This window comes from Promicromonospora sp. CA-289599 (assembly GCF_050936155.1).
Classification (GTDB): domain Bacteria; phylum Actinomycetota; class Actinomycetes; order Actinomycetales; family Cellulomonadaceae; genus Promicromonospora.
Map to the genome: position 1 here is coordinate 115,343 of NZ_JBNJNI010000001.1, position 228,085 is coordinate 343,427.

Consider the following 228,085-nt stretch of genomic DNA (forward strand, 5'->3'; position numbering starts at 1 on the left):
CCTCGGCAAGGGTCCGCGCGTCGGTCCCGTCGAGCAGCACGCGCCCCCGCGTGGGGTCGGACAGCCGGGCCAGGAGGCTCACGAGGGTGGTCTTGCCCGCCCCGGTGGTGCCGACGACGGCGACCGTCGTGCCGGGCGCCACGTCCACGTCGACGTCGTCGAGCAGGGTGATCGAGCGGCCGCGGGCGCCACTGATCGCCGGGACGTCGACGCCGACGTCCTCCAGGCGGACGGCGAGGCCGGGCTGGCCGGGCGTCCGGGGCAGGCGGGCGTCGCCGTACTCGAGCGCGCCCGTCGAGTCGACGACCTGCGCGATGCGCTCGTAGCCGACCAGGGCGCGCGGCAGCTCGCCGAGCACCCAGCCGAACGCCTGCACGGGCACCGTCATCATCGTGAGCAGGTAGGCCGCGGTGACGATGTCCCCGGGTTCGACGTCGCCCGTGGAGATGCGCCACGTACCGACGCCGAGCACCAGCAGGGTGCCGACCGCCGGCAGGGTCTGGATCACGGGGTCGAACAGCGAGCGGACGATGCCGACGCGCACGTTCGCGGCGCGCAGCTCCTGCGTGCGGGCGTCGAACCGGTCCTCCTCGCGGTCCTCGGTGCCGAGCGACTTGACCAGCAGCGCCGCCTCGAAGCTCTCGTGCGCCGCGTCGGCGACGTCGCCGCGCAGGCGCTGCGCCCGGGTCACCGCGGGTGACATGTGCCGCTGGTATATGGCGTTCACGCCCACCGTGACGGGGATGACGGCGAGCGCCGCGAGCGCCAGCCAGGGGTCGATCGTCAGGAGCATGGCGATCGAGACGCCGATCATGACCACGACGCCGAGCGCGAACGGCAGCGGGTTGAAGACGCCCGTGGCGGCCTCGGTGTCCGAGGTGGTGTGGTTCAGGAGCTGGCCGGCCGGGTGCGCGCGGTGCCACGAGGCGGGCAGGCGCAGGTACTGGCGGGTCAGCGCCGTGCGGTGTCCGGCCTGGATCCGGACGAAGCCGAAGCCCGCCCAGATGCGGCGTGCGGCGACGGACACGGCGAGCGACAGTGCGACGGCGGCGAGCACGAGGCCGCCGAGCCAGACCCGGTCGCGGGCGATCTCGTCACCGGCGATGGCGGGGACGACGACGGAGTCGGTGGCCCAGCCGACCGCGCGGCTCACGGCGACGGTGAGTGCGCCGAACATCGCCGAGGCTCCGACGGCCAGGACGTAGATGCCGGGGTTGGCGCGCATGCCGCGCCACATGAGTGCGAGCGACCGGCGTACACGAGAGCCGGTCAGGGCCATCGGTCTGGATCGCGGGGCGTCTGGGGGCACGGAAGGACCTCGCTTCCTCGGGGACAGCAGAATTTTCTCACGGCACGGGAATCGATTCGACAGTTTTTCGCCGCGGGCGTGGTCGACGTTAGAACCTCGACTTTGGTTGAGGTCAAGGAGAGGGTCCAGCCCTGCGTTGGTCGAGCAGCGTCAGCGGACGTCGATGCCCGCCGCGCGCATGGCGTCCTTGACCTGCCCCACCGTCAGTGCACCGAAGTGGAACACCGACGCGGCGAGGACGGCGTCCGCCCCCGCCTGCGCCGCCTCCACGAAGTGCTCAGGCGTGCCCGCGCCGCCGGACGCGACGAGCGGTACGTGCACCCGCTCCCGCACGGCGCGGAGCATCTCCAGGTCGAAGCCCGCAGTGGTGCCGTCGGCGTCCATCGAGTTGAGCAGGATCTCCCCGGCTCCCAGCGCGGCCGACTTCTCCGCCCATTCGACGGCGTCGATGCCGGTCCCGCGCCGCCCGCCGTGCGTGGTGACCTCGTAGCCGGAGGGGGTGGTGACGTCGCCCGTCACGCGACGTGCGTCAACGCTGAGCGTCAGCACCTGCGAGCCGAACCGCTGGGCGATCTCGGCGATCAGCTCGGGCCGCGCGATCGCGGCGGTGTTCACGCCGACCTTGTCGGCACCCGCGCGCAGCAGCCGGTCGACGTCGTCGGTGGAGCGCACGCCGCCGCCCACGGTGAGCGGCACGAACACCTGCTCGGCGGTGCGGCGCACGACGTCGACCATGGTCTCCCGGTCGCCGGACGAGGCCGACACGTCCAGGAACGTGAGCTCGTCGGCGCCCTCGGCGTCGTACCGGCCGGCAAGCTCCACCGGGTCCCCAGCGTCCCGCAGGTCGGCGAAGTTGACGCCCTTGACCACTCGGCCCGCATCAACGTCCAGGCACGGGATCACGCGGATCGCGACGGACATCAGCCCTCCTTCTTCTTCGGTTCTTCCTCGGGTCCCGCCTCGCGGGGGTCGAGCTTGCTCGGATCAAGCCTGTGCGCGTCGAGGATGTCGACCACGTACACCACCGTCTCGCCGGCAAGCCGGCTCTTCGTGTTGGCATGACCGGCCTGCGGCGGTACCACCAGCATGATCTGGGAGCCGACGGTCTGTTCCAGCAGCCCCTGGTCCCAGCCCTCGACCAGCCTGCCGATGCCGATCTCCGCGGACTGCGGCGGAGTGTCCTCCGCCCACGTCGTGTCGACCACGGCGCCGTCGCTCCAGCGCACCGCCGTGAACTCGACCGTGAGGATCTGGCCGGCGCGTATCTGTTGCCCGGACCCACGGATCAGCGGGTGCACGACCAGCTCCGACGGCGGCTCGACGCCGCGCGGGACGCGTACGGTCGGCGCCCCCAGGTCGTCGAGGCGTACCTGCGGCAGGTTCTTGCCCGGCGCCTCCCCCGCGGCGCCGGACGCGCGGACAGGCAGCACATCGACGACCAGCAGCACCGGCACGCCGTCCTGCTCCTCCATGAGCATGAGCCGCGCGCCGACGCGCTTGCCCTCGAGCGACTCGAAGAGATGGCTGCCGAGCGACTTCTCGGTCATCGTGTACGCCGCGGGCGCGGTCCGGAACGTGTTCTGCAGCTCCGTGCCGTCCCTGCCGTCCTGCGCGTAGAGGTTCAGCAGGACCGGGTCGTCACGCTCCAGCACGTCGCCCGTGCCCGGCCAGACCGTGCGCGAAGCCGGCCGCAGGACGGTGAACGGCTTCTCGTACTCGAGCGTGGGCGGGGCGCCGCTCGTGCCCATGACCTGCAGCGGCGCCTGTGATGCGCTGGACGTCGGCGCGGGGCCGACCTCCACCGGCAAGGACGCGGGCGCGCACGCCGTGGTCACCGCCACCGTCGTCGCTGCCAGCGCACCGACGACGACGCGTAACCAGGAACTCACCAGCAGATTCTCCCACGACGTGACAGCGCCCCCGGAACGGCGGGTGCCCCGGAACCGGCCCTGTGGCCGCTCCCGGGGCACCCGCCGGTGGTCACATGCTCTCGATCAGGCGCTCCACCCGGTCGTCGACGCTCTTGAACGGGTCCTTGCACAGCACCGTGCGCTGCGCCTGGTCGTTCAGCTTGAGGTGTACCCAGTCGACCGTGTAGTCCCGGCGGGCCTCCTGGGCCGCCCGCACGAAGTCGCCGCGCAGCTTGGCCCGGGTGGTCTGCGGCGGCAGCGCCGTGGACTCGAAAACCTCCAGGTCGGTGGTGACCCGCTCGACCATGCCGCGAGCCGCGAGCAGGTTGTACAGGCCCTCCGTGCGGGAGATGTCGTGGTACGCCAGGTCGAGCCGGGCGATGCGCGGGTCGTCGAGGCCCATGCCGTGCTTCTCCTGGTACCGCCGGATGAGCTTGAGCTTGATGGCCCAGTCCAGCTCCCGGTCGATGAGCGACAGGTTCTCCGCCTCCAGCGCGCGCAGCCCGCGCTCCCACAGGTCGAGCACCTGCTTGACCACCGGCGTGACCTCGAGGTTCGCCTCCACGAGCTCGCGAGCACGCTCGTAGTACTCCGACTGGATCTCGATGGCCGTCATGGTCCGGCCGTTGGCCAGTGTCACGGCGTGCTTGCCCGTGCGGTCGTGGCTGATCTCCCGGATCGCGCGGATCGGGTTCTCGAGCGTGAGGTCCCGCATCGGGACCCCGGCCTCGACGAGCCGCAGCACCAGGTCAGTCGAACCCACCTTGAGCATCGTGGTGGGCTCGGCCATCGAGGAGTCACCGACGATGACGTGCAGCCGGCGGTACAGCTCGGCGTCGGCGTGCGGCTCGTCGCGCGTGTTGATGATGGGACGCGAGCGCGTGGTCGCGCTGGAGACCGCCTCCCAGATGTGGTCGGCGCGCTGCGACAGGCAGAACACCGCGCCACGCGGCGTCGAGAGCACCTTGCCCGCCCCGACCAGGATCTGCCGCGTGATGAGGAACGGCACGAGCACGTCGGACAGTCGCGAGAAGTCCCCCGACCGCCGCACCAGGTAGTTCTCGTGGCACCCGTAGGAGTTGCCCGCCGAGTCGGTGTTGTTCTTGAACAGGTGGATCTTGCCCGGCAGGTCCTCGTGCTCGAGGCGCTGCTGCGCGTCGGCCACCAGGCCTTCGAGGATGCGTTCACCGCCCCGGTCGTACGAGACGAGCTGGCGCACGTCGTCGCACTCCGCCGTCGCGTACTCGGGGTGCGACCCCACGTCGAGGTAGAGGCGGGAGCCGTTCCTCAGGAACACGTTCGAGGAACGGCCCCACGCCACCACCTTCCGGAACAGGTAGCGGGCGACCTCGTCGGCAGACAGGCCACGCCCGTCGTCGGCAGCGCACGTCACGCCGTACTCGGTCTCGAGACCGAAGATCCTGCGGTCCATGGACTTCCCCTCCCTGTTCGCGGAACGTGCTGCTATCTGTCGGTGCCAGGCGAGTCGCCGGAGTTGCCCGGCCCCTCGTCGGGCTCTTCCTCGCTCGGGGACTCGTCGGTGGTGTCGTCCGCCGGGGCAGACACCCCGGCATCCGGCGTGGGAGTGTCGGTCTCGGAACCGGTCTCGGTGTCGGTGCTCGTCTCGGCAGGGTCGGCCGTCTCCGGCGGCACCGTGTCCGCCGTCCCCAGGCCCGGGGTCGCCGAGCCCACCGCGACGTCGTCCGACGGCGGAAGGTCGTCGGACGGCACAGCTTCGCCCTCCGCGGGCTCAGCGCCGTCGGCGAGGAGGTCGGCCAGGACCTGACGCGTCAGACGCCGGAACGACCGCCGCGGCCGGTCCCGCTCCAGGACCGCCACCTCGAGCTGGGCCGCCTCGATGGTGCGCGACGCCGAACCCTCGCCCGAACCCAGGGCCGCCACCGCGAGCCGCAGGGCCTCGCCGAGCGACATGTCCTCGCGCCAGCCCTCCTTGACGCGCCGGCCGAGCTGCTCGGCCTGGCCGCCCATGACGACGAAGCCGTGCTCGTCCGCCACCGTGCCGTCGTAGGTGAGCCGGTAGATCTGGTCGTCCGCCGACTCGGCGCCCACCTCGGCGACGACGATCTCCACCTCCAGGGGCTTCGACTCGGTGATGAACACGGTGCCGAGCGTCTGCGCGTACGCGTTCGCCAGGCCTCGCGCCGTCACGTCGGACCGGTCGTAGGAGTAGCCGCGCATGTCGGCGTACCGCACACCGGCCACCCGCAGGTTCTCGAACTCGTTGTACTTGCCCACGGCGGCGAAGGCGATGCGGTCGTAGATCTCCGAGATCTTGTGCAGCGCACGCGAGGGGTTCTCCGTGGCGAACGCAATACCGCCGTCGTAGGCGAGCACCACCACGGACCGGCCGCGGGCGATGCCCTTGCGGGCGAAGTCCGCACGGTCCTTCATCAGCTGCTCGGGCGAGACGTAGAACGGCATGTTCATGCGAGGTGCCCCCTCTCTCGACGCTGCGCCACGATGTGCTCCGCGACCCGGGCGACCTCCGCGTCCTCGATGCGCTGGTAGCCGTCGGCGGACACCGTGGCGACCACGGGGAAGATCCCGCGGACGGTGTCGGGCCCGCCCGTCGCGGAGTCGTCGTCCGCGGCGTCGTACAGCGCCTCGACCGCCACGTGGACAGCGGCCTCCGCGTCCATCCCGCGCCGCCAGAGCTTCTTCATGGCGCCCCTGGCGAAGAGCGAGCCGGAGCCGATGCCGTGGTGCTCGTGCTCCTCGTAGCGACCGCCCGTGGCGTCGTAGCTGAAGATGCGGCCGGTCTCCTTGTCCAGGTCGTAGCCGGCGAACAGCGGCACGACCGCCAGCCCCTGCATCGCCATCGGCAGGTTGGCTCGCAGCATCGTGGCCAGGCGGTTCGCCTTGCCAGTGAGCGAGAGCAGCGACCCCTCGATCTTCTCGTAGTGCTCGAGCTCGAGCTGGAAGAGGCGCACCAGCTCCAGCCCGATACCCGCCGAACCTGCGATGCCCACGGCCGAGTACTCGTCGGCCGGGAACACCTTCTCGATGCTGCGGCTGGCGATCATCGGTCCGGCGGTCGCACGACGGTCACCCGCGAGCAGGACCCCGCCGTCGAAGGTGAGCGCCACGATCGTGGTGGCGTGGGGAGCAAGGGTCGCCGGGTCGGTCACGCCGGCAGGCATGACCCTGTTCCCAGGAAGGCGGTCGGGGGCGTGCTCGGCCAGGAAGTCCACGAAGGACGACGATCCCGGACGCAGGAAGGCGTCCGGGAGTCGTCCTGTGGTGCGGTCTGCGCTCAGGTCACTGCCCACCCTTCTGGACGAATCCACGAACGAACGACTCGGCGTTGGTCTCCAGCACCTCGTCGATCTCCTCCAGCAGGGCGTCGACCTCGTCGTCGTCCTTCTGCGCCGCCGCAGCGGCGGGCGCCGGGGCCTCCGCGTCGTCGTCCGGAGTGCGGTCCTCGTGTGACGGGTTGATTCTTTCCTGACCGGCCATGATCGCCTCCTGGTGATTCACTGACGTATTACTGGTCTCGAAGCCTAGGCCCTGACCTCATGCATTGACCCTAGGCGGTGACACTGACATCCACGGTCACCTTCTTCCGGAGAGTCCCGCGAGCAGGCTCGCGGCGTCGGGGCTCGCGTCGAGCAACGCGCCGATGTGGCGCCGCGTGCCGCGGGTCGGGTCGAGCATCGGCACACGCTGCAGGGCCTGCGACCCGTCGACGTCGAAGATGACGGAGTCCCAGCTCGCCGCGGAGATCTGGCTCCCGTAGCGGGCCATCACCTCGCCCCTGAAGTAGGCGCGGGTGTCGGTCGGCGGGTGCTGCACCGCTCGCGCGACGCTCTCCTCGTCGACCAGCCGGTCCACCGCCCCCTTGGCGAGCAGCCGGTGGTAGATGCCCCGCTCGGGCCGCACGTCGGACCACTGCAGGTCCATGGCGTGCAGTCGCGGGTGGTCCCACTCCAGGTTGTCGCGCGAGCGCAGGCGGTCCAGCAGCCGCAGCTTCGCGACCCACTCGACCTCGCGTGCGCAGGACGCCGGATCCGTGCCCAGCCGCTCGACGACGGACGCCCAGCGGTCGAGCACGGTGTCCGACTCCGCGTCCGTCCCGAGCACCTTCAGGGACCGCCGCACGATGTCGGTGACCTCGCCCTGGACCTCCAGCGCGGTCATCGTCCTGCCGTCCGCCAGGTCCAGCCGCGCGGTCAGCGCGAGGTCGCGCGAGACCTTCTGCACGTCACTCACCGGGTCGGCCAGCCGGAGGGCGCCGAGCTCGGCACGTGCGTCCACGCCGGCCTCGGCCAGCTCGTCGAGGTGCTCCAGCACCCACAGCACGAGCGACGTCGTGCCCGTCTTGAGGTAGGTGGGCGCCTCCATCAGGTTCGCGTCGCCGAGGATGAGGTGCAGGCGGCGCCACCGCTGCCGGTCGGCGTGCGGCTCGTCGCGAGTGTTGACGATGGGCCTGCGCAGCGTCGTCTCCAGGCCGATCTCGGCCTCGATGTAGTCGGCGCGCTGGGAGATCTGGTAGCCGGCGGTGCCGCTCGTCGCGCCGAGGCCCACACGGCCGGAGCCCGTGAACACCTGCCGGGTGACGAGGAACGGCGTGATGAGCTCGGCGAGGGTCGTGAAGGGCAGCGACCGGTCGACGAGGTAGTTCTCGTGGGTGCCGTAGCTGGCACCCTTGCCGTCCACGTTGTTCTTGTAGAGCACCACCTCGCTGCCCGGGAAGCCCGCGAGCTCCCGCAGGGCCGCGAGCATCACCCGCTCGCCGGCGACGTCCCAGCGCACGATGTCCTCGGGCGACATGACCTCGGGCGAGGAGTACTCGGGGTGGGCGTGGTCCACGTACAGCCGGGCACCGTTCGTCAGGATGACGTTCGCGGCGCTCGGGTCGTCGTACTCCTCGGCCGCGGGCCGCTCGACCTCCTGCGTCGAGCCGGACCGGCGTCGGCCACGGCCGGGCAGACCAGGCTCCACCACGGGCACCTGCCCGGTGACCGGACCCGACGGCGCGGGCCGCGCCGGGTCGTCGGTCAGCATCGACGGCTGCGCCGAGGCGCGGTCGAGATGGAACCCGCGTGCGTCCTGCAGCGGGTCCTCGTCGTCGTAGTCCCAGCGAGCCTTGCCGCCCCGACCCTCGGCACGCGTGGAGATCGCCCGGTAGGTCGTCACCACCTGGCTGGAGAGCAGCATGGGGTTGGCCAGGGGGCGGCCCGGCTGCAGGACTCCGTACTCGGTCTCTATGCCCATCACACGACGTACGCTCACGTTCACCACCCTATGCCGCAGTAGTCCCGCTGGTCGGTCACCCTGATCAGCCGCGCTGACCAGTCGCGTCGGTCAAGCAGGGTCCGCGCCCGCTGGACGGACGCGGACCCTGCCTCGACGAGCTGTCAGAGGTACTGACCGGTGTTCTGGACGGTGTCGATGGTGCGCGGTGTCGCGCCCTCGCCCTTCTTCTGGACGATGGTGCGGATGAAGACGATGCGCTCGCCCTTCTTGCCGCTGATGCGCGCCCAGTCGTCGGGGTTGGTCGTGTTCGGGAGGTCCTCGTTCTCCTTGAACTCGTCGACGCACGCGGTCAGGAGGTGCTCCACACGGATGCCCTTCTGCCCCGTGGCCAGGAAGTCCTTGATCGCGTTCTTCTTGGCACGGTCGACCACGTTCTGGACCATCGCGCCCGAGTTGAAGTCCTTGAAGAAGAGAGTCTCCTTGTCCCCGGACGCGTAGGTGACCTCGAGGAACTGGTTCTCCTCGTCCTCCGAGTACATCCGCGACACGACCGACGTGATCATGCCGTCGAGCGCCTCGGCCATGTTGTTGCCGTACTCGGCAAGGTCGTCGGGGTGGATCGGCAGGTCCTTGGTGAGGTACTTGCCGAAGATCTCCTTGGCGCCCTCGGCGTCGGGCCGCTCGATCTTGATCTTCACGTCGAGACGCCCCGGGCGCAGGATGGCCGGGTCGATCATGTCCTCACGGTTGGAGGCGCCGATGACTATGACGTTGTCGAGCCGCTCCACGCCGTCGATCTCCGCGAGGAGCTGGGGCACGATGGTGGTCTCCACGTCCGAGGAGAGGCCCGTACCGCGGGTGCGGAACAGGGACTCCATCTCGTCGAAGAAGACGACGACGGGCATGCCCTGGCTGGCCTTCTCCCGGGCGCGGGCGAAGATCAGCCGGATGTGCCGCTCGGTCTCGCCGACGTACTTGTTGAGCAGCTCCGGACCCTTGACGTTCAGGAAGAAGCTCTTCACCTCGGGGTTGCTCCCGTTGGCGCGGGCCACCATCCCGGCCAGGGAGTGCGCGACGGCCTTGGCGATGAGCGTCTTGCCACATCCGGGCGGGCCGTACAGGAGCACGCCCTTGGGCGGGCGCAGCCCGTGCTCCCGGAACAGGTCGGGGTGCGCGAAGGGCAGCTCGACCGCGTCGCGGATCGCCTCGATCTGCGGGCCGAGGCCACCGATGTCCTCGTACTCGATGTCCGGGACCTCTTCGAGCACCAGCTCCTCGACCTCGGACTTGGGCACGATCTCGAACACGAAGCCGCTGCGCGTGTCGACCGTGAGCGAGTCGCCCACCCGGAGCGGGGAGTCCATCAAGGAGCCGGCGAGGCGCACCACGCGCTCCTCGTCGGCACGACCGACCACGAGCACGCGGTCGCCGCCCAGCATCTCCTTGACGGTCACCAGCTCGCCCGTGCGCTCGTACTCGCCCGCCCCGACGACCGTCATGGCCTCGTTGAGCTTGACCTCCTGGCCCGGGCTCAGCCGCGTGACGTCCAGGCTCGGGCTCGCGGAGACGTGCATCTTGCGGCCGGCGGACGAGATGTCCACCGAACCGTCGGTGTGCGCCCCCAGGAACACGGCGTACGTGCCCGGCGGCTTGGCGAGGTCGTCGAGCTGCTTCTTCAGCTCGACGATCTGATCGCGCGCCGCGCGGAGTGCCTCCGCCAGACGCTCGTTCTTGGCTGAGAGGAGGGCGATCTGGCGCTCGTAGTCGCGGTTTGGCAAAGACTCATGCTCGGGATGGTTGTATCCTGACGTGTTCTCGGTCATGACATCCCCTCTCGTAGGGCCCGGGAGGCGACCATATGACGCAAACGCCTCCGAGAACAGCACCTTAAGCACAGTCACTGACACACCGGGAGTAAGAACACCCGTTTGAGACGTCCGGGGTACTCGATCGTTACAGCCCGTTCACGCAGGCGGGGTACTCGCGTCCTCCGGCGCAACGCCCAGGTCACGTCGCACCTTGCGGACCTTCTTGTCCGACACCGCGCGCTCCCCGAGCTCCTCCGGAGTCCACTCCGCTTCGGCCGTCGCGGGGTACGCACCCTTGGCAGGACGCCGTTTCCGCTCGGGTGCGACCACCCCGTCGGCCATCCGGCGGGCGATGACGAGGAAGCCCGTGTGGCCGATCATCCGGTGCTCGGGACGCACTGCCAGACCCTCGAGGTGCCACCCGCGGATCATCGTCTCGAAGGCCGCCGGCTCGGTGAACCGGCCGTCCGCACGCAGATCTTCCGCTGTGCGCGAAAGTTGGGTCGTGGTGGCCACATAGCAGACGACGACGCCGCCGGGGGCGAGCGCCGAGGCGACCGCCTCGACGTTCTCCCACGGCGCCAGCATGTCCAGGACCACGCGGTCGACGGTGCCCGGCTCGGCCACCTCGGGCAGCACGTCGGAGAGGTCACCGACGGACAGCTCCCACGCCGGGTGCGGCCCGCCGAAGAAGGTCTCGACGTTTCCCTTGGCGATGGCCGCGAAGTCCTCGCGCCGCTCGATCGAGTGCACGTGCCCGGCGTCGCCGACCGCACGCAGCAGGGACATCGTCAGCGCGCCGGAGCCGACGCCGGCCTCGACGACACGCGCGCCCGGGTAGATGTCGGCCATGGCGACGATCTGCGCGGCGTCCTTCGGGTACACGACGGCGGCGCCCCGGGGCATCGACAGGACGTAGTCGGCCAGCAGCGGGCGCAGGGCGAGGTACTCGATGTTGGCGGTGTTGACCACCACGGAGCCCTCGGGCTGCCCGATGAGCTGCTCGTGCTGGAAGTAGCCCCGGTGCGTGTGGAACGTGCCGCCGGGCTGCAGCGTGATGGTGTGCAGGCGATTCTTGGGGTCGGTCAGCTGGACCTTGTCGCCCACGCGGAACGGGCCGCGGCGCTGCTCGGCGCCGGTGGCAACAGGGGTATCGGTGGGTGTGGTCACGACCGACCATCCTAAGCGCTGGGCCGGGACCGCGCGTGCGCCGGGCTCGCCCAGGAGTCAGGCAGGACGTCAGGTGGCGCGGATCGCCCGGGCGACGTCGGCGAGGTCGAGCACCCCGGTGACCCGGCCGTCGTCGACGACCGGGACGAGCCTCGCCCCACCCGACCGCTGGGCCAGCTGCGTCAGCAGGTCGGTACCCGACAGTGCCGGGGGCACGGCCGACCCCGGCACGAACGGCACGGCCACGGCGTCGACCAGGGTCACGCCGCGCGCCGACTCCGGGACCGCCGTGACAGCGCCGCCGTCGATGACCGCGACGGGGACGTCCCCGTGCCCCACGACCACCACGTAGTGCGACGGCGTGCCGCCGCCCGCTGCCGCCGCCCGGGCGTCCAGGGCGTCGGCGACGGTGGCGCCGAGCGGCACGAGGACGGCGGGTCCGGCGAGCCCGGCGGCGGTCAGCCCGTCGACCGCCTCCCTGCGCCGGCCGTTCGAGATCGCGGCGCCCGCACCGGCCCAGAGGAACGCCCCGATCAGCGCGGACAGCAGGACGTTCGTGATGTCCGGGGTGGCGCCCCGCAGGTACGGCACGACCAGAGCCCAGAGGAGGACGCCGACCGCGACGACCCGACCCGCCCAGCCGGCTACGACGGTGCCGGTGGTGCGCTTGCCCGTGACGGCCCAGACGGCGGACTCGAGGATCTGGCCACCGTCGAGCGGCAAGCCGGGAAGCAGGTTGAACGCGCCGACGAACGCGTTGGACGCAGCACCGGCAAAGAGCAGGAGCGTGGGCACGTTCAGCACCGGCGAGGCCTGGTACGCGAACCAGAACCCGGCGGCGAGCGCCAGATTCGTCAGCGGCCCGACGACGGCGACCAGGAAGCCGTCGAGCGGCCGGCCCAGGCCGCCGGTGTAGGCGGTGTGGCCGCCCCAGAGGGTGACGGCGAGCTCGGTCACGTTCTGGCCGCGCGCCCTGGCGACCAGTGCGTGCGCGGCCTCGTGCAGGAACACGGAGCCGAACAGGAGCAGCACGAACACGAACGCCACGAGGTAGGCGCCCGCGCCGAGCCCCGGGGCGAGACTCTGCACGTTGGGCACGAACAAGATCGTCAGGACGAAGGCGGCGAGGAACCAGGACCGCGTGACGATGACTGGCGCCCCGGCCACACGGCCGATGACGAACCCTTTCGAGCGCTGCGGGGCGGGCGGTGCGGGCGTGGAGGCTGGCTCCGAGGTGGTCACCCGCCAAACCTATCCGGCCTGTCGCCCCCGGGGGTACGGCGCGCTGTGGATGGCTGCCCGGGGATGTCGGTGACCGCACCTAGGGTTGGGTCCATGACGACGACGGAGGTATCCCAGGAGCCGGTCCCGGACGTTTCGGCGGAGGCGGTCGGCACCGTGTCGGCAGTGCGTGCGCCGTCGCGGCCGCCGGCTCTGTCGCCGTCCCGCGCGAACGACTTCATGCAGTGCCCGCTGCTGTTCCGGTTCCGCACGGTGGACCGGCTGCCGGAGCCGCCGTCGGCCGCCGCGGCGCGCGGGACGCTGGTGCACTCGGTGCTGGAGCGGCTGTACGACGCCCCGCTGGGTGAGCGCACGCTGGCCGCGGCGCACGATCTGCTGCCCGGCGAGTGGGACCGGCTGCTGGAGGCGGACGACCGGTACACGTCGCTGTTCACGGACGGGGTCGGCCCGGACGGGCAGGACCGGGCGGGCTGGCTCGCGGGCGCGGGTTCGCTGCTCGGCACCTATTTCACGCTGGAGGACCCGAACCGGCTCGAACCGGCGGAGCGGGAGCTCCTGGTGGAGTCGCAGCTCGACGGCGGCCCGCTGCTGCGCGGCATAGTGGACCGGCTGGATGTCGCGCCGACCGGCGCCGTACGGGTGGTCGACTACAAGACCGGCAAGTCGCCGCGGCCGGGCTACGAGTCGTCGGCGGTGTTCCAGATGCGGTTCTACGGGCTCGTCCTGTGGCGCGAGCGCGGGGTGCTGCCCAAGATGCTGCAGCTCGTGTACCTGGGTGACGGCCAGGTGCTGCGTGGTGAGCCGACCGTCGAACAGCTGGAGCACACGGAGCAGAAGATCCGGACCATCTGGTCGGCCATCGAGGACGCCGCCCGCACGGGTGTGTGGAAGCCGCGCCGGACGAAGCTGTGCGGCTGGTGCGCGCACCAGTCGCTGTGCCCTGAGTTCGGTGGCACTCCCCCGGAGGTCCCGGACGGCGCGATCCCGCTGCGCCTGGGTATCGCCGTCTGACGTCCTGGGGATACCAACCGTCGAGCGGGCACAGCGAGCGGGCTCAGCGGGCTCGCTCAGCCCAGCAGGTCGACGACCTCGCCCGACGCGATCCGCGAGAGTGTCTCGAGGTCGATCTGCTTGAGCGATGCCGCCCGGTTGAGGCCTGGCCGGGGCGGCACGGGTACCTCGGCGGGTACACCGAGGGTGCGCGCGCCCGAGGCGAGCGCGGACGTGATCCCGGGCTGGGAGTCCTCGATGGCCACGCAGTCCTCGGGCCGGACGCCGAACAGGCCGGCGGCGACCAGGTACGGCTCCGGGTCCGGCTTGCCGTGCGTGACCTCGTCGCCGGTGACGAGGTGGGCGAAGGTTCCGGCGGGGGCGCCGTCGGCCACCACCTCGGCCTGGCTGCGGTAGGACATGGTGACCATCGCGCACGGGACCTGCGCGGCGCGCAGCTCCTCGAGCAGCTCCAGGACGCCGGGCCGCCACGGCACGCTCTCGCGCAGCTGCTCGTTCACGCGGGCCACGAGCCAGGTCACGATCTCGGCGGGCTCGAGCGGCACGCCGGCGTCGCGCAGCATGGTGCCGGTGGTCAGGAGCGCCTGCCCGACGGCGCCGAGGGCGTCCTCGTGCGTCCAGGTCGCACCGTGCGCCGCGACGATCTCGCGCTCGGCGCGCATCCAGTAGGGCTCGGTGTCGACGAGGGTGCCGTCCATGTCGAACAGGACGGCGGCGGGAAGGTCTGCGGAGGAGTCGCGAGGCACCGGCACATCGTAGGTGGCGACGTTGTACGGCCGGTAACCGGCAAAGGTCCCGCGCGTGACGCTCCGACGAGCCACGCCGGAATGCCGGACGATAGCGCCATGACGCACACCGCCGCATCCGGCATCGCCGCTTTCACCTTCGAGATGGGCGTGCTCAAGCGCCTGCGTCGTTCCGGCTGGTGGCAGGTCGGGGTGCGAGACCCGGAGTCCGTCGCCGAGCACAGCCTGCGGGTCGCGCAGCTCGCGGCGCTGCTGGCTGCCGAAGAGGGCGCCGACCCGGCGCGCGCCGCCTATCTCGCGCTCTGGCACGACTCCCAGGAGACCCGCATCACCGACCTGCCCCACACGGCCCGCCCGTACGTCACCAAGCCCGACAACGTCGCGGTCACGCGGGACCAGGTGGCTCCCCTGCCCGCTGCCGCCGCAGCGACCGTCGTCGACGCCGTGACCGAGTTCGAGGCGCAGCAGACACCCGAGGCGCGTTGCGCGCGCGACGCCGACAAGCTGGAGTGCCTGGTCCAGGCGGTCGAGTACCGGCACGGCGGCCAGGCCGGGGTGCAGGAGTGGATCGACTCGTCCTACGCGGCGCTGCGCACGGAGGTCGCGAAGCGGGTGGCGGACGCCGCCCTCAGCCTGTCCCCCATGAGCTGGCGGGAGATGAGCCGGCGGGACTGAGCCGGGCTCCCGGCGGTTCGGTCCGCGAGCGCCCAGCGGCTCAGTCCGCGAGGAGCCGCTCGGCGCGCTCCGCCTGGTCGGCGTCGAGCTCGGTCCGGTCGAACGCGGCGACAGCCTTGTCGAACGTCCGGTTCACGACGGGCTCGATCTCCACGACGCCGACCGGGGAGACCATCGCCTCGTCGTACTCCGCGATCCACGCGTCGATGTGCGCCACGTAGGCGTCCCTGGCGGTGTCGAGCTCACCGCCGTCCGGCAGGCTCACGGCCTTGGCGTCCTCCTTGGCGGTCAGGACCTCGGCCCGCGCCTCCTCGGCCAGCTCGGGCACGTCCGCCATGAGCACGGTGGCGAGCTCCTCCTGCCGCCGGGCGTCGGAGGTTGCCTCGATCTCGTCGAACCGCTGCGCGATCTCGTCGATGTAGTCACGCATCGTCGACTCGCTGTGCTCCACGGCGTCGAGCAGCACGTCAGCGGGCTCGCTGGTGCGCTCGGCCTGGGACCAGGCGATGCCGCTGCCTGCGCCGCCGGCGACGACGAACGCTCCGACGGCGGACAGCAGGGCCCGGTGATTTCTCAGGTTGAGCATTGCTTCATACTCACCCGAACCCGGGGTACTTCGCGCACCTCACGGTGTGATTCGTGGCGGAGCAATAAGACATATGCACCTCTTTCGGGCAGTGGATCTGTCCCCGAGATTCCGCCAGACGCAAAAGTCCGACGACGACGCGGCATGAGCACGAGGATCACGCCACACCCATACCGGCGCAATACGCCACGCGCCAGCCGCAGTTCGCAACTCACAGCCTCGCCGCGCGCGCTGGGACGTCCTGAGTGATGCTGGCCCACGATCGGCGGCCACGGCCGACGACCCCGGTAGCACCGACGAGGAGGAGTGACCGTGTTCGGACCCGATTTCTTCGAGCGACTCTCGCAGCGGACGTACTACGACCTCGACGGCAACCCGATCACCCAGGACCAGTGGTCGGTGCTGCGCCGCGGGGCCGGCAGCGGCCACGTCGCACGCGACCACATCGGCTTCTACCACGTCTCCACGGTCTGGACCGGTATCGACTCCGCGGCTTCGGCGGACGACGACAACAGCCACGCCCACGGCCGTACTCCGCTGATCTACGAGACGATGGTCTTCGTCGAGCGGCTCGACCCGGACGGCATCCTGTCCGAGGACGAAAAGCTCGACTGCACCGAGGAGTACGCAGAGCTGCACGCCACGCGCGACGACGCGCTCGCCGGCCACCATCGCACGACGGCGATGGTCCGCGACTGGATAGTCAACGGCCGACCGGAGCTCTGACGACGGAGGTTCAGGATGCAGACCAGCACACGTCCCCTGACCATGCCCTTTGCGTCCCGTCGCGCCGTGCGCGGCACGGCGCTCTACGGTGAACCGATGCACGGAACCATCCCGCGGGAGCTGGACCCCGCGGGCGCACAGGCACTGCTGACCGCGCTCTTCGAGCCCGGCGCCGACCGCCTCGCGCACTCGAGAGGCGTCGGCCGCCGCGCCGAGCAGGTCGCGCGTGTGCTCGGCAGCCCGGACCTGCTCGTCTCCGCCGCCTACCTGCATGACATCGGCTACGCCGCCGCGGCCCTGGACACCGGCCTGCACCAGCTCGACGGAGCCCGCTACCTCGCGCGGCTGGGGGCGCCGGCGGAGCTGACCGGCCTCGTCGCGCACCACACGGAGGCCACCGTCGAAGCCGCGGAGCGCGGCCTGGACCACGCACTGCGGCGCGAGTTCCCCGAGCCCGCCCCCGAGCTGCTGGACCTGCTCACCTACTGCGACATGACCACGTCGGCGCGGGGCGAGCCGGTAACCGTCGACGAGCGGTTCGAGCGCATCTATGACCGCTACCCGCCGGAACACCTCGTGTCCCGCAGCATGCACTCCGCTGAGCCGGGGCTGCGCCGGCTCGTGTCCGGGATCGAGCGCCGACTGGGGCTGCCTCTCAGGTGAGGCCCGTCAGGTGAGGCCCGTCAGGTCAGGAAGGGCATCGTCCGCGTCGGGTCCACCGCATGCTCGATCCGCAGCCGCATCGAGGGGTGGATCTCCAGCTCGCCGAGCCTGTCGACGTGCTGCCACACGACCTCGCTCGACTCCCCCGAGGTCCGTGCCGCGCCTCCGGTGACCGTTCCACGCATGCAGATGGAGAACTGGGCGCGGACCTCGCCGTCCGAGTACACGATCACGTGCCGGGGATCGGTGTAGATCCCGACCAGGCCGGTGATCCGCACGCGGTACCCGGTCTCCTCCTCGGTCTCGCGGACGCCGGCCTCGCGGACCGTCTCCCCGGGGTCGATACCCCCGCCGGGCAGGGCCCAGAGGCCGTTGTCGGTGCGGTGGATGAGCAGCAGCCGTCCGACGTCGTCCCGCACCGCCACCGTCACCGACGGAACCACGGAGTTCACGGGCGGAGCGGTCGGGTCGTCGAAGTAGTCGAACCGCATCATCACGCCACCCTGTCCGAGTCCTCCGTCCGAGGCCATGCCTCCAGAGGTTTGGCGGCCGCCCAGACCCGCTCGAACCCTGCCTGATAGGCGGGCGCCATCGACGCCTCCGGACCGTCCTTGAGGTGCAGCAGCGGGTTGGCCCCGGCGGGCGAGCCCCACACGTGGGTGTTGACCAGCAGGTCGTCGTCGAACCGGAAGGTCGTCGCGTACAGCGTGCGGTCGTGCAGACGCACCTCGACGCCCGGTGTGCCGAGCGCGGGCGCCAGGTAGGCCAGCACCAGCGCGATCCGCCCGGCGAGGCCCGTACCGCCCTCCTCCTGCGTGCGGACCGCCACGGCGGCGCCCTCCGGGTCGCCGAGCAGCAGCCGCACCCGCACGCCGCGTGCCGCCATGGTGACGATCTCGGTCGTCAGGTCGAGGGTCTGGTCGGGCAGGAACGTCGCGGCGAACGCGTGCAGCTCGAACCGCTGTTCCACCCCGGCGAGGAAGGCACGCCAGGTACCGGCCGGCATCGCGCGGCGCGCCGGGTACACCCCGACGATCTCCTGCGCCGCGGCCTCGGCCCGGTCGACGTCGCCCCACAGTGCGGCGACGTCGCAGCCCAGGGCGTCCGAGACCGCCACCCGATGGCGCGGGTGCGGCGTGCGGCCCTGGGCCACCCAGCGCTCCACCGTCTTCGGGTCCACGCCCACGGCAGCAGCCAGCCGCACCTGGCTCAGGCCTGCCTGAGCCATCGCTGCGACCAGTCGTTGATTTCTCATCGTGAACACCCCCAGGGACGTATCTATCACCGAAACGTCCCGAGCGCTGCCGATGGCACGTCCCGTGCTTTGACGCACAGTTGTCTCAGCCAGTTGCCCCATGCCCGCTCTCATGCTCGCCCCCTGTCCGATCCACGCTCCGGAGAGTCTCGTGAATCCCATTGCGACGCAGTCGGTCACCGAACGTCTCGGCGATGTCATCGATCTGCTGCGGCACGTTCGCGCGGACTGGATCGAGGTGCTGACGGTCACGCCGGAGCGGGTGTGCCTGCAGCCCTGGCACCTGGACGACGGCGAGAGCATCGCCCGCGCGCTCGGCCTCGACCACGCGATCGACCAGCGCATGGTGGAACCCGGCTACACGCTCTGGACCGGTACCTGGCGCGGCGTCGAGGTCCAGGTCCGCGGCGCACTGCGCGCCGGCGTCCCCGTGTTCTGACCTGTACCCCGGGTCTGGCGCCGACGTCCGCCCGCCGATTCGCCCGTCCGCGAACGCGACCGCGCCCCTGGCCACGCCGGGCGCCCCACACCATAGGCTGGGGGGATGACCGACGCGCATCACGAGCAGCCGGAGCAGGCCTCGCCTCGCCAGACCGTGCTCCTCGCTGCCTTCGAAGGTTGGAACGACGCGGGGAGTGCCGCCACGTCGGCCCTCACGCACCTGGCCGAGGTGTGGGGCGCGGAGAAGGTGACAGAGCTCGACCCCGAGGAGTTCCACGACTTCCAGGTCAACCGGCCGTACATCTCGCTGGACGACGACGGCAAACGCTCCATCACCTGGCCGACGACGTCCGTCTCGGTGGCCCAGGTGGGCGAGCGCAAGGTGGTGCTGGTGCACGGTGTCGAGCCGTCGATGCGCTGGCGCAAGTACTGCGAGGAGCTGCTGCAGGTGGCCGACGACCTCGGGGTGCGGACGGTGATCACGCTCGGCGCGCTCCTGGCCGACGTGCCGCACACGCGGCCGATCCCGATGACCGCGACGTCGGACAGCGTGGGCCTGCAGGCGGTGCTCGACATCGAGGCCAACACGTACCAGGGACCCACCGGGATCGTCGGCGTGCTGCAGCACGAGGCGGCGCAGCGCGACCTGCAGTCGGTGAGCCTGTGGGCGGCGGTACCGCACTACGTCGCCAACCCGCCGTCGCCCAAGGCGACGCTCGCCATCCTCACGCGCGTGGAGGAGATCCTCGGCGAGCCGGTCCCCATGGGCGAGCTGCCCGACGACGCCGCGGCGTGGCAGCACGGCGTGGACGAGCTGGCGTCCGAGGACTCGGAGATCTCCGAGTACGTCGCACAGCTCGAGGAGGCGAAGGACACCGCCGAGCTCCCGGAGGCCTCGGGCGATGCCATAGCGCGGGAGTTCGAGCGCTATCTGCGCCGGCGGGACACCGGAGGCAAGGACAGCGGTCCCGAGAAGCTCTGACGGGCACCGGACAGCAGCTGACCGGTACCAGATCCGGAACAGCAAAAGAGGCCTGAGCCCAGTTGGGCTCAGGCCTCTTTCATTCGGTTTCGGCAGTTGGGTTCACACGCTGCTGGAAATTGGTTCGATCCGCACTCCGGCGTCCGGACCGTGAAATCCCACCCACGTCTCGAGACACCGTGCGGCGTCCTCTACGCGGTCATAGACCGGTGCATATCCTGGTCCGTTGCGCACCACGCGATAGCGCGTGCTGCACCGGGGCGTCGTCGTGACGGTGACCCGGGTCTCGCCCGTGAAGTCTTCCTCGTACTCCGTCATGCTCCCCATCCTGCCCCGGGTTAAATACAAACGGAAGCAGGGGTCAAAACTAACCCGTACGGCGTCGGACGTGGCGCTGGCCTACCTGACGCAAACCGGACACTCAAAGGGCTAAAGACGTACCCCGAGCAGGGCATTCACCGTGCGCGCCAGGACGCCCGGAGCGCCCTCCTCGTCCGCCGAGGTATCCCGCGCGGGATCGAGGGAGACCTCGGCCCAGGCGTCGACGGCGGCCAGTGCGGACGGCGCGTCGAGGTCGTTCGCGAGCGCCGCACGGACCGCGGCGAGGGTCGCGTCGGCGGACGGGCCGCCGTTGCCCGAGACCGCGTCGCGCCACCGGACGAGCCGTGCCTCGCCCTCGGGCATCGAGGTCTCGTCCCACTCCCACTCGGTGCGGTAGTGGTGGGCCAGCAGGGCCAGCCGGATCGCCATCGGGTCGTGGCCCGCCTCGCGCAGGCGGGAGACCAGGACGAGGTTCCCGAGCGACTTGCTCATCTTCTCGCCCTCGTAGCCGACCAGGCCCGCGTGCACGTGCGTACGCGCTCCTGTGGGCTCTGCGCCCTCGGGGACCGGACACAGCACTCGCAGGTGCGACGTCGACATCTCGTGGTGCGGGAACAGCAGGTCGGAACCGCCGCCCTGCACGTCGAACCGCTCCCCGGCGGCCAGGCCGAGCCCGTCCCGGGCGATCACCGCGCACTCGATGTGCCAGCCGGGGCGTCCGGTGCCCAGCGGGCCGCCGTCCCATGCCGGCTCGCCCGGACGCTCACGGCGCCACAGCAGCGGGTCGAGCGGGTCCTTCTTGCCCTCGCGGTCGGGATCGCCGCCGCGCTCGGCGAAGTCGGCGAGCGCCTGCTCGCGGCTCTGCCGCGCGACGGTCCCGAAGCGCGGGTCGGCGGTGAGGTCGGCGTAGACGTCGCCCAGCTCCGGCGTCGGGCCGCCCGCGCCCGGCTCCAGCGGCACGCGGTACGCGGCGCCTGACTCGAGCATGGCGGCCACGGCCTGCGCGACCTCGGGCACGGACTCGACGGCACCCGTCCACGTCTGCGGCGGGATGACACCGAGCGCCGTCATGTCCTCGCGGAACAGCGCGGTCTGGGACGCCGCGAGCTCGCGCCAGTCGACCCCCGTCGCCGTCGCGCGCTCGAGCAGCGGGTCGTCGACGTCGGTCACGTTCGAGGTGTAGAGCACGTCCTTGCCCGCGTCGCGCCAGGCGCGGACCAGCAGGTCGAACGTGACGTAGGTGTTCGCGTGCCCGATGTGGGTGGCGTCGTAGGGCGTGATGCCGCACGCGTACAGCCGGGCCTGCGGCCCTGGCGCCGCCTCGACGAGCTCACCGGTCGACGAGTCGTGGACCCGCACCGGGTCGGAGACGGGGAAGCCGGGAAGCTCCGGGACTTGGGGTGTGGGCCAGGCGTGCACGCGACCAACGATAACCGCCGCTCACGGCCCTCCCGGACCACGTCAGGGCGCTGGAGATGTGTTCTACGCGACGCCGCCGGTCGCGTCGATGGTGCCCGACATGAGCAGCCACACTACAGCGCCGGCGAGGGCGAACCGGTAGAACACGAACGGCTTGTACGAGTAGTTCCCGATGATCTTGAGGAACCCGATGATCACCGCGTAGCCGACGCCGAACGCGATGATCGTGGCGATGATCGTGGCGCCCCAGCCGGGCGCACCGGCCGGGAGCGGCTCGCCGAGGGTCTTGATCAGCTGGTAGAAGCCCGAGCCCAGCACCGCGGGCAGCGCGAGCAGGAACGAGTAGTCGGCCGCGGCCTTCCGCGTGAAGCCCATGGTCAGGCCCGCGGTGATCGTGCCGCCGGAGCGGGAGACGCCCGGCACCAGCGCCAGCGCCTGGGCCAGGCCGAAGCCGAGGGCGCTGGGCCCCGTGAGCGACGTCAGCTCGCGCTCCTGGCGCCCGAAGATGTCGGCCAGGAGCAGAAGGAACCCGAAGAACGTGAGCGTGAAGACCGTGATCCAGAGGTTGCGGAACGTGGTCTCGATGGCGTCCTCGAACAGCAGCCCGAGCAGCACGATCGGGATCGAGCCGAAGATGATGTACCAGCCCATGGCGGCATCGTGGTCCGCGCCCGAGCCGGGGCGGCCGTGCCGCAGGTCCACCGAGCCGGACCGCGGCCCCAGGCCGGTGCGTGCGCGCCAGCCGCTGCCGTTCGCGCCCGTCAGGGCCTTGAACCAGGCGACGAGGATCGCGCCGATCTTCTTGCGGTAGTAGATGATCACGGCGAGCTCGGTGCCGATCTGCGTGATCGCGGTGAAGGCCGCGCCAGGATCGCCCGAGCCGATCAGCTCGCCGACGATCCGCAGATGGGCCGACGACGAGATCGGCAGGAACTCGGTAAGGCCCTGGACCAGGCCCAGAAGAATCGCTTCCCACGCAGTCACGGGCGGTGACACTACCCCACGGCGCGCCTCCGGACGCACCCGCCAGGGCCGCAGGTAGCCTGCCCGACATGGAACGACGCCGCGTAGGCAGGTCTGGCCTACGGGTCTCCGAACTCGGGCTCGGGACCATGACATGGGGCCGCGACACCGACGAGATCGACGCGGCCGAGCAGGTTCGGGACTTCCTCGACGCCGGCGGCACTCTCGTCGACACCGCCGCCAGCTATGCCGACGGCGACGCCGAACGTGTCATCGGCACGCTGCTGTCCGGCAAGGTGGCACGCAACGAGCTCGTGCTCGCCACCAAGGCGGGCATCCGCTCGGAGTCGCGGCCCGACGGCGGCTCGGGCCGCGTCGTGGACGCCTCGCGCGGCGCCCTGCTCGACAGCCTCGACGAGTCGCTGCTGCGCATGGGTACCGACCACGTCGACCTGTTCCTCGTGGCCTGCCCCGACCCGCACACCTCGCTCGAGGAGACGTGCAACGCGCTGCGCATCGCCGTCACCACGGGGCGCGCCCGCTACGTGGGGCTGAGCAACCACCCGGGCTGGGCCACCGCGCGCGTGGCGACGCTGCTCGAGCCCGACGTCGGCCTGGCCGCCGTCGAGCTCGAGTACTCCCTGCTGCAGCGCGGCGTGGAGCGCGACGTGCTGCCCGCCGCCGACGCGCTCGGGGCCGGGCTGCTCGCCTGGTCACCGCTCGGGCGCGGCGTGCTCACCGGCAAGTACCGGCGCGCCATCCCCGCGGACTCCCGGGCGGCCGGGGCTCTCGCCGGCTTCGTGCAGCCGTATCTGGAGGGTTCGGCGTCCGCCGTCGTCGAGGCGGTGGCGACCGCCGCCGAAGGACTCGGCCGTACCGCCGGGGAGGTCGCCATCGCGTGGCTGCTGGAGCGCGAGGGCATCGCGTCGGCGATCGTAGGCGCGCGGACGCCCGCGCAGCTTCGTTCGTCGCTCCAGGCCGCGAGCCTCGAGCTGCCCTACGAGGTGCATGCCGCCCTCGACGACGTCTCCGCCCCCGAGATCGGCTACCCGGAACGCTGGTGACCGTACCGGCGTCCGTGCCCGTGCCCGCGTCCGTGCCGGGTCAGCGCTGCTGCGCAGGCTGGGGCTCGTCCTCCTCCACGGACTCCTCTGCCTCGTCCAGGTCGTCGTCGAAGTCGATGTCCTCGAGGTCCTCGTCATCCTCGTCGTCGTCATCGTCGACCTCGTCGGCCAGGTAGAACGGCGTCACTTCGCCGAACACCGTGGCCAGGGACTCCTCGTACACCTCGTAGGCGTCGGCGAGCACGTCGTACGCGTCGTCGACGGCGGGGTCGTCGTCACTCCGGCGAGTGGCGACCGCGTGATGATGGGCCTCGAGTGCGGCAATGAGGCGATCTAGCGCGGCACGCGGTTCTACGGTCATGCCTTGAACTGTAGCGCCAGGTCCAGGCCAGCGGGATCGCAATTCGTGATCGTTACTGCGAAGATCCCGGGGGCACGGCCGCGCCGGTCGGGGCCGTGCGGCACGGGTCCACCCGCTTTCCTGACCAGGAGACATGGCGGCGCTCCGCCGCGACACGCGACGAGGTGCGACCTCGGTCACGGTGCTCGATCGCCGCGTGGGTCACAATGAGCGCTACGAGATGTGTTGCTGCCGGACCGGCGTGGAAACCGGCATAAACTGACCTCACCCGTGACCCGAGGACGGTGCATCAGATGGCGAGAGACGGCTCCGTGTTCCGCAAGCACAGCCAGTACGAGTACCGCATCGTGACGTTCGATCCGGACACCAGCGTGCCGGACGCTCGCCGGCTGCTCACCGAAGAGGCCGAGTACGGCCGTTGGGAGCTGGCAAGGACCCTTCTCTACATCGGCGGCAGACGTAAGGTCTGGCTCCGCCGCAAGATCATCAGGGTCTCCTCGACCCTCGACTGAGCTCGGTTCGCCGGGGTCAGCAGGTCGCCAAGAGGCGGTCCAGGACGCGTGTGCCGAACTTCAGCGCCTCGGTCGGCACGCGCTCGTCCACGCCGTGGAACATGCCCGCGAAGTCGAGGTCGTTCGTGAGCTGCAGCGGCGCGAACCCGTAACCCGTGATCCCGAGCCGGTGGAGCGACTTGTTGTCCGTGCCGCCCGAGAGCGTGTACGGCAGCACCTTCGCCCCCGGGTCCTCGGCGTCGATCGCCGCGACCATGGCGTCCACCAGGTTGCCGCTGAACGGCACCTCGAGCGCCGTGTCCAGGTGGATCGGCTCGATCCGCACGCGCGGGCCGGCGAGCTCGCGCAGCGTCGCCATGCCCGACTCCTCCTGGCCGGGCAGGAGGCGCACGTCGATCGCCGCCTCGGCGCGCCCGGGGATGACGTTGGCCTTGTAGCCGGCCTCGAGCTGGGTCGGGTTGGACGTGTTGCGCACCGTGGCGCCCACGAACTTCGCGACCGGGCCCAGCGCTGCGACCAGCGCGTCGATGGTCGTGGGGTCGTCGTAGTCCACGGGGAGGCCCGTGAGGTCCCCGACGCCGCGCAGCAGCGCGTCCACGGTGGGCGTGATCGTGTAGGGCCAGGCGTGCTGCCCGATGCGCGCGACGGCGGCGGCGAGCTCCGTCACCGCGTTGTCCGGGTTGACCTGCGAGCCGTGCCCGGCCGTGCCGTCGGCGATCAGGCGCAGCCAGGCGATCCCCTTCTCGGCCGTCTGCAGCAGGTAGGCGCGCTTGCCGTTCACCTCGACCGAGTAGCCGCCCACCTCGGAGATCGCCTCGGTCGCGCCCTCGAACAGGTCGGGACGGTTGTCCACGGCCCACCGGGCGCCGTACACGCCGCCGGCCTCCTCGTCGGCGAAGAACGCGACGACGACGTCACGCGCGGGCTTGCGGCCCTCGCGCACCATCTGCCGCACGACCGCCAGGATCATGGCGTCCATGTCCTTCATGTCGACGGCGCCGCGGCCCCAGAGCAGGCCGTCGGTCTCCTCGCCGCCGAACGGGTCCACCGTCCAGTCGTCCTTGGCCGCGGGCACGACGTCGAGGTGCCCGTGCAGGACGAGGGCAGGCCTGCTGCGGTCCTCGCCCTCCAGGCGGACGACGACGGACGCGCGACCCGGCTCGGACTCGAACAGCTCGGGCTCCAGCCCGACCTCGTGCAGCAGCTCCATGACGTACTCGGCCGCGGCGCGCTCCCCCGGGCCCTCGTTGTTCCCGTAGTTCGACGTGTCGAACCGGATCAGCTCCTGGCAGATCCGGATGACCTCGTCGGCGGCGGTGGGCACGGGCGTGGGGGTCGGAAAGGTGTCGGTCACGGTGCCACCGTAACCGGCCCGCGCCGCGCTCCCGGCACGGGCCGGGAGCGCGTCTCGCAGACTGAACCTCAGGCCAGGCCGCGGCGCTTGAGGAGCGGCGCGATCTCCGGCGCCCGCCCCACCAGGTCCTCGAACGACGCGAGCGGGTCCTGCGACCCGCCGCGGGCGAGCAGCTTGCGGCGGAACGCCTCGCCGTTCTCCCGCGTCAGGCCGCCGTTCTCGGCGTACCACTCGACGGTGTCGGCGTCGAGCACCTCCGACCAGATGTAGGAGTAGTACCCGGCCGAGTAGCCGCCACCACCGAAGATGTGGTTGAAGTACGTGGTGCGGTACCGCGGGGGCACCGCGTCGAAGTCGACGCCGGCCGCCGCGAGCGCCGCCGCCTCGAAGGGCAGCACGTCCTCGACCGACGTCGGGACCTGGTCCGGTGTGAGCTGGTGCCACGCCTGGTCGAGGAGTGCGGCGGCGAGGTACTCCGTCGTCGCGAAGCCCTCCCCCCAGATGCGGGACGCGAGCATGGTGTCCACCCACTGCGCGGGCATGGGCTCGCCGGTCGCGTGGTGCACGGCGAAGGACCGCAGGATCTCCGGCTCCCAGGACCACATCTCGTTGACCTGCGAGGGGTACTCGACGAAGTCGCGCGGCACGGAGGTGCCCGACCGGGACGGGTAGCGCACGTCGCTCAGCAGGCCGTGCAGGGCGTGCCCGAACTCGTGGAACAGCGTGGTGACCTCGTCCCACACGAGGAGGGTGGGCTCGCCGGCGGGCGGCTTGACGATGTTCAGGTTGTTGACGACCACGGGCTTCTGGCCCAGGAGGTGGCTCTGGTTCACGAGGCTGTTCATCCAGGCACCGCCGCGCTTCGACTCGCGGGTGTACCAGTCGGCGAGGAAGAGGCCGAGGCCTGCGTCGGGCTCGCCCGGCTCGGGTGCGTCGAACACCTCGAAGACGCGCACGTCGGGGTGGTAGCCGGCCAGGTCGTGCCGTTCGGTGAAGGAGAGCCCGAACAGGAGGGTCGCGGCCTTGAACACGCCGTCGTGCACCACACGTTCGAGCTCGAGGTAGGGGCGCAGGGCGGCGTCGTCCAGGTTGAACCGCTCCTTGCGCACCGCCTCGTTGAGGTAGGACCAGTCGGCGGCGGCCACGTCGGTGGTGCCGCTCACCTTCGCGAGCGCGGTCGCCTCGCGCCGGGCGTTGGCGACGGCGGCGGGTGCGAGCCGGGCGAGCATCTCGTTGACGGCGGCGGTGGTGCCGGCTGTGGCGTCCGCGGCGACGTAGGCGGCGTGGTGCTCGTAGCCGAGGAGCTGCGCGTGCTCGGCCCGCAGGCGGGCGAGCTCCAGGAGCGCCTCGCGCGTGTCGGTCTCGCCGCCCGTTGCGCCGCGCGCGGTGGAGGCCTCCTGGACCCGTGCCCGGAGGCCGGCGTCCGCCAGGGAGGCAAGCACGTTCTGGTGCGTGAAGAGCTGCATCTCCAGCAGCCAGCCGTCCTGCCCGCGGGCCTCGGCGGCCGCGCGCGCCCCGGCGACGGCGTCCGGGGACAGCCCGGCGAGCTCAGCCTCGTCGGTCACGAGCACGCTCGCCGCGTTGGCGCCCGCGAGGAGCTTGCGTCCGAAGCCGGCCTGCAGCGTCGTGATCCGGGAGTTGAGCTCGCGCAGCCGCTCCTGGTCGGCCTCGGGGAGCGCGATACCGGAACGCTCGAACTGCGTGACGAGCTTGTCGAGCAGGTAGGCGGTGTCGGGTTCGAGCGGCTGGTCGGCCAGGGACTGCACCCGCGCGTAGAGGCGGGCGTCCATGCTGATGGCGTCCTGGTGCGCGGCGAGCTGCGGCGCGAGCCGCTCCTGGATGTCCTCCAGGCCGGGCGTCGAGTCAGCGGACAGCGTGCCGTAGAACGCCGTCGCCGCGCGGCCGAGGAGCTGGCCCGCGCGTTCGAGCGCCTCCAGGGTGTTCTCGACGGTCGCCGGCTCCGGGTCGGTCACGATGGCCTCGACCTCCGCGCGGTGCGCGGCCATGCCCGCGACGACCGCGGGCTCGTAGTGCTCCTCGCGGATCGCCGCGAAGTCGGGCAGCTCGTACGGGAGGGTGGACGGGGCGGCGAAGGGGTTGGCGGGGTCGAGAACGATGTCCGCGCCCTCGGTGGTGGTGCTCGCAGAGGTCATAAGTACATCTTTACGCATGAAGCACCCCCGCCAGGCTCGTTGAGTGCGGGGTATTTGTGGGGCAGAGGCTGTCTGTCCCACAAATAGCCCGCACTCAACGGGTGTCAGCCGAGCACGCGCGGGTTGTCCGCGTGCGTCAGGGTCTCCCACGCCACGAACAGGTTGTTCGTGCCCTGCGGCCGCATCGACTCCGTCAGGGCCTGGGTGTTCGTCATGGCGTGACCCTGCCGGTTGTGCAGCGCGTTGAAGCCGACCTCGGTGATCGGGCCGAGGCCCAGGTGCACCGAACCGCCGCAGAGCCACGACGGCACGGCGGTACCGCGCTGGTAGGTGGAGTGCAGCCCGAGCGCGTGCCGCAGCCGCTCCCCCACCTGCGGGTACAGGTCGTCACCCTGGATGGCGGCGGTCTCCGCGACGTGCGAGATCGCCGAGAGACCGTAGCCGGTGTGCGTGAAGTCCCGGCAGGTCTCCTGCGACAGGCCGTTGACCAGCGTGCGCTGGTTGTGCCAGAACGCGAAGATCTGGTCGGGTGTGTCCCGGCCCGTGCCGGGCACGGTGCGCGGCACCGACCCGTCGGAGGTCAGGTAGATGAACGCGGGCACCCGCACGAGAAACCGCTGCCTTGCGGAGGCGTACGCGTTCCGGTCGTCGAGGAAGACGGCGATGCCGATCGCGGCCTCCATCATCGACAGCTCCCAGTTGCCGTTGCTGCGGGAGCCGTTGATCACCTCGGGCAGGTAGACGTTGCGCAGCATCGTCTCGAACCGGTCGACGTCGGCCGCCGCCCAGCCCCCGCCCGTGTACCGGATGATCTCCGCGGCACGCGGCCACACCGAGCCCGCCCACGCCGTCTGCAGGGGCGCGTTGGAGTTGGTGTGGTCCCGGATCACGGGCGACCACGCGTTCATGATCTGGATCGACTTCTGCGCGTACCGCGTGTCCCTGGTCACCGACCAGGCCAGCGCGTGCGTGTACGCCGCGATCGCGTCCTCCCGCTCGTCCCTGCAACCGTGGTCCGGGTTGGAGTACGACCCGCACTCGACGACGGCCCGCGGGTGCGGGGTGTACGAGAGCGACGCGTACCGGCTGCCCATCATCGAGTCGTACGCGCGCCGCCACGGCTGCGCCCCGGCCTGCACCTGCTGGCGCACGAAGTCGAGCTGCGACCGGCTGACGTGCACCCCCGGGTGCGTGAAGGTGGTGGGCACGTCCGCCGGCACGGCGGCCGGTCCGCCGTCCGGCACCGCGGCCTGCCCGACGGCGGCGGGCGCCTCGGGCGCGGCCGTCGCCGTGCCGCTCACGGCCGTGGTCAGGAGCAGACCGGCCGTCACCGCGAGCGTGACGAGCACGCCCGCTCGCGCGGGCCGTCCGGGCCGCATCAGAACCCCGCCGTGATGCGCGTGAACTCGAACCCCGGCTGATCCCGGTTGACGGACCAGAACGCCAGCCTCGTCAGCCCGTTGTTGCGCGCGTAGTCCCGGATCTGGGTCCAGGCGGCCGTCGTGGTGATCTCACCCTGGTCAGAGCTCCCGTTCATGCCGGAGATGCCCATGTGGGCGTACGCCTGGGCGTCGGTCCACCCGTTGGCGGACTTGAGCTGGTTCTTCAGGCCCTCGGACGCGTTGATCGTGTCCTGTGCGATGTTCGAGGAGCCGAAGTTGAACGGCATGATCGTGTAGTTGTCGATCGGCACGCCCAGCTGCGCTGCCCGGTTGATCAGCCGGGTGCCCGCACCCTCCGGACCGCCGCGGCCGGTGCCGATCGTGACGGCGATCTTCACGTTCGGGTTGTTCTGCTTGACGATGATCAGGCCCTGCAGGATGCGGTCCTGGACGGTGTAGTTCTCGAACTCGTCGGTGTTCTCGATGTCGAAGTCGACGACGTTCGGCTGGTGGGCGTTGATGACCTGCTGCACGGCCCCGGCGAACGCGGCCGGCGTGGAGCAGTTGGGGCCGAGCTTGTTGCCGGACCAGCCGCCGAACGAGATCTGCACCTGACCGCCCGCGGCCTTGATGGCGTTGATGGTCTGCTGGTCCACGCCGCCGGTGAGCGGGCGGCTGCCGTCCCAGGCGGGGTTGCAGCCTCCGGACGACAGGATGAACGCCATGGTGAACGCCCGTACGCCCGTCTGGCTCATGACCGACGTGGCGCTCGGCGGGTTGCCCCAGCCGAGGTAGAGGTACGGCGCGGCCGGCATCTTGGCCGGGTTGGGCTGCGGATCGCCGCCGCCCGTCGGGAGCGTCCAGCGCTGGTTGGCGGCCCCGGCGGTGCAGTCCCACAGCTGCAGGGGTGTGCCGTCGGCCGAGCTGGGCCCGGTCGCGTCCAGGCACTTGCCCAGCACGCGCAGCGTGCCGTCGCCGCCGGCGGTCCACCGCTGCGCGGCGGTGCCGTTGCAGTCCCAGAGCTGGGCGCGGGTCCCGTTCGCGGAGCTCCCGCCCGCCGCGTCGAGGCACTTGCCGAGAGCGCGGACCGTGCCGTCGTCGCGCACGTCCCAGCTCTGCGCGTTCGTGCCGTTGCAGCCGTAGAGCTGGACCTGTGTGCCGTTCGCGCTGTTGGCCGCGGCGACGTCGACGCACTTGCCGCCGTAGCCGGTGATGGAACCCGTGGCCGCCTGCGCGGGCAGCGCGCCGCCCCCGAGCGTCAGCGCGGTCACGAGTGCCATGGACAGAACCGCGAGGCCACCGAACACACGGCGCCGTAGACGTGCTTGCATGGTCGTCCTCCTTGATACTTTCAGAGTTGTAAGTAAGGAGAACTTACGACTTCTTTGACACCCGAAACATCAGGGCTTCCCCGTACAACGCCCACACCGCGCTACAGACGCATCTGCGTCAGGTTGCCCTCCGTGTCCAGGCGGATCTCCGCGTCCAGGCCCAGCCGGTCCAGGAACGACCTGTCGTGGCTCACCACCAGGAGCGCACCCCGGTAGGCCGACAGCGCGTCGACGAGCTGGTCGGTGCTCGCGATGTCGAGGTTGTTCGTCGGCTCGTCCAGCATCAGCAGCTGCGCCGGCGGGTCGGCCAGGAGCAGGCTCGCCAGCGCCACCCGGAAGCGTTCACCACCCGACAGCGTCGCGACCGGCCGGTCCACCGCCGCTCCCCGCACCAGGAACCGCGCCAGCCGGTTGCGCAGCTCCCCCGGCGGCACGTGCGGTGCGCCCGCCCGCACGGCCTCCAGCACGGCGACGTCGTCAGCCAGCACATCCACCCGCTGCGGCAGGTACCCGACGCGCCCGGTCACCACCTCGCCCCCCGCCCCTCCTTGTTGAGTGCTGGATATTCGCCCGTCCGGAGCGGGTTCATGGGGCGAATACCCAGCACTCAACGACGCCGAAGTGGAGAGGAGGTGCTCCAGCAGGGTCGTCTTGCCGGAGCCGTTCGGGCCCGTCAGGGCCAGGCGCTCCGGGCCCTGGATCACGATCTCCCGGCCGTCCGCACCGCGGAGCACCGCCAGGCGACGGCCCGCCGGGACACCCGGGTCGGGCAGGTCGACGGAGATCCGGTCGTCGTCCCGCACCGCCCGCTCCGCCTGGTCCACCGCCGCCCGGGCCGCGTCCACCTTGTCGTCGAGCATCCCCCGGCGCGAACCCTGCGACTTCTCCGCGCTGTTGCGGCGGTCGTTGATCACCGCCTTCACGTACTTGCTGTTCGCGGCGTCCTTACGGCCCTTGCGCTCGCTGTGCGCTATCCGCTCCTCGGCCTCGATCCGCTGCCGCTTCTCCCGGCGCAGCGTCTGCTCCGCCGCGCGCAACGTCTGCGCCGCCGCCTCCTGCTGCACCTCGAGCCACGCCCGGTACTCCGGGTACGGACCGCCGAACGTGGTCAGCGAACCCGCGCGCAGCTCCGCCGTCTCGTCCAGCAGCTCCAGCAGCGCCAGGTCGTGCGAGACGACGACGAGCGCGCCCCGCCACCCCCGCACGAGCTCGTAGAGGCGCTCGCGGGCGTCGCCGTCGAGGTTGTTGGTCGGCTCGTCGAGCAGGGCGACGGAGGCGCTCCCGTTCGACTGCCGCAGGCGGACGCCGGTGATCGCGGTGAGCATCGTCTCGCCGCCCGAGAGCGTCGCGACCGAGCGGTCCAGCCCGGTGGGCAGCCCCGTGGCCGAGAGCAGGGCGACGGCGCGCTCCTCGACGTCCCAGTCGTCGCCGACGACGTCGAAGTGCGCGGGGTCGACGTCGCCCGACTCGATGGCGCGCAGCGCACGCACGACCGGCGAGACGCCGAGCAGGTCGGCGACCGTCGCATCGACGTCCAGGGTGATCCGCTGCGGCAGGTAGTCGGCGGTCCCGCTCAGGGTGACCTTGCCCGACGTCGGCGTGAGGAGCCCCGCGACCAGGCGCAGCAGGGTGGACTTGCCCGCCCCGTTGAGGCCGGTCAGACCTGTGCGGCCGCGGCCGAAGGAGCCGGAGACGTGGTCGAGCGCGACGGCGCCGTCGGGCCAGGCGAAAGTGACGTCGTGCAGCACGACAGAAGGGTTGGACAACATGGAAGGACTCCCGGGTGGTGGCTGGTGCCGACGCCGGGATGCCGCAACGAAGGTGCGGCCAGGCAGGCGTCAGCGCGAGGTGGTCTCGTACCGGGAGATGCCTGTCATCACAGTCCTTCGGGTCGCTCCCTCACACCGCGGACCGCCCGCAGGAGCAGAGAAAGCCTGCCACGGCCCCACGCCGGGGCGCAACGTGATTCACGGCGCCCTTGCCGCGCACCACGGTGCGCCCCGACGAGATCAGCGTCCGGTCAGGACCGCCCAGCGGATGCGCTCGCTGCGCAGGAACAGTGCGGCCCAGACGCCGACGGCGTACAGGACCGGCATGAACGTGTGCTCCGCCGTGTCCTCCAGCCGGATGTGCGCGGCCACGGCGCCGCCCAGGTAGGCGGTCAGCAGCAGCCCGCCGAGGAACGCCGTCCACGGCACGACGTAGAGCACCACCGCCGCGGCCTGCAGCACCCCGATGAGCAGGACGGCGGACGCCGGGTACCCGATGGCCTCGAACATGCCGACGGACCGCTCGGACTCGGTGAGCTGGCCCCACGCACCCTGGCCGAGGTTCACGGCGATCACGAGCGTGACCAGCCAGCCGAGCACGGGTGCGGCCCGTCCGGCGAACGCCCCCCAGCCGCGCGCTCCGGTGGTGTTCTCGGCAGGGGCCGGTTCGGTCTCCCGGGCCGGGGCCCGCGTGGCGGCGTGTGCGGCTGAGCGTGGTGCGGCGGGTCCGACGGCCTCGGTGGGGCCTTGAGCATCGATGGTCATGTCGTGGTCTCCGTCTCGTGCGACGTCAGCGGCGCGGTCGAGGGAAACCTAGGGCGCGGGCATCGCCGCAGGACACGGCACTAAACGTTTAAGGGATGAAACTCGCTCAGCCGTCCCTGGTCGTGAGACGGGCGTAGGCCAGCGAGACACCGATCACGAGGTAGCACCCCGCCCGGAACGCTCCCTCGGCCAGACCATCGAACGACACGGGGTCGCGGATCAGGTCGACCAGGCTGGCGAGCGACGACGGGAGCAGGTACGGGTGCAGCCAGTCCAGCGCCGAGATCTGCAGCAGCACGACGGACACGATCAGCCCGCCGAGCACGCCCACCACCACGACCATCGGGTGCTCCGTGGACGCCGAGATCGCGAGCGCCACGGCTCCGACCGCCATCAGGTAGAGCGTCGCCCAGGCGACGGCGACGCCCAGCCGCCACAGCACGTCGGTGATCGACAGCCCGGTTCCGGACATCGACACCAGGCCGTCGGTTCCCGCGAGGAGCAGCCCTGTGACCAGGCCGGACGCGACGACGACGCCGGAAGCGACCAGTGCGACGACGAGCACGCCCACCGCCTTGACGAACAGCAGGCGCCCGCGGGAGACGGGGGCGAGCAGCCAGCCGCGCAGCGTGCCGTGGGACTGCTCGCCGGCCAGCGCGTCGCCGCTCGCCATCGCCACGGTGAGCGGCAGCATGAGCATCAGCAGCGTCATGAGCGAACCGAGCGGCAGCACGAACGCGCTGGTGGCCATGGTCACGAAGATCGGTGGGCCGCCGTCGGACGCGCCGGGACCGGCGCCCACGGGGCCGGCGTCGACGGGGGCGCCGCCCCCGAGCGTCAGGTCGACGGCGATACCGGTGATCACCGGGAGCGCGGCGAGCAGGGCCAGCACCACGAGGGTGCGCGGACGCCGGAAGATCCACCGCACCTCGGCCCGCAGCAGGCGCCCGAGCGGGGCGCGCCGCCGGCCGGCAGGCAGGCCGGGGGCGACGACGCCCGGCGCGGTCGCCGGGCCGTGGGCGGTCGACATGGTCTCGGCGGTCATCGCGCCACCCCCGGTTCCTCGGCGTCGAGCTCGCCGACCAGGTCGCCGACGTCGTGCGTGAGCCGCGCGAAGGCCTCCTCCAGGCCGGTGCGCTCGCGCCGCGCCTCGTCCACGCGTGCGCCGCCGCGCACCAGCGTCTCGATCACCGTCGCGGGCCGGGTCGTCGTGATGTCCACGCGGACGCCGCCCGGCGCGAGCCGGGCGGGGATCCGGTGGTCCCGCAGGGTGTCCACCGCTGCCGCGCCGTCGGGCGTGGACACGAGCAGCGTCGGGCTGCCGGACTCCAGCAGGTCGTCCAGCGCGCCCTGCGCCACCACCACCCCGGCGTTCAGCACCACCACATGCGTGCACGTGGCCTCGACCTCGGCCAGGAGGTGGGACGACACGAGCACCGTCACGCCGCGGTCGTGCAGCTCGGCGATGATCCGGCGGACCTCCTGCGTACCGGCCGGGTCCAGGCCGTTCGTCGGTTCGTCCAGCACGACGAGCCGGCGCGGCGCGAGCAGCGCCGAGGCGAGCCCGAGGCGCTGCTTCATGCCCAGCGAGTACGCACGGTACTTCTTCCTCGCCGCTCCCCCGAGGCCCACACGCTCCAGGGCCGTCGACACCGCGCCGTCCAGGTCTCCCCCGGCCAGCAGCGGCTCGGCGGCGGCGAACCGCAGCAGGTTCTCCCGGCCGGACAGGAACGGGTGGAAGCCCGGTCCCTCCACCAGGGCTCCGACGTGCGGGAGCACCTGGTCGGCGGACCCGGGCACCGGCACGCCCAGCAGCTCGATCTCGCCCTCGGTCGGCTGGACCAGGCCGAGCAGCATCCGGATGGTCGTCGTCTTGCCGGAGCCGTTCGGCCCGAGCATCCCGACCACTGCACCCTCGGGGACCTCCAGGTCGACGCCGTCCACGGCGACCGTTCCGCGGTAGACCTTGCGCAGCCCCCTGGTGCGGGCCGCGAGCGCGGTGCCGGAGCCGCTCGCGGCCTCCGGCACCGTCGTCGCTTCGGCGGCGCGCGCCTGCGTCACTGCCGGACCGTGTCGTCGAGCGAGTCGAGGGCGTCGACGAGCATCTGCCGGGGCACCGCACCGGCCGCGACCCGGCCGTCGTCGGTGAGGACGACGCCGCCGACGGTGATCTGTACGTGCGTCCCGGAGCCGAACTCGCCGGACACCGACGTGCCGATCTGCTGCAGCATCCCGTCGAGGTCCTGACCGCCCTGCGGGCCACCCTCGAACGAGCCTGCGGACGGCGCCTCGGCGGGCACCTCGCCGACCACCACGGTGTCCCAGCCGTCGCCGACCACCGTCGTGCGCTCCTCGACGGCGCCCTCGCCCCCGGCGTCGCGGAGCGCGCCCGCGGCGTCGTCCGCCTCGGTGGTCTCGACCTCCGCGCCCTCCGGCGGTGTGAACTCGAACAGGTCAGCGTCCTGCGCACCGAGCTCCAGCTCGACGAAGCCGAGCGACAGGACGGGATCGGACGTGCCGTTGGCGAAGACGTCGAACCGCAGCGGGATCCGCGTCTCCGCGTCGATCGCCACGGTGATCTCCCGCAGGAGCGTCTTCTCGGACGGCTTCGGCGTCAGCACCAGCTCGTACGCCGCACGGTCGGCGACCTGCGCGGTGCCGTCCACGAAGATGTCGCTGGTCGGGCGAAGGTGCTCGATGATCTCGGCCGCGGCCTGGGACGGGTCGGCCAGCTCGGCCTCCGCGTGCCCCCGCGCGGCGTCGGCGTCGGCCGCGTCCCAGGTGAGAGCCTTGGCCGTGCGCTCCTGCGAGTCGTAGGCCCACGCCTCCTCGGCGTTCTTGACGAACGTCAGCTCGGACGCCTGCCGCTCGACCTGGACCCGGGCGCCCTCCGCGCCGTCGTGGAACACGCGCACCGTCTCGAAGTCGAGCGCCTCCGTCCCGGGTACGGCGGGCAGCCCGAGCTCGTTCGTCAGCTCGGCGACTCCTGCGAACGCCGGCGCCTCGGCCGCGAGCGCAGAGGCGACCAGCTCCTCGGCGCTGATCTCCGGCAGCACGGGCTCGTCGTCCGCACCCGCGGGCAGGGTGCTCAGCGCGAGGCCGGCGAGCCCCACGGTGATTCCCGATCCCGCGGCGACCAATGCTTTCGTCCTGGGCCTCATGTCCGGCTCCTTCGCTCTTCGACCAGTGTGCGCTACCGACATGCGCTGTCGATACCGTCAACGATGCCCTCTGCCTGCTGAGACCTTCCTCAGGGAGCGGCCGCATGTGGTGACCTCGTGCGGGAGGCTCCGGCAGGGCCTGCGATACGGCATGCTGGCAGGCATGAGGCCGCAGATCCTCGTGGTCGACGACGAGCCGGGCGTCCGCAAGGCGCTCGACCGCGGCCTGCGCGCGGAGGGCATGGACGTCACGGTCGCCGCGGACGGACCGACGGCACTGCGGCTGGCCCGCACCGGGTCGTACGACGCGATCCTGCTGGACATCATGCTTCCCGGGTTGTCCGGGTACCGCGTGCTGCAGGAGCTGCGGTCCGACGGCGTCGCGACGCCCGTGCTGCTCGTCTCCGCGAAGGACGGCGAGGTGGACCAGGCCGACGGCCTGGACCTCGGGGCCGACGGCTACGTGGTCAAGCCGTTCTCCTTCGTGGTGCTCCTCGCCCAGCTGCGCGCCACCCTGCGCCGGGCGGCGGCGGGAACGGCGCGGGACCGGATCCGGCTCGGGCCGCTGACGATCGACCGGGAGGCGCGCACGGCGCGGTACGACTCCGTCGACGTCCCCCTGAGCCCGCGCGAGTACGCGCTGCTGGAGGCCCTGGCCCTGCGGGCCGGGACCGTGCGGACCAAGGAGGAGCTGCTGCACGAGGTGTGGGGCGACGAGTGGGCGGCGACCAGGAACGTCGTGGAGGTGTACGTCGGCTACCTGCGCCGCAAGCTGTCCGCGGCGGGCGCCGACGACCTGGTCCGGACCGTGCGGGGGCGCGGGTACCAGCTCGGCGAGCCGCGCTAGTGCGCGGCCCGACAGGTGGGCGCTGGGCGGGCACGTCCTTGCGCCTGCGGATCACTGCCCTCGTCACGGCGGTCACCCTGGCCTGCCTGCTCGGCCTCGCGACGGTCGCCGGCCGGGGCCTGGGGCCGCTGCTGACGGACGCGGTGGACGACGAGCTCCAGGAGGCGCTGAGCGGCGCCGCGCGCTCCGTGGCCGCGGGCGGCGCACCCGCGGCGCCCGACGGCCTGGAGATCCGGGTCCTGGACACCGCGGGCAGCCCTGTCGACGGCGGCGCACCGCCGAGCCTGGCGCGCGACGAGGTGCGCAGCCTGAAGGCCGGCACGCCGACCACCGCGGACGGCCGGGGGCCGGTCCGCTGGCACGGCGCCGTCGTCACCGCCCCGGACGGCAGCCAGCGGCTCGTGGTCGTCGGGGCGGGACTCGTGGGGCAGCGTGCCGCCGAGGCCTCGGGCAGCCGCTGGCTGCTGGTGACGGCGCTCGTCGGGACGGCCGTCGCGGGGGTGGCCATCTGGTTCGCCGTCGGGTCGGCGCTGCGCCCGGTCGCGCGGATGCGCCGGTCCGTCCGCGGCCTCGCACCCGGTGAACGCGTGGCGGTGCCCGACGCCGCGGCCGGCGAGCTGCGCGCTCTGGCCGACGACTTCAACGCCCTCCTGGACCAGCAGGACGCCACGGCGGAACGCCTGCGGCGGTTCACCGGTGACGCCGCGCACGAGCTGCGGTCCCCCGTGGCGTCCATCCGCCTGCAGTCGGAGGTCGCGGTGGCCAACCCCGACCCGGAGCTCTCGCACGAGGTGCATGCCGACGTCCTCGCCGACGCCGAGCGGCTCTCTGCGCTGCTCGACGGGCTGCTGGTGCTCGCCCGCTCGGACGCCGGCGAGCTCCCGCCGTCCGAGACCGTCGACCTGGTGGGCGAGGTGCGCGCCGCGGTGGGGCGTGCCGGGGAGCAGCCGGTGCCGCTGGTGGTCAACGCCATGACCGGCCAGGCCTGGGCGGCCGCTGCGCACACCGAGGTCGAGCTCGTCCTCGACAACCTGCTGCGCAACGCCTGCCGGTACACCCGGACGCGCGTGGTGGTGTCGGTGCTCGCGAGCCGGTCCACCGTCCGCGTGCTGGTCGACGACGACGGGCCGGGCGTCCGGCCGGAGCACCGGTCGAAGATCTTCGACCGGTTCTACCGGGTCGCCGACGACCGCGCCCGCGCCTCCGGCGGCGCCGGGCTCGGCCTGGCGCTGGTCGCCGAGCTCGTCCGCCGCCGGGGCGGCCGGGTCGCGGTCGGCGAGTCGCCGGACGGCGGCGCCAGGTTCACCGTCGTCTGGCCCCGGGCGGTCTGAGCCGCCGGCCCATCACGGCGCCTCCGCCGTGATGTACCGCTGCACGGTGGGCGCGAGCCAGGCGACGACGTCCTCACGGGACATGTCCGCGGCCGGACCGAACTTCAGCACGTACCGCACCAGCGCCATGCCGAGCACCTGCGCGGCCACGAGCGCGGCGCGACGTTCGGCGTCCGCCGGGTCGGGCACGAACGCCCGCGCGGCCGGCACGAGCTGGGTGCCGAACACCTGGCGCAGGCGCTCCGAGCCGGACTCGTTGGTCACGCCCACGCGCAGGAGGGTCCGCAGCACGGTGTCCCGCTCCCACAGCTCGAGGAAGTGCGTGACCAGGACGACGCCCAGCCGGTCCGGGTCGATCTCGCTGAGGTCCGGGAAGTCGAGCTCGACGTCGATCACCGCGGCGAACAGGCCCTCCTTGGAGCCGTAGTAGCGCATGACCATGGAGGGGTCGATCCCGGCGTCGCGGGCGATGGCGCGCACCGTCGCGCGTTCGTACCCGTCGGCCGCGAAGCGCTCCTTCGCCGCGTCCAGGATCGCGGCGCGGGTCGTGTCGGACCGGCGCGGGGCTGCAGAACCGGTCAGGCCACCTGCCATGCCACCTTTCATGTCACCTTTCATGTCAACAACTGTAGGCCAACATCTGTTGACGTCCAGCATCACGCTGGCTACGGTTGTCAACAAGCGTTGGCAAACAACCGTTGGCTGAACAACCGTTGGCCAGACAGCCGAGGAGGACATCATGGACACGGACGTCATAGTCGTCGGAGCAGGGCCTACCGGCCTCCTGCTCGCCGGAGACCTCGCCACCGCGGGAGCCCGCGTCACCGTGCTGGAGAAGCGTCCGGCCGGGCTGAGCAACCTCACCCGGGCGTTCGCGGTGCACGCCCGCAGCCTGGAGGTGCTCGACGCGCGGGGGCTCGCGGACGAGCTCGTCACCAAGGGGCAGCCGGTCCGGGCCATCCGGCTCTTCCAGCGGCTCACCGTCAGCCTGGCGGACCTGCCCTCCCGGTTCCGGTACGTGCTCGTGGCGCCCCAGTACGAGGTGGAGCGCCTGCTGCGCCGTCGGGCCGAGGAGGCGGGCGCGGTGTTCCGCCACGACACCGAGGTCACGTCCCTCGCCCAGGACGGCGAGGGGGTCACCGTGACGGCGGCGGACGGCTCGCAGCTGCGGGCCAGGTACCTCGTCGGGACCGACGGCGCCCGCTCGACGGTACGGAGCGCGGTAGGCATCCCGTTCCCCGGCAAGGCCGTCATCCGGTCGATGGTCCTGGCCGACGTCCGGCTGGCCCGCAAGCCCGCCGACACCCTGACCGTCGCGGCGGCGAACGACTCGCTCGGCTTCATCGCCCCCTTCGGCGACGGCTGGTACCGGTTCATCGGCTGGCAGGGCGACCGCTCCGTGAGCGAGGACGAGCCCGTCGACCTCGACGAGGTGCGCTCCATCGCCCGCGCCACCCTCGGCGACGACTTCGGCATGAGCGAGCCGCGCTTCCTGTCCCGCTTCCACTCGGACGAGCGGCAGGCCCCGACCTACCGCAAGGGCCGCGTCCTCCTGGCCGGCGACGCCGCGCACGTCCACAGCCCCGCCGGCGGCCTCGGCATGAACACGGGTATGCAGGACGCCGCGAACCTCGGCTGGAAGCTCGCCGCCGCCCTGCGGCTGCCCGACGACGCGGCGGCCGCCGTCCTCGACAGCTACGAGGGCGAGCGGTACCCCGTCGGCAAGCAGGTCCTCCGCGCGAGCGGCGGGATCCTGCGGGCCGCGACCAGCCGCGGCCCGCTCGCGACGCTGGCCGGCACCGTCGGCGTCGGCATCGTGTCGCGGGCCGCGCCGATCCGGCGGCGGGCGGCGGGCTTCATCTCCGCGGTGAGCATCGCCTACCCGCGGCCGCGCGGGGCGCACCCGCTGGTCGGGACGCGGGCCCGCGACCTGCCGCTGGAGGGCGGCTCACGCCTCGCCGAGGCGCTGCGCGCGGGCCGGTTCGTCCTGGTCGCCCCCGCGGGTGCGCCGACGCCGGACCTGCCCGGCGCACCCGGCGAGGTGGATCCCGCCGAGCGCGTGGTGACCCGGCGGGCCGACGGCGGCGCCACCACCCTGCTGGTCCGCCCCGACGGTTACGTCGCGGCGGCCAGGGGTCAGTAGTCCGAGTAGGAGCCGTTGAAGCCCTCCCGGAACTCCGGGATGGTGAACAGGATCGCGAGGCCGATGCCGCCGAGAACCGTCAGCCCGATGGTGACCCAGCCGGTGATGATGCCGCCCAGAGCCAGACCGGGGTTGTCGGCGAGGCCCTCCTTGTTGGCCTTGCGGCTCATGTACCCCGTGATGAGCGCGGGGATGGCCGCGAGGAAGCCGACGAAGCAGGTGAACAGCATGAAGATGCTGAGGATGCCCAGCACGAGCGACCACACGCCGAGCGCGTTCTTCTCGGCGGGGGCGGCGTACCCGTAGGGAGCTCCGTACTGCCCCTCGTGAGGCTGGTACGGCCCGGGCGAGCCGGCTTGCTGGTACGGCCCCTGCTGGTACGGCTGCTGGCCGGCCTGCTGGTACGGCTGCTGATAGGGCTGCTGCTGCACGGCAGGCCCGGACTGGTACGGCTGGGGCGGCACGGGCTGCTGCAGGTCCGGGTACGGCTGCCCGTACGGGGGCGGTACCGCTGCCTGGTCCGGCGCGGGTGCCGGGTCAGCGCCCGGGGTGTTTCCCTGCGGCGGGTCGTACGGGGACTTCCACTCGTCCGGCTGGGTCATGCTCGTACCTTCCGTGTGCGGGGTTCCAGGGCGCTGTGCTCCGTAGCGAGCGATCTGATCGGACTCATGTCTGGGAGACCGTGAGCGCCGCTCCGAGGAGCCCGACGAGCACGATGCCGACCCACATGAGTACCGCGGCGCCGACCAGGGCGATGTTGATCCAGCCGAGGATGAGTCCGGCCGTCGCAGTACCGGTGTTGTTCGCCAGGCCCTCCCGGATCGCCCTCCTGCTGGCGTTCCCGGTGGCGACCGCGACGATGCCGAGGACGAGCGGGCAGAGGATCCAGCTCAGGATGCCGGTCACCAGGGACCAGACACCCAGATCGTTCTTCGGCGGCTGGGGCGCGTAACCGTACTGCGGCGCGCCGTACTGGTACGGGACCTGACCCTGCGGCACGTACGGCTGCAGCTGTCCGGAGGGGTACTGCCCTGTCGGGTACTGGCCGGTCGGGTACTGCGCGGGCGGGTACGCCGGCTGGTCCACCGGCGGCTGCGGGACAGCCGGCTGGTTCGGCTGGTCGCGGGGGACGTACCCGTCGTCGGGCTGGGTCATCGGGGGGGGTGCCTTCCAGGCTCAGCCGTGCCACGCGGCGCGGACGCAAGACGACGAGTCAGCCCGCCGCGATCCCGAGAAGTTATCACCTCGGATGCGGCGGGCTGACAGGCTACGGGTGCTCTCAGTTGTTCTCGAGGTTCTCGAGCTCGTCCATGAGCTCCTGGAGCTCGGCGTCCATGGACGGGTCGATGGACGGGTCGACTCCCTGGTCCTCGAACTCCTGCTCCATCTGCTGCTGGAATTCCTCCTGGAACGCCGGGTCGTTGGCCGTCGTGGCCAGCGTGATCGCGCCGACGATGAGGAAGCCGTACACGACAGTGGTCCACGCGATGCCGACCCAGCCGGTGATGATGCCCACGAGGCCCATGGCGCCGTTGTCGGCCTGGCCCTCCTGCTGGGCCTTGCGGCTCTTGTGACCGGTGATGATCGCGGCGATACCCGTGAGCAGGCCACAGCCCAGCACGGCCAGGATGCCCAGCACGAGCGACCACACGCCGAGGCTGTTCTTCGGCAGCGGCGCGGCACCGTACGGCGCGGGCTGCCCACCCTGCGCGTAGACGGGCGCCTGCTCGTACTGCTGCTGATAAGGCTGCTGCTGGTTCGGCTGCTGCTCGTACGGCGCGGGCTGCCCGGGAACCGAGCCCGGCTGGCCCTGCTCCGGCTGCTGCGGCGGGTCGTACGGCGACTGGCCGCCGTCAGGCTGGGTCATCGTGCTGCCTTTCTGATTGCGTGGTGCCGGGGCTGAACCGGCGGAGAGGAGCCAAACCTACAGGTCGGAGGCCGTCCGGGGCACGTGAAACACACGACCCCGCACGGGGAGATCTGACCTGTTCCGGCGCGGGCCGGGGATCAGTAGCCGTAGCCGTTCATGTGGTTCACGTCGCTCCACCCACCGAACGCTCCGGCGAGCAGCCCGGCGCTCAGCAGGATGAAGAAGAGCACTATGCCGAGGATCGACAGCCCGACGTTGACCCAGCCCAGGATGACACCGGCAGTGGCCATGCCGCGGTTGTCCGCCAGGCCCTCGTCGGCGGCCCTGCGGCCCATGGTGCCCGTGATGATCGCGGCGACACCGAGCAGGATCGGGCACATCACGTAGCTGAGGATTCCGGTGACCAGCGACCAGACGGCCAGGTCGTTCTTCGGCGGCGAGGACGTGTACGCGTACTGCGGGGCGGCCGGGGCCGCTGGCTGCCCGCCGTACGCCGCAGGGGCGGCGGGCTGCTCGTAGGGCGCGGAAGCACCGCTCTGCTCGAAGGATTCCGTGCGCTCGAAGGTTTCCGTGCGGTCCGGGTCCGCCGGACCGGCCGGGGGCTCCGCGCCGGGCGACGACTCCGGCAGGGGCTGGGTGGGCTGCGTCCCCGGGTCCTGCTGAGGATCGCGTGGTGTGCCGCCTGCGTTCTCGGTCATGAGGCTACCTTCCAGGTCTGAGTCCTGGGGGCCGGGACCGGCGCCCCGGTTCCACCTAACCAGTGATGGAGTGGGCGCGCCCGGGAAACACGCGGGGCAGATGCGGTACCGGGTCCTCGGTCGCGACACGGCCGAGGCCCCGGCCGGAGAAGTTCTCCCGGCCGGGGCCTCGGTACCGCGGTCATGTACCTCGGGTCACGCCGTGGTGGCAGCCACCGGAACCGCGGCCTCGGGCTTGAAGTCCACGCCGGCCTCCTTGCGCTGCTCCGGCGTGATCGGCGCCGGGGCCGCCGTCAGCGGGTCGAAGCCGCCGCCCGACTTCGGGAACGCGATGACGTCGCGGATCGACGCCGACTTCGTCAGCAGGGCGACGATGCGGTCCCAGCCGAACGCGATGCCGCCGTGCGGCGGGGCGCCGAACGCGAAGGCGTCGAGCAGGAAGCCGAACTTCTCCTGCGCCTCCTCCTGCCCGATGCCCATCACCTCGAAGACGCGCTCCTGCACGTCACGGCGGTGGATACGGATCGAGCCGCCACCGATCTCGTTGCCGTTGCACACGATGTCGTAGGCGTAGGCCAGCGCCTCGCCCGGCGCCTCCTCGAACCTGTCGATCCACTCGGGGGTGGGCGACGTGAAGGCGTGGTGCACGGCCGTCCAGGCGGACGAGCCGAGGTCGACGTCGTCGTCCTCGCCGGCCGGCTTGAACAGCGGCGCGTCGACGATCCACACGAACGCCCAGGCGTCCTCGTCGATCTGGCCGGTCCGGTGCGCGATCTCGACGCGCGCGGCACCGAGCAGCGAGCGGGAGTCCGACGTCTTGCCGGCGGCGAAGAACACCGCGTCGCCCGGCTCGGCGCCGGTGACCTTCGCGAGGTTCGCCCGCTCGTCGTCGGACAGGTTCTTGGCGACCGGGCCGCCGAGCTCGCCGTCCTCCGAGAACGTCACGTACGCGAGGCCGCGCGCGCCGCGCTGCTTGGCCCACTCCTGCCACGCGTCGAACTGGCGACGGGGCTGGGACGCCCCGCCCTGCATGACGACGGCGCCCACGTACTCCGCCTGGAAGACGCGGAACGGCGTGTCGGCGAAGAAGTCGGTGAGCTCGACGATCGGGTTGCCGAAGCGCAGGTCCGGCTTGTCCGAGCCGTACAGGCGCATGGCCTCGTGGAACGTCATGCGCTGGATCGGCGTCGGGATCTCGACGTCGACCAGGGCCCACAGCGCCCGCAGGATCTGCTCCCCCAGGGCGATGACGTCGTCCTGGTCCACGAAGCTCATCTCGACGTCGAGCTGCGTGAACTCCGGCTGCCGGTCCGCGCGGAAGTCCTCGTCGCGGTAGCAGCGGGCGATCTGGTAGTAGCGCTCCATGCCGCTGACCATCAGGAGCTGCTTGAAGAGCTGCGGCGACTGCGGCAGGGCGTACCAGGAGCCGGGCGCCAGACGGGCCGGGACCAGGAAGTCGCGGGCGCCCTCCGGGGTGGACCGGGTGAGCGTCGGCGTCTCGATCTCGACGAAGTCCTGCGCGTCCAGCACGCGCCGCGCGGCCTGGTTCGCCTTGGAGCGCAGACGCAGCGCGGCGGCCGGGGCCGGCCGCCGCAGGTCGAGGTAGCGGTGCTTGAGCCGCGCCTCCTCGCCGATGACCTCGGTGTCCGCGAGCGCGGTGGAGACCTGGAACGGCAGCGGGGCGGACTCGTTGAGCGTGACGACCTCGGTCGCGACGACCTCGATCTCGCCCGTGGCCAGGTTGGGGTTGGCGTTGCCCTCGGGGCGGCGGCCGACCTCACCGGTCACCTGCAGCACGTACTCGGCGCGCAGCGGGTGGGCGATCTCCTCGTCCCGGATGACCACCTGGGCGATGCCCGATGCGTCACGCAGGTCGATGAACGCCACTCCTCCGTGGTCACGGCGGCGATCGACCCAGCCCGTGAGGGTGACGGTCTGGCCGATGTGCTCGGCTCGTAGCGAGCCGGCCGTGTTGGTGCGGAGCACTGAGAGGTCCTTCCAGCGTGGGGCGGTTTTTCGCCGGTCGTCGTCCATGCGGTCGTCCGACGGCGGGGCGCGGCGTGCGCCGTCGGAAGTCTAGTCGGTGGTACTCGGTTGCGGAGCCGGGCGGGTGAGGCCCCACATGCACAGCCGGGCCAGGCCTGCGGACGCGAGGCCCACGACCAGGGTCACGACGGGCTCCTGCCATCCCCGCTCCCCATCAGCCAGGCTGAAGAGCCAGCCGACGAGCGTGACCCCGCAGAAGAGGGCGCCGAGGAGCCCGACGAGCGCCCCCAGGGACAGCACGCATACCAGGACCAGCTCACGGAGCGCGCCGGACCTGCTGTCGAACGTACGGCTGAGACCGTTGTCCGCGGTCTCGCGCGCGGACCGCGCCTTGCGGACCTGCCGTACCCGATCCTGCCCAGGAGGCTCGGGCGACCGGGGCCGGGGAACCGGAATAACGAGCCCGTCGGGCAGACGCTCGTCGATGAGGCCGGGCAGGGCCGCAGCGTCGAGGTCCTCGTGGAGGGTCGGCTCGAACGGGACGCGTGCGCCGTCCAGGCCGATCAGGAGCCGACCACCGTCCGGGTACGCGAGGAGTGCCGCCGTCCGGTCGAAGCGGACGGTGGCGGTCGCCCGGCCGTCGCGGACCGTCGCCCCTTCCTCGCCGACCCAGACGGTCGCATCAGCGTCCACGCGCTCGAAGGCCGTCCCGGTGACGGAATCTCCGGCCCCGGGCGTCACCTCGACGAGGCCGGCCCAGCCCGAGCCGACGGGTGTCACCAGGAGTCCGGTGTCCCAGACCTGACGGGCGACCTCGACCACGTCCGCGGCGGTCACGTCGACGAGGGCCGCACGGCGTTCGGCGTGCGACGGGACCGGCATGCCCAACAGCGTGAGCACGGCGTTCTCGGAGAGCCACACGGCGTCCTGGTGCGGTTCGTCGTACACCGCCAGCAGGTGGCCGCGCGCGACCTCGAGCTCGTCGTCGGCCACCGCGTACCTCAACCGCCCCAGCGTGTCCAGGAACTCACCGGTGGCCTCCGCCGCCGTCTGCGGCCGCAGGCCGGCCGTGAGCTCGAACGAGGCCATCCGGCCGTCGAGCGACTCGACGGTGGCCTGTACGTCGTACGTCCATCCCTGCTCGTGGCGCAGGTTCTGGAAGACGGCCCGTCGCGCGACCTCCGCAAGCAGGCGCAGTGCGGGCTCGTCAGGGACGACGGACTCCCACCGCACACGGGTCCCGCCGGCGGGGGCCTCCGCGGGGAGCGTCGCCAGAGCCACCGGGAGCTCCGGCGCGACGAACGTCCGGTCGGCCGTGCCGGCTGGAAGCGGAAGCTCCAGCTCGTCGGTCATCTCGCCGGCGACCCATGCGACCGCGTTGGTTCCGGTGAACCTGTCCCGTGCCCAGGCCCGGATCTCGGTGTCGGTCACCCGGTGCAGCCCCGTCCGCTGATTCGGGCCGAGGCCGTAGCCGGACAGCCCGAACCTCCACGGCGGCACGGCGACTTCACCGGCGGCTGCCTCCTGGAGCACGCGGGTCTCTGTCCCACGGTGCTGGACCGGCAGGTCGGCCAGCGCACGCGCCAGTTCGCGGAGCGTGGCGCGCACCCGCTCCGGCGACCCGTTCACCCGCACCTGGGTGACGGCGGGGCCGACGGAGGCGGTCAGATCCAGCCCTGGCCGTTCGACCGCCCGCAGGGCGAGCGCCACCACGAGCGCCGTGGTCCCGCTGGTGGGCAGCGTCTCGTCGGCATGACCGACGCGAAAGGAAAGCCCGCCGGAGGTGCGGCCGGGGCTGTGCGCGATCAGCACCTGGGGTGCCGCTGTGGTCGTCATCGGGCGTTCCTCCCGTGCCGCTTGCGGACCAGGCTGACGGTGAGCCAGATGAGAATCACCAACGGGAGCAAGGCGCCGCCGGGCTCGCGGCCCAGGGCTTGGGTCAAGAGCCACCAGACGCCCTCGACGAGCGCTACTCCACCCACCCACAGGGCGATGACCAGGCCCACGGTCGTCGCGACCGCCCGCAGGCGGCCGGCTCTCACAGCGGCCCGGCGGGCGCTGTCGCCGTCGGCCTTCTCTGCTTCGGCCACAGGTATGTCGCCCGGCTCGCGGGCGGGCAGCCGCACGACGACACCGTCCGGCACGCGCGGGTCCACGTGCTCGGCGACGTCCGCACCGGTGAGGCCCTCGTACAGGGTGGGCTCGACGACCACCCGGAACCCGTCGGCGCCGGTGAGCGCGCGTGCACCGTCGGGCACACTCTCCAGGAGCACGCAGTCCGCGAAGCGGACGGTATGGCTACCTTCCGGCGTGACGAACGCGACGCCGTCGGCGCCGAGGACCAGCGAGACATCCGGTGCACCGGAGCGCCGGAAGACACGTCCCTCGATGTGCTCCGGTGACCAGGTCGGCACCGGGTCGATCCCTGCCCAGTCCAGGCCGGCCGATCCGTACCACAGTGCGCCCGTCCACAGCTCGCGTGCGGAGGCACGGACATCGTCCGCCGTGACGCGCTCGACCGTGGCGCGTATCTGCTCCGGCCCGTCCAGAGGACGACCGGCGACCATGCGGTAGGCCAGCGAGGGAAGGAGTTCCGCCGAGGGCACCGAGCTCATCTCGGCCAGCTCCTCGAGCACGCCCGCCCGGGCCGCCGCCAGGTCGTCGTCGGCGACGTGGAACCGGAGGCTGCTCAGCGCGTCGGCCACACCGCCGGCCACGGCGTCCTGGCGTCCCTCCGCGGCCTGCACCGCGACCGAGACGCGCGCGTGGTCGGCGTCCAGGGGGTCGTAGTCGACGTCGACGCTGCTCGCGATGTCGGCACGCGCACGCAGGTCACGGTGCAACAGCTCGCGGATCACCCGGGACGTGAGCCAGGCCGCGTCGCCGCGGGGCACCACAGCGTCGAGCGCGACGCCGTCCCGCAGTCCGGTCAGGTAGGCGGGGCTGTCCTGGAGCACGTCCGTGAGAACGGGTGGTGGCATTCGCCTGCCCGCGGGCAGCCTCAGGTCGAGTCCGTCCGGCAGGGTGTCCGAGGTGACCCAGGCGACGGCGTTCTCGCGGGTGAACCAGGTGGCTGCCCAGTCGAGCACCTCGTCGGTCGTGATCCGGTCGAGGCCTCGCTCGCCGTAGCCGGCAAGCCCGAAGCCTCGTGCACCATGCCGGTTGATCCGGAGACCAGCGCCGAACCCACGGCTCTTCCCGTCCGCCTCCGCCCTGAGGATGTCCTTCTCGGTCTCGGTGCGCTCCACCGGTAGCTCGCGCAGGGCAGCACAGACGTCGTTCAGGTACGTGATGACGTCGGTGGCCGAGCCTGCGACGTGGAAGAGGGTGACGTCCGTGTGTGTCTGGCCGTTCAGGTGCGCCTCGCTGAGCACCTGCCCGCGCAGGGCGAGATGCTCGATCAGGTGTGTGATGCCGGAGGTGGCGAGCGTCTCGTGCGCCGAGCCGACGCGGAAGACGATGCCGCCGCCGACGTTGCCGCCGCGGGGAGCGAGGAGTACCGGTACGCCGTCGGCCTCGGCGACGGTCACGCCGGGAAAGTGCTCCAGGCCGGGGAGCGTGCGGGCGGTCATGCCGGAGCACCCACGCGGCTGCCCGCCGTCTTCGCCGCCGCCTTGGCAGCCGCGTCCCGGCTCTTACGGTAGGCCGCCTCCGGGTCGGGGCGGTACTTCCACATCGCTTCGACCGGCGTCTCGCCAAGTGCCTCGAAGTGGGACCACGCATCGGCCGGGAGCTTGGCCAGGGTGTAGAAGAGAGCGAGGTTGGCGTGTGCGGTCGCTGTGCCCGCACCGCCGCGGTGATCGGGGTGCCACACGGAACGGGCGGCAGCCTCACGAACGGCGTCGACGGTCGCCGGCGGGACCGTCTTCGCGCCGTCGAGCCATCGCTCGATCGCCAGGTCCACCACCAGGAGCGGTCCGAGGGTGCCCGGGGCGGCCTCGGCGGCACACCTCTCGACGAACGCGGAGGCGTCTTCCCAGGAACCACTCCACTTCGGCACGATCTGCTGCAGGTACACGCGCTGGGCGGCGAACACCTGCGGGTCCAGGGCCGCGAGCCGGTCGTACCGGCGCCGCGCCTCGCCGTGCCCCAGCTGCAGGCCGCGCGCCGTCGTGATCCTGGCCTCCCAGGCCGGCACGTACTGGGGGTGCTCGGAGCAGACGTCGAACAGGATGCGTTCCGCCCGGCGCAGCCAGTCGTGGAACTGCTCGAACTGGCTCGCCGAGACGTGTTCCGCCCGCGCCCCGGTCCGGATCGCCCACGCGACCGCGATGTACCGGATCCCGAGCAGCGTGCGGGCGAGCGGTGTCCCGTCGTCGGCTGCCTCGATCGCCGTCGTGAAGGCGACGCGGTCGTGCTTCGTCGACCGGCCGGCGATCCCCCAGAGGGCCGCCACCACGTCGTCGTGCGGCGTGAGCCCACGAACGATCGAGAGCGCTGCCGCGACGTCACCGTCGTCACAGGCTGCTCGCAGCCTGGCACCGTCGGGCAGGAACGCCCACGAATCGAAGAAATCCGCGGCCGGCGCCGCGTCAGGTGTAGTAGCCATCTGGTGCCTGTCCGGGTGTTCGAGTGGATGTGGCGGTAGTCGCCCGACCGGAGATTACGGGGGCCGTGGAGCGCATCCGGACGGATCCGGTTGATTGCCCGGGTGAACTTGGCCGGGACCAGGACACCGAGCCCCGCCGGCGTCCGACCCCGGCGGGAGCCCTGGCGTAACCTGCTGCGCATGGCCAGGACCATCGCGACCAACACCACCGTGACCCGTGACGAGCTGCTGGAGTTCCTCCGTTCGCGACGCAACGGGATCCTCGTGACGAGCAGGGCCGACGGCGCCCCGCAGCTCAGCCCCGTCACCTACGGCGTGGACCCGCAGGGGCGCGTCGTCGTCTCGACGTACCCGGAGCGCGCCAAGGTGCGGAACCTGAAGGCGCGGCCCGCGGCGTCGTTCATGGCGCTGGGCGAGGACTTCGGCGACGCCTGGGTCCAGGTGGACGGCACCACCGAGGTCCTGGACGTCCCGGAGTCCGTCGAACCGCTCGTCGACTACTTCCGCGCCGCCGCGGGCAAGGAGCACCCCGACTGGGACGAGTACCGAGCGGCCATGGTCGAGCAGGGCAAGTCGATCGTGCGGATCACGATCGAGCGCTGGGGGCCGGTGGCGACGGGCGGGTTCCCCGCCCGCCTCGCCGAAGGGTGACGACGTTGCCCAGCCGTTCCGCACGGTCTGAGAACATGTGCTCGTGCGAGAGATCAAGCAGAGCCGCAAGCTGAAGTCCGTCCGCTACGACGTACGGGGTCCGATCCTCGAGGAGGCGTACCGGCTCGAGGCGGAGGGTCACAAGGTCCTCAAGCTGAACGTCGGCAACCCGGCGCCGTTCGGGTTCGAGGCGCCCGAGGCGATCCTGGCGGACATGATCCACCACCTGCCCGACGCACAGGGGTACAGCGACAGCCGGGGCATCTACTCGGCACGCACGGCGGTCGCGAACTACTACCAGACCCACGGCCTCGACACGCGCGTGGACGACGTCTTCATCGGCAACGGCGTCTCCGAGATGATCAGCCTGGTCCTGCAGGCCCTGATCGACGACGGCGACGAGGTGCTGATCCCCGCGCCGGACTACCCGCTGTGGACCGGGGCGGTGAGCCTGCAGGGCGGCAAGCCGGTGCACTACCTCTGCGACGAGTCCAACGGGTGGAACCCCGACCTGGAGAACATCGAGTCGCTGATCACGCCCGCCACCCGGGCGCTGGTGGTCATCAACCCGAACAACCCGACGGGCGCCGTCTACAGCGAGTCGACCGTCAAGGGCCTCGCGGAGCTGGCCCGCAAGCACGACCTGATCCTCCTGAGCGACGAGATCTACGAGAAGATCCTGTTCGACGGCGCCACGCACCACCACACCGCGACCTTCGCCGCCGACGACGTCCTGTGCATCACGTTCAGCGGCCTGTCGAAGGCGTACCGGGTCTGCGGCTACCGGTCCGGCTGGGCCATGATCTCCGGCCCCAAGCACCGGGCCAGGGACTTCCTCGAGGGCCTCACCCTCGTCGCGAACATGCGCATGTGCGCCAACGTGCCCGCACAGCACGCCATCCAGACGGCGCTGGGCGGCTACCAGTCGATCGAGCAGTTCATCGTGCCCGGCGGCCGGTTCTACGAGCAGTCGATGCTCGCCGACAAGCTGCTCAACGACATCCCGGGCGTCACGTCGGTGCGGCCACGCGGAGCGCTGTACTGCTTCCCGCGGCTGGATCCCGAGGTGTACCGGATCAAGGACGACGAGGCCTTCGTGATCGGGCTGCTGCGCGACAAGAAGATCCTGGTCACGCACGGCACCGGGTTCAACTGGCCGGAGCCCGACCACTTCCGGCTCGTGACGCTGCCCGACGTCGACGTCCTCACCGAGGCGATCGGCCGGATCGCCGAGCACCTGGAGACCCTGCGCGCCTGACGCCCGCTTCCGCGAGGTAGAGCGCCTGTCCGGGTCTCCCTGGCGACAACAGGGAGACCCGGACAGGCGCTCTACCTCGCGGAGACGACGGTCAGCCGGCCGGCGCGAACGGCACGAGGTCCTGCTGGCACACCGCGCCGTCGTCGGCCTCGAGCGTGACGAGGTACTGCGCGATCGCCGCGTCGGCGCAGTCGCTCCGGCCGATCGTCGTGTGCCCCCAGCCGTCGACGGTGAGCATCCGGGCGTCCGGCCACAGGGAGGCGTACGGCGCGGTGAAGTGGTAGCTCGTGGCCGGGTCGAACCGGGTCCCGATCACGAGCACCGGCTGCTGCGTCGTCTGCTCCCACGGGCCGGCGTAGGCGTCCTCGTCCTCGACGGGCACGAACTCGCACTGGATGCCGAGCCAGCCGCGGAACAGCCCGAAGTGCGGGTACTGCTCGTCGAGCGCCTCGACCTTGGCCGGGTAGGACGACACGCGGCCCGGGAAGTCGGCGTCCGCGCAGACGGGGCCGACCTGGCCACCGATGGACCGGTAGTCCTCCGAGATACCGAGGCGGCGCAGCAGCTCGCTGATCGACAGGCCAGAGCCCCGGGCGGCCTCGGCGCTCGTCGACGGGACCACGCCCGTCAGCACCGCGAGCTGCGCGACGAAGGCCGCCTGGCTCGTCCAGTCCGCCGAGTCCCACATCGTGAAGAACATCTGGCCCACCAGGTGGCCGTACCCGAACGTCATGGTCGTCCCTGGGCCAGTCGGGAGCTCGACGGGCTGCTCCTTCAGCGCCGCGTAGACACCCTCGACGACCTCGGCGGGGTCCCCCAGGGCGTTGAGCGCGCACCGCTCGCCCGCCTCGGTGCAGAGCCGCACGAACTCGGCGTAGGTCTCGCTGGCGCCCTCGGCCTGCCGGATCCGGTCGCCGAAGAGCTTGCCGTCCGCGTCTCCCGTCCACACCCGGGGGTCGAGCGTGCCGTCGAGCACCATCGCGCGCACGTTGTCCGGGAAGAGCGCTCCGTACGTCGCGCCGAGGACCGTGCCGTACGAGTAGCCCACGTAGGTGAGCGTGTCCTCGCCCAGGCGCTGCCGCAGCACGTCCAGGTCGCGGGCCACGTTGGCCGTCGACGCCGTCGCCAGGCGGTCGCCGCCGAAGATCGTGCAGCCCCTGGCGAGCGTCGCCGCCTCACGGACGAACCGGGCGTTCTCCGACTCGTCCTGCGGGAGGATCAGGCTCGACGCCATGAACGCCTGCTCGTCCTCCAGCGTCGGGAAGCACGTGACCGGATCGGACGTCCCGACGCCGCGCGGGTCGAAGCTGACGATGTCGAAGCGCTCGCGGACGGACGCGTCGAAGAGCCCCGCGCCGATCCCGTGCAGGGTCGCCACGCCGGGCCCGCCGGGTCCGCCGAAGTTGACCACCGCGCTGCCGATGCGGTTCTCCTGGTCCAGCGCGGGCAGGCGGGTCACCGCGACAGTGGTGGTGGGCCCCTGCGGCTCGTCGTAGTCGGAGGGCACCTCGATCGTGGCGCAGTCAAAGGCCGCGGCAGCCTCGTTCGCGCATGTGGTCCAGGGGATGTCAGCTGTAGTCGCCGCGGCTGACGGCGAGGTCTTGGTCGCTGACTGGGCGGGCACGGCGCCCACGGCCAGCAGCGAACCGACGAAGAGTACGGACAGGACTGGGGTGAGGGCCGCACGTGCTCGGCGCGACGCCGTCGAGCGCAAGATCATGCGCCGAGTGAAACAGGTGAATCAGGCATGCGCCACGAAAATTCGCCCGGTCAGGAGTTCTTCTTCTCGGTGCGGGGCAGGGCGTACAGGATGGTCTCGCCGTCCTGTGTCGCGACGACGAACGCGATGTTCTTGGTCAGCGCCGCCACCGGTGCGCTCTCGGCGGGGTTCTCGGTGATCTTGAGCTTGACGCCGTCGGGGCGCCAGGTCGCGACGGCGGGCTTGCTCTTGCTGGTGCCGTAGACGGTGCGCCCGATCACGGCTTCGGGGGTGATGTCCCCGAGGTCGGCGATCACGGGTTCGGGGCCGATGTCCAGGAGTACCGGCCCGATCGTCCGGGCGGTGCCGTCACGGCCCCGGAGAGGTTCGGCGTCGGGCGGGAACGCCGAGGACCGGATCAGGCCGGTCGTGCGGATAGCGTTGCTCTTCAGGCTGACCAGCGCGAGGACGTCCTTGGCCGAGTCCTTGGTCCGCCAGACCACGGCCAGCTGGTCGCCGCGGACAGCGATCGCCGCTGTCGGGTCGCCGACCGCCTGCTCGGGCCTGGGCAGGCTCTTGCGAACAGGATCCGCGTCATCGGTGATGGTCCACCAGACGCGAGGGCCGACCGCGATGACGTGCTCGGCGGTCGCGACCACCGCGGTCGCGCCGTCGGGGACGTCGCGGGTGACGGGCTTGGCGCTCTTCTTGTCGAGAAGGACCACGCTCTGGTCCGGGAGCACGATCAACGGTGCCGGGCCGCTGTAGGTGACCTCGGCCTCGTCGCTGCCGAGCTCGATAGTGGTGGCAGCCGCGGGGTCGGGGGCGGTCAGCGGCCACAGGTGCAGAGTCCCTGGGCTGTCGGCGGCCAGCACGGGTTCCTCACCGACCTGCGAGACACGGATGCCCTCGACGGGGTCACGCCCTTCCCAGGTCGTGCTTCCCGTGGTCCGGTCGAAGATGGCGAACTTGTCGTCCCCCACGGGTGCGGCAAGGACTCCGTCGTCGGGGGTGAGCAGGATCTGCGGTTCGCTGCCGACCGGGACCGACCAGAGTGCGGTCTGGTCATAACCCACGGGTGCCTGGACCGGGAGAGTCGCTCCCGCGCCCGGCAAGCCGCCCGCCGGGGTCGTCGGCCCAGGCTCGGGAAGATTGCCGGTCAGCGCGATCACCCCGAACGTCCCGGCAGCGACCAGCACCACGGCCCCCACGACGGCGGCCGTCAACCAGACCACGCGACGCCGGCGCGGGGCCACTGGCTCGGCGGGCGCGGGCGCGGCGAGCCCGACCTCGCCATGAGTTCGCACCACGGTGTCGACCTCGGGCGGCTCAAGGAACGGCGCGGTGCCGACGGCCTTGTCAGGGGCTCGCACGAGCTTGACGTCGTCGGGCAGCTCGAAGACCGGTGCGGTGCCGACGGCCTCGCCATGGGCTCGCACGGCCGTCACGTCGTCGGGCACGTCGAGGAGCGGCGCCGCGTCGACCACCTCGCTGTGGGCGCGCACGGCCGTCACGTCATCGGGCAGCTCGAAAGGCGCCGCGTCGAGGACCTCGCCATGGGCTCGCACGACCGTGGTGTCGTCGGGCAGCTCGCGGGACGTCGGCTCGACGACCGGAGCGGAGTCGGTGATCTCCTGTGGCACGGCCGGGATCGCGGTGGCCTGAGCCTGCCTGGCGGCGCGTGCCCAGGCATCGGTGTCGGGCTGCTCGATCGCGGGCTGTTCGACGGCGGGAGCGGCCGCGCCGGTCGCGGGCGCCTCCGGGAGCACCGCCTCGCCCGTGCCCGCCGTGTTCGGCGCGAAGACCGAGGGCGACGGCGCGGGGCTCGCCGGAAGGCCGTCGTCCGCCTGGACGCGTCCATCAGGATGCACGATCAGAGGCCACTGCCCGTCCAGCTCGATGGCCAGGACGCGCACCGGGCGCTGGAGCTCGGCAGCGGTGTCGGCGATGCGCGCGAGGACCATCAGCCGGACTTCCTCGACCGTGGGTGCCTGGACCGGATACGTGACGCCGTCGATCGTGAGCTCACCAGTGCCGTCGGGCCGGGCCACGGCCTCGATGCGGGGCCACTCGGGGACTGGGGCGGTGGTCATCATGGTGCCTTTCTGGACTGCTGGCCGAGGGCGCGGCCTACCGTGGCCGGGCAGGGGCAAGGAACGAGCTCGGTCATGGCCACACGGTAGCGCCGCAGGTCAGGGTACGGCGTACCTGTCCCTGGCGCGGGCCATCGCCCGCAGGGTCCTCGCACTCGGGCCCTGGTCAGGCGGACGCGCTCGGTGTCAGACGGGTATGGACGTGCATGTCGTGGTGGCCGTCCGCGTGCAGGACCGACCCATGGCGGGTCCCCTCCCAGGGGAAGCGCGCCTTCTCCGCCACCCGGCACGACGCCGGGTTCCGCGTCGAGTGCTGCAGCTCCAGGCGCCGGAAGCCGACGTCGAACGCCCAGCCGCTCGCCGCGGCCAGCGCCCTCGCCGCCAGTCCGCGTCCCCGAGCTGCGGGCACGGTCCAGTACGCGACCTCGGCGATACCGTCGAACAGGACGAGGTCCTTGAGAGCAAGCCGGCCGAGCACCGCACCATCGGTCTCGGCGACCGCCCACTCAAGACGCCGCTCCTGTGCCCACGCCTGCCGCCAGGCCGTGATCATCTCGTGTGCCTCGTCGACCGAGTCGATCCCGCGCACGTGCCAGCGCCGGATGTCCGGATCCGCGTAGGCCGACATGACGGCCGGGGCGTCGCCGTCGGCCCACGGGCGCAGCTCGACGCCCTCACCGAGCGGGAACGTGGGCTGCGGAAGCCTGGCGAGGGCGCCGGGCGCGACGGTGTGCGGAACGAGCTCAGGCATGGCCACACGCTAACGCCGCGGGTCCGGGTGCGGCGTGCACGTCCCCGGTACGAGCGATCGCACGCAGGTGCTCCCGCGCTCGACGGACCACCGGGTTGGTCGCCGGGCGAGCGGGGCGGGCCGCAAGGTCCACCAGGGCGACCAGGTCGGCGGCCCGGGCAAGCTCGGTTGCCCGACGGCGGGCGGGCTCGCCCGGGTCACCGCCCTCACCCCGGGCGCCACCCGCGGTCCCGGCCGCGGCGAGGTAGCCGTCCAGGACGCCCTCGACGTAGGCGGGTTCGCGGTCGAAGCGCAGAAGGTTGCCCAGGTCGGTGGCGGGGTGGCCGGCGTGCGCGAACTCCCAGTCGAGCACGCCCGTCACCTCAAGCGTCACGGGGTCGAGCAGCACGTTCTTCGGGTTCAGGTCGCTGTGCACGAGGCAGGCAGGGGCACCGTCGAGCTCACGGGCGGCACGCTCGGCAACGGCCCGGAGCGCGCCGATCTCGCCGTCGGACCAGCCGGACTCCGCCAGCCGCGGAGCATGGGTGTCGACCCAGTCCGGGAGCCAGAGGTCGAAGGGCTCGATCCGGAGCGTCGCGTCCGCGAACATCCCGGTCCGGGGCATCGGGACGGCGGCGAGCGCCCCCGCGATCCGGCCGAGCGCGCGGCCCGCCGTACGCAGGGCGTCCGCCTGCCTCCTGGGCTCCGCGCCGCCTGCCGTCAGCCGCGCGAGGACCAGGTCGCCCCGTTCCCCCGGCACCAGCTCCGTGATCAGCAGACCCGGCAGGGTGGCGTCGCCGTCGTGGGCCTGGTGGACCACCGGGACGGGGAGGAGGCCGCAGACCCGGGCGAGCAGCGCCGCCTGGATCCTCGCTGCGTGCTCGGCATGCCGCGCGTCGGCGAAGTACCGGACCACTACCTGGTTGCCGGCCGCCGTCCCGGACCTGCCGTCCAGGGTGGCGAGGAAGGTCTCCCCGGACCAGCCACCGGTGAGAGGTTCGAGCAGGTAGCCGGCGAGGCGAGGGTCCTCGAGCGGGGAAGGGTGCTCCATCAGAACAGGGTCTCGCTTCCGACGTCCGCGACCAGGGACGCCGCACCGGTGCCGTCGGCCCGCACCCCGCTGAACGCACCACGCGGGTAGTCGCCCTCGACGTGCTGACCGCTCTCGTGCGCCCCGGCGGGCCGCACGCGGTGCATGGCCGCACCCCCGAGCCCGCGCTCGGCGATCAGCGGTCGCACCCGCTCCCAGAGCCAGTCGCGGTAGCCCTTGTGCGCGTAGGCGCCGCGCGCGTAGACCCGGCCGTAGCCCTCCACGAGGTGCGGGTGGTCCCGTTCGAGCCAGCCCAGGTACCACTCGCGGGCACCGGGCCGCAGGTGCAGCGGCAGGACGGTGACGCCCGTCGCGCCGGCGTCGACGAGGTCGTCGAGGAGCCGTTCGAGGTGGGCGAGCGAGTCCGTGAGCCACGGCAGGACCGGCGCGACCATGACGCCGCACGGCAGGCCGGTGGCCCGGATCGCGCGGATCAGGTCGAGGCGAGCGCGTGGTGTGGGCGTGCCGGGCTCGACGGCCTGCTGCAGTTCCTTGCCGGCCGGCGAGTCGGCGAACGCGAGCGACACCCCGAGACCGACGTCGACCCTCTCGGCGGCCTGGGTCAGCAGCGGCAGGTCGCGCCGCAGCAGCGTGCCCTTGGTGAGGATCGAGAACGGCGTGCCCGAGTCCGCGAGCGCCGAGATGATGCCGGGCATGAGCTTGTAGCGGCCCTCGGCCCGCTGGTACGGGTCGGTGTTGGTGCCGAGCGCGACGGCCTCGTGGGTCCAGGACGGCTTGGCCAGCTCGGCGCGCAGCACCTGGTCGGCGTTGACCTTGACGACTACCTGGGAGTCGAAGTCGTGCCCGGAGTCCAGGTCCAGATATTCGTGGGTCGGACGCGCGAAGCAGTTGTGGCTGATCACGCCGTTGGCGATGAAGTCGCCGGTCCCTGTCGTGATGTCGACCATCTCCGAGTCACCCCCGAGACTCTCGATGGAGACGACCCGCAACGACACGGAGGTCTTGACGGCGGCGCCGATGATCTTGAGCTTCCGGGTGATCGCCGGGTTGGTGAGCGCGAAGAATCGGCGTCGGCTGGACAGCCCGCCGATGACACGGATGTCAGCCACGCCGATCTTGTTGGCGGGCTCCCTGACGTGCGGTATGCCGAGCACGTCCATGGCCTTCATGGTCGTGGAGAGCATCCGGTCGTCCGAGTTGGAGATCCGCAGGATCTGACCGTCGCAACCGCCCTCAGCGTCGAAGATCCCCGCGAGGAAGCCGGTGTACCAGTCCCGGTTGGGCAGATCGGGCCACTCGATGATCTCGTGGATCGCCGCGAAGTTGGCTCGCTTCGCCGTGAAGATGCCGTGCATCGCACGCCGCTTCTCGGTTGCGATCGCGAACGGACGGCGGTCGGTCGCCACACCGGACACGGCGAGATAGCTCTGCGAGCGGGACAGGGCTTCTTCGTCGGCCAGGGCCAAGCGGAACATCGTGACCCGTGTCGTTCCGCCCCTCTTCCTCGGGTAGGTCCCTTCGAAGAGCATGCCGTCACGGCGGATCATTCCCGTGAGGTAGCCCCTCCGGTAGTCGGCGGACTCGGGCGGCGCGGTGTAGGCGTCAGCAACCATTCCCAGCCCGAACCCTTGGAGCCGGTTGTTGGTCGTCAGGTACGGACGCTGTCCGTCGCCCTTCGGCAGCGGGGCGACGTACTTCCAGCCACGCTCGGTGAGAAATCGGTGATCGCCGCTGGCCACGATCTCCGTACCGTCCTCGAGCGTCACCCGGTAGGCGTGCTTGACCGTGCCCCAGCGCGCCAAGACTTCCGTCTCGACGAATCGGCGGTAGGTGCCGTCACGCTCGGTCCCGACGATCCGGTCACCCACCATGACGTCCCGGATCTGCTTCTGGCGACCGTCCGCCATCAGCACGAGCGTCGACGGGTCCACGCAATAGGTACACGCATGGGAGCAGCCGCGGTAAGGGTTCACGGTCCACTTGAACGGCATCTGCGATGCCGCCGGGACCTTCGACAGCGCGCTCTTGGCCAGCACCTCGTGGAAGGTCACGCCCGCGAACTCGGGCGACCGGACCGTCCGCAGCAGCCCGGCGGTGCGCAACCCGGGCAGCCCGAGCCCGGGAAGCGCACCGTCGTCGTGATTGATCGCCTGACCGTTCCAACGCATACCCGATTCGAACATTCGTTCGAACAGGCGTCAAGTTCTTACGCCCGCGGCGTCGAACGCCAGTCGGTCACGGCACCGGGACGACCTGCGGCCAGCGGTCCGCTTCGGACGGCGCCCACGTCGCGGCGTCGGCGTCCACCTGCTCGCCGGAGCGGATGTCCTTGACCTGGTCGGCGCCCACCACGCCGTCCTCCCCCGCGGTGCCCGGGAACCACACGAACGGGATGCCACGCCGGTCCGCGTACTTGATCTGCTTGCCGAACTTGGCAGCGCTCGGCGCGACCTCGACCGGGATGTCGCGGGCTCGCAACGCTGTGGCCACGGCATCGGACACGACGCGCTCCTCCTCCGACGACACGGCGACGAGCACCGCTGACGGCACCGAACGCGTCGCCCGCACGAGCTCCGCGGACAGCAGGCGCGACACCAGGCGCGAGACGCCGATCGACAGACCGACGCCCGGGTACGTGTTCCTGCCGTCCGAGGCGAGCGTGTCGTAGCGGCCGCCCGAGCAGACCGAGCCGAGCTGCTCGTGCCCGACCAGCACCGTCTCGTAGACGGAGCCCGTGTAGTAGTCGAGCCCGCGTGCGATCTTGAGGTCCGCCACGACCACGCCCGGAGCACGCTCCGAGGCCGCCGCGATCAGGGCCTCCAGCTCGCCCAGGCCGGTCTCCAGCAGCTCCGTCACCGCGCCGTGCGACTCGGCGAGGGCACGGACCTCGGCGATCACCCCGACGTCCGACCCGGAGATGGATGCGAGCGCCAGGCAGGCCTTGGCCTGGTCCTCCGTGGCACCGCACTCGGCGACGAGCAGGCCGGAGACCTTCTCGGGCCCGATCTTGTCGAGCTTGTCGATCTGGCGCAGCACGCCCTCGACGTCGTCCAGGCCGATGCCGCGGTAGAAGCCCTCGGCGACCCTGCGGTTGTTCACCAGGATGCGGACCGGCGGCAGGCCGATCCCGGCCAGCGAGCCGAGGGCCTCGGCGATGACGAGCGGCACCTCGACCTCGAAGTGGTACGGGAGCTCGCCCGCGCCGACGACGTCGATGTCGGCCTGGATGAACTCGCGGAACCGGCCGTCCTGGGGGCGCTCGCCGCGCCAGACCTTCTGGATCTGGTAGCGCTTGAGGGGGAACGCGAGCTTGCCCGCGTTCTCGAGCACGTAGCGCGCGAACGGCACGGTCAGGTCGAAGTGCAGGCCGAGCTGCTTCTCCCGGCCCTGCTGCTGGTCGAGCTTCTCGGGACCGTCCTCGTCCTGCAGCCGCGACAGCAGATAGACCTCCTTGGAGGTCTCGCCCTTGCGCAGCAGCTGGTCCAGCGGCTCCACGGCCCGCGTCTCGATACCGGCGAACCCGTGCAGCTCGAAGGTGTGTCGCAGGGTGTCGAGGACGTGCTGCTCGACGATGCGACCGTCAGGGAGCCATTCGGGGAAACCGGAGAGAGGAGTGGGCTTTGCCATGCCACAGATCTTCCCACGAGCGGGGTGCTGTCAGCCCGGCCTTTCCACAGGCGCGTGCGCGACCAGCCGATCCAGTACCTCGAGCTCTCCGCGTTCGTGCCACGCCAGCCGGCGCAGCATCTTGACGCTGGTCCAGCTCCCGTTGCGGTCGGACGACGACTCCAGGTGCAACGCCATCTGCGACACCACGCGCCGCACGTGCTCGCCGGACTCCTCCAGCTCGGTCACGAGGTCGCTCGCCCGGTCCCGCGAGGGGAGCCCGAGCATCGGCAGGTAGTAGCGCGACTCGGTATCCGCGATGTGCAGCGCGAGCTGCCCCACCGTGTGCCACCAGGCGTAGGGCGGGAGCACGCGGTCCGGCTCGCGGTGTGCCAGCACGCTGGGCGGCGCCGAGCGCACCAGCTCCAGGGTCCTTGCCCGCGCGTGCCCGAGGATCGCGAGCGTCGTCTCTCGTTCCGCCTCCGACGCCGGTACCCGGTCCCGGGCGAACACCGTCTCGTCCCCGGTCCGCGCACGGTCCACGCGCTCCGCGACCTGGAGCTCCCCGGCTTCGACGGCCATGGTGCCGAGGCCGCACCGGACACCGAGGTCGGCCAGCGCCGCGGCGTCGTCGGGCCCCTGGCCGCAGGTACCCCAGTGCTCCAGGTCGAAGGTCCACGCCGCCGACCAGCCCTCCGCCGCCATCCCGGCGCGGTGGTCGACGTAGACCCTCATCTGACCCTCATATGCGTTCCGCGGCGAGGAAGGGGTTGGTCTCCAGCTCGTGCGCCACGGTGGTGGCGGGCCCGTGCCCAGGTACGACGGCGAGCGCCGGGTCCAGCCCTCGCACCACCTCGCGCAGCGTCTCGCTCATCACGTGGCCCGAGCCGCCGTGCAGGTCGGTGCGGCCGACGGAGCCCGCGAACAGGACGTCTCCGGTGAGGATCACCGTGTCGTCGGGGCGGTAGAGGGTGGAGCCCTCCGTGTGGCCGGGTGCGTGCAGGGCGTGCAGGGTGACCTGCCCGAAGGTCAGCACCGCGGAGCCGCCGGGCGTGGCGAACGGTTCGACGACGGCGGGCGCGCGGTAGTCGTCGCGGTGCAGACCGAGCGCGGCCTCGAGCGCGGGGCTCAGGGTGCCGAACGGGTCGGCGAGCCGGTAGGCGTCGGCCTCGTGCAGCCGCATCGGGACGTCGTACCGCGCGCAGAGCTCGCCGGCGTCCCACGTGTGGTCGGCGTGGCCGTGCGTGGCGAGGACCGCGCGCGGGGTCAGGCCCTCCTCGTCGACCAGGCGCGCGACGGCGTCGGCCACTCCCGCGCCGGCGTCGACGACCACGCAGTCGGTGCCGGAGGACACGACGCAGCAGTTGGTGCCGAACACGGGTGCGACCACTACACGGAGCTCCACGAAGTCCACGTTAGCGGCTGGCGGCCCCGCTGACAGGCCCTCTTCACCCTTCGGTGAAAAGGTTCAGACAGTACGTCATGGCATCCGATGCCTACACTGTCCCCGCACGGGGTGATTCGCCCCGGATCCGGCAGTGAATCGGTCCAGCGCGGCCAAGCCCCGGGTCGAGGCGAGCACAAGAGAGCACGGAGAAGGGAACGCGGTGGCGTCCACCAAGCAGCGGCAGCGCGCGCAGCAGGCCAGGCAGGCGGAGAAACGAGCGCAGCGGCAGGCGGCCAAGCGCGCCCACAGGCAGCGGCTCTGGGGCCTGGTCGCGCTCTTCACCGTGCTCGCGCTGGTCGGCGCGTTCGTGGTCTCGGCGCTGATCAACGACAACGCAGGCGACGACGCACCCGAGGCGTCCGGCGCGTGTCCCGCGGGCGTCGAGGAGGCGCGCGACGACTACGAGCTCGCCGACCCGTCGGTCGCCGAGGACCGTACGTGGACGGTCACGCTGCAGGCGTGCTCGGGCGACACGGAAGCGGACATCGTCCTCGAGCTCGACGGCGAGAACGCCCCGCAGGCCGTCGCCAGCTTCGTCACGCTCGCCCAGGGTGGCTACTTCGACGGCACCGGCTGCCACCGGCTCGTCACGGAGGGCATCTACGTGCTCCAGTGCGGCGACCCGACGTTCACCGGATCCGGCAGCCCGGGCTACTCGTTCGGTCCGATCGAGAACGCCCCTACGAGCGACGTCTATCCCGCGGGCACCGTGGCGATGGCGCGCCGCGGCGGTGACGCCGAGTCCATGGGCTCCCAGTTCTTCCTCGTCTACGAGGAATCGACCATCCCCTCCGACGCAGCCGGCGGGTACACGGTCTTCGGCACGATCACATCCGGCTTGGACTTCGTCCAGGCAGTCGCTGACGCGGGAACGGCAGGCGGCACATCTGTTGCGCCAGTCACCCCGGTCACCATCGAAGGAGTTGAGACCCAGTGAGCGAACCCACTTCCCGCTCGGCAGAGCCCGTCCAGCAGGACGCGCCCGCCGAGCCCGTGGCCGAGACTCCGACCGCAGCCGAATCTCCCGCCGAGGCGGTGAGCGAGGCAGCAGAGGTGACCGAGGCACCGGCCGAGGTGGAAGTACCCGAGGACGCCGCTGAGGCGGCCCCGGCCGAGGAGCCCGTCGTCGAGGAGCCCGTCGTCGAGGCGGCCCCCGAGGCCGTGACCGAGCCCACCGCTGAGGAGGCTCCTGTCGAGGAGGCTCCCGTCGAAGCCGAAGAGGCTCCCGTCGAGGAGGCTCCTGTCGAGGAGGCTCCTCAGGCCGACGCCGAGGCGCCTGCCGAGGCCGCTGCCGAAGCGACGCCGGCCCCGGCTCCTGCCGCCCCGCCCGTGCCCGCGAAGCCGTCGGCGATCCCGTCGCCGGCCGCGCTCGCGAGGCCGCGTCCGCCCAAGCCGGGCGCGCCGTCGTCCGCCGCGGCACAGGCTGCGCCGGCCTCCGCCCCCGCGCCCGTGGTGCCGGTCGCCGACGCCGCCGCCCACGCCGAGGCCGAGAAGTTCGGCCGCGTGGACGACGATGGCAACGTGTACGTCCGTGACTCCGCGGGCGAGCGCATCGTCGGCCAGTTCCCCGGTGTCACCACCGAGGAGGCGCTGGCGCTGTACGTGCGCCGGTACCTCGACCTCGCCGCGAAGGTGGGCCTGTTCGAGGCCCGTCTGGACAGTGCCGACCTGTCGGTGCGCGAGATCGACCAGACGCTCCAGAAGCTCGGCGAGGAGACCGCCGAGCCCGCCGCCGTCGGCGACCTGGACGCCCTGCGGGCACGTGTCGAGACGCTGCGCGGCCGCGCCGCCGAGCGCCGGGCCGCACTCGAGGAGGCCCGGTCCGCCGCGAAGGCGGAGGCCGTCGCTGCCCGCACCTCCATCGTGGAGTCCGCCGAGAAGATCGCGGCGACCGACCCGAGCAAGATGCAGTGGCGCCCCGCAGGCGAGGAGCTGCGTCTCCTGCTCGACCGCTGGAAGGAAGCCCAGCGTTCCGGGCCCCGTATCGACCGCCCGACGGAGGAGTCGCTCTGGAAGCGGTTCAGCCACGCCCGCACCGCGTTCGACCGCGAGCGCCGGCACTTCTTCGCCGACCTGGAGCAGCGCAACAGCAGCGCCAAGGTCGAGAAGGAGAAGCTGGTCTCGGAGGCGGAGGCGCTGTCCACCAGCACGGACTGGGGTTACACCGCGGGCGCGTACCGCGACCTCATGACGCGCTGGAAGGCGGCCGGCCGCGCGTCGCGCAAGGACGACGACGCCCTGTGGGCCCGGTTCAGGGCCGCACAGGACCGGTTCTTCGAGGCGCGGGACGCCGAGAACGCCGTCATCGACGCGGAGTACGGCGAGAACCTCAAGGTCAAGGAGGAGCTGCTGCTGGAGGCCGAGGCGCTGGTGCCGGTCAAGGACCTGAACAAGGCCAAGGCCGTGCTGCGCACCCTCCAGGAGCGGTGGGAGGAGGCCGGCAAGGTTCCTCGCGGTGACATCCAGCGTGTCGAGGGCCGGCTGCGTGCGGTCGAGACCGCGATCCGCGACGCCGACCAGGCGCAGTGGAAGCGGAGCAACCCGGAGACGCGTGCACGTGCGGAGGGTGCCGCGGCGCAGCTCCAGTCCGCCATCGAGGGTCTCGAGGCGGACCTCGCGGCCGCTCAGGCCAAGGGCGACAAGCGCAAGATCTCCGAGCTGGAGGCTGCGGTCACGGCCCGTCGCTCGTGGCTCGAGCAGGTGGTCAAGGCGGCGGAGGACTCCAAGGGCTGACGCCCCCGGAGTTGTCCACAGCGGGCCCGGTCGCACAGCGCGACCGGGCCCGTTGCGCGTAGGTTCTGCGCATGCAATTGCCGGGTGTCTCCCTCGCCGCGCTGCTCGATCCTCGTCCGGCGCCCGTCCCACTGGTCGTGACGCCCGCGCACGTGGGTGGGCAGGTGGCGTGGTCCGACCTGCGGCGGGCGGGCGCCCTGGTCGAGCTGAGGGACGGCGCTGCCGTGGCCGCGGCCTCGGTGGTCGGCTCGCGGCACCGTGCGCTGGTGCTCGCGGACGACGTCGCCGTGCGCTGCGTGCTCGCGGCCTCGACGGCCGCCTGGGTGCACACGGGCGTGTACGACGGCGTCGTGACCCCGGCCTGGCCGGCGGACGCACCGGTGGAGCTGGCCTACTCCCCCGACACGCACTGCCCCGCACCCCGCCCGGGCCGGATCGTACGGCGTGCGCCAGGGCTCGCGCGGGACACGGTTCGGCTCGCGGGGGTGCCGGTGACAGGGCTCGTTCGCACCGCTCTCGACGTCGCCTGTACGGCTTCGTTGGAGGCCGCCGTGCACGTCCTCGTCGCCCTGGCAGAGCGCGGTGTGGACCTGAGACACGCTGCCCGACTGCTCGACCGGCGCGTCCGGGTGGTCGGCCGCCCTGCGGCGCACCGGGCGCTTTCAGCAGCGCTGGAGCAGCTTGCGGGCTAGGTTCGGGTCATGGCCGCATCCAAGACACCAGCGGTGGAGCTCGACGTCGCGGGCCGTACCGTGCGCGTCACGAGCCCGGACCGCGTCGTCTTTCCCCGTGGAATCACCAAGCTGCAGGTCGTCGAGTACTTCGTCGCCGTGTCCGACGGCATCACCGGCGCCCTCCTGCACCGCCCGACGACGCTGGAGCGCTGGCCCAAGGGCTGGCACGAGGGTGCGCGCCTCGCGACGCGGATGCCGAAGCCGGACGACCCGAAGGGCGACGGCTTCTACCAGAAGCGTGTCCCGAAGGGTGCGCCGGACTACGTCGAGACCGCGACCATCGCGTTCCCGTCGGGCCGGACGGCGGACGAGGTGTGCCCCACCGAGCCCGCGGTGGTGGCCTGGGCGGCCAACATGGGCACGCTCACCTTCCACCCCTGGCCGGTGCGGCGCGACGACGTCGAGTCGGTCGACCAGCTGCGGATCGACCTCGACCCGCAGCCGGGCACCGACTTCGACGACGCGGCCGCCGTCGCCCCGCACCTGCGGGAGCTGCTGGGCGAACTGAGCCTGACCGGGTATCCCAAGACGTCCGGCGGGCGCGGGCTGCACGTGTTCGTGCCGCTGGAGCCCCGGTGGACGTTCACGCAGGCGCGACGGGCGACCATCGCGATCGGGCGGGAGCTGGAGCGCAGGCTGCCGGGCAAGGTCACCACCCGGTGGTGGAAGGAGGAGCGAGGCGAGGCCATCTTCGTGGACTACAACCAGATGGCGCGCGACCGCACCATCGCCTCGGCCTACTCGATCCGGGCCAACGGGAAGGCCACCGTCTCGATGCCCCTCGACTGGGACGAGGTCGCCGACGTGCATCCGGACGACTTCGACGTCCTGAGCGCGCCGGGCAGGTTCGCCGAGCGGGGCGACCTGTTCGCCGCGCTGCGCGCCGACCGCGACCCGTCGCTGGACTGCTCGCTGGACTCGGCCCTGGAGCTCGCGGCCCGGGATGAGGCGAACGGCCTGGAGGACCTGCCCTATCCCCCGGAGTATCCGAAGATGCCGGGCGAGCCCAAGCGCGTCCAGCCCAGCCGCGACAAGGACCGCGACAAGAGCCAGGACTGACCCGGCCGAGGTCAGTGGTTGCGGAGCGCCCTGATCAGGTCGGCCTTGCGCATCTTGGACCGGCCCTTGATGCCGATCTCGGCAGCACGCTTGCGCAGGTCTTCCGCCGTCCAGTCGTCGTACTCGGGCGACTTGCCGCCCTTGCGACCGACGCTCTTGCGGGACGTGTTCGCCGCGGCGTTCGCGATGCGCGCCGACTTCTCCTTGGAGCTGCCGTCATCGCGGAGCTTCTCGTACAGCTCCTTGTCCTTGACGCTCGGGCCCGGGTCTCGCTTCGGCATGGCTGCTCCTCCCGTTCTGGCTGACCGTTCACCGTCAGCACCGTTCATCTCCACCATGGCCCAGCCCCCAGCGGCTCGCACGCGCGGCCCGGCACGCGCACGGACCGATGAGTTTCGCCCGGCGACGCCGTCGGAGGGTGCATGGGAACCCTGAGCTACCTCGCGAACGGTGCCGTCTACCTGCGCTACGTCCCGCGCTGAGGCAGGCTCGTACCGTGACCACACTCAACCTGCCCGTGCAGCCACCGGTCCGGCCGATGCTCGCCAAGAGTGTCGTGTCGATCCCGGCCCAGGCGGAGACCGACGTCGGTCCCGCCTACGTCTACGAGCCGAAGTGGGACGGCTTTCGCGCCATCGTCTACCGCGACGGCGACGAGGTCCGGATCGACTCACGGAACACCAAGCCCATGGACCGCTACTTCCCGGACGTCGTCGCGGCGGTCCGGGAGGCGCTCCCGGAGCGGTGCGTGGTCGACGGCGAGATAGTCATCGCGCAGACGCCCGACGGCGGCGCGGCGCACCTGAACTTCGAGCTGCTGTCCCAGCGCATCCACCCGGCGGCGTCGCGCGTGAACATGCTCGCCGGGACGACGCCCGCCGCGCTCGTGGTGTTCGACGTGCTCGCGCTGGGCGACGAGTCGCTCGTGGACCGGCCGCTCACCGAACGGCTGGCGGCTCTGGACGGGCTGGGCCTGACGGGTCCGCTCGTCTTCGCCACGCCGCGCACCCTGGACGCCGCGGTGGCCCAGGAGTGGTTCGGCTCGTTCGAGGGCGCGGGTCTCGACGGCGTGGTCGCCAAGCCCGCCGACGGCCCGTACGCCCCCAACAAGCGCGCGATGCTGAAGATCAAGCACACCCGCACGGCCGACGTCGTCCTGGCGGGCTACCGGCTGCACAAGACCTCGACGCCCGAGGCCCCGGTGCTGGGCTCGCTGCTGCTGGGCCTGTGGGACGAGTCCGACGACGGTCCGCGGCTGCAGTTCGTCGGCGTCGCCGCGTCGTTCTCGGCGACCCGGCGCGCGGAGCTGGTCGACGAGCTGGCGCCACTGGTCGTGGAGCCCGGCACGCCGGCGGCGGACGAGCACCCGTGGCACGGCTGGACCGACCCGGCGAGCGGCGAGGCCGGCGACCGGCTGCCCGGCGCGCAGTCGCGCTGGAGCTCGGGCAAGGACCTGTCGTTCACTCCCCTGCGTCCCGAGCGCGTGCTGGAGGTGGGCTACGACCACATGGAGGGCACACGGTTCCGGCACACCGCCCAGTTCAAGCGCTGGCGCCCGGACCGCGAGCCGGCGTCGTGCACCTACGAGCAGCTGGAGGAGCCGGTCGGCTTCGATCTGGGCGAGCTGCTGCCAGGGGCGCCGGGCACGGCCTGAACAACGCAGCTCCCCGCCACTCTCAACCTATAGCGCACCGGGGGTCTTGCGGCAAGACCCCCGTCGTGACGCAGAATCGGCGGCTCAGGCCAGAGCCTGCGGGTATCGCGAGCTGACGGGGGAAGTCGATGATCGATGTGACAGTGGTGGGCGGCGGGCCGACCGGCGTGATGCTGGCGAGCGAGCTGCGGCTGCGGGGCGTGCATGTGCTCGTGCTGGACAGGGAGGCAGCGCCGACCAAGGTGGTCCGCGGGCTGGGGCTGCACGCCCGCACCGTCGAGGTGCTGGACCAGCGAGGACTCCTGGACCGATTCCTCCCGCTCGGCAAGCAGTACCCGGTGGGCGGCTTCGCGGGGATCAGCAAGCCGACGCAGGGCGGCCTCGACACCACCTACCCGTACGTGCTCGGCATCCCGCAGCCCACCACGGAGCGTCTGCTGACCGAGCACGCCGTCAGCCTCGGCATCGAGATCCGCCGGAGCCGCGAGCTGGTCGGCCTGAGCCAGGACGACGACGGCGTGACCGCCGACCTCGCGGACGGGACGCGGCTGCGCTCCCGCTACCTCGTCGGGTGCGACGGTGGCCGCAGCACCGTGCGCAAGCTCCTCGGCGTCGGCTTCCCCGGTGAACCCGCCCGACGCGAGACGCTGCTCGGCGAGGTGGAGCTGACCGCGCCGCCCGAGGAGGTGGACGCCGTCGTCACCGAGGTGCGCAAGACCCAGCGGGAGTTCGGCGCCATGCCGCTCGGGGACGGGCTGTTCCGCATCGGCGCACCCGCGGAGGGTGTCGCCGAGGACCGGGCCACATCACCCACCCTGGACGAGCTGAGGCAGCAGGTGCGCAAGCTCGCCGGCACCGACTTCGGCGCGCACTCGCCGCGCTGGCTGTCCCGGTTCGGTGACGCCACCCGGCTGGCCGACCGCTACCGCGTCGGCCGGGTGCTGCTCGCGGGCGACGCCGCGCACGTCCACCCGCCGTACGGCGGGCAGGGGCTCAACCTCGGGGTCCAGGACGCGTTCAACCTGGGCTGGAAGCTGGCCGCCGAGGTCAGCGGCTGGGCGCCGGAGGGCCTGCTGGACAGCTACCACGCCGAACGCCACCCGGTGGCGGCCGACGTGCTGGACAACACGCGCGCCCAGGGCGAGCTGCTGTCCCTGGAACCCGGCGCCCAGGCCGTGCGCCGGCTGCTGTCCGAGCTGATGGACATCGAGGACGTGAACCGGCGCCTGGCCGAGAAGGTCATGGCGACGGGGATCCGCTACGACGTCGGCGAGGGGCACGCGCTGCTCGGCCGGCGGCTGCGCGACATCCGGCTGGAGCAGGGCCGCCTCTACGAGCGGATGCACGACGGCCGCAGGGTGCTGCTCGACCGGACCGGGCGCCTCTCCGTGGCCGGGTGGGCGGACCGGGTGACGCGCGTCGCCGACCCCGGCGCGGAGCTGGACGCGCCGGCTGTGCTGCTCCGGCCGGACGGCCACGTGGTGTGGGTCGGCGAGGACCAGGCAGACCTGGTCGGGCCGCTCACCCGGTGGTTCGGGAACCCGGTCAGACCGGCAGCTGCGGTCGCTCCACCGGCTTGGTGCCGGTGATGCGGTGCACGTCGAACACGCCCTCGACCTTCCGGACCGCCGCGAGGACGGTCGCGAGGTGCGCGGGCTCCGCCATCTCGAAGATGAACCGGGAGACCGCGAGCCGGTCGTCCGACGTCGAGACGAACGCCGACAGGATGTTCACGTGGTTCTCGGACAGCACGCGGGTGACGTCCGAGAGCAGGCGGGACCGGTCGAGCGCCTCGACCTGGATCTGGACCAGGAACATCGTGTTGGCGCCCTGCGTCCACTCGACCTCGACCAGGCGCTCCGGCTGCTTGCGCAGACCGTCCAGGTTCACGCAGTCCGAACGGTGCACGCTCACGCCCTGGCCACGGGTGACGAAGCCGACGATGTCGTCGCCCGGCACCGGCGTACAGCACTTGGCGAGCTTGACCCACACGTCGGCGGAGTCGGAGCCCTTGAGCATGACGCCCGGGTCGCCCGAGCGCACGCGCCGCGCGGTGAGGCCGCCGGGCCGGGCCGCCTCGGCCATGTCCTCCTCGGCGCCGTCGGCGCCACCGAGCGCCTTGACGAGCTTCTCCACCACGTTGTTCGCGGAGATCAGCCCTTCGCCGACGGCCGCGTACAGACCCGTGACGTCCTGGTAGTTCATCTCGTCCGCGACCCCGAGCAGGGTCTCGTGCGACATGAGGCGCTGGATCGGCAGGCCCTGCTTGCGCATGGACTTCGCGATCGAGTCCTTGCCGGTCTCGACGGCCTCCTCGCGGCGCTCCTTGGTGAACCACTGGCGGATCTTGTTCCGCGCCCGCGGGGACTTCACGAACCCGAGCCAGTCCCGGCTCGGGCCCGCCGTCTCCGACTTCGAGGTGAGGACGTCGACGACGTCGCCGTTCTCCAGCGGCGAGTCGAGCGGCACCAGGCGACCGTTCACGCGGGCGCCCATGGTGCGGTGGCCGACCTCGGTGTGCACGGCGTACGCGAAGTCGACGGGCGTGGCGCCGCCCGGCAGCGCCATCGCCATCCCCTTCGGCGTGAAGACGTAGACCTCGTCGCCGCCGATCTCGAACCGCAGCGAGTCGAGGAACTCCGCCGGGTCGGCGGTCTCGCGCTGCCAGTCCACGAGCTGGCGCAGCCAGGCCATGTCCTGGTTCTTCGGGTCGCCGGCACCCGCGCCGGCGGGCGTCTTCTCCTTGTACTTCCAGTGCGCCGCGACGCCGTACTCGGCGCGGCGGTGCATGTCGTGCGTACGGATCTGGATCTCGACGGGCTTGCCGCCCGGCCCGATCACCGTCGTGTGCAGCGACTGGTACATGTTGAACTTCGGCATCGCGATGTAGTCCTTGAACCGGCCGGGGACCGGGTTCCACCGCGCGTGCATGGCGCCGAGCGCCGCATAGCAGTCGCGCACGGTGTCCACGAGGACGCGCGTGCCGACGAGGTCGTAGATCTCCGCGAAGTCGTGACCGCGCACGATCATCTTCTGGTAGATCGAGTAGTAGTGCTTCGGCCGGCCCGTCACGGTCGCCTTGATCTTGGCGCTGCGCAGGTCCGACTCGATCTGGCCGCGCACCACGCCGAGGTACTCCTCGCGCGCGGGGGCCCGTTCCGCGACGAGGTGGACTATCTCGTCGTACACCTTGGGGTACAGGGCCTGGAAGGACAGGTCCTCCAGCTCCCACTTGATCGTGTTCATGCCCAGCCGGTGGGCCAGCGGCGCGTAGATCTCGACGGTCTCGCGCGCCTTGCGCTCCGCCGACTTGGACGGCACGTACTTCCAGGTGCGGGCGTTGTGCAGACGGTCGGCCAGCTTGATGACCAGCACGCGGATGTCCTTGGCCATCGCCACGACCATCTTGCGCACGGTCTCGGCCTGCGCCGCGTCGCCGTACTTCACCTTGTCCAGCTTGGTGACGCCGTCCACCAGCAGCGCGACGTCGTCGCCGAAGTCGGTGCGCAACGAGTCCAGCGAGTAGTCGGTGTCCTCCACCGTGTCGTGCAGCAGCGCGGCGGCGATCGTCGTGCCCTCGAAGCCGAGCTCCGCGAGGATCGTGGACACGGCGACGGGGTGCGTGATGTACGGGTCGCCGCTCTTGCGCATCTGGCCGCGGTGCGCCTTCTCGGCGACCACGTACGCGCGCTCGATCAGCGCGACGTCGGCCTTGGGATGGTTGCTGCGGATCGCCTGCAGGAGCGGCTCGATCGCCGCGGGTGAACCACCGCTCACGCTGCGCACACCGAGACGCACCAGCCGGTTCCGCATCCGGTTGCCACCGGGCGGCGTCGGCGGATTCTTCTCGGGCACGGGAGCGCGTGACACCGTGTTCTCAGCCATGTACGCGCCTCCTTCCCCGGGTCCGAACCCGGAGTCGCCAGTCTAGCCCTGGACCTCTATTCCCCGTCCGTACGGCTCAGTCACCGAAACGTCGTGCCCACCCGCAGGAGGGTATCGACGTTATGGCCCTGAAGCCTGTCCCGGCCGTGGAGTGCTTCGAGCTCGAGCAGGAACGCCAGTCCTGCCACCACTCCGCCGCACTGCTCCACCAGCTGTGCGGCCGCCGCCGCGGTACCACCCGTGGCGAGAACGTCGTCGATGATCAGAACACGCGCACCGGGGGTGAGTGTTCCCGAGCGCAGCTCGATGGTCGCCGAACCGTACTCGAGGTCGTACGAGACGCTCTCGGTGGGCGGCGGAAGCTTGCCTGCCTTCCGCAGGGGCAGGAACCCCAGGCCGAGCGCGTGAGCGACGGGCGTACCGAGCAGGAAGCCGCGCGCCTCCATACCCGCCACTACGTCCACCCCGTCGGCCATGGCCAGACGGGTGAACGCCTCGATCACGTCGGCCAGCCCTTCGGCGTCGGCCAGGAGCGGGGTGATGTCCTTGAAGAGGATGCCCGGAGAAGGAAAGTCTGGGACGTCCACGATCAGGTCGCGAACGCGCGTCGCCCTCTCCGGCAGCAGGCCGGAGAGGGCGACGTCGGTCATGTCGTCTGCCACGAAGCGGAGCCTACCGGCGACGCTTGGGCTGAGCGGTATGTCCCTGGTGATGCCCGGGAACCAGCTGCGCGGAACCGGACGCCGCAGCGGCCAGCATGCTCTCGTCGGCACCCTCCGCCGCGAGACCCGCACGCAGGTCCATGACCTTCTTGGTGTGCGCGGCGATCTTGGGCTCGCCCTCGCGCAGCGCCACGTCCAGCGGCGTCGCGAGGAAGATGGACGACGTCGCGCCCACCGCGATACCCACGAACAGCGACAGCGAGATGTCCTTCAGCGTACCGGCGCCCAGGAGGAAGCCACCGACGAAGAGGATGCCCGCGACCGGCAGCAGCGCCACCACCGAGGTGTTGATGGACCGGACCAGCGTCTGGTTCACCGCGAGGTTGGCGCGCTCGGCGTAGGTGCTGCGCGTCTGCTCGGTCAGGGCCACGGAGTTCTCGCGGACCTTGTCGAAGACGACCATCTTGTCGTAGAGCGAGAAGCCCAGGATCGTCAGGAAGCCGATGATCGTCGACGGCGTGACCTCCCAGCCGATCAGCGCGTAGACGCCGGCCGAGACCAGGACGTCCAGGAGCATCGCGACGATGGCGGCCACCGACATGCGCCACGCCCGGAAGTAGACGGCCATGAAGACCGCCGCGGCGATGACGAACACGACGGTGCCCCAGAGGGCGCGCATGCTCACGGACTCGCCCCAGGTGGGACCGATGAAGTTCGCCGTGACCTCCGACGTCTCCACGCCGTACGCCTCGCCCAGCGCGTTCTGGAGTGCGGTGGTCTGGTCGTTGTCCAGCTGCGAGACCTGTACCCGGACGCCGTCCCCACCCACCTGGGTGACGTGCGGCTCATGGCCGGGCGCCACCTCGGCGACGGTGTCGATCGCGATGTCCTGGTCCGTGTTGGACGTACCCGAGACCGTGAACTCGGAACCACCGCGGAAGTCGATACCGAGGTTCAGGCCCTGGAACACGAGGATGAGGATCGACGCGACCGAGAAGAGGCCGACGATCGAGAACCAGACCCGCCTCTTCTGGATGATCGGGTAGGACCGACGCCCCGTGTAGAGGTCGTTGCCCCACTGGGCGAAGCCGCCGCGAGCCATCAGTGCTTCTCCTCGTTCTGAGCCGCTTCGGCGGCAGCCTTGCGCTCGGCGGCACGCCGCTCCGCGATAGTCATCCTGCGGCCGTCCTCGGCGACACGGGGCGCCTTGCTCACGGACTGTGCCGAGACCAGCTCACGCTCCCGGTCCGGCGCGTCGGCGACGGGGGCAGAGGCGACGGCGGACTGCGGTCCGGAGAACTGACCGGCGCCCCGGTACCGCGGCGCGACGTCCAGACGGTCGGCCGAGAGGCCCGACGCCTTGTGGCCGTCACGGAAGAACGGCACCTTGGCCAGGAGCTCCATGACCGGGTGGGTGAACCAGATGACCACCATGACGTCGATGATCGTGGTCAGACCGAGCGTGAACGCGAAGCCGCGCACCCCGCCGACGGTCATGAAGTACAGGATCACCGCGGAGAGCAGGTTGACCGCCTTGGCCGCGTAGATGGTGCGGCGCGCACGGAGCCAGCCACGCTGGACGGCGAGCCGCAGCGAGCGCCCGTCACGCAGCTCGTCACGGATACGTTCGAAGTACACGATGAACGAGTCCGCCGTGAAGCCGATGGCCACGATCAGACCGGCGATACCCGGCAGGGAGAGGCGGTAGCCCATCCCCCAGCTCAGGAGCGCGATCACCACGTAGGTCATCGCACCGGCCACGACCAGCGACAGGACGGTCAGCAGACCGAGCGTGCGGTACTGGAAGAGCGAGTAGACGACGACGAGCGCCAGACCGATCAGACCGGCGAACAGACCGCGCTGCAGCTGCTCGGAACCCAGCGTGGCCGAGATCGTGTTCTGCCCCTGGACCTCGAAGGTGAGCGGAAGCGAACCGAAGCTCAGCTGATTGGCGAGCGTGGCGGCCGAGTCGCGGGTGAAGGAGCCGGAGATCTCCGGACGGCCATCCGTGATGACGACGCCAGGGCTGAGCGAGGGTGCCGAGATCACCATCCCGTCCAGTGTGATCGCGAACTGGTTGCGGGGGGTCTCCAGCGTGTTCAGGCGCGAGGTGGTCTCGCGGAAGACCTCGGTTCCCTCGTTGTTGAGCTCGAGCTGCACCGCCCACTCGTTCGTGACGGTGCCGTTCGACCCGGCCCGCAGACCCGAGCTCGCGCTCGTGATGCTGGTTCCGTCCACCTCGACCGGGCCGAGGATGTACTTGGCGGCACCGCTGGCGTCGCACGTGACGAGCAGCAGGTTCGGGTTGTCGCCACCGCCGCCCTGGAGGTTCTTCGGGTCGGTGCAGTCGAGCGCGTCGAACGCGGCCTGGACCGACGGCGTGATCTGCGCCAGGTCGGACGGGTCCGTCGCGGACTCGATCGCCTTCTCCTGCTCGGCGATCTCCTCCTTGGTCGGCTCGGCGGCTGCGGCGTCCTCGGCCGCGGCGTCCTCGGCCGCGTCGGCACCGTCGCCGGACGCGGAGGGGCTCGCCGAGGGCTGCACGGTCGGGACCGGGCTGCCGATCGTCAGGACCGGGCGGAACTTCATCTGCGCCGCCTGCGAGATCAGCGCGACGGTCGCCGCGTCCACCTCGCCGGGGATCTCGACGACGATCTGGTCGCTGCCCTGGGCGGCGATCTCGGCCTCGGTGACGCCATTGGCGTCAACCCGCTGCCGGATGACACCGATGGCCTCTTCCATCGCCTCCGGGGTGATCTCGGATCCGTCGGAGGTGACGGCCTTCAGGACGACCTGGGTACCGCCCTGCAGGTCAAGGGCCAGGCCAGGGGCCAGGCTCGCTCCGTCAGGATTGTCGCTCGACTTTCCGTCGAACTGCCAACCAGCCAAGAGGGCGCCGAAGGGCAGCAGGATCGTCAAGATCGTCAGGAGCACGATCGTGCGAACCGGCCGCGAGCGCCGGGTGTCAGTCGCCAACGTCTGTCTCTTCTCGTGTGCGCACCGGGATACGTCCGGTGCGGGTTCGGCGCCGCCCGGGGTTACCGGACGGCGCGGCCGTCACTTACCGTCTGCTTCGGCGTCCCGCCGCTGCTGCTCCTGGTACTCGCGCTTGGCGGTGTCCAGCTCAGACAGGTCGTCGGGAACGTCCTTCGTGTCGGGGCTGATCGTACTTGCCGTTTCGCCCTCTGTTGTGACTTCGGACTCATCGGACGCGTCGTCGGTGTCCGCGTCGTCGGCGAGGGGCTCCTCGATCTTCTTCGAGATCGCGGCACGGAGCCACGTGGTGGGGCTGCCCGGGAAGGACTCGATGGTCACCTGGTCGGTCTCGTCATCGACGTCGATGACGGTGCCGATCATGCCGGAGGCGGTCATGACCTTGGTCCCGACCGTGAGGTTGTTTCGGAACTCCGCGGCCTCGCGCTGCTGCTTGCGGGTGCGGGAGGACATGAAGAACATCACCACGAGGAGGATCGCGACGAGAATGAGCATTTCCACGGTAAGGGTCCCTGTTCGATTGCGGTGTCGGATGAGCAGCGCTCGTATGTCGCGCACGTTCGACGAGGATCCAGCCCAGTGTAGTGCCGGGGCCGGATCCTCGGGCGCCCCCGCGGGGAGCGCCACGTGATCAACGTCAGGGCTCGGGCAAAGTTCCCGGGCCGCACGACACGCAGACGCAGCCCGAGACGCGGAACGTGTGTGCCCTCGCAACACATGGGCACACACGTTCCAGCGGATCAGATAGGACCAGACCAGAACCCCGTCCAACCGAAGACAATGTTGTAGGTTCTCGCCCTTGCGGCAGGGTAGGCCGCCACGTTGCCCCAGTTAACCGTCACATTGCCCGCGGTCCCACAGCCAGCGTTGTACCACGTGCGAGATCCGCTCGTGTTAAAGCCACGTACCTGAAGGCAAGCAGAACCCTCGGACGCTGCGTTGGTGTTCCACTCATAGTATGCCTTCAACCCCGGACGCCCGAGGAGGGCAGTCTGGCACCGCGACTCACCGCTCCAAGCGCCACCCGGCAGAGCGCCGATCAGGATGCTGTGGCACCGCGCCGCAAGCTCTAGAGCCCTCCGCTCCTGCCCTTCCACCAATTGCCCGTTCGGGTAGTAGAACAGCGTGCCCGGCCGAATGTCGTCGGCGATCTTGACGTCCGACTTCTGCATCACCTCGGGCAGCGACACGATTACCTCGCGCGAGATGTGCGGGTTCGCCTTTGCGACCGGCAGGTTCTTGTAGCCGTCATCCGCAACAGCGGGGGCTGGGATCGCAAGGGCAGAGAAGCCCAGGACCAGAGCAACCAACATGACTGAAACAGATCTCGTTCTCATAGACCCTCCTCCATCGCCGGCGCCGGCCCGTCCGACACCGAAGATCAGGATCCGGCGACATGCCCCCGTGACACTGACAAGCACGCAACAGCCATACAACCAGCCGCCACCCAGAAGGGTGCGGATCCTTCACCGGAAGGACTGTATGTCATTTTGCTTACCCAAGCGAGAAGATATCTGAGCTCTGGCGAGCTTTCATCTACTGTTGACAAGACATGTTTTACTCTCGCAGTGACTGATCTTTACCCTTCGCTCGACACCGGAGGTGTGAGTCCCAGGTGCTCCCATGCCGCGGGGGTCGCCACGCGACCCCGCGGGGTACGCCCGATCAGGCCCTCGCGCACGAGGTAGGGCTCGGCGACGGTCTCCACCGTCTCGGCCTCCTCGCCCACGGTCATGGCCAGCGTGGACAGGCCAACGGGCCCGCCGCCGAACCGGGTGCACAGTGCGGTGAGGACCGCGCGGTCGAGCCGGTCCAGGCCGATGGGGTCGACCTCGTAGACCTCGAGCGCGGACCGCGCGGCGTGCAGGTCGAGGCGTCCGTCGCCGCGCACCTGCGCCCAGTCGCGCACGCGGCGCAGCAGGCGGTTGGCGATGCGGGGGGTGCCACGGGAGCGGCCGGCGATCTCGTGCGCCGCCGCGTGCTCCAGGTGCACGCCGAGCAGCCCGGAGGAGCGCAGGATCACGCGCTCCAGCTCCTCGGCCGAGTAGTAGTCCATGTGGCCGGTGAAGCCGAAGCGGTCCCGGAGCGGGGCGGGCAGCAGGCCGGAGCGGGTGGTCGCGCCGACGACGGTGAACCGCGGCAGTGCCAGCGGGATCGCCGAGGCACCGGCGCCCTTGCCGACGATGACGTCGACCCGGAAGTCCTCCATCGCGACGTACAGGAGCTCCTCGGCGGGGCGGGCCAGGCGGTGGATCTCGTCGATGAACAGCACGTCCCCCTCCTCCAGCGAGGACAGGACGGCGGCCAGGTCGCCGGCGTGCTGGATCGCGGGGCCGCTGGTGAGCCGCATGTGCGCGCCGAGCTCGGCCGCGATGATCATGGCCAGCGTGGTCTTGCCGAGCCCTGGCGGCCCGGACAGGAGGACGTGGTCGGGCGGGTTGCCGCGGGCGATGGCCGCCTGCAGCACCAAGGAGAGCTGGTCACGTACCACCCGCTGGCCCACGAACTCGTCCAGGCCCTTGGGCCGCAGCGCGGCCTCGGCGGCGCGCTCGATCTCGTCGGCGCTCGGGGCGACGATCCGGTCCCGCTCGCCGGTCGTACCCGTGCCGGTGGTCGAGCCCGCCGAGACCTCAGCCACGGTGTCCTCCCAGCAGGCGCAGCGCGGCACGGAGCGTGGTCGCGACCTCGTCGGCCGCTATCGCGTCGGTCCCGGCGTCGGCGAGCACCTTCGCCACGGCGTCGTCGGCCTGCTTGGCGGGCCAGCCGAGGCCCGCCAGGGCCTCGACCACGCGCTCGGAGTGGTCGCCCGCGTTCGCGGCGGGCTCGGCCACCGGGCCGACGCCCGTGAGCGCCTCCGACGGCGGCCCGAGCCGGTCCCCCAGCTCGAGCACTATGCGCTGCGCGCCCTTCCTGCCGATGCCCGGGACCCGGGTCAGCGCGGCGAGGTCCTCACCCGCGACCGCCCGGCGCAGCGCGTCCGGGGTGTGCACCGCGAGCATCGCGAGCGCCAGGCGTGGCCCGACGCCGGACACTGTCTGCACCACCTCGAACACGTCGCGCTCGTCGGGGTCGCCGAACCCGTACAGCGTCATCGAGTCCTCGCGGACCACCATGCTCGTCGCGACGCCGGCCGTCTCGCCGACGCGCAGCGTGGCCAGCGTGGTGGGCGTGGCGTGCACGAGGTAGCCGACGCCGCCGACGTCGACCACCGCGCGGTCCAGGCCCACATGGGCCACGGTTCCCGTCAGCGAGGCGATCACGGGGTCCCCCTTCTCGGGTCGTGGATGGGGCCTCGGTGATCCAGCTCGTCGAGGCCCACTCGAACAGTCGTGCGACGACCCTAACAAGCCGGACCACCCGGTCCCTCGCACCACGCCGCCGTCGGCATCTGCCCGCACCCCTGCCCGGCCGAGCCTGGCACGGCTAGCGGCGGGGGCGCTGCTTCGCTGCCTGTTCCGCAGCGGCCCAGGCGCGCTGCGCCGGGGTGAGCTCGTGCCGGTCGCCGCCCTGCAGCGCTCCGGCGGGGCGCCACAGGTGGCAGACGGCGAGGGCCAGCGCGTCGGCGGCGTCGGCGGGTCTCGGTGCCTCGTCGAGGTCGAGGATGCGGGTGATCATCGTCGTCACCTGGGCCTTGTCGGCACGGCCGGAACCGGTCACCGCGGCCTTCACCTCCGACGGCGTGTGCAGGGCGACGGGGACGCCTCGGCGGGCCGCGGCCACCATGGCCAGGCCCGCCGCCTGGGCGGTCCCCATCACCGTGCCGACGTTGTGCTGCGCGAACACCCGCTCGACCGCGACGACGTCGGGCACGTGCTCGTCGAGCCACATGTCCAGATTCTCGGCGATCTTGAGCAGCCGCAGGTCGGTGGACAGCTCCGGCTCGGAGCGGATCACCCCGACCGCGACCATCCGCGCCCGGCGCCCGGGCAGGGAGTCCACCACACCCACTCCGCACCTGGTCAGGCCCGGATCGACCCCTAGTACGCGCATGGCGTCAGGTTCTCATGACGCCGGGCAGGGTCTCGACAGGCTCGACCAACGGCTACCTTCTAGGTCACTCCTCTTCGTCGAGGGCGGCCATGACCTCGTCGCTCGCGTCGAAGTTCGCGAAGACGCTCTGCACGTCGTCGCTGTCCTCGAGCGCGTCGATGAGGCGCATGATCTTGCGAGCACCCTCGACGTCCACCTCGACCTGCATGGAGGGGTGGAAGATCACGTCGGCGGAGTCGTACTCGATGCCGGCTTCCTGGATGGCCGTACGCACCGACACCAGGTCGGTGGCCTCGGTCAGGACCTCGATGACCTCGCCCTGGTCCGTCACGTCCTCGGCGCCGGCGTCGAGAGCGGCGAGCATGACCTCGTCCTCGCCCACGCCGTCGGCCTTCGGGACCACGATCAGGCCCTTGCGGGAGAAGAGGTACGACACCGAACCCGGGTCCGCGAGGTTTCCGCCGTTGCGGCTGAACGCCAGGCGCACCTCGGAGGCCGCGCGGTTCTTGTTGTCGGTGAGGCACTCCACCAGCACGGCGATGCCGTTGGTGCCGTAGCCCTCGTACATGATGGTCTGGTAGTCGACGGCGTCGGCGCCCTCGCCCGAGCCACGCTTCAGCGCGCGGTCGATGTTGTCGTTGGGGACCGACGACTTCTTCGCCTTCTGGACCGCGTCGAACAGCGTGGGGTTACCGGCGAGGTCGCCACCACCCGTGCGCGCCGCGACCTCGATGTTCTTGATCAGCTTCGCGAAGAGCTTGCCGCGCTTGGCGTCGATCGCGGCCTTCTTGTGCTTGGTCGTGGCCCACTTTGAGTGACCTGACATGCCTCTACCTGACTCCTTGCTTTTCCGATGGCTTTATTGACTTCGGGTTTCAATACGGGGTCGAACGGTAGCGGGGAAAGCGCTCAGCCGCCCGCAACCATGCCGACGAACAACCCGTGCACTCGTGTGTCCCCCGTGATCTCGGGGTGGAAGGCGGTGGCGAGCAGCGGACCCTGCCGTGCTGCGACGATCCTACCGGCGGCCGCCACAGGACGGCCCTGCGTATCCACGGCGGGGATGCGCGCCAGCACCTCGACGTCGCGCCCGGCCTCCTCGATCCAGGGGGCGCGGATGAACGCGGTACGCACAGGCCCGCCGCCGTCGACGTCGGGGATGCCCACGAGGTCGAGGTCGGTCTCGAACGAGTCGACCTGCCGCCCGAACGCGTTGCGCCGCACGACCACGTCCATGCCGCCGACTGTCTGCTGGTCGGCGGTCCCGTCCAGGATCCGGTCGGCGAGCAGGATCATCCCCGCGCACGACCCGTACACCGGCAGACCCTCCTTGATCCGGGTCTGCAGCAGGTCGCGCAGCTCGAAGATGCGCAGCAGCTTGTCGATGGTCGTGGACTCCCCGCCGGGGAGCACGAGCCCGTCGACGGCGGCCAGCTCGGCCGGGCGCCGGACGGACACGGCGTGCGCGCCCACGGACTCCAGGGCGGTCAGGTGCTCACGGACGTCGCCCTGCAGGGCGAGGACGCCGATGGTCGGTGTACTCACAACTATTCATTCTACGTGCGGCTCAGTCGTCGAACTGCTCGCCCAGGTGCCGGACCTGTCCGTCCCAGCCCGCCACGAGGTGGTCGACGACGTCGGGCAGCTCGGGTGGGAACACCTCCAGCGGCTGGTCGCGCAGCTCCGCCGCCGTCAGCCAGGCCAGCTCGTCGAGCAGCTCCCGCTCGGCGGGGGTCCAGCCGACGTCCGTCATCTCCACCGCCTCCGGCGTCCGCGCGAGGTAGAAGACCTCGTGCTGACGGCACGTCTCGGCGAAGAACTCGAAGATGCCCGTCCGCGTGAGCACCGGACCCACCAGGTCGCCCACGTCGAGCGTGATGCCCACCTCCTCGTGGAGCTCCCGCAGCGCTGCCCGCTCGGGCGTCTCCCCCGCGTCGATGCCGCCGCCCACCGTGAACCACCAGGACCGTTCGGGCTGGTTCACATCGTGCGAACGCACCACCAGGACCCGGCCCTCGGCGTCCAGCAGGATGACGCGAGCCGCCGAACGCTCCCGGATCCCGTCCGGTGCCGGGACCCAGTCGTCCCCGAGGGCAGAGGTGATGGACATGCGGGTCAGGATAACCGGGGCGGTCTCGGCCAGGTGGTGTGCGCCACCTCACGGCCCCGGGGCTTGAGCCCGACGCTACGTCAGGGTCTGGAATTGCTCAGGCAAGCACCCATCACCCGATCGCGGCAGAAGAGGACGAAGCAGCGTGCGTTCCAACCACCGTTCCGACCACGGAGACAAGAAGGCCCTGGCCACCGGGCCTCACCAGGCATCAGTTCCACCCGGGGTGGAGTACCACCGGGTACTGGCGGGAGAGAGACGTCACGTCGGTCGCGGCATCCTTGCCATCGCACTTCTCGTCGGGGGCATGTTCGCCTTCATCTTCGCCTTCTACTATCTCGGCGCCTGGGTCGACGGGCTCCTCTCGCCGGGCGGGCCGGACGACGAGGGCCGGGTACTCACCCCGGTGGCGCATGCCGCCAGCCTGATCGCTACCGCACTGCTCGTGCCGTGGAGCATGGTCCTCCAGCGCTGGCTCTACGGAGTGCGCGGCGCATCGCTGACCTCGGTGGTCTCTCGCTTCCGCTTCGGCCTGTTCGGGAAGGGGCTGCTGGCCGTCGGCCCCACACTGCTGATAGCACTCGCGATCTCGGAGCACGTGACGCCCTACCGGACCACCGAGTGGCTGCAGAGCGACGTCATCTGGCTGCTCGTCGCGAGCTTCCTGCTGGTGCCCCTGCAGTGCGCGGGCGAGGAGTACGGCCTGCGTGGACTGGTCTTCCGCATCGCGGCGAGCTGGGGGCGCGGCCGCACCACGTCACTGATCCTGGGCATCGGCGTGTCGTCCGTGATCTTCTCCGCGATCCACACCACGGGGAATCCGATGTGGAACCTCTTCTACGTCATCTTCTCCGTGACCACGGCGTTCATCACCTGGCGCACCGGTGGGCTCGAGATCGCGATCGTGCTGCACGCAGTCGTGAACACGCTCACGTTCATCTTCTGGATCGCGCTGAACGCCGACCTCGCCGAGCGGCTCGACCGTTCCGCGCCCGTGAGCCCCAGCCTGGTGATCGCGAGCAGCCTCGTGTTCGTCGGCGCGGCGGTGGTGGTGTGGCTGCGCACCCGGCGTTCAGGGCCGGCGACGACGCCGTCCGGCCTGCTCGAGCAGTGACCCCGATCGAGCACTGACCAGGGCTGCCCGGTTCACCGGCGTGGTTTCACTCGTCCGGTCGGGACCGCCGTGAGCGGATCCTCCGGCCACGGATGGCGGGGGTAGCGAGCGCGCAGGTCTGCACGGACCTGGGGATAGGCCTGCTTCCAGAACGAGGCGAGATCGCTCGTGATCGCGACCGGGCGCTGTGCCGGCGACAAGAGGTGCAGGACGACCGGGACCCGACCGTCCGCGACGGTCGGGGTCCTGGTCCAGCCGAACACCTCCTGCAGCTTCACCGGGAGGACCGGCGGCTCGACGCCGTCGTACGCGAGCCGTACCTGCGAGCCGGACGGGACCCGGAGCCGCTCCGGTGCGAGCTCGTCGAACCGGGCCGCCGCAGGCCACGGCAGCAGTCGCCGAAGCGCCGAGGCCACGTCGATACGGGCGAGATCGCGCGCACCGCGCACCGAGGCGAGCTCGCTGCCGAGCCAGTCGTCGAGACCGGCCAGCAGCGCTTCGTCGTCGACGGCGGGCCACGGGTCGCCGAGGTGGGCGTGGCAGAACGCGAGCCGCTCCCGGAGGGTGAGCGCGGCCTCCGACCAGCGCAGCACGGACAGCCCGCCGCGCCGGATGCCGTCGCGGACGGCCGCCTGGACGAGCAGCGGGTCGGGCTTCGCCAGCGGCAGGTCGCTGAGCACGATCGCGCCGAGCGTCTCGACCCGTCGCGTCACGATCCGGCCGTCGTCCCAGCGGATCTGGCCGGTCGTCGAGACGAGGTCGCTCGCCACGTCCCGGGCCGTGGCCTCCTCGATCGGCGCCGCCGAACGGATCCTGGCGTCGGCGCGGCCCGGGGCCCGGTCGGCGACCGCGATCGCCAGCCAGGTGGTGGTCCGCAACGGCGACTGTGGATCCAGGGCCGCACCTGTACCACCGGCCATCTGGTAGGTCGCCGAGTCGGTTCCCCGAGCCCGCGCGATCCGGTCCGGATACGCCAGCCCCACCACGATCCCCGCAGCGAGGTCGTCCGGCACTCCGCGCGGCTCCCGGCCGGACGGCGCGCCCGACAGCCGGCCCGTGCCCCGACCGAGGCGCTTCACCTCTTCGCGCCAGCGGGCCGTGGCTCCGCGGTCGTCGCCACGGCGCAGGGCCCTCCAGCGAGCGGGCAGATCGTCGCCGGAGCCGCGGGCGGAGTCGTCCGAGAGCATCGCGACGACCTCACGCGCCCGGTCGGCGCCGACGCGCGGCGCGCCGTCCAGCAGCGCGCGAGCGAGACGGGGGTGCGCCCCGATCGCCGCCATCCGCCGGCCACGAGCGGTGATCCGGCCTGCGTCGTCCACGGCGCCGATCCGGCCCAGCAGCTCGGTCGCCGCTGTCATCGCCGCGACCGGCGGTACGTCGAGCAGGGTCAGACCAGCACCAGCGGGCGCACCCCATGCGGCGAGGTCGAGGGCGAAGGCCGCCAGGTCGGCGATCGCGATCTCCGGCGCCGCATGATCGTCGAGGCGCCCGTGGTCGGTGGCGGACCAGCACCGGTAGACCCGGCCGGGCGCCTCCCGCCCGGCGCGACCCGCCCGCTGGTCGGCCGACGACTTCGAGACCCGGCAGGTGACCAGCGTGCCCAGGCCTCGGGACTGGTCGGTGCGCGGCTCCCGGGCCAGACCCGAGTCGACGACGACCCGGACCCCTGGCACGGTCAGCGAGCTCTCCGCGACCGACGTCGTGACCACGATCCGCCGGGTGGCGGACGGCGCCAGCGCGCGGTCCTGCTCGGCCCGGGACTGGCGGCCGAACAACGGCAGGACGTTCTCACCGGCCAACCGGCGCGCCACACCGTTGATCTCGGCCTCCCCCGGGACGAACACGAGGACGTCGCCGTCGTTCTCGGCCAGCGCACGCCGGACGACGGCGGCCACGTGGTCCAGCAGGCGCGGGTCGACCCGCCCACCGGGCAGCAGCGGCGCGGGAACCGGCGGCGGCGCCCACTCGACGGCCACGTCGAACAGTGCGGCGGTCGCGGTGATCACGGGGGCCGGGACGTCCGTGCCCAGCGCGCGGCTCAGCCGGACGGTGTCCGCCGTGGCCGAGGTCGCGACGATCGCCAGGTCGTCCCGGAGGTTCGACCGGACGTCGACGCAGAGCGCGAGCAGCAGGTCGGCGTCGAGGTGCCGCTCGTGGCACTCGTCGATCACGATCGCGGAGACGCCCGGCAGCTCCGGGTCCTGCTGCAGACGCCGGACGAGGAGCCCCGTCGTCACCACCTCGACCCGCAGTCCCGTGCCGCCGCTGCGCTCACCGCGCATCGCGTAACCGATCCGCTGCCCGAGCGGTTCGCCGGCCAGCGCCGCGAGGCGGGTCGCGGCCGCGCGGGTCGCCATCCGGCGCGGCTCGGCGACGAGGATCGTGCCGCCCAGCGCGTCGGCCAGCGCGAGCGGCAGCAGCGAGGTCTTGCCCGACCCGGGCGGCGCGACCAGCACCGCCGTACCGCGCGACCGGACGGCGTCGACCATGGCGGGCAGGACCGCCCGGACGGGCAGGTCCGCCCCCGGCACCGACGGTTCGGGTAGCAGCACGCCCCGACGCTAGCCGATTCCAGGAGGGCTGCCCGACAACTTTCCTGTCCCGACGCGCGTCGTTCTGTTAGAAACGTCCACGAGGCGGTACCGGGCTTTCGACCGCCGCAGAGGGCATGAAGGGGACCGATGAACCAGCGCGCGCTGCTCAACATGGATTTCTCCGCGTACCTGGACTCGGGAAGGTTCCCCCTACCGGGACGGCTACGGGTGCTCGACCAGCTGGCTCGGCTCCAGACCGAACGCTCACGGGTCAGCCGCGCCATGGAGCGCGGCCAGCGGGTCGCCGCGCGCTTCGTCGGCCGCGGCACGATCAGCATCAATCGGAACATGGCCCTCGAGGTGCCGTCCTGGCGGACCCTCGAGTCGATCCGTAACTCGGGCACCATCGGCCAGCTCGCCGTGAGTCTCCCGAACAACACGACCGTGATGGAGAACGGCCTGCGCATGACCAGCATCTGGCACTTCGACGGCCTGGACCCGGAGGTGCGGCTGGTTCTGTCCGCCGAGGATCCGGCGGCGTACTACTTCGGCTACGCACCGGTGCAGATGAAGATCATCGACGATGCGGAGGTGTTCCTCGACGGACCGACGATCCGCGGCGAGCCGACGGTGGTCGCCGTACGGGACGCGGCCTGCCTGGATGCCGCCCGCGGCTACTGGGAGGCGGTGCGCAGCACGATGTATCCGTGCGCTGCCGAGGCTCCGGTGGTCGACATCTTGTCGGAGCGCCAGCGGCGCGTCGTCACGCTCATGCTCACGTGCCCGTCGGACGAGCAGATCGCCCGGCGGCTCGGGGTGAGCGTCCGGACGGTGCGCACCGAGGTCGCGGCGGTCCTCGACCTGCTCGACGCGCCGACGCGGTTCGTGGCAGGTGTCCGGCTACGGGAGTACCTGAGCGCCGTCACCGCCTGAACGGCGTCTGCCGAACCGGCTTCGCCGCGGGAGCGCACGTTGCAGGTTGCTGCAACGTGCCGACGGCGGGCGGCGGCACGATGGCGCCCGTTCGTTCCCCGAACAGCGGGGACGCACTGAGATACGAGGAGCAACACCATGCGGATCATCCGTCCTGTCGCAGCCGCGATCGCCGTCCTCTGTTCTGCCTTCCTGCTCGCCGCTCCCATGGGCGCGGCCCAGGCGCAGCCCGCCACGGAGACGCTCACCATCGACGAGGTACTGGCGAAGGAAGCGGCGGCCGGCGAGATCGGTACCCAGGCCCAGACCTTCTACTACTGCGCGGTGCTCGACGGGACGACCGGTTGCAAGAGCGGCTACCCGGTCGGCAGCGGGCTCGTGGTCGCCCGTCTCTACCAATACAGCAACTTCAACGTCACCCGGCACGGCGTCGAGGGATTCCAGATCGTCATCTACAACCCGCGGTACTCCGTCGGCTGCACCAGCGGCACCGGGGACAACGAAGGACGCTTCACCATCAGCGCGGCGAATCGGAACAAGATCAACTCGGTGAAGACGTACCACGGCTGCGACGTGAAGCTGTACAACGGCACCAACTTCACGGGCAGCTCGACGCCCTTCATCGACCAGGCCGCAAACCTGAACGTGTACGGCTTCAACAACAGCGCGGAGTCGGTCAAGATCTCCTGAGCTCCCCGCAGCGCCGGGACGCCCCGTCGCCCCGGTCGGGGCGACGGGGCGTCCCGGCGCTGCGGTCAGCTACGCGGGCAGATGTACACCGACGGCGTGGTGACCCAGTCCCCGCCCACGGAGCCGTTCCGCAGCCACTGCACGTAGGCCTGCGCCCGGACGAGCTTGCGCGCCGAGGAACCGCACGACCACGAGGTGGTGCGCGCGATGTCCTGGACTGGTTCCCAGTTGTCCGCGGGGAACTTGTCCCGGAGGTTCAACCAGGTGCCGCCGTAGTTGTACTGGAGGCGGACCTCGATGACCTGGACGCTGTAGTTGTTCCCGTTGGCCTTGTCGGCAACCCGGGCATGGGCGTTGAAGACCCCGGGGGACGACATCTCCACGTTGGCGCAGCGGAGGATCTGGTCGCCGGCCTGGTTTCCCTCGCATTTGTGCGCGATCTGCGTCGCCGCCGCTGCCGGCGAGGCGACGAGCATGGTCATTCCCAGAGTCACGCCGAGTACCGCGGTCAGCATGCGCTTGATCTGTCGGTTGATTCGCATGACCGCAGTGAAGTACGCGGGCCGGGGAGCAGGTTGCAGGATCCTGCAGGCCGGCGATGTGGCGACAGCTCGGCGCGGGGCGTTCCCGGACCTGCAAGGATGCGTTCTCGTGAACCACCTGCTGGACCTCGGGTCCCGAAAGTTCTGGCGACTGGTCGGCAGGCGTGTCGACCTCGCCACGGACCACTCGTGGTTGCGCGCCCCGATGAGCAACTCCTCCACGGTCGGGGACGGCTGGCTCGCCGCCGAGGCCGAGCGCCACGGTGGCACGGTCGACGACGGCGCCGCGCCGACGGACCCGGCAGCAGCGCCGGGCCTGCTTCCAGCGATGACGGTCCTCGACGGACCCGGGTTCGACGCGTCCCGGCTGGAACCGCGGATCCGCGACTTCTACGAGCACACGGCCGCCTGGCACATGGAGGTGTGGACCGGGTGGTCGCCGCTGTTCTGGCCGGCGGGTGAGCTGATCGCGCGGGTGTTCGGCCGCCGGATCGAGCAGCTGTCCCTCCCGATGCGCCCGCTCGACGTCGCGCACGGGATGGACAGCCGGGTCCGCGTGCTCCGCGACCGGGACGGCGAGCAGGTCGGCGCCGCGTGGCTGCGGACGCTCCGCCCCTCGGGCCGCTACGTGTTCAGCGGCTGCTACTCCGCGCGCCGGCTCCCCGGCTCGGCGGGGCCGAGCGTGCACGTCGCGTTCCCGCTCGAGTCCGGCAACGTCCAGGTGTTCCTGCGCCCGGTCGTCACCGACGAGGGTGGACTCGTCCTGGAGTCGCCGCCGGGACGGTTCGGGCAGGACGGCGCGTACGTCGTCGTCCACGACGGCGGACGGGACTTCGCGGCGCGCGTCCCGCTCCACGAGACCTTCCGCCTGTACACCGACCCGTACGGTGTGCTCCGTACCGACCACGAGCTGCGGATGTGGCGCACCTGGATGATGCGTCTCCACTACAAGATGGAGCCCGCCCGATGATCCACACCTTCCACCTCGCCGAGCTGCCGGCGGCCGCGACGGCACGCGCGCTGCTGCGGCCGTCGTCGAGCACCACTGTCCCCGGACTGGACCATGGTGCACGGCCGCTCCGGCGTCCCCGCGGACCGGCGGCACGCGGACGCCATGGTCGAACGCCGGCGCCGGGACTTCCACCACGAGTTCGCGACGTTCCGCTTCCGCCCGCTCGCGGAGCACGGCACCTGGGAGGGCCGGACGGGAATCGTTCCGCCGCGCTGATCGCCCCGACGAAGATGGAGGTGGCCCGCGGACACGACGTCCGCGGGCCCCTCCGTCGGCGATCTGTCACCGACTCCGCTCAGTCAGCCGTACAGGTCACCGGCACCGACGACGGCGCGGTGCCGTTCCCGGTGAACCCCACCTCGGTGGACGCCCCGGCAGCGAGCGACCCGTTCCAGCCGACGTCGGACACGGTCACCGACGAGCCCGACGTGCTGAACTGCCCGTTCCAGCCCTGCGCGAACGACGCCGGTGCCAGGTCGAACCTCGCGGTCCAGCCGCCGATCGCAGCACTGCCCGCGGTGATCCGGACGGCCGCCTGGAAGCCACTGCCCCACTGGTTCACGACGGTCAGCGCGCCCGTGCAGCCACCCGGCTCGACGACCGGGCCGTCGTCGGTGGTCGCCGTGACCGCGCCGGACGGCGGCGAGACGTTGCGCGCGGCGTCGTACGCCCGCACCGTGTACGCGTACGCGGTCTCCGGGTCCAGGCCCGTGTCGGTGTACGACGTCGTGCTCGAGCGGGCCACGACCGCGCCGTCCCGCAGCACCTCGTAACCGGTGACGCCCACGTCGTCCGTGGCGGCGGCCCACGTCAGGGAGACGGAGGACGCCGTCGTGCCGGTTACCTGAAGACCGGACGGCGCCGTCGGCGCCTGCGTGTCCGGCTCGCCGGCGCCGTCACCCAGGAGCCGGTCGTAGTCGGCCATCGCCGTCGCGACGGCGACCTGGGCCCAGAACCGGTGGTAGGTGAACTGCGGCGCGTCACCGCCGTCCAGGTACTCCTGGACCTCGGGGAACATCGGGTCGTCCTGGTAGAACGACCGGATGTCGAGGAACGACACCCCGGGCTCGACCACGTCACCGTTCGGGTTCGTACCCGACCAGCCCGGCGGCACGTAGGTGCCGTTGCCACCGGGAGTGATCTCGTCGTCGAACCGGCCGTAGTCCGTGCGGGTCTCCACCGTGGCGACCCCCATGGCATCGCTGTCCTGGGCCCACATGGCGTCGAGCAGGGCACCCGCCTCGTCGGCCGCCTGCTCGTCGCCGGACGCGGCCGCCCAGTAGATCAGCGTGCGGGCGAGAGCACCCGCGACGCCGACGTCCTGCCCGTGGTCCGTCACCTCGACGTGCAGCCCCGCGTTGCTGCCCGGGTCCGCCGGGTCCCACGTGTCGGGCTGGCCGGACCACGACAGCGTGGACGGCACCTCCCAGGTGGTGTCGGTGACGGTGATCTCCGACAGCACCCACGGCACCCACTTCTCCAGGATGGCCTCGGCCCGCGCGTCACCCGTCTCGTGGTAGAGCTGCGCGATCCGTTCCATGCCCCAGCCCTGCATACCGATCCACTGGTTCGACGGCGGGTCCTCGTACACCGGGTCCTCGTCGTAGACCATGCCGTAGAACGTGCTGGCACCGGCCGGATGGGCGCTGTAGTCGCCGCCGACGCTGTTGGTCGCCCCACCGGCGATCCCGCCATCGGAGGACTGCAGCCACTGGAAGAACTCGATCTGCCGGTCCAGGCTCTCCGACCAGTCGTCCTGCGCGGTCGGTGACGCCGGGACCAGGTCCGGGTCCGTCGACAGCGCGTGCGCCGCGAGCGGGTTCTGGTAGCCGAAGTGCGCGTGCGACGACCCGATGCGCCAGGCCCACGGGCCGGACGTGTCCAGCGCGCCGCCCCACGCGTAGTACCAGGACAGCAGGTAGTGCGCCGAGCTCCGGCCGCTGCCCGCCGGGCACGACGTCGACTCGCAGCCGGGCTCCTTGAAGTACTTGTCGAACAGCGCGTAGCGCAGGTAGTCGCCCATCTTGGACGCCTTGTCGACGGTGCCCGCGATCTCGTCGCCCGCACCCTGTGCCTCGGCGAACTGCTTGGCCCAGTACACGGCCTCGATGGCGCGGGCGTCGGCGTCCGGGGCATTGGTGTACTTCCACTGCTTCGCGTAGCTCGCGTCGCCCGTGAACAGGTCGAGGTAGCCGTTGGGCCCGCCGTAGGTGAAGTCGTCGATCGACGGCTGCGGGATGGTCTCCCACACCGACTCCTGCGGACCCCGCTGGAACGTGTTGATGTACGAGGGGCCGGGGTGGTCTGGTCCCTGCAGGGTCGACGAGCCCGGCGCCGCGCCGAAGCCGTAGATGTTGTCGACGTCCGACAGCCAGTGCATGCCGTAGACCTCGGACGTGCCGTACGTCTGCCGCAGCTCGGAGCCGATCGGGTCCGAGCCGACGGACACCCCGGTGTCGAGCTGAGACGGGTACTCGCTCGGATGGTCGTGCTCCGGAGCGTACGTCGCCGGGTCCGCCGGGTTGTAGGCGCCGTTCGTCGGCTGGTTCTCCGTCGTCGGGATCATGTTGTCCTCGAGCGTGTCCCAGGCCTGGTTGAACGGGTCCCAGTCCCCCGTGACCTGGCCGTACGACGCCTCCAGCCAGAGCCAGAAGCTGTACGCCTCCGACGTCGTCTCGTGCCCGTAGTCCGGAGCCTCGACCATCAGCGTCTCTGCTGCGTGGTACGGGATCCCCTGCGGTGAGAAATAGCCGTTCGCCGGGTCGTGGAGCTTGTCGTACATCTCCAGGAACCGGTCGGTGTACTCACCGGCCACCGCGAGCGGCGCGACAGCGGCCGCGCCGCCGCTGTCGTCCTGGGGGGCGACGCCCGGCAGGACGGCGCTCGCAGGCGCCATCATGCCGATCGTCGCCAGAGCCGCGACACTGAGCGTCGCGATCGTCGCGGCTGTTCGCCGCCGTCGTCTCGGGCTCCTCGGAGCCGCTGGGTCTCGGTGCATCCCGTGCATCCCGTGCATGGCGGGCCGCCTTCCTTGGTCGGTGCACATGGCCGACGCCTCGGCGGGCCGGGGCGCGTCATGACTGTCCGGTGAGAGGGCGGCGTGGGACAACGAACCTAAAGGATTAACGTGGTGCGAACGCGGGCCGCGCGGGACGCCGTCGGGCAGGCGACGACGGTGCTCCGACTGGGGCTCCGGCCCGGGCGGCGGTTACCCTACGGCGTGCCAACGAACGCGGGGATCGACCCGGACGAGCTCGCCACCACCCTTCGGGTGCTGGGCAGCCTCAAGGACCTCGACCCCAACCATCCCGACGTCCAGACCGTAAAACGGGCGACCGGTTACATGTGGAAGCTGCTCAAGAAGTCCCGGAAGGCCGCGGTCCGCGAGGAGATCCAGGCGCACGACCGGAGCGTCATCGAGAAGACGGCGACCGGCTCGGCTGCGCGGATCGACGACGAGACCGCCGGCATCCCGCTGGTCTCGACCGCGCCGGGGGCGTTCGCCGGAGAACTGCGCACAGCGCGCGCCTGCTACATCTGCAAGTCGGACTACACGCTTGTCGACTCCTTCTATCACGGGCTGTGCCCGGACTGCGCCGCGAAGAGCCACACGCGGCGCGACCAGCGCACGGACCTGACCGGCCGCCGCGCCCTGCTCACCGGGGGCCGCGCGAAGATCGGCATGTACATCGCGTTGCGCCTGCTGCGTGACGGCGCCCACCTCACCATCACCACCCGCTTCCCGAAGGACGCGGTGCGCCGCTTCTCGGCGATGCCCGACGCCGCCGACTGGCTGCACCGGCTCAAGATCGTCGGGATCGACCTGCGTGACCCCACCCAGGTGATCGCCCTGGCCGACGACGTCGCCGCGGCCGGCCCGCTCGACATCCTGGTCAACAACGCCTGCCAGACGGTCCGCCGGTCCCCGGGTTCCTACTCGCAGCTCGTCACGGGCGAGTCGACGCCGGTCGCCCCGCTCCCCCACGGGCTGGTGGCGCCGGAGATGGTCACGTTCGACCGGATATCGGAGGCGCACCCCGCCGCGATCGCGGGGGCACTGACCGCACTGTCGGTCGCCCATCACGAGGGACAGTCGCAGGACGACGCCGTCGCGATGCACAGCGCGGCCTCCCTGACGGCGCTGGCGCTCCGCGCGGGCTCGGCCTCCCTGGACGCCCACCTGGCCGGCACCGCCGTCGACGCCGGCGGGCTCCTCCCCGACCTGCAGACGACCAACTCGTGGACCCAGGTCGTGGACGAGGTCGACCCGCTGGAGCTCCTCGAGGTCCAGCTCTGCAACGCGATCGCGCCGTTCCTGCTCATCTCCCGGCTGCGGCCGGCGATGCGGGCCGCGACGTCCAAGGCGCGACGCGGGTACGTCGTCAACGTCTCGGCGATGGAGGGGCAGTTCTCCCGCAAGTACAAGTCCGCCGGACACCCGCACACCAACATGGCCAAGGCCGCCCTCAACATGCTGACCCGGACCTCCGCGGCGGAGATGTTCGAGAAGGACCGGGTCCTGATGACCGCGGTGGACACCGGGTGGATCACGGACGAGCGCCCGCACCAGGAGAAGCTGCGGATCGCGGCCGAGGGCTGGCACGCGCCCCTCGACCTGGTCGACGGCGCGGCCCGCGTCTACGACCCGATCGTCCAGGGCGAGGCCGGGACCGACCTGTACGGCTGCTTCCTGAAGGACTACGAGCCGTCGCCCTGGTAGAGCTGGAAGCCGCCCCTCGTGGCTCCGCCTGAACCTGCTGGGTGCCCGGTCCCGAGATCCGCCTCGGGACCGGGTTCTGGGCGGCACGGACCCGGGTCGGCGGGGTCCGTGCCGCTCAGCTCAGCGGACGAGCTGCCACTGCTGGTTGCTGCCGCCCCAGTCGCTGTACTGCACGACGTTCGCGCCGTCGTTCGTCGCCGCGTTCTGGACCTCGACCGCCTTGTCGCTGTTGCGGTTGATCAACCGGACGTAGCCGTTACCGGAGTCAACCAACCGGAACTGCTGGTTGACGCCGCCGTGGTCGGTCCACTGGTGGATCGCTGCGCCGTCGGCCGTGGACCAGTCGGACACGTCGAGCACCTTGCCCGAGTGCCGCGCCTTGATCTTGTAGTAGCCGTCCCCGGCGTCCACGAACTGGAACTGCTGGTTGTTCGCGTTCGTACGGGTCCACTGATGGAGCAGGGCGCCGTCGGCAGTGGACACACCGCTGACGTCCAGGGCCTTACCGCTGGCGCGGTTCAGCAGCACGTACCAGGCGGTGGGGTCCGGCCCCTTCAGCGTTCCGAGGCGGGCGAGCTGATAGCTGAGCGCTCGCTCGGGGGCGTCGATCTGGTTCTGCGTGCCGACCTCCCCTGCTGCCACTGTTCGCGCTTCGTCGAGCGTGTCGAGCATCGCCGCCCAGGCCTCGGCGGGATAGTCCCCCGAGCCGAGCGATTCCGCGTAGGCGATCGCTGCCTCCAGGTCGCTCTTGTCGAGCGGCTGGTTCTGCGCCGTCAGGGTGTCGCTCAGCAGGAAGTGATCGAAGTCGACATGGCCGCCGGTCTGCTGGGTCGCGTAGTTGAACAGCGCGACCCGGTGTCCCATGAAGTGGATCGATCCGCCGAACTGGAGCGGTCCGACGGCGTCGCCGAGCTGGGTCCAGTCGATCCCGTCCAGGCTGTAGTAGAGGGTCGTGAAGAGCTGCCCCTCACTCCGGGTGAAGTCCAGGTCCGCCTTGAGGTGCACCTCCGTGGCATTCCCGAGCGCGGTAGCGGTGCCCGGGACGAAGGTCTCGATCGCCGCCTGGTCGGCCGGTGCGGGGAAGGGACGTCCGCGATGGACGACCCCCACCGTGTTCACCCCGTTCACGCGCTTGACCGCGATGTACGAGAAGTCCTGGCCGAACGCCGCAAGTCCGGCGACGCCGCCGTCGTTCATGCCCGAGATGTCGAGCTTCGTCTCGGCCGACTGCCGAGGTCCGAAAGAGCGCTGCGAGAGCGTGTTGCGCGCTTCCTCGAGCCAGGTGAGCTCGCCACCGTTGTCGCGGTGCGTGTACGCACCGGTGACGACCTTGCCCGCGGTCAACCGCAACCACCCCTCGCGGTCGGTGAGCGACCAGTACCGGTTGTCGGGCGTGTGGTTCCATTCCCAGGCCAGGTCGAGGTTCGAGCCGTTCGGGGCGATCTCGTCGGGATGCGGCAGCTCGGCGGCTGGCTGCCCGACGAGTGAGACGTCATCGACCTTGTAGTCCATGAGGTGCGTGTCAGGGTCTGACGACGGATTGCTGACCCAGGGAGTCTCGATGAAGATGCGGACGTCGGAGAGAGCCTGGGATGCAGGAATCGTGAACGACCCGGACACCTTGCCCCAGCTCCCGCGGGTCACGGCCGTGGCGGGCGTGAGGTTGGTGAAGGTCGCGTCGTTGCCGCCGTACCGGGCAGTGATGAGGAACTGCTTGGTCTCCGGGCTCGCAGGGTTGTCGTACTTGACCCATGCCGAGACGTCGTACGTGACGCCGTGCTGCACCTTGGCGGTGACGTCCTGCGCCGGCCCCGATCCCGTGGCGCTCCGCCCGGTGACCGCCAGAGCCGTCGTGCCGGCGCGTGCGTCCGTCGTCGTCGAGAGCGTCGCGCCGTCGTTGACGATCCAGCCCTCGGTGCTTCCGGACTCGACGCCGGGATTGGCGAAGAGTTCGACGCCGACCAGTGACTCGTCGATGTCGGGCGGTGTCGGGAGCGTCCACTCCTCGTCCTGGTAGGCGCGGCGCGGTGCATCGTTGGCGAAGTCGTCGGACACGACGACGCTCTTGAGGCGCTCGAATCGCTCCTGCTCAGGGGTGAGCCTGATCGGCTTGTCAAAGACGCCGTCGACCGGCACGACGCCGTTGTTGCCGAAGGTCGGCCACCCGTTGCTCCAGGTTGCCGGGATCAGCGCCGGGATGCGACCGACGGGATACGAGTCGCGGAAGAAGAAACCGTGCCAGTCGTCGCCGCCCGCGTCATTCGAGACGGGCACGAGACTGCCCTGCGCGAATCCGTTCGAGGCCAGCGCTCCATAAGACTCGTAGGGCGCCGATGTGTCCGCGAGGCGCCCCAGAAGTTCGGTCGAGCGGAACATGACGACCTGTCGACCGTTGCTGCGCCAGGTGATCATCACCACGTAGTAGTACCCGTCGATGAAGGACACCTGGGCGCCCTCGAAGATCCCGTCGCTGCCGATGTACGGCTTGTCCGCGTAGTCGCTGCGCCGGATGAAGTCCGGAAAGTCCTGCTCGACCGCCGTCAGCGTCGGGTTCAGCCGAACCGCGCTGACGCCGCCATAGATGATGTACGGCGTTCCGCCGTCGGCCTCGTCGAAGAAGAGCGATGGGTCGTGGAAGCCTCGACCGAACGCCGTCTTCGTCCACGCTCCGTCCTCGATGTCGTCGGTGCGGTAGAGGAAGGCGCCGCCGAGGTTCAGCGAATTGATGAGCACGTAGAAGGTGCCGTCGCGGAATCGGATCGACGACGCCCACTGCCCCTGCCCGTAGGAGTTCGAGCCGTTGCGCAAGGACGCGGCGTCACTGATGTCGAGGCGATCGAACGCGTAGCTCACGATCTCCCAGTTGACCAGGTCGTACGACTTCATGATCGGTGCGCCCGGGCTGAGATGCATCGTCGTGCTGACCATGTAGTAGATGTCGCGCCCTTCGTCGTTCTGCGACGCGGGGACGCGCTCGACACTGACATCCGGCACGTCGGAATTCAGCATGGGAACCGTGTAGGAGCCGTCGCCGGCATCCGTCGTCGTGTACGAGGACTCGGGATTCCACTCGTCGGCGGCCTGGGCGGCCGCGGCCGGTCCGGTGACCGGGACCGTGCCACCAGCGGCCACCACTGCCGCAACCCCGGCGGCGACGAACCGCATCAGCCAGCGTCGCCGCCGCAGTGGCGGCGCGACCGATGAAGAACGAGAAAAGGCAGACATGATCCTCCTTGATCAAGAAAGCCGGCCGGTTCACCCCGAGAGGTGCGCCGCGACCCGTACCGTGCGCATGCGAGAGAACTGTTAGCGCTCACATCTGTCCTGCTCATGGCGCGTCCGCACCCCATCGAAACTCCGACGAAGCAAGGCGCCCTGCAATCCAGACCTCGTCGGCTTTGACCAGATTGTGAGCGCTAACACGCCGCTCCGTCAAGGCGTTCGAACCTTCCCGCAACCCGGTACGAAGCTGGATTCCGCTACTCGACGACCGGTACGTCGGAAAGCAGAGGAGCCCCGCGGACTTGGCGTCCGCGGGGCCCGTCCGTCAACGACCTAGCTCACCAGCCGCGCTCAGCCAGCCAGTACCTGGCCTTCGGGCGGTGAAGGGCCTGAGGTAGGGGCTTGGGTCGTGCTCGATGAACTCGCTGGGCGTGAAGGGCCTGGCGTCGGCGGGCGGGGTGGCCACGACGGCGGCGGATCGGCGGTTGAGGGCGGCAGCGGTGGTCGACGGCCAGCGCTTGGTCTCGACGCGCGCGATGACGGTCTCGACCGAGGCCACCACCTCACCAGGAGAGAAGTTGCAGTGCCCGGGCGCCTCGACGTAGGCCTGGCGCAGCAGCGACTCCTTGCCCGCCTGACGAACGGCGGCGCGGTAGGCATGCTCGGCCGTGACGGGGACGAGACCGTCGCCGGTGGTGTGGATGTTGAGCTGCGGCTTGCGCAGCTGCCCGGTCAGCGAGCCGTAGCGAGTCATGTACTCCTTGGCCGCCGGTACGGCGGAGATGCGCTGTCCAGCAGCCAGCCGCCCCAGGTCGGCACCGAGGGAGAGACCGGCGCGACGATAGAGAGTCTCGACCGTCCGGTAGTTGGCCGACCGGCGCAACAGCGAGGCGTAGTCGACGCCCGTGTTCCAGGACATGTTTCCACCGGCCCACTGCTCCGCGTCGGCGCGCAGCAGGAACTGAGCATTGAACACCTCGCCGGACAGGCCGGCCGCCTGGTTCCTCGCGATGGCTTCGACATTGCGCGGGGCCGGCTCGGTCTGACCGATCGCGTTGTGGCCCGGTACGTCGTACAGGGCCGCCGCGAGTGCGATCCGCGCAAGCCCCTGCGGCGTCTCCTGCGCCTGGTCGACCAGCTGACCGAACGTCCTGCCGTACTCGAGGCCCTTCGCCGTCGTGCCGATGTCCACCAACGGGACGGTCGAGCTCGGTGCCACCAGTGTCTTGAAGGCATAGGTGGCGTCCAGGGCCGCGTTCCACTCGGCCACACCTCCCATGACAAGTCCACACATCGCCAGCGACCCGTCGATGACGTCGGGGTGCTGTTCGGCGATCGCGGTCGTCACCAGGCCACCCATCGACTCTCCCCAGGCGATGGTCCGCCGGGGCTCGCCGAACTGACGCTCGAACGTCGCCAGGGTGGCGATCTGATCGGGTACCGCGTCCTGGATGACCCAGCCGTGGTCGGCATACGAGGAGCCGATCAAGGCATAGCCCCGGCTCAGCAGCGCCTGCGCATCGCCGTTGCCGACCGCGTTCCGCGCGGGGTTGGGGTTACCGAGACCAGCCGGATTGATGCCGTGGCTGAACAGCAGCACGGTGCCGTTCCACTGCTCCGGCACGTCCATCACGTAGGTCGCCCCGGAGCGCAAGGTCCCGGTCAGGTGCCGAGCCGCCACCTCCTGGGCAGCCGCCGACGCTGCCGGCTCGCCCGTGGCAGCGACCAGAGCCCCACCGACCGCCAACGACAGAGTCAGCACGCCGACGGCCAGCCGCTTGCCGAAGCCGAAGAGTCGACTCACTTTCCATCCCATGATCTACGCCTCCTTCATTAAATGGAGATTTGTCTCCGCTTGAACTTCCAGCGTAGCGGACGCTTCGCTCCGAGCCGATCAGGGCACCCCAGGACCTGGCCGGCATCTCGTGCTACGCTCAAACGGAGATCAATCTCCGATTAGCAAGGGGCGTCACCATGCAGCATGTCTCGATCAACGGTCTCCGGTTGTCGCGCATCGGACTCGGAGCCATGGGGATGTCGGCCATGTACGACCTCGCCGGCCGCGACGACACGGAGTCCGTGCGCACCATCCATCGCGCGCTGGAGCTCGGTGTGACCCACCTCGACACCGCCGAGGTCTACGGCCCCTTCGTCAACGAGGAGCTGGTCGGTCGCGCCATCGCAGGGCGCCGCGACCAGGTGGTGCTTGCCACCAAGTTCGGCATACTCCAGCACACCGGGTCCGGTTCGAGCTTCATCGACAGCAGCCCGGAGAACGTCCGCCACGCCATCGAGGGTTCCCTCAAGCGGCTGGGGACCGACCACATCGATCTCTACTACCAGCACCGGGTCGACCCGAAGACCCCGATCGAAGAGACGGTCGGAGTGCTCGCCGATCTGGTCACCGAAGGCAAGATCCTCCACATCGGCCTGTCGGAGGCGAGCGCCGCTACGATCCGCCGCGCTCACGCGGTCCATCCGGTGACCGCGCTGCAGACCGAGTACTCGCTGTGGAGCCGCGACGTCGAGGTGGAGATCCTGCCGGTCCTGCGGGAGCTCGGCATCGGACTCGTCCCCTACTCACCGCTCGGGCACGGCTTCCTCACCGGACAGTTCCGCTCGACCGACGACATCGCCGATGACGACTGGCGCAAGACCAATCCGCGCTTCCTCGCGCAGAACTTCGCCGACAACCTGCGCATCGTCGACGAGATCAAGGACATCGCGGACCAGGTGGCAGCCACGCCGGCCCAGGTCGCCCTGGCCTGGCTGCTCGCGCAGGGCGACGACATCGCACCGATCCCGGGCACCAAGCGCGTGGCGCGGGTCGAGGAGAACGCCGCGGCCGACGACGTCGAGCTGACCCGCTCCCACCTCGACCGTCTCGACAGCCTCAGCGCCGCTGCCGGTGCCCGTCACGACGACGACAACATGTCCACCATCGAGACCTGATTCCGCCGGCACACCGAAGCCCCGCGGTCTCGAAGGCCGACGGGGATCACCGCAAGAAGACCTCGAAGAGAAGGAACACTGGAATGTCATCATCACGCGCCCCCCTCACCTGGTTCATCACCGGCGCATCTCGGGGCCTCGGTTTTCACTGGGCCACCGCCGCGCTGGAGCGTGGCGACCGGGTTGCTGCCACGTCGCGCAGCGCGGCGTCGCTCGAGCCACTGGTGGCCAAGTTCGGCGAGCAGGTGCTGGCTCTTGAGCTCGACGTCGCCGACTCCGCGGCGGCCGCGCAAGCGATCCATGCCGCCGAGGACCACTTCGACGGGATCGACGTGCTCGTCAACAATGCGGGTCAGGCTCTGATGGGGACGGTGGAGGAAGTCTCCGAGGAGCAGGCTCGCGCCCAGTACGACGTGAACTTCTTCGGGCCGCTGTGGACGACGCGGGCGGCACTGCCCGGTATGCGGGCTCAGGGTCACGGTCGCATCATCCAGGTCTCGTCGTACGGGGGCCTGGTGGCGTACCCGACCATGGGGCTCTACCACTCGTCCAAGTGGGCGCTGGAAGCCGTGAGCCAGGCGCTTGCCGCCGAGGTTGCCGGTCAGGGCATTCACGTGACGCTGGTCGAACCTCTGACGTTCGCGACAGAACTCGGCGCCAACGCCCCGGCGGTCGAGCCGATGCCCGAGTACGACTCGGTGCGCCAGGGGCTCATGGCGGGCGCGGCGGACAGCCCGTTCGTGACGGGCGATCCGGCTGCCACCGTGGATGCCGTCCTCGCGATCGTCGACGCTCCCGAGCCTCCGCTGCGGGTGCTCTTCGGCATCAACGGCGTCGAGCCGATGCGGGCGGAGTACGCGAGCAGGATCGCGGAGTTCGAGAAGTGGGATCACGTTGCTCGCCTGGCGCAAGGCGCGACGCCCGCCGGACAGTAGGTACCAGTCGAGGGAGTGGCGCCTCTGCGGCGCCGCTCCCTCGCGGATCCTCCACCGACAGGAGACGCGGGATGCGCAGTGACGCTGCCCGGAATCGTGCGGCACTGATCGAGGCGGCGCTCAGGCTGTTCAACGAGCACGGCCTCGCGCCGACACTGGACGACGTCGCGCAGGCGGCGGGGGTCGGGGTCGCCACCGCGTACCGGCACTTCCCCAACAAGACCGAGCTGGCTTTCGCGGCGCTCGAAGCTTCCGTGCAGGAGATGCTTCGAGCCGCCGAGGCAGCCGCGTCCGCACCTGACGGGTGGTCGGGGCTCGTCGAGTTCTTCGAGGTCACCATCCAGGCACAGGCCGGTCAGCACGCACTCCGGGATGCCCTGACCACCGACCCCGAGTCGGCGTCGATGCTCGAGGTGTACCGCCGCGTCGGCGCCAGCATGACCGTGCTGCTGGCCAGGGCACAGCGGCAAGGAACCGTTCGTGAGGACGTGGTCAGTTCCGACATCGCTGTGCTCGTGACCCTCCTGGGTGAGGTCGTGCGGCGGTTCGGACCGGTGGCGCCGGACATCTGGAAGCGGTTCATGCCCTTGCTGCTCGACGGCTTGCGGCCGGGCGCGACCACGGCGGTGTCCGTCGCGCCGCTCAGCAAGGAGGACTTCCTCGGTGCCATGGCACGGCAAGCCCGTGCCGCGGAGGCTCGGCGCGGCGGCCCGCGACGCGCCGGCTGATCAGTGGTTGCCGAGGCGGGCCATCGCGGCGTACAGCTGCTCGTCGGTCAGCGGCGGCTCCGCGAGATGTACCTCGCCTCGGTAGCGGAAGGAGTCGAGGAGCAGCATCAGCTGCCGGCGCCACGCGCGGGGAGCGATGTCGGAGGTGGCCTCGATGATCCGGCTGTTGGCCCAGGTCACAGCGATCAGGTCGCCGATCGTGAGGTCGGGCCGCGCGAGCTTCGCGCTCTGGGCACGGCTCAGGATCGTTTCCATCACCGAGCAGACGCGGTCGTGCATGGCTTCGGTTTCCTTGCTCGCGGGGAACCGCATCGACACGAAGTCGTTGAACCCCCGGTCGCCCGCCTGCATCTCACACAGCACCTCGAGGAAGGAGCTCAGCCCGTCCCAGGGGTCTTCCGCGTCGATCGCGGCATCGCCTGCGGCCATGAAGGTGTCGAACTTGGCGGCGAAGGCAGCCAGCAGAAGGTCGATGCGCTGCGGGAAGTGCCGGTACACGGTGCCGATCGCAACACCTGCTTGCTTGGCGATGTGTTCCAGTGAGGCGTCGATACCGCGTTCGGCGAAGACCCCCTGGGCGGTCTTGATGATCCGTTCGCGGTTCTGGGCCGCGTCACGACGCAGCTGCTGGGGTGGCCGGTTCCGACTGGTGTCTCCCACCCGACGAAGATACAACATGAGGCACTCCTCAGTTCAGCCGCCTTCGGCGCGGGCGGGCGCCGCACGGGCGCCCGCCGTCCTGTCAGGTCGCCGTCCGTCCGCCGTTCACGTGCAAGGTGGTACCGGTGATGAATCTGGCCTCGTCGCCGACCAGGAACGAGACCGCGGCGGCGATGTCCTCGGGATCCGCCACGAATCCGAGCGGGGCCTGGGCCGCGAGCTCGCGGAGCCCTTCACCGAGAGCCTCCGATCCGGGCGTTCGGGTCGGCCCGGGGCTGACGGAGTTCACGCGCACGCCGGCGGCGCCGAACTCGGCGGCCCAGCTCTTGGTCAGCAGGTCCAATGCCGCTTTGCTCGCCCCGTAGACGGACAGGCCGGGCAGGGCGCGGGCGGCGGCCAGCGTCGAGATGTTGACGATAGCGCCGTATCCGCGCGCTGCCATCGCCGGTGCGAGGTGGCCGACCAGGTAGAACGGAGCCTTCAGGTTGGTGGCCAGCACGGCGTCGAAGATCGACTCCTCGGTCCCGGAGGTCGGCCCGCCAGCTCCGATCCCGGCGTTGTTCACCAGGATGTCGAGTGTTCCGCCCGCGGACTCGGCGATCGCGGCGGCCTTGACGGCCAGCTCCGTCGCCGACCGGGCGTCCGACAGGTCGGCGCCGACGAAGTCGGCCCGTCCGCCCTCGGAACGGATGCTGTTCACGACCTCCGCGCCGCGATCGGCGTGCCGGCCCGAGACCACCACATGAGCGCCGCGCCGCGCCAGCGCCACTGCGATGGCGCGGCCGATGCCGCTGGTGGATCCGGTGACGAGGGCTGTCTTGTTCTTCACGAATGGGCTCCCTGGGTGTTCGGGTGAGTGCGCCGCTGCCGGACGAGGCCGGTGACGATCACAGGCTCTGCAGAAAGGCGATGCGGTCCGCGAAGGCCTGGCGGGCGATCCGGGACTCGGGGGCGAGCTGGTCGAAGCCGTGATAGGCACCGGGCAGCACGGACAGTCGTACGGACACGCCTTCCTCGATGAGCCCCTTGCCGAAGGTGATGGTCTCGGCGCAGAACAGATCGAGCTCGCCGACCTCCAGGTAGGCCGCGGGTAGCCCGCCCAGCACTTGGGCGCGGGCGATCGAGGCGGTCGCCGGAAGATCGTCGGCGCCGTACGCGTCGCCCAGGTATGCCTTCCAGCCGGTGACGTTGTCGTCGACCGACCAGACCAGGAACGGCTCGGCGGCTGGGGATGCGGTCGCGGTGCGGTCGTCGAGCATCGGGTAGACAAGGATCTGTGCCGCCAGGGGCCCGATCTGCCCATCCCGGCAGGCCAGTGCCGTCGTGGCGGCCAACCCGCCACCGGCGGACTCCCCCATGATCGCGACGCGCGCTCCCGGGACGCGCTCCCGGGCATGCTCCACGGCCCATCGAACGGCCGCGACACAGTCCTCGACGGCGGACGGAAACGGGGCCTCGGGCGACAGTCGGTAGCCGACCGAGACCACCGCGACGCCGGCCTCCGCAGCGTAGCGGCGGCAGACGTGGTCGGAGCCGTCCAGACTTCCCCCGAGAAGACCGCCGCCGTGCACGTAGACCACAAGCACCTCAGGTGTGGTCGACGGCTTGTACATCCGCAGCGCCACTGCATGCCCGTCCGACGACGGCACGGTGAAGTCGACGACGTCCACGTCGCCCTCAGGCGGAGCTGCGGCGCCGAGCGCGTCGTAGAGCCCGTTGATCAGCACGCGCCGCCCGGCCCAGTCCCCTCGTGCAGGTGGCTGCGGAGGAGCCGCCGCGGCGACCGCCTCGAAGGCCTGAAGTAGTTCCTTGTCCATGCTGCTCACTGCTCGCCTCCAGGTCGAAGTGAGAGACCCACCCGGTCATAAGGTGAGGCCTGCCTCGGTTTGCAATATACACAACCTGAGGCAGGCCTCACAATCGGGCCGGTCGCACCCCGACCGACGCGACCCGGCTACACGGTCCGGGCGACCGGCGGCCAGGCGGGGCGGGTGATCTCGGCCGCCCGGTCGAGCGCCGTGACGACGGCGCCCGGCAGCGGCCCGGCCTCGACAGCGGCGAGGTTCTGCTGCAGGTGCCCCAGTGACGAGGCGCCCAGGATGATCCCGTCGCCCGACCGGGCGTCGAGCCGGGAATGGTGAACGAGCCAGCGGAGAGCAGCCTCGATCGGGGCGATCCCGCCGGAGCGGCAAGCCTGCCGGACCTCATCGAGTCCAGCCAGGTAGGCGTCGTTCCAGTACCGGGAGCGGTACTCCTTGCCCTGTGGCTGCCTGTCGTCGAAACGGGAACCGCTCTCGACGCGATCGGCCTGCCCGAAACCAGGCGCGAAGGCCCCGCCCGCCAAGGGGTTGTACGCATGGAAACGGATATCGTGCCGGCGAAGCTCCGGCAGGAGCTCAGGCTCGACGGCGCGACTGATCGCGTTGTAGAGACCCTGATAGACCGACGGCTTGATCCAGGACTGCCGTTCCGCGATCGAGACGCATTCCGCGACGTCCCCCGGGGCGACGTTGCTGAGGCCCAGCTCGTCGAACACTCCCTCCTCGTGCAGCTCCTGAACGGCGCCGAGGGTCGACTTCAGCGGTGTCCCGCTGTCGCGGAGGTTCAGGTACAGGATCTGGACCTTCGTCGTCGCCAGGCGCTCGAGACTTGCTCGAACGCTGCGGATCAGGATGTCGGGCTCATGGCCGTGCGGGGTCGCCACCGGGTCGAACCTGATGGCGAGACCGAAGCGCTCGGCCGCACGCAGCTCGCCGAGCAACTCCTCACAGGTCCCGCCCCCGTACACGTAGCACGTGTCGAGCTCGTGGTGACCGTGGGCGGCCAGCTCGTCGATGAGCCGCTGCACCTGAGCGGGGTCGTCGATGCGGACACCACGCCCGCGATGACCGAACGTCATGGTGCCCAAGATGACCCGTGCGACAGGATCCTGATTCATCGTCAACCCTTCGGAGCAGCCCGAACCGCGGGGCAGTCCGGATCAGATATGGAGATTGGTCTCCGCTTATCTCAGGCTAGCCTATTGGAGATAGTTCTCTCCGGTAACCACTCCGCCCGAAGGGGGATACGCGTGCGCAGCGATGCTGCCCAGAACCGTCAGGCGCTTGTCGACGCAGCGCTGAGGTTGTTCGACGAGCGCGGGCTCGCGCCTACCCTCGACGACGTCGCGCGCGCGGCCGGGGTCGGTGTCGGCACCGCCTATCGCCACTTCTCGGACAAGACCGAGCTGGCCTTCGCGGCCTTGGAATCGTCGCTGGAGTCGATGCTCCAGGCCGCCGAGGCGTCCGCCTCGATGGCGGACGGCTGGGCCGGGCTGGCCGAGTTCTTCCGGGCCACCGTCGAGCCGCAGGCGACCCAGCAGGTGCTCAGGGACGTCCTGGCCACCGATCCCGAGTCGGCGCCGATGCTGGAGGTCCATCGCCGGATCGGCGACAGCCTGAGCACGCTGCTGGCAAAGGCGAAGAAGCAAGGCTCCATCCGCCAGGATGTGACGGTCTCCGATCTCGCGGTGCTCGCGACGTTGCTGGGTGAGGTGGTGCGGCTGTTCGGTCCCGTGGCGCCGGACAGCTGGCGGCGGTTCCTGCCGCTGCTTCTTGACGGGCTCAGGCCGGGAGAGACCACGTCGCTGACCGCCGGACCCTTGACCAAGGAAGAGTTCGTCGCCGGCATGGCAGCGCAGGCTCGCGCCGCGGACGCGCGGCGTCCGGGCCCGAAGCGCCGGAGTGCCAGGCAGCCGGCCTCCTAGCTCGCCGAGCGCTCCGGAGGCAGCGGCGCTCAACCTACCCGCTCAGGCTCAAGGCTCACGATCCCCTGGCACCGCTCGACGACACCCGACCCGCGTGGATCTCAGTCCGTGGCTGCCGCCAGCACCATGACATCCCGTAAGTCGCTGTTCTGCACGTACGAACCCGCTGTTCTACAACGCCAAGGTCAGCCGTCGGTCCACATACCCCAAGTGATGACGTAGTCGAGTGCGCACCAATGGGCCGGTGGGAGAACTGACTCCGTCGCCAGCCACGCACCCATCCGAACCTGGCTTCGTCGTCGCACCGCTCGAGATCAGGAGCATTTTCCCGCAGGAACTGCCACCGCTCCTCTCGCGCGGCGGCCTCCAGCTCGTTGAGCGCTTCGGTGACTGGTCCGGCGGCCCGTTCTCCGTCGATGCGCCCCTGCAACTCTGCATCTGCGAATCCGATCGATCGAGCCTCGGCAATCCGCAGCAACCCTCATCAAGGTCAGGCACGCTTCGCGTCGAGATCATCCAGGGAAGATCTTGGACCAGGAGTCCCGGGACGTCTCGATCCAGGATCGTAGGTGCTTGTCCATCATTTCACTTACCACGCCGATGTCCTCAGGGACATCGATGCGTCTGAAGTTTGCGAACGTATCGAGGTAGGCGCGTGCGACGGCAGGATACAAATCAGCCGCCGCAACCGATGCACGGCGAGCCTCCACCCCGTAATGGTCACCTTCGGGCCGCCCGACCGTCAGCAGCAGAAAACCTGGCCAGCTCCGAATGGCTTCCAGGCGTATTGGGATCGCCCGCTCCGTGAGGCTTGTCTTTCCCGCACGGCTCTCGCGGCAATCGTCGAGCATGACGGTCAGCCCCGGCCAAAGCATTCCCATATCATCCCAGAGATCGGGACCGAACATTTCGGTCCCGTCAATTGTCATACTGATGAACCCTTCCACATACCCCGACCTCTTCTGAGTGAAGTTTTCTATGTCCTGAACTGGCTCGAATTTCCGAGACCCGTGGCGGTCATATAGGTACGTCTGAATAGCGATATCACTCACGGTCTACTCACCACCCACAGGGAAGAACGATCGGATCGCTCCTTGTTTCACGGCAAGCAGGTATGTCACGCCGTCGATCGTAGCCTCTACCTCGCCACGCTGCTGCTCGGGTTTTGACCTTCGCGCGATGGCCGCCAACTCGTCAGTCCTCTGCCGGACGACCTCGTCAATGAGGCCAACAATCTCATCGGGGGTCCTGGACTCTCTGAAGAAGTCGTTCTTCAGCCTCGCCTGCTCCGGGTCGAAGTACGTCGGGTGATGCCTTTCGAGAATGTGCTGCATCCTGCCGCGCTGGAGGACCAGCGTGGTGTTGCCATACCTGAATGTCTTCGGCTTCCAGTTCTTGAGCACCGCGAGGCATCCGGAATTGTGAACAAGGACTTCAGCGTCGCCCACGTGGTAGGTGTGCAGGTCGAGAACCGCGAGGTTGTAGGCCGCTCCTTCACGTACCGCTCCAGTGTCGAGCCCTCCGACAGCAAGTTCGGTCCCGTCCGCCGACAGGACCTTCTCGCCAAGAGCGAGGTCCTTCGCGTCCTCGAACGTGCGGTCCGTCGACGACCAGAACGGGTGGTCGGCGGTAGTGGTGATCCTGGCACCGCTGGCGAGTCTGAGGTCCACGAGCATGTCAGGGTGGACGAACGTGTCGATCACCCGTCGCGGGCCGTTCACGCCGGATACCGGATCCGTCGCATGGACGTAGTCACCAGGCCGGACGTCCCGGATAGGCTGGTGCGTCCCGTCGGCCATCAGCACCGGCGTCGATCCGGCAAAGGATGCGAAACACCCCGCCGGCACCGCGACCGGCAGCTTCTTTCCCTTCGTCGCGACGAACGTGACGATCTTCTCGACGGCTCTGACGACCGCCGGGATCGCCTTGACGACTTTGATCGCCTTCCCGACGGGCAGCAGGTTGATCAGCGTCATCATGCACGCGAGAATGTCCGCCTCGGTGAAGCACTTCTCCAGGTCGGTCAGGCCGATGAAGTCTTTCACGATCGGCCAGAGTTCCTGAATGATCAACTGCTGGACGTCTGCCTCAATGGCCACAGCAGGTTCCGGAATGGGCGAATCGAGCGGGAGCAGCGGCTCCGGAACAGTGGATCCGCTGACCGTCCGGGTCAGGCAGATCTCTGAAGCCTCCGCGTCCTGCTCGAATACCTGTTCGTCGTACACCTCGGTGCTCACAATGCATGCGCCAAGAGGACCGTCCATGATCTCGCCCCAGAAGAGGACCGTTTGATCCTCGCCCACGCGTTCACTCAGGTAGTTGTCGAGCTCTGCCGAAAAGCGCATACGCGCCAGACTGTATTCTGCTTCGAAGTAGAGAACTTTGCCTCGAAGGATCTCATCCCCGACGGCCGGGTAGTCATCGACCCACTCGGGTCTGTCAGAAACAAACTGCCGCGGCCCCTGGTAGCCGACCCTGGGATCGTCCTTCTCCTTCTCAGCCTGCACCTCGTCAGCGGTCTGGAATCGGACGGTCGAAACGTGTTCAACCGACGTCGGTGACGTGTCATCGCTGCCTGGGCCCTGAGCCGTCGCGTCGGTGTCATTCCCGCTGGCCGCGTCGGCGTCCGCAGCTTTGACACCGGTCAGTTCACCGCCCAAGGCCCGATATGTTCGCGCGTATGGGTCAAGCGTGTCTGCGGTGATCGCGGGGTCGCTGGTCGCTGCGGCGTAGTCGAGCACACCGTCGGCCTGCACATGACTGTCGATCGCGTCCAGCTCACCCATGATCGAGGCGGCTGTGAAGTCCTCCGGAACCTGATCCGGATACTTCTGCCGTACTTGAGCGACCGCCTGCTCCAGGAACTGTTCGACGTCGGGCAGCTTCTCCAGCTCAGAGCCGGCATCCACCACGGGCGTGCCCCCGCCGTCCGTCGACGTCGGCGGCGGGGCATCCGTGGCTCTTGTGCAACCAGTCATGACCACAGCGACTGCCGTGATCGTCACCATCGCGATCCCTCGAACCGACCAGGCGCGAGCCTCGCGAGCAAACATGTACGGCCTTCCCCACACGACGCAAGAGTCCAGGGCAGCACCTTGCGCCGTTCCCCCCGTTCAGACGCCACACCGTAGACAGGGCGAAAGTCACCGGTCAATGTCAACGACCCCCAGCCGCCGCGCTACGCGACCGAGTCCACGCCGGACGCGTTGCGCCGGGCGGTGCAGCAACTCCTCACCACGCTCATGTCCGATTCCGCGAACGCCCCTGAGAAAGTAGGCACGGGCCACCCACCCGCCAACGGGCCCAGCTTCAGCACTCGGCGCTCGACCCGCAGCCCAGGTCGGGGTCATCTCGCCCGGCACCCCGTCGCAGCAAAGACACCAGTGGTGAACGCCGCTACCAGTTGGCCTCTCACCGAAGCGTCTCGTCCTGCGGTACGAGTGACTTGTCGTCGGACTCTGCAGCCGGATGTCCAGCTTCGATCTGAAGTGATCGCTCCGCAAGGTCCTTGCGCCAGCCCTTCGGCGGGGGGCACGACACACCACAAGACGCGAGCGTCTCGCGAGTCCAGCCGCCGTTAGGTGTACGAGCGGCCTCGATCCCTTCTGGTGTGGGCACCGCCCCCATGCCGACCAGAGTCGACGCCCAGGGCATCAACGCTGGTCAGAGACAGATCACCAACCGCGCTCAGCCAGCCGAACAGGCTCGGGCGATTCCTCGACGTTGATGCCGTGGTCCAAGATTGGTACCGGCCGTCGTTTTGCCGCACGACTTGTGGTCGTTCTGCCGCACGCCCAATGTCGCTCCGCCAGGCACGCCTCATCAGGCGTACACATCAGGGTGCGCAGAAGGACAGACTCCATCGCCCGGCCAGCGGGTCGACCGTCACAGGTCCACCACTCGTCGAAGGCCGGCGTCGACGGCATCCATCAGGTTGTCAGGAAGCACGAATCCGGTGGGTTCGATGTCAGCGCGGTCCACGGTCATCGGCTGGGACACGTTGACGACCGAGTCCTTCGGCAGCCCGGAAGCCAGGGCTGGCAGGAACACGTTGCCAGGATGCCGCGCAAGGGCCGTGTTCGAGGTGATCGGCAGGACGACGACGGTCGCGATGCGGGATTTGTTGTACTGATCGGACTGTACGACGACGGCAGGTCGCCGCTTGGCCGGAGCGCTGCCCCGGGGTTCTCCGAAATCGACCCAGCACACCTCTGCGCGCCGGATCACCACTCGTCCGAAACCTCGACCAGGCGCGCGTTCGCGGCACGGCGAAAATCGACAGTGTCGTCGCCGGGCTGCCCTATGGCGTCGATCGCGTCGTCGATCTGCTCGGTCAGGTCCGCACCGGTCAGCTCGTCGGCGTAGTGCTCAGCGGCACGCCGATAGAACTCCGACCGCGTCATGCCGTGCTTCTGCGCGATGCGGTCGAAGCGCTCCGCCGTGTGGTCCGGGAGGCTGATCGCTGTCTTCATGAACCAACGGTATAACTTTTTCTACCGCTCCGCCAGAGATGTGCGCGCCACGCTGAACGGCGCGCCGTTCGGAAGTCGCTCTGAAGATCGGTAGCAACCTTCAGTGAGTCCTGGAACGAGGCAACGACTATGGGATCGGGATCGAACGGCGGAGGACCGCCCAGGTGGGCGATAGCTGCCGATACACACCCCGCGGTTCCGAGGTCGTCACGGCCATCGCGACGTGCGACGAACGGCTGCATTCCCGCGACGACGTCCGACCCAGCGATCAGCCCGCTGACAACGGCAAGGGGACCTGCAGCATGCGAGGACGCGTCGATCCACGCGTCGGCGACTGCCTCGCGAACTCTGTCGGCGGGTAGCGCCAGGGCGAACCACGCACCCATGGTCTGTTCACGCCACCCGCTGCTCAGGAGCAGCCACTCCACCTGCTCCGAAGTCAGTCGCCTACCCGCTCTGATCAGCTTGCGCCGGGACCTACGTGCAGCGTCCAGATCGACTTCGGTCGGCGCCTCCACCAGATACATCTTCAGGTAGAACGGCCGAACCAGCCGCCTGATCAGCCGGGCGTCTTCACGGGTATAGAGCAATGAGCTGCGCCCCTCTCCTGGCCGCGGACAGACCCCGCTCGCACTCCGACGCCGGCGCCGACGCCTGACCTTGATTCAACAGGCGCCAGCCAGCCGTTATTTGGACGGGTTATGGCTCTGCCCGAGCCTACTGAACCCGGGCCAGCCACGGCCTTGAGTGGCCCACCTTGGTCAAGGAAACAGAAGGGGCCCCGCGGACGTGGCGTCCGAGGAGCCCTCTGATGACCTAGCTCACCAACCGCGCTCCGCCAGCCGGTGCGGCTCCGGGATCTCGTCGACGTTGATGCCGTGGTCCAAGGTTGTCGCGCACCCGAGCTGCCTGGGATCGACTGGGCAAGTCGCTGTTCTGCAAGCACAAACCCGCTGTTCTGCAGAGCCCAAGCCGTTGTTCTGCAACCCTGAGGTCGCGGATTCCGCACCATGTGGATCGCGGGCAGCAGCGCTCAACCAGCCGCCAGGGCTCAAAGCCACCCGCAGTCAGGAGCGATCCCCTGGCAGCACTCGACGACCCGACCTGTGGACTGGACCGGGTGAGTAATCGCAGGGTGCACGTATCCAGGGTGGCGCTGGGCGTCAGGTCTCGTGGAGGGGCGGTGTCAGTGCTTGGAGGAGTTAGGTCCCCTACGGCGGGCGGACAGCGTCACAGCCAGGTTCGCCTGTGTGACGATCACTCGTGAAGAAACCTCGGCTAGGGACATCGGCTCGGCGGAGCACACGCGCTCGATCCCGCAGAGGAGCTCGGCCTGGTGGTCGCACCGGGTCGCTTGGTGGCGCTGGACCCGGTCGGCGTGAAGCCGACCGAGTAGTCTCTCCGATCAGGCAGGCCGCAGTCAGGCGGCCTGCAGCGGTCGACGGCGCCGCCCGCGTCTACGGCCCGATCGTCCAGGGCGAGGTCGGGACCGACCTGTACGGCTGTTTTCCCAAGGGCTACGAGCCGTCGCCATGGTAGGGCTCGGCTCAGGCCACGACGGGCCCGGTCACGAAATCTGCCTACGCAACGTTCCGAAAGTTGCATGCCATAGATCGTGAAAGTTGTAGGCTGGTCTCCGTGTCGACCACTCCCGTGACCTATCTGCCCCGCGTCGTCGACGACGAGCTGACCGGCGCCCTTCGACGTATCGGCGCCGTCCTGGTCGAGGGCCCCAAGGCTTGCGGCAAGACGCTCACCGCAACCCAGGTGGCCCGGACCGTGGTGCGTCTGGACGACGAGAGCGGCAGAGTGCGTGACGCACTGGACGTCGACCCGTCGATGTTGCTGCAGGGCGAGACTCCGGTCCTGCTGGACGAGTGGCAGGCACACCCTCCGTTGTGGAACCTCGTGCGCCGAGCCGTCGACGACCGCCAGGCAAAGGGACAGTTCATCCTCACCGGTTCGGCCACGCCCGACGACGACGCCCGCCGGCACACAGGAGCGGGACGGTTCGCCGTCATCCAGATGCGTCCCATGAGCCTGTACGAGACCGGGCACTCGACCGGGCAGGTCTCCCTCGCCGCGATGTTCGACGGCGAAGCCCCCCGCGCCTTCGACCCGGACTGGACCCCGACAAGCGCACGCGAGCGGATCGCCGAGCGTGTCGCCATCGGCGGCTGGCCGGTCAACGTCGGACTGAACACCTCCGACGCACTGCTGACCAACCGGGATTACCTGGACGTGGTGCGCCGCTACGACATCCAGAGAGCCACCGGAAGCGGCAAGGACCCCGAGGTGGCCCTCCGCGTGATGCGCTCGTTCGCCCGAGGCGTCTCGACCCCGATGAGCGAAGTCACTATCGCCAAGGACCTCCGCGGGGGCGAGGCGCCGGAGAGAGGACCCGATGCGACCAGCCGGGACGCGGTCAGTACCCACCTGGACGCCCTGCGCCGTCTGCGACTGATCGAGGATCAGCCGGCGTGGGGGCCGAGCATGCGCTCCGCGCGCCGCCTGCAGGCCTCTGCGAAGCGGCACTTCGTCGACCCATCGCTGGCCGTTGCCGCGCTCCAGGTCGGGGTGGAACCCCTGGCCACCGACGTCAAGACACTCGGGATGCTGTTCGAGTCCCTGGCGGTGCGCGACCTACGCGTGTACAGCCAGCCGCTGGGAGGGCGCGTGTCGTACTACCGCGACTACGACAAGCTCGAGGTCGACGCCGTCGTGGAACTCCACGACGGCCGCTGGGGAGCGTTCGAGATCAAGCTAGGCACAGCGACAAACGTCATCGACACCGCCGCGACGAACCTGAAGAAGATGGCCGCACTCGTCGACGACAACCGGTGCGCCTTCCTCGCGGTACTGACCAACGGGGGCATGGCAACCCGACGACCGGACGAAGTTGACGTCGTCCCGCTGCGCATGCTCGCACCCTGACCACCGCCCCCGGATGACCCATCCTTGCTCGGGAAAGCAGAGAGGCCCCGCGGACGTCCACGGGGCCTCTCTGTCAGTCGCGAGAGGGGGCTGTCACCAGCCGCGCTCCGCCAGCCGGTGCGGCTCCGGGATCTCGTCGACGTTGATGCCGACCATCGCCTCGCCCAGACCGCGCGAGACCTTGGCGATCACGTCGGCGTCGTCGAAGAATGTCGTGGCCTGGACGATCGCCTTCGCACGCTGCTCGGGGTTGCCCGACTTGAAGATACCCGAGCCGACGAACACGCCCTCGGCGCCGAGCTGCATCATCATCGCGGCGTCCGCCGGGGTGGCGATACCGCCGGCGGTGAAGAGCACGACCGGCAGCTTGCCCGTGCGGGCCACCTCCGCCACCAGCTCGTACGGCGCCTGCAGCTCCTTGGCGGCGACGAACAGCTCGTCCTCCGGCAGCGAGGTCAGGCGGCGGATCTGCTGGCGGATCTGACGCATGTGCGTGGTCGCGTTCGACACGTCGCCCGTGCCGGCCTCGCCCTTCGAGCGGATCATCGCCGCACCCTCGGTGATGCGGCGCAGCGCCTCACCCAGGTTCGTCGCGCCGCACACGAAGGGAACGGTGAAGTTCCACTTCTCGATGTGGTTCGCGTAGTCCGCCGGGGTCAGCACCTCGGACTCGTCGATGTAGTCGACGCCGAGCGACTGCAGCACCTGCGCCTCGACGAAGTGCCCGATGCGCGCCTTCGCCATCACGGGGATCGAGACGGCCTCGATGATGCCGTCGACCATGTCGGGGTCACTCATGCGCGACACGCCACCCTGCGCACGGATGTCCGCAGGCACCCGCTCCAGCGCCATGACGGCCACCGCGCCCGCGTCCTCGGCGATCTTCGCCTGGTCGGGGGTGACGACGTCCATGATGACGCCGCCCTTGAGCATCTCGGCCATACCGCGCTTCACGCGCGCGGTGCCGACCGTACCCACGGTGTTCTCGCCGGTCACGGATTCAGTCACGGTTACCTCGCAAAGTTCTCGTCGATGGGATCGACGCCGGTCGTTCCGGACGCGGTCGGCGCCCTACTAGATCCTATCGCCCGCCTACACCCACCCTGTCGCCCACCCGGGCCCGCCCCGTCCGCCCTGTTCGCAGGGCGGTCACCCGCCGTTGGGCTCCAGGGCGTGCGGCAGGGCGTCGTCCAGCTCGACGGTGCGCGGCATCGGCGCCCGGCCCGCCAGGTAGAACAGCCGGACGTACCAGAGCCTGCGCACCCGCCGCGTCTGCGCGACCGCCTCGTTGTGGAACCGGCGCGCCAGCGTCGCGCGGTACCAGGCCGCGGCGAGCGCCGCCACGATCTCGCTCGACGGCCCCGCGAGCAGGAGCTGTATCGACTCCGGCGCGCCCATCGCCTCGCGCAGGGTCGCCGTGAGGCCCGACTCGGCCCGCTCCCGGTCCGGGCCGAGCCCGTCCATCTTCAGTGCGGCGGCGGGCGAGGTGACGGGTCCGGCGTCCGACGCCGCGTACGCGGCGTCCGCCACCAGGATGGCGCTCGCGGGGTCAAGCGCGCCCGACGCCGCGAGCTCGACCGCCGTCGACGCCCTGCGCACGAGCTGCGCGTCGAGCGCGATCCGCGACGCGGCGACCTTCCGGTGCAGCCGGTCCACGCGGTAGGCGCCCCGCCAGGCGAGCAGCAGGCCGACCGCAAGTGCTCCGAGCGCGACGAGCGCCATCTCCGACCAGGTCATGCGTCGCCTCCGACCCGGCGCGGGAAGAGACCCATGACGCGTCCGACGACGTCGCCGCCGATGGCGTTGTCGGCGGCGAGCGTCATGTCGTAGACGGCGAGGACCTGCTCGGTGACGCCGGACCAGTCGAACCGCTGGACCCACTGCGCGGCGTGCGCACGGTAGGCGTCGCGCCGCGCCGGGTCGGCGAGCAGCGCCAGCACGGTGGCGGCGAGGTCCTCGGGGTCGCCGGTGCGGAAGAGGGCGCCCGCGGCGCCGTCGTCCAGGACGCGCTGGAAGGCGCCGAGGTCGCTGGCCACCACCACGGCTCCGGCGGCCATGGCCTCGACGAGCACGATGCCGAAGCTCTCCCCGCCGGTCTGGGGTGCGACGTACAGGTCGGCGGAGGCCAGGAGCTCGGCCTTCTCGGCGTCGGTGACGCCGCCGAGGAACTCGACGGACGAGGCCTGGTCGCCCAGCAGCTCACGGGTCTCGGCGACCATGCCGTCCCCGCGGCCCGCCACCAGGAACCGGGTGCCGGGTCTGCCGGCGAGGATCGTGGGGACGGCCTGCACGAGGACGTTCAGGCCCTTGCGCGGCTCGTCGAGCCGGCCGAGGAACGCGACGGTCGGGGCGGAGGGTGTGCCGGTCCACTCGGGGCGCCGCGGGCTGCTCGCGAACACCTCCGTGTACACACCGTTCGGGATGACGACGGCGTCGCCGCCGAGGTGGTCCACCAGGGTGCGGCGCGCGTCCTCGGAGACGGCGATCCGGGCGGCGACCTTCTCCAGGGACTGGCGGACCAGAGGGTAGGCGACCTGGAGCGCCCGCGAGCGCACCTGCGAGGTGTGGAAGGTGGCGACCACCGGCTCGGTCGCCTGCCACAGCGCGAGCATCGACAGCGACGGCACCATGGGCTCGTGCAGGTGGACGATGTCGAAGGCGTGGCCGCCGATGCCGCCCTCGAGCCAGCGGCGGACCCGGGTGGCGGTCAGCGGTCCGAAGGTGAGCCGGGCGACCGACCCGTTGTAGGGCACGGGAACGGCGCGGCCGGCGGCGGTGACGACGTCGGGCAGCTCCGTGTCGTCACTGGACGGGGCGAGCACGGACACCTCGTGGCCGGCGGCCTGCAGCGCCTCGGCGAGGTCGCGCACGTGGAACTGGACGCCGCCGGGGGCGTCGAAGGAGTAGGGACAGACGATGCCTATCCGCAGCGCGCGGTGGCTGCGGCGTCGGACGCCTCTCATCCGGTCTCCCGGGCGGGGCCGGCGGCGTTCCGGCGGGCGGGTCCGAGGTCGTCGACGAACACGCGCTGCAGCATGTGCCAGTCCTGGGTGTGCTCGACGATCGTCCGTGCGAGCTGGTCCACCCAGCCCTGCGTGAGCTGGCGGGCCCGCTCGTCGCGGGGCAGTCCGGCGTCCGGTACGGGCAGCGGCGGGTGGAACGTGATGACGATCCCCCACGGCGTGCGGGCGGCCCGACGCCGGTCGCCCCGCAGCCGCTCGTAGGTGATGCCCACGGCGTGCACGGGGATGCCGGCTTCCAGACCGAGCAGGGCCGGGCCTGCGGCCACCCGGGCCCGGTGCCCGGCGAGGTCCACCTCGATGCCGGTCGACGTGAGGTCACGGTCGCTCAGCAGCGGGATGAGCTTGCTGCCCTCCTTGGCGCCGCGGACCAGTGCGCCGAGCACGTCTCCGCCGCCGAGGGCCAGCACGTTGATGCCGAGGGAGCTGCGGAACCGGACGAACTCGTCGAACAGCTCGTCGGGCTTGAGCCGCTCGGCGACGGTGAGCACGTTCGCGAGGTACTGGGAGCCGTAGGCCCCCGCCAGGTCCCAGTTACCGAGGTGGCCCAGCGCCAGGGACACCGCTCCCCCGGCGTCGACCCCTGGCCGGACGTGCTCGTCGTAACCCGCTACGCGCACGCGCGTCCGGAGCTGCTCCGGCGTGATGCCCTGCAGGGTGAACGCCTCGCGGAAGTAGCGCATGTAGCTGCGCATCCCGGCGCGGGACAGGCGGCGGATCGCGGCGTCGTCGAGGTCCGGCCGGACGCGCGCGTAGTTGGCCTCCATGCGGCGCACGCCCTTGGTGCGCCGCAGCCAGGTGACGTCGGCCACCACGGTGAACAGGCCCCGCAGGACGGGCTCCGGGATCCTCGTCGCGTTCCGCCACGCGAACGTGTACGCCGCCGCGACGTTCATCAGGCCTCCTGCCCGGCCCCGCTGGTGAGCTGCGCCCGCACCGTCGCCATGCGCTGGAACACGGTCACCAGGCTCGCGAGCGCCAGCAGCGTCAGGACCACCTCCAGGACCACCACGGGCAGGCCCACCTGGAGGAACGTGAACGGGACGAGGGCCAGCAGGAGCCGGTCCGCGCGCTCGGCGATGCCGACCTGGGCGGTGGCGCCGACGCTCTCGGCCCGGGCCCTGGCGTACGGCACGACGCTGCCGAGCACCAGGCAGGCCAGCGCGACGGCGATGCCCCAGAGGCCGTTGTGCTCCTCGGGGTGCAGCACGAACCAGAGCATGATGCCGCCGAACACGGCGCCGTCGGCCACGCGGTCCAGCGTCGAGTCGAGGAACGCGCCCCACGGGCCGGACCGCCCGGACATGCGCGCCATCACGCCGTCGAGCGAGTCGAAGAGGACGAAGAACCCGACCAGGAGGCCGCCCACGAGCGTCTGCCCCAGGGGGAACAGCGTCAGTGAGATCGCCGAGACGATCAGCGTGCCGGCGATGGTCACGGCGTCCGGTGAGACCCGCAGCGCGAGCAGCAGCCGGGCCAGGGGCGTGAACACCGTGGTCATCAGGGAGCGCAGGCTCCGTAACATTCAGTTCTCCTCTTGGTTGCCGCCCCCTGCGGTCACCCACGCCTCCGCGAGCCGGCGGCGAGTCTCTCCCAGCAGCTCGGGCAGCGCCTTGGTCTGCCCGACCACGGGCAGGAAGTTCGCGTCACCCAGCCAGCGAGGCACCACGTGCTGGTGCAGGTGCGCCGCAATGCCCGCGCCTGCCACCTCGCCCTGGTTGATACCAAGATTGAAGCCTGCCGGCGCGTAGACGGCGCGCGACACGCGCACGGCCTGCTGAGTCATCTGCGCCAGCTCGACGGTCTCGGCAGCGGAGAGGTCCGTGTAGTCCGAGACGTGCCGGTACGGCAGCACCATCAGGTGCCCCGAGTTGTACGGGTAGAGGTTGAGCACCACGTAGCACCGCTCCCCGCGGGCGACGACGAGACCCTGCTCGTCGTCGCCCTGCGGGATGCGGCAGAACGGGCACTGCCCGGCCGTCGAGTCGGCCGGCTTGTCCTGACCGCCGATGTAGACCATGCGGTGCGGCGTCCACAGCCGCTGCTGGCCGTCGTCGGGCGGGCCGAAGTCCGCGGCGTCCTGGACGGTGGGTTCCATCAGGCCTGCTGCGACCGCTCGGCCACGGCCGCCGCGATGCGCTCGACGGCGTCCGCCACGGGCACACCGTTCTCCTGCGTGCCGTCGCGGAACCGGAACGAGACGGCGCCGGCCTCGGCGTCCTCACCGCCGGCGATGAGCGTGAAGGGCACCTTCTCCTTGGACGCGTTGCGGATCTTCTTGGCGAACCGGTCGTCCGACAGGTCGATCTCGACGCGGACGCCGCGGGCCGTGAGCCGCGCGGCGACGTCCTTCACGTAGTCGTCGAACGCCTCGGCGACGGGGACGAGCTTGACCTGCACGGGGGCGAGCCAGGCCGGGAAGGCGCCCGCGTAGTGCTCGATGAGCACGCCCATGAACCGCTCGATGGAGCCGAACTTGGCCGAGTGGATCATCACGGGCTGCTGGCGCGTGCCGTCGGCGGCCGTGTACTCCAGCCCGAAGCCCTTGGGCTGGTTGAAGTCGTACTGCACGGTGCCCATCTGCCAGGTCCGGCCGATGGCGTCCTTGGCCTGCACGGAGATCTTCGGGCCGTAGAACGCGGCGCCGCCCGGGTCGGCGACGAGCTCCAGGCCGGTCTCGCGGCCGACCTCCTCGAGGATCTTCGTGGCCGCGGCCCAGTCCTCGTCGGAGCCGACGAACTTGTCCGGCTTGGAGTCGTCGCGCGTGGAGAGCTCCAGGTAGAAGTCGTCCAGGCCGAAGTCCCGCAGCACGCTCAGCATGAAGTCCAGGAGGTGCTTGACCTCCGACGGCGCCTGCTCGGGCGTCACGTAGGAGTGCGAGTCGTCCTGGGTCAGGCCGCGCACGCGCGTCAGGCCCTGGACCACACCGGACTTCTCGTACCGGTAGACCGAACCGAACTCGAACAGGCGCAGCGGCAGCTCACGGTAGGAGCGCCCGCGCGAGGCGAAGATCAGGTTGTGCATCGGGCAGTTCATGGCCTTGAGCCGGTACTTGGACCCCTCGAGGTCCATCTCCGGGAACATGGTGTCCGAGTAGTACGGCAGGTGCCCCGAGGTGTGGAACAGGCCGTCCTTGGTGATGTGCGGCGTGCCGACGTAGGAGAAGCCCTCCTCGATGTGCCGCTGCCGGACGTAGTCCTCCATGACCCGCTTGATCACGCCGCCCTTGGGGTGGAACAGCGGCAGACCGGAGCCGACCTCGTCGTGGAAGCTGAACAGGTCCATCTCGGCGCCGATGCGGCGGTGGTCGCGGCGCTCGGCCTCGGCGAGCCGCTCCAGGTGCGCCCTGAGCTCGTCCTTGGACGGCCACGCGGTGCCGTAGACGCGCTGCAGCATCGGGTTCTTCTCGCTGCCGCGCCAGTAGGCGGCCGCCGAGCGCATGAGCTGCACGCCGTTGCCGATCAGGCGGGTGCTGGGCAGGTGCGGCCCGCGGCACAGGTCGCTCCAGACCACGGTCTCGGACTCGCGGCCCGCGCCCCGGACGTTGTCGTAGATGGTCAGCTCGGCGCCGCCGACCTCGACATTTTCGCCGTTGTCGTCGTCGCTCGAGCCGCCCTTGAGGCCGATCAGTTCCAGCTTGTACGGCTCGTTCGCCAGCTCGGCGCGAGCCTCGTCCTCGGTGACGACCCTGCGGCGGAAGGTCTGGCCCTCCTTGATGATGCGGCCCATGATCTTGTCGAGGTTCTTGAGGTCCTCGGGCGTGAACGGCGTCTCGACGTCGAAGTCGTAGTAGAAGCCGTCGGTCACGGGTGGGCCGATGCCCAGCTTCGCGTCCGGGTTGACCTGCTGCACCGCCTGGGCGAGCACGTGCGCGGCGCTGTGCCGCAGCACGGCCAGGCCGTCGGGCTCGGCGACCGTCACGGGCTCGACCTTGTGGCCGGCCGGGATCTCCCGGTCGAGGTCCCACAGCTCGCCGTCCACCCGGACCACCACGACGTCGCGGCGCGTGCCGTACAGCTCGACACCGGTGGTCGTCGCGGTGGTCGTCGTCGCCTCCGTGCCGGTGTCAGCCGGGTTGAGTGCGGCAGGGCTGGGCGGCGATACGACGTCGGACACAGGGGTGCTCCTTGGGAAAGCGACGAGAAACAGATCGAGGGGCACCGTCCGCGGACGGTGCCCCTCGATCGTACCGATACAGCAGCGGTTCCGTGCCTGCGGTCGCACCGCAGGAGGACCCGTGAGTCAGCTCTGACCGAAGTCCTTGGCCTTCTCGCCCAGCGAGTCGATGAGGCCGTCCGCCTGGTCGGGCGCGATCTCCTTGAGCTTGTCGGTAGCCGCGTCGACGTTGCCGTCGTTGAGCTGCTCCTTCGCCTTCTCGATGTTGTCCGGGTCCGTCACGAACTCCTTGGCCTTGTCAAAAAGCCCCATGTTCGAATCCTCTCAACACAGGCACACGGTTGTGTGCCCCCTGCTCGGCGACGGGGATCCGCCACCAGTCGAGAACCTACGCGTACCCGGCGGCGTGCGCACGGCTGGTTAGGGCAGATAGGGGTATTCCGGGCCCAGAGGTCGGCGGGTACCTCCTGCATCTCGTACCGTCAGGCCGTGGAGTACCTGACCATCGCCGTCGTAGCAGCCGCTGTCATCATCGCCGTCACCGCGCTCGCGCCCCGGGCCGGCGTCGCGTCGCCCCTGGTCCTCGTGGTGCTCGGCGCCGGGGTCAGCCTGCTGCCGTTCGTCCCGGCGGTCCAGATCCCACCCGAGCTGATCCTCGGCGGCGTGCTGCCCCCGCTGCTGTACTCGGCGGCGGTCGGTCTGCCGTCGATGGACTTCCGGCGTGACTTCGCGGCCATCGGCGGGCTCTCCGTCACCCTCGTGGTGATCAGCTCGGTGCTGCTGGGCCTGCTGTTCCGGTGGCTGATCCCGGACATCGACCTGGCCACCGCCATCGCCCTGGGCGCCATCGTCAGCCCGACCGACGCCGTGGCGACCAGCATCGTCAAACGGCTCGGGGCGTCCCCGCGCAGCTCCACGATGCTCGAGGGCGAGTCCCTGCTCAACGACGCGTCGGCGCTGGTGCTGCTCCGGTCGGCGATCGCGGCGACGGCGGCGACCGTCAGCCTGTGGGAGGTCGTCGGTGACTTCGCGTACGCCGCGGGCGTGGCGGTCGCGATCGGCGTCCCCATCGGCTGGGTGGGCCTGCGCATCCGCAAGCGGCTGGGGCACGCCGCGCTGAGCACCGCCATGTCGTTCGTCGTCCCGTTCGCGGCCTACCTGCCGGCGGAGGAGCTGCACGCGTCGGGCCTGGTCGCCGTCGTGGCGGCGGGCCTGGTCACCGGCAACGGCTCCGCGCGGCACCTGCGGCCGCAGGACCGGATCGCCGAGCGGTCCAACTGGCACACCGTCGAGCTGCTGCTCGAGGGCGCGGTCTTCCTGGCGATGGGCATCCAGCTGTTCGACCTGATCGAGGACGTCGAGCGCGGCAACGGCTCGGTCCTGCAGGCCGCGGGCGTCGCCGCGATCGCGGGCGCCGTGGTGCTCGTGGTGCGGGCGGCCTTCGTCACGCCGCTGATCGGCATCCAGGCGCGCAGGGCCCGCCGCGGCGAGGCCGTCCGGGAGACCCTGTCGGGCTTCCAGGACCGCATCGACCTCCGGGTCGCCGCCACCCCGTCCCCCGCCGGCGGGAACGCAGAGGTCAAGGGCAGGCGCTCGACCACCGCCCGGCTGGAACGGATCCAGGGCACGCTGCGCCGCCGCACCGCCGACATCGACTACGTCCTCGCCAAACCGCTCGGCTGGCGCGAGGGCACCCTGCTGGTCTGGGCGGGCATGCGCGGCGTGGTGACGCTCGCCGCCGCGCAGACACTGCCCGCGGACACTCCCGGCCGGTCCTTCCTGGTCCTCGTCGCGTTCGGCGTGGCGTTCGGCACGCTGCTGGTCCAGGGCAGCACCCTGCCGTGGGTGACCCGGCGGCTGGGCCTGGTCGGGCAGGACACCACCGGCGATCTCCCGGCCCTGCGCCGCGAGACCGTGCGGGCCGCGCGCGACTTCCTCGCCGATCCCCGCCGCCCCGACGGCACGCCGTACGACGACGGCGTGGTCACCCGGGTGCGCAAGGACATGTTCCGGGAGCACGAGTCGCAGGACGAGGACGCGGAGCTCACCCGGGAGCGCTTCGTCCAGTACCGGGAGCTGCGGCTGGCCGCCATCGCCGCCCAGCGCGAGGAGCTGCTCGCGGCCCGGGCCGCCGGCACCTACGACTCGGCCCAGCTCGGCGACGCCCTGGACCTGCTGGACGCCGAGCAGATCGCCGTCGAGATGCGCAAAGGCAAGCTACCGGCACATTCGGACGATTCGGACCGCTAATCTCACCCACGTGACGGACTACACACCGCTCCATCTCGACTGGCCCGGCTGTCTCAACGTGCGTGACCTCGGCGGACTCCCCCTCACGGGCGGCGGCACCGTCCGCGAACGGGCACTGGTCCGTTCGGAGTCCCCCGGCTTCCTGACGGACGACGGCGTCGCCGCCGCCACCGCGTACGGCCTCGCGCGGATCATCGACCTGCGCCGACCGGCCGAGATCGACCTGGAACCCAGCCGGCTGGCAGGCCTTCCCGCCCACCTGCACCTCCCGGTGCAGGAGCCCGGCGACCCCATCGAAGGGCCCTGGGTCCCCCTCTACACCGGGCTGCTGGACCGGCGTCCCGACCTGTTCGCGCGCGCCGTCGCCGCCGTCGCGGACGCGCCCGAGGGGCCGGTGCTGGTGCACTGCGCCGCGGGCAAGGACCGCACCGGGCTGGTGGTGGCGCTCGCGCTCTCGCTCGTCGGGGCGGACCTCGACGCGCTGGCCGACGACTACGAGCTCACCAACGAGCGGCTCGCCCCGCGGTACGCCGAGCGCTTCGAGGCGGCGGACGGTGCCGTCCCCGGGCGGGAGGCCCCGCCGACCAGGCACGTCATCCTCGGGGCCCTGGAGCACCTGCGGACGCGACACGGTTCGGTGGAGACTTACCTCACCCGCGGTGGCCTGACCCCAGGCCACGTGCGGGCCCTCCGCACCCGCCTGACAGCCCCCACGCCTCGTTGAGTGCTGGATATTCGCCCTTCCGACGGTCGTCAGAGGGCGAATATCCAGCACTCAACGGCAGGTCAGGGGTTCGTGACCGCCGCCGCCCAGGAGAGCATCGGGGACTGGGGGTTCGTCGCGCGCAGGCGGATGGTCACCGGGCCCGGCTCGGCGAGCTCGACGTCGTAGCTGAGCACCTCGCTCGGGTTCCCCGAGTTCAGGGTCACCGTCCCGACGGGGTGGCTCGCGCCGTCGTGGTCGAGCAGGACGTCCGCGCTCCTGCTGTTGTCAGGCCACCACGAGTGCGAGCCCGCCGCGAGCGTGTACGACCCCGCGGGGAGCGTGAACGTGTAGGACACCTCGGCCCCCACCTGGTTCGCCGTGTACATCCCGGTGGTCGTCGTCTTGTCGTACGCGCCGGGCAGGACGCCCTTGTAGCTGATCGACCGACTCCCTGAGGCGCCCTGTCCCCAGTGCCCCCAGTCCGCGCCGTTCTCCCGCACCCGGTCAGGTGCGTCGTTCACGAGCGCGTCGCCGACGAGGCCGGAGATCGCCGCGTAGGCGGGCGAGTCGTACCCGAGCGCACCGCCGCTGGTCGCGTTCACGTCGGCGAACGCGACGGTCCCCCGCGGCACCACCTCGACGTGCGCGGTCGCGGACGCCTGGCCGTACGAACCCTCGACGGCGGCCGTCGCCCAGGCCTCGTCGAACGCGGCTGGGTCGACGGTCCAGTCGACCGGCACCTCGCGGGTGGTGCCGTCGGTGAGCTCCGCCGTGAGCGTGTCGGGCAGTTCCGGGGCCTCTCCGACGTAGGTCGCCACGGTGGGCTCCTCGAGGTCGACTATCCGGTTCGCGACCGGTGCGGACGCCGTCCGGAGCCGGGCCACCAGGTCCGCCGCGCCCTGCCCGTCGAGCCGGTAGCGCCTCGGGTCGGCGACCGCGGCGCGAGCGTCCGCGATGCCGTTCTGGAGCACCGTCCACTCGACGTCGGTGAAGTCGTCGGTGCGCTCGACGTCCTCCGCGGCGTCCAGCGCGGCGGCGAGCGCCCGGACGTCGGTCGCCCGGGTGGCCGGTGCCGAGACCACGCCGACGGCGTCGACGTTGAGCGAGCCCGACGCGACGGTGAGGGTCACCGTGTGCTTGCCCCAGCGCAGGCCTCGCAGCTCGAACGCCTGCTGGTACTGGCCGGACGCGCGGGTGCGGGCGTTGAGCGCCACCGGCTTGCCGTCGACCGTCACGTCCAGGCGTGCGGACCCGTCGTTCGGGCCGAGCACGTCCAGCCCGGAGCCCGTGAAGGTGTAGCTCACGGAGGCCCCGTCGGCCTGGTTGATCGACGACGTGCGGCCGTACTCGAACATGCCCTTGCCGTTGGCGTGCGCCCACTCGCCGTCGTAGACGAGCTTGGTCGCCGCCGGGTCGGTGAGGTCGGTCATCTCGTGGCCGTCGAGGTACTCGCCGTAGTACGGCACCTCGTCGGCCACGCGCTCGACCTTCAGGTTGTCGAACTGGGTCCAGTGGAACCCGCTGGCGAGGTCCACCCAACCCGACAGGATCGGGGCGGCGTCGGTCCAGGCGAACACCTGGGCGCCGTCGATCCAGCCGGTGACCTGGTCACCCGCGACCTGCACGGACAGTTCGTGCCACGCGGCGGCGTCCCAGCTGTCGCCCGCGACGGAACCGCTCTCGACGGTGGTTCCCCGCCGGGTGAGCTGCCAGCCGCCGTCGACGGCCAGCTTGAGCGCGTACGGCGTGCCGCGGAGGTCGTGGGAGGTGTCGCCGCCGCTGGAGCGGGCGCCGAGGGCGGCGTAGTTGCCGCTCACGGTGTCGCGCTCGAAGCGGACGTCGACCGTCGCGCGGTAGTTGCTCCAGCGCCGGTCGCCGACGGCGGTGATCGGCTCGCCGTTGTTCCACGCGCCGCCGACGCCGGTGCCCTCGCGGTCGACCTGCTGGCGCAGGACCCGCTCGCCGTCGTCGGCCCGGTAGGCCTCGAAGGAGCCGTTGCGATCCCAGGTGTACAGCGGGATGGCGCCGGTGTCCCCGCCGCGGGAGTCGACGAAGTCCTCGGTGCGGCCGGTCAGCCCGCCGCCCTTGCGGACGATGGGCACGCGCTTGTCCGAGTAGTCGAAGTCGTCGGACCAGAGCACGTTCCGCGGTGCCTCGCGGGAGGCGCCGGCGTCGAGCACCGTGCGCTCGCCCTCGACGGGCAGCGGTGTGGTCCAGCCCTTGTCGCGGCGGACGTCGAGCGAGGTCACGGTGGTGATCGAGTACGGCTGCACGGTGACGCTGTAGGCGCCGTCGGCGTCCGCGGAGACGTTGCCGACGTGCTGCTTGTACCGGGCGTCGAAGGCCTCGCCGTCGTCCGCGGCGCGGGTCTCCCACACCGCGAGGCGCGGCTTGTGCCCGAGGCGCAGGTCCTCCGGGGTGATCCGGTAGGTCCGTGGCGTCTCGGAGTCGTTGACGACCACCGTCGAGAAGTCGGTGCGGTCGGGCGCCGCGAGCGTCAGGTAGTTCGGTCCGCCGCCTCGCCCGTTGACCGGGTTGGTGCCGGTCGCGGTGGTGGCGGAGGCCTGGGGCACCGCACGCCAGATCCCCGAGCGGTTGCGCGGGTCCTCCCAGCCGGTCACCGCGAAGTTCGAGAAGTGCTGCAGCGCGGCCAGGCCGGCGTCGTAGTGGATCCACCCCGACCACGGGTCGCGGGCACTCACGAGCTCCTTGTACGAGTACTGGCCGCCCTCGTAGAACGAGCCGATCGCGGGCTGGTAGATGAAGTGCGTGCGCCGGGAGTTCGCGAAGCCCTTGACGATGGTGTTCGCCATCTCCAGGGAGCTTCCGGTGCCGCCGAGGCCCGTACCCTCGACGGTCGGGTCGGCGGTGTTGTTGTTCGGCCGGAACGAGGAGTTGCTGAACGTGGCCTGCGCCTCGCTGTTCCAGACCTCCTCGTCGAACTCGTCGGCCAGGCGCGTGAAGTTCCCGGCCGCGTCGTCGTCGGTGAAGTAGTGGTAAGTGGAGGCGGCCACGACGTCGCGCAGCGACTCGTCGGCGACCATCTCGTCACCGAAGGTGCCGAGGCCTGCCTCGTCGGAGATCATCACCTGGATCTGGTGGAAGCGGCTCGCCTCCCCGCGGCGGAAGCCCGCCAGCCGCGGGTCGTCGCTCACGTATCCCGTCGTGTCGGTACGGACGCGCTCGGCGTACTCCTTGGTCCAGTCCAGGTCGGCGGTGTGCTCGTTCACGCCGGGGTGGACGTAGTCGACCATGTACCCGTACTCGCGGTACGCGGCGAGGATCGTGTTCTTGTACCAGTCGTAGATCTTGTCGTTCGTGTTCGCCCAGGGAGCGGCGTTCCAGCGCAGGATCGACACCTTGAGGTCGGGGTTGACCTTCTTGGCGTCCGCTGCGAGCTGGAAGCCCGGGTGCCGGCGCACGTTCGCGGGCTCGTCCGCGGTGCGCATCGTCGACACGTCCGAACCGGTCGAGTTGTTGCGGTCGTCGCCCATCTCGATCTTGACGTGGTGCATGATCGGGTGCTTGCCGCCGAACAGGATCTGCAGCAGCTCGGCGTACTTCCTCGGCTGCTCGGACTTGTAGTCCATCAGGACGGCGCTCGTGCTGTTGGCGCTGAGCACGCCGAAGCCCTTGAACGTCAGGCCGTTGACGTTGTCCGCGGCGACGTCGTCCCCGTCGACGGTGATCTCGGTGACCTCCGGCGCGCGAGGTACGTCCGCGGCCGATGCTCCAGCTCCCGCGACGAGCGACGACCCGATCACGCCGCACACGAGCATCCCGGCGATGGCGGCTGACGACATTGGTCTACGTCTCATGGTGCTCCCCTTCCACGTTGAAGTGTTCGATCGACGCCGGGGCGCACGGCGGAGGCGGTGCAGGTCTCCCTCGAACCACACCCGGTGACCATCGGCGTCGATGTTTGTTTCTGATCGTTTAAGATCAGCTACTGGGCGCCACGTTATAGGTAGCGGCCAAAAGCGCCAAGATGTTGTTCGGTATTGATCGCTTCGCCGACGGCGGCCGGCGTCAGCGGCCGCGCGTCGCCGGGCCGCGGGCCGTGGTGAGCAGGCCCCGAGCGGCGGCGAGCGTGCGGTCGGCCTCGGCCGGGGCGATCCGCACGAGCGCGAACGCGGCGATCGAGAGTCCAGTGACGGCGTCGGCGAGACGCTCCTGCTCCTCCGGCACTATCGGGCCGAGGTATGCGGCGACCCCACGGCCGATCGCCGCGCGCAGCTCGTCACGGTAGTCGGCGACGACGCGCGCCACCTCGCCGTCGTGCACGACCGGCGCGGTGGCGGTGTTGATGAGCAGGCAGCCGCTGGTCGCCGACATCGAGTCGGTCCGCGCGAACGCCTCCCGCAGCCCGTCCAGGTACGTGAGCACCGCCTCGGGGGCGACGGCCTCAGCCTTCAGAGGGCGCAGCCTCGGCCGGATCACCTCGTCGAGATAGCTCTGCACCGCGGCGTCGAACAGCCCTCGCTTCGAGCCGAACGTGTTGTAGATGCTCGACCGGCTCAGCCCCGTCGCCTCCTCCAGGGCGGGGACGGAGGCGCCCTCGAACCCGGCACGCCAGAACAGGGTGCGCGCCGCACGCACCACCACGTCGCGGTCGAACCCTTGCGTCCGAGCCATTCCCGCCTCCCGATCTTCCGCCCGATTTTCTGAAACGCTCGGTCCAGTATATATTGGAAGAGTCGTTACAGAATAGATCCACCCCGAGGGAGCATGTCGATGTCCGAGTTCATGAGCACGCAGATCCAGCTCGTCTCCCGCCCGACCGGATGGCCGACGCACGAGAACTTCCGCACCGTCGCCGTCGCCCACGACGCCCTCCGGCCCGGTCAGGTACGCGTGCGCAACGAGTTCGTCTCGGTCGACCCGTACATGCGCGGACGGATGAACGACGTGCGCAGCTACGTCGCCCCCTTCGTGCTCGGCGAGACCATCCCTGGTGGTGCGATCGGCCGCGTCGTCGAGTCGGCCGCCGACGACGTCCCCGTCGGGGCGGTCGTGCTGCACCAGCACGGCTGGTCCGACACGGTGCAGGACGACGCCTCTACCTTCCGCGTCGTCCCCGACGTGCCGGGCGTGCCGCTGTCGCTGCGCCTGCACGTCCTCGGCATGACCGGGCTGACCGCGTACGTGGGGCTCACTGCGATCGCCGGGATGCGGGAGGGCGACACGGTCTTCGTCTCCGGCGCGGCCGGCGCCGTCGGCACGGCCGCCGGCCAGATCGCCAAGCTTCTCGGGGCCAAGCGCGTCATCGGATCGGCGGGATCACCCGAGAAGGTCGCCCTGCTGACCGAGAAGTACGGCTACGACGCCGCCTTCAACTACAAGGACGGCGACGTGCGCGCCCAGCTGGCCGAGGCCGCACCCGACGGGATCGACGTGTACTTCGACAACGTCGGCGGCGACCACCTCGAGGCCGCCCTCGACGCGTTCAACGACGGCGGACGTGCCGCGCTCTGCGGGGCCATCGCCGTCTACAACACCACCGGGAAGACTCCCGGGCCGGACAACATGGCCAACATCATCACGCGGGGGCTCACCCTGCAGGGGTTCACCCTCGGCACCTACCTCCACCTCGCCCCGGAGTTCCAGGAGCGGATGACCGCCTGGTTCGCCGCCGGGGAGATCTCCTACGACGAGACCATCGCCGACGGCATCGAGAACACGGTCGACGCGTTCCTCGACATGATGCGCGGCGCCAACACCGGCAAGATGCTCGTCCGCGTCTGAACGCATCTGACCGCATCTGAGCCGAGACATGCAGAAGGCCCTCTGATCGGCGTCTCCGCCGGCCAGAGGGCCTCGTCCTGCTGGTGGGCGATACTGGGATCGAACCAGTGACCTCTTCCGTGTCAGGGAAGCGCGCTACCGCTGCGCCAATCGCCCATTGCGAGGTGGGTACGGGATTCGAACCCGTGTGTACGGCTTTGCAGACCGCTGCCTCGCCTCTCGGCCAACCCACCGTGCTCTCCCACCAAAGCGGGTTCGAGCGGATGACGGGACTTGAACCCGCGACCCTCACCTTGGCAAGGTGATGCTCTACCACTGAGCTACATCCGCGTTGCACCAGCTCGGACCCTTGCGAGTCCCTGTGGTGACGCTCCGGAAGAGTAGTTCACAAACGGTGTGCCGGTCCAATCGAAATGGCCGCGCCACCTGCGACGCGCCTTCCGGAGCCTCCGGCCCTGGTGCGGGCTAAGTTCTGCCGTATGAGTGCGACCGACATCGTCCCCGCCCACCTGATACCGATCCTGGAAGCGCCGAACTACGGCTTCCTCGGCACCATCCGCCCGGACGACACCGTCCAGGTCAACCCCATGTGGTTCGACTTCGACGGCGAGACGCTGCGCTTCACGCACACCACGAAGCGCGCCAAGTACCGCAACCTGCAGCGCAACCCGTCGATGAGCCTCGCGATCATCAACCACGAGGACGTTTTCGGCTACGTCGAGCTCCGCGGCAAGCTGATCGAGGTGATCCCGGACCCGACCGGCGACTACTACGTCCACCTGGGCAAGCGCTATGGCAACCCGGACCAGCAGCCGCCGTCGGACAGCGCGGACCGCGTCATCCTGGTGATGAGCATCGAGCACTGCTCGTCGTAGCCCTCATCCGCGCAGGGCGATGAGTTGTCCGTGCGCGGCAGGTCTCTCCTGGTACGGAAGATTCCCCGACGAAGGAGAGACCGATGCCGAACCTGATGGTGGACTTCATCATCTCGCTCGACGGTTACGCGGCGGCGGAGGACTGGCCCGGCCTGTGGGGCATGGGCGGGCCCGAGTACCTGGACTGGATCACCTCGGACTCCGAGACGTCGCACACGACGCTCATGGGCGCGACGACGTACCGGGTCATGTCAGGGTTCGCCGCCAAGATGCCCGACGATCCCCTGACCACCATGCCCAAGGTGGTGTTCTCGTCGACCCTGGAGGCGCCGCTCTCGTGGGCCAACTCGGAGCTGGTCGACGGCGACGCGGTAGAGGTGGTCCGCGACCTGAAGCGCACGTCTCCGCGCCCGCTGCGCACCATCGGGAGCCTGAGCCTGAGCCGGTCGCTGCTCAGGGCCGGCCTCGTCGACCGGTTCCGGGTGGTGGTCTTCCCCGTCATCACGGGCGCCAACGGCAAGGAGCGCATCTTCGACGGGTACCCGGACGTCAGGCTCGAGCTGGTCAACAACCATCTGTTCGACGGGCAGCTCCAGCTGCTGGAGTACGTCCCCACGGTGCTGGAGGCGCCGCCGGGGGCTGATGACTGAGCGTCGGGGCGGCGCGCAGGGTCCCGAGAGGCAGATGCACTCCACGAGCGGAAGGAAGCCCATGCTGACGCAGGTCGCTGAGGGTGTGCTGGTCCATCAGAGCGAGCTTCTCCAGAACAACACGGTTGTCGTGCAGGGCCGGGACGGCGTGCTGTGCGGCCGACATGCACGAGCTGCGCTCGAAGGCGGGCTGGCAGGCCCGCGTCGCCGATGCCATGCCGCCCGAGATCGCCGACGACGTGCCGCCGCTGGACCTGTTCGGCCTCATCACCGGCCTGCACACCAGGACCGCACGGATTCCGTGGGACGGCCCGGATGTTCGGATCATCGAGCACCCCGCACACTCCCCCGGCCATGCGGCGCTGCTGGTCGAGAGAAGCGGGGTTCTCGTCGCCGGCGACATGCTCTCCGACCTCTTCCCTCCGATGCTCGACAACTTCGGCGACACCAACGACCCGGTCGAGGAGTACCTGGTCGGGCTGCGGCTGCTGGAGGGCGTGATGGACAACGTCGATGAGCTTGTCCCGGGCCACGGGTCCGCCGTCGGCGGAGCTGACCAGGTACGTGCGCGGATCGAGCTGGATCGTGCGTACCTGGACGCCCCGCGCAGCGGTCGCACTCCCGACGACCCGCGGATCGGCTCGGCCAGGCCCGGCTGGGAGTGGGTGGGCAGCATCCACGAGGGGCAGGCCCAGAGCTTCGCCCGGTGGCAGTCTCGGGCATGAGCTAGGCCGCGTCAGCCAGTTCGCGGACAGCATCTGACGGTCGCCCATGGGTGGACCAGATGCTCGGCCCGGCCCATGAGTTCAGAACTATCGGGACCGTCCAGCCGAACCATGCCGTCGGCGCTCGGAGAGCAAGATCGAGGCGGCGGCGATTACGACTGCGGTGATCACTACTGCAGTCCGCCACTCGGGCAGGATGTCCCAGAGCCAGAGCGCCACGATCGCAATGAGAAAAGGCGCAACGAATCCGTAGATCCCGCGGCCGGCATGCGCGCCTTCTCTGACCGCGTCGCGGTCAACAGGTCTCAAGGAAGGAACTTCGCCATCGGGAGTCGATCCGTCTCGGGACATGGTTGGAGCGTAGATCGTGCGGACGCTCTACGACCGCTGGGAGGCGCCGCATGATCGACAGTCCCGCACCCGCCTGGCGGCCTACCGGGCTCGTCTGGACCGAGGCCGGCGCCGCGTTGGAGTGGCTCTCGCCGACCGGTGACGTGCGGGCCAATGCTGTCGACCTCGGGGCCCGCCTGTCGCTCAGAGTCGGGCCCGACCGGCGCTGCGTCGGGCTGCGGTGGGACGGCCGTCGGGTGCCCTGTACTGCCCGCGCACCGATCGACGCCGGTGCGAAGTCCGGACAGTGCGACTCGTGCGCGGCGATCGCGCGCACCCGGTCGGTGGCGACCGACACCGTCCTGGACGACCCTCGCGAGTTCTGCGTCTATCTCGCCCACCACGGGAGCGTGGTCAAGGCCGGCATCACCGCGACCGAGCGCGGGCAGGCCCGGCTGCTGGAACAGGGCGCGCTGTCCTCGATGATCCTGTCAGCTGGGACCTTGCTGGCTGCCAGACGCTGCGAGGCACTGCTCACGACCGCGCTCGGCGTACCCCAGCAGGTCCACACCGCCCGTAAGCGCGGCGCCCGGCTGGCGCCCGGAACGGCGTCGACCCGCGCGGCAGGGCTCCTCGCGGTCGCCGAGCAAGCCGCGGACCTGGACTGGCCGCCCGGTCAGACCCGCACCGCTACCGGCCCGGTGGATCACACCCCTTCGTACGGGTTGCCCGACGGCGGCATCGCCCCTGACCAGCAGATTGATCCCTTGCAGACTGAAGCCACGATCAACGGTGAGGTCGTGTGCCGGATCGGGCGCGACCTGTACCTGACCACGCCGGCCGGGGTCGTCCTGTTGGACACCGGCCTGCTCCAGGGTTGGGCGCTGAACCGCGCCGACGACGATGCGCTACTCACGGCGCGCACGACGCCGGTGGCGAAACCCCGGATTACGACGGAGGTGCAGCATGACGTCCTCTTCTGACTCCGGGGCGAACGGTGGCAGCATCGGCTCATGACATTGCCCGCTGACAGCCACGTTCACAGCGAGTGGTCCTGGGACACCGGCGGCCCGCAATCTCACGCCGTCGGACGCATGCGCGCCACCTGCGCCCTGGCCGTGAGGATCGGTCTGCCTGCGCTCTTCTTCACCGAGCACCTCGACGTCCCGGATACGTGGCACGCCGAGCCCGATGACCTGATGCCGCACCAGCAGGGCTTCCTCAACGATGCGGGCCGCGTCGACTTCGCCCCGCTCGACGCGGATGGCTATTTCGACGCCATCGACCGCATGCGCCACGACTTCCCCGACCTGCGGATCCACACCGGGGTGGAATTCGGGCAGCCGCACCTGTTCGGCGCTCAGGCCGCGGAGATCGTCGATCTGGGCCTGATCGACCGGGTCCTCGGCTCGCTGCACACCCTCGACCTCGGCGACGGCGCCGCGGAACCGAGGACACTCTTCCGTGAGCACGACCCGGCAGTCGTCATGCGTGCCTATCTGGAGCAGGTCCCCGTCATGGTGCAGGGGTCGGACGCGTTCGACGTCTTCACGCACATCGACTACGCGGTCCGGTACTGGCCCGCCGAAGCCGTCGGGCCGTTCGATCCGCGCCTGTTCGAGGAAGGATTCAGAGCGGCGATGCGGTCGATCGCCGAGAGCGGACGAGCCCTCGAGATGAACACGCGACGGCTCTGGTCGTGGATCCCGCAGTGGTGGGCCGAAGAAGGTGGCACGACGGTCAGTATCGGCAGCGACGCGCACACCCCTGACGCGATCGCGGCGAACTTTCCCGAGGCCACGGCGATGCTGGAGCACTTCGGGTTCAGACCGGGAAGTGTGGCGGAAGATCTGTGGACGAGGTCGCGACCCCTTTAGGGTCGTCGCAGCCATCGCGGCCGGCACCGCCCTGCTGAAGTTGGATGACGACGAACGAGGAGCCAGCGAATGACCATCGACCACGGCCAGCATCCGCTCCCGGCCGCTGCGGCCATCGTGTCGAACGTGCCCGGCTCGTTCCCCCGGAGCGTCCTGACGCGGCGGCACCCCGAGCTGATCGCGACAGTCCGGCGGCTCGTGCCCTACCCACCGGCGATCCAGGAGTCGCTCGACCAGCTGCTGGTGACCATCGATGGCGCCATTCCGCCGCTCCCATCCGGCGCTCACGACCGGGTGGCATGGCAGGAGTGGGCGGCACCGTACCTGGGTCACGCGTGGCTGGACGTTCCGTTCCTGTGGGCCGAGTCCTACTTCTACCGTCTCCTGCTGGAAGCCACGGGCTACTTCGGTTCGGGACCGTGGGCCGGGATCGACCCGTTCGCCCCGCAGAAGAACGCAGAGCTCGACACGTCGGACCTTGCTCGCGATCTGGGAGACCTCGACCGTCTCGTCACGGCCCCCGAGCAAGCCGGCCTCTCAGCGGCGCTGACAGCCTCGCTGTGGGGCAACCGGGCAGACCTCGGCTTCCGGATGTCCGACCCGTCCGCCCAGGGCAAGGACCAGGTCGACGATCTCGTCGCGGACGACTCGGCGGACCTGTGGCGCCTCCTGGATGCAGACGCACAGGGTCAGGTGCACCTCATCGCGGACAACGCCGGCCGGGAACTGACTGCTGACCTCGTCCTGATCGACCGCCTCCTGGCGACCGGGCGTGCCGCAACGGTGACGCTGCGCCTCAAGCCGCACCCGTACTACGTCTCCGACGCCACGACCGCCGACCTGCTCCAGGTACTGCGACGTCTGGAGGCGGCAGGCGACACCGCCGGCAAGATCGCCGCCCGACTCACTGTCGCAATCGGTGACGGGCGGCTCCAGGTCCACGCTCATGCGTTCTGGTGCAGTCCCCTGCCCTTCCGCGAGCTGCCCGCTGACCTAGCCACCGAGCTGGCCGAGGCGACCGTGGTGATCATCAAGGGTGACCTGAACTACCGGCGTCTGGTCGGCGACGCCCACTGGGATCCCACGACGTCGTTCCAGGACCTCACGTCGTACTTCCCCGCACCACTGGCGGCGCTACGGACCCTCAAGTCCGACGTCGCCGTCGGGGTGGACCCGGATCGTCTCGCGCACCTGGAGACCACCGCCCCCGGATGGCGCACCGCCGGCACCCACGCCGTCATCCACGTGCGCTCCTGAGTTCGCTCTGCCGACTCGACGAGCTGGGCCTGGTTGTGACCGGCCGGCGCCTCGAACCCAGCCGTGCCGCCCTCGCCTGTCGGGCGATGCGTCAGACCTTGATGCCGAACAGAGTCTCCGCGTTGCGGAACGCGATCTTCTCCTTGTCCTCACGCGGAAGATCGACTGCTCGGAACCAGTCGGTCCCTTCTTTGATGCTGTCGACGAAGGGATAGTCGGTTGCGAACATCACTCGGTCCACGCTGATGTATTTCAGCAGGAGGTGGAGCAGGTCATCCTGGAAGAACGCGCTGGTCGTGAACCAGAAGTTGTCCTGGAAGTACTGCGCGAAGGGCTTCTCGAGCGAGTTCTCGGTTGGTTCGCCCATGTCATTGGCGATCCGCTCGTAGTAGAACGGAAGACCTTCGCCCATGTGGCCGATGATGATCTTCAATCTGGGGAACCTGTCGAATACCCCGTACGCGATCATCCGGACGCATTGGATCAGCACCTCCTGGTGCCATCCAAGTCCAGACCCACTGAAAATGTAGTCTTGGTACTCTTCCGTGTACTCCGACCGTGTCGTGCCGTAGTAGGTCTTGAAAACCTCGTCAGCCGGGTACCCGGGATGCAGGTAGATCGGCACATCGAGAGCTACGGCACGCGCCAGCACGGGCTCGAGATCGGGATGATCGAGATACTTCCCCGTGATGTGCCCGTTGGTCAGCGCGCCCAGGAAGCCGTCCTCCCGAACCGAGCGCTCCAGTTCGTCCGCCGCCGCCTCCGGGCTCTGCAAGGGCAAGGTGGCGAAAGCCTGGAAGCGCCCCGGATAGCTGGCCATCGGCCCGTCCACGAGCTGCCGGTTGAGACGATAGGCAAGGTCGACCCCTTTCTGCCCGGGGACGTTTTGCGCGGACGGCGTATGCGCGGAGAGGATCTGAACGTCGAGTCCCCCCTCGTCCATGTCGCCGATGCGGCGTTCGCCGAGATCCGCGAGACCGATTTCCTCGAGGAACGCGATGTGATCCTGATTGATGGAGTTCAGCTTCAACAGCTCGGGAGTCGAAAAGGTCTCCTCCGTGCCGATGAACTTCAGGTCTTGGTCACGAAGCGCGATTTCTTTCTTGGTGAGCGAGACTCCCCGGCCCTCTTTACCGTCGTCGCGTCCAGCGAGTGCCGCCGCGGACAATCCAGCGCCGGCGACGAGCCCCGCCGCGCCGGCGAAAAAACCGCGGCGCCCAAGCAACGGTCGCCCTCGGTCTTGTTCGATCGGTCCCATATCTGTATGTGCTCCTTCGGTGCGTCGTGCAGTGAGCGTCGGCAAGTTCGTGGAACAGGCCGGGGAGTCCGTCCTCAGGGGGACCTGACGACCCCGTGCGGAATACGTTCCCAGGACCGCCCGCCCGAGTCGTCAGCCCACGGAAGACACCTCCCCGTACTCCAAGCGGAGTACGGAGGGTGAATCGTGCTGCTCGAAGGCGCCTCGACGGCAAACACCAACGCTCTGCGTTACGTCAGGAGAGTCCGGCTTCGTAGGCGGCGATGACGAGATGGACGCGGTCGCGGGCGCCCAGCTTCGCGAGGATGCGGGCCACGTGGGTCTTGGCGGTCAGGGGGCTGACGACCAGCTCGTCCGCGATCTCCTTGTTGCTCTGGCCGGAGGCGACCAGCCTGAGCACCTCCCGTTCGCGCGCTGTCAGCCTGGCCAGCCGCTCGGGTGCCGGCGCCTCCGGGCGGCTCAACGCACGGGTGATGACCGCCTTGGTCGCGCCGGGTGACAGCAGCGACTCTCCCACGGCGACCGTGCGGATCGCGTTCAGCAGGGCATCGGGGCGGGTGTCCTTGGGCAGGAACCCGCATGCCCCCGCGCGAAGGCCGCGCAGTACGTTCGTGTCTGTCTCGAACGTGGTCAGGATGAGGACCTTGCTGCCGCGCGATGCATCGTCGGCGAAGATCTGCCGGGTCGCTTCGATACCGTCGGTGCTCGGCATCCTGATGTCCATCAGCACGACGTCGGGTCGCAGGTCCACGGTGAGCGTCACCGCCTCCTCGCCGGTGCCGGCCTCTCCGACGACCTCCATGTCGTCAGCCGAGTTCACCAGCAGTGCGAACGCGCCACGCACCAGAGTCTGGTCCTCAGCAAGCAGGACCCGGATCACGTCGGAACCCGCCAGATCTCCGGCAAGGGCAGGCTGGCCCGTACCTCGAATCCGCCGGACTCGTCCGGGCCGGCGGACAGCTCGCCGCCGACGGCCTGTGCTCGCCCTGTCATCCCGGCGATCCCGAAGCCGGCCGGTGTCACGATCGAGCTCGGTCGTGCGGGCCCGTGATCGACGACCGTGATCCGCAGCCGGTGGCCGTCCTGGTCGAGTCGAACGGTCGCCTGCTTGGCCATGGAGTGTCGAATGACATTGGTGAGCGCCTCCTGGATGATCCGATAGGCCACGACCGACACCGTCGAAGGTAGCTTGTCCGGCAGCCCGGCAGCCTCCAGGTCGACCCGGACGTCGGCGGCCTCCGCCATCTCTACCAGGCGTTGCAGCCCGCCCAGGTGGGGCGCTGGCTCGGTTGGCTCGGTCTCGCCACCATGCAGTACGTCCAGAACGCCGCGCAGCTCACTGAGCGTGGCCCGGCTCGTGTCCGACAGGTCGTGCAGCGTGCTGGACAGCTCCTGCATGGACGTATCCCCGCGGTCCGGCAGCTGGTCGATCAGGTGTGCGGCGACCGACGCCTGGACGTTCGCGACGGCGAGGCCGTGGGCCAGGACGTCGTGCAGCTCAGCAGCGATCAGGACCCGCTCCTCGGCGACCCGCCGTTCCACCTCGTTGACACGCTCCTGCTCCAGCCGCGCGGCGACGACGGCCTTCCAGTTCTCACGGAAGCGGACCGCCAGCCCGGCGAAGAAGGCCATGAACAGCCAGCCGACGCCGAGGAGAACATCGCCAAGTGCCCCCGACGTCTCGTCGGCAAGGACAGGCACGGTCACCGCGGCCACCGCCACCAGGGCGGCGACGGGCCGCCGCCGCGGGTCGCTGTAGCGAGCCGCCGCGAACGCCGCGACAAAGGAGGCCGGCATCGTGGCCTCATGGGGATAGTCGAGGAGGTGGTACGGCACGGACACCGCGAGAACGACGAGGACGACGAGGATCGGCCAGCGCCGACGGGCGAGCAACGGCGCCGACGTAGCGCCCAGGAGCAGGATCGCCCATAGATCCACGCTACGCTCGCCGTCGAAATCGACCACCTGGAGCGTGAGCGCGGCGACGACGCCGAGCACGAACGACCCCGCCGCCAGCAGGCGATCGGCTACTGGCGGACGAAGCGCCGTCATCGTTCACACAGGGACATCGGCCTGGCCCTCCTCCCGATCCTCGCGTGCGACAAAGCTTGCTGGGCCACCAGACCCGCGAACCCAGCGACATCGTCAGTGCGGACACCACGATGGAGCGCACCAGCAACATGTCGATGAGCACGCCGACGGAGACCAGTATCCCGCTCACGATGAGCATGACGAGCAGAGGCGTGACAAGCACCGCGAGATGTCGCCACCAGCACGACGTCGGCCGAGGTGAAGACCTCGGCCACCTCTTGCGACGACTGCACGCCATCACCGAGTCGCCGCAGCAACCAGGCCCCGTGAGTGGGAACTGACCCCGATCGCCGTCGGACACCTGCGCCTCACGTCACCACCGGACGCCTACCCCCGATTCGCCGCGACCTACGGCACAGACCTGCTCGACTGGGCTGGCTTCCCAGTCCTCCGCCGCCTACGGGAGCCGCAGCTCGTCACCAGCGTCCTGCCGGTGCTGGAGACCAATCCCGATCGGCAGCCCGAGTGGCGGCACCGGTTCGACACATTCCATACCGGCGACACACCCGCGAGGTGGCACCGCCACCAGTAGGCGTCCCTCTCGGCGGTCGAGATCCGGTCGTGCCGAGTCGATACGAACGCGTCAATGAGCACCCGCCTGGACGTGCGACTTGCGGATCGGCACCCTGGAGGGGGATCAACGTGCGGTTCGGCCGCGGAGTGGCAGCCCGGGGAACACGAAAGGCCCCCAGCCTGCGTTTCCGCTGGCCAGAGGGCCTTGCCGTGCTGGTGGGCGATACTGGGATCGAACCAGTGACCTCTTCCGTGTCAGGGAAGCGCGCTACCGCTGCGCCAATCGCCCATGCTTCTTTGCGAGGTGGGTACGGGATTCGAACCCGTGTATACGGCTTTGCAGACCGCTGCCTCGCCACTCGGCCAACCCACCGCCCGGCCAACCTACAACCTTGGGTGCTCTCATCAGCCGAAGATCTACGAGAGCGGCGTTTTTCCGAGCGGATGACGGGACTTGAACCCGCGACCCTCACCTTGGCAAGGTGATGCTCTACCACTGAGCTACATCCGCGATACCGGGCATCCTGGGGTTTCCCCCGGTGTTCCGGCGTTCCGAACATTAATCGACCGGAGGGCTAACCGTCCAATCGATCGCGTCGCCGTACGGTTGTCCCGTGTCCCCCAGCCCGGCCCATCCGCCCGCAAACCGCACGATTCGCCCGGTTCCGTCCCGCCGAACTTCCGCAGCTCCGCCGTCAGACGTGACCGGAGACACCGGCTGGGCGAGCTTCGCCGGACGCGTCGCGACGGACGCGGTCGAGTGCATCGACGTCCTGGTGGAGCCCGAACGGCTCGCCACGGGAACCTGGTTCGTCGTCGCCGACTTCGAGGCCGCCCCCGGAACGCAACCCACGGGACAGGCCCGCGCCTGGCGCTTCGCCACGGTGCACGACGCCGGAGCCCCACCCGCCACCACCTGGACCGGTCCCCCGGTCGACGCCTGGACGTCCTCGATGGACCAGGCCGGCTACGAGGCCGCCGTCGGCAAGGTGCGCGAGCACGTGCGCGAGGGCGATGTCTACCAGGCCAACATCTGCCGGGTGCTGTCCGCACCCCTTCCCACCGGGCCAACCGGCACAGAGCCCGACGCCCGGGCGCTCGCCGCCCGGCTCGCCGCGGGGAACCCGGCGCCGCATGCGGCCGCCGTCCACGTGCCCGCCGCCACTGGGCTGGACCCGGTGTGGGTGGTGAGCGCCTCCCCCGAGCTCTACCTGTCGGTGCGGGACGAGCCGGGGACCGGGAGCGTCGTCGAGTCCGGCCCGATCAAGGGCACAGCCCGCACGCCCGACGGGCTCACCGAGAAGGACCGCGCCGAGAACGTCATGATCACCGACCTCGTGCGCAACGACCTGCAGACCGTGTGCCGCCCCGGCACCGTCGCGGTCACCTCGCTGCTGGAGGTCGAGGAGCACCCGGGCCTGGTGCACCTGGTCTCGCGCGTGCGCGGAACGCTGTCGGACGACGTCGTCCGCTCCGGCGAGCTGTGGCGCCGCCTGCTGGCCGGTACGTTCCCGCCCGGCTCGGTCTCGGGCGCGCCGAAGTCGAGCGCGCTGCGGATCATCCGCGAGCTGGAGCCCGTCCCCCGCGGCCCGTACTGCGGCGCGGTGGGCTGGGTGGACGACGGCGAGGCCTCCCTCGCCGTCGGCATCCGCACGTTCTGGTGGGCCGACGACGGGAGTGGCGGCGTGCTCCGCTTCGGCACCGGCGCCGGAATCACCTGGGGCTCCGACCCGACGGCGGAGTGGCACGAGACCGAGCTCAAGGCTGAGCGGCTGGTCGCGCTGGCGTCCTCGTAGCGGGTTTCGTCGGACACCGATGAGTTCTCCGGGCCTACGTCGTCGGACACGGCATGGGAATCGTGAAAGCAGACCTGGCAGTTTCGCTCGACGGCTACTCCGCCGGGCACGACCAGTCGTTGGAGCACCCGTTCGGGCCGCTCGCGGGTGAACGGCTGCACACCTGGATGTTCGAGCACGGGGACGCGCACAAGGCCGAGGTGGACGCCATCGTCGGCGCCGGCGCGTACATCATGGGCCGCAACATGTTCACGGCCGGCCGCGGGCCGCTGGACCCGGAGTGGAAGGGCTGGTGGGGCGACAACCCCCCGTACCACGCACCCGTCTTCGTCCTCACCCACCACGCGCGCGACCCGATCCCGATGGAGGGCGGCACCACGTTCCACTTCGTCACCGACGGCACAGAGAGCGCCCTGGAGCAGGCCCGGGCCGCCGCCGGGGACCGCGACATCTCCATTGCCGGCGGAGCGACGACGCTCAACGAGTACCTCGCCGCCGGCCACGTCGACGAGCTGCGGCTGCACGTCGTGCCGTTCACGCTCGGCTCGGGCACCCGCGTGTTCGACGGCGTGCCGCCCATCGAGTTCAGCTCCACCTCGGTGCGGCACACGCCCGAGGTCACGCACGTGACCCTGCGCCGGTGACAGACTGGACGCCATGACGGTCATCTGGGCAGAGGGGCGCATGGTCGCGCCCGACGAGGCCGCGCTCAGCGCGGTGGACCACGGCATCACTGTCGGCGACGGCGTCTTCGAGACCTGCGCGGTCATCGACGACCACGCGTTCGCCCTCACGCGACATCTCGCGCGGCTGGAACGCTCGGCGGCCGGCATGGGCATGGCACCCCTCGACCTGCCTTGGGTGCGCAGCGGCGTCGACGCCGTCCTCGCCGCCGCACCCGACGCCGGGCGCCTGCGCATCACCGTGACCGACGGCGTCGGACCGCTCGGCTCCGGGCGGTCCGACGGGCCGCAGACGGTGGTCGTCGCGGCGACCCCCGCCGCCGTCGTGCCGACCGGACGAGCCGCGCGCTCCCCCTGGACCCGCAACGAGAACAGCGCGGTCGCGGGCCTGAAGACGACGTCCTACGCCGAGAACGTGGTGGCGCTCGCCGACGCGATCAAGAAGGGCGCCGACGAGTCGGTGTTCGCGAACACGCAGGGCCTGCTGTGCGAGGGCACCGGCTCGAACGTGTTCCTGGAGATCGACGGCGAGCTCGTCACTCCCCCGCTCAGCGTGGGCTGCCTGGCCGGGATCACGCGCGAGCTGCTGCTCGAGTGGGGCGCCGAGGCGGGGCTGCCCGTGCGCGAGGCCAAGGACGGCGAGCTGCCGTTCGCGGTGCTCGACCGGGTGGCGGCCGGCGAGGCGCAGATGCTGCTGACCGGTTCGGTGCGGAACGTGCAGCCGACGGTGTGGCTGGACGGCGTCGACCTGCAGATCGGCGAGCTGTCGAGCGCCGCACGCGACCTGTTCGAGCGGAACATGCGGGAGCGGCTCGATCCCTGACCCGAGCTGGGCGATTGGATTTCGCATCCGCGCTCGAACCAGGCTAATATCGTCCACGCACGCCCTAGCGGGTGAGCAGCACGGGCGATTGGCGCAGGGGTAGCGCGCTTCGTTCACACCGAAGAGGTCACTGGTTCGATCCCAGTATCGCCCACCGTGCGGAAAGGCCCTCCGACGAGCGGAAACGCTGATCGGAGGGCCTTTCGCGTTGCCCTGGCCGACAACCGGAACGCCCGGCCCTTGAGCACAGCAGCTGCTGCCAGAACCCTGGTTCATCTGGCAGGAACTGCTGTGGTCGACCTCGCCAGGGTGCGGCGGCCGGCCCGGTAGCGGCCCGGCTTCACCCCGACGACGTTGGTGGACGTCGCGACGAAGCTGCCGACGTTGGCCCAACCGGAGACCACGCGTCGTTCCGGCTACCGGGCCGAGCGAACCGCACGTCAGGTGTCGCCCCAGCCGCTGCCTGACGCCGAACCGCACCTTGCTCGTCGTCGCGGGTGCCGAACCGCAAGCCACACGTCGATCCGGGCGTTCTCGGACGCGTTCCAATCGGTTCGGCACCAAGATCCACCCAGACACCCGGCACGAGGGCGCACCGCGGTCAGGGCGGGCCACGGGGGCACCGAAGTCGTGCAGATATACGAAGCTCACCAGATCGTGCCCGACTAGTGACATAGTCAGGAATCCTCACTAACATCCGGTTTGTTGCTGACAGTCCCGTAAGTACAACGACGTACCACCGGAATCGAGGAGATCTCCCCATGTCACGAACACGGTCCCGCACTCGCAGGCCCAGACTCCGCAGGCTGGTGAACGCGATAGCCGCGTTCGGCGTGCTCGCCATCACCGCAACAGCACTCGTCGTCACCCAGCCCGTAGCCGCCACCGCGGTCCCCGCGACGATCCCCCTGACCATCACCAACGACTCCGGCCGCGGCGACCAGGTCTTCATCTACGTCCTGGGCGACCCGCACACGGGCCGGCTCGGCTGGTCCGACGCCGGAGGCGCGTTCCACCCCTGGCCCACTGTCGGCGGAACGCCGGTGGACGCGCCCGACGCCGCCATCGCCGGCCCCGCCGCCGGACAGTCGAAGACCATCCAGCTGCCCAAGATGTCCGGCCGGGTGTACTTCTCCTACGGCAGCAAGCTCTCGTTCAAGGTCGTCAACGACGGCCGCCTGGTCCAGCCGGCGGTGCAGAACCCGAGCGACCCGAACCGGAACAAGCTGTTCAGCTGGACCGAGTTCACGCTCAACGACTCCGGCCTCTGGATCAACAGCACCCAGGTCGACTTCCTCTCCGCGCCGTACCAGACGGGCCTGCGCAAGGCGGACGGCAGCGTGATCAGCACCGGGATGCTCAAGCCCGACGGCTACCAGAACGTCGTCAACGCGCTGGCCGGTACGCCCGGCTGGAACAACCTCGCGCAGCGCGCCCCCGACGGGTCGCTGCTCCGGGTCCTCGCCCCCGGGCACGCCATCGGGACCGGGCAGATCGACGCGAACATCCTGGGCAGCTACATCGACCGGGTCTGGGCCAAGTACGCAGGCGAGAACCTGACCGTCGCGCCCTACTCCTACGACCCGGCCGCCCGGTTCACGGGCCGCGTGGTGAACGGCGTCATGCGGTTCACGAACGCATCCGGTGCGTACGTCACGGAGTTCCGCAAGCCGTCGAGCGACTCGGTCTTCGGCTGCTACAAGGATCTGGAAGCCCCGAACAACGACATCGGCGCCATCGCCCGCACCCTGTGCGCCGGCTTCCACCGCTCGACGCTCCTGACCACCACCACGCAGCCCGGCACCAGCACCTCGGGCTTCTACCAGGAGTCCGTCACCGACTACTACTCCAAGTACATCCACCAGCAGATGGCGAACGGCAAGGCCTACGGCTTCGCGTTCGACGACGTCCTGGCGCAGGAGTCGCTGGTGCACGACGGCAACCCGTCCGCCGCCTACATCCAGCTCGACCCGTTCCAGGGTGCGGCCACGCCCATCGCCGGGTCCGACGGCGGCGACGGCGGCGACGGCGACGGTGGCGACGGTGGCGACGGCGACACCTCGCCCCTCCCGGCGGGCACGGGGCCGGTGCGGGCCGCCAACAGCATGTGCGTCGACGTGCCGTGGGCTGCCTCGGTCGACGGCAACCCGCTCCAGATCGTCAACTGCAGCGGCAACGCCGCCCAGACCTGGAGCCGGTCGGGCTCCACGCTGAGCGCACTGGGCAAGTGCATGGACGTCTCGGGCGGCAGCACGGACGACGGCGCCGCCGTGCAGCTGTGGAACTGCAACGGGACCGGGGCGCAGAGCTGGACCTATCAGTCCGCCTCCCAGGCAGTGGTGAACCCCCAGTCGGGCAAGTGCCTGACGACGGTCGGTGGCTCGCCCCAGCACGACGGGCAGCGGCTCGAGATCCGCGCCTGCACCGGCGCCGAGGCACAGCGCTGGACCTTCTAGGCACCTCGTCGGCCTAGCGGACTCGTTGGTCGAGCTTGTCGAGATCTGGGGTCTCGACAAGCTCGGCCAACGGACACGGCTCGGGTCAGCGCCGCACGGGGTACCGCAGATGCAGCGCCCGGCGCCCCTGGACCACCACCGGGTCCTCCAGGAGATGGTGCCCGCCCAGGTTCGCGAAGTACGGGATGCCCTCGCCGAACAGCACGGGCACGAGGCTGACGGCCACCTCGTCCACCAGGCCCAGCGTGAGCGCCTGCTGGGCCACGTTCGCGCTCGCGATCGTCACGTCCTTGTCGCCGGCGATCTCCCGGGCCCGCGCGACGGCCGCGCCGACGTCGTCGACGAACGTCGTCCGGGGCCACCGGTGCGCGTCCTCCGGAGCGTGGTGCGTGACCACGACGACGGGCGCACCCGCCGGATGGTTGTCGCCCCAGCCGTCGGTGATGTCGAACAGCCGCCGCCCCGAGACGAGGGCGCCCGCCTCGATGACCAGGTCGCGCAGCATGGCGGCGCTGGCCTCGTCGACGTTGAACGTGACGTCCTTGTTCGCGCTGGGCACGCTGACGTCACCGCCGTCGTACCACTCGAAGAGCTCCCCGATCTGGTCGTCCGGCTCCGCGACGAAGCCGTCCAGGGACATCGTCATGTGCGTGATGACCTTGCTCATAGTCGTCTCCCTCCGGTTTCCCTGACTGTCCGACTGCGGAGAACCTCAAGACTCATCGGTCGGCGGCTCACTACGCTGGAGCGATGGACCAGTGGGACATGACCGACGGCGTCGTCGAGCTGCCCGACGGCCGACGCGTCCGGGGCACGGGGCTGCGTCGTCCGCGTCGGGACTCGCCCGCCCCGGACCTCGCCGTCTACCTGCTCGGCCGCGACCCGCAGGTGCCCGGCTGGGAATACCGGTGGGTCCGGTGGCGCGACTTCCGCCTGCCCGACTCGACCGAGCAGGCGGTGACCGCGCTGCGCGAGGCGCACACGCGGGCAGCGTCCGAACGCGTGGAGATCGCGTGCGGCGGCGGGATCGGACGTACTGGCACCGCGCTCGCGGTCCTCGCGGTCATGAGCGGGGTCCCGGCCGACGACGCCGTGGCCTGGGCCCGCGCGAACTACCACCCGCGCGCCGTGGAGACCCGGCGGCAGAAGCGCTGGATCGCGGACGCCGCGGCCGCGGTCGTTCCCTGACGCCGACGCCGGGGCAACCGGAGCGACGGCGCCGAGCCGCTATTTTTCACCCGGTCGCGTGTGTGCTCCTCGGTTGACGCGTGAGCGGCGCGGAGCCACTGTTGGTGTCGGCCCGGGCCAGGGCCGAGAGTCGCCGTCATACCTCGCTCGAGACCGGACCCGGTCCCGGCGGGAGGAGCGAACGGAGTGCTCGCGATGCGCGTCAGGATTCTGGGACCCGTCGAGATCAGCGACGGCCAGGGCTGGCACCCGGTGACCGCGGGCAGGTGTCGAGCCGTGCTGGGCAGTCTCGTCGCGCACGCGCCTCGCCCGGTATCGGTCGACGAGATCATCGACGACGTCTGGGACCTCAAGCCGCCGGGGTCGGCGCCGACCCAGGTCTACGGCTACGTCCGCAAGCTTCGGTGCCTCATGGGCGACCTCGGCGGCTCGGTGCTCTCCCGGTCGGGCACCGGCTATCTGCTGTCGGTCACCGGTTCGGACGTGGACGCCCACCAGTTCGAGAGCACCGTCCACGCAGGTCTGGGCGCGTACCGCGCCGGGCGGTTCGACGAGTCGCACGAGGTCCTGGGTCAGGCCCTCGCCGGCTGGCGGGGCGAACCGTTCCACGGTCTGCCGCCGGGTTCCCGGGCCCGAGCGATGTCCGTCCGTCTCGAGAACCTGCGACTGGCGGCCGTCGAGCACCAGCTGCAGGCTCGGATCGACGGCGGGGAGCACGCGGCGGTCGTCGACGAGCTCCACGACCTGGTCCGCCGCAACCCGTTCCGTGAGCACCTGTGGCGGCAGTTCCTGGTCGCGCTCTACCGTTCCGGCCGGGAGGCGGAGGCGCTCCGCGAGTACGACCGGCTTCGCCGCACGCTGGCCGACGAGCTCGGCACCGACCCCAGTGCCGAGACACAGGGCGTGCACCAGCAGATCCTCGACCGGAGCGTGCCGCATCCCCCGCGTGGTCCGGCCGGGGCCTCGCCCCCACCCGTCACGCCGGTCCGCCAGCTGCCCCCCGGTCTCCCGGACTTTGCCGGGCGGACGGCGGAGGTGGCCGAGCTGACGTCGTTCCTCGACGAGCACGACGCCCCGGACGCCCCGGCCGTCGTCGTCGTGAGCGGTGCACCCGGTACGGGAAAGTCGGCTCTGGCCCTGCACCTCGCGCGGTCCGTGCGGAGCAGGTACCCCGACACCCAGCTGCACCTGAACCTGGCCGGTACCTCCCCGAGCATGCGCGAACCGGGCGAGCTGCTGGCGACCATGCTGCACTGCCTCGGCCGGTTCGGCCATCCTCTGCCCGAGTCGACGGACGCACGCGGCGCCCTGCTGCGGTCCATGCTCGCCGACCGGCGCACCCTGCTCGTCCTGGACGACGCGGCGCACGCCGCCCAGGCGCTCGCCCTGCTGCCACCGAACGGGGTGTCGGCGGTCATCGTGACGAGCCGGCACTCGCTCACCGACCTGCCGGGTGCCCGGCATCTCCACCTCGGCGCGCTACGGCCGGACGACGCCGAGAGCCTCCTTGCCAGGATCGTGGGCACTGCCCGCACCGCCCGGGAACCGGCAGAGGCCCGCGCCATCGTCCAGCTGTGCGGCTACCTGCCGCTGTCCATCCGGATCGCCGGCGGCAAGCTGGTCGGGCGGCCGTCCTGGCCGCTGCGGGAGCTGCGGGTGCGGCTGACCGACGAGTCGCGCCGGCTGGCCGAGCTGAGCCTGGGCGATCTGGACGTCCGGGCCAGCATGGACCTGTCGCTGCGCTCGCTGCCCCCGGAGGTGGCTCTCGGCTTCGATCTGCTCGGCCTGCTGGGACCGAACGACCAGCCGTGCTGGGTCCTCGGCGCGCTGGTGGACCGAGCCGACCACGAGCCGCTCATGGATCGCCTCGTCGACGCCGGCCTGGTGCAGCCGGTCCGGCAGGATGCCGTCGGGCAGACGCGCTACCGGATGCACGACCTGCTGCGGGTCTACGCGTACGAGCGCGCCGTCCGCCGTGGTGACGACATCTGCCGGCCGGCGACGGAGCGCGTGGTGCGCCGCTGGACCCAGCTCGTGGACCGGATGCGGAGAGGTCGGCCTCCGAGCATGTTCGACCCGCTCGAGGGGGATCCTCGGCCCGGCCGGCTGGACGCGCCGTCCGACACCGGCACCGGGCTGCTCGGCCCGACCGGACCGGCGGTCCAGGATCCGACCGCGTGGCTGGCCGCCGAACGGCACGCTCTCCTGGACGCGGTTCGGCTCGCGCGCGACTGGGCACTGGCCGGGCCAGGAGCCCTGCTGACCGGTTCGCTCGCGCCCCTCTACGACGAGCAGGCCCTCTACGACGACTGGCGCACCAGCCACGAGGTGATGCTGGACTGTCCTGGTCTGGAGTCGGTGTCGCGCGCCGGGCTGCTGCGCGGGCTGGCCCAGGTGATGATCTATGCCGACGAGTTCGAGCCCGCCGCCGGCCACCTGACGGACGCCCTGCGGATCTACGAGGCGGAGGGCCACACGATGGGCACGGCTCTGGCGCTGGCAGGGACCGGGACGGTCCACCGGTTCCGGGGGCACACCGCCGAGGCCGAGAGCTGCCTGCGGCGCGCGCTCAGCACCGTGGTCACGGTGGGTGACCTGCCCAAGGAGGCACTCCTGCGGGGCGCGATCGGACGGGTGCTGGTGGCTCGGGGACAGCCGGCCGCCGCGCGGCCGTGGTTCGACGAGGCGCTGCGGCTGGCCCGTGACAGCGCCGACGTCCACCGCGAGGCGGTCACGCTCCGTGACCTCGGCTCCCTCGACCACGGCCTGGGCCGGCAGGGCGCAGCGGTCGACGGTCTGCGGCAGGCGGTCCGCCTGTTCCGCGGGCTGAGGGACGAGCGCTGTGTCGCGCTGAGCCTGCTGCAGCTGGGCACGGTCCTGGTCGACCTGGCGGACGCCGACCCCGCTCACGCGGCACTGACCGAGGCCGCGGAGGTCTTCCGCCGTAGCGGCCTGTGGGAGGAGGCGGATCGTTGCCGCTCGCTGCTGGCGCGGCTGGGCCGGCCGGGCCGGCCGGGCACCGTGGGGGCGCGCCCTCGCGGACGCGCCCCCACGGACGCAGACGTACGGCCTCAGCCGGTCATCAGTGGTTGACCTTGAACCACGGCTGCGCCCAGCCGAGGTACGTCTGGCCCCACTCGTTCTCGACCTCTGCGATGGTCGCCTTGGAGATCCGGTTGTAGCCGTCGATGTCGTTGGAGACGAACTCGCCGCCGCCGATGGAGATCATCACGTGGCCCGCACCGGAGCTCCCGCCCCGGAAGAAGGCGAGCCCGCCGGCAGGGACCGACCGGTCACCGTTGTGCCGGTGCGTGCTGGGGATCTGGCCCCAGTGGATGTATGCCGTCGCCGACCCGCTGTTCGAGTGGCCGTAGGCGTTGGCGACGAACCGGTCGCACAGGCCGCCCCAGCCGGTGGCGCCGATCTTGCCCTCGGCCCAGCTCACCGCGCCCGCGCAGGTCCGCGGGTTGCCGAACGAGTTCGTGCACCCGTCGCCCGAGCCGAACGGCCCGACGTCGTGGGAGGCGTTGTTGTTCTTGAGGGTGGCGTTGAGGTTCTTCTTGTCGCCCGCCTGGAACGTCTGGTAGGTGCCGCCGAAACCGGAGTTGTAGTGGACACGCACGGCCTTGCCCGTGCGGTTCCACACCGACGCCGCGTTGTTCTTGATGCACTGGCTGTAGCCGTTCTGACCCGACGTCCGGAACTCGTAGCAGGACGCCGGGTCGGTGCCGTAGTCGCCCAGGTCGCTCGCCGGGTGGTCGGAGATCGAACCGGCGTTGCCGCTGTTGTAGTAGTAGCAGAACTCGCCTGACTCACAGACACCGTTGCGCGCGGTGGCGGCGTGTGCCGGCACGGCCGTCACGGTGGTGGCCAGGAGACTGCCGACGAGGGTCAGGACGACCGCGGCGGCCCCGGTGAGGCGATTCCTCAGCTGTGTCATGCTCACTTCCCCATTCGTTGCGTGGACGGACGGCAGAAGCCTGTGTCAGGCGTCTACATCCGGCCTACATCCGCGGGGACAGCGAGACGAGAGCGGCCCCGCCCAGTGCCCCCACCGGCCAGGACCGCTCCTGTTGGTATGTCGTCGTTCAGCCGCGCGCCAAGAGTTCCAGCGTGTCGATCACGCGGTTGGAGAAGCCCCACTCGTTGTCGTACCAGGCCACCACCTTGACGTGCTTGCCGTCGACGCGGACGAGCGCGGCGTCGAAGATGGCGGACGCCGCCTCCCCCGTGATGTCGCTGGAGACCAGCGGCTCGTCGGAGTAGTCGAGGATGCCCTTGAGCCTGCCGTCGGCCGCGGTGCGGTACGCCGCGAGGACGTCGTCACGCGTGACCTCGCGCTCGACCGTCGTGTTGAGCTCAACGAGGGAGCCGACCGGCACGGGCACGCGGATCGAGTCACCCGACAGCTTGCCGTTCAGGTTCGGCAGCACGAGGCCGATCGCCTTGGCCGCACCCGTCGTCGTGGGCGCGATGTTGACGGCGGCGGCACGGGCCCTGCGCAGGTCGCGGTGCGGCCCGTCCTGCAGGTTCTGCTCCTGGGTGTAGGCGTGCACGGTGGTCATGAAGCCGTGCTCGATGCCGGCCAGGTCGTCCAGGACGGCGGCCAGCGGGGCCAGCGCGTTCGTGGTGCACGAGGCGTTCGAGACGATCACGTGCTCGGCCGGGTCGTAGACGTCGGAGTTCACGCCGTAGGCGAGCGTGACGTCGGCCCCGGCCGACGGCGCGCTGACCAGCACCCGCCGGGCGCCGGCGTCGAGGTGCGCGCGGGCGGCGTCGGCGGAGGTGAACCGGCCCGTGGCCTCCAGCACTATGTCGACGCCGAGCTCCGCCCACGGCAGCCTGGCGGGCTCGCGCTCGCCGAGCACCTTGATGCGGCGGCCGTCGACGACGAGCTCGTCGCCGTCGACCGCCACGGTGCGGCCGAGGCGGCCGAGCGCGCTGTCGTACCTGAGCAGGTGAGCGAGCGCGTCCGGGGCGGTGAGGTCGTTGATCGCGACCACCTCGAGATCGCTGTCGCGCTCGAGCAGGGCACGGAGGGAGTTACGTCCGATGCGGCCGAAGCCGTTGATGGCGATGCGTGTCATGCCTCCATGCTCTGCCTGCCGACGCGACGTCGAAAGCGGCTGGAACGCCATGGTGCGCAAGCATCACGCCAGACATAACGCCACCGCCCGCAAGGATCTCGCCACCCCTCTACCGCGTTGTCAGAAACCCCCGCACGTGTCAGACGCTCAGGTCACTTCGGTGACCTGAGCGTCTGACACGTGCGGGGGTTTCTGACAGTCAGGCGGAGAACGTGTGGCGGTACTCCGTCGGGGACGTGCCGAGGATCCGGTGGAAGTGCAGGCGCAGGTTGGCCGCGGTACCCAGCCCCACGCGGTGCGCGATCTGCTCCACGCTCAGGTCGCTGCGTTCCAGCAGCTCCCGTGCGAGGTCCACCCGCGCCCGCAGCACCCACTGCATGGGCGTGTACCCGGTGTCCTCCACGAACCGACGCGAGAACGTACGCGCCGAGACCCGCGCGTTGCGCGCCAGCGCGTCGAGCGTCAGCGGTTCGGCCAGATGCTCCAGCACCCAGGCGCGCGTGTCGGCGAACACGTCGCCGAGCGGTTCGGGGACGCTGCGCGGCACGTACTGCGCCTGTCCCCCGCTGCGGTACGGCGCGGCCACCAGCCTGCGGGCGACGTGGTTGGACAGCCCGACGCCGTGGTCGCGCCGCACCAGGTGCAGGCACAGGTCGATGCCGGACGCCGCCCCCGCCGACGTGAGCACACCGCCCTCGTCGACGAACAGCACGTTCTCGTCCACCTGGACCCGCGGATGGCGCTCGCGGAGCGCCTTCGTGTAGTGCCAGTGCGTGGTGGCCCGCTTGCCGTCGAGCAGGCCGGTCGCGGCGAGGGCGAACGCCCCGGTCGAGATGGCGGCGAGCCGCGCGCCGCGGGCGTGCGCGGTCTTGAGCGCGTCGACGACGACGGCGGGCGGGTCTGCGGCAGCGGGCGTCCGGTACCCGGGGACGAACACGGTGTCGGCCCGTTCGAGCGCGTCCAGGCCCTCGGCCACGTGGTACGAGAGCCCGTCGCCACCGGTCACCAGCCCGGGGGCGGCGCCGCAGACCCGCACCTCGTAGGGCATGCTCGGCCGGTTCGAGAAGACCTGCGCGGGGATGCCGACGTCGAGCGGCTTGGCGCCCTCCAGCACCAGCACGGCGATCTGGTGGTTCTTCCGGCGCGACATGGTCACGCCTCGCATCGTAGGCGGCGCCGAGCAGGAAGTCCGTCAGCGCACCGGCGCCCCCGGGCCGAGCGGGATGCCGAGCGCCCACCAGGCGAAGAACAGGCAGGTCCAGGCCAGCGTCATGCACACGGCCAGCGGCAGCGTGTAGGACGCGAGGGTGCCGATCCCGGCGCTCTTGCGGTACCGCTGGAGAAACCCGAGCGCCATAATGAAGTACGGGCTCATCGGCGTGATCGCCGTGGAGCCGGAGTCGGCGATGCGGAACAGCGCCTGCGTGGTCTCGGCCGGCACGTCCAGCAGCATGAGCATCGGCACGACGATCGGTGCCGCGAGCGCCCACATCGCCGAGCCGCTGGTCACGAGCACGTTGACGAGGGACAGCAGCGCGAGGATCGCGAGGAACACCGCCCAGATCGGTACGCCGGTGGACTCCAGGGCCTCCGCGGAGTTCACGGCGATGACGTCGCCGATGTGCGTCCAGTCGAAGTACGCGAGGAACTGCGCGATGGCGAAGAACAGCACGAGCACGGGCGCCATCTGGCGCACGCCCTCGGCCATGAGCCGCGGCACGTCGGCCGCCTTGGTGATCGCGCCGGACCGCCATCCGTACACGATGCCGACCAGCGCGAACAGCACGGCCACGATCGCGGCGATGCCGTCCAGGAACGGCGACTCGGTGAGGCTCCCGCCCTCGCCACGCAGCGGGGACGACGGCGGCAGCACCACCGCGACGACCGCCAGCATGGCGACGAGGCCGCTGAGCATCGCGGCACGCAGCGCCGACCGGTCGCGCGGTGAGAGCTCCAGGCCCTCGACGTCGTCGAGGTCCGCGTCGGGGTCTGCGTCCAGGTCGGGCCGCTTGGCGAGCACGAGGTTCGTGACCAGGGTGATCACTATCGCCAGCAGCAGCGAGGACGCGATGTTGAAGTACCAGTTGCTGACGGGTGAGACGTAGGCGTTCGGGTCGATGATCCGTGCGGCCTCGGTGGTGATGCCGGCGAAGATGGCGTCGTTCGGCGTCGGCACGGGGCTCGCGTCGTAACCGGACGCGATGGACGTGTACGCCACGACGACGCCGAGGATCGGCGACTTCCCGACCGCCCGGAACGCGAGCCCGCCCAGCGGCACCAGGATGATGTAGGCGGCGGCGCTCGCGACGTGCGAGACGGTGCCCGCGAACGCGACGGCGAACACGACCCACCCGACGGGCACGCGGGAGACGGAGACCTTCATGGCCGCCGACAGGAAGCCGGTGCGCTCCGCGATCGCGACGCCCATGATCACGGCGACGATGGTGCCCATCGGGCCGAACGTGGCGAAGTTGTCGATGGCCGTGGAGACGGCCATGGCGAGGCCCTCGCCGCTGAGCAAGTTCCGGACCACCACCTCCTCGCCGTCGGCCGGGGAGACGACGGAGACGCCCGCTGCCGCGAGCCCCGCGCTGGTCACGCCGAGGATCGCCGCGAGGATCCAGAACAGCCAGAACGGGTGCGGCAGGGCGTTGCCGAGGCGTTCGACGACGGCGAGCGCGCGCAGCACGCCGGGCAGGCGGTCCGGCTCGGGGCCCGAGGTTCCGGGTGTCCCGGCGGTGCCGGGCGTGGAGGTGGCGGTCATGACGTCGCCCCCTGTCCGGCGCGCTCGGCCAGGAACCGGACCGGCAGGCGCTCGTCGTGCAGGAACTCCCACATGACCTCGTGGGCCTCGATGCTGTGCGTCGCGTAGCCGCCGCCGGAGTAGCTGTCCTCCCCCGGCCAGGTGTGGCCGCCGCCGAGCACCGCGACGTGTGTGACGTCGGCCCCGCGGTCGCACCGGGTCCAGCGATAGGTGGTCACGTCGTCGGCGGTCCGCTCGACACGGGGCCTGGTGGCGCACCCGTTGCGGTCGACCCAGTCGCCTGCCCAGTCCTGGATGTCCGGGAGGCCGCGGTCGGCGTTGCCGTCATACGGGATGGTGGCGTCCGCCGTGCCGTGGAACTCGATCACCGGCACCGGGCGCTGCGGCGCGCAGTCCGGGTGGCCGGTCCCGTAGAAGGCGGCGGCCACGGGGGCGATCGCCGCGATCCGGTCCGACAGCTCGCACGCGAGGATGCCGGTGAACCCCGCGCCGTTGGACTTGCCGGTCGCGTACACGCGCCGGGTGTCGACGCAGAGGTCCGACTCCAGGGCGTCCAGCAGGTCGTCCGTGTAGGCGATGTCGTCGACCCCGGGCGCCGAGTAGGGCGCGCCCTCCCAGGCCTGCCGGTCGCCGTCGCCCGTGCCCACCACGCCGTTGCCGTAGGCCACGATCGCCGGCAGGGCGTCGAGCCCCGCGAACGCCTCGGTACCCGCGCCGGTGTTGCCGCGGCCGTGGAACACGAGCACGACCGGCCAGGCACGGTCGCTGCGGTACCCGTCGGGCAGGTGCAGCTGCACGGTCCGCTCCCGGCCGTCGCTGGTGAGCGTGCGCAGCACGCTGCTGCCCGGCGCCTGCCCCGGGTCGGTCCCGCACCCGGCCGAGCGGGCCAGGTAGCGGTGCGCGCCGGCCGACGGCGCCGTCGCGGCGTCGGACAGCGCGGGTGCGGGTGCGGGTGCGGCGGAGGCCGTGGTGGCCCCGAGCGGACCGGTGAAGCCGGAGACCGCGAGCGCCAGCGCGGCCAGGAGCGCGGCGCGCCGGCCGGGCCGACGCCGGGCTCCCCCGGCGCCTGCGGGGGCAGATGATGCTGTCGTCGTTGACATGCGAGTCCTTTCTTGTGCCCGTGTCCGGGCATGACGGGACGGACACCTGGCGGACCAGGTGCGTCATGAGGTTCGCTCCAGCTGGTGAGAGGGCCGGGCTATGCGGCCAGCCACTCCTCGAGGAAGGTGGTGATGCGGCCGACCATGGCCTTGACAATGGCGGCGCCGTCCTCGGCGGTCGCGCGGCGCGGGTCGCCGAGCACGCCGTTGGGGCTGAGCCGGTCGTACGGGAGGGTGAGCGCGGGCTGCGCGTGGTGGCGGGCCGTCCGGGAGACGCCGTCGAGCTGGTCCGGGGTCGTGGTGCCTGGCTCTAGGCGGTCGGTGTGCACCAGGTGCGGTGCGATGTGCAGCATCTGCGCCGTCTCGGCCTCGCCCGAGTGTCCGTGGACGGCGCTCGGGGTCATCGCGGCGACCGCGTCGCCGGCCAGCGAGGTCAGGGGCGACCAGGCGAGCTGGATCCCGGGGTGCGAGACCAGCAGGTCCTGCGCCACGGTCGTCAGCGTCGCGTTGTTGCCGCCGTGCCCGGTCACCACCAGGAACCGCGTCCAGCCGTGGGTGTGCAGGCTCGTCACGTACTCGCGCACGACGGCGGCGAACGTCACCGTCGTCAGCGTCACCGTCCCGGCGAACGCCATGTGGTGCGGCGACACCCCCACCGGGAGCGACGGGCCCACCACCACCCGGCCGGCCAGGTTCGCGGCGACCCGCTCCACCACCGCCTCGGCGCGGAACAGGTCGGTCCCGAGCGCCATGCCCGGCCCGTGCTGCTCCAGCGCACCGGCGGGGATCAGCACGATCGTGCCGCGCGCCGCGGCGTCGGCGGCCTCCCGGGTCGTCATCTCAGCCAGGCGGACCGGCGCGCTCACGACGCCTCCCCGCCGAAGTCCGCCGCCTCCAGCGACTCCCGGATGGTCGTCAGGTGCTCCCGGGTGAGCCGTTCGGCGGCCGCGCCGTCGCCGTCGCGCACCGCCCCCAGTATCTCCAGGTGCTCGGTGTGGTCCCGCTGGCGGTCGTCGTACCGGAACCGGATCTCCGTCTGCTCGGGGGCCCGCACGTGCAGCAACGCCTCCACCGTCTCGCGCAGCAGGCCGTTGCCCGACGCCGCCGCCAGCTCCACGTGGAAGTTCATCGCCGGGCGGAACCCGTGCACCGGGGGCTGCAGCGCCGTCGCCGTGGCGGCCTCCAGACGCTGCAGGCCCGCGGCGTCGCGGGCGCTCGCGGCGAGCGCCGCGATGCCGGGCTCGATGACCAGGCGGGCCTGGACGAGCTCGATCACCGAGGCCCTGGTGATGTGCGGCCGATGCGGGTTGGCCAGCACCGACCGTTCGAGGCCCGGTCCGATGTACGTGCCCGATCCGTGCCGCAGCTCGACCACGCCGGTGGCCTCGAGCCGCCGCAGGGCCTCCCGGACGGTGGGCGTGGTGACGGAGAACCGCTTGGCCAGGTCGCGGGAGGACTCCAGCACGTCGCCGGGTCCGAGGCTCTCGGAGCGGATCAGCTCGACGATGTCGTCCGCCAGCTGCTCCGAGAAGGAGGCTCTACCTTGAGTCATAGAAGTGACTAAATCACTTAGTGATTCTCGCGTCAAGGCGCCGTATGCTGACCGCATGACGTCCAGTACCGTCAGCCGCCCGCGGGCGGGCCAGGCGATGTCCCCGCGCGAGCAGGAGAACCGGCGGCTGCTGCGGGCCCGGGACGCCATCGACCGCGACTACGGCCGACCGCTCGACGTGCCGACCCTGGCCCGCATCGCTCATGTCTCGCCGTCGCACTTCAGCCGCAGCTTCCGGGCCGCGTTCGGCGAGACGCCGCACCGCTACCTGCAGCGGCGGCGCATCGAGCGGGCGATGGCGCTGCTGCGCGACACCCCGGCGCCGGTGACCGACGTCGCGCTGCGGGTCGGGTCCAACAGCCTCGGGACGTTCAGCCGCACGTTCCGCGACGTCGTCGGCGTCTCACCGAGCGAGTACCGGCGCCGCACGCGCCCGGTCGTGGCACCCGTCTGCTTCACGAAGAGCTGGCTGCGGCCCGCCGACCGGGCCGTCCCGGACTGAGCAGTTTCGGAGAAGCGCACCCCACCGGTGCCGCCGTAGCGTGACGGACATGTTCCAGAACATCTCCATCACCGCCGTCCACGTCCTCGACCAGGACGAGGCCCTCGACTTCTACGTCGGCAAGCTCGGGTTCGCCGTGAGCAACGACGTCGACATGGGCTTCATGCGCTGGCTGACCGTCTCCCTGCCGGCCGACCCCGACCGCCACCTGCTCCTCGAGGTGCCGGGGCCGCCCTCGCTGAGCGAGGAGGTCGCCGCCCAGGTCCGGGACCTGCTGACCAAGGGCGCGCTCGGCGTCGCGTGCATCCTCACCACCGACGACTGCCGCGGCACCTACGCCGAGCTCAGCGCCAAGGGCGTCGAGTTCACCGAGGAGCCGGTCGAGCAGCCGTACGGGATCGACTGCGCCCTGCGCGACCCGTTCGGCAACCACATCCGGATCACCCAGCCGGCCACCGGCCCGGTGGAGGTGACCGACGAGGACATCGCCCGCTGGGGCGGCGGCGCGCAGCCGAACAGCTGACGCACTGGCCGGGGCTCAGGGCTGCCGGGCGATCTGTTCGGGGCGCCGCCGGGTCACCGGGGTGACGAGGATGCCCTGCCGGCCCGCTCGCGCAGGTCGAGCCACATGATCCGCAGCCCGACGTCGCCCAGCTCGGGGTGCCGGAACGCACCGGGCGCTACCCCGAGCGTCACGAAGCCGAGGCTCTCGTAGAGGTGGACGGCACCGGCGTTGGTGTCGACCACGGCATTGAACTGGATGGCGGCGAACCCCTCTGCGCTCGCCCAGCGGATCATGTCCTCGACGAGCGCCCGGCCGGCGCCGGTGCCGCGCACGGCCCGGTCGACCATGATGCTGCCCGAGGCGATATGACTGCCCGGGCCCGGCCGGTTGGGGTACATGTTCGCGGTGCCGACCACCGCGCCGTCGCGCACCGCGACGACCACACGCACCGGTGCGTCCAGCCAGGCCGCCCGGGCCTGCGCCTCGGTCATGGCGGGGTCGTAGGCGAACGTGTCGGCGGCGCGCACGACCTCGCGCACGATCGGCCAGATGTCCGGCCAGTCCTCGGCGGTGGCCCCGCGCACGGTGGTCACGGCAAAAGGTTGCATGCACCCACCCTGCCGCACGGCGGGCCGCTCCCGCCAAGGCTTACCCGGAGGTTGAGCACAGCAGCTGCTGCCAAGAACGGGGCCCTCGTGGCAGCAGCTGCTGTGGTCGACGTCGCCCCCTCCCGCCGCGCCGCAGCCCGGCGTACGGTCGGAGCATGTGCCGAAACATCACGACGCTACGCGGCCTCGAACCGGCCGCCACCGACGAGGAGATCACCGCCGCCGCGCTGCAGTTCGTGCGCAAGGTCACGGGCGTGACCAAGGTGAGTGACGCCACACGCGAGCCGGTCGAGCAGGCCACGCAGGAGATCACGGAGATCGTGACGCGCCTGCTCGACGCGCTGCCGGAACGCCGTCAGCCGCCCAAGACGGTGCCTCCGCTGCGCCGCCCGGAGGTCCAGGAGCGCATCGCGCAGCGCATCAAGGAACGCGAGGAGCACGAACGCATGCACGAGCTGGGCATCGCGCACTCGCACTGAGCGGTTCGGGCCCCTACAGTTGCCGTGTGCTTGCACCGCTCACCTGTTGCTGTCGCTGACCCCGGACCCGTCCGTCGTCCGCGCGTATCGTCGCGCGCCCAGCAACAGGAAGAAACACAGGTGCAGTACGCCAATTCCGTAGTAGACCTCGTCGGCAACACGCCCCTCGTCCGGCTCCACCGGGTGACCGAGGGCGTGACCAGCGCGACCGTGCTCGTCAAGCTCGAGTACCTGAACCCCGGCGGGTCGTCCAAGGACCGCATCGCCGGCCGCATCATCGAGGCGGCCGAGCGGGAGGGCAAGCTCAGGCCCGGCGGCACCATCGTCGAGCCGACCTCCGGCAACACCGGCGTGGGCCTCGCGCTGGTCGCCCAGCAGCGCGGTTACCGGTGCGTCTTCGTGCTGCCCGACAAGGTGGGCAAGGACAAGCGCGACGTGCTCACGGCGTACGGCGCCGAGGTCGTGGTGACGCCGACGGCGGTCGCACCCGACAGCCCCGAGTCGTACTACTCCGTGAGCGACCGGCTGGTGCGCGAGATCCCCGGTGCGTTCAAGCCCGACCAGTACTCGAACCCGAACGGCCCGCGCTCCCACTACGAGACGACGGGCCCCGAGATCTGGCGGGACACCGAGGGCAAGGTGACCCACTTCGTGGCAGGCGTCGGCACCGGCGGCACCATCACGGGCACGGGCCGATACCTGCGCGAGGTGTCCGACGGCGCGGTGCGCATCATCGGCGCCGACCCCGAGGGCTCCGTGTACTCGGGCGGCACCGGCCGCCCCTACCTGGTCGAAGGTGTCGGCGAGGACTTCTGGCCGACCGCCTACGACCCCACAGTCCCCCACGAGATCATCGCCGTGAACGACGCCGAGTCGTTCGCGATGACCCGGCGCCTGGCGCGCGAGGAGGGCATCCTGGTGGGCGGGTCCAGCGGCATGGCCGTCGTCGCCGCGCTGCGCGCCGCCCGCGACCTCGGCCCCGACGACGTCGTGGTGGTCCTGCTGCCCGACGGCGGCCGCGGCTACCTCGCCAAGATCTTCGACGACACGTGGATGCGGTCCTACGGGTTCTCCCCCGCGATCGAGGACCACACGGTCGCCGACGTCCTGGCCGCGAAGGCGGACCGCACCCCGCCCCTGGTCTTCGTGCACCGGACCGACACGGTCCGGGACGCCATCGACCGGATGACGCACACCGGCGTCTCGCAGCTGCTCGTACTCGCCGCCGAACCACCGGTCGTGCTCGGCGAGGTGGCCGGTGCCGTGCACGAGGACGACCTGCTCGACGGCGTGTTCGCGGGCACGGTCAACCTCTCCGACGAGGTGGGCGGGCTCATCGGCAGGCCGCTGCCGCTCGTCGGCGTCAACGAGCCCGTCGGGGCGCTGCGCGCGGCGCTCGCGACCGACAGCGCCCTGCTCGTCACCGACGGCGGCAAGGCGCTCGGCGTGGTGTCGCGCTCGGACCTGCTCGACTACCTCGCCGTCTGACCCACCGCGCCGCCCGCCCGGGCCCGCCCACTCGCCGCACCTCCCCGCATCAGCTCGCAGCACTGACCCTCGAAGAGAGAGCACCATGACCGACATCCGACCCAACCGCTTTGACACCCTCGCGATCCACGCGGGACAGCACCCCGACCCGACGACCGGCGACGCGATCCCGGCCATCCACGTCACCTCCACCTACGCGCAGGACGGCATCGGCGGGCTGCGCGGCGGGTACGAGTACTCGCGCGGGGGCAACCCGACCCGGACCGCGCTGGAGGAGCAGCTCGCGGCCATCGAGGGCGGCACCCAGGGCATCTCGTTCGCGTCCGGCCTCGCCGCCGAGGACGCCCTGCTGCGGGCCGTGCTCGCGCCCGGGGACCACGTGCTCGTGCCGAACGACGTGTACGGCGGCACGCACCGGCTCGTCCGCACCATCCACGGCAAGGCCGGCGTCGAGCACACGACGGTGGACACCGCCGACCTCGACGCCGTCCGCGCCGCGATCCGGCCCGAGTCCAAGGTGCTGTGGGTCGAGACGCCGTCGAACCCGCTGATGAAGATCAGCGACATCCCCGCGCTGGCCGGCCTGGCCCGGGAGGCGGGCCTGCTCCTGGTCGTGGACAACACGTTCGCGTCGCCCGCCCTCCAGCGCCCGCTCGACCTCGGTGCCGACGTGGTGGTGCACTCCACGACCAAGTACCTCGGCGGGCACTCCGACGTCGTCGGCGGGGCGGTGGTCGTGGCGAACGGCGGCGAGGAACTCGCCGAGCAGGTGCGCTACGTGCAGTTCGCAGCGGGCGCGGTGTCCAGCCCGTTCGACGCGTTCCTGACCACGCGGGGCATCAAGACCCTCTCCGTGCGGATGCAGCGCCACTCCGAGAACGCCCAGACGCTCGCGGAGCGCCTGGTCGAGCACCCTGCGGTGGCCCGCGTGCTCTACCCCGGCCTGCCCGAGCACCCGGGTCACAAGACCGCCGCGCACCAGATGTCGCGCTTCGGCGGCATGATCTCGCTGGAGCTGGCCGGCGGCGAGCGCGCCGCACGCACGTTCGCCGAGTCGACCCGGGTCTTCCTGCTCGCCGAGTCGCTCGGCGGGGTCGAGTCGCTGGTCAACTACCCGAGCGAGATGACGCACGCCTCGGTGCGCGGCACGGAGGCCGAGGTGTCGCCGTCGATCGTCCGCCTGTCGGTAGGCCTGGAGGACGTGACGGACCTGCTGGACGACGTCGAACAGGCCCTCGACCACATCCGTTGAGTGCTGGGTATTTGCCCTCTCGGAGCGCTCGGGAGGGCAAATCTCACTCACTCAGCGCTTGATCTGGCGGGCGCTAGTCTGGCGGGCGTGAGCGAACACGCGCCCGTCAGCGCTGCCATGCACCGGGCCAAGGCAGATGCCCGCGCCTCCCACGTCACCGTGGGCCTCGTGCGGCACCTGGCCGGCGACCGCGAGGAGATCGACTGCTCCTGCGGTATGACGCTGACCAACGGGCCGCAGTGGTCGCTCGACGAGCACATCCGCCTGCACAGGGCAGAGGCGCGCTACCTGGCCCTGAGCCAGGTAGCGCCGGCGGGCATGCCACGCCTCATCCCCGTGGGCCCGGGGCGGCTGCCCCGCTGACGGGGCCCTCGGCACGGCCCCTTAGGCGAGGTCCGTCAGAGCTCCTCCGGGTCGTCCCAGGACACCCCGCTCGAGGATCCGGAGATCGGGTCGAGTGCGCAGTCGGCGAGGTTGCGCGGCGCCTTGGAGGCGTCTCCGCCGCCGAGCAGGCCCCGGCGGGTTGCGGCGCGGCGGACGGCCGGCGGCGCGATACGTGCATAGAAAGCGTTCGACTCGTCGACCAGATCGGTCGGACCTGAGTCTGCGGGCTCGGTGGCGGGCTGGGGTTCCCCCGTGATCATGAACACATTCTCGCAGAAACCGGGGCGGCTGCACATCCGCTTGGCACAGTATTTCTAATCCTCGCCAAGCCTCCACCGCGACGGCACGCCCAGCACGCAGATCTCCCCCCACCTACCCCGCCGGGGTGTGATGATCGTCGGATGCAGACCTGGCCAGGGCGCCCCTACCCCCTCGGCGCGACGTTCGACGGTACGGGTACCAACTTCGCGCTCTACTCGTCGGTCGCCCAGCAGGTGGAGCTGTGCCTGCTGGCCGACGACGACACCGAGACCCGCATCGCCGTCACCGAGACCGATGCGCACGTGTGGCACGTCTACCTGCCCGGCGTCGGCCCCGGCACGCGGTACGGGTACCGCGTGCACGGGCCGTACGACCCGGCGTCGGGCCACCGCTGCAACCCGGCGAAGCTCCTGCTCGACCCGTACGCCAAGGCGGTGGACGGCGACCTCGACGGCGACCCGGCCCTGTTCTCGTACTCGTTCGACGACGTGGAGCAGACCACGACGGGCACGACGCCGGAGTCTTCCGACTCCCTCGGCCACACCATGGTCTCGGTGGTGGTCAACCCGTTCTTCGACTGGGGCCACGACCGTCCGCCGGACACGCCGTACCACGACACCGTGATCTACGAGGCGCACGTCAAGGGCCTCACGATGCGCCACCCCGACGTCCCCGACGAGATGCGCGGCACGTACGCGGGGCTCGCCCACCCCGCGGTGATCGAGCACCTGACCACGCTCGGCGTCACGGCGATCGAGCTGATGCCGGTGCACCAGTTCGTCACCGACCCGTCGCTGGCCGCCAAGGGCCTGACGAACTACTGGGGCTACAACACCATCGGGTTCTTCGCCCCGCACAACGGGTACGCGGGCTATGGCACCCGCGGAGAGCAGGTCATGGAGTTCAAGTCCATGGTCAAGGCGATGCACCAGGCAGGCATCGAGGTGCTGCTCGACGTCGTCTACAACCACACCGCCGAGGGCAACCAGCTGGGCCCCACCCTGGGCTTCCGTGGGATCGACAACGCCGCCTACTACCGGCTCGTCGACGGCGACGAGGCGCACTACTTCGACACCACCGGCACCGGCAACTCGCTGCTCATGCGCTCCCCCGCCGTGCTGCAGCTCATCATGGACTCGCTGCGCTACTGGGTCGAGGAGATGCACGTCGACGGGTTCCGCTTCGACCTGGCGGCGACCCTGGCCCGCCAGTTCCACGAGGTCGACCGGCTTAGCGCCTTCTTCGACATCGTGCACCAGGACCCGGTGATCTCCCAGGTCAAGCTGATCGCCGAGCCCTGGGACCTGGGCGACGGCGGCTACCAGGTGGGCGGGTTCCCGCCCCTGTGGACCGAGTGGAACGGCCGCTACCGCGACACCGTGCGCGACTTCTGGCGCGGGGAGCCGTCCACACTTCCGGAGTTCGCCTCCCGCCTGACGGGGTCGAGCGACCTGTACGAGCACAACGGCAGGCTGCCGATCGCGTCGATCAACTTCGTCACGGCCCACGACGGCTTCACGCTCGCCGACCTCACGTCGTACAACGAGAAGCACAACGACGCGAACGGGGAGGACAACAAGGACGGCGAGAACCACAACCGGTCCTGGAACTGCGGCGTCGAGGGGCCCACCGACGACCCGGAGATCCGGGAGCTGCGCGCCCGGCAGCGCCGCAACCTGCTGGTCACGCTCATGCTGAGCCAGGGCGTGCCGATGATCGCGCACGGCGACGAGATCGGGCGCACCCAGGGGGGCAACAACAACGTCTACTGCCAGGACAACGAGCTCGCGTGGATGGACTGGGAGCTGGACGACGAGGGTGCGGCGCTGCTGCAGTTCGCCCGGCACGCCGTCCGGCTGCGCCGCGACCACCCGATCCTGCACCGCCGCCGGTTCTTCGACGGCAGCGGGACGGAAGCGCTCGGGGACATCGAGTGGCTCGACCTCACGGGCGAGCGGATGGACGACAGGGACTGGCACCAGTCGTACGCCAGGACCGTCGCGGTATTCCTGAACGGTGACGCGATCTCGGAGACCGGCGGGCGCGGCGAGCGGGTCGTCGACGACTCGTTCCTGCTGCTGCTCAACGCCCATTCCGGGGCCCTGGACTTCACTCTGCCGCCCGGTACCTACGGAAAGGCCTGGACGGTGGTGCTGGACACCGACGGCAGCGCCGAGCCCGGAACGGTGCTGGACGCCGGTACCGGTCTCACCGTGACGGGACACAGCGTCGTGGTGCTGACCCGCCCGAGCGGAACAGCGGGCTAGGCTGTCCGGCGTGACCGGACCGAGGAGTGGAACCGGGGGAATCACACCACCGCCCCGACCGGGGCCTGACATGCCCGTTCCCGGGCCGAGGCCGGTGGTGTGGGCCCCGCGCGCGCGTGTCATCGAGGTGCTCGTGCCGTACGACCCGCAGGACGAGCCCGAGCACATGCCGCTGCGCCTCGTCGGTGCCGGCGAGCCCGGGTACTGGGGCGCCGACAGCGTGCTCGGGCACGGCACCGACTACGGCTACTCGGTCGACGGCGGCCCGCTGCTGCCCGACCCGCGGAGCGTGTGGCTGCCGCAGGGCATCCACGGACCCACCAGGGTCTTCGACCCGGCGTTCGAGTGGACCGACGGCTCGTGGTCACCGCCTGACCTCACCACGAGCGTCCTCATGCACGTGGACGTCGAGACGTTCACCCCGGAGGGCACGCTCGACGCCGCCGCGGCGCTGCTGCCGACGATCGCCGAGCTCGGGGCCGACGGCGTCGAGCTCGCGCCGGTCGCCGCGTTCGACCCCGCCGTCGGGCCGACGCGCGGTGTGCGCCTGTACTCGGTGCACGAGCCCTACGGCGGCCCGCGTGCGCTGCAGCGCTTCATCGACGCGGCGCACGCCGTCGGCCTCGCCGTCGTGCTGGACATCCCCTACCGCTGGGCCGTCGCGGACGAGCTCGGGCTGGAGGCCTACGGGCCGTACCTGAGCGGGGGCGGCCGGCCGCGGCCGCCGCGCTCCGACGTCGGCGACGCCGGCGAGCACGCACTGCAGGCGATGCGCCCCCGGACCGGCCAGGTGCCCCTGGACCGGCCGCGGACGGGCCCCATCCAGCTCCGCACGGGACAGGTGCCGAGCATCGGCACGCGGGCGGGCAAGGTCCCGTCCGCCCCGACGGTCCGCACCGACTTCGTGGGCGACCGCATCAACCTCGACGGCAGCGGCAGCCGCGGGCCCCGCGACTTTCTCGTCGACGACGCGCGGCACTGGCTGCGCGAGTACCACGTGGACGGCCTGGTGCTCGACGTCGACGCCCTCGTCGACCGCTCGCCCACCCCGTTCCTGGGTGAGCTCGCGGACTACGTCGTCGGGATGGGCGAACAGCTCGACCGGCGCTTCAGCCTGCTCGTGGACGGCCCCGGCCGGAGCGACCGGCTGACCACCATCCTGCTGCGCATCCTGTCCGGGCCGGGCAAGACCGAGGACATCCAGGCGCTGCAGATGCTCGCCGACCTGGTGCACCCGTCGGTGCGCCGCGCGACCCGCCAGAACAGCCAGAACAGCGGGCGCCGCACCCGGGTCCGGGCCGGCGCGAGCGTGGTCGAGGACATCACCCGGCTCCCCGCCGCGCAGCTCACGGTGCCGTGGGCGGGCGAGGAGAGTCCCGCGACGGCCCTCCTGGGGGTGGACGACGTCGACATCCGCTCCAGCGTGCTCGCCACCGTGATCCTCGCGGGCAACCCGCTGGTGCTCGACACCGTGCACGCACCCGTGGTCCCCCGCAACGAGAACGAGCGGCGCCTGGTGCGCTGGGCACGCGACCTGATCTCCATCCGGCACGACATCAGCGAGGAGCTGGACCTGCCGCTGGAGATCCGCTCCACGGCGGACCGGTCGGTCATCGCGGTGCTGCGCGGCAGCCTGGCGTTCGTCCTCAACACCGGCCACGGCCTCGCCGCGCTGCGCCTGGGCAGCCTGCTGCGGCCGGCCGAGGGGGCGGGCAAGGCGCCGCTCCCCGGGGCGTTCAAGCTCGCGGCGGCCTGGGAGCCGGGTGCCACCCGGCTGGTGGGCGACACCCTCACGGTGCCGCCCCGGATGACCGCCGTGCTGCGCGCGGACAGCTGACCTGCGAGCCTGGGTTCCTGGCGCCGGCGTCGGCCGGTCCCGCGAAGGAGGCACCACGATGGCGAAGAAGCCCGAGAAGCTGTGGAAGACCTCGGCGGACGACGCCCTGCGCTGGGTGCGCGGGACCGACCTGACCGCCATGGACCAGTCGGCCACGCCCGGCTGGTCCGGCAAGAAGGCGGACGGCGAGGAGCTGCTGGCGGCGCGCGGGCCGGAGCTCGCGGAGCTCCAGGAACGCCTCTTCGCGCACGGCCGTACCGGTGGCGACCGGTCGGTCCTGCTGGTCCTGCAGGGCCTCGACACCGCGGGCAAGGGCGGGATCGTGCGCCACGTCGTCGGCATGGTGGACCCGCAGGGCGTGCAGCACAGGGGGTTCGGCGTCCCGACCGAGGAGGAGCAGCGGCACGACTACCTCTGGCGGGTCCGCAACGCGCTCCCCCGCCCCGGCTACCTCGGGGTCTTCGACCGGTCGCACCACGAGCAGGTGCTCGTGGTGCGGGTCAACCACCTCGAGCCGCCAGAGACCTGGCGCAAGCACTTCGACGAGCTCAACGAGTTCGAGGCGGAGGTGGCGGCGTCGGGCACCCTGATCGTGAAGGTGGCCCTCATGGTGTCGGCGGACGAGCAGAAGGCGCGCCTGGCCGAGCGGCTCGAACGGCCCGACAAGCACTGGAAGTACAACCCCGGGGACATCGACGTCCGCACCAGGCTCCCGGAGTACCTGGCGGCGTACCAGGAGATGCTCGACCGTACCTCCACCGAGGTGGCGCCCTGGTACGTCGTGCCGGCGGACCGGAAGTGGTACGCCCGCCTCGCGGTCACCGAGCTGCTGACGGGTGCCCTGCGGTCCCTGGACCTGGGCTGGCCGCCGGCCGACTTCGACGTCGAGACCGAGAAGGCCCGCCTCGCGGCCAGCTGACCTGCGGTTCACCCGCTCCGGGGCGCAACGTTCCTCGGACGTCGCCCGTCTTTAGGGACATGAGCAACCACGCAGTGGTACCCCCTGTCGTCGGCGTGCTGGGCGGAGCGGGGCCGCTCGCGACGGTCCTGTTCACGGAGCGTGTGGTCCGGCTGACCGACGCCGCACGCGACCAGGACCATGTGGACATGATGGTGCTGCAGCACGCCACGGTCCCGGACCGGACGGCGTTCGTGCTGGGGCGCTCGCCCGACGATCCCGGCCCGGTGCTCGCGGCCGACGCGCGGCGGCTCGCCGGGGCGGGGGCCGACTTCCTCGTCCTGCCGAGCAGCACGGCGCACGCGTTCGCCGGCGCGATCGCCGCGGCGACGCCGGTCCCGCTGCTGTCCGCGGTGGACGTGACGGTGTCCGCGGTGCTCGCGCGCGAGACCTGGACCGGCCGGCTCAGCGGGCCGCGGCCGGAGGCCGTCGGCCTCCTCGCGACGGAGGGGACCATCGCGTCGGGCGTCTACGCCGACGCCTTCGGCGCCCGCGGCATCAAGACCCTGGTGCCGGACGTCGCGGGCCAGGCGGCCGTGACGTCCCTGGTCTACGACGGCGTCAAGGCGGGCCGCGGCGGTGACCTGACGGCCCTGGTGGGCGTCATCGCCGACCTGCGCCGGCGCGGGGCCGCTGCGCTGGTGCTGGGGTGCACCGAGCTGTCGGTCGCGGCGGAGGCGACACCCGCGCACCTCCTGCCCGGCGTCGTGCTCGTGGACTCCCTCGACGAGCTGGCCCGGGCGACGGTGCTGCGTGCGGGCCGCCGGCTGCGCGCGGACGAGTAGGGAGGCGTCAGAGGAGCTTGCGGCCCTCTTCGGCCAGCGCGCCCAGGCGGGACAGCGCCCGGTAGTACTTCTTGCGGTACCCGCCGGCGAGCATCTCCTCGGTGAACAGGCCGCGGGTGTCCGCCGACCCGCCGAGCAGCACCGGCACGTCCCGGTCGTAGAGACGGTCCACGAGCACCACGAGGCGCAGCGCCACCTCCTGCGCCGTCACGGGGTGCACCCCGGTCAGCGCGACGACGGAGACGCCGTCGAGCAGCGCGCCGTACCGGCTGGGGTGCACGGTCGCGAGGTGCGCCAGCAGGTCGTCGAACGCGTCGAGCGTGCCGCCCGGCCGGTCCGCCGCGGCGACGACCTCTGCCTCGGTCAGCGGCTCGGAGTCGGTGACGACCTCGCGGTGGCGGTAGTCCGGGCCGTCGACCCGCAGGGTCTCGAAGCGGTCGGAGAGCGCCTTGATCTCGCGCTGGAAGTCCTGGGCGGCGAAGCGTCCCTCACCGAGCGCGTCGGGCAGCGTGTTCGACGTCGCGGCGAGCGCCACGCCCCGGTCCGCGAGCTCTCGCATGAGGCGGGACATGATGGTGGTGTCGCCCGCGTCGTCGAGCTCGAACTCGTCGATGCAGACCAGCTTCTTGGTCGCCAGCGCGTCGACCGTGGCGTGGAACCCGAGCGCCCCGACGAGGTTGGTGTACTCGACGAAGGTGCCGTAGGCGGCCTTCCCGGAGCCGAGCGCCTCGCCGACGGCGTGCGCGAGCGAGGTGAGCAGGTGCGTCTTGCCGACGCCGAAACCGCCGTCGAGGTAGACCGCCGGCGCCACCTTGCGGCGGGTGAACAGGCCGCGCCTGGGGGCGGTGATCTCCGCGGCGATCTCCTGGAGCCGGGCGAGCGCGCGGCCCTGGCTGGGGTGTGCCGGGTTGGCGCGGTAGGTCGCGAAGCGGGCGTTCGCGAAGTGCCGCGGCGGCACGAGATCGGTGACGAGCCTGTCGACAGGGACCTGCGGTCGGACGGCGCACAGGGCGGTCGTCGCGGTCTGGCTGTGGACGGTGGCGGTGGTTGTCACGAGGCAAGAGATTACCGGCGTCGTGGTACGTGGGGCGTGCCGCGAGAGCAACGTCACACGTGCAGGACGGCGGGTGCGCCGGGGTCGTCCAGCAGCTCACCGAGGGCCCGCACCACCTGGGCGGGGGCCCTGGTCTGGGCCGGGTCCTCGTTGCGGTCGTCGCCTGCGACCGCATGGTCGATGACGAGCTCGTGGAAGCGGACGGGCGGCACAGCACCGGCCCGCTGGGCCTCCAGGCGCAGCACCTGGACCAGCATCGCCAGACCGGCTCCGGTGACGCTGACGGCGCCGGACCCGGCCATGGCCTCGCGGGACGCCGCGCCGTTGAGCACCACGTAGGGGTCGCCCGGTCCGAGCAGCGGCGCGAGTGCGCGTGCGGCGTCGAGGTGCGCCGTGAGGTGGGACGCCAGCGTGGCGGACCACTCGGCCGGGTCCAGGTCGAGCAGGTCCGGACCCTTCTGCCAGCCGCCGATCGACGCGACCACAGCGCCGGGCAGCGGGACGCCGGCCCGGGCGCAGGCCTCGCGGACGGCGTCCGCCTGGGCGGCCGGGTCCGCGCCGAGCACGGGGATCACGCTGGGCTGGACGGTGACCCGCTCGGGCAGCGTGTGGCGCGCCACGGCGAGCACCGCGCGGCCGTCGGCAGCCAGGCCGCGTGCGACCCGGCTGCCGACGAATCCGCTCGCCCCGACGACGAGGACGGGACGGGTGCTGTTCATCAGCTCAGGCTAGGTCAGGCGGCAGCGGACTGCGGCAGGGCCTTGGGGTCCGGGCCGTACTGGTTCGGACCGGGGGTGCCTGCGCCGGCCTGCCACACGAGCAGGATGATCGTGCCGACGAGCGGGACCAGGTGCAGGAAGTACCAGAAGCCGGACCGGTCGGTGTCGTGCAGGCGGCGGACGCTCACGCCGATGGTCGGCAGGAGCAGCGCGAGCGCGACGAGCGACGTGATGAGCTGCCCGATCGCCAGCGAGGTGGGCATCGCCGGCGGCGTCGTGCCCACCACGGCGGCCTCCATGGTGGCGGACGTGAAGGCGGTGAGGCCCGGCACGATCAGCGCGACATAGAGGACCGTCAGCACGATGAAGTAGGCCAGGTAGTACCACCAGAACTCGGAACGCCGGGCGCGCCCGTTGAAGACCGCGTACTTGGACAGCACGGTCTTGATCGACTCGATGAACGACATCGGGGTGAAACCTCTCTCACGATTCATGCCAGAAATATCCAGCAAGTGCGCACACAGTGTCCCGATCAGCCACACAGTGCGCAAGGCTTAACTTCGGGCAGAACTACCCATCGGTGACGGCGCCCCCGGAAACGCCGGATGCCCAGGCCTCCGGGGTGGCCTGGGCATCCGAGACGGTGACGCGACAGCGGAGGGGTCAGTACCCCGTCGCCGTCGGCTCCGGGTAGTACTGCGCGTACTTGCGGCGGTAGTTCTGCGTGATCGCCTCGACGATGAGCCGGCGCTTGAGGCCGGAGTCACGGTCGTACTTCAGGGGGTTGATCACGTCGCCGCTGGCCTTGAGCGCCTTGATCCGGGTCTTGAGCTCCGGGTCGAGCACGTACTTGGACAGCAGGCCGTACGGCACCACCGTGTAGAGCACGTCGTGCACGGCCCGCACAGGGCGGATCGGCCGGTGCAGCACCCAGTCCTCCACGAGCACGCGGGCCACGTTGGCCCCGCCCGCGGTGACGTAGTAGTTGTTCCGCCCGATGCGGGGGTTCACCTCGAAGTACACGTGCTGCCCCGTGCGCGGGTCCAGCTTGTAGTCGAAGTTCGCGAACCCGACGTAGTTCGTGGCGTCGAGGAAGCGAGTGGCTGCCTCCATCGCGTCGTCGTACGCCTCCACCAGGATGGCGGCCGGGATACCCAGCGTGCCGGGCGTGTGCTCCTCCAGGAGCACCCGGCCGGTCGCCAGAAGTGTCACCTCGCCCGACGTGTCGCGGTAGGCGGTCAGGGACCGCATCTGCGTCTCGTCGCCCGGGATGAACTCCTGCACCAGGAACGTGCCGGGGAACTTCGCGTCGGCGAGGTGACCCAGGATCACGTCGAGCTCCGCGCGGGAGTCGATGTGATGGATCTTCTTCTTGCCGGGGAAGTCCACGTAGTACCACTCGGCACTGTTGGACGGCTTGCCCACCACCGGGTACTGCAGGTCCACCTCGAGGGCTGCCACGGCGGCCCGCCCGCCGTCGGCCACCAGCTTGGCGACGTCGACCGCCACCGTCCGCGGCGTCGGGATGCCGAGCTGGTCGCACACCTGCGCGAAGCCCTCCTTGCTGCTCACCTGCTCCAGGACCGGCAGCGACGGGTACGCCAGCACGTAGCCGGCGGCCTCCAGGCGCTCCCGGTGCACGATGAGCGTGCGCACGTGCCAGTCGGCGTTGGTCAGCAGGACCAGCACCTTGTCCCGGTGCTGCTGCGCCAGGCCCTCGAGGGTCGACAGGAGCACGTCCACCTCGTCGATGCCCGGCACCACCACGTTGTCGACGATCGCCGAGTCCTGCATGGCACGGGTGGCGACCTTGGACAGCACCACGGAATGGGTGCCGTACTGCTCGTGGAACGCGCGCGCGAGGGCGTACATGCCGACGTCACCGCCGATCCCCACCACCATCAGGTCCGGGACGGGAACCTCCCCGCCGCCGCCTACGAGCCCCTTGTCCGCGGGGAAACCCCTCACGCCTCAGCCTCCGTGCGGTCGCCGGACCACTCGGTGTGGAACGTGCCCTCGCGGTCGACCCGCTTGTAGGTGTGCGCGCCGAAGAAGTCGCGCTGCGCCTGCACCAGAGCGGCGGGCAGCCGCTCGGCGCGGACGCCGTCGTAGTACGCGAGCGAGGAGGAGAAGGCGGGCGTCGGCACGCCGTTCTGTGCCGCACCGGCCACCACGCGGCGCCATGCGGGCAGGCCGCTCGCGACGGCGTCGGTGAAGTACGGGTCGGCGAGCAGCAGGGGCAGGGCCGCGTCGCGCTCGTAGGCCTCGGTGATCCGGTTGAGGAACCGGGCGCGGATGATGCAGCCACCACGCCAGATGCGGGCCATGGCGCCACGGTCGATCGCCCAGTCGTACTCGGCGGCGGCCGCCGCGATCTGGTCGAAGCCCTGCGAGTAGGCGACGACCTTGGAGGCGTACAGGGCCTGGCGGACGTCCTCGATGAACGCGTCCCGGTCCTTGACCTCCCACTCGGCCGCGTGGGCCGGCAGGGCGGCGAGGCCGGCGGTGCGCTGCGGCACCGAGCCGGACAGCGCGCGGGCGAACGTCGCCTCGGCGATGCCGGTGATCGGCACGCCCAGGTCCAGGCCGTTCTGCACGGTCCAGCGGCCCGTGCCCTTCTGCTCGGCCTGGTCCAGGACGATGTCGACGAACGCCTGGCCGGTCTCGGCGTCCACGTGCTGCAGGACGTCGGCGGTGATCTCGATGAGGAACGACTCGAGGTCGCCCGTGTTCCACTGCGCGAAGATCTGGCCGATCTCGGCCGCCGTCGCACCCAGCCCCTGACGCAGCAGGTCGTACGCCTCGGCGATGAGCTGCATGTCGGCGTACTCGATGCCGTTGTGCACCATCTTGACGAAGTGGCCCGCGCCGTCTGAGCCCACGTAGGTGCAGCAGGGAACGCCGTCCACCTTCGCGGAGATGTCCTCCAGGATGGGGCCGAGCGACGCGTACGACTCGGGCGTGCCGCCCGGCATGATGGACGGGCCGTTCAGCGCGCCCTCCTCGCCGCCGGAGACCCCGGTACCGACGAAGTGCAGGCCGTGCTCCTTGAGGGCCGCCTCGCGCCGGATCGTGTCCGGGAAGTGCGCGTTGCCGGCGTCGACCACGATGTCACCCTCCTCCAGAAGGGGCACCAGCTCGTCGATGACGGCGTCCGTGGGACCGCCGGCCTTGACCATGATGACTACCTTGCGCGGGCGCTCGAGCGACGCGACGAAGTCGGCGAGCGACTCGCTCGGCACGAACTCGCCGTCGCTGCCGTGCTCCGCCACCAGGGACTCGGTCTTGGCGTACGAGCGGTTGTGGACCGCCACCGTGTAGCCGTGACGTGCGAAGTTCCGCGCGAGGTTGCGACCCATCACCGCCAGCCCGGTGACGCCGATCTGTGCTGTGCCTGACACGTTCTTGCTCCTTAAGAAGTGGGTACGGGCCGGCGTACGTGCGAGACGTGCCGTGACCCGCGACCAGCCTAGTGGGCCGGGGTCGCGGTAGCGCCGCGCCGTCCGCCGGGCGGGCAGATCACGTTCCGGCGACCGCCGCGCGCCTCCGCGTGGAGAATGCGGTGCGGACGTACCGTGAAGTGGTGACCAGCGGCCCGCCCACCGGCGTCCCCGTCGACTTCGCAGCGGCTCTCGCCGACCTGCGGCGTCAGGCCTTGCGCTCAGAGGTGCGCCTCACGGAGATCCCGGCCCCGCGCCGGGTCGCCCCGTTCAGCATCGCGCTCTCGGGCGACGTGCTGCCCGGCGCCCCGCCGGGACCGGCCGGCCGGAACCTCTCCGACGACCACGACCACGCCGAGGAACCGCTGGCCACCGGCCGCTTCGTCGTGCTCTACGACCCGGCGGGCCAGGAGGCCTGGCACGGCACGTTCCGGGTGGTGACCCTGGTGCGCGCCTCGCTCGAGCCGGAGATGGCGGCGGACCCCATGCTGGCCGACGTCGCCTGGTCCTGGGTGGGCGAGGCCCTCGAGTCCGCGGGGCTGGTGCGCGGCACGGACACGGTGGCCGAGGGCGGGACGGTCACGCGCGTGCTCTCGCAGAGCTACGGCGCGCTGGAAGGCTCTCCCGGCGCGGTGGACCTCGAGATCCGCGCGTCGTGGACCCCGCTCGACACCCAGCTCGGCACCCATCTGGGCGCGTGGGCGACGCTGCTCACCATGGCCGCGGGGGTGCCTCCGCTCCCCGAGGGCGTCGCGACGCTCACCAGGCGTTTTACCGACCGATCGAAGCAACGCCATACGGTAGGTCCATGACCACCACGGAGCGAGGACTCCCTGCGGAGACATCGACACCCGTGCCGGCACCTGTCACGCCACTGACCGAGCCGGCCGACGGCCTGCCCTCCGTCGTCGCGACGGAGGGCGCTTTCGCGCGGGTCGTCGAGGCGTTCGCCGCAGGCTCCGGACCGGTAGCGGCAGACGCCGAGCGCGCGTCCGGGTACCGGTACGGCCAGGCCACCTACCTCGTCCAGGTACGGCGGGAGGGTGCGGGCACCGCGCTGATCGACCCGGTCGGCGTCCCTGACCTCTCGCCGCTCGGCGAGGCCGTCGGCGACGCCGAGTTCGTCCTGCACGCCGCCTCGCAGGACCTGCCCGGGTTCGCCGAGCACGGCCTGCGCCCCGCACGGGTCTTCGACACCGAGCTCGCCGCGCGCCTGCTCGGCATGGAGCGCGTGGGGCTCGCCGCCGTCGTCGCGGAGGTGCTGGGCCTCGGGCTGGCCAAGGAGCACTCGGCGGTCGACTGGTCCACGCGCCCCCTGCCGGAGGACTGGCTGCGGTACGCCGCGCTCGACGTCGAGGTGCTCGTGGAGCTGCGCGACCGCCTCGCCGAGCGACTGGAGGCCGCGGGCAAGACCGAGTGGGCGGCCCAGGAGTTCGAGGCGGTGCGCACCGCTCCCCCGCCGCCGCCGCGGATCGATCCCTGGCGCCGCACCTCCGGCATGCACGTGCTGCGCAACCCGCGCCAGGTCGCCGCCGTCCGGGCGATGTGGATCGCGCGGGACGCGAGCGCCCAGGCGCGCGACATCTCGCCGGGCCGGGTACTGCCCGACCGGGCGATCGTCGCGGCGGCGAAGGCCATGCCGAAGACCGCCGGCCAGCTCGTCGCCCTGCCGGAGTTCGCGGGCAAGGGCACCAAGCGCCGCGCCGCGTACTGGCAGAAGGCGATCGACGACGCGCGCGCCCTGCCCGAGTCGGCGCTGCCCTCGGTGCGCGGGCCGCGTTCCGACGGCCCGCCGCCGCCGCGCACCTGGGGCGACCGGGACACCACCGCCGCCCGCCGCCTCACTGCGGCGCGCGAGCTCATGACCGCGTTGTCCGAGGAGCTGAACGTCCCGGTCGAGAACCTGCTGCAGCCCGACGCGCTGCGTCGCCTGTGCTGGACGCCACCGGTCCCCGCCGACGCCGCGGGCATCGCCGAGTTCCTGCGCGGCCGAGGGGCGCGCGAGTGGCAGCTCCGGCTGCTGGCGGGCGCCCTGGAGCGGGCGTTCACCGACGCGGCTCGCGATCCGGGTGTGAAAGCGTCACCCCTGCCCCAGTAGAGTCGTCCCCATGCCAGCCCTGTCGGAGCCCATCACGCTCGCCGTCGACGTAGTCACCGAACCTTCGACCTGGGACCGCGAGGTGCTCGCCCTCGGCGGACACCCGCTCCAGCTGTGGGGATGGGGCGAGGTGAAGGCGGCCGGCAACTGGCGCGCGCACCGGCTCCGGGTGACCGAGGACGGCACCACGGTCGGCCTGGCCCAGCTGCTCGTGCGGCCGCTGCCCGCCCAGTTCAAGGCGCTGTCGTACGTGCCGCGCGGGCCGGTCGTCGCGCACCACGACGGCGAGACGGCGCAGGCGGTCTTCGGCGTCGGCGACTCGGCGACGCGCAACGCCGTGACCAACACGGTGGTGGAGTGGGCGCGCGAGAACGTGGGCGGCGTCGGCATCACCATCGAGCCGGACTGGCCCGCGGGTACGCCGCTGGACCTGGCGGGACGGCGGCAGGCGTCGAACCACATCCTGATCCCGAGCACGCTGATCCTGGACCTCACCCGGCCTGCCGACGAGCTGCTCGGCGACATGCGCAAGTCCACGCGGTACGAGATCCGCAAGGGCGCCCGCCTGGGCCTCGACATCCGCCGGGTGACGGAGGACGCGGAGGTGCTGCGCGTGCTCGACGTCTACAAGGAGACCGCCGAGCGAGCGGGCTTCGCGATCCACTCCGACGAGTACTACCTCGACATCAACCGGTCGCTCGGCGACAAGTCGGTGCTGGTGGCGACCTACGTCGACGACGTGCCGGCGTGCTTCGCGTGGTGCGTCAACTCGGCGAGCACGTCGTTCCTGCTGTACGGCGGCGGCAACGACGCCGGCCGCAAGGCGACGGCCACCGCGCCGACCTACTGGCGCACCATCGAGATCGCCCGCGAGCAGGGCCTCGTGCGGTACGACATGAACGGTCTGCTCAACGACGGCATCAGCGACTTCAAGAAGAGCTTCGCCAAGCACACCGACGAGCTGGTCGGCTCGATCGACGTCGCGTTCTCGCGCTTGTACACCACCTGGAACACGGCCTTGCCGACGGCGAAAAAGGTGGTCCGCAAGCTCCGCGGCAACGGCTGACGGCGCCGTCCGCGCAAAGAGCCCGCCGCTACCCAGCGATTCGGCCCGAACCGAGCAGTTTTCCGGGCCGGATCACTGGGTAGCGGCGGGCTCTTTGCGCGCCCCCGTCCCGTGCGAGACTCGGTTTCATTGCGACCCGAACCCGGTCTCACTTCTTGCGTGCTTTTTACCGGTACTCGCGGTAGCGTGTATCTCGATCCAGCGGCGTCGCTCATCGGACGTCGCCGTCCCGAAAACCCCCAGGAGTTCTGCTGATGACCGCAGCCCCGGAAACACCGCGTGCCCGCCGCGGCGTACGCGACGTCGTCTTCGTCGACGGCGCCCGCACGCCCTTCGGCAAGGCCAAGCCCGACGGCATCTACGCAGAGACGCGTGCCGACGACCTGATCGTGAAGGTGGTGCGCGAGCTGCTGCGACGCCACCCCGAGCTCCCCCCGGAGCGGATCGACGAGGTGGCCATCGCCGCCACCACCCAGCAGGGCGACCAGGGGCTCACGCTCGGCCGCACCGTAGGCATGCTCGCCGGTCTCCCCCAGTCCGTGCCGGGCTACGCCATCGACCGCATGTGCGCCGGCGCGATGACGGCCGCCACCACCACGGCAGCGGGCATCGCCATGGGCGCCGCCGACGTCGTCATCGCGGGCGGCGTCGAGCACATGGGCCGCCACCCGATGGGTTTCGACGCCGACGTCAACCCCCGGTTCGTGGCCGAGAAGCTCGTGGACCCGCAGTCGCTGAACATGGGCGTCACGGCGGAGAACCTGCACGACAAGTTCCCGCAGCTGACCAAGGAGCGCGCCGACCGGTTCGCCGTCGAGTCGCAGGCCAAGTTCGCCAAGGCCCTGGCCAACGGCAACATCGACCCGGACCTGGTGCCGGTCGCCGTCCGCTCGGCCGAGCTGGGCTGGGGCCTGGCCACCGCCGACGAGCTACCCCGCCCCGAGACGACCTTCGAGTCCATCCAGGGCCTCAAGACGCCGTTCCGCGCGGGCGGCCGGGTCACCCCCGCGACGTCGTCCCCGCTGACCGACGGCGCGACCGCCGCCATCCTCGCCTCCGGCGACGTAGCCGCCGAGCTGGGTCTGCCCGCGAAGATGCGCCTGGTGTCTTACGGCTACGCCGGCGTGCCGCCGGAGATCATGGGCTACGGCCCGGTGCCGTCGACCGACAAGGCCCTGAGGTCCGCAGGCCTGACGATCGACGACATCGGCCTGTACGAGCTCAACGAGGCGTTCGCGGTACAGGTGCTCTCCTTCCTGGACCACTACGGCATCGCCGACGACGACGCCCGCGTCAACCAGTACGGCGGCGCGCTGGCCATGGGCCACCCCCTGGCCGGCTCCGGCGTCCGCCTGATGACGCAGCTCGCCCGCCAGTTCGAGCAGCACCCCGAGGTCCGGTACGGCCTCACCGCCATGTGCGTGGGTCTGGGCCAGGGCGGCAGCGTCATCTGGGAGAACCCCCACCACGCCGACTACTCCGGCCACACGGACGAGGAGAACTGACCCGTGCCTGAGACCCCCAACGCTCCCGCGGAGCGCGTCACCCACTCGCTGGTCCGGGACGTGCGGCTGCCCGGCGGCGCCGGCGTCCTCGCGCTGGTCACGCTCGACAACGGCCTGGACCACACCAAGCCGAACACGCTCGGCCCGGCCGGCATGGCCGAGCTCAAGGCCGCGCTCGAGGCCGTCCGCACCCGCGCCGAGGCCGGCGAGATCGTCGCCGTCGGCATCACCGGCAAGCCCTACTTCGTCGCCGCCGGCGCCGACCTCAAGGGCATCACCTCGGTGCACGACCACGCCGAGGCCGTCGAGCTGGGCCGCATGGGCCACGCCGCGTACACGATCCTCGGCGACCTGCGCGCGGCCACCGGCGTGCCGACCTTCGCGTTCGTCAACGGCCTCGCGCTGGGCGGTGGCCTCGAGGTCGCGCTCAACTGCGACTACCGCACGGTGGCCTCCGACGCGGCCGCGCTCGGCCTGCCCGAGACCGGCATCGGCCTCATCCCCGGCTGGGGCGGCGCCTACCTCGTACCCCGCCTCGTCGGCGTCGAGAAGGCCATCGAGGTCATCCTCACGCGGCCCGCGGCGAACAAGCCGTACAAGCCCGCCGAGGCCCTCAAGATCGGCCTGGTCGACGAGCTGTTCGAAGCCGCCGACTTCCTGGAGCAGTCCATCATCTGGGCGGCCAAGGTCGTCACCGGTGAGATCGAGGTGCCCCGCCGCGAGCTCGACCCGCAGCCCGTGTGGGACGTCGTCGTCGGCACTGCCAAGGCCCAGCTCGACGCCGTCGTCGGCACCTCGCGTCCCGCACCGCACCGCGCGCTGGAGCTGATCGCCGGAGCCCGGAACGCCACCAAGGCCGACGCGTTCGCGGCCGAGGACCAGGCGCTGGCGGACCTGGTCATGTCGGACGAGATGCGCGCCAGCATCTACGCGTTCAACCTCGTGGGCGGCGGCAAGAAGCCCCAGGGCGCCCCGGACCCCAAGCTCGCCCGGCCGATCACCAAGGTCGGCGTCGTGGGCGCCGGTCTGATGGCCGCCCAGATGGCGTTCCTCTTCGCGCAGCGCCTCGGCGTGCCGGTGGTCATGCGCGACCTGGACCAGGAGCGCGTGGACAAGGGCCTCTCCTTCGTCCGCGAGACGGCGGAGAAGCTCGCCGGCCGCGGGCGCCTGTCCCCCGACGCCGCGCAGCGCATCGTCGCCTCGGTGTCCGGCACCACCGACCTCGGCGAGTTCGCCTCGTGCGACTTCGTGATCGAGGCCGTCACGGAGGTGATGGGCCTCAAGAAGAAGGTGTTCGCCGAGCTGGAGGGCGTCATCTCCCCCGAGACGGTGCTGGCGACCAACACCTCCGCGCTGTCCGTCACCGAGATGGCGGCGGACCTGCGGCACCCCGAGCGCGTGGTCGGCATCCACTTCTTCAACCCGGTGGCCCAGATGCCGCTGGTCGAGGTGATCAACGCCGAGCGCACGTCGGACGAGGCCCTGGCCACGGCGTTCGCCATCTCCAAGAAGCTCCGCAAGACGGCGATCATGTCCGCCGACCGCCCGGGCTTCATCGTGAACCGCCTGCTGCTGCTCGTGATGGGCCAGGTCCTGGACGCGATCGAGGGCGGCACCCCCGTCGAGCCCGCGGACCGCGCGCTCGCCCCCCTCGGCTTCCCGATGCCGACGTTCGAGCTGACCGACCTGGTGGGCCCCGCGGTCGCGCAGCACGTGCTGACGTCGCTGCGGGAGAACCTCGGCGACCGCATCCCGGCCTCGGCCGGCCTGGCCAAGATCGTCGAGGACGGCACCCGGGTGGTGCTGGACGGCCCGAAGGGGCTGCCCAAGCCGGTCAACCCGGCGATCCAGGAGTACTTCGGCGAGGCGCTGACGCCGGGCGAGCCCGGCCGGCACGGCCAGAGCGTGCTCGACGCCGACGGCGTGCTCGACCAGGTGCTCACGGCGCTGACCACCGAGATCGGCCTGATGCTGGACGAGGGCGTCGTGCCCGGCCCGCAGCAGATCGACCTCGCGATGATCCTCGGCGCCGGCTGGGGCTTCCACACGGGCGGCATCACGCCGTACCTGGACCGCACCGGCTACAGCGAGAAGGTCCTGGGCAAGCGGTTCCTGCCCGACGGCGTGGCGAACGTCCCCTCCTGAGGGCGTAACGCCTGAAGCCGGATCCGGGCCCTCCGACGGCGGCGCACCTCTCGTGCGTCGTTGTCGGAGGGCCCGGCTACGCTCTGCGACCATGACAGACGTCGGACCGGGAACGCACGCGCACTACGTGGTGGTCGGCGACGGTCCGCTCGCGTTTCGCCTGACCAGAGCGCTCAGCACGCGCTACCGGGGCACCGTGTCGGTGATCGTGCCGGACCGCAGCTCCCGGTACGCCCAGGAGATGGAGTCCCTCGACCGGGTGGTCCTCGTGGAGACCGACCGCGTCGACGAGAAGGTCCTGACGGCGGCCGGAGCGGACCGCGCTCACGCCGCCGCGCTCGTGGACCAGGACGACGGCGGCAACGTCGCCCTGGCCCTCCTGCTCCGCGAGGCCTGGCCCGCGCTGCACGTGGTGGTCCGGATCTTCGACGAGTCGCTCGGGCGACACCTGCAGCGCGACCGCTGCACGGTGCTCTCGGCGTCGGCGTTCGCGGCGCCCGAGATCGTCGCCGCGGCGCTGCGCCGCCTCGTCCGCCTCCCTGTGCAGCACCGCCGCCTCGTCGCCGTGACGGACGCGGAGACGTCCCTGCCCACCCGGATGGTGCTGTTCGCGACCGACGAGGACGGCACCGTCACGGCGCTCCCGAACGACAAGGAGCTGGCCGGGCTCGCCCCCAAGGTGCTCCTGGCCGACGCCGGCGAGCACGACGTCCTGCCCGAGATGAAGGCCGACCTCGAACCGGACGAGGACGAGGTGGACCCGCACCGGCGGCGCCGGTTCGGCGAGTACCTGCGCACCCTGGCGATCACCTCGGGCTGGAACCTGCTGCTCGCTGCCGGTGTCCTCCTCGTGGTCGTGCTCGTCGGCGCGATGACCATGCAGCTCGCGACCGGCTCGTCCTTCCTCGGCGCGCTGTACGCGGCGGTGCTGCCCGCGCTGGCGGGCAGCGACCCCGACCACGACGCCAACCCGGTCGTCAAGGCCATCCAGGTGGTCCTGACGATCGTGAGCGTCGCCGTCATCCCCTGGGTCACCGGTGTGGTGGTCGACGGCGTCGTGCGGACCCAGCGCCTGCTCGACGCCGGTTCCCCGCTGCACGCGATGTCCGACCACGTGGTCGTCGTCGGGCTCGGTGACCTGGGCACGCGCATCGTCCGGTCCCTGGACCGCCGCGGGGTGCCCGTGGTCGCCGTCGACATCGACGAGTCGGCGCGCGGTATCGCGGTCGCCCGCGCCAGGGACGTCCCCGTCGTGATCGGCGACGCCCGCCGGGCGGCGACCCTGCGCGCCGCCTACGTCGGCACCGCCCAGGCGATAGTGGTGGTCACGAGCGGCGGCGCGACGACCATCGGCATCGGCTTCTCGGCGCGCTCCATACCGCGGCCGGAGGACGTACCGACGCCGCTGCGCGAGGTCCTGCGCGTGTACGACAAGGACCTGTCGCGACGCATCCGCCGCGAGATCCCCGACTCCGTGGGACTCAGCTCCTCGTTCCTCGCCGCGCCGTGGTTCGCCGCGTCGATGATCGGCCAGGAGGTCAAGGCCACCATCCCGTACCGGGACCGGGTGCTGGTCCTCGCCGAGATAGTGATCATGGAGGGCAGCCGGCTCGCCCGCATGCATCCCGACGACGTCGATCTCGACCGTGATGAGGAGGACGCCGAGGGCGTCGTGCGGAGCCGCCTGCTCGCGATCCGCACGAAGCCGCAGGCCAGCGGGGGCGGCGGCCGCATGATCGAGCCGTCGGAGGGCTGGTACCTGCACGCCGACGACACGCTGGTCGTCATCGCGACCACCGCGGGCCTGCGTCGCCTGCGCGACCTGGCGACCGCACCGCAGCTCCCGGCGCGCACTGTGTGAGCACGGCAGTGAGCGCAGGTATGACTGGCCTGAACGATCAGTCGAGAATCGGCCCGTTCGGCGGTCCACCTGACGCATAGCCTCGGGCCATGCAGAACGGACTCAGCGTCCCCCAGGGCGCCGCACTCACCCTCGGCGCCATGCTCGGCACCGGCGTCATCTCCCTGCCCGCCCTGGCCGCGGGCGTGGCGGGCCCGGCATCGCTGGTCGCGTGGGCGGCCCTCGTGCTCCTGTCCATCCCGCTCGCCACGACCTTCGCCGCGCTCGGCGCGCGCCACCCCGACGGCGGCGGCGTGGCCACCTATGCCCGCCTCGCGTTCGGCGAGCGGGCGTCCACCATGGTCGGCTGGGCCTTCTACGCGACGATCCCCGTGGGCGCACCGGCCGCGGCGGGCTTCGCCGGGGCCTACGTCGCCGACGCCACCGGCGGCGGAACGGGGACCGCGCTGGTCACCACCGTCGCCATCATCGCGGTGTGCGCGGTGATGAACTGGTTCGACCTGCGGGTGTCCGGCACGGCGCAGCTCGTCATCGCGGGGGTGGTCGCGCTCCTGCTGGCCGTCGCGGTGGTCGTGGCCCTGCCGCACGCGCAGCTGACGTACCTCACGCCGTTCGCCCCGCACGGCTGGGGCGCCGTCGGCTCCGCCGCGGCCCTGCTGGTCTGGGCGTTCGCGGGCTGGGAGATCCTCGGCTCGCTGTCCGCCGAGTACCGCAACCCAGCCAGGGACATCCCGCGCGCCACCGCCGTCGCGGTGGCGGCGGTGGGCGTGCTGTACCTGGGTGTCGCGTTCGTGACGGTGGCGGTGCTCGGGCCGACACCGGGCCCGGCACCGCTCTCGGACCTGCTGGTGCTCGGGTTCGGCGAGAGCGCCCGGCCCGTCACCACGGTGCTGGCCGTGCTGCTGACGATCGGCGCCATCAACGTGTACTTCGCCGGTGGCAGCCGGATGGGCGCGGCACTGGCCCGGGACGGCGCGCTCCCGGCGTGGCTCGCGTCCGCGCCGGGCCGCACGCCCCGCCGCTCGCTGGCGCTCATCACGGCGGTCGCCCTCGGCACGACGGCGCTGCTCGCCGCCCTGCACCAGTCCACCGAGGCGATCCTCCTCATGGCGACCGCAACGTTCTCCCTGCTCTACGTGGTGGGCACGGCCGCGGCGCTGCGGCTCCTGCCGCGCCGGGGCGCGGCCTGGTGGTGCGCGGCGGTGTCGCTGGTGGCCGCGCTCGGGCTCCTCGTGATGACGGGACCGCACATGACCGGTCCGCTGCTCGCCGCGCTGGGCGGGCTCGCCTGGGCGACGTGGCGCCGACGACGGGCGCGCGTCGCGGCGGCCGTCACGCCAGCAGCTGCTCCAGAACCCGAATACCTGGCCGGATAGTGCCCGTCACCGCCCCACCGATCCCGAGCACCACCCCGTCGCGGTGGGGACCCACCGCGTAGGCGGCGAGGGAGTCCAGGGCGACCGACCGGCGTCGGGCACGGGCCACGAGCTCCTGCGAGCCCAGCGGCGCGTCGGCGGACAGGTAGGCCGCGACGTGCAGGCCCGCCGCCGACGGCACCGGCTCCACGGGCAGGCCCGCCAGCGCGTCCAGCAGGATCTCGTACCGCTCGGTGTAGCGCGCGGAGGCCTTCCGGACGTGCCGGGCGAGCAGCCCGTCGTCGATGAAGCGGGCGAGCGCCGCCTGGACGTGCACGGCGCCGTGGCCGTCGGTGAGCTGCCGGGCCGCGAGCAAGGCGTCGCGCAGCGACGGGGGCGCCACCAGATAGCCGACCCGCAGGCCCGGCAGCAGCGACTTCGAGAAGGTGCCGACGTAGACGACGCGCCCGTCGCGGTCCAGGGCCTGCAACGACTCCAGCGGACGGCGGGCGCGGCGGAACTCGCTGTCGTAGTCGTCCTCGATCACTGCCGTGCCGTGGCGCGCCGCGTGGGCCAGCAGGGCCCGCCGTCGGGCCAGCGACAGCGGCATCCCGAGCGGGAACTGGTGCGAGGGGGTGGTGTAGACCAGGCGGGCCCGGGGCGGGATGTCGTCCACGACGAGCCCCTCGGCGTCGACCGGCACGGGCACCACCCGGACGCCGTGCAGCGCGAAGAGCTCGCGCGCCTCGGGGTAGCCGGGGTCCTCCATGGCGACGACGTCCCCCGGTTCGAGCAGCACGCGCGCCACCAGGTCGAGGGCCTGCTGCGCGCCGGTCGTCGCGATGATGTCGTCGGGCTCGGCGTGGACCCCGCGCGAACCGGCCACGTAGCGGGCGACCGCCTCCCGGAACCGGGGCAGGCCGGCGGGGGCGGAGTACGCGCCCGCGGCCGGCCCGCCGGACCGTGACTCGGCCGCGAGCAGACGGCGCCAGGTGTCGAACGGGAAGAGGCTCGCGTCGGGGATACCGACCCGGAAGTCGTGCGCGGGGACCGCCGCGTCGCCGCTCGTGGCATGCGGGGTCCAGCGCCAGCCAGCCCGGGGGCGCAGGGCTCCCGCCGCGCGGTGCCGCACGCGCGGGTTGTCGACCGCCGCGGCGGTCGCGAACGTGCCCGAGCCGGGCCGCGTCTCCAGGAACCCCTCGGCGACGAGCCGTTCATAGGCCTCCGCGACGCTCGCGCGCGAGACGCCGAGGTCCCGGGCCAGGTCGCGGGTCGAGGGCAGCCGCTGCTCCGCGGGGATCCGGCCGGTGGTCAGCGCCGCGTGCAGCGCGCGGTAGATGGCATCGGTGCGACCGGTGCGCTGGCTCAGATCGACGGCGAGGTCCACCCGCCGATCATCGCCCATCCCTGCGGACATGACAGTCGCTCATTACGGTTCGGACTCATCGGGGTAATTCACCCGGCTCAACCGCCCCATTTCGCCAATTCGGGGCAGAAAGGGCACCTAGCATCGCGGCTCATGAGCACTGAACCCGCGCCGACGGCGATCCTCCCCGAGGAGCCCGCCGCAGCGCCCACCGACGCCACGGGCGAGGCCCTGCAGCCGCCCGCGACGCCCCCGGACGCCGACGGCGCCCCTCGCCCGTCGGCCCGTCCCCTGACCGCCGCCCTGCTCAACCTCAGCGGGCTCGGTCTCGGCTATCTGCACCTGCGCGCGTGGCTCCGCCTGGTCGTGGCGCTGGCCGCGACCGCCGGCCTGGCCTGGGTCGCGCTGCCGATCGGGCGCGAGCCGATCGCCGTCTGGTGGGCGCTCGGCTACCTCGGCGTGCTCGGCCTGTTCGCACTGGACGCCGCCCTCCTCGCCCGGCGCCGGGCGCGCCCTGAGACGCCGCAGCGCACCATCTGGACGCCGCGGACCGCCGGCCGCATCGCGTGGGCCACACTCGCCGTCGTCCCGATCCTGGGCACCGCGTACGTGGTGACGCAGCACGAGGTGCTGGAGCAGTTCCTCGCGCACGACCTGGCCCAGGCGGAGGAGAGCCTGGACTCCGCGGGCACGGCCTTCGGCCCGTTCAAGAAGACCTACGACACCGCGTACACCACGTATCTGCAGACGGCAGAGCAGCACCCGGGCACGCGAGCCGCCGAGCGGGTCCCCGGTCTGATCGACGACCTGTACGCGCAGGCAAAGGGCGAGACGGAGTGCAACGCACTCAACGTGGTGCGGCACTTCGCCCTGCCGGAGACGCCCGGCCCGCTGCAGGCGGTCGCGGAGAACGAGCTGTCCGGCGCGTTGCACGACTGCGGCATGGAGTTCGTCGAGGACGATCAGCTCACCACCGCGGAAGGGCCGCTGACCGAGCTGATGACCGACCATCCGTCCAGTGATCCGGCAGCAGCCCTGCCCGACGATCTGGCGGCGTGGCGAGACGGCCTGATCAAGGAGCTGGCGAGCAAGAAGGGCTGCAGCGGGACGGCCGCGGCGGCGGACTCGGCAGGCTTCCTGGCCGGCTTCGAGTCCGGCAAGGTCAGCGCCCTGGCCGACAAGGCGCGGACCGAGGTGCCGGCCGGGCTGCTCAAGTGCGCGGTGCGCCAGTTCAAGGCCCAGGACCACGTCGGCGCGGAAGCCAACCTGGCCGCACTCCTCGACTCGTACCCGCGAGCGAAGGAGACCGGATACGCCGAACGACTCCAGATCGCCGCGGGCATCGCGCGGCTGGACCCGAAGGCGGGTGTCAAGCTGCCTTCGCTCAAGGAGCCCGAGGGAACCGTCACCCTGACGGTCCACAACTACAGCCCGGACGAGTTCGAGATGGTCTACACGGGGCCGGCCACCGGCGTCATCACCATCGACGCGTGCGACGACTGCACGTACTACGCGAAGGGCGACCAGCCGGAGTGCATCGGCTACTCGCTCACGGTCCCGAGCGAGACCGTGACCATCCCGGCGGGCGACTACCTCACGGCGACCCGCCACGACGGCGTCATCCTCAACTGGGAGAACGGAGAGCTCGACAAGGAGAGCTTCACCGCCGACGGCGGGCTCTGCACGTGGAACCAGAAACGCTGAGCACAGGACACGACCCCCGTGCCGCCGAATTCTCTTCCTCGGCGGCACGGGAACCTGTTGAATACGTTCTGACATGACTACGTACTTCACGTCCGACCAGCACTTCGGGCACCTGAACATCATCCGGTTCTGCGACCGCCCGTTTCCCGGCGTCGGCGCGATGAACTCCCGGCTCGTCCAGCTCTGGAACGAGACGGTCACCGACGACGACACCGTGTGGGTGCTGGGCGACGTCGCCCTCGGTGCGCTCGACGAGTCGCTCGCCCACATCGGCCGGCTGGCGGGGCGCAAGCTCCTGGTGCCCGGAAACCACGACCGCTGCTGGGAGGGCGACCGCGCGCTGCGCAAGGGCGACCCGGAGGCGCGCGAACGGCGTCGGGCCAAGGAGCGGCAGCGGTACCTGGACGCGGGCTTCGCCGAGATCCACGACCGGCCCGAGCCGGTCACCGTGGGCGGGCAGAGCGTCGTGCTGTCGCACTTCCCGTACCAGGGCGACTCGCACGGCGAGGACCGGTTCGTCGAGTACCGGCCGGCGGACCAGGGCGCCTGGGTGGTGCACGGCCACGTGCACGACACCTGGCGCCGGCGCGGCCGGCAGATCAACGCCGGCGTCGACGCGTGGGGCGGGCGTCCCGTGTCCGCCGAGGCGGTCGCCGGGCTGCTGACCGAGGGCTCGGACCTGGAGCCGCTGGGCTGGCAGTGACCTGTCCCGAAGCGGGTTCCTGAAAAGACAAGAGCGCACGTTCTGAAGGTGATGAACGTGCGCTCAGGCGTCAGGGTGCGCGGCGTCGCTGGTGTGCGAGGCGCACCCGCTACGTCAGCGGAAGCGCCAGGGCGCCGGCTGCCGCGCGGGGGTCATGCGGATACGAGGGACTCCGAGTCGCGGTGCTCGCGGTCCGACTTGTAGGACGCGATCTCCGCTGCGTTGAACATCAGGTCGCTACCGACCATGTGGTAATCGATCTCACCTGCCTCGAGAAGGTCGATGACGTGCAGCTTCGACACTCCCAGCAGACGCGCGGCCTCGAGCGTCGTCAGATCCTGGTGCGGTCGGTTGACTTCTGCTTCCAATGTGATTTCGTTCACATCGCTAGTCTTGCGCGCTCAGGTGGTCGGAGTCCAGTCGAATCGGTGCGAGTTGCGATATCCGATGATGATTCTTTTCTCCGTGCGAACCGGGCTCGCGGCAATTGCTCACACCCACACTCTTGCCCATGTCCGCGCCTGTGAACGCGCGCCGGCGTGAGGTGTGACACGATAAGCGCCATTCCGCCGGTCCCCAACGGGTCCGACGGTTTTCCTGGTCAACTGGCGGATCGCAACGATCCATCGCGCGCAAGGGGGATGGATGGCCGCGCCGTCCGCAGTGCCCGCACTGATTTCGGCCGACAGCAGCACTCCTCCCGATCTTCAGTCGATTCTTGAGATCAATCGTGCTGCTTATGACGTGCTCGTCGGCACCTACAAGGGAACGACCGGGATACGTCAAGAGAGCGCCAAGAAATGGCTGACGGGACGGCTTACACAGATAACTGCGACGGCCCGCCCGACGGCACTGGACATCGGCTGCGCGGACGGAACCCACTCGCGTGTCCTGTCCGCGCTGGGCTATGCGGTCACCGGAGTCGACTTCTCGGCACCCATGATCGCCGCGGCCCGCGAGCTCTCGGACGACGCGACCCTGCCGCACAAGCCCCGGCTGCTGCACGGTGAGTTCCTGGCGGGCCGGTACGTCGACGACCAGGGTGCAGAGGCGCCGCTCGACGGAGAACGGTTCGACCTCGTCCTCGCCACCGCTTTCGTCCACCTCTTTCCGCCAGAGGCTGACGACGACGCCGTGCGCAAGGTCCTCCGCCACGTCACGCCGGGCGGCAAAGCGCTGATCTCCACGACGGCGGACGTGGCGGACCGGCAGGGACTGGAGATCAAGGCAGGCGCGGACGGACTGACGGCCCAGCGCTGGCGGAACCACTACACGGCCGAGTCCTTCACGTGGCTCGTGGGGGAGGCCGCCCGCGACGTCTACGGAGTCAAGGTCAAGGTCCGCCCCCGGGAGATCACCGACCCGGACGTCGACGGCAAGGTCTGGATCGACGTCGTGGTGGACCGGCCCGCCTGACCGGACCTGCTCAGACCTCCTGGAACCCGCGGTAGACCGCCGTCCGGAGCTCGACCGCGTAGGGCTCCAGGGCCGGCATGCCAAGACGCTCGGCGGCCGCGATCTCGGCCTCGATGTCATACGGCACCCGGACGAACTGGAGCCCGAACGGCGCCTGGCCCGGCTCGTCGACGACCCCCTCCAGGATCGCGTAGCTCGGAACCGGCTCGTCCAGCGGGTTGCCCACGCTCCCGACGTTGAACAGGGTGCGCCCTCGCTCCACCTCGACGAAGGCATCGTGGATGTCGCCGTAGCCGACGATGGACGGCACCGGGCCGTCCCCCGTCATCGCCGTGTTGGCGAACATCCCCGCGAACTCCTCCGCCGTGTGCTTGGCATGCACCCGGACGTGCGGGCTGGTCGCAGACGCGTGGAACAACCTGATGTGCCGCCCGCTGACCAGCAGGTCGTGACTCATCGGCAGCCCCTTCAGCCAGTCGCGCTGATCCTGGCTGAGCTCGTCACGCCACCAGATCATCTCGGGCGCCGACTCGTCGCTCCACACAGGCAGGTGGTCGTCCCAGTTGCCCCGGATGTTGACGTCGCACACCTTGTCGCACCGGTCGACGACCTCGCCACCTCGTGGACCCTTACCCACGAAGTCACCGAGGTTGATGATCCGATCGACACCGCGCGACTCGATGTCGTCGAGCACCGCATCGAGTGCGGTGAGGTTGCCGTGCACGTCACTGATCAGGGCAATTTTCTCCAAAGGCACACACCGGATAGTGCCACATCTCGGCTAGATGTCACGCGGTTTCAAGCCACCTGGTCTCAGGCAAGCCGCGGGTCCTCCTCGCCCAGCGCGAGCCCTTCGTCCCCACGCCCGAGCGCCCGCGGACGGCGTTCCGCCGGCACCGGGTGCCCGACGGCCAAGGAGAGCGAGTGCAGGACGTGGTGCAGGATCGGCGGGTTGAGCTCGTCCTCGTCGGCGTACCGCGTCAGGCCGATGCCGAGACGCTCGATCGACTTCCGGTAGAGGTGGAACTCCACGTAGCCCGAGGCCTCTGGCGTGCCCGGGTCCCGGATCGAGCCGCTGTACTGCACGGTGGTCCGGTAGGTGTGGATGTTCAGCTGCCCACGACCCTCGGCGTTGATCTCGCGCGCAAGCCCTTCCAGCCGCTCGTGCGCCTGCCGGACCTGCCCGATGAATGCCTCGTCCCGGTCGTAGTACCCGTCGATGGTGGCGGCGATCGCGGGCTGGTCCACGAGCCACTGCGGGTCGACCTTGATGACGTCGACGTCCACGCCGCGGTTCACCATCGCCCGGATCAGGTTGGGGTCCCGCGCGACGCTCGTCATGCCGAACCCGAAGACCACCACCTGGCACCGTGCGGACTTCCAGATCTCCAGCGACGCGTTCCGGTGCTCGCGGTCGGCGCTGACCCACTCGATCCCCCGGTACTGCCGCAGCTCGTTCAGCAGCCGTGCCCGCTCGAGATCAGCTTCCCGCTCCACCCGCTGCCGGACGGTGACCGTCTGCTCGAACAGGTACACGACCGCGATGACGACCGTCGCGACGCCGGTGCACCAGATGATGGGGATCGTCACCCGGGGCGGCATCACGTCGGGAATGAAAGTAAGAACGAGGTTGGACGTCGCGCCGAGCGCGACGACCAGGAGACTTCCCCGAGCCCATCCCTGCATCTGGACCACCCCCAGGATTCGCGCACACGACCTGGTGTATCAACCTGATTTTAAGGCAACGAATCAGTCAAGTCTAGTTAAATACCAGAACATCGGTTTCGCCTGACAACTGCCGGAAGCGCGCCGCGGCACGGCCTCAGGCCGCCGGGAACCCGCCCAGCTCCTCGGCCTCGTCCCGGGCCTGCCGCGCCTCGTCGAACCGACCCTGGTCGTGCAGCGCGAGCGCCAGCACGCGCAGTGCCGCCGCGAGGCCCGGCCGGTACTTGGGCGTGTTCTCCGCGACGAGGTCCCGCAGGAGTGCCACCGCCTCGCTCGCGGGTGCCACCGCCTCGTCACCGAGCTTGAGGACGGCGAAGATCGTGCTCAGGTTGGTCAGCGACCGCGCCAGCCGGGGACGGTAGCGGTGCGGGTCGGTGCCGACCAGCTCACGCCAGGTCCTGGTCGCCTCGCGCTCCGCGTTGAGCGCGTCCTGCGGACGGTCCAGCCTCGAGTGGGTGACGCCGAGGGCGGACAGCGCCTCGGCGAGCTCCGGCACGTACCGGCAGGGGTTGTCGGCGGCGAGCCGCCGCTGCACCCCGACCGCCTCCTGCTGCAGCTCGAGGCCCTCGGCCCGCCTGCCGAGGCCCGACAGCTGCGTACCCAGCGCCTGGAGCGAGTGCGCGAGATCCGCGAGGTATCGGCCCGGGTTCTCCTCGGCGGTCCGGCGCCGGATCTCCACCGCCTCCTCGAGGTACCGCAGCGACTCCGCGGTCCTGCCCTGGTCCGTGAGCACGCTGCCCATGACCTCGAGCGAGTCGCCGAGACCCGACAGGTGCTCGTCGGGATCGGCGTGGGCCAGGCGCCGGCGGATCTCCAGGGACTCCTCGGCCGCCGGCAACGCCTCAGCACCCCTGTCGAGCTCCAGCAGCCGACGAGCCATGTTCATCAGGGACAGGGCCAGCGCCCGCGTGAACCGGTCGGGGTTGCGGCCCGACAGCCCGCGCCAGAGCTCCACCGCCTCGCGGCTCGGCGCGAGCGCGGACAACGGCTTCCCCAGCTCCGCCAACGTGACGGCGAGGTTCGACACCGCCGTCGTCAGGTCGAGCGCGACCACACCAGGGTGGTCTGCGTCGACGAGCCGGAGCAGACCGACCGCCTCCTCCTCGCAGCGCAGCGCGTCCTGCGGCCGCCCATGGTCGGACAAGGTCGCACCCAGGTTCGCGAGCACAGCGGCCAGGCGCGGCCGGAACCGGTGCGGGTCCTGCTCCACGAGATCCCGGAACAAGGCCACGGCCTGCCGCTCGTACCGTTCGGCGTCGGCGGACCGGCCCACCTCGCCGAGCGCCACCCCGACGTCCCGCAGCGCCTCGGCGCGGCGCGCGCGGTCGCCGTCGGGAGTGGCGGCGAGGGTGCGCAGCGTGAGCTCGGCCCGCAGCTCGCCCAGCGCGAGCGACGGGTGCGGGAGCGCTCCGGAGACGGTCCGCAACAGGTGGCCGTCCTCCGGGAGCGCGGCGAGGGCCGCCCCGAGCTGGTCGAGCGCGTCGCTCAGGCCCTCGGACCGCCTGTCGAGCCGCTCCACGACCATGTCGGCGGTGCGCAGGGCGGCCCGCCTGACCGACGGCGCCGCCGCTCCCGCCAGGCACACCCCGAGCAGCTGGGGCGTGTCGGTGAGCTCGCCGAGCAGGTGCGGGTCGACCAGGCGGCGGGGCAGCGCCCGGTGCGGGTCCAGCCGCACCAGCCACCGCCCGATGTCGGCCTCCGCACCCGGGCGCACCCCTGGTACGACGTCCGCGACCCGCCGCACGAGGTTCTCCGCGGCGTCCGCGGTGCGCACGCCGGTGAGCGTCGCGGCGGCGACCAGGGAGTCGATGGCCTCGGGCAGGAACCCGGCCTCGCCGAGCAGCCCAGCTTCCTCGGCCGAGCGGAACCAGGTCCAGCGCTCGTGCTCGAGCAGCTCGTCGAGGGCGTCGGACACATCGACCGGCAGCGCGTCCCGTGGGCCGCGCACCTGCGTCCGCATGACGGCGCAGAGCGCCGCCGCGTGCAGGTCGAGCATGCGGACACCACCGGGCACCGACCCGACGGCCACCCGCGGCACGGGGACCCCGAGGGCCTCCGCGTACGGCTCCACGAACGCCGTGACGAGCCGCGCGTCCACCTGTCCGGGAAGCACCTGGGCAGGCAGATCGTCACCGGCGCGCGCCGGTTCGAGCAGCGCCCGGACCGCCAGCCCCGGCGCGGTCAGCCGGTTGAACCACGGACCGACGCCGCGCGCGACCAGCAGGATCCGGAGCGCGCCGTTGCGGCCCCGTGCGGCCGCCCGCACGAGCTCCGCGAGCGCCGGCCCGCGCGTCTCGGCGTCGTCGATCACCAGGAGTGCGGGGGCGCCGTCGGGGACGGTGGGCAGGGCCGCGGGTTCTGCGCCGTCCGGCACGTCGAGGCAGGTCCAGCCGGCGTGCGCCATCCGGTGTGCTGCCTCGCGGGCCAGCCGGGTCTTTCCGACGCCGCGCGGGCCGGTGACCAGCCGGACCGCTACCGCCTCCGGGCCCGTGCACCAGTCGAGGAGCGCCGCGAGCTCGGCGGTCCGCCCCACGAAGGGCACGATGCGTCGTGCCGGCGCGAGCAGCCTTCCGGGCGACAGGGGATACGTGACCGTCGCGCCTGGTGGTGACGTCAGGATGGACACGACGTCAGTGAACCCCAATCCCGTTCGGACCGGATATCACACCCACATGGGTGGCCGAGGCTCGCTCATGGTGTGCGGCTCAGGCGCTCTTTCTCCTCGGCGAGGATGGTCCGCGACAGCGAGGTCTCGGACGGCGGCGCGACGTCCACGGCCGACGGCGACGCGTCGGTGATCTCGGACTGGCGGGCGAACTCCTCGAACAGCGCGGACTTGGAACCGAGGATCTCCATCATCCGCTGGTCCACCGACTGCTCGACCAGGAGCCGGTGCACCTGCACGGTGCGGGTCTGGCCCATGCGGTGGGCGCGGGCGACGGCCTGCGCCTCGATCGTGGGCTTGACCTGCGGCTCGCAGAAGATGACCACGCTCGCGGCCTGCACGTTCAGCCCTACTCCCCCGGCGGTGATCTGGCTGACCAGCACCGACGGTCCGCCCGGTTCGGAGAGCGCGTCCACCATGGTCTGCCGGTCGGGGACGGGCACCGATCCGGTCAGCGGGCCGACCGCCAGGTCGCCGAGCAGGTCCATGACCTGTTCCAGGACCGACAGGAAGTAGGAGAAGACGATGACGCGGCGGCCGCCGTCGACCGCCTCGGTGACGAGCTCGCGCAGGCGGACCAGCTTCGCGGACTCGTCGGCGTCGGACACCGCGAACGCGGCCCGCCGCATCGCCATGAAGTTGCCCGCGAGCACGGCGTCGCGGTAGGCGGCGCCGTCGACCGGGCCGAACTGCTCCCACTCCTCGACCTGCACCATCTCGGGCAGCTCGGTGAGCACGTCCTCCTGGTTACGACGCAGGTAGGCGGGCGCGACGATCCGGCGGAACGCCCTGGCGCCGGACAGGTCGGCGTTGGGGTCGAGCTGTGCCGCGACCTCGGGCTGCAGGTAGCCGACCATGTTCTTGAACTCGGCGACCTTGTTCTCCATCGGTGTGCCGGACAGGAACAGGACGCGGTCGGAGCGGTCGGCCCAGCGCCGCACCTCGCGGCCGCGGATGGTCTCGGGGTTCTTCACGTAGTGCGCCTCGTCCACGACCATGAGGGCCGGTCGGAGGTCGTACGGGAGGTCGAGCCTGCCGAGCACCTCGAACGTCGTGATCGCGACGCCGCCGTGCTCCAGCCAGTCGGCGGCGGTCTGCTCCCGGTCGTTGCCGTGCATCACCACGGCCGTCAGGTCGGAGTGCTGCTCCACCTCGCGCTTCCAGTTCGTGACGACGCTCGCCGGGCAGACCACCAGCACGTGCGTGCCGCCGGTGGCCACGAGGTGCGCGGCCACGGCTATCGACTGCATGGTCTTGCCGAGGCCCATCTCGTCGCCGAGGATCGTCCGGCGCTGCACCAGGGCGTACTTGGCGCCGAACTGCTGGTAGCCACGCAGGTTGGCGCGCAGCAGCGTGCGGTCGAGGGGTTGCGCCTCGACCCGTCGCACGACGTCGGCGGGCAGGCCGCCCTCGGCCGCCTCGTGGTCGTCGCCCAGGTCCACGACCTGCGACAGCAGCCCGTAGTACTCGGCAGACCGGGCCTCGAAGTCCGCCCACACCTCCGCGCCCTCCGGCGGCTGCCCGACGGCGGCGCGCACCGCCCGCGCATCGTCCGTCAGCCGGGCGGCGCTCACGTGCTCGTCGAGCGCGGAGACCGCCGCGAAAGCGGCCGCCTTGCGGTCGGCGGGCGCCACGAGGCGCCGCCAGAGGCTCGTGGCGAGGCCTGCGGGCTCCAGCTGTTCCGGCACGACGGCGGCCACGCGGCGCGCCTCGTCCAGGTGCCGGTGCCGCGCGTCGGTCGCCAGACCGAACGCGTACAGGGTCTGGACGAGGACCGTGGCGTACGGGTCGTCGGGGTCGACGTCGATGCGGAACCGCAGGTCGGTGTCGACATCGGAGGCCAGCTCGCGGGCCGCCGAGGTGGCGAGCTTGGCCGTCCCGGCGCCGATGCCTGCCTCGACGAGCCGGTCGGTCCCCGCGACGAGCACCTGGGTGACGTGCGTGAAGCCGGCCTTCTCCAGGACCGCGACCCGCAGCTTCTTGCGCCGGTCCTCCAGGGCCGTGACGCCGACCGCGCGCAGGACGGCGTGGACGCGCACCTCGCGGGTCGCCGTGTAGGCGTCGCGGACGCGCTCGCGCAGGCCGACGTCAGCGGTGGTGAGCAGCCGGGCGTCGTCGAGCACGTTGTGCGCCTGCTCCACGATGCGGCGGGCCGCTCGCGCCTTCCACGGTCGGGGCGGTCCGGCTGGGGCAGCCGGTGGGCTGGGGAGGGTCGTCTGCTCGGTCATGGCGCTGCGAGCGTACCCGGATGGTCTGACATGCCCCATTTGCACCGGGTCTATCTTGGGAGCATGACGAACGAGCAGAGCAGCCGGCCGAGCAGGTTCGGTGGAAGCACCGTCACCACCGTCGAAGAGCTCCGCGAGATCATCCCGCCGCCTCTCGGCCCGGCCGCGGGCAAGGTGCGCGGCGCACTGCACGACCTGGACCGGCAGTGGCTCGAGGCCGCGCCCCTGTGCCTGGTCGCGACGTCGGACGCCGACGGCAACCTGGACGTCTCCCCCAAGGGCGACCCGGCGGGCTCGCTGGTGCGCATCCTGGACGAGCGCACGATCGCCATCCCGGAGCGTCCGGGCAACCGGCGCACCGACGGGTTCCTCAACGTGCTGGCCAACCCGCACGTGGGACTCATCTTCGTGATCCCCGGCCGGGGCGACACGCTGCGGATCAACGGCTCGGCCCGCATAGTGCGCGACGCGCCGTACCTCGCAGGCCTCCAGGTGCGCCACAACCTCCCGGTGCTCGCGCTCGAGGTCGACATCGAAGAGGTCTTCCACCACTGCTCCAAGGCGTTCCTGCGCTCCAGGACGTGGGACCCCGAGACCTGGGACCTGGAGACGGTGCCCCGCCGCGCCGTCATCGCGCACACCCTGGAGCGTCCGGAACAGACCCTCGCGCAGGTCGAGGCGCACTACGGCCCCCAGTACACGGAGACGATCTACGGCTGACCGACGGGCTGCGGCTCGGGATCCATCTTCAGCGTCGCCCGCACCGGCGCGATGCCCTCCAGCGTCACGTCCGGCCGGTGCACGTCCGGGCGCTCGTCCCACATCTCGCGGGTCATCCGGTACCGGTTCTCCGTGGCCGCCTCGCCCTTCCTGTCGACCACGCCGACGCCGTTCGGCGCGTAGCCGAGCGACCGGGTCACCCCGTTGGACTCCGGGTTGTCGTCGAACGCCTCGGTCCGCGCGTCGACGGCGTCGAAGCCGTGGAACAGCAGGTGCAGCGCCATCAGCCGCATCCGCTTGCCGATGCCCTGGCCGTGGTGCACGAGGCCGAGCCACGAGCCGGTCCCCGCGGACCGGGTCACGCCGAAGTCCGTGGCGTTCACGCTCTGGACGCCGATCGGCTCGCCGTCCCGGAACACCGCGAGCTCCAGCGCCCACGCGTCCGGCGAGAGCTTGCCGCGCGCCGACCAGTGGTACTGCAGGATATTCCGGCGCACCACATCCGGCTCGCCGACGTTCCACGGGAAGACGAACGGGCTCCGCTCGGGCGGATGGACACCGGCCACGGCGACGTCAGCCAGGCGGAACAGCTCGGCGTCGTCGGGCAGGCGCAGCTCGAGGTCGCCGCAGGCGACGCGGAGGCCGAAGGGCGGGAAGGCACTGGCGAGGTCCATGCGCAGACGGTTCCAGGTCCCGACCAAGGCGGGCAATCTGAATTCCCGGCTGCGGGACCCGGGAGGCGAGGTACACCCCTGTGGTGGTGCCGGGAACTACTGGTGAGCTCTCACTCCAGGGTCGCGTCCGCCGCGCGCCGGGCGACCGCGCCGAGGTCGCCGTCCGCCTCGACCGCCCAGGCACGCTGGCGTGCCGCGCCGTTTCCACGCGACCAGAGCGTGCCCAGCAGCTCGGTGACCGTGTCGAGGTCGCCCATGTCCTGCAGTGCCTCGCGGACGTGGTCCACCAGCGCGCCGACGACGTCGTGCGCGGGGGCCGGCCGCCAGGTCCGCGGGTCGACGAGCTCGCCGGACAGGCCGGACCGTCCCGCCCGCCAGAGCGCGGTGCGCAGGATCTCGACGGGGACGTCGGATGCGGGCGAGTCCGCCGCGCGCGCGGCAGTCTCCACGAGCCCGCGGGCCAGCGCGGCCAGCAGCGTCGCCGTGTCCGCCGACAGGCACACGTCGGCCACCCGGATCTCCACGGTCGGGTAGCGCGCCGACAGACGGGCGTCGAAGTAGACCATTCCCTGGTCCAGGATCGTGCCCGTCGCGACCAGGCCGTCCACCGCGGCGTGGTAAGCCTCCGGCGTGCCGAACACGCGCGTCGGGCCGGCCGTGGGCCAGCGGGACCAGACCTGCGAACGGAAGCTCGCGTACCCGGAGTCGTCGCCCATCCAGTAGGGCGAGTTCGCGGACAGCGCCAGCAGCGGGGCCAGCCAGGGCCCGATGCGGTCGAGCACCGCGACGCCCTCGACGTCGCCGGCCACGCCGACGTGCACGTGACAGCCGCTGGTGAGCTGCTCCCGGGCGGTCAGCCCGAACGCGGCGCGCGCCGCCTGATACCGGAGCTTGCCGACCGTCGTTCCGGCGAACGCCAGGGGCGAGGTGCCGAGCGCCGCGACACGCGCGTCGTGGCGCTCGGCAGCCGTCTGGGCGCCGGCCCTGCCCTCCCGGATCGCGGCGGCGATCTCCTCCAGCGTCGTGCGGGGCGGGGTAGCTGTCTCGATCTGCTCTTCCATGAACTCGTGCTCGAGCGGCCCGTCGGCCGGCTCCGCGCTCCCGAGCACGTCCTGGGCGCGCGCGATGGGCGACCCGTCGTGCCCGACGAGCATGAGCTCTTCCTCGACGCCGACAGTCCGCTTTGTCCCTGTGCCAGTCACGAGGGAAGTCTCACACGCCTCGGTCGCGCCCAGTACCACCCGCAGCCCCTGGCGGTCCGGCCCGCCGTCACAGCCTCGCGAGCGCCGCGAGTGCGTCGCGCGTGGCGTCGGCAGCGGTCATGCGCTGTGCCCTGACGATGTGGTCACGGCTCGCGTGGTCGAGGAACGCCACCGGCAGGCCCACGTGCACCTGCGGTGACCCGATGCCCTGCTCGCCGGCACGCTGCGCGAGCATGTCGCCCACACCGCCGTCGACGACGCCGTCCTCCAGCGTGACCACGACGTCGTGCTCGCCGCACAGCTTGACCAGGTTCTCCGGGACGGGCAGCACCCACGTCGGGGACGCGACGGTGACCGCCAGGCCGTGCGCCGCGAGCGCCTCGCCGGTGTCCATGGCGGAGCCGGCCATCGAGCCCACGCCGACCACGAGCACCCGTCGGGCGTCCCCACCCACCGGGGAGAACCGCCCCACGACGTCCACCCCGTCGAGCTCCTCGATCGCCGGGATGTCGTCGCCCACGGCGCCCTTGGGGTACCGGACCACGGTGGGCGCGTCGTCGACGTCGACGGCCGCACGCAGCGCGCCACGGAGCGTCGTCTCGTCGCGGGGCGCGGCCAGCCGCAGGCCGGGCACGATGCGCAGCATCGCCATGTCCCACATGCCGTTGTGGCTGGCGCCGTCTTCGCCGGTGATGCCGGCCCGGTCGAGGACGAAGGTGACGCCCGCCTTGTGCAGGGCGACGTCCATGAGGACCTGGTCGAACGCCCGGTTCAGGAACGTCGCGTACACGGCGACGACGGGGTGCAGGCCGGCGAACGCCATGCCGGCGGCCGAGGTCACCGCGTGCTGCTCCGCGATGCCGACGTCGAAGGTGCGCTCCGGGAACTGCTCCTGGAACGGCGCGAGCCCGACGGGGTGCAGCATGGCGGCGGTGATGGCGACGACGTCGGGCCGGCGGCGGCCGATCTTCACGATCTCGTCGGCGAAGACCTTGGTCCAGCCGAACCGGCTGGCCGCGACGGGCAGCCCGGTCTCGGGGTGGATGACGCCGACGGCGTGGAACCGGTCGGCGATGTCCTCCTCGGCGGGCTTGTACCCGCGGCCCTTCTCGGTGATGGCGTGCACGATCACGGGGCGGCCGTAGGCCTTGGCGCGGCCGAGCGCGCGCTCCAGCGCCTCTTCGTCGTGTCCGTCGACGGGGCCGATGTACTTGATGCCGAGGTCCTCGAACAGGCCCTGCGGCGCGACGACGTCCTTGAGGCCCTTCTTCAGGCCGTGCAGCCAGCGCCAGGCGAAGCGTCCGGGGGCGCCCGAGCGGTGCAGCGCCCGGGTGCCCCAGCTGAGGACGGCCTCGTAGCCGCCGGAGGTGCGCAGCGTGTCGAGGTGGTTCGCGAGCCCGCCGATGGTCGGCGAGTAGGACCGGCCGTTGTCGTTGACGACGATCACGAGCCTGCGGTCCCGGCTCTCGGCGATGTTGTTCAGCGCCTCCCAGGCCATGCCGCCCGTCAGTGCGCCGTCGCCGATGACCGCCACCACGTGGTCGTCCTTGCCGCGTACCTGGTTGGCCTTGGCGATGCCGTCCGCCCAGGAGAGCGCGGTGGAGGCGTGGGAGTTCTCGACGATGTCGTGGGGCGACTCGGCGCGGCTCGGGTAGCCCGACATGCCGCCGCGCTTGCGCAGCTCCGAGAAGTCCTGGCGGCCCGTCAGCAGCTTGTGCACGTAGGCCTGGTGGCCGGTGTCGAACACTATGGAGTCACGCGGCGAGTCGAAGACCCGGTGCATGGCGATGGTCAGCTCGACGACGCCCAGGTTCGGGCCGAGGTGACCGCCCGTCCGCGAGACGCTCTCGACGAGGAACCGACGGATCTCCTCCGCGAGCTCCGGCATCTGGCCGGGCGTCATCGCCCGGACGTCCTCGGGCGAACGTATGTCGCTCAGCAGGCCCATGCTCGTCCTTTCGTCATGCCCCTCAGCAGGGGAATCGGGGCCCCACTCTAAGGGTCGCCGACCACTCCACTGTGCCACGGGACCGCTGCCTACCTCGCCTGTCTCCTGCCTGTCTCCGATACCTCCACAACGATGTGGCCGGACTCATAGGCACAGCGGGCAGAAGACCATACTCTTGGTGAACGTGCGATTCCTCCCCGAGCAGAGCCCGGCCACCGACCTCACCTACGGTGACGTCTTCCTCGTCCCGTCCCGCTCGGACGTCACGTCGCGGTTCGACGTCGACCTCGCGTCCGACGACGGCACCGGCACCACGATCCCCGTCGTCGTCGCGAACATGACCGCTGTGGCGGGCCGCCGCATGGCGGAGACCGTCGCCCGGCGCGGCGGGATCGCGATCATCCCGCAGGACGTCCCCGCCGACATCGTGGCGAGCGTCGTCGCCGACGTGAAGGCCAAGGACCCCGTCATCGAGACGCCGGTCGTCGTCTCCCCGCACGACACCGTGCACAGCGTGCTGACCCTGCTCGGCAAGCGTTCGCACGGCGCCGCCGTCGTCGTCGAGGACGACCGGCCCGTCGGTGTCGTGACCGAGTCGGACTGCGCGGACGTCGACCGGTTCACCCGCGTCTCCGAGGTCATGTCCGCCGAACCGCGTCTGCTGGACGCCGCCCTCCTGGACACCGCGGGCGGGCTGGAGGCCGCGTTCGACGTGCTGCACGCCGCGCGCCTCGATCTGGCGCCGGTGGTGCGTGACGGGCGCCTCGCGGGGATCCTCACCCGCAAGGGCGCGCTGCGCTCGTCGATCTACTCCCCCGCCCTCGACGCGTCCGGCGCCCTGCGCATCGGGGCCGCCGTGGGCATCAACGGCGACGTCGCCGCGAAGGCCAAGGACCTGCTCGCGGCAGGTGTGGACGTGCTGGTCGTGGACACGGCGCACGGCCACCAGACCAAGATGCTCGCCGCCCTGGAGGCGGTCCGGTCCGTCGACCCGAGGGTGCCGGTGGTGGCGGGGAACGTCGTCACCGCCGAGGGTGTGCGCGACCTCGTGGCGGCGGGCGCCGACATCCTCAAGGTCGGCGTGGGCCCGGGCGCGATGTGCACCACGCGCATGCAGACCGGCGTCGGCCGGCCGCAGTTCTCCGCGGTGCTGGAGTGCGCGGCCGCGGCACGCGAGCTCGGCAAGCACGTCTGGGCCGACGGCGGTGTGCGCCACCCCCGCGACGTCGCCCTGGCGCTGGCCGCGGGCGCGTCGCAGGTGATGGTGGGCTCCTGGTTCGCCGGGACGTACGAGTCGCCGGGCGACCTGAAGTCCGACGGCGCCGGCCGGCTCTACAAGGACTCGTTCGGCATGGCCTCGGCGCGCGCGGTCGCGGCCCGCAACTCGGGTGCGGGGACCGCGTTCGCGCGCGCCCGCAAGGCGCTCTACGAGGAGGGCATCTCCACCGGCAAGATGTACCTCGACCCGGCCCGGCCGGGCGTCGAGGACCTGCTGGACGAGATCACGTCCGGCCTGCGGTCCTCGTGCACGTATGCGGGCGCGCGCTCGCTCACCGAGTTCTCGGAGCGCGCGGTGGTGGGCATCCAGTCGGCCGCCGGCTACCAGGAGGGCCTCCCGGTCCCGACGAGCTGGTGAGCCCCGTCAGGCCGCGCTGATCTCCACCCGCAGGTCTTGGTCCAGCGCTCGAGCGATGCGGAAGAGCGTGGGCACCGTCGGCACCTGAGCCCCGTTCTCGATGCTGGATATCACGGGCTGGCTCGTACCGACGCGTCGGGCCAGTTCCGTCTGGGACAGCCCCGCGCCGGTCCGCGCTTTGTACACGAGCTCCGCCAGCCGGAGCTTGAGTTCGGCCTCCTGCCCGGCGAGGTCGTACTCGGCACGTTCATCGGGCGTCATTGCCGCAAGCGACTCCGCCTGCAGCTCACGCCAGGACGTCGTCCTCATGAGCTAGCACGTCCCTTCTTCTTGGTTGCCTTCTCCACGTCCGCGGCCCTCCTGAGTTCCTCCGCACGGGCAGCTTGCGCTCGCCGCGCGCGGAGGACTTCTCCGCGCTCGTTCTGCTTCTGCTTACGGAACGTGGTCAAAGTGACCGCACGACGCTGAGGTTCGAACACGTAGGTGATCCGACGGGCAACGTTCTCACAGGTGAACCGCAACTCGTAGAGACCGTCTCCGAGGGGTCGGGAATGAGGCATCCTCAGCTGATTGTCGACGGACTCGAGCCGGGTCGCGATCCGATCCACGGCAGCCTTGCCGGCGGGCGTCAGGCCGAGGTACCACTCCCGCACCTCCTCGGAAAAGTCAACGGTCCATAGCATCCATCGAATATACGATACACCCGATACGCCTGCCTGCGGAGGTGCGACTCGGCCAGGCGTCGCAGCGCCCGGACACGTTGTTCACGCCTCCACGATGACGAGGCGACGGGTGGGGCGGGTGAGCGCGACGTAGAGGTCGCGCTCGCCGCCCGGCCTGGCGTTCCGGATACCCTCCGGGTCGGCCACGACCACGGCGTCGAACTCCAGGCCGCGCACCTGGGAGACGGGCACCACGCGGACCCCCGTGCCGTCCAGCGCCTCCGCGATACCGGCGACCGCGGCGTCAGCGGCCACGACGGCGACGAGCGCCTCCGGGTCGGACTCCGCCTCGGCTCGCGCCTCCGCGACGACGGTAGGCACCAGGTCGCCGTCCGCCGTCACCCGGCGCGGCTCGTCCCCGTTGCGCACCGCCACGGCGGGGGCCTGGTGCGGGGCGATCTGCGCGAGCAGCGGCGCCGCCGCGGCCAGGACCTCGGCGGTGGTGCGGTAGCAGACGGTCAGGGTGCGCACGTCCGCACGCCTGGCCAGGTCGCTGCCCAGCGCGTGCGCCCAGGACGCCGCACCGGTGGCCGGACCGGCCTGGGCGAGGTCGCCGACCACCGTCATCGACCGGCCGGGGCAGCGGCGCAGCACCGAACGCCACTGCATGGGCGTCAGCTCCTGCGCCTCGTCCACCACCACGTGCCCGTACGTCCGGGCGGGCGGGCCGTTGAGCAGGTGCTCCGCCTCGTCGAGCAGCGGCAGGTGGGCCGCGGTCCAGGTGCCCTCGGGGGCGCCTGCGACGGTGAGCTCCGGGCGCTGGTCCAGCACGTCGAGGACGACGTCCGCCGCCTCGAGCCGCGGCCAGGCGGCCTCGACCGCCCGCTCGAGCGCGAGGTCGTCGGCGAGCTCGGCCCGCAGGGCACCGGGGTCGAGCTCGGCCACCGCGGCGGCGTGCCCGAAGGCGCCGCCCTCGTCCGGGCCGAACCCGAGCCGCTCGAGATCCTTCGCCGCCGCCTTGTCGACGTTCACGCCGCCGGTCAGCACCTCGATGTCCTCGTCCAGCCTGGCGAGCATGACCCGGGCGCGCGCCTGCACCTCGTCGGACACGAAGTCCACGACGAGGTCCTTGAACAGCGACCGGGCCTGGTTGTGCGGCAGGCCGGCGCCGCCGGCGGTCGCCCGGGCCTCGGCCAGCGCACGGGTGTCCATGGTGATCGCGTCGCCGTCGACCAGCACGGTCAGCGTGCCCTCGGAGGCCTGGTAGCCGCGGACCGTCTCGGCCAGCTCGTCGGCCAGCCGCACGTCGCCCGCGGCGCGGCGCAGCTCGTGGCCCGCCGCCGGGGCCGCGTCGACGTCCACACCGAGGGCGTCGGCGACGAGGCGGTCGACGGTGCTCATGGCCACGTCGTTCTCGCCGAGCGACGGCAGCACCTCGGCGATGTAGTCGAGGAAGCGCGAGTTCGGGCCCAGCACGAGCACGCCGTCGGCCCGGGCCTCGTCGAAGCCCGCCAGGACGTAGGCGGCGCGGTGCAGGGCGACCACCGTCTTGCCCGTGCCCGGGCCACCCTCCACGACGGTGACGCCGCGGTGCGCGGAACGGATGATCGCGTCCTGCTCGGCCTGCAGCGTGGACACGACGTCGCGCATCCGGCCGGTGCGCCGGGCGCCGATGGCCTCCAGCAGCGGCCCGTCCCCGACGAGGTCCTCCGGGCCGGGCTCCGCGCCGTCCAGGAGCTCGTCGCTCACGCGGGTGACCTTGCGGCCCTCCAGTCGCAGGTGCCTGCGCCGGTGCAGCCCCATGGTGTGCGCGGCGGTGGCGGCGTAGAAGGGGCGAGCGGCGTCGGCGCGCCAGTCGACGAGCAGCTGGTCGTCGCCGTCGCTCAGGCCTGTGCGCCCGATGTGCAGGGTGCGGCCGTCGGCGTGGTCGATCCGGCCGAAGCAGAGGTGGTGCTCGGCGGAGGCCAGCGTGCGCGCCCGGCGGCCCAGCATGCGGACGCGCACCTCGCGGGTGAACGCCTCCTCCGGGTCGGTCGACGACGCGCGTACGGCCTCGTCGAGGTCCGCGGTGACCCTGGCGACCTCACCGTCCAGCCTGGCGTACATGGCGTCGACGTGATCCTGCTCGGCGGACTGCTCGATCTGGCGTTGCTGCACCGGGTCTCCTTCGTGTTGGCCTGGGGGTCAACGCGGACCGTTCGCAGAACGTTCCCCGGGTCGCACCGCACCCGGGCGTGCCGCCCGGCTCAGGATTCCGCTGCCCGCTGCCCGAACGTCCCGTCGGTGACCGTCGCCCAGGAGCGGCGCACGATCTCCTCGAGCACCGCGAGATCGACCCGGTCGAGGTCCTTCAGGTACAGGCAGCCGACGCCGGTGGTGTGCGGGCCGAGCCCGGCCAGCAGCTCCTCGTGCGCACCGACGCCGTCCGCCAGGTACACCGTGCTGGCCGCCTTGCGGGGCGCGAACCCCGCGGCGGGCGCGTGCCCGGAGCGGCCGCTCGGGTACTCGTACCGGTACTCGCCGAACCCGACGATCGAGGTGCCGAACATGCGCGGCCGCTCACCCGTGACGCGTTCCAGGAGATCGCGCAGGGTCAGGGCATCGCGACGGCGCACCGCGGGCGTCACCGCGTCGAGGTAGGCGGCGGGATCGTCGTCGGTCCAGGTGGTGGCCATGCTCCAGTATGGGCACACCGGTACCGTTGACCGCCCGCCCGCTCCACGCACAGGACTAAGGAGGCCGCCGTGGTCGCCGCCGACCTCGACGTCACAGTCGACCTCAGCCGAGCGCTCCTCGAGGAGCAGCACCCGGACCTCGCCGGCCTGCCGCTGAAGCTGGTGGCGAACGGCTGGGACAACGTGATGATCCGCCTGGGTGACGACCTCGCGCTCCGCCTCCCCCGGCGCGAGCTCGGGGCGCAGCTCATACGCAACGAGCACCGGGTGCTCCCGCTGCTCGCCCCGCGGCTGCCCGTGCCGGTCCCCGTCCCGGTCCGCACCGGCGCGCCCAGCGCGGCGCTCGGCTACCCGTGGCCGTGGGGCATAGTGCGGTGGGCCGACGGCGTCCCGGCGGCCACCGTCCCGGCGGCGCGACGCACACCGTGGGCCGAGCATCTGGCGCGGGTCTTCGTCGCGCTGCACCAGCCGGCGCCCGAGGACGCCCCCGGGAACAGGTTCCGCGGGATCCCCGTCGCCGAGCGGACCGCGACCTTCGAGGACCGCGTCACCCTGCTCCCCGAGCGGTTCCAGGACCGGGCGAACGAGCTGTGGGCCGACGCCGCCGACGCCCCCGGCTACGACGGCGTCCCCGTGTGGCTGCACGGCGACCCGCACCCGGCCAACCTGGTGGCCGACGGCGACCGGCTCGCCGCCGTGATCGACTTCGGGGACGTGACCAGCGGCGACCCGGCGTCGGACCTCGGCGCGGTGTGGCTGACCTTCGACGCCGAGGGCCGCGACCGCTTCCGTCGCGTGGTCGACACCCAGGCGCGGGACGGCCGCGGCTGGGACGCCGGGATGTGGCGTCGCGCGCGCGGCTGGGCGCTGCTGTACACGGCCATCTGCTTCTCCTACCCGGACACGCACCCGATCATGGTCGGCGTCGGGGAGCACGCGATCGACCAGCTGTTCGGCTGAGCGATACCTGAGTGTCGGTGACTCCCGCTACCTTCCTCGCATGTCCTACTTCAGGCCCCTCTTCGCCCTCCTGCCCGGCACACCTGACGGCACGCCCCACCCCCAGACGGTGCACGACCTCGGCGTGCTGCACGTGCCGTCGGGGCGGGTCGAGGCGTCCGACCCGTACGTCACCCTGGGCGACGGCCTGGTGGCCACCGTGCCGCCGGGCTCGTACCCGGTGCGGGTCACCGTCGCCGACGTCTCGGAGGCCCGCGACGGCAGCCACCCGCGGGAGGCGTACCTGTCCCTCGTGATCTCCGACGCCGCTCCGGTCGCCGAGGTGCGGCTCGTCTCGCCGGACGGCGCCGAGCCGCCCACCGGCGACGAGTTCTACGGCGTCGGTGTCGACGCGGGCACCGTCGCCTTCACGGACGCCGGGGCGGCCACCGCCTGCATGCCGCCCCGGGAGGACGACTGGTACGAGGACCTCTTCGACAACGGCACCGAACGGTCCTGGTTCGCGCTCCAGGACGACCCGGACCACTACCGGAACGGCTGCGCCAACATCACCCTGCCGCTGGCCACGGCCGGCGAGAACATAGTGCTCAGCCACTCCGGCTGGGGCGACGGCTTCTACCCGGTCGTCACCACGCACGACGCCGACGGGGCGCTGCTCGGTCTGCACATCGACCTCCTGGTCGCCGGGCCGGAGGAACCGGAGGACGACGAGGACGAGGACGCAGAGGACGAAGGCGCCGAGGACGAGGACACCGAGGAGGCCGCGGTCGCCGTCGGCGCGTGAGCCGTACGGCCGCGGGTCAGAACCGCACGGCCGTCGTGTTGGCCCCGCACACCAGCACCGCTACCCGCTCCCCCGGCTCCGGCACGTAGCTCCCGGACAGGACGGCGGCGAGCGCCGCCGCGCCGCCCGGCTCGGCCACGACACGGGCCGTGTCCCAGAGGGAGTGCTGGGCGGACGCGATGGCGTCGTCGGTGACCAGGACCGACTCGGCGACGAACTGCTGGGCCAGCGGGAACATGAGCCGGCCCACCTGCTGGGGTGCCAGCGAGTCGGCGGCGATGCCCTCGGTGGGCGCGTCGACCGGCTCGCCGGCGGCGAGCGCGCGGTGCAGCGTCGGCGCGCCCTCTGGTTCGACGGCGACGACCTTCACGTCGCCGCGGAACCAGGCGGAGATGCCGCCGATGAGCCCGCCGCCGCCCACCGCGACGAGCAGCGTGTCGACGTCGGGCAGGTCCTGGGCGATCTCCAGCCCGAGCGTGCCCTGTCCGACGAGCGTCTCGGGCTGGTCGTAGGCGTGCACCGTCATGGCGCCGGTGCCGGCGACGAACTCCTCGCTCGCGGCGAGCGCGTCGGCGTACCGGTCGCCGCCCACGACGAGCTTCGCGCCGTAGCCGCGGATGCGGTCGGCCTTGGCCGGCGAGGTCACGCTCGGCACGAAGATCGTGGCGGGGATCCCGAGCCGGGCCGCGGCATAGGCGACGGCGGCACCGTGGTTGCCGCCCGAGGCGGCGACCACGCCGGCGTCGGGCACCTCGCGGGTGAGCAGGCTCGTGAACGCGCCGCGCGCCTTGAACGAGCCGGAGTGCTGCAGGCACTCGAGCTTGAGCGAGACGGGGTGCGCGGGGCGGCCGAAGTCCGCCAGGTCGACGTCCAGCACGGGGGTGTGCCGCACGTGCGGGCGGATCAGGGCCTCGGCGGCGCGGATGGCGTCGCGGGTCACGTCGGTCAACTGGTGCTCCTCGGTGCGTCGGCGGTGGGTGTCACGAGATGCCGAGCTCCTTGGTGCGGTCCCAGTCCTCGGTCCAGCCGAGCTGGTCGAACATGGCGTCCAGGATCCCGGCGGTGAACCCCCACACGAGGTGGGTGAGGTCGCCGTCGTGCACGTGGAAGCCCGGGCCACGCCAGGTCTGGTTGCCGCGGCGGGCGACCACCGTGAACCGGTTGGCGGGGTCCAGGAGGTCGGCGACGGGCGCGCGGAAGACGTGCGCGGACTCGGCGACGTCGACGACGCCGACGGGCGTGGGCCGGGACCACCAGCCGAGCACCGGGGTGACCACGTGGTTGCTGACCGGCATGGGCAGCTCGTCGAACGCGCCGAGCACCTCGACGCCTGCCGGGTCCAGCCCGGTCTCCTCGACGGCCTCGCGCAGGGCGGCGGCCACGGCGTCCTCCCCGTCGTCGGCGCGTCCGCCAGGGAAGGCGACCTGGCCGGCGTGGCTGCGCAGCGTCGCGGCCCGGGCGAGCAGCAGCACGTCGAGGTCGGCGGGCACCGCGAGGTCGTGGTCGTCGCGGTCGGCGGCCAGGTCGTCCAGGACGCCGAACAGCACGAGGACCGAGGCAGGGCGGGCGTCGGTCGTGAAGTCACCGCGCGCGTGCCGCCACGGCCCGTCGAAGCCCTGCTCGGCGAGCGCGACCAGCTGCTTGCGTGCGGATGCGGAGGAGCTCACTGCCCGACCTTAACTCCGGTTCCGGAGGCTGCTGCACAGCGGAGCGTTCACCACGGAGCGTTCACCAGAGGAACGACCGGATGGCGGCCGACACGGCAGCGGACCGGTCGCGGTGCACCGCGTGCCCGGCGCCCACCACCATCCGCACCCGAACGCTCGGGTTGCGGATCATGAGCTCGACGCCGGTGGGTGACGGGAACAGGGCGCCGTGGGCGGGGTCGGCGCTCAGCACGAGCGTGGGGACCACGAGGCGGCTGATGACGCCGGTGTACCGCCACGGCGTGTTGTCCCGCAGGGTGCGCGCCACCGCTGTGGCATCGGCAGCCTTCGCGGCGTCCGCGACCGCCGTGACGTCGCGCAGGTCCCAGGCCGGGTGCTCCGCCTGCACCGCCCGGGGCGAGCGCGGGTGGGCGGCCTCGGCGATCTCCGCCGCCGCGCCCGCCTCGAACCGGTCGTCCGGGATGTCGAGCGCGGGGTCGAGCAGCACGAGGCGGCGCGCGAACTTGCGGTCGGAGTCGGAGTCGGCGGCCAGCGCACCGAGCAGGCCCCCGAGGCCGTGTCCCACCACGAGGTCCCAGCCGGTGCCGAGGGCCAGCACGTCGGCGACGTGGTCGGCGAGCAGGTACGAGTCGGCGCGCGGGCTCGTCCCGTGGCCCCGCAGGTCGGGGGCGACGACCTCGTAACCGTCCGCCGCGAGGGTCGCCGCGAGCTGCCACCAGGTGGCGCCGGCCGACACGGTGCCGTGCAGCAGGAGCGCCCTCCCGGGTCCGGCACCCCAGCGGGTGGTGGCGAGCGGGACGGCCGCAGGTGGGACGGACGCGTCGTCGGGACCCTCGTTCCGCAGCACCATGAACAGAGGGTAACGAGCACATGTATAACGGCTTGAAACATTCGGCCATCGCCCGACACCGCAGGTCAGAGCAGCAGGTCAGAGCAGGAGGGTCAGCGCAGCGCGGCCGGGTCCGCCCCGTGCGCCACCAGGAGCGCCCGGACCGCCGTCTCGGTGCGCCCGTAGACGGCGTCGTCGCCGTACAGGAGCGAGCGGTCGTTGGCGGCGTTCAGCAGCGCGTTGATCTCGAACTCGACCTGGTCGGGGTCGGTTCCCGGGGCCAGCTCGCCGGCGTCGGCGGCCGTGCGCACCTGGTGGCGGACGTACGACTCCCAGGACCGCTGCGCCGCCACCACCGCGTCCCGCACGGCGCCCTCACGCATGTCGAACTCGACCTCGACCGTGCGGAAGAAGCAGCCTCCGCGGAACACGCGCGTACGCGAGTACTCGGTCCAGGCCAGCACCAGCGCCCACAGCCGTGGCAGGCCCCGTGGAGCGGAGCGCGCCGGGACCACCACGTGGTCGCGGTAGATCTCCGTGGCCCGTTCCACGGCGGCGAGCTGGAGCTTCTCCTTGGACCCGAACAGCCCGGCGATAGCGCTCTTGTTCACGGGCGCGGAGGTGGCGAGCGTGCCGAAGGACAGCGCGTCGAGCCCGCTCACCGACGCCTCCTGTACCGCCTGGTCCAGCACGGCGCGGCGCGTGCGGTCACCCCGGGCACGGCGCAGGTCGGTGGTGAGGTCCATGAAAGAGAGTGTACGACCGTTCGCACATCAGATAGTGTGCGAACGATCGTACAGATTGTTCAGCCAGGCCCAGCCAGCCTCAGACAGCCCCCGGAGGTCCTCCGTGCCCCAGACCCAGCGCGTCACCCGAGCCACGTTCCGCGCCCTCGGCCGCACCGCGCCGCCGCTCGCCCTGGCGCTCGGCTCGGTCGCCTACTGGCGGCCCGGCCCGCCCGCGCCGGTCCGGCTCGCCGACCGGCCGGTCCACGACTCCGCACGCCGCGGCTCGCTCGTCCACCGCCCCACGTTCCGCGGCGGCGCGCGTCGAACCACCCAGGTCGCCACGTACTCCTGGGGCGAGCCCGGCGCGCCCGGCGTCCTGCTCGTGCATGGCTGGCGCTCACGCGCCTCGGCGTTCGGCCGGATCGTCGAGGACCTCACCGCCGCCGGGCTCCGGGTCGTCAGCTACGACGCCCCCGCCCACGGTGACTCCGGCGGGCGCGGCCGCACCGGGCTCGACGACCTCGACATCATCCGCCGGCTGTCCGACGCCGAGAACGCGCCCTGGGCGGCAGTGGTCGGGCACTCGCTCGGCGTGCTCGCGGCCGGGATCGCCCTGCACGAGGGCGTCCGGACCGAGCGATTCACCGGGATCTCCGCCCTCACGTCGGTCCGCTCCGCCACCGACTGGTTCGTCCGGGTGTCGGGACTCCCCTGGGCGCTGCGGGACCGCTTCGCGACCGCCGTGCAGCGCTACGGACTGCCCGGCGAGCCCGACGTCTACGAACGGTTCGACCTGCTGGCGCACCCCGTGCCGGCGTCGGTCCCCGCGCTCTGGATACACGACGCCGGGGACCGCATGAATCCTCACGCCCTGTCCGAGCAGCTCCACGAGGCCCACGCCTCGTCGAGCGAGCTGTTCACGACGACGGGGCTGGGACACAACAAGATCCTCGGCGACCCGGTGGTCCGGTCCAGGATCCTCGACCATCTGGCGGCCCCGGCGTCCGCGTGACCGCCCGCCCGGGGACCCAACCCCATCCAAATGCACAAACACTTCCCTGACCTGCGAAAACACCCTACGCTGATGCCCGGTCCGCGCCGGTTCCGCGAAGGGGATCACCATGCAGTACGCGAGCGACCACGCCCTGGCGGCGACGGCTACGAGCATCCTGGCGGCGCTGTGGTTCGCCTGGACCGTCCGGCACTCCGGACCCTGGACCCGGCTCCTGCCCATCGCGGGCGTCGCGCTCGCCTGCGGCGTCGTGGCGATCGCCGTCGTGACGGCCGTGCGGGCCTGGCCCGACGGCTCTGTGGTGACAGGGCGGGTCGTGGCCATCTACGTCGCGGCGCTCCTGGCCCACGGCGGCCTCACCCGGCTGTGCACCGGGCTCATCGCGAGCAAGTACCGGCGGGCGGTGGCGGCCGCCAAGGACGAGGACAAGGCCGGCGTCACCGCGGGCAAGCCGCGGCTCCACCTGATCCCGACGGTCGTCGCGCTGTCCACGGCGATCCAGGTGGCGATCATCGCCAACACGCTCGGCGTGTCCCTCCTGTACCTGGGTGCCGCGGCCGGGATCCTGGCGGCCCTGGCGGTGTGGCCGCTCGCCTGGGTGCTGCGGACCGTCACCAGACCCCGGGGCCCGCGTTCGACGGCGGCGCTCGCCCACCCGCTGACCGGGCTCCTCGCCGGGACCATCCTGGTGGTGACCGCCGTGTGGGTCCTGCTACCGCCTCCGTAGCAGCCCGCCGCAGCCTTCCACACAGAAGTCTGACGTTGTTCCTTCAACTTTTGCTTGACACTCGGCATAAGTCGCCATAGGTTCGCAAAGCCACCTTGTGGTGCACAAAACGCATGCGAGCCATCTCATGTCTTTTCAACGGGTGGCCGCATGGGTCATGAGGGCGTGACCGCCGCCGCTGACGGTCACGAGCCAACGTCCTTGGAGGGAACGACGATGTGGTCCACCTTCGTGACAACGCTGTCACACACGGCGTCGCCGCCGACGGCCTCGCGCGCCTGAGCCCCCATACCTCCTGATCCCTGTCTCGCCGGGCCCGCATCCGCATGCCCGGTGGTGTCGAACGGAGACGCATGCCTGAGAACAACGTCGAACCCAGATCCACGCAGAGCCGGTCCACGCAGAGCGCCGTATCCCGCCGCTCGATCCTGACCGGCACGCTCGCCGGGCTGATGGCGCCGACCGCGGCGCTGGCGCTCGGCGCGGACACCGCCGCCGCGGCGGGGACCGGGACCGTCCGCCCGCTGGGCACCACCCGGCACATCACCGTCTACGCGGAGCCCTTGCCCGGCGGGCTCTACGGCTACGGGCTCACGCCCGGCAAGGCCACCATCCCCGGTCCCCTGCTGGAGATGTGGGAGGGCGACACCCTCCAGATCGAGCTGGTCAACAACACCGACAAGCGGCTGTCCATCCACCCGCACGGCGTCGACTACAAGACCGAGTCGGACGGCAGCCCGTTCAACGACTCCTTCAACGAGCCCGGCGAGACCCGCACGTACACGTGGGGCAGCCACGTGCAGACCCAGCAGGACGACGGCCACTGGCTGCCCGGCAGCGCCGGCTACTGGCACTACCACGACCATGCGCTGGGCGGTGAGCACGGCACCGCGGGACTGCGTGCCGGCCTGTACGGCGGGCTCATCGTGCGGCGCAAGGGCGACATCGTGCCCGACCGGACGTACACGGTCGTGTTCAACGACATGACCATCAACAACAAGTCGGCGCCCGACACCCCGATGTTCGAGGCGAACCTCGGCGAGACCGTCGAGTTCGTCGCGATCGGGCACGGCGACCAGCTCCACACCTTCCACCTGCACGCCCACCGCTGGGCGAACAACCGGACCGGCTACCTGACCGGACCCGACGACCCCAGCCAGGTGATCGACACCCGCGACCTGAATCCGGGCGACTCGTTCGGGTTCCAGGTGAAGGCCGGCCAGAAGGTCGGCGCGGGCGCGTGGATGTACCACTGCCACGTCCAGTTCCACTCGGACGGCGGCATGGCAGGGGTCTTCCTGGTCCGCAACGCGGACGGTTCCATGCCCCCCGGCGCGCAGGACGCCATCGACAGGTTCCACGAGCACGGCGGCCACCTCACCAGCGGCGCCGCCCAGTCCGGCACAGAGACCACGACGAAGAACGCCGGAGAGACCGGCACCACCCAGTCAGGCGCAGGGACAGGCACGGCCCACTCCGGCCACTGACCGCACGCATCGACCACGCGCAAAGGAGCAGCGATGGAACGGACAGGAAGACGCAGGATCTTCGGGGCGGCAGCCCCGCGCAGGTCGGTACGCGGCGCACTCGCCGCGGCAGCCGGCACCGCCCTCGTCATGGGGCTGGCCACGGTCCCCGCCCAGGCCCAGCGGACCACGACGGCCGACGCCGCCCCGGTAGCGGTCGCGCCGGCGGCCCTCGCCGCGGACGCGGAAGACATCAACGTGCTCGTGTTCCACGGCGCGCCGGACAAGCAGGCCGACCCCGTGGCGACCGCGACCAGGACCATCAAGGAGTTGGGCGCCGAGCACGGGTTCACCGTGCGCACCGCCAGCGACCCGAGGGCCTTCACCGCGCAGAACCTCGCGGCGTTCCGCGGCGTCGTCTTCCTGTCCGCCGAGGGCGTCGAGCTCAGCACCGCGCAGGAGGACGCGCTCAAGGCCTACGTGCAGGACGGCGGCGGCTTCCTCGGCATCCGCGACGCCGCACGCGCGCAGGACCGCTCGCAGTGGTTCACGGGCCTGATCGGCACCCGGCCGGCCGGCAACCTGCCGGACCCGCTGGCCGTCGCGAGCGTCAGCGCGAACGCCGAGAACCCGCCGAACGAGGACGCCGAGAACCTGATCGACGGCGACTCGAACACCAAGTGGCTCGCCTTCGAGCCGACGGCGACGATCGACCTCGAGATGGAGGAGGCCGTCGTCGCGACGCGGTACGCGCTGACGTCGGCGAACGACTTCGCCGGCCGCGACCCGAAGAGCTGGACGCTGCAGGGTTCCACCGACGGCGAGACGTGGACCGACCTGGACACCCAGTCGGACCAGGAGTTCCCCGACCGGTTCACCCCGATGGACTACCGGTTCGAGAACGAAGAGGCCTACCAGCACTACCGGCTCGACATCACGGAGAATGCGGGCGACGACCTGACCCAGCTCGCCGAGATCCAGCTCTTCGACGGCACCGGCGAGGAGGAGCCCGACCCCGAGGTCCCCGTGCAGGAGGCGACGGTCAACGTCGTCGACCGGGCGCACCCGGCCAACGACGGGCTGCCGCTGAACTGGACCCGCTCGGACCGCTGGCTGAACTGGTCGCCGAACCCGATCGGCGAGGTGCACACCATCGCGCAGGTCCAGGAGTGGGACTACGAGCCGGGCGAGAGCGCGAACGGCCCGTTCCACCCGATCTCGTGGTGCCGTGACTACGACGGTGGCCGGTCGTTCTACACCGGCATGGGCGGCACCGCCGAGACCTACGCGGAGGACGAGTTCCGCGACCACCTGCTGGGCGGCCTGCTCTGGTCGACGGGCATGGCGCGCGGCGACTGCCAGGCGACCATCGCGGCGAACTACGAGGCCGAGCGGCTGACGGTGAAGAACGCGGCGGGCAAGCTCGACCAGATCGGCGAGCCCCACGGCCTGACCGTGGCGCCCGACGGCGGCGTCTTCTACATCGGCAAGGCCGCCTGCCCGTCCGGTCCGGTGGTGTCGTGGGACGACCCGGAGGTGGGGCTCGGCTGCGGCACGGTCCACCGCTGGGACCCGGACTCGGGGACCACGAAGCTCCTGACCACCCTCGACGTCATGGGTAACCGCGGCAGCGGCAGCGAGCTGGTCAAGAACGAGGAGGGCCTGCTGGGGCTGACCCTCGACCCGGAGTTCGACGAGAACCAGTGGATCTACCTCTACTGGATGCCGCACGAGTCGATCGACCGCGAGCGCCGCGTCGGCCTGCGGACGGTCTCGCGCTTCACGTACGACGCCGAGGCGAACACCATCGACCAGTCCACGCGCAAGGACCTGCTGGAGTGGGAGACGCAGATCCACAGCTGCTGCCACGCGGGCGGCGGCATGGACTTCGACAACGACGGCAACCTGTACATCGGTTCCGGCGACGCCAACTCCTCGGGCGGTTCCGGTGGCTACTCGGGCAACAACTGGACCCAGGAGTTCGCGGGCATCTCGTTCCAGGACGCGCGGCGCACGGCCGGCAACACGAACAACCTGAACGGCAAGATCCTGCGGATCCACCCGGAGCCGGACGGCACGTTCACGGTCCCCGAGGGAAACCTGTTCCCCGAGGCGGACGACCCGGGCGACAAGACGCGCCCGGAGATCTACGTGATGGGTGTGCGCAACATCTCGCGCCTGGCCTACGACAAGCAGAACGACTGGCTGACGGCGGCGTGGGTGGGGCCGGACGCGGGCCTGCCGGACCCGGAGCTCGGGCCGGCGAAGTACGAGACCGCCACGATCATCACCTCGGCGGGCAACCAGGGCTGGCCCTACTGCATGGGTAACGGGCAGCCCTACCGTGACCGCAGCAACGAGGACGCGACGGTCCTGACCGGCTGGTACGACTGCGACAACCCGAAGAACACCTCGCCGCGCAACACGGGCCTGGTGGACCTCCCGCCGGTGCGCGACAACATGATCTGGTACTCGCCGAGCGGTGGTGGACCGGTCTTCCCCGAGGGCGAGGGCGGCATCCCGTCGTACGTGGACGCCGAGGCGACCTACACCCAGCCGTACCTGCGGGGTGGCGGTCAGGCGATCATGAACGGCCCGACCTACCACCGGTCCGAGGTGGACACCAGGAGCGGTGTCGCCTGGCCCGCGTACTGGGACGACAAGTGGTTCATCGGTGACCAGTCCAACTCGAACAACCGGATCGCCGTCACGGTGAACCCGGACACGGTGGACGAGGCCGCTCCGCCGGTGTTCGCCGAGGACCTGCGCCAGATCGTCCAGGGCGGCAACGGCAACGACGACGTCGACCAGTGGATGGACGCCAAGTTCGGTCCGGACGGGGCGCTGTACCTGCTCGACTACGGCGGCGGCTTCTTCTCGCTCACCGACCGGCAGAAGCTGACCCGGATCTCCTACACGGGCGGTGCGCCGACGCCGGTACCGGCCGGTTCCGGGGCCAGCGTGCAGAGCAGCCCGCTCACCGTCGCGTTCACGGGCGGTGACTCGGGCGGCGTCTCCTACGCCTGGGACTTCGGGGACGGGAGCACCTCGACCGAGGCGAACCCGCGGCACACCTACACCCGGGTGGGGAGCTACGACGCCACGCTCACGGTGACCTACGCCGACGGCGAGACGAGCGAGATCGACGTACCGGTCGAGACCACGTGCACCATCCCCGACGACCGGGACACCGTCCGGATGGGTACCGCGGACAGCGGCGTGACGAACCACGACCTGGGCGGCTGCACGGTCAACGACCTGATCCAGGACGAGAAGGAGTGGGACACCAACGGCCGGTTCGTGAACCACGTGACCGCGGTGGCCGACCAGCTCCTGGCCGACAAGGCCATCACGAAGAACGAGCGCCGGAAGCTGATCCAGGCCGCCGAGCGCTCCGGCGTCGGGGCGCCGGGCAGCACCGGGTACCGGTGGCTCTTCGACGGTACGGCTCAGTCGCTGGCCGGCTGGCGCCAGGCTCCGGGCGGTCACTTCGACCTGCGCGACGACGGGTCCATCCGGGCCCAGGGCGGGCTGGGCATGCTCTGGCACCCGGGCGAGGAGCTCGAGGACTTCTCCCTGAAGCTGGAGTTCAAGGACGTCGCGCCGGGCGCCGGCCACGCCAACAGCGGCGTCTTCACGCGGTTCCCCGACCCGCGGCTGCCGCAGGACGAGCAGCCCGAGTGCGGGCAGATCAACGATGCCGAGGCCTGGATAGCGATCTACTGCGGCCAGGAGATCCAGATCTACGACGGGGAGTCCGGCGAGCCCCAGAAGACGGGATCGGTGTACAACTTCGACCCCAACACCCTCGAGGAGGCCGGGGTGACCCCCAAGGGCGAGTGGAACGACTACGAGATCCAGGTGGTCGGCCAGCAGTACACGATCATCCGCAACGGCGTGGTGATCAACGAGTTCGACAACTCGCCGGGCAAGGAGTCCTCGCGCCCCGGTGACCCGCCGACGGACCTGCGGCAGTTCCTCAGCGGGTTCATCGGCCTGCAGAACCACGGCGACGCTGACGCGATGGAGTTCCGCAACATCCGGGTGCGTGACCTGTGACCAGGCCCGCGAACAGGAGAGGTAAGCCCATGAGACAGAAGCTGTCCCGCCTCCTGGCAGGGGCCGCGGTCAGTGCCCTCGTGGCACTGCCGCTGGCCCCGCCCGGGGCGGCCGCCGCAGATCGCCACGACGACGGCGTGACCGCGTGGTCCGTCGGGAAGTCTTCGGCGTCCGCACCGGCGACAGACCGAGCAGCCGTCCGAGCAACCGACCAGGCTACCGAGCAGGCCGCGGATCAGGCAGCGGACCAGGCAGCGGACCAGGTACTGACCTGGACCGCTGACGCCAGCGTCTCGGAGTACGCCTCGGCACCCGCCACGGCGACCGCCGGGGCCGCCACGGTGGTGTTCGAGAACAGCGCGGCGACCGGCAACAACATCGGCATGTCGCACACGCTGACGTTCGACACCAGCACGCCGGGGTACAACCACGACGTCACGCTGGACATCCTGGCCAACCCGTTCGACGAGAACGACGGCCGCTACGAGGCCGAGGTGGTCCTCACCCCGGGCACGTACCGGTACTTCTGCGCGATCCCCGGCCACAGCACGATGGTGGGCGAGCTCGTCGTCACCGAGGACCCGGGCGAGGACACCACCGCACCGGTGGTGACCGCCGACGTCGCGGGCCAGCAGGACGCCGACGGCGCCTACATCGGCTCGGCGACCGTGAGCCTCGCGGCCGAGGACGAGGGCTCCGGCGTCGCCTCGGTCGAGTACTCGCTCGACGGCGGCGAGTACGCGCCCTACGGCGAACCCGTCGTGCTCGACGAGCCGGGCATGTACATGCTCGAGTACCGCGCCACCGACAACGCGGGCAACGTCTCGGAACCCGAGATGCTGCACGTGACGGTGGTGCCCTCCGACGGGGAGGACACGACGGCACCCACCGTCACCCCCGAGGTGACGGGCGAGCTCGACGACGACGGTGCCTACGTCGGCACCGCCACCGTGAACCTCACGGCGGTGGACGCCGGCTCGGGTGTGGCGAGCGTCGAGTACGCGCTCGACGGCGGCGAGTACGCGCCCTACACCGACCCCGTGGTCGTCGACACGGTCGGTGAGCACACCGTGACCTACCGGGCCACGGACAACGCCGGCAACGTCTCCGCACCCGGTTCCGCGACGTTCACCGTCGTCGAGCCGTCCACGGAGGACACCACTCCCCCGGCGGTCACCGCGGAGGTCACGGGCGAGCAGGACGCCGACGGCGCGTACGTCGGCTCCGCGACGGTGAGCCTCCTGGCCGAGGACGCCGGCACGGGCGTCAAGAGCGTGGAGTACAACCTGGACGGCACCGGCTACAAGGCCTACACGGCCCCCGTGGTGGTCTCCGTTACGGGCACGCACACGTTGTCCTACCGGGCCACCGACAACGCCGGGAACGTCTCGCAGCCCGGCGAGGTCGACCTGGTGGTCGTCGGCGGCGCGGACCCGCCGGACACGACGCAGCCGATCGCGTCGGCGCAGGTCGACGGTGACCAGGACGACGAGGGTTCCTACATCGACTCGGCGACCATCACCATCAACGCCCGCGACGGCGAGTCCGGGGTGGCGTTCATCGAGTACGCGCTCGACGACTTCATCTTCCGGGAGTACACGGGGCCGATCGTGGTCACGGAGGGTGGGGCGCACGAGCTCGGGTACCGGGCGACCGACAACGCCGGGAACGTCACGCGGACGGGGACGCTCAGGTTCTCGATCGCCCGGGAGGGGATCGACGCGTGCCCGGTCTCCGACGAGCGCCCGACGGTGATCATGGGCGACGTGGACAGCAAGGTCGCGAACCTCGACACCGGTAACGGCTGCACGATCGCCGACCTGATCGACGCGGACGGCGCGTGGGTCAGTCACAGCGCGTTCGTGAGCCATGTCCGCCAGATCGTCGACCGGCTCCGGCTGGACGAGATCATCACGCAGAAGCAGGGAAACCGGCTGGTGAACGCGGCCAAGCGGTCCGACGTCGGCCGGTAGCAGTACCTGCCCGAGGACTCGGGTGGTCGGCAGAACGTCAGGAGGTCGGTAGCCCGGGCTACCGACCTCCTGACGTTCTGCCGACCACATGAGGCGCGAGGCGCCTCGCGCGTTACGCGACGAGCTGGCGCAGCACGTACTGCAGGATGCCGCCGTTGCGGTAGTAGTCCGCCTCGCCCGGGGTGTCGATGCGGACGACGGCGTCGAACTCGACCGTGGTGCCGTCGGCCTTGGTCGCGGTGACCTTGACCGTCTCGGGCGTGACGCCCTCGTTCAGCGCCGTGACGCCGGTGACGTCGAAGACCTCGGTGCCGTCCAGACCCAGCGTCTCGGCGTTCTGGCCGGCCGGGAACTGCAGGGGCAGGACGCCCATGCCGATGAGGTTGGAGCGGTGGATCCGCTCGAAGCTCTCGGTGATGACGGCCTTGACGCCCAGGAGCGCGGTGCCCTTGGCGGCCCAGTCACGCGACGAGCCGGAGCCGTACTCCTTGCCGCCGAGCACCACGAGCGGGGTGCCCGCCGCGGCGTAGTCCTGCGCGGCGTCGTAGATCGTGTCCTGCGCGTTCTTGACGAAGTTGAAGGTGAAGCCACCCTCGACATCGTTCAGGAGCTGGTTGCGCAGGCGGATGTTCGCGAACGTGCCGCGGATCATGACCTCGTGGTTACCGCGGCGCGAGCCGTAGGAGTTGAAGTCGCGGCGGCCCACACCGTGCTCGGCGAGGTACGTGCCCGCCGGGCTGTCCGGCTTGATGGAGCCGGCCGGGCTGATGTGGTCGGTCGTGACCGAGTCGCCGAGCTTGGCGAGCACGCGGGCGCCCGAGAAGTCGGTGACGGGCTCCGGCGTCATGCCCATGCCGTCGAAGTACGGGGGCTTGCGCACGTACGTCGACTCGGGGTCCCAGGCGAACGTGTCGCCCTCGGGGGTCTCCAGCGCGGCCCAGCGCTCGTCGCCCTTGAACACGTCGGCGTAGTCGGACTCGAACATCTTGCGGTCGATGGACGACGCGATGGTCTTCTCGACCTCGTCCGGCGAGGGCCAGAGGTCGCGGAGGAACACCGGGTTGCCGGCCTCGTCACGGCCCAGCGGGTCGTGCTCGAAGTCGAACTCCATGGTGCCGGCGAGGGCGTACGCGATGACCAGCGGCGGGGACGCCAGGTAGTTCATCTTGACGTCCGGGTTGATGCGACCCTCGAAGTTACGGTTGCCCGAGAGCACCGAGACGACCGACAGGTCGTGCTCGTTGACGGCCTCGGAGACCTTCTCGTCGAGCGGGCCCGAGTTGCCGATGCAGGTGGCGCAGCCGTAGCCGACCAGGTGGAAGCCCAGCTTCTCGAGGTACGGCCACAGGCCGGCCTTCTCGTAGTAGTTGGTCACGACCTGCGAGCCCGGCGCCATGGACGTCTTGACCCACGGCTTGGACACGAGGCCCTTCTCGACGGCGTTCTTCGCGAGCAGCGCAGCGGCGATCATGACCGACGGGTTCGAGGTGTTGGTGCAGGACGTGATCGAGGCGATCGCGACGGCGCCGTGGAACAGCTCGAACTCCTTGCCCTCGCTGTTCGTGACGTGCACGTGCTTGCGGCCGTTCCCGGCGGGCGCCGGCGAGTCGGAGGCGGGGAACGACTCGCGGCCGACCTCGTCGGCGCCCGCCCCGACCTCGGGCGCGTAGTTGGGCAGATCGCGCAGGAACGCGTTCTTGGCGTTCGTCAGCTCGATGCGGTCCTGCGGGCGCTTGGGTCCGGCGATCGAGGGCACGACCGTCGACAGGTCGAGCTCGAGGTACTCGGAGAACACCGGCTCCGGGGTGTCGGCGTCGAGCCAGAGGCCCTGCTCCTTGGCGTACGCCTCGACCAGCGCGAGCGACTCCTCGGAACGGCCGGTCAGGCGCAGGTAGTCGACGGTGACGGAGTCGATCGGGAAGATCGCGGCCGTCGAGCCGAACTCCGGCGACATGTTGCCGATGGTGGCGCGGTTCGCGAGCGGCACCTGGGCCACGCCCTCACCGTAGAACTCGACGAACTTGCCGACGACGCCGTGCTGGCGCAGCATCTGCGTGATCGTGAGCACGACGTCGGTGGCCGTCACGGCCGCCGGGATCGAGCCGCTGAGCTTGAAGCCGACGACGCGCGGGATGAGCATCGACACGGGCTGGCCCAGCATCGCGGCCTCGGCCTCGATGCCGCCGACGCCCCAGCCGAGCACGCCCAGGCCGTTGACCATGGTGGTGTGCGAGTCGGTGCCGACGCAGGTGTCGGGGTAGGCACGCAGCGCGCCGCCCACCTCGCGGGTCATGACGGTGCGGGCCAGGTACTCGATGTTGACCTGGTGCACGATACCGGTGCCCGGCGGGACGACCTTGAAGTCGTCGAACGCCGTCTGGCCCCAGCGCAGGAACTGGTAGCGCTCGTGGTTGCGCTGGTACTCGAACTCGACATTGCGCGCGAAGGCGTCCGCGCGGCCGGCGACGTCGATCTGCACGGAGTGGTCGATGACCATCTCGGCGGGGGCCAGCGGGTTGACCTTGGTGGCGTCGCCGCCGAGCGAGGCGACCGCCTCGCGCATGGTGGCGAGGTCGACGACGCAGGGCACGCCGGTGAAGTCCTGCATGATCACGCGCGCCGGCGTGAACTGGATCTCGGTGTCGGGCTGTGCGTCCGGGTCCCAGGACGCGAGGGCGCGCACGTGGTCGGCGGTGATGTTGGCGCCGTCCTCGGTGCGCAGGAGGTTCTCGGCGAGGATCTTCAGGGAGTACGGGAGGCGCTCGACCCCCTCGACCGCGTTGAGCCGGAAGATCTCGTAGGACTTGCCCGAGACCTCCAGCGTTCCCTTCGATCCGAACGTGTCCACGGTGCTCACTGTGGCTCCTTCTGCGGGGCTGACGGTGCGTCGGCTCTCACAGGCGCGGTCATCGCGCGATGGAGCCTTCGCATGGGTTCCAGGGGGCTTCACCCAGCCTAGGCCGGGCTGCTCAGGCCAGCATAACGCATTTATCTTGACGTCAAGATATCTGCCGGCCGGGCACCCGTCTGCGGCTGGTCCGCCTGCAGCGTCGCCAGCACCCGCTCCGCGATCCGCGCGTTGCCCATGTCGGTCGTGTGGACCCCGTCGGCGTGCACCAGGCCGCCCTGGACGATGTTGGGGTCCAGGAGCGAGACGTACGTCGCCCCGTTTGCGGCCGCGGCGGCGCGGACCGCGCTGTCCAGGGCACGCGCCTCCAGGCCGATCGCGCGCGGGGTGGAGGGCCCGACGGCCACGATCTCGGCCTCCGGGAACCGCAGCGCGGCCAGGGCATACGTGTCCGCCACCGCGTCGAAGACCCGCCCGGCGTCCTTCCGCAGCGCCTTGAAGTCGTTCTGCCCACCGGCGATCACCACGATGTCCACGCTGTCCCAGGGCACCGACCGGAGCTGGGTGGGGTAGTTGTCGCGCTTCGAGTTCCCCTTGACGAACCCGGTGCCACCGACGGCGACGTTGAGCTCCTCCCAGCCCATCTCCTCGGACACGCGGGTGCTCCACCGCAGCTCGGGCGACGTCGTACCCTGCCCGACGGTGTAGGAGTCGCCGACGAAGAGGACCACCGGCTCCTGCTCGACCACCGGGGACGGTGAGGGTGAGGGCGAGGGCGACTCAGCCCAGACCGACGGCGCGCTCCGCGGTGCGGGGGCGGACGACCAGCCCGTACCGCCGACGGCGATGCCGCCTGCCCCCAGGACCATGCCCACCAGGACAGCGACCACGAACGCCGCCACCACCGACACGGCGATCCCGCCGCCCACGAACCACCGCTTCACGATGCGCATCCTATGCGCTCCGACCTGGGAGTTTTCGCCATAGACGCGTCAGTCCTGACGGTCCAGCACCGCTACCGCCTCGACATGGTGCGTGTGCGGGAACAGGTCGAACCCGCGCACTCCGGAGAGCGTGTAACCGTGTGCGGCGAGATAGCCGACGTCACGCGCGAGCGCCGCCGGGTCGCACGCCACGTACACGATGCGGCGCGGGGCGCGGGCGGCGATCGCGTCGACGACCGCCCGTCCGGCGCCCGACCGCGGCGGGTCCAGCACCACGACGTCGGCCGTCGGCACGGTGTCCGACCCGAGCGCCTGCTCGACGGCGCCCACCTCGAGCGACACCTGCTCGTAGGCGTGCGCGTTGCGGCGGGCGTCCTTCGCGGCCTGCTCGTCACCCTCGACGGCCACGACCCGGCCGTTCGGCCCGACGGCTTCCGCGAGCGGCAGCGTGAACAGCCCGGCGCCGGAGTACAGGTCGAGGACGGTGGCCCCGACGAGGTCGCCCGCCGTCGCGCCGGACGCGTCCAGCACGGCCCGCGTCAGCAAGGACGGCGCCTCGCGGTGCACCTGCCAGAACCCGCCGGCCGCCACGCGGAAGCGGTGCGTACCCCACGGCCCGGCCACGAACTCGCTCACGGAGCGACGGGCGTTGGGCCGGGTGTCGGGCTTGCCGCGGCGCCACGGCTCGCCGTCGACCAGCAGCACCGGCTCGCCCTCGGACGGCGCTACCAGGGTCAGCTGGGCGCCTCGCGGCCAGGTGCGCGTGAACACGTCCTCGGCGACGGCGAACGCGGCGACCTCCGCGGTGCCGAGCGGCATCTTCTTGAGCGCCACGACGTCGTGCGAGCGGTGCTTGCGCATGCCCGCGTGCCCGTCGGCGTCGGCCACCAGGTCGATCCGGGTGCGGTAGTGCAGGCCGCGGCGCTCGTCGTCGCCCGGCGCGCCCTCGACGGTGACCTCGCGGGCCAGCCACTCCGGGTCGATGCGGGCCAGGCGCTGCAGCTGCTCGACGAGCACGTCGGTCTTCCAGCGACGCTGTGCGGGGAGCGAGACGTGCGAGAGCTCGCCACCGCCCACGCCGTCAGGACCTGCGGCGGGCCAGGCGGGCTCCACCCGGTCGGGCGACGCCTGCAGCACCTCGACGGCGTCCGCGCGCCAGAAGCTCTGACCGCCCTCGGTGACACGGGCGCGGACGCGCTCGCCGGGCAGGGTGTGCCGCACGAAGACGACGCGGCCGTCCAGGCGGGCCACGCAGTGGCCGCCGTGCGCGACGGGGCCGACCTCCAGCTCGACCTCTGTCCCCACCTCGGGGGCGGGGACGTCGCTCACGCGGCGGCCGCGGTCCGGCCGCGGGGAGCGCTGCGGACGACGGCGCGGGCGCGAATCCGACTCGGGGTTTGCGGGCGCGACGCGACGGTCGGGGTTGCGGGGCATGGAACCAGTATCCCCTGCCCGGCCATCACCTCTCCCCCGGTCTGCCCGGCGAGCCGCTCAGGCAGCGTTCGGTGTCGGCTGCGTGCTCCGGACGAAGGGGATGGCGAGCGGGTTGCGGAACAGCTCGCGGCGGTTCGCCTTGACGAGGCCGCAGATGATCACGACCAGGTGGACGACGAACGTCGCGCCGAAGATCGTGATCGGGATGCCGAGCGGGTAGAAGCCGTCAGCGAGCGGCGTGCCCGTCATGGTGTAGAGAAGAACGAAGTGTGTGACCAGGGTGACGGTGGCGATCAGGGCCCCTGTGATTCCCCAGTTGGCGGCACGACGCGCGTTCTCCGCGGCGAGCCCGCCCTTTCTCCTCGCGGACGGATACATCGCGGCCATGACGATCCCAGCGACCAGGATCGAGAGGAACGGGATGCCGATGAACGCCAGGAAGCCAAGCGCGTAGGACGCCGCGCCCGTCGGCGGCACTGGCAGGTACTGGGCCTGATGGTTCGGTGGCACCTGGGGGTGCGCCGGCGCCGGCGCCGGCTCTTGAGAGTCTGGTCGAGGCGTCGTCATCGCGCGATCATAGTGGTCGCCAGGGACCATCGTGAGCGTTGCCCTCTAGCCCTTCGGGACCAGCAGCTCCTGGAGGGCGTCCGTGTCGGCCTCCGCGCCGGCGACCAGCAGCAGCTCGTCGCCGGCCTCCAGGGTGTCGTCCGGGCTCGGCACCAGCGGCCGGCCGTCGCGCACGATGGTCGCGAGCGCGACGTCGGCCGGCCAGACCACGCGACCCAGCCGGGTGCCCGCGACGCGGGAGTCGGCGGGCAGCGTCAGCTCGAGCAGGTCGGCGTGCGACTGGCGGAAGCTGAAGATCCGCACCAGGTCGCCCACGGCGACCGCCTCCTCGACCATCGCGGTCATGATGCGCGGCGTCGACACCGCGACGTCCACACCCCACGACTGGTCGAACATCCACTCGTTCTTCGGGTTGTTCACGCGCGCGACGGTGCGCGGCACCCCGAACTCGGTCTTGCCCAGCAGCGAGAAGACGAGGTTGACCTTGTCGTCGCCGGTGGCGCCCACGACGACGTCGGCCTGCTCCAGCTCGGAGGCCTCGAGCGCCGGGAGCTCGCACGCGTCCGCGAGCACCCACTCCGCCTCGGGCACCTGGGAGACCCGCATGGCCGAGGCGTTCTTGTCGATGAGGGTGACCTCGTGGTCGTGGCTCAGCAGCTCACGGGCGATCGACCGGCCCACGGACCCGGCCCCTGCGATGACGACGCGCATCAGGCCTCCTCGGCGGGCGGCGCGGCGGTGAGGATCCGCTCGATGTCGGCGGAGCTCTCCGCGGTCATGAGCAGGTGCAGCACGTCGTTCTCCTGGAGCACTATGTCCGGCGTCGGCAGGACCGCCGACGTGTACCGGGTGATGAACGCCACGCGCGCACCGGTGGCCGCCTCCATGTGGAGCACGGGCCGGCCGACCCAGCGCCGGTGGTAGTCGATCTGCGCGAGGCGGACGGTGCCCGACGGGTCGAGGTACTCGTCGGTGGCGCCCATCGGCAGCATCCGGCGCAGCACCTGGTCCGCGGTCCAGCGCACGGTGGCCACCGTGGGGATGCCCAGGCGCTGGTAGATCTCCGCGCGGTGCGGGTCGTAGATGCGGGCCACCACGTTGTCGACGCCGTAGGTCTCGCGCACCACCCGGGCGGACAGGATGTTGGAGTTGTCGCCGTCGGACACCGCGGCGAACGCGTACGTGTCCTCGATCCCCGCCTGGACGAGCGTGTCCCGGTCGAAGCCCACCCCGGTCACCTTCTTGCCCGAGAAGTCCGCGGGCAGACGCCGGAACGCATCGGGGTTCTGATCGATGACGGCCACGGAGTGCCCGCGGCCCTCGATCTCCTGGGCGAGGCTGGAACCCACACGGCCGCAGCCCATGATCACGAAGTGCACGTACGGAACGCTACCGCGCCGCCCAGGCTTTGGTGCGCCGCGAACTACCGGCAGGCATAGAGTCTTCCAACGTGTCGGACATCGTCGATGCGGCCAAACGACTACTGGTCGGCCGCCCCATGCGCAGCGAGAGCCTCGGGCGCACGCTGCTGCCCAAGCGGATCGCCCTCCCGGTGTTCGCCTCGGACGCCCTGTCGTCGGTCGCGTACGCGCCCGACGAGATCCTCCTGACCCTCTCCCTGGCCGGTATCGCCGCAGTCGCGTTCTCGCCATGGGTGGGTCTCGTGGTGGTCGTGGTGCTGCTCATCGTCGTCGCGTCCTACCGGCAGAACGTCCGTGCGTACCCGTCCGGCGGCGGCGACTACGAGGTCGCAACCGTCAACCTGGGCCCGACGGCCGGCGTCGGCGTGGCGTCGGCGCTGCTCGTCGACTACGTCCTCACCGTCGCGGTGTCCATCTCGTCAGCGGCCCAGTACGCGTCCGCGGCCATCCCCGGCCTGCGCGGGCACGAGGCGACCGCGGCGGTGATCGCCGTCGTGCTGCTCACCCTGATCAACCTGCGCGGCGTCAAGGAGTCGGGCACCGCGTTCGCCATCCCCGTCTACTGCTACATGGCGATCGTCGGGGCACTGATCGTCACCGGCGCGTTCCGCTTCTTCGCCGGGGACCTGCCGAAGGCCCAGAGCGCCGAGTTCGAGCTCACCGGCGAGGCCGCGTTCGACCAGGGCCTGGTCGGCCTCGCCGGCGCGTTCCTCCTGGCCCGCGCGTTCGCGTCCGGTTGCGCCGCCCTGACCGGCGTCGAGGCCATCAGCAACGGGGTGCCCTCGTTCCGCAAGCCGAAGTCGCGCAACGCCGCGACCACGCTGCTGCTGCTCGGCAGCATCTCCTCGACGATGATCATCTCGATCCTGCTGCTCGCCCAGGCAACCGGGGTCAGGTTCGCCTCGGACCCGCACGACCAGCTCACGCTGAACGGGGAGGCCGTCTCGTCCCACTACGTGCAGATCCCCGTGATCGGGCAGCTCGCCCAGGCAGTGTTCTCCGGTTTCTCGCCGGCCTTCTACGCGGTCTCCGCGGTCACGGGCCTGATCCTGGTGCTCGCGGCGAACACCGCCTTCAACGGTTTCCCCGTGCTCGGCTCGATCCTGGCCCGCGACGGCTACCTGCCGCGCCAGCTGCACACCCGCGGCGACCGCCTCGCGTTCTCGAACGGCATCGTGGCGCTCGCGGTCGCCGCGATCATCCTGATCGTGCTCTTCGACGCCGAGCCCACGCGCCTCATCCAGCTCTACATCGTCGGCGTGTTCGTGTCGTTCACGCTGTCGCAGCTCGGCATGCTGCGGCACTGGACGCGAGAGCTGCGCACCGAGCCGAACCCCGTGGTGCGCAGCCGGATGAAGCGCTCGCGGCTGGTCAACGGCGTGGGCTTCGGGCTCACCGGGACGGTGCTGATCATCGTGCTGGTGACCAAGTTCACCCATGGGGCCTGGATCACGCTCCTGGCGATGAGCATCCTGTTCGTCCTCATGCGAGGGATCCGCAAGCACTACGACCGCGTGCGCGACGAGCTCGCGCTCGACGACGTCTCGGCGGCCCGCGCGCTGCCCAGCCGGGTGCACGCCGTGGTGCTGGTCTCCAAGGTGCACAAGCCGACCATGCGGGCGCTGGCGTACGCGCGGGCCGCGCGGCCCAACGTGATCGAGGCGGTCACCGTGGGCGTCGACAGGGAGGACATCGACGGGCTCGTGGCCGAGTGGGAGGCCCTCGACCTGCCGGTCCCGCTGCGGATCCTCGACTCCCCGTACCGCGAGATCACCAGGCCCGTGCTCAAGTACGTGCGGTCCGTGCGCCGCGAGTCGCCGCGCGACCTCGTGATCGTCTACATCCCCGAGTACGTGGTGGGCCACTGGTGGGAGCAGCTGCTGCACAACCAGTCGGCGCTGCGGCTCAAGGGCAGCCTGCTGTTCACGCCGGGCGTGGTCGTGGCGTCGGTGCCGTGGCAGCTCGCCTCGTCGCGCGGCCATACCGGCCTCGAGGACGACGCCTTCCTGAACGGCAGGCGGCTCTGAACGGTGCGCGGCCTGGTGCTGCGTTACTGGGTGATGACCTGGGCCTCGCCCATGACGATGTTCGCGGTGCTGGCTCCGTCCACGAGCGACCGGTCAGGCCGGAGCCTGCGTCTTCGGCGTGCGCACGACGTACCAGGTCAGGTACAGCACCAGCGCCCACAGGGGCACGCCGAGCAGCAGGTGGAACGTGCCGAGCCAGGCGATGTCGCCCGCGAAGTACAGCGGCGTCTTGACGGCCAGGCGCAGACCGAACAGGCCCACCCACAGCCAGGTGGCGATAGCGTAGGTGCGCATCTTGGCCGGGTCCTCGCGCCAGGCCGTGATGGCGGCGAACGGCGAGGTGCCGGCCTCCGCGTCGGCCTTGACCCGCTCCGGCGTCAGGCCCGCGCGCAGCGCCTCCACCACGTAGCCGACGGCGGGGCGGCGGATCAGGATGCTGCCGAGCAGCACCACGAGGTACGCGGCGTTGATCAGCAGGCCCCCGGCGTAGTAGTTCTCCGCCTCGCCGGACGTCCAGGCCCACACCACGCCGATCGCGATACCGAGCAGGCCGCCCAGCGCCTGCGTGACGGGGGTGCGCTGCACCAGCCGCGCCACCACGAGCACGAGGGCGGC

At 71.0% G+C, this 228,085-nt stretch carries 198 protein-coding genes, 7 tRNA genes and 1 pseudogene (2 of these 206 cut by a window edge); 76 read left to right on the forward strand and 130 right to left on the reverse strand.

Translation table 11 applies throughout. From position 1 onward, the window contains the following. The 11 genes and pseudogenes from ACQEVI_RS00450 to ACQEVI_RS00500 form a co-directional block, all read right to left on the reverse strand. Positions 1–1,225: the 5' portion of an ABC transporter ATP-binding protein gene (locus tag ACQEVI_RS00450; RefSeq protein WP_432893533.1), read on the reverse strand. Its footprint begins 656 nt before the window's first position; only the first 1,225 of its 1,881 coding nucleotides appear in the window; its start codon is at positions 1,223–1,225; the stop codon falls past the left edge of the window. Positions 1,226–1,459: 234 nt separating this feature from the next. Further along, on the reverse strand, positions 1,460–2,230 hold the full coding sequence (gene hisF / locus ACQEVI_RS00455) for an imidazole glycerol phosphate synthase subunit HisF (protein WP_432893536.1): 771 nt from the start codon (positions 2,228–2,230) through the stop codon (positions 1,460–1,462). After that, positions 2,230–3,198 (reverse strand): FKBP-type peptidyl-prolyl cis-trans isomerase, encoded by a 969-nt coding sequence (locus ACQEVI_RS00460; RefSeq protein ID WP_432893539.1) that lies wholly within the window; start codon positions 3,196–3,198, stop codon positions 2,230–2,232. Before ACQEVI_RS00460 ends, hisF begins: the two co-directional genes overlap by 1 nt. 91 nt (positions 3,199–3,289) lie before the next feature. Continuing rightward, positions 3,290–4,651 carry a Pup--protein ligase gene (pafA, locus tag ACQEVI_RS00465; RefSeq protein WP_116675647.1) on the reverse strand — a complete coding sequence of 454 codons (1,362 nt, stop codon included), beginning with the start codon at positions 4,649–4,651 and terminating at the stop codon, positions 3,290–3,292. Between the two features lie 305 nt (positions 4,652–4,956). Further along, a pseudogene (gene prcA / locus ACQEVI_RS00470) lies at positions 4,957–5,667 on the reverse strand (proteasome subunit alpha); the annotation flags it as partial. Further along, a complete protein-coding gene (prcB, locus tag ACQEVI_RS00475) occupies positions 5,664–6,509 on the reverse strand; it encodes a proteasome subunit beta (RefSeq protein WP_432893543.1) in 846 nt (281 codons plus the stop codon). The gene prcB and the pseudogene prcA, both read right to left, overlap by 4 nt. After that, a complete protein-coding gene (locus ACQEVI_RS00480; protein WP_116675649.1) occupies positions 6,499–6,696 on the reverse strand; it encodes a ubiquitin-like protein Pup in 198 nt (65 codons plus the stop codon). The genes prcB and ACQEVI_RS00480 overlap by 11 nt, the downstream gene beginning before the upstream one ends. 96 nt (positions 6,697–6,792) lie before the next feature. Further along, on the reverse strand, positions 6,793–8,454 hold the full coding sequence (gene dop / locus ACQEVI_RS00485; protein ID WP_432905733.1) for a depupylase/deamidase Dop: 1,662 nt from the start codon (positions 8,452–8,454) through the stop codon (positions 6,793–6,795). A 143-nt stretch (positions 8,455–8,597) separates the two neighbouring features. Then, entirely contained in the window at positions 8,598–10,259 is a 1,662-nt protein-coding gene (arc, locus tag ACQEVI_RS00490; RefSeq protein WP_419706737.1) for a proteasome ATPase, read from the reverse strand. Positions 10,260–10,400: 141 nt separating this feature from the next. Then, complete coding sequence (locus ACQEVI_RS00495; RefSeq protein WP_432893548.1) at positions 10,401–11,414, reverse strand: tRNA (adenine-N1)-methyltransferase; 1,014 nt, start codon at positions 11,412–11,414, stop codon at positions 10,401–10,403. Between the two features lie 69 nt (positions 11,415–11,483). After that, positions 11,484–12,656, reverse strand: a complete 1,173-nt coding sequence (locus tag ACQEVI_RS00500) for a site-2 protease family protein (RefSeq protein WP_432893551.1) — start codon at positions 12,654–12,656, stop codon at positions 11,484–11,486. Between the two features lie 93 nt (positions 12,657–12,749). On the opposite strand from ACQEVI_RS00500, the gene ACQEVI_RS00505 reads away from it, so the two are divergent. Continuing rightward, positions 12,750–13,667 carry a RecB family exonuclease gene (locus tag ACQEVI_RS00505; RefSeq protein ID WP_432893554.1) on the forward strand — a complete coding sequence of 306 codons (918 nt, stop codon included), beginning with the start codon at positions 12,750–12,752 and terminating at the stop codon, positions 13,665–13,667. A 56-nt stretch (positions 13,668–13,723) separates the two neighbouring features. On the opposite strand, the gene ACQEVI_RS00510 is transcribed toward ACQEVI_RS00505, so the two are convergent. Continuing rightward, complete coding sequence (locus ACQEVI_RS00510) at positions 13,724–14,413, reverse strand: HAD family hydrolase (protein WP_432893558.1); 690 nt, start codon at positions 14,411–14,413, stop codon at positions 13,724–13,726. Positions 14,414–14,512: 99 nt separating this feature from the next. Between ACQEVI_RS00510 and ACQEVI_RS00515 the strand changes: the two genes are divergently transcribed. Beyond that, on the forward strand, positions 14,513–15,088 hold the full coding sequence (locus ACQEVI_RS00515) for an HD domain-containing protein (RefSeq protein ID WP_432893561.1): 576 nt from the start codon (positions 14,513–14,515) through the stop codon (positions 15,086–15,088). Between the two features lie 40 nt (positions 15,089–15,128). Here ACQEVI_RS00515 and ACQEVI_RS00520 read toward each other — a convergent pair whose 3' ends face one another. Then, complete coding sequence (locus tag ACQEVI_RS00520; RefSeq protein ID WP_432893563.1) at positions 15,129–15,674, reverse strand: hypothetical protein; 546 nt, start codon at positions 15,672–15,674, stop codon at positions 15,129–15,131. A gap of 312 nt (positions 15,675–15,986) precedes the next feature. On the opposite strand from ACQEVI_RS00520, the gene ACQEVI_RS00525 reads away from it, so the two are divergent. Both ACQEVI_RS00525 and ACQEVI_RS00530 read left to right on the forward strand, forming a co-directional pair. Beyond that, positions 15,987–16,400 carry a hypothetical protein gene (locus ACQEVI_RS00525; RefSeq protein WP_432893566.1) on the forward strand — a complete coding sequence of 138 codons (414 nt, stop codon included), beginning with the start codon at positions 15,987–15,989 and terminating at the stop codon, positions 16,398–16,400. Between the two features lie 96 nt (positions 16,401–16,496). Continuing rightward, positions 16,497–17,063, forward strand: a complete 567-nt coding sequence (locus tag ACQEVI_RS00530; RefSeq protein WP_432893568.1) for an HD domain-containing protein — start codon at positions 16,497–16,499, stop codon at positions 17,061–17,063. Positions 17,064–17,083: 20 nt separating this feature from the next. Here ACQEVI_RS00530 and ACQEVI_RS00535 read toward each other — a convergent pair whose 3' ends face one another. Together ACQEVI_RS00535 and ACQEVI_RS00540 are read right to left on the reverse strand one after the other, a co-directional pair. Beyond that, positions 17,084–17,557, reverse strand: coding sequence for an NUDIX domain-containing protein (locus tag ACQEVI_RS00535; RefSeq protein WP_432893571.1), 474 nt, complete (start codon positions 17,555–17,557; stop codon positions 17,084–17,086). Further along, entirely contained in the window at positions 17,557–18,318 is a 762-nt protein-coding gene (locus tag ACQEVI_RS00540) for a helix-turn-helix domain-containing protein (protein ID WP_432893573.1), read from the reverse strand. The genes ACQEVI_RS00535 and ACQEVI_RS00540 overlap by 1 nt, the downstream gene beginning before the upstream one ends. 151 nt (positions 18,319–18,469) lie before the next feature. Here ACQEVI_RS00540 and ACQEVI_RS00545 point away from each other — a divergent pair, with 151 nt between their 5' ends. Together ACQEVI_RS00545 and ACQEVI_RS00550 are read left to right on the forward strand one after the other, a co-directional pair. After that, positions 18,470–18,757 (forward strand): hypothetical protein, encoded by a 288-nt coding sequence (locus ACQEVI_RS00545; RefSeq protein ID WP_432893576.1) that lies wholly within the window; start codon positions 18,470–18,472, stop codon positions 18,755–18,757. Positions 18,758–18,862: 105 nt separating this feature from the next. Beyond that, positions 18,863–19,741, forward strand: a complete 879-nt coding sequence (locus ACQEVI_RS00550; RefSeq protein ID WP_116675660.1) for a PAC2 family protein — start codon at positions 18,863–18,865, stop codon at positions 19,739–19,741. 102 nt (positions 19,742–19,843) lie between these two features. Here ACQEVI_RS00550 and ACQEVI_RS00555 read toward each other — a convergent pair whose 3' ends face one another. The 3 genes from ACQEVI_RS00555 to ACQEVI_RS00565 all read right to left on the reverse strand — a co-directional run bounded on the left by ACQEVI_RS00555 (position 19,844) and on the right by ACQEVI_RS00565 (position 22,465). Further along, complete coding sequence (locus ACQEVI_RS00555) at positions 19,844–20,059, reverse strand: hypothetical protein (protein ID WP_116675661.1); 216 nt, start codon at positions 20,057–20,059, stop codon at positions 19,844–19,846. 111 nt (positions 20,060–20,170) lie between these two features. After that, positions 20,171–21,481, reverse strand: coding sequence for a cysteine--1-D-myo-inosityl 2-amino-2-deoxy-alpha-D-glucopyranoside ligase (gene mshC / locus ACQEVI_RS00560; protein ID WP_432893580.1), 1,311 nt, complete (start codon positions 21,479–21,481; stop codon positions 20,171–20,173). Between the two features lie 63 nt (positions 21,482–21,544). After that, positions 21,545–22,465, reverse strand: a complete 921-nt coding sequence (locus tag ACQEVI_RS00565) for an undecaprenyl-diphosphate phosphatase (RefSeq protein WP_432893583.1) — start codon at positions 22,463–22,465, stop codon at positions 21,545–21,547. Between the two features lie 68 nt (positions 22,466–22,533). Here ACQEVI_RS00565 and ACQEVI_RS00570 point away from each other — a divergent pair, with 68 nt between their 5' ends. After that, on the forward strand, positions 22,534–23,508 hold the full coding sequence (locus ACQEVI_RS00570) for an aldo/keto reductase (protein ID WP_432893586.1): 975 nt from the start codon (positions 22,534–22,536) through the stop codon (positions 23,506–23,508). 40 nt (positions 23,509–23,548) lie between these two features. Here ACQEVI_RS00570 and ACQEVI_RS00575 read toward each other — a convergent pair whose 3' ends face one another. After that, positions 23,549–23,869 (reverse strand): primosomal protein, encoded by a 321-nt coding sequence (locus ACQEVI_RS00575; RefSeq protein WP_432893588.1) that lies wholly within the window; start codon positions 23,867–23,869, stop codon positions 23,549–23,551. A gap of 293 nt (positions 23,870–24,162) precedes the next feature. Here ACQEVI_RS00575 and ACQEVI_RS00580 point away from each other — a divergent pair, with 293 nt between their 5' ends. Next, entirely contained in the window at positions 24,163–24,381 is a 219-nt protein-coding gene (locus ACQEVI_RS00580) for a DUF5703 family protein (RefSeq protein ID WP_357442612.1), read from the forward strand. A 16-nt stretch (positions 24,382–24,397) separates the two neighbouring features. Here the strand turns inward: ACQEVI_RS00580 and ACQEVI_RS00585 are convergent, their stop codons facing one another. The 9 genes from ACQEVI_RS00585 to ACQEVI_RS00625 form a co-directional block, all read right to left on the reverse strand. Then, positions 24,398–25,735 (reverse strand): M20/M25/M40 family metallo-hydrolase, encoded by a 1,338-nt coding sequence (locus ACQEVI_RS00585; protein ID WP_432893591.1) that lies wholly within the window; start codon positions 25,733–25,735, stop codon positions 24,398–24,400. Positions 25,736–25,803: 68 nt separating this feature from the next. Continuing rightward, complete coding sequence (locus ACQEVI_RS00590) at positions 25,804–27,888, reverse strand: M3 family metallopeptidase (RefSeq protein ID WP_432893594.1); 2,085 nt, start codon at positions 27,886–27,888, stop codon at positions 25,804–25,806. Positions 27,889–27,992: 104 nt separating this feature from the next. Continuing rightward, a complete protein-coding gene (locus ACQEVI_RS00595; protein WP_432893597.1) occupies positions 27,993–29,267 on the reverse strand; it encodes an alginate lyase family protein in 1,275 nt (424 codons plus the stop codon). Beyond that, positions 29,267–30,601 (reverse strand): ricin-type beta-trefoil lectin domain protein, encoded by a 1,335-nt coding sequence (locus ACQEVI_RS00600; protein WP_432893600.1) that lies wholly within the window; start codon positions 30,599–30,601, stop codon positions 29,267–29,269. The genes ACQEVI_RS00595 and ACQEVI_RS00600 overlap by 1 nt, the downstream gene beginning before the upstream one ends. A gap of 101 nt (positions 30,602–30,702) precedes the next feature. After that, entirely contained in the window at positions 30,703–32,370 is a 1,668-nt protein-coding gene (locus tag ACQEVI_RS00605; protein ID WP_432893603.1) for an ABC-F family ATP-binding cassette domain-containing protein, read from the reverse strand. 240 nt (positions 32,371–32,610) lie between these two features. Then, complete coding sequence (locus ACQEVI_RS00610; RefSeq protein WP_432893606.1) at positions 32,611–33,135, reverse strand: DoxX family protein; 525 nt, start codon at positions 33,133–33,135, stop codon at positions 32,611–32,613. 106 nt (positions 33,136–33,241) lie between these two features. Beyond that, positions 33,242–34,180, reverse strand: coding sequence for an ABC transporter permease subunit (locus ACQEVI_RS00615; RefSeq protein WP_432893608.1), 939 nt, complete (start codon positions 34,178–34,180; stop codon positions 33,242–33,244). Next, complete coding sequence (locus tag ACQEVI_RS00620) at positions 34,177–35,196, reverse strand: ABC transporter ATP-binding protein (RefSeq protein WP_432893611.1); 1,020 nt, start codon at positions 35,194–35,196, stop codon at positions 34,177–34,179. The genes ACQEVI_RS00615 and ACQEVI_RS00620 overlap by 4 nt, the downstream gene beginning before the upstream one ends. After that, positions 35,193–36,296 carry a LolA family protein gene (locus ACQEVI_RS00625; RefSeq protein WP_432893614.1) on the reverse strand — a complete coding sequence of 368 codons (1,104 nt, stop codon included), beginning with the start codon at positions 36,294–36,296 and terminating at the stop codon, positions 35,193–35,195. Before ACQEVI_RS00625 ends, ACQEVI_RS00620 begins: the two co-directional genes overlap by 4 nt. 163 nt (positions 36,297–36,459) lie before the next feature. Between ACQEVI_RS00625 and ACQEVI_RS00630 the strand changes: the two genes are divergently transcribed. Beyond that, positions 36,460–37,143: a response regulator transcription factor gene (locus ACQEVI_RS00630; RefSeq protein ID WP_432893617.1), complete on the forward strand. Its 684-nt coding sequence runs from the start codon at positions 36,460–36,462 to the stop codon at positions 37,141–37,143. Then, positions 37,143–38,474, forward strand: coding sequence for a sensor histidine kinase (locus ACQEVI_RS00635; RefSeq protein ID WP_432893620.1), 1,332 nt, complete (start codon positions 37,143–37,145; stop codon positions 38,472–38,474). Before ACQEVI_RS00630 ends, ACQEVI_RS00635 begins: the two co-directional genes overlap by 1 nt. A 12-nt stretch (positions 38,475–38,486) precedes the next feature. Here ACQEVI_RS00635 and ACQEVI_RS00640 read toward each other — a convergent pair whose 3' ends face one another. Then, positions 38,487–39,092: a TetR family transcriptional regulator gene (locus ACQEVI_RS00640; protein WP_432893623.1), complete on the reverse strand. Its 606-nt coding sequence runs from the start codon at positions 39,090–39,092 to the stop codon at positions 38,487–38,489. A 121-nt stretch (positions 39,093–39,213) separates the two neighbouring features. Between ACQEVI_RS00640 and ACQEVI_RS00645 the strand changes: the two genes are divergently transcribed. Next, the gene (locus ACQEVI_RS00645) at positions 39,214–40,617 is read left to right on the forward strand and encodes an FAD-dependent monooxygenase (RefSeq protein ID WP_432893626.1); all 1,404 of its coding nucleotides are present in this window, start codon (positions 39,214–39,216) and stop codon (positions 40,615–40,617) included. Here ACQEVI_RS00645 and ACQEVI_RS00650 read toward each other — a convergent pair. From ACQEVI_RS00650 to ACQEVI_RS00685, 8 genes are all read right to left on the reverse strand, one after another. Beyond that, on the reverse strand, positions 40,611–41,219 hold the full coding sequence (locus tag ACQEVI_RS00650; RefSeq protein ID WP_432893629.1) for a DUF4190 domain-containing protein: 609 nt from the start codon (positions 41,217–41,219) through the stop codon (positions 40,611–40,613). The two genes, ACQEVI_RS00645 and ACQEVI_RS00650, sit on opposite strands and share 7 nt — an antisense overlap. Positions 41,220–41,283: 64 nt before the next feature. Further along, positions 41,284–41,772, reverse strand: a complete 489-nt coding sequence (locus tag ACQEVI_RS00655; protein ID WP_432893632.1) for a DUF4190 domain-containing protein — start codon at positions 41,770–41,772, stop codon at positions 41,284–41,286. Between the two features lie 124 nt (positions 41,773–41,896). Beyond that, positions 41,897–42,484, reverse strand: a complete 588-nt coding sequence (locus ACQEVI_RS00660; RefSeq protein ID WP_432893635.1) for a DUF4190 domain-containing protein — start codon at positions 42,482–42,484, stop codon at positions 41,897–41,899. 140 nt (positions 42,485–42,624) lie between these two features. Then, positions 42,625–43,185: a DUF4190 domain-containing protein gene (locus ACQEVI_RS00665; protein WP_432893638.1), complete on the reverse strand. Its 561-nt coding sequence runs from the start codon at positions 43,183–43,185 to the stop codon at positions 42,625–42,627. A gap of 195 nt (positions 43,186–43,380) precedes the next feature. Next, positions 43,381–45,171, reverse strand: a complete 1,791-nt coding sequence (gene aspS / locus ACQEVI_RS00670; RefSeq protein WP_432893641.1) for an aspartate--tRNA ligase — start codon at positions 45,169–45,171, stop codon at positions 43,381–43,383. A 90-nt stretch (positions 45,172–45,261) separates the two neighbouring features. Next, on the reverse strand, positions 45,262–47,007 hold the full coding sequence (locus tag ACQEVI_RS00675) for an insulinase family protein (RefSeq protein ID WP_432893644.1): 1,746 nt from the start codon (positions 47,005–47,007) through the stop codon (positions 45,262–45,264). After that, positions 47,004–48,743, reverse strand: coding sequence for a hypothetical protein (locus ACQEVI_RS00680; RefSeq protein WP_432893647.1), 1,740 nt, complete (start codon positions 48,741–48,743; stop codon positions 47,004–47,006). The genes ACQEVI_RS00675 and ACQEVI_RS00680 overlap by 4 nt, the downstream gene beginning before the upstream one ends. Then, a complete protein-coding gene (locus ACQEVI_RS00685; protein WP_432893650.1) occupies positions 48,740–49,720 on the reverse strand; it encodes a hypothetical protein in 981 nt (326 codons plus the stop codon). Before ACQEVI_RS00685 ends, ACQEVI_RS00680 begins: the two co-directional genes overlap by 4 nt. A 180-nt stretch (positions 49,721–49,900) precedes the next feature. On the opposite strand from ACQEVI_RS00685, the gene ACQEVI_RS00690 reads away from it, so the two are divergent. Together ACQEVI_RS00690 and ACQEVI_RS00695 are read left to right on the forward strand one after the other, a co-directional pair. Beyond that, positions 49,901–50,371, forward strand: coding sequence for a PPOX class F420-dependent oxidoreductase (locus tag ACQEVI_RS00690; RefSeq protein ID WP_432893652.1), 471 nt, complete (start codon positions 49,901–49,903; stop codon positions 50,369–50,371). A gap of 43 nt (positions 50,372–50,414) precedes the next feature. Continuing rightward, positions 50,415–51,629 carry a pyridoxal phosphate-dependent aminotransferase gene (locus ACQEVI_RS00695; RefSeq protein ID WP_432893655.1) on the forward strand — a complete coding sequence of 405 codons (1,215 nt, stop codon included), beginning with the start codon at positions 50,415–50,417 and terminating at the stop codon, positions 51,627–51,629. 91 nt (positions 51,630–51,720) lie between these two features. Here the strand turns inward: ACQEVI_RS00695 and ACQEVI_RS00700 are convergent, their stop codons facing one another. The 8 genes from ACQEVI_RS00700 to ACQEVI_RS00735 form a co-directional block, all read right to left on the reverse strand. After that, on the reverse strand, positions 51,721–53,349 hold the full coding sequence (locus tag ACQEVI_RS00700) for an alpha/beta fold hydrolase (protein ID WP_432893658.1): 1,629 nt from the start codon (positions 53,347–53,349) through the stop codon (positions 51,721–51,723). Between the two features lie 50 nt (positions 53,350–53,399). Continuing rightward, on the reverse strand, positions 53,400–55,421 hold the full coding sequence (locus ACQEVI_RS00705; protein ID WP_432893661.1) for a hypothetical protein: 2,022 nt from the start codon (positions 55,419–55,421) through the stop codon (positions 53,400–53,402). A gap of 166 nt (positions 55,422–55,587) precedes the next feature. Next, positions 55,588–56,172, reverse strand: coding sequence for a GNAT family N-acetyltransferase (locus ACQEVI_RS00710; RefSeq protein WP_432893663.1), 585 nt, complete (start codon positions 56,170–56,172; stop codon positions 55,588–55,590). Next, positions 56,165–57,202, reverse strand: a complete 1,038-nt coding sequence (locus ACQEVI_RS00715) for a phosphotransferase family protein (protein WP_432893665.1) — start codon at positions 57,200–57,202, stop codon at positions 56,165–56,167. Before ACQEVI_RS00715 ends, ACQEVI_RS00710 begins: the two co-directional genes overlap by 8 nt. After that, positions 57,202–59,370: an intein-containing Rv2578c family radical SAM protein gene (locus ACQEVI_RS00720; protein ID WP_432893667.1), complete on the reverse strand. Its 2,169-nt coding sequence runs from the start codon at positions 59,368–59,370 to the stop codon at positions 57,202–57,204. Before ACQEVI_RS00720 ends, ACQEVI_RS00715 begins: the two co-directional genes overlap by 1 nt. 67 nt (positions 59,371–59,437) lie before the next feature. Then, on the reverse strand, positions 59,438–60,829 hold the full coding sequence (hisS, locus tag ACQEVI_RS00725) for a histidine--tRNA ligase (RefSeq protein ID WP_432893669.1): 1,392 nt from the start codon (positions 60,827–60,829) through the stop codon (positions 59,438–59,440). 30 nt (positions 60,830–60,859) lie between these two features. After that, on the reverse strand, positions 60,860–61,543 hold the full coding sequence (locus tag ACQEVI_RS00730) for a DinB family protein (RefSeq protein WP_432893671.1): 684 nt from the start codon (positions 61,541–61,543) through the stop codon (positions 60,860–60,862). Between the two features lie 7 nt (positions 61,544–61,550). Continuing rightward, positions 61,551–62,213 (reverse strand): MBL fold metallo-hydrolase, encoded by a 663-nt coding sequence (locus ACQEVI_RS00735; protein ID WP_432893673.1) that lies wholly within the window; start codon positions 62,211–62,213, stop codon positions 61,551–61,553. Positions 62,214–62,346: 133 nt separating this feature from the next. On the opposite strand from ACQEVI_RS00735, the gene ACQEVI_RS00740 reads away from it, so the two are divergent. The 4 genes from ACQEVI_RS00740 (at position 62,347) to ACQEVI_RS00755 (ending at position 66,781) form a co-directional block, all read left to right on the forward strand. Next, positions 62,347–63,192, forward strand: coding sequence for a peptidylprolyl isomerase (locus ACQEVI_RS00740; RefSeq protein ID WP_432893675.1), 846 nt, complete (start codon positions 62,347–62,349; stop codon positions 63,190–63,192). Further along, complete coding sequence (locus ACQEVI_RS00745; protein WP_432893677.1) at positions 63,189–64,988, forward strand: DUF349 domain-containing protein; 1,800 nt, start codon at positions 63,189–63,191, stop codon at positions 64,986–64,988. Before ACQEVI_RS00740 ends, ACQEVI_RS00745 begins: the two co-directional genes overlap by 4 nt. Before the next feature lie 71 nt (positions 64,989–65,059). After that, complete coding sequence (locus ACQEVI_RS00750) at positions 65,060–65,680, forward strand: hypothetical protein (RefSeq protein WP_432893679.1); 621 nt, start codon at positions 65,060–65,062, stop codon at positions 65,678–65,680. A 9-nt stretch (positions 65,681–65,689) separates the two neighbouring features. Beyond that, positions 65,690–66,781 (forward strand): DNA polymerase domain-containing protein, encoded by a 1,092-nt coding sequence (locus ACQEVI_RS00755; protein ID WP_432893681.1) that lies wholly within the window; start codon positions 65,690–65,692, stop codon positions 66,779–66,781. Between the two features lie 11 nt (positions 66,782–66,792). Here the strand turns inward: ACQEVI_RS00755 and ACQEVI_RS00760 are convergent, their stop codons facing one another. Then, on the reverse strand, positions 66,793–67,062 hold the full coding sequence (locus tag ACQEVI_RS00760) for a DUF7218 family protein (RefSeq protein WP_432893683.1): 270 nt from the start codon (positions 67,060–67,062) through the stop codon (positions 66,793–66,795). 215 nt (positions 67,063–67,277) lie between these two features. Between ACQEVI_RS00760 and ACQEVI_RS00765 the strand changes: the two genes are divergently transcribed. After that, the gene (locus tag ACQEVI_RS00765; RefSeq protein ID WP_432893685.1) at positions 67,278–68,435 is read left to right on the forward strand and encodes an ATP-dependent DNA ligase; all 1,158 of its coding nucleotides are present in this window, start codon (positions 67,278–67,280) and stop codon (positions 68,433–68,435) included. A 128-nt stretch (positions 68,436–68,563) separates the two neighbouring features. After that, entirely contained in the window at positions 68,564–70,024 is a 1,461-nt protein-coding gene (gene rox, locus ACQEVI_RS00770; RefSeq protein ID WP_432893687.1) for a rifampin monooxygenase, read from the forward strand. Here the strand turns inward: rox and ACQEVI_RS00775 are convergent. From ACQEVI_RS00775 to ACQEVI_RS00830, 12 genes are all read right to left on the reverse strand, one after another. After that, positions 69,981–72,320: a RelA/SpoT family protein gene (locus tag ACQEVI_RS00775; RefSeq protein ID WP_432893689.1), complete on the reverse strand. Its 2,340-nt coding sequence runs from the start codon at positions 72,318–72,320 to the stop codon at positions 69,981–69,983. The genes rox and ACQEVI_RS00775 overlap by 44 nt on opposite strands. 80 nt (positions 72,321–72,400) lie before the next feature. Beyond that, positions 72,401–72,970, reverse strand: coding sequence for an adenine phosphoribosyltransferase (locus ACQEVI_RS00780; protein ID WP_432905734.1), 570 nt, complete (start codon positions 72,968–72,970; stop codon positions 72,401–72,403). Between the two features lie 22 nt (positions 72,971–72,992). Further along, positions 72,993–74,084 carry a protein translocase subunit SecF gene (secF, locus tag ACQEVI_RS00785; protein WP_432893691.1) on the reverse strand — a complete coding sequence of 364 codons (1,092 nt, stop codon included), beginning with the start codon at positions 74,082–74,084 and terminating at the stop codon, positions 72,993–72,995. After that, positions 74,084–75,958 carry a protein translocase subunit SecD gene (gene secD / locus ACQEVI_RS00790; RefSeq protein ID WP_432893693.1) on the reverse strand — a complete coding sequence of 625 codons (1,875 nt, stop codon included), beginning with the start codon at positions 75,956–75,958 and terminating at the stop codon, positions 74,084–74,086. Before secD ends, secF begins: the two co-directional genes overlap by 1 nt. Before the next feature lie 81 nt (positions 75,959–76,039). Beyond that, positions 76,040–76,471 (reverse strand): preprotein translocase subunit YajC, encoded by a 432-nt coding sequence (gene yajC / locus ACQEVI_RS00795; RefSeq protein ID WP_432905737.1) that lies wholly within the window; start codon positions 76,469–76,471, stop codon positions 76,040–76,042. Between the two features lie 245 nt (positions 76,472–76,716). Further along, positions 76,717–77,313, reverse strand: a complete 597-nt coding sequence (locus ACQEVI_RS00800; RefSeq protein ID WP_432893695.1) for a hypothetical protein — start codon at positions 77,311–77,313, stop codon at positions 76,717–76,719. A gap of 242 nt (positions 77,314–77,555) precedes the next feature. Then, positions 77,556–78,614 (reverse strand): Holliday junction branch migration DNA helicase RuvB, encoded by a 1,059-nt coding sequence (ruvB, locus tag ACQEVI_RS00805; RefSeq protein WP_432893697.1) that lies wholly within the window; start codon positions 78,612–78,614, stop codon positions 77,556–77,558. After that, on the reverse strand, positions 78,607–79,236 hold the full coding sequence (gene ruvA, locus ACQEVI_RS00810; RefSeq protein ID WP_432893699.1) for a Holliday junction branch migration protein RuvA: 630 nt from the start codon (positions 79,234–79,236) through the stop codon (positions 78,607–78,609). The genes ruvB and ruvA overlap by 8 nt, the downstream gene beginning before the upstream one ends. Before the next feature lie 163 nt (positions 79,237–79,399). After that, positions 79,400–79,966, reverse strand: a complete 567-nt coding sequence (gene ruvC, locus ACQEVI_RS00815; RefSeq protein WP_432893701.1) for a crossover junction endodeoxyribonuclease RuvC — start codon at positions 79,964–79,966, stop codon at positions 79,400–79,402. A gap of 64 nt (positions 79,967–80,030) precedes the next feature. Beyond that, the gene (locus tag ACQEVI_RS00820) at positions 80,031–80,792 is read right to left on the reverse strand and encodes a YebC/PmpR family DNA-binding transcriptional regulator (protein WP_432893703.1); all 762 of its coding nucleotides are present in this window, start codon (positions 80,790–80,792) and stop codon (positions 80,031–80,033) included. A gap of 83 nt (positions 80,793–80,875) precedes the next feature. Further along, on the reverse strand, positions 80,876–81,511 hold the full coding sequence (gene pdxT / locus ACQEVI_RS00825; RefSeq protein ID WP_432893705.1) for a pyridoxal 5'-phosphate synthase glutaminase subunit PdxT: 636 nt from the start codon (positions 81,509–81,511) through the stop codon (positions 80,876–80,878). A gap of 22 nt (positions 81,512–81,533) precedes the next feature. After that, positions 81,534–82,076 (reverse strand): NUDIX hydrolase, encoded by a 543-nt coding sequence (locus tag ACQEVI_RS00830; RefSeq protein WP_432893707.1) that lies wholly within the window; start codon positions 82,074–82,076, stop codon positions 81,534–81,536. 307 nt (positions 82,077–82,383) lie between these two features. Between ACQEVI_RS00830 and ACQEVI_RS00835 the strand changes: the two genes are divergently transcribed. Next, on the forward strand, positions 82,384–83,190 hold the full coding sequence (locus tag ACQEVI_RS00835) for a lysostaphin resistance A-like protein (protein WP_432893709.1): 807 nt from the start codon (positions 82,384–82,386) through the stop codon (positions 83,188–83,190). Positions 83,191–83,222: 32 nt separating this feature from the next. On the opposite strand, the gene hrpB is transcribed toward ACQEVI_RS00835, so the two are convergent. Further along, positions 83,223–85,742, reverse strand: a complete 2,520-nt coding sequence (gene hrpB, locus ACQEVI_RS00840) for an ATP-dependent helicase HrpB (protein ID WP_432893711.1) — start codon at positions 85,740–85,742, stop codon at positions 83,223–83,225. A gap of 129 nt (positions 85,743–85,871) precedes the next feature. Between hrpB and ACQEVI_RS00845 the strand changes: the two genes are divergently transcribed. Beyond that, entirely contained in the window at positions 85,872–86,657 is a 786-nt protein-coding gene (locus ACQEVI_RS00845; RefSeq protein ID WP_432893713.1) for a LuxR C-terminal-related transcriptional regulator, read from the forward strand. Between the two features lie 138 nt (positions 86,658–86,795). Next, the gene (locus ACQEVI_RS00850) at positions 86,796–87,347 is read left to right on the forward strand and encodes a hypothetical protein (protein WP_432893715.1); all 552 of its coding nucleotides are present in this window, start codon (positions 86,796–86,798) and stop codon (positions 87,345–87,347) included. Positions 87,348–87,412: 65 nt separating this feature from the next. On the opposite strand, the gene ACQEVI_RS00855 is transcribed toward ACQEVI_RS00850, so the two are convergent. Continuing rightward, positions 87,413–87,889, reverse strand: a complete 477-nt coding sequence (locus ACQEVI_RS00855; protein WP_432893717.1) for a hypothetical protein — start codon at positions 87,887–87,889, stop codon at positions 87,413–87,415. A gap of 109 nt (positions 87,890–87,998) precedes the next feature. Here ACQEVI_RS00855 and ACQEVI_RS00860 point away from each other — a divergent pair, with 109 nt between their 5' ends. Beyond that, positions 87,999–88,859 (forward strand): hypothetical protein, encoded by an 861-nt coding sequence (locus ACQEVI_RS00860; RefSeq protein ID WP_432893719.1) that lies wholly within the window; start codon positions 87,999–88,001, stop codon positions 88,857–88,859. Positions 88,860–88,952: 93 nt separating this feature from the next. Further along, the gene (locus ACQEVI_RS00865) at positions 88,953–89,117 is read left to right on the forward strand and encodes a hypothetical protein (RefSeq protein ID WP_432893721.1); all 165 of its coding nucleotides are present in this window, start codon (positions 88,953–88,955) and stop codon (positions 89,115–89,117) included. A 79-nt stretch (positions 89,118–89,196) separates the two neighbouring features. Here ACQEVI_RS00865 and ACQEVI_RS00870 read toward each other — a convergent pair whose 3' ends face one another. Continuing rightward, positions 89,197–91,797, reverse strand: coding sequence for a glycoside hydrolase family 48 protein (locus tag ACQEVI_RS00870; protein WP_432893723.1), 2,601 nt, complete (start codon positions 91,795–91,797; stop codon positions 89,197–89,199). A 324-nt stretch (positions 91,798–92,121) separates the two neighbouring features. On the opposite strand from ACQEVI_RS00870, the gene ACQEVI_RS00875 reads away from it, so the two are divergent. Beyond that, positions 92,122–93,621, forward strand: coding sequence for an SDR family NAD(P)-dependent oxidoreductase (locus tag ACQEVI_RS00875; protein ID WP_432893725.1), 1,500 nt, complete (start codon positions 92,122–92,124; stop codon positions 93,619–93,621). A gap of 120 nt (positions 93,622–93,741) precedes the next feature. On the opposite strand, the gene ACQEVI_RS00880 is transcribed toward ACQEVI_RS00875, so the two are convergent. Together ACQEVI_RS00880 and ACQEVI_RS00885 are read right to left on the reverse strand one after the other, a co-directional pair. Further along, complete coding sequence (locus ACQEVI_RS00880; RefSeq protein WP_432893727.1) at positions 93,742–96,846, reverse strand: RICIN domain-containing protein; 3,105 nt, start codon at positions 96,844–96,846, stop codon at positions 93,742–93,744. Between the two features lie 322 nt (positions 96,847–97,168). Then, positions 97,169–98,659, reverse strand: coding sequence for an alpha/beta hydrolase family protein (locus tag ACQEVI_RS00885; protein WP_432893729.1), 1,491 nt, complete (start codon positions 98,657–98,659; stop codon positions 97,169–97,171). Between the two features lie 158 nt (positions 98,660–98,817). Between ACQEVI_RS00885 and ACQEVI_RS00890 the strand changes: the two genes are divergently transcribed. From ACQEVI_RS00890 to ACQEVI_RS00900, 3 genes are all read left to right on the forward strand, one after another. Continuing rightward, the gene (locus ACQEVI_RS00890) at positions 98,818–99,795 is read left to right on the forward strand and encodes an aldo/keto reductase (RefSeq protein ID WP_432893731.1); all 978 of its coding nucleotides are present in this window, start codon (positions 98,818–98,820) and stop codon (positions 99,793–99,795) included. 83 nt (positions 99,796–99,878) lie between these two features. Next, positions 99,879–100,730: an SDR family NAD(P)-dependent oxidoreductase gene (locus ACQEVI_RS00895; protein WP_432893733.1), complete on the forward strand. Its 852-nt coding sequence runs from the start codon at positions 99,879–99,881 to the stop codon at positions 100,728–100,730. 71 nt (positions 100,731–100,801) lie between these two features. Next, complete coding sequence (locus tag ACQEVI_RS00900; protein ID WP_432893735.1) at positions 100,802–101,458, forward strand: TetR/AcrR family transcriptional regulator; 657 nt, start codon at positions 100,802–100,804, stop codon at positions 101,456–101,458. On the opposite strand, the gene ACQEVI_RS00905 is transcribed toward ACQEVI_RS00900, so the two are convergent. From ACQEVI_RS00905 to ACQEVI_RS00920, 4 genes are all read right to left on the reverse strand, one after another. Continuing rightward, entirely contained in the window at positions 101,459–102,118 is a 660-nt protein-coding gene (locus ACQEVI_RS00905) for a TetR/AcrR family transcriptional regulator (RefSeq protein WP_432893737.1), read from the reverse strand. An 82-nt stretch (positions 102,119–102,200) separates the two neighbouring features. Continuing rightward, entirely contained in the window at positions 102,201–102,947 is a 747-nt protein-coding gene (locus tag ACQEVI_RS00910) for an SDR family NAD(P)-dependent oxidoreductase (RefSeq protein ID WP_432893739.1), read from the reverse strand. Between the two features lie 58 nt (positions 102,948–103,005). Continuing rightward, positions 103,006–103,935: an alpha/beta hydrolase gene (locus ACQEVI_RS00915; RefSeq protein ID WP_432905740.1), complete on the reverse strand. Its 930-nt coding sequence runs from the start codon at positions 103,933–103,935 to the stop codon at positions 103,006–103,008. A gap of 137 nt (positions 103,936–104,072) precedes the next feature. Then, positions 104,073–105,056 (reverse strand): aldo/keto reductase family protein, encoded by a 984-nt coding sequence (locus tag ACQEVI_RS00920; protein ID WP_432893741.1) that lies wholly within the window; start codon positions 105,054–105,056, stop codon positions 104,073–104,075. Between the two features lie 132 nt (positions 105,057–105,188). On the opposite strand from ACQEVI_RS00920, the gene ACQEVI_RS00925 reads away from it, so the two are divergent. Further along, a complete protein-coding gene (locus ACQEVI_RS00925) occupies positions 105,189–105,863 on the forward strand; it encodes a TetR/AcrR family transcriptional regulator (protein WP_432893743.1) in 675 nt (224 codons plus the stop codon). Between the two features lie 512 nt (positions 105,864–106,375). Here the strand turns inward: ACQEVI_RS00925 and ACQEVI_RS00930 are convergent. From ACQEVI_RS00930 to ACQEVI_RS00950, 5 genes are all read right to left on the reverse strand, one after another. Next, positions 106,376–106,810: a hypothetical protein gene (locus ACQEVI_RS00930; RefSeq protein WP_432893745.1), complete on the reverse strand. Its 435-nt coding sequence runs from the start codon at positions 106,808–106,810 to the stop codon at positions 106,376–106,378. A gap of 108 nt (positions 106,811–106,918) precedes the next feature. Beyond that, entirely contained in the window at positions 106,919–108,871 is a 1,953-nt protein-coding gene (locus ACQEVI_RS00935; protein WP_432893747.1) for a polymorphic toxin-type HINT domain-containing protein, read from the reverse strand. 877 nt (positions 108,872–109,748) lie between these two features. Beyond that, positions 109,749–110,093 (reverse strand): type II toxin-antitoxin system PemK/MazF family toxin, encoded by a 345-nt coding sequence (locus ACQEVI_RS00940; RefSeq protein WP_432893749.1) that lies wholly within the window; start codon positions 110,091–110,093, stop codon positions 109,749–109,751. Beyond that, positions 110,087–110,335 carry a CopG family ribbon-helix-helix protein gene (locus ACQEVI_RS00945; RefSeq protein WP_432893751.1) on the reverse strand — a complete coding sequence of 83 codons (249 nt, stop codon included), beginning with the start codon at positions 110,333–110,335 and terminating at the stop codon, positions 110,087–110,089. Before ACQEVI_RS00945 ends, ACQEVI_RS00940 begins: the two co-directional genes overlap by 7 nt. Further along, positions 110,332–110,925, reverse strand: a complete 594-nt coding sequence (locus tag ACQEVI_RS00950; protein ID WP_432893753.1) for a DUF6000 family protein — start codon at positions 110,923–110,925, stop codon at positions 110,332–110,334. Before ACQEVI_RS00950 ends, ACQEVI_RS00945 begins: the two co-directional genes overlap by 4 nt. Positions 110,926–111,973: 1,048 nt before the next feature. Here ACQEVI_RS00950 and ACQEVI_RS00955 point away from each other — a divergent pair. After that, entirely contained in the window at positions 111,974–113,269 is a 1,296-nt protein-coding gene (locus ACQEVI_RS00955) for an ATP-binding protein (RefSeq protein ID WP_432893755.1), read from the forward strand. Positions 113,270–113,362: 93 nt separating this feature from the next. On the opposite strand, the gene pdxS is transcribed toward ACQEVI_RS00955, so the two are convergent. From pdxS to ACQEVI_RS00995, 8 genes are all read right to left on the reverse strand, one after another. Continuing rightward, positions 113,363–114,265 (reverse strand): pyridoxal 5'-phosphate synthase lyase subunit PdxS, encoded by a 903-nt coding sequence (gene pdxS / locus ACQEVI_RS00960; RefSeq protein ID WP_369375602.1) that lies wholly within the window; start codon positions 114,263–114,265, stop codon positions 113,363–113,365. A gap of 153 nt (positions 114,266–114,418) precedes the next feature. Next, positions 114,419–115,006, reverse strand: a complete 588-nt coding sequence (locus ACQEVI_RS00965) for a hypothetical protein (protein WP_432893757.1) — start codon at positions 115,004–115,006, stop codon at positions 114,419–114,421. Then, positions 115,003–116,199 (reverse strand): glycosyltransferase family 4 protein, encoded by a 1,197-nt coding sequence (locus tag ACQEVI_RS00970; protein ID WP_432905743.1) that lies wholly within the window; start codon positions 116,197–116,199, stop codon positions 115,003–115,005. Before ACQEVI_RS00970 ends, ACQEVI_RS00965 begins: the two co-directional genes overlap by 4 nt. Before the next feature lie 29 nt (positions 116,200–116,228). Beyond that, positions 116,229–117,185 (reverse strand): phosphatidylinositol mannoside acyltransferase, encoded by a 957-nt coding sequence (locus ACQEVI_RS00975; protein WP_432893759.1) that lies wholly within the window; start codon positions 117,183–117,185, stop codon positions 116,229–116,231. Continuing rightward, positions 117,185–117,814 (reverse strand): phosphatidylinositol phosphate synthase, encoded by a 630-nt coding sequence (gene pgsA, locus ACQEVI_RS00980; RefSeq protein ID WP_432893761.1) that lies wholly within the window; start codon positions 117,812–117,814, stop codon positions 117,185–117,187. Before pgsA ends, ACQEVI_RS00975 begins: the two co-directional genes overlap by 1 nt. Next, positions 117,815–118,387 carry an HIT family protein gene (locus tag ACQEVI_RS00985; RefSeq protein ID WP_432893763.1) on the reverse strand — a complete coding sequence of 191 codons (573 nt, stop codon included), beginning with the start codon at positions 118,385–118,387 and terminating at the stop codon, positions 117,815–117,817. Next, positions 118,387–120,405 carry a threonine--tRNA ligase gene (gene thrS / locus ACQEVI_RS00990; protein ID WP_432893765.1) on the reverse strand — a complete coding sequence of 673 codons (2,019 nt, stop codon included), beginning with the start codon at positions 120,403–120,405 and terminating at the stop codon, positions 118,387–118,389. The genes ACQEVI_RS00985 and thrS overlap by 1 nt, the downstream gene beginning before the upstream one ends. A 126-nt stretch (positions 120,406–120,531) precedes the next feature. Continuing rightward, positions 120,532–120,717, reverse strand: a complete 186-nt coding sequence (locus tag ACQEVI_RS00995; protein WP_432893767.1) for a hypothetical protein — start codon at positions 120,715–120,717, stop codon at positions 120,532–120,534. A gap of 177 nt (positions 120,718–120,894) precedes the next feature. Between ACQEVI_RS00995 and ACQEVI_RS01000 the strand changes: the two genes are divergently transcribed. Then, positions 120,895–122,655 (forward strand): cation:proton antiporter, encoded by a 1,761-nt coding sequence (locus tag ACQEVI_RS01000; RefSeq protein ID WP_432893769.1) that lies wholly within the window; start codon positions 120,895–120,897, stop codon positions 122,653–122,655. Positions 122,656–122,665: 10 nt separating this feature from the next. Beyond that, positions 122,666–123,379 carry a tyrosine-protein phosphatase gene (locus ACQEVI_RS01005; protein ID WP_432893771.1) on the forward strand — a complete coding sequence of 238 codons (714 nt, stop codon included), beginning with the start codon at positions 122,666–122,668 and terminating at the stop codon, positions 123,377–123,379. Between the two features lie 62 nt (positions 123,380–123,441). On the opposite strand, the gene ACQEVI_RS01010 is transcribed toward ACQEVI_RS01005, so the two are convergent. Both ACQEVI_RS01010 and ACQEVI_RS01015 read right to left on the reverse strand, forming a co-directional pair. Beyond that, positions 123,442–127,179, reverse strand: a complete 3,738-nt coding sequence (locus ACQEVI_RS01010; protein WP_432893773.1) for an Ig-like domain-containing protein — start codon at positions 127,177–127,179, stop codon at positions 123,442–123,444. Positions 127,180–127,390: 211 nt separating this feature from the next. Then, on the reverse strand, positions 127,391–127,996 hold the full coding sequence (locus tag ACQEVI_RS01015) for a TetR/AcrR family transcriptional regulator (RefSeq protein WP_432893775.1): 606 nt from the start codon (positions 127,994–127,996) through the stop codon (positions 127,391–127,393). Between the two features lie 99 nt (positions 127,997–128,095). On the opposite strand from ACQEVI_RS01015, the gene ACQEVI_RS01020 reads away from it, so the two are divergent. Then, entirely contained in the window at positions 128,096–129,106 is a 1,011-nt protein-coding gene (locus ACQEVI_RS01020; RefSeq protein ID WP_432893777.1) for an NADP-dependent oxidoreductase, read from the forward strand. Between the two features lie 81 nt (positions 129,107–129,187). Here ACQEVI_RS01020 and ACQEVI_RS01025 read toward each other — a convergent pair. The 3 genes from ACQEVI_RS01025 to ACQEVI_RS01035 all read right to left on the reverse strand — a co-directional run bounded on the left by ACQEVI_RS01025 (position 129,188) and on the right by ACQEVI_RS01035 (position 129,436). Next, a tRNA-Val gene (locus tag ACQEVI_RS01025) sits at positions 129,188–129,262 on the reverse strand. A gap of 6 nt (positions 129,263–129,268) precedes the next feature. Further along, a tRNA-Cys gene (locus ACQEVI_RS01030) sits at positions 129,269–129,339 on the reverse strand. Between the two features lie 25 nt (positions 129,340–129,364). Next, positions 129,365–129,436: transfer RNA gene (locus tag ACQEVI_RS01035), tRNA-Gly, on the reverse strand. A gap of 149 nt (positions 129,437–129,585) precedes the next feature. Here ACQEVI_RS01035 and ACQEVI_RS01040 point away from each other — a divergent pair. From ACQEVI_RS01040 to ACQEVI_RS01065, 6 genes are all read left to right on the forward strand, one after another. Beyond that, positions 129,586–129,981 (forward strand): PPOX class F420-dependent oxidoreductase, encoded by a 396-nt coding sequence (locus ACQEVI_RS01040; protein ID WP_432893779.1) that lies wholly within the window; start codon positions 129,586–129,588, stop codon positions 129,979–129,981. A gap of 83 nt (positions 129,982–130,064) precedes the next feature. After that, positions 130,065–130,631 carry a dihydrofolate reductase family protein gene (locus tag ACQEVI_RS01045; RefSeq protein WP_432893781.1) on the forward strand — a complete coding sequence of 189 codons (567 nt, stop codon included), beginning with the start codon at positions 130,065–130,067 and terminating at the stop codon, positions 130,629–130,631. Positions 130,632–130,795: 164 nt separating this feature from the next. Further along, positions 130,796–131,356 (forward strand): MBL fold metallo-hydrolase, encoded by a 561-nt coding sequence (locus ACQEVI_RS01050; protein ID WP_432893783.1) that lies wholly within the window; start codon positions 130,796–130,798, stop codon positions 131,354–131,356. A 401-nt stretch (positions 131,357–131,757) separates the two neighbouring features. After that, positions 131,758–132,669: a DUF2797 domain-containing protein gene (locus tag ACQEVI_RS01055; RefSeq protein WP_432893785.1), complete on the forward strand. Its 912-nt coding sequence runs from the start codon at positions 131,758–131,760 to the stop codon at positions 132,667–132,669. A 30-nt stretch (positions 132,670–132,699) separates the two neighbouring features. After that, complete coding sequence (locus tag ACQEVI_RS01060) at positions 132,700–133,563, forward strand: PHP domain-containing protein (protein ID WP_432893787.1); 864 nt, start codon at positions 132,700–132,702, stop codon at positions 133,561–133,563. Positions 133,564–133,632: 69 nt separating this feature from the next. After that, positions 133,633–134,820 carry a damage-control phosphatase ARMT1 family protein gene (locus tag ACQEVI_RS01065; RefSeq protein ID WP_432893789.1) on the forward strand — a complete coding sequence of 396 codons (1,188 nt, stop codon included), beginning with the start codon at positions 133,633–133,635 and terminating at the stop codon, positions 134,818–134,820. A gap of 91 nt (positions 134,821–134,911) precedes the next feature. Here ACQEVI_RS01065 and ACQEVI_RS01070 read toward each other — a convergent pair whose 3' ends face one another. The 6 genes from ACQEVI_RS01070 to ACQEVI_RS01095 form a co-directional block, all read right to left on the reverse strand. Next, positions 134,912–136,078 (reverse strand): amidohydrolase family protein, encoded by a 1,167-nt coding sequence (locus tag ACQEVI_RS01070; RefSeq protein WP_432893791.1) that lies wholly within the window; start codon positions 136,076–136,078, stop codon positions 134,912–134,914. 235 nt (positions 136,079–136,313) lie between these two features. Then, the gene (locus tag ACQEVI_RS01075) at positions 136,314–136,958 is read right to left on the reverse strand and encodes a response regulator (RefSeq protein ID WP_432893793.1); all 645 of its coding nucleotides are present in this window, start codon (positions 136,956–136,958) and stop codon (positions 136,314–136,316) included. After that, positions 136,955–138,130 (reverse strand): sensor histidine kinase, encoded by a 1,176-nt coding sequence (locus ACQEVI_RS01080; protein ID WP_432893795.1) that lies wholly within the window; start codon positions 138,128–138,130, stop codon positions 136,955–136,957. The genes ACQEVI_RS01075 and ACQEVI_RS01080 overlap by 4 nt, the downstream gene beginning before the upstream one ends. 766 nt (positions 138,131–138,896) lie before the next feature. Next, positions 138,897–138,971, reverse strand: a tRNA-Val gene (locus ACQEVI_RS01085). Between the two features lie 13 nt (positions 138,972–138,984). Then, positions 138,985–139,055, reverse strand: a tRNA-Cys gene (locus tag ACQEVI_RS01090). Between the two features lie 66 nt (positions 139,056–139,121). Continuing rightward, positions 139,122–139,193: transfer RNA gene (locus ACQEVI_RS01095), tRNA-Gly, on the reverse strand. Between the two features lie 190 nt (positions 139,194–139,383). Between ACQEVI_RS01095 and ACQEVI_RS01100 the strand changes: the two genes are divergently transcribed. From ACQEVI_RS01100 to ACQEVI_RS01120, 5 genes are all read left to right on the forward strand, one after another. Beyond that, a complete protein-coding gene (locus ACQEVI_RS01100) occupies positions 139,384–140,478 on the forward strand; it encodes a chorismate-binding protein (protein WP_432893797.1) in 1,095 nt (364 codons plus the stop codon). A 53-nt stretch (positions 140,479–140,531) separates the two neighbouring features. Further along, the gene (locus ACQEVI_RS01105) at positions 140,532–141,122 is read left to right on the forward strand and encodes a dihydrofolate reductase family protein (protein ID WP_432893799.1); all 591 of its coding nucleotides are present in this window, start codon (positions 140,532–140,534) and stop codon (positions 141,120–141,122) included. 13 nt (positions 141,123–141,135) lie between these two features. Continuing rightward, positions 141,136–141,984, forward strand: a complete 849-nt coding sequence (locus ACQEVI_RS01110; RefSeq protein WP_432893801.1) for an aminotransferase class IV — start codon at positions 141,136–141,138, stop codon at positions 141,982–141,984. 82 nt (positions 141,985–142,066) lie between these two features. After that, positions 142,067–142,138, forward strand: a tRNA-Val gene (locus tag ACQEVI_RS01115). A 655-nt stretch (positions 142,139–142,793) separates the two neighbouring features. Then, positions 142,794–144,440 carry a beta-1,3-glucanase family protein gene (locus tag ACQEVI_RS01120; protein WP_432893803.1) on the forward strand — a complete coding sequence of 549 codons (1,647 nt, stop codon included), beginning with the start codon at positions 142,794–142,796 and terminating at the stop codon, positions 144,438–144,440. A gap of 85 nt (positions 144,441–144,525) precedes the next feature. On the opposite strand, the gene ACQEVI_RS01125 is transcribed toward ACQEVI_RS01120, so the two are convergent. Next, the gene (locus ACQEVI_RS01125; protein ID WP_432893805.1) at positions 144,526–145,107 is read right to left on the reverse strand and encodes a dihydrofolate reductase family protein; all 582 of its coding nucleotides are present in this window, start codon (positions 145,105–145,107) and stop codon (positions 144,526–144,528) included. Between the two features lie 83 nt (positions 145,108–145,190). Here ACQEVI_RS01125 and ACQEVI_RS01130 point away from each other — a divergent pair, with 83 nt between their 5' ends. Both ACQEVI_RS01130 and ACQEVI_RS01135 read left to right on the forward strand, forming a co-directional pair. Next, positions 145,191–145,628 carry a protein-tyrosine phosphatase family protein gene (locus ACQEVI_RS01130; protein WP_432893807.1) on the forward strand — a complete coding sequence of 146 codons (438 nt, stop codon included), beginning with the start codon at positions 145,191–145,193 and terminating at the stop codon, positions 145,626–145,628. A 195-nt stretch (positions 145,629–145,823) separates the two neighbouring features. Beyond that, a complete protein-coding gene (locus tag ACQEVI_RS01135) occupies positions 145,824–148,721 on the forward strand; it encodes a BTAD domain-containing putative transcriptional regulator (RefSeq protein WP_432893809.1) in 2,898 nt (965 codons plus the stop codon). On the opposite strand, the gene ACQEVI_RS01140 is transcribed toward ACQEVI_RS01135, so the two are convergent. From ACQEVI_RS01140 to ACQEVI_RS01170, 7 genes are all read right to left on the reverse strand, one after another. Next, positions 148,711–149,568: a peptidase inhibitor family I36 protein gene (locus ACQEVI_RS01140; protein WP_432893811.1), complete on the reverse strand. Its 858-nt coding sequence runs from the start codon at positions 149,566–149,568 to the stop codon at positions 148,711–148,713. The two genes, ACQEVI_RS01135 and ACQEVI_RS01140, sit on opposite strands and share 11 nt — an antisense overlap. A gap of 148 nt (positions 149,569–149,716) precedes the next feature. Then, the gene (gap, locus tag ACQEVI_RS01145) at positions 149,717–150,715 is read right to left on the reverse strand and encodes a type I glyceraldehyde-3-phosphate dehydrogenase (protein WP_432893813.1); all 999 of its coding nucleotides are present in this window, start codon (positions 150,713–150,715) and stop codon (positions 149,717–149,719) included. 199 nt (positions 150,716–150,914) lie between these two features. Continuing rightward, a complete protein-coding gene (locus tag ACQEVI_RS01150; protein WP_432905746.1) occupies positions 150,915–151,865 on the reverse strand; it encodes a GlxA family transcriptional regulator in 951 nt (316 codons plus the stop codon). 42 nt (positions 151,866–151,907) lie between these two features. Beyond that, entirely contained in the window at positions 151,908–153,479 is a 1,572-nt protein-coding gene (locus ACQEVI_RS01155) for an AbgT family transporter (RefSeq protein ID WP_432893815.1), read from the reverse strand. Further along, positions 153,476–154,579: an alpha/beta hydrolase family esterase gene (locus tag ACQEVI_RS01160; RefSeq protein ID WP_432893817.1), complete on the reverse strand. Its 1,104-nt coding sequence runs from the start codon at positions 154,577–154,579 to the stop codon at positions 153,476–153,478. Before ACQEVI_RS01160 ends, ACQEVI_RS01155 begins: the two co-directional genes overlap by 4 nt. 98 nt (positions 154,580–154,677) lie before the next feature. Continuing rightward, on the reverse strand, positions 154,678–155,445 hold the full coding sequence (locus ACQEVI_RS01165; protein ID WP_432893819.1) for a creatininase family protein: 768 nt from the start codon (positions 155,443–155,445) through the stop codon (positions 154,678–154,680). Beyond that, positions 155,442–156,131, reverse strand: a complete 690-nt coding sequence (locus ACQEVI_RS01170; protein ID WP_432893821.1) for a FadR/GntR family transcriptional regulator — start codon at positions 156,129–156,131, stop codon at positions 155,442–155,444. Before ACQEVI_RS01170 ends, ACQEVI_RS01165 begins: the two co-directional genes overlap by 4 nt. A gap of 55 nt (positions 156,132–156,186) precedes the next feature. Here ACQEVI_RS01170 and ACQEVI_RS01175 point away from each other — a divergent pair, with 55 nt between their 5' ends. Both ACQEVI_RS01175 and ACQEVI_RS01180 read left to right on the forward strand, forming a co-directional pair. Continuing rightward, the gene (locus tag ACQEVI_RS01175; RefSeq protein WP_432893823.1) at positions 156,187–156,633 is read left to right on the forward strand and encodes a helix-turn-helix domain-containing protein; all 447 of its coding nucleotides are present in this window, start codon (positions 156,187–156,189) and stop codon (positions 156,631–156,633) included. A 49-nt stretch (positions 156,634–156,682) separates the two neighbouring features. Then, the gene (locus tag ACQEVI_RS01180; RefSeq protein WP_432893825.1) at positions 156,683–157,156 is read left to right on the forward strand and encodes a VOC family protein; all 474 of its coding nucleotides are present in this window, start codon (positions 156,683–156,685) and stop codon (positions 157,154–157,156) included. 53 nt (positions 157,157–157,209) lie between these two features. Here ACQEVI_RS01180 and ACQEVI_RS01185 read toward each other — a convergent pair whose 3' ends face one another. Further along, positions 157,210–157,746, reverse strand: coding sequence for an N-acetyltransferase family protein (locus ACQEVI_RS01185; protein ID WP_432893827.1), 537 nt, complete (start codon positions 157,744–157,746; stop codon positions 157,210–157,212). A 155-nt stretch (positions 157,747–157,901) separates the two neighbouring features. Between ACQEVI_RS01185 and ACQEVI_RS01190 the strand changes: the two genes are divergently transcribed. The 4 genes from ACQEVI_RS01190 to ACQEVI_RS01205 all read left to right on the forward strand — a co-directional run bounded on the left by ACQEVI_RS01190 (position 157,902) and on the right by ACQEVI_RS01205 (position 161,328). Then, positions 157,902–158,225, forward strand: coding sequence for a DUF2277 domain-containing protein (locus ACQEVI_RS01190; RefSeq protein ID WP_432893828.1), 324 nt, complete (start codon positions 157,902–157,904; stop codon positions 158,223–158,225). A gap of 120 nt (positions 158,226–158,345) precedes the next feature. After that, positions 158,346–159,713: a cystathionine beta-synthase gene (locus ACQEVI_RS01195; protein ID WP_432893830.1), complete on the forward strand. Its 1,368-nt coding sequence runs from the start codon at positions 158,346–158,348 to the stop codon at positions 159,711–159,713. Positions 159,714–159,798: 85 nt separating this feature from the next. Then, the gene (locus ACQEVI_RS01200) at positions 159,799–160,965 is read left to right on the forward strand and encodes a cystathionine gamma-synthase (RefSeq protein WP_432893832.1); all 1,167 of its coding nucleotides are present in this window, start codon (positions 159,799–159,801) and stop codon (positions 160,963–160,965) included. Between the two features lie 87 nt (positions 160,966–161,052). Then, complete coding sequence (locus tag ACQEVI_RS01205) at positions 161,053–161,328, forward strand: hypothetical protein (protein WP_377133424.1); 276 nt, start codon at positions 161,053–161,055, stop codon at positions 161,326–161,328. A 35-nt stretch (positions 161,329–161,363) separates the two neighbouring features. Here the strand turns inward: ACQEVI_RS01205 and ACQEVI_RS01210 are convergent, their stop codons facing one another. Further along, complete coding sequence (locus ACQEVI_RS01210) at positions 161,364–161,609, reverse strand: hypothetical protein (protein ID WP_133249715.1); 246 nt, start codon at positions 161,607–161,609, stop codon at positions 161,364–161,366. Positions 161,610–161,750: 141 nt separating this feature from the next. Here ACQEVI_RS01210 and glgX point away from each other — a divergent pair, with 141 nt between their 5' ends. From glgX to ACQEVI_RS01230, 4 genes are all read left to right on the forward strand, one after another. Continuing rightward, complete coding sequence (gene glgX, locus ACQEVI_RS01215) at positions 161,751–163,877, forward strand: glycogen debranching protein GlgX (protein ID WP_432893834.1); 2,127 nt, start codon at positions 161,751–161,753, stop codon at positions 163,875–163,877. A gap of 70 nt (positions 163,878–163,947) precedes the next feature. Further along, entirely contained in the window at positions 163,948–165,714 is a 1,767-nt protein-coding gene (locus ACQEVI_RS01220; protein ID WP_432893836.1) for a hypothetical protein, read from the forward strand. A gap of 58 nt (positions 165,715–165,772) precedes the next feature. After that, positions 165,773–166,633 carry a PPK2 family polyphosphate kinase gene (locus ACQEVI_RS01225; protein ID WP_432893838.1) on the forward strand — a complete coding sequence of 287 codons (861 nt, stop codon included), beginning with the start codon at positions 165,773–165,775 and terminating at the stop codon, positions 166,631–166,633. A 59-nt stretch (positions 166,634–166,692) separates the two neighbouring features. Continuing rightward, positions 166,693–167,457 (forward strand): aspartate/glutamate racemase family protein, encoded by a 765-nt coding sequence (locus ACQEVI_RS01230; protein ID WP_432893840.1) that lies wholly within the window; start codon positions 166,693–166,695, stop codon positions 167,455–167,457. A gap of 7 nt (positions 167,458–167,464) precedes the next feature. On the opposite strand, the gene zapE is transcribed toward ACQEVI_RS01230, so the two are convergent. From zapE to gndA, 5 genes are all read right to left on the reverse strand, one after another. Next, a complete protein-coding gene (gene zapE, locus ACQEVI_RS01235) occupies positions 167,465–168,511 on the reverse strand; it encodes a cell division protein ZapE (protein WP_432893842.1) in 1,047 nt (348 codons plus the stop codon). Between the two features lie 53 nt (positions 168,512–168,564). Beyond that, a complete protein-coding gene (locus tag ACQEVI_RS01240) occupies positions 168,565–169,230 on the reverse strand; it encodes an SDR family oxidoreductase (RefSeq protein WP_432893844.1) in 666 nt (221 codons plus the stop codon). A gap of 14 nt (positions 169,231–169,244) precedes the next feature. Then, positions 169,245–169,724, reverse strand: coding sequence for a DUF805 domain-containing protein (locus ACQEVI_RS01245; RefSeq protein WP_432893846.1), 480 nt, complete (start codon positions 169,722–169,724; stop codon positions 169,245–169,247). Positions 169,725–169,893: 169 nt separating this feature from the next. Continuing rightward, positions 169,894–171,198, reverse strand: coding sequence for a carboxylate--amine ligase (locus tag ACQEVI_RS01250; RefSeq protein WP_432893848.1), 1,305 nt, complete (start codon positions 171,196–171,198; stop codon positions 169,894–169,896). Then, the gene (gene gndA, locus ACQEVI_RS01255; protein ID WP_432893850.1) at positions 171,195–172,631 is read right to left on the reverse strand and encodes an NADP-dependent phosphogluconate dehydrogenase; all 1,437 of its coding nucleotides are present in this window, start codon (positions 172,629–172,631) and stop codon (positions 171,195–171,197) included. Before gndA ends, ACQEVI_RS01250 begins: the two co-directional genes overlap by 4 nt. A 182-nt stretch (positions 172,632–172,813) precedes the next feature. Between gndA and ACQEVI_RS01260 the strand changes: the two genes are divergently transcribed. From ACQEVI_RS01260 to ACQEVI_RS01290, 7 genes are all read left to right on the forward strand, one after another. Next, positions 172,814–173,482, forward strand: a complete 669-nt coding sequence (locus ACQEVI_RS01260; RefSeq protein ID WP_432893852.1) for a DUF3000 domain-containing protein — start codon at positions 172,814–172,816, stop codon at positions 173,480–173,482. Next, positions 173,479–174,768 (forward strand): HRDC domain-containing protein, encoded by a 1,290-nt coding sequence (locus ACQEVI_RS01265; protein WP_432893854.1) that lies wholly within the window; start codon positions 173,479–173,481, stop codon positions 174,766–174,768. Before ACQEVI_RS01260 ends, ACQEVI_RS01265 begins: the two co-directional genes overlap by 4 nt. Before the next feature lie 10 nt (positions 174,769–174,778). After that, complete coding sequence (locus tag ACQEVI_RS01270; protein WP_432893856.1) at positions 174,779–175,834, forward strand: lipid II:glycine glycyltransferase FemX; 1,056 nt, start codon at positions 174,779–174,781, stop codon at positions 175,832–175,834. Positions 175,835–176,088: 254 nt separating this feature from the next. Beyond that, on the forward strand, positions 176,089–177,339 hold the full coding sequence (locus ACQEVI_RS01275; RefSeq protein ID WP_432893858.1) for a thiolase family protein: 1,251 nt from the start codon (positions 176,089–176,091) through the stop codon (positions 177,337–177,339). Between the two features lie 3 nt (positions 177,340–177,342). Beyond that, positions 177,343–179,484 (forward strand): 3-hydroxyacyl-CoA dehydrogenase NAD-binding domain-containing protein, encoded by a 2,142-nt coding sequence (locus ACQEVI_RS01280; protein WP_432893860.1) that lies wholly within the window; start codon positions 177,343–177,345, stop codon positions 179,482–179,484. A gap of 91 nt (positions 179,485–179,575) precedes the next feature. Beyond that, complete coding sequence (locus ACQEVI_RS01285) at positions 179,576–181,345, forward strand: NAD-binding protein (protein WP_432893862.1); 1,770 nt, start codon at positions 179,576–179,578, stop codon at positions 181,343–181,345. An 89-nt stretch (positions 181,346–181,434) separates the two neighbouring features. Then, positions 181,435–182,721: an APC family permease gene (locus tag ACQEVI_RS01290; protein ID WP_432893864.1), complete on the forward strand. Its 1,287-nt coding sequence runs from the start codon at positions 181,435–181,437 to the stop codon at positions 182,719–182,721. Here ACQEVI_RS01290 and ACQEVI_RS01295 read toward each other — a convergent pair. Further along, positions 182,678–184,117, reverse strand: coding sequence for a PLP-dependent aminotransferase family protein (locus ACQEVI_RS01295; protein WP_432893866.1), 1,440 nt, complete (start codon positions 184,115–184,117; stop codon positions 182,678–182,680). The genes ACQEVI_RS01290 and ACQEVI_RS01295 overlap by 44 nt on opposite strands. A 102-nt stretch (positions 184,118–184,219) precedes the next feature. Between ACQEVI_RS01295 and ACQEVI_RS01300 the strand changes: the two genes are divergently transcribed. Together ACQEVI_RS01300 and ACQEVI_RS01305 are read left to right on the forward strand one after the other, a co-directional pair. Continuing rightward, positions 184,220–185,770, forward strand: coding sequence for a hypothetical protein (locus ACQEVI_RS01300; RefSeq protein WP_432893868.1), 1,551 nt, complete (start codon positions 184,220–184,222; stop codon positions 185,768–185,770). A 73-nt stretch (positions 185,771–185,843) separates the two neighbouring features. Next, positions 185,844–186,473 carry a metallophosphoesterase family protein gene (locus ACQEVI_RS01305; RefSeq protein ID WP_432893870.1) on the forward strand — a complete coding sequence of 210 codons (630 nt, stop codon included), beginning with the start codon at positions 185,844–185,846 and terminating at the stop codon, positions 186,471–186,473. Positions 186,474–186,625: 152 nt separating this feature from the next. Here the strand turns inward: ACQEVI_RS01305 and ACQEVI_RS01310 are convergent, their stop codons facing one another. Next, positions 186,626–186,856: an excisionase family DNA-binding protein gene (locus tag ACQEVI_RS01310; RefSeq protein WP_357502358.1), complete on the reverse strand. Its 231-nt coding sequence runs from the start codon at positions 186,854–186,856 to the stop codon at positions 186,626–186,628. A 361-nt stretch (positions 186,857–187,217) separates the two neighbouring features. Here ACQEVI_RS01310 and ACQEVI_RS01315 point away from each other — a divergent pair, with 361 nt between their 5' ends. After that, on the forward strand, positions 187,218–187,889 hold the full coding sequence (locus ACQEVI_RS01315; RefSeq protein WP_432893872.1) for a class I SAM-dependent methyltransferase: 672 nt from the start codon (positions 187,218–187,220) through the stop codon (positions 187,887–187,889). A gap of 10 nt (positions 187,890–187,899) precedes the next feature. Here ACQEVI_RS01315 and ACQEVI_RS01320 read toward each other — a convergent pair whose 3' ends face one another. The 4 genes from ACQEVI_RS01320 to ACQEVI_RS01335 form a co-directional block, all read right to left on the reverse strand. Further along, the gene (locus tag ACQEVI_RS01320; protein WP_432893874.1) at positions 187,900–188,646 is read right to left on the reverse strand and encodes a metallophosphoesterase family protein; all 747 of its coding nucleotides are present in this window, start codon (positions 188,644–188,646) and stop codon (positions 187,900–187,902) included. Positions 188,647–188,702: 56 nt separating this feature from the next. Then, entirely contained in the window at positions 188,703–189,575 is an 873-nt protein-coding gene (locus ACQEVI_RS01325) for a hypothetical protein (protein WP_432893876.1), read from the reverse strand. A 136-nt stretch (positions 189,576–189,711) separates the two neighbouring features. Beyond that, positions 189,712–192,240 (reverse strand): tetratricopeptide repeat protein, encoded by a 2,529-nt coding sequence (locus ACQEVI_RS01330; RefSeq protein WP_432893878.1) that lies wholly within the window; start codon positions 192,238–192,240, stop codon positions 189,712–189,714. 65 nt (positions 192,241–192,305) lie between these two features. After that, positions 192,306–194,507: a DEAD/DEAH box helicase gene (locus tag ACQEVI_RS01335; RefSeq protein ID WP_432893880.1), complete on the reverse strand. Its 2,202-nt coding sequence runs from the start codon at positions 194,505–194,507 to the stop codon at positions 192,306–192,308. 63 nt (positions 194,508–194,570) lie between these two features. Between ACQEVI_RS01335 and ACQEVI_RS01340 the strand changes: the two genes are divergently transcribed. Then, on the forward strand, positions 194,571–195,227 hold the full coding sequence (locus ACQEVI_RS01340) for an MSMEG_1061 family FMN-dependent PPOX-type flavoprotein (protein WP_432893882.1): 657 nt from the start codon (positions 194,571–194,573) through the stop codon (positions 195,225–195,227). On the opposite strand, the gene ACQEVI_RS01345 is transcribed toward ACQEVI_RS01340, so the two are convergent. The 3 genes from ACQEVI_RS01345 to dxs all read right to left on the reverse strand — a co-directional run bounded on the left by ACQEVI_RS01345 (position 195,218) and on the right by dxs (position 199,051). Then, positions 195,218–195,901, reverse strand: coding sequence for a GNAT family N-acetyltransferase (locus ACQEVI_RS01345; protein ID WP_432893884.1), 684 nt, complete (start codon positions 195,899–195,901; stop codon positions 195,218–195,220). The two genes, ACQEVI_RS01340 and ACQEVI_RS01345, sit on opposite strands and share 10 nt — an antisense overlap. A gap of 110 nt (positions 195,902–196,011) precedes the next feature. Beyond that, positions 196,012–197,103: a carboxylate-amine ligase gene (locus tag ACQEVI_RS01350; RefSeq protein ID WP_432893886.1), complete on the reverse strand. Its 1,092-nt coding sequence runs from the start codon at positions 197,101–197,103 to the stop codon at positions 196,012–196,014. 67 nt (positions 197,104–197,170) lie between these two features. Beyond that, on the reverse strand, positions 197,171–199,051 hold the full coding sequence (gene dxs, locus ACQEVI_RS01355) for a 1-deoxy-D-xylulose-5-phosphate synthase (protein ID WP_432893888.1): 1,881 nt from the start codon (positions 199,049–199,051) through the stop codon (positions 197,171–197,173). A 184-nt stretch (positions 199,052–199,235) separates the two neighbouring features. Here dxs and ACQEVI_RS01360 point away from each other — a divergent pair, with 184 nt between their 5' ends. Continuing rightward, complete coding sequence (locus tag ACQEVI_RS01360) at positions 199,236–200,687, forward strand: GuaB1 family IMP dehydrogenase-related protein (RefSeq protein WP_432893890.1); 1,452 nt, start codon at positions 199,236–199,238, stop codon at positions 200,685–200,687. Between the two features lie 6 nt (positions 200,688–200,693). Here ACQEVI_RS01360 and ACQEVI_RS01365 read toward each other — a convergent pair whose 3' ends face one another. From ACQEVI_RS01365 to ACQEVI_RS01380, 4 genes are all read right to left on the reverse strand, one after another. After that, complete coding sequence (locus tag ACQEVI_RS01365) at positions 200,694–200,996, reverse strand: helix-turn-helix domain-containing protein (protein WP_432893892.1); 303 nt, start codon at positions 200,994–200,996, stop codon at positions 200,694–200,696. Then, a complete protein-coding gene (locus ACQEVI_RS01370; protein WP_432893894.1) occupies positions 200,993–201,370 on the reverse strand; it encodes a type II toxin-antitoxin system RelE/ParE family toxin in 378 nt (125 codons plus the stop codon). The genes ACQEVI_RS01365 and ACQEVI_RS01370 overlap by 4 nt, the downstream gene beginning before the upstream one ends. Positions 201,371–201,451: 81 nt before the next feature. Then, positions 201,452–203,506 carry a HelD family protein gene (locus ACQEVI_RS01375; protein ID WP_432893897.1) on the reverse strand — a complete coding sequence of 685 codons (2,055 nt, stop codon included), beginning with the start codon at positions 203,504–203,506 and terminating at the stop codon, positions 201,452–201,454. An 89-nt stretch (positions 203,507–203,595) separates the two neighbouring features. Next, positions 203,596–204,024: a DUF1801 domain-containing protein gene (locus ACQEVI_RS01380; protein WP_432893899.1), complete on the reverse strand. Its 429-nt coding sequence runs from the start codon at positions 204,022–204,024 to the stop codon at positions 203,596–203,598. A gap of 69 nt (positions 204,025–204,093) precedes the next feature. On the opposite strand from ACQEVI_RS01380, the gene ACQEVI_RS01385 reads away from it, so the two are divergent. Continuing rightward, positions 204,094–204,984 carry an aminoglycoside phosphotransferase family protein gene (locus tag ACQEVI_RS01385; RefSeq protein WP_432893901.1) on the forward strand — a complete coding sequence of 297 codons (891 nt, stop codon included), beginning with the start codon at positions 204,094–204,096 and terminating at the stop codon, positions 204,982–204,984. Positions 204,985–205,024: 40 nt separating this feature from the next. Next, positions 205,025–205,768, forward strand: coding sequence for a DUF4241 domain-containing protein (locus ACQEVI_RS01390; protein ID WP_432893903.1), 744 nt, complete (start codon positions 205,025–205,027; stop codon positions 205,766–205,768). Positions 205,769–205,784: 16 nt separating this feature from the next. Here the strand turns inward: ACQEVI_RS01390 and ACQEVI_RS01395 are convergent, their stop codons facing one another. The 4 genes from ACQEVI_RS01395 to ACQEVI_RS01410 form a co-directional block, all read right to left on the reverse strand. Further along, entirely contained in the window at positions 205,785–206,717 is a 933-nt protein-coding gene (locus tag ACQEVI_RS01395; RefSeq protein ID WP_432893905.1) for a threonine/serine dehydratase, read from the reverse strand. Between the two features lie 31 nt (positions 206,718–206,748). Continuing rightward, positions 206,749–207,435: an NUDIX hydrolase gene (locus tag ACQEVI_RS01400; protein ID WP_432893907.1), complete on the reverse strand. Its 687-nt coding sequence runs from the start codon at positions 207,433–207,435 to the stop codon at positions 206,749–206,751. 61 nt (positions 207,436–207,496) lie between these two features. Continuing rightward, on the reverse strand, positions 207,497–208,285 hold the full coding sequence (locus ACQEVI_RS01405; protein WP_432893909.1) for an alpha/beta fold hydrolase: 789 nt from the start codon (positions 208,283–208,285) through the stop codon (positions 207,497–207,499). A 92-nt stretch (positions 208,286–208,377) separates the two neighbouring features. Beyond that, the gene (locus ACQEVI_RS01410) at positions 208,378–209,010 is read right to left on the reverse strand and encodes a TetR/AcrR family transcriptional regulator (RefSeq protein ID WP_432893911.1); all 633 of its coding nucleotides are present in this window, start codon (positions 209,008–209,010) and stop codon (positions 208,378–208,380) included. Between the two features lie 103 nt (positions 209,011–209,113). Here ACQEVI_RS01410 and ACQEVI_RS01415 point away from each other — a divergent pair, with 103 nt between their 5' ends. From ACQEVI_RS01415 to ACQEVI_RS01435, 5 genes are all read left to right on the forward strand, one after another. Further along, positions 209,114–210,004, forward strand: a complete 891-nt coding sequence (locus ACQEVI_RS01415) for an alpha/beta fold hydrolase (RefSeq protein WP_432893913.1) — start codon at positions 209,114–209,116, stop codon at positions 210,002–210,004. Between the two features lie 109 nt (positions 210,005–210,113). Next, the gene (locus ACQEVI_RS01420; protein WP_432893915.1) at positions 210,114–210,731 is read left to right on the forward strand and encodes a hypothetical protein; all 618 of its coding nucleotides are present in this window, start codon (positions 210,114–210,116) and stop codon (positions 210,729–210,731) included. 353 nt (positions 210,732–211,084) lie between these two features. Further along, positions 211,085–212,218: a multicopper oxidase domain-containing protein gene (locus ACQEVI_RS01425; RefSeq protein WP_432893917.1), complete on the forward strand. Its 1,134-nt coding sequence runs from the start codon at positions 211,085–211,087 to the stop codon at positions 212,216–212,218. Positions 212,219–212,251: 33 nt separating this feature from the next. Further along, entirely contained in the window at positions 212,252–216,256 is a 4,005-nt protein-coding gene (locus ACQEVI_RS01430; RefSeq protein ID WP_432893919.1) for a ThuA domain-containing protein, read from the forward strand. 29 nt (positions 216,257–216,285) lie between these two features. Next, positions 216,286–218,229, forward strand: coding sequence for an OmpL47-type beta-barrel domain-containing protein (locus tag ACQEVI_RS01435; protein ID WP_432893921.1), 1,944 nt, complete (start codon positions 216,286–216,288; stop codon positions 218,227–218,229). Positions 218,230–218,341: 112 nt separating this feature from the next. On the opposite strand, the gene acnA is transcribed toward ACQEVI_RS01435, so the two are convergent. The 6 genes from acnA to ACQEVI_RS01465 all read right to left on the reverse strand — a co-directional run bounded on the left by acnA (position 218,342) and on the right by ACQEVI_RS01465 (position 225,386). Then, a complete protein-coding gene (acnA, locus tag ACQEVI_RS01440) occupies positions 218,342–221,086 on the reverse strand; it encodes an aconitate hydratase AcnA (RefSeq protein ID WP_432893923.1) in 2,745 nt (914 codons plus the stop codon). 131 nt (positions 221,087–221,217) lie between these two features. Continuing rightward, positions 221,218–222,021: an SGNH/GDSL hydrolase family protein gene (locus ACQEVI_RS01445; RefSeq protein ID WP_432893925.1), complete on the reverse strand. Its 804-nt coding sequence runs from the start codon at positions 222,019–222,021 to the stop codon at positions 221,218–221,220. Between the two features lie 48 nt (positions 222,022–222,069). Further along, on the reverse strand, positions 222,070–223,455 hold the full coding sequence (locus ACQEVI_RS01450; RefSeq protein WP_432893927.1) for a class I SAM-dependent RNA methyltransferase: 1,386 nt from the start codon (positions 223,453–223,455) through the stop codon (positions 222,070–222,072). 57 nt (positions 223,456–223,512) lie between these two features. Then, complete coding sequence (locus tag ACQEVI_RS01455; protein ID WP_432893929.1) at positions 223,513–224,022, reverse strand: DUF4870 domain-containing protein; 510 nt, start codon at positions 224,020–224,022, stop codon at positions 223,513–223,515. A 45-nt stretch (positions 224,023–224,067) separates the two neighbouring features. Then, positions 224,068–224,733 (reverse strand): potassium channel family protein, encoded by a 666-nt coding sequence (locus ACQEVI_RS01460; RefSeq protein ID WP_432893931.1) that lies wholly within the window; start codon positions 224,731–224,733, stop codon positions 224,068–224,070. Continuing rightward, positions 224,733–225,386: a potassium channel family protein gene (locus ACQEVI_RS01465; protein ID WP_432905747.1), complete on the reverse strand. Its 654-nt coding sequence runs from the start codon at positions 225,384–225,386 to the stop codon at positions 224,733–224,735. The genes ACQEVI_RS01460 and ACQEVI_RS01465 overlap by 1 nt, the downstream gene beginning before the upstream one ends. Positions 225,387–225,472: 86 nt before the next feature. Between ACQEVI_RS01465 and ACQEVI_RS01470 the strand changes: the two genes are divergently transcribed. Beyond that, positions 225,473–227,470 carry an APC family permease gene (locus ACQEVI_RS01470; protein WP_432893933.1) on the forward strand — a complete coding sequence of 666 codons (1,998 nt, stop codon included), beginning with the start codon at positions 225,473–225,475 and terminating at the stop codon, positions 227,468–227,470. 93 nt (positions 227,471–227,563) lie between these two features. Here the strand turns inward: ACQEVI_RS01470 and ACQEVI_RS01475 are convergent, their stop codons facing one another. Beyond that, a protein-coding gene (locus tag ACQEVI_RS01475; RefSeq protein ID WP_432893935.1) for a DUF3159 domain-containing protein crosses the window boundary here: on the reverse strand, positions 227,564–228,085 show its 3' portion. Its footprint extends 240 nt past the window's final position; only the last 522 of its 762 coding nucleotides appear in the window; its start codon lies beyond the right edge, outside the window; the stop codon is at positions 227,564–227,566.

Bases quoted from the DNA above. Each gene is read 5' to 3' on its own strand.
- hisF (WP_432893536.1), bottom strand. From the start codon at position 2,230: ATGTCCGTCGCGATCCGCGTGATCCCGTGCCTGGACGTTGATGCGGGC.
- pafA (WP_116675647.1), bottom strand. From the start codon at position 4,651: ATGGACCGCAGGATCTTCGGTCTCGAGACCGAGTACGGCGTGACGTGC.
- ACQEVI_RS00480 (WP_116675649.1), bottom strand. From the start codon at position 6,696: ATGGCCGGTCAGGAAAGAATCAACCCGTCACACGAGGACCGCACTCCG.
- dop (WP_432905733.1), bottom strand. From the start codon at position 8,454: ATGGGCATAGAGACCGAGTACGGAGTCCTGCAGCCGGGCCGCCCCCTG.
- arc (WP_419706737.1), bottom strand. From the start codon at position 10,259: ATGACCGAGAACACGTCAGGATACAACCATCCCGAGCATGAGTCTTTG.
- ACQEVI_RS00505 (WP_432893554.1), top strand. From the start codon at position 12,750: ATGACGACGACGGAGGTATCCCAGGAGCCGGTCCCGGACGTTTCGGCG.
- ACQEVI_RS00515 (WP_432893561.1), top strand. From the start codon at position 14,513: ATGACGCACACCGCCGCATCCGGCATCGCCGCTTTCACCTTCGAGATG.
- ACQEVI_RS00520 (WP_432893563.1), bottom strand. From the start codon at position 15,674: ATGCTCAACCTGAGAAATCACCGGGCCCTGCTGTCCGCCGTCGGAGCG.
- ACQEVI_RS00530 (WP_432893568.1), top strand. From the start codon at position 16,497: ATGCACGGAACCATCCCGCGGGAGCTGGACCCCGCGGGCGCACAGGCA.
- ACQEVI_RS00535 (WP_432893571.1), bottom strand. From the start codon at position 17,557: ATGATGCGGTTCGACTACTTCGACGACCCGACCGCTCCGCCCGTGAAC.
- ACQEVI_RS00540 (WP_432893573.1), bottom strand. From the start codon at position 18,318: ATGAGAAATCAACGACTGGTCGCAGCGATGGCTCAGGCAGGCCTGAGC.
- ACQEVI_RS00550 (WP_116675660.1), top strand. From the start codon at position 18,863: ATGACCGACGCGCATCACGAGCAGCCGGAGCAGGCCTCGCCTCGCCAG.
- ACQEVI_RS00555 (WP_116675661.1), bottom strand. From the start codon at position 20,059: ATGACGGAGTACGAGGAAGACTTCACGGGCGAGACCCGGGTCACCGTC.
- ACQEVI_RS00570 (WP_432893586.1), top strand. From the start codon at position 22,534: ATGGAACGACGCCGCGTAGGCAGGTCTGGCCTACGGGTCTCCGAACTC.
- ACQEVI_RS00575 (WP_432893588.1), bottom strand. From the start codon at position 23,869: ATGACCGTAGAACCGCGTGCCGCGCTAGATCGCCTCATTGCCGCACTC.
- ACQEVI_RS00580 (WP_357442612.1), top strand. From the start codon at position 24,163: ATGGCGAGAGACGGCTCCGTGTTCCGCAAGCACAGCCAGTACGAGTAC.
- ACQEVI_RS00590 (WP_432893594.1), bottom strand. From the start codon at position 27,888: ATGACCTCTGCGAGCACCACCACCGAGGGCGCGGACATCGTTCTCGAC.
- ACQEVI_RS00595 (WP_432893597.1), bottom strand. From the start codon at position 29,267: ATGCGGCCCGGACGGCCCGCGCGAGCGGGCGTGCTCGTCACGCTCGCG.
- ACQEVI_RS00600 (WP_432893600.1), bottom strand. From the start codon at position 30,601: ATGCAAGCACGTCTACGGCGCCGTGTGTTCGGTGGCCTCGCGGTTCTG.
- ACQEVI_RS00605 (WP_432893603.1), bottom strand. From the start codon at position 32,370: ATGTTGTCCAACCCTTCTGTCGTGCTGCACGACGTCACTTTCGCCTGG.
- ACQEVI_RS00610 (WP_432893606.1), bottom strand. From the start codon at position 33,135: ATGACCATCGATGCTCAAGGCCCCACCGAGGCCGTCGGACCCGCCGCA.
- ACQEVI_RS00615 (WP_432893608.1), bottom strand. From the start codon at position 34,180: ATGACCGCCGAGACCATGTCGACCGCCCACGGCCCGGCGACCGCGCCG.
- ACQEVI_RS00625 (WP_432893614.1), bottom strand. From the start codon at position 36,296: ATGAGGCCCAGGACGAAAGCATTGGTCGCCGCGGGATCGGGAATCACC.
- ACQEVI_RS00630 (WP_432893617.1), top strand. From the start codon at position 36,460: ATGAGGCCGCAGATCCTCGTGGTCGACGACGAGCCGGGCGTCCGCAAG.
- ACQEVI_RS00640 (WP_432893623.1), bottom strand. From the start codon at position 39,092: ATGAAAGGTGACATGAAAGGTGGCATGGCAGGTGGCCTGACCGGTTCT.
- ACQEVI_RS00645 (WP_432893626.1), top strand. From the start codon at position 39,214: ATGGACACGGACGTCATAGTCGTCGGAGCAGGGCCTACCGGCCTCCTG.
- ACQEVI_RS00650 (WP_432893629.1), bottom strand. From the start codon at position 41,219: ATGACCCAGCCGGACGAGTGGAAGTCCCCGTACGACCCGCCGCAGGGA.
- ACQEVI_RS00655 (WP_432893632.1), bottom strand. From the start codon at position 41,772: ATGACCCAGCCCGACGACGGGTACGTCCCCCGCGACCAGCCGAACCAG.
- ACQEVI_RS00660 (WP_432893635.1), bottom strand. From the start codon at position 42,484: ATGACCCAGCCTGACGGCGGCCAGTCGCCGTACGACCCGCCGCAGCAG.
- ACQEVI_RS00665 (WP_432893638.1), bottom strand. From the start codon at position 43,185: ATGACCGAGAACGCAGGCGGCACACCACGCGATCCTCAGCAGGACCCG.
- ACQEVI_RS00675 (WP_432893644.1), bottom strand. From the start codon at position 47,007: ATGACGACCACAGCGGCACCCCAGGTGCTGATCGCGCACAGCCCCGGC.
- ACQEVI_RS00680 (WP_432893647.1), bottom strand. From the start codon at position 48,743: ATGACCGCCCGCACGCTCCCCGGCCTGGAGCACTTTCCCGGCGTGACC.
- ACQEVI_RS00685 (WP_432893650.1), bottom strand. From the start codon at position 49,720: ATGGCTACTACACCTGACGCGGCGCCGGCCGCGGATTTCTTCGATTCG.
- ACQEVI_RS00690 (WP_432893652.1), top strand. From the start codon at position 49,901: ATGGCCAGGACCATCGCGACCAACACCACCGTGACCCGTGACGAGCTG.
- ACQEVI_RS00700 (WP_432893658.1), bottom strand. From the start codon at position 53,349: ATGATCTTGCGCTCGACGGCGTCGCGCCGAGCACGTGCGGCCCTCACC.
- ACQEVI_RS00705 (WP_432893661.1), bottom strand. From the start codon at position 55,421: ATGACCACCGCCCCAGTCCCCGAGTGGCCCCGCATCGAGGCCGTGGCC.
- ACQEVI_RS00710 (WP_432893663.1), bottom strand. From the start codon at position 56,172: ATGCCTGAGCTCGTTCCGCACACCGTCGCGCCCGGCGCCCTCGCCAGG.
- ACQEVI_RS00715 (WP_432893665.1), bottom strand. From the start codon at position 57,202: ATGGAGCACCCTTCCCCGCTCGAGGACCCTCGCCTCGCCGGCTACCTG.
- ACQEVI_RS00720 (WP_432893667.1), bottom strand. From the start codon at position 59,370: ATGCGTTGGAACGGTCAGGCGATCAATCACGACGACGGTGCGCTTCCC.
- hisS (WP_432893669.1), bottom strand. From the start codon at position 60,829: ATGGCAAAGCCCACTCCTCTCTCCGGTTTCCCCGAATGGCTCCCTGAC.
- ACQEVI_RS00730 (WP_432893671.1), bottom strand. From the start codon at position 61,543: ATGAGGGTCTACGTCGACCACCGCGCCGGGATGGCGGCGGAGGGCTGG.
- ACQEVI_RS00750 (WP_432893679.1), top strand. From the start codon at position 65,060: ATGCAATTGCCGGGTGTCTCCCTCGCCGCGCTGCTCGATCCTCGTCCG.
- ACQEVI_RS00755 (WP_432893681.1), top strand. From the start codon at position 65,690: ATGGCCGCATCCAAGACACCAGCGGTGGAGCTCGACGTCGCGGGCCGT.
- ACQEVI_RS00760 (WP_432893683.1), bottom strand. From the start codon at position 67,062: ATGCCGAAGCGAGACCCGGGCCCGAGCGTCAAGGACAAGGAGCTGTAC.
- rox (WP_432893687.1), top strand. From the start codon at position 68,564: ATGATCGATGTGACAGTGGTGGGCGGCGGGCCGACCGGCGTGATGCTG.
- ACQEVI_RS00775 (WP_432893689.1), bottom strand. From the start codon at position 72,320: ATGGCTGAGAACACGGTGTCACGCGCTCCCGTGCCCGAGAAGAATCCG.
- ACQEVI_RS00780 (WP_432905734.1), bottom strand. From the start codon at position 72,970: ATGACCGACGTCGCCCTCTCCGGCCTGCTGCCGGAGAGGGCGACGCGC.
- secF (WP_432893691.1), bottom strand. From the start codon at position 74,084: ATGGCTCGCGGCGGCTTCGCCCAGTGGGGCAACGACCTCTACACGGGG.
- yajC (WP_432905737.1), bottom strand. From the start codon at position 76,471: ATGCTCATTCTCGTCGCGATCCTCCTCGTGGTGATGTTCTTCATGTCC.
- ACQEVI_RS00800 (WP_432893695.1), bottom strand. From the start codon at position 77,313: ATGAGAACGAGATCTGTTTCAGTCATGTTGGTTGCTCTGGTCCTGGGC.
- ruvC (WP_432893701.1), bottom strand. From the start codon at position 79,966: ATGCGCGTACTAGGGGTCGATCCGGGCCTGACCAGGTGCGGAGTGGGT.
- ACQEVI_RS00820 (WP_432893703.1), bottom strand. From the start codon at position 80,792: ATGTCAGGTCACTCAAAGTGGGCCACGACCAAGCACAAGAAGGCCGCG.
- ACQEVI_RS00830 (WP_432893707.1), bottom strand. From the start codon at position 82,076: ATGTCCATCACCTCTGCCCTCGGGGACGACTGGGTCCCGGCACCGGAC.
- ACQEVI_RS00835 (WP_432893709.1), top strand. From the start codon at position 82,384: ATGTTCGCCTTCATCTTCGCCTTCTACTATCTCGGCGCCTGGGTCGAC.
- ACQEVI_RS00845 (WP_432893713.1), top strand. From the start codon at position 85,872: ATGAACCAGCGCGCGCTGCTCAACATGGATTTCTCCGCGTACCTGGAC.
- ACQEVI_RS00850 (WP_432893715.1), top strand. From the start codon at position 86,796: ATGCGGATCATCCGTCCTGTCGCAGCCGCGATCGCCGTCCTCTGTTCT.
- ACQEVI_RS00855 (WP_432893717.1), bottom strand. From the start codon at position 87,889: ATGCGAATCAACCGACAGATCAAGCGCATGCTGACCGCGGTACTCGGC.
- ACQEVI_RS00865 (WP_432893721.1), top strand. From the start codon at position 88,953: ATGGTGCACGGCCGCTCCGGCGTCCCCGCGGACCGGCGGCACGCGGAC.
- ACQEVI_RS00870 (WP_432893723.1), bottom strand. From the start codon at position 91,797: ATGGCGCCTGCGAGCGCCGTCCTGCCGGGCGTCGCCCCCCAGGACGAC.
- ACQEVI_RS00880 (WP_432893727.1), bottom strand. From the start codon at position 96,846: ATGTCTGCCTTTTCTCGTTCTTCATCGGTCGCGCCGCCACTGCGGCGG.
- ACQEVI_RS00885 (WP_432893729.1), bottom strand. From the start codon at position 98,659: ATGGGATGGAAAGTGAGTCGACTCTTCGGCTTCGGCAAGCGGCTGGCC.
- ACQEVI_RS00890 (WP_432893731.1), top strand. From the start codon at position 98,818: ATGCAGCATGTCTCGATCAACGGTCTCCGGTTGTCGCGCATCGGACTC.
- ACQEVI_RS00895 (WP_432893733.1), top strand. From the start codon at position 99,879: ATGTCATCATCACGCGCCCCCCTCACCTGGTTCATCACCGGCGCATCT.
- ACQEVI_RS00900 (WP_432893735.1), top strand. From the start codon at position 100,802: ATGCGCAGTGACGCTGCCCGGAATCGTGCGGCACTGATCGAGGCGGCG.
- ACQEVI_RS00915 (WP_432905740.1), bottom strand. From the start codon at position 103,935: ATGGACAAGGAACTACTTCAGGCCTTCGAGGCGGTCGCCGCGGCGGCT.
- ACQEVI_RS00920 (WP_432893741.1), bottom strand. From the start codon at position 105,056: ATGAATCAGGATCCTGTCGCACGGGTCATCTTGGGCACCATGACGTTC.
- ACQEVI_RS00935 (WP_432893747.1), bottom strand. From the start codon at position 108,871: ATGGTGACGATCACGGCAGTCGCTGTGGTCATGACTGGTTGCACAAGA.
- ACQEVI_RS00945 (WP_432893751.1), bottom strand. From the start codon at position 110,335: ATGAAGACAGCGATCAGCCTCCCGGACCACACGGCGGAGCGCTTCGAC.
- ACQEVI_RS00965 (WP_432893757.1), bottom strand. From the start codon at position 115,006: ATGACCTGGTCGGAGATGGCGCTCGTCGCGCTCGGAGCACTTGCGGTC.
- ACQEVI_RS00975 (WP_432893759.1), bottom strand. From the start codon at position 117,185: ATGAACGTCGCGGCGGCGTACACGTTCGCGTGGCGGAACGCGACGAGG.
- pgsA (WP_432893761.1), bottom strand. From the start codon at position 117,814: ATGTTACGGAGCCTGCGCTCCCTGATGACCACGGTGTTCACGCCCCTG.
- ACQEVI_RS00985 (WP_432893763.1), bottom strand. From the start codon at position 118,387: ATGGAACCCACCGTCCAGGACGCCGCGGACTTCGGCCCGCCCGACGAC.
- ACQEVI_RS00995 (WP_432893767.1), bottom strand. From the start codon at position 120,717: ATGGGGCTTTTTGACAAGGCCAAGGAGTTCGTGACGGACCCGGACAAC.
- ACQEVI_RS01010 (WP_432893773.1), bottom strand. From the start codon at position 127,179: ATGAGACGTAGACCAATGTCGTCAGCCGCCATCGCCGGGATGCTCGTG.
- ACQEVI_RS01015 (WP_432893775.1), bottom strand. From the start codon at position 127,996: ATGGCTCGGACGCAAGGGTTCGACCGCGACGTGGTGGTGCGTGCGGCG.
- ACQEVI_RS01020 (WP_432893777.1), top strand. From the start codon at position 128,096: ATGTCCGAGTTCATGAGCACGCAGATCCAGCTCGTCTCCCGCCCGACC.
- ACQEVI_RS01040 (WP_432893779.1), top strand. From the start codon at position 129,586: ATGAGTGCGACCGACATCGTCCCCGCCCACCTGATACCGATCCTGGAA.
- ACQEVI_RS01045 (WP_432893781.1), top strand. From the start codon at position 130,065: ATGCCGAACCTGATGGTGGACTTCATCATCTCGCTCGACGGTTACGCG.
- ACQEVI_RS01050 (WP_432893783.1), top strand. From the start codon at position 130,796: ATGCACGAGCTGCGCTCGAAGGCGGGCTGGCAGGCCCGCGTCGCCGAT.
- ACQEVI_RS01055 (WP_432893785.1), top strand. From the start codon at position 131,758: ATGATCGACAGTCCCGCACCCGCCTGGCGGCCTACCGGGCTCGTCTGG.
- ACQEVI_RS01060 (WP_432893787.1), top strand. From the start codon at position 132,700: ATGACATTGCCCGCTGACAGCCACGTTCACAGCGAGTGGTCCTGGGAC.
- ACQEVI_RS01065 (WP_432893789.1), top strand. From the start codon at position 133,633: ATGACCATCGACCACGGCCAGCATCCGCTCCCGGCCGCTGCGGCCATC.
- ACQEVI_RS01070 (WP_432893791.1), bottom strand. From the start codon at position 136,078: ATGGGACCGATCGAACAAGACCGAGGGCGACCGTTGCTTGGGCGCCGC.
- ACQEVI_RS01080 (WP_432893795.1), bottom strand. From the start codon at position 138,130: ATGACGGCGCTTCGTCCGCCAGTAGCCGATCGCCTGCTGGCGGCGGGG.
- ACQEVI_RS01105 (WP_432893799.1), top strand. From the start codon at position 140,532: ATGGGAATCGTGAAAGCAGACCTGGCAGTTTCGCTCGACGGCTACTCC.
- ACQEVI_RS01110 (WP_432893801.1), top strand. From the start codon at position 141,136: ATGACGGTCATCTGGGCAGAGGGGCGCATGGTCGCGCCCGACGAGGCC.
- ACQEVI_RS01125 (WP_432893805.1), bottom strand. From the start codon at position 145,107: ATGAGCAAGGTCATCACGCACATGACGATGTCCCTGGACGGCTTCGTC.
- ACQEVI_RS01130 (WP_432893807.1), top strand. From the start codon at position 145,191: ATGGACCAGTGGGACATGACCGACGGCGTCGTCGAGCTGCCCGACGGC.
- ACQEVI_RS01135 (WP_432893809.1), top strand. From the start codon at position 145,824: ATGCGCGTCAGGATTCTGGGACCCGTCGAGATCAGCGACGGCCAGGGC.
- ACQEVI_RS01140 (WP_432893811.1), bottom strand. From the start codon at position 149,568: ATGACACAGCTGAGGAATCGCCTCACCGGGGCCGCCGCGGTCGTCCTG.
- gap (WP_432893813.1), bottom strand. From the start codon at position 150,715: ATGACACGCATCGCCATCAACGGCTTCGGCCGCATCGGACGTAACTCC.
- ACQEVI_RS01150 (WP_432905746.1), bottom strand. From the start codon at position 151,865: ATGTCGCGCCGGAAGAACCACCAGATCGCCGTGCTGGTGCTGGAGGGC.
- ACQEVI_RS01155 (WP_432893815.1), bottom strand. From the start codon at position 153,479: ATGACCGCCACCTCCACGCCCGGCACCGCCGGGACACCCGGAACCTCG.
- ACQEVI_RS01160 (WP_432893817.1), bottom strand. From the start codon at position 154,579: ATGTCAACGACGACAGCATCATCTGCCCCCGCAGGCGCCGGGGGAGCC.
- ACQEVI_RS01170 (WP_432893821.1), bottom strand. From the start codon at position 156,131: ATGACTCAAGGTAGAGCCTCCTTCTCGGAGCAGCTGGCGGACGACATC.
- ACQEVI_RS01175 (WP_432893823.1), top strand. From the start codon at position 156,187: ATGACGTCCAGTACCGTCAGCCGCCCGCGGGCGGGCCAGGCGATGTCC.
- ACQEVI_RS01180 (WP_432893825.1), top strand. From the start codon at position 156,683: ATGTTCCAGAACATCTCCATCACCGCCGTCCACGTCCTCGACCAGGAC.
- ACQEVI_RS01185 (WP_432893827.1), bottom strand. From the start codon at position 157,746: ATGCAACCTTTTGCCGTGACCACCGTGCGCGGGGCCACCGCCGAGGAC.
- ACQEVI_RS01190 (WP_432893828.1), top strand. From the start codon at position 157,902: ATGTGCCGAAACATCACGACGCTACGCGGCCTCGAACCGGCCGCCACC.
- ACQEVI_RS01200 (WP_432893832.1), top strand. From the start codon at position 159,799: ATGACCGACATCCGACCCAACCGCTTTGACACCCTCGCGATCCACGCG.
- ACQEVI_RS01210 (WP_133249715.1), bottom strand. From the start codon at position 161,609: ATGATCACGGGGGAACCCCAGCCCGCCACCGAGCCCGCAGACTCAGGT.
- glgX (WP_432893834.1), top strand. From the start codon at position 161,751: ATGCAGACCTGGCCAGGGCGCCCCTACCCCCTCGGCGCGACGTTCGAC.
- ACQEVI_RS01220 (WP_432893836.1), top strand. From the start codon at position 163,948: ATGCCCGTTCCCGGGCCGAGGCCGGTGGTGTGGGCCCCGCGCGCGCGT.
- ACQEVI_RS01225 (WP_432893838.1), top strand. From the start codon at position 165,773: ATGGCGAAGAAGCCCGAGAAGCTGTGGAAGACCTCGGCGGACGACGCC.
- ACQEVI_RS01230 (WP_432893840.1), top strand. From the start codon at position 166,693: ATGAGCAACCACGCAGTGGTACCCCCTGTCGTCGGCGTGCTGGGCGGA.
- ACQEVI_RS01240 (WP_432893844.1), bottom strand. From the start codon at position 169,230: ATGAACAGCACCCGTCCCGTCCTCGTCGTCGGGGCGAGCGGATTCGTC.
- ACQEVI_RS01245 (WP_432893846.1), bottom strand. From the start codon at position 169,724: ATGAATCGTGAGAGAGGTTTCACCCCGATGTCGTTCATCGAGTCGATC.
- ACQEVI_RS01265 (WP_432893854.1), top strand. From the start codon at position 173,479: ATGACCACCACGGAGCGAGGACTCCCTGCGGAGACATCGACACCCGTG.
- ACQEVI_RS01270 (WP_432893856.1), top strand. From the start codon at position 174,779: ATGCCAGCCCTGTCGGAGCCCATCACGCTCGCCGTCGACGTAGTCACC.
- ACQEVI_RS01275 (WP_432893858.1), top strand. From the start codon at position 176,089: ATGACCGCAGCCCCGGAAACACCGCGTGCCCGCCGCGGCGTACGCGAC.
- ACQEVI_RS01285 (WP_432893862.1), top strand. From the start codon at position 179,576: ATGACAGACGTCGGACCGGGAACGCACGCGCACTACGTGGTGGTCGGC.
- ACQEVI_RS01290 (WP_432893864.1), top strand. From the start codon at position 181,435: ATGCAGAACGGACTCAGCGTCCCCCAGGGCGCCGCACTCACCCTCGGC.
- ACQEVI_RS01295 (WP_432893866.1), bottom strand. From the start codon at position 184,117: ATGTCCGCAGGGATGGGCGATGATCGGCGGGTGGACCTCGCCGTCGAT.
- ACQEVI_RS01300 (WP_432893868.1), top strand. From the start codon at position 184,220: ATGAGCACTGAACCCGCGCCGACGGCGATCCTCCCCGAGGAGCCCGCC.
- ACQEVI_RS01305 (WP_432893870.1), top strand. From the start codon at position 185,844: ATGACTACGTACTTCACGTCCGACCAGCACTTCGGGCACCTGAACATC.
- ACQEVI_RS01325 (WP_432893876.1), bottom strand. From the start codon at position 189,575: ATGCAGGGATGGGCTCGGGGAAGTCTCCTGGTCGTCGCGCTCGGCGCG.
- ACQEVI_RS01335 (WP_432893880.1), bottom strand. From the start codon at position 194,507: ATGACCGAGCAGACGACCCTCCCCAGCCCACCGGCTGCCCCAGCCGGA.
- ACQEVI_RS01340 (WP_432893882.1), top strand. From the start codon at position 194,571: ATGACGAACGAGCAGAGCAGCCGGCCGAGCAGGTTCGGTGGAAGCACC.
- ACQEVI_RS01345 (WP_432893884.1), bottom strand. From the start codon at position 195,901: ATGGACCTCGCCAGTGCCTTCCCGCCCTTCGGCCTCCGCGTCGCCTGC.
- dxs (WP_432893888.1), bottom strand. From the start codon at position 199,051: ATGGGCCTGCTGAGCGACATACGTTCGCCCGAGGACGTCCGGGCGATG.
- ACQEVI_RS01365 (WP_432893892.1), bottom strand. From the start codon at position 200,996: ATGAGGACGACGTCCTGGCGTGAGCTGCAGGCGGAGTCGCTTGCGGCA.
- ACQEVI_RS01370 (WP_432893894.1), bottom strand. From the start codon at position 201,370: ATGCTATGGACCGTTGACTTTTCCGAGGAGGTGCGGGAGTGGTACCTC.
- ACQEVI_RS01380 (WP_432893899.1), bottom strand. From the start codon at position 204,024: ATGGCCACCACCTGGACCGACGACGATCCCGCCGCCTACCTCGACGCG.
- ACQEVI_RS01390 (WP_432893903.1), top strand. From the start codon at position 205,025: ATGTCCTACTTCAGGCCCCTCTTCGCCCTCCTGCCCGGCACACCTGAC.
- ACQEVI_RS01405 (WP_432893909.1), bottom strand. From the start codon at position 208,285: ATGGTGCTGCGGAACGAGGGTCCCGACGACGCGTCCGTCCCACCTGCG.
- ACQEVI_RS01410 (WP_432893911.1), bottom strand. From the start codon at position 209,010: ATGGACCTCACCACCGACCTGCGCCGTGCCCGGGGTGACCGCACGCGC.
- ACQEVI_RS01420 (WP_432893915.1), top strand. From the start codon at position 210,114: ATGCAGTACGCGAGCGACCACGCCCTGGCGGCGACGGCTACGAGCATC.
- ACQEVI_RS01425 (WP_432893917.1), top strand. From the start codon at position 211,085: ATGCCTGAGAACAACGTCGAACCCAGATCCACGCAGAGCCGGTCCACG.
- ACQEVI_RS01430 (WP_432893919.1), top strand. From the start codon at position 212,252: ATGGAACGGACAGGAAGACGCAGGATCTTCGGGGCGGCAGCCCCGCGC.
- ACQEVI_RS01435 (WP_432893921.1), top strand. From the start codon at position 216,286: ATGAGACAGAAGCTGTCCCGCCTCCTGGCAGGGGCCGCGGTCAGTGCC.
- ACQEVI_RS01450 (WP_432893927.1), bottom strand. From the start codon at position 223,455: ATGCCCCGCAACCCCGACCGTCGCGTCGCGCCCGCAAACCCCGAGTCG.
- ACQEVI_RS01455 (WP_432893929.1), bottom strand. From the start codon at position 224,022: ATGACGACGCCTCGACCAGACTCTCAAGAGCCGGCGCCGGCGCCGGCG.
- ACQEVI_RS01460 (WP_432893931.1), bottom strand. From the start codon at position 224,733: ATGCGCGTCGTCATCGCAGGGGCCGGGTCCGTGGGCCGGTCGATCGCC.
- ACQEVI_RS01465 (WP_432905747.1), bottom strand. From the start codon at position 225,386: ATGGGCTGCGGCCGTGTGGGTTCCAGCCTCGCCCAGGAGATCGAGGGC.